This window comes from Xanthobacter flavus (genome assembly GCF_017875275.1).
GTDB lineage: Bacteria > Pseudomonadota > Alphaproteobacteria > Rhizobiales > Xanthobacteraceae > Xanthobacter > Xanthobacter flavus_A.
The window spans coordinates 1,075,284-1,298,618 of record NZ_JAGGML010000001.1 but is presented as its reverse complement, the minus strand read 5'-3'; the positions used below and the strand labels follow the sequence as shown (position 1 = coordinate 1,298,618).

229 protein-coding genes, 3 tRNA genes, 1 pseudogene and 2 riboswitches (2 of these 235 running past the window's edge) are annotated in these 223,335 nt (G+C 67.4%); of the genes and pseudogenes, 109 read left to right on the top strand and 124 right to left on the bottom strand.

The features are described from left to right. The 7 genes from J2126_RS06380 to J2126_RS06350 form a co-directional block, all read right to left on the bottom strand. Positions 1-886, bottom strand: partial view of an IS110 family transposase gene (locus J2126_RS06380; RefSeq protein WP_209483277.1) — the 5' portion only. It extends 137 nt beyond the left edge of the window; 886 of the gene's 1,023 nt are visible here — the first part of the coding sequence; the start codon lies at positions 884-886; its stop codon lies beyond the left edge, outside the window. Positions 887-1,115: 229 nt separating this feature from the next. After that, positions 1,116-2,684 carry a glutamine-hydrolyzing GMP synthase gene (gene guaA / locus J2126_RS06375; protein ID WP_209484971.1) on the bottom strand — a complete coding sequence of 523 codons (1,569 nt, stop codon included), beginning with the start codon at positions 2,682-2,684 and terminating at the stop codon, positions 1,116-1,118. Between the two features lie 109 nt (positions 2,685-2,793). Further along, positions 2,794-3,018 carry a hypothetical protein gene (locus J2126_RS06370; protein ID WP_209484969.1) on the bottom strand — a complete coding sequence of 75 codons (225 nt, stop codon included), beginning with the start codon at positions 3,016-3,018 and terminating at the stop codon, positions 2,794-2,796. Between the two features lie 70 nt (positions 3,019-3,088). Beyond that, a complete protein-coding gene (locus J2126_RS06365) occupies positions 3,089-3,583 on the bottom strand; it encodes a hypothetical protein (protein WP_209484967.1) in 495 nt (164 codons plus the stop codon). A gap of 31 nt (positions 3,584-3,614) precedes the next feature. Beyond that, a complete protein-coding gene (locus J2126_RS06360) occupies positions 3,615-4,916 on the bottom strand; it encodes an RsmB/NOP family class I SAM-dependent RNA methyltransferase (RefSeq protein ID WP_209484965.1) in 1,302 nt (433 codons plus the stop codon). A gap of 21 nt (positions 4,917-4,937) precedes the next feature. Then, positions 4,938-5,600: a 5'-methylthioadenosine/S-adenosylhomocysteine nucleosidase gene (locus J2126_RS06355; protein ID WP_209484963.1), complete on the bottom strand. Its 663-nt coding sequence runs from the start codon at positions 5,598-5,600 to the stop codon at positions 4,938-4,940. Positions 5,601-5,689: 89 nt separating this feature from the next. Next, positions 5,690-6,043 (bottom strand): hypothetical protein, encoded by a 354-nt coding sequence (locus J2126_RS06350; RefSeq protein ID WP_209484961.1) that lies wholly within the window; start codon positions 6,041-6,043, stop codon positions 5,690-5,692. Between the two features lie 159 nt (positions 6,044-6,202). Between J2126_RS06350 and J2126_RS06345 the strand changes: the two genes are divergently transcribed. After that, a complete protein-coding gene (locus tag J2126_RS06345) occupies positions 6,203-6,712 on the top strand; it encodes a low affinity iron permease family protein (RefSeq protein ID WP_209484959.1) in 510 nt (169 codons plus the stop codon). A 9-nt stretch (positions 6,713-6,721) separates the two neighbouring features. Here J2126_RS06345 and J2126_RS06340 read toward each other — a convergent pair whose 3' ends face one another. Further along, positions 6,722-8,419: a tetratricopeptide repeat protein gene (locus J2126_RS06340; RefSeq protein WP_209484956.1), complete on the bottom strand. Its 1,698-nt coding sequence runs from the start codon at positions 8,417-8,419 to the stop codon at positions 6,722-6,724. A gap of 167 nt (positions 8,420-8,586) precedes the next feature. Between J2126_RS06340 and J2126_RS06335 the strand changes: the two genes are divergently transcribed. Continuing rightward, a complete protein-coding gene (locus J2126_RS06335; RefSeq protein ID WP_209484954.1) occupies positions 8,587-9,117 on the top strand; it encodes a gamma carbonic anhydrase family protein in 531 nt (176 codons plus the stop codon). 117 nt (positions 9,118-9,234) lie between these two features. Here J2126_RS06335 and J2126_RS06330 read toward each other — a convergent pair whose 3' ends face one another. Continuing rightward, on the bottom strand, positions 9,235-9,906 hold the full coding sequence (locus J2126_RS06330) for a transglutaminase-like cysteine peptidase (protein ID WP_209484952.1): 672 nt from the start codon (positions 9,904-9,906) through the stop codon (positions 9,235-9,237). Positions 9,907-10,137: 231 nt separating this feature from the next. On the opposite strand from J2126_RS06330, the gene J2126_RS06325 reads away from it, so the two are divergent. The 14 genes from J2126_RS06325 to J2126_RS06260 all read left to right on the top strand — a co-directional run bounded on the left by J2126_RS06325 (position 10,138) and on the right by J2126_RS06260 (position 24,605). Next, positions 10,138-10,809 carry a TetR/AcrR family transcriptional regulator gene (locus J2126_RS06325; protein ID WP_209484950.1) on the top strand — a complete coding sequence of 224 codons (672 nt, stop codon included), beginning with the start codon at positions 10,138-10,140 and terminating at the stop codon, positions 10,807-10,809. Further along, positions 10,806-11,768, top strand: a complete 963-nt coding sequence (locus tag J2126_RS06320; RefSeq protein WP_348634246.1) for an HlyD family secretion protein — start codon at positions 10,806-10,808, stop codon at positions 11,766-11,768. Before J2126_RS06325 ends, J2126_RS06320 begins: the two co-directional genes overlap by 4 nt. Then, entirely contained in the window at positions 11,765-12,748 is a 984-nt protein-coding gene (locus J2126_RS06315; protein WP_209484946.1) for an ABC transporter ATP-binding protein, read from the top strand. The genes J2126_RS06320 and J2126_RS06315 overlap by 4 nt, the downstream gene beginning before the upstream one ends. Beyond that, positions 12,745-13,881: an ABC transporter permease gene (locus J2126_RS06310; RefSeq protein ID WP_209484944.1), complete on the top strand. Its 1,137-nt coding sequence runs from the start codon at positions 12,745-12,747 to the stop codon at positions 13,879-13,881. The genes J2126_RS06315 and J2126_RS06310 overlap by 4 nt, the downstream gene beginning before the upstream one ends. A gap of 314 nt (positions 13,882-14,195) precedes the next feature. Continuing rightward, positions 14,196-15,860, top strand: a complete 1,665-nt coding sequence (ccoN, locus tag J2126_RS06305; RefSeq protein ID WP_209484942.1) for a cytochrome-c oxidase, cbb3-type subunit I — start codon at positions 14,196-14,198, stop codon at positions 15,858-15,860. A 10-nt stretch (positions 15,861-15,870) separates the two neighbouring features. After that, positions 15,871-16,620, top strand: a complete 750-nt coding sequence (ccoO, locus tag J2126_RS06300; RefSeq protein WP_209484940.1) for a cytochrome-c oxidase, cbb3-type subunit II — start codon at positions 15,871-15,873, stop codon at positions 16,618-16,620. A 4-nt stretch (positions 16,621-16,624) separates the two neighbouring features. Further along, positions 16,625-16,786 carry a cbb3-type cytochrome c oxidase subunit 3 gene (locus J2126_RS06295; protein WP_209484938.1) on the top strand — a complete coding sequence of 54 codons (162 nt, stop codon included), beginning with the start codon at positions 16,625-16,627 and terminating at the stop codon, positions 16,784-16,786. A 4-nt stretch (positions 16,787-16,790) separates the two neighbouring features. After that, positions 16,791-17,672, top strand: a complete 882-nt coding sequence (gene ccoP / locus J2126_RS06290) for a cytochrome-c oxidase, cbb3-type subunit III (RefSeq protein ID WP_209484936.1) — start codon at positions 16,791-16,793, stop codon at positions 17,670-17,672. 269 nt (positions 17,673-17,941) lie between these two features. After that, complete coding sequence (ccoG, locus tag J2126_RS06285; protein WP_209484935.1) at positions 17,942-19,405, top strand: cytochrome c oxidase accessory protein CcoG; 1,464 nt, start codon at positions 17,942-17,944, stop codon at positions 19,403-19,405. A gap of 25 nt (positions 19,406-19,430) precedes the next feature. Beyond that, on the top strand, positions 19,431-19,949 hold the full coding sequence (locus J2126_RS06280; RefSeq protein ID WP_209484933.1) for a FixH family protein: 519 nt from the start codon (positions 19,431-19,433) through the stop codon (positions 19,947-19,949). A 330-nt stretch (positions 19,950-20,279) separates the two neighbouring features. Beyond that, positions 20,280-22,508, top strand: a complete 2,229-nt coding sequence (locus J2126_RS06275) for a heavy metal translocating P-type ATPase (protein WP_209484931.1) — start codon at positions 20,280-20,282, stop codon at positions 22,506-22,508. Then, positions 22,505-22,681: a cbb3-type cytochrome oxidase assembly protein CcoS gene (gene ccoS / locus J2126_RS06270; protein WP_209484928.1), complete on the top strand. Its 177-nt coding sequence runs from the start codon at positions 22,505-22,507 to the stop codon at positions 22,679-22,681. The genes J2126_RS06275 and ccoS overlap by 4 nt, the downstream gene beginning before the upstream one ends. Continuing rightward, complete coding sequence (locus J2126_RS06265) at positions 22,678-23,802, top strand: hypothetical protein (protein ID WP_348634245.1); 1,125 nt, start codon at positions 22,678-22,680, stop codon at positions 23,800-23,802. The genes ccoS and J2126_RS06265 overlap by 4 nt, the downstream gene beginning before the upstream one ends. 47 nt (positions 23,803-23,849) lie before the next feature. Next, complete coding sequence (locus J2126_RS06260) at positions 23,850-24,605, top strand: SDR family oxidoreductase (RefSeq protein ID WP_209484927.1); 756 nt, start codon at positions 23,850-23,852, stop codon at positions 24,603-24,605. A 14-nt stretch (positions 24,606-24,619) separates the two neighbouring features. On the opposite strand, the gene J2126_RS06255 is transcribed toward J2126_RS06260, so the two are convergent. The 3 genes from J2126_RS06255 to J2126_RS06245 form a co-directional block, all read right to left on the bottom strand. Next, on the bottom strand, positions 24,620-26,128 hold the full coding sequence (locus J2126_RS06255; protein WP_209484925.1) for a TrkH family potassium uptake protein: 1,509 nt from the start codon (positions 26,126-26,128) through the stop codon (positions 24,620-24,622). Between the two features lie 122 nt (positions 26,129-26,250). Next, positions 26,251-26,643 carry a Co2+/Mg2+ efflux protein ApaG gene (gene apaG / locus J2126_RS06250; protein WP_209484922.1) on the bottom strand — a complete coding sequence of 131 codons (393 nt, stop codon included), beginning with the start codon at positions 26,641-26,643 and terminating at the stop codon, positions 26,251-26,253. Positions 26,644-26,768: 125 nt separating this feature from the next. Beyond that, positions 26,769-27,989: an O-succinylhomoserine sulfhydrylase gene (locus tag J2126_RS06245; RefSeq protein WP_209484920.1), complete on the bottom strand. Its 1,221-nt coding sequence runs from the start codon at positions 27,987-27,989 to the stop codon at positions 26,769-26,771. 83 nt (positions 27,990-28,072) lie between these two features. Then, positions 28,073-28,153: riboswitch (SAM riboswitch) on the bottom strand. A 69-nt stretch (positions 28,154-28,222) separates the two neighbouring features. Here J2126_RS06245 and J2126_RS06240 point away from each other — a divergent pair. Continuing rightward, a complete protein-coding gene (locus J2126_RS06240; RefSeq protein ID WP_209484919.1) occupies positions 28,223-29,350 on the top strand; it encodes a 2'-deoxycytidine 5'-triphosphate deaminase in 1,128 nt (375 codons plus the stop codon). An 85-nt stretch (positions 29,351-29,435) separates the two neighbouring features. Here the strand turns inward: J2126_RS06240 and J2126_RS06235 are convergent, their stop codons facing one another. Then, positions 29,436-29,822 (bottom strand): hypothetical protein, encoded by a 387-nt coding sequence (locus J2126_RS06235; RefSeq protein WP_209484917.1) that lies wholly within the window; start codon positions 29,820-29,822, stop codon positions 29,436-29,438. 99 nt (positions 29,823-29,921) lie between these two features. Then, on the bottom strand, positions 29,922-32,162 hold the full coding sequence (locus J2126_RS06230; RefSeq protein ID WP_209484915.1) for an FUSC family protein: 2,241 nt from the start codon (positions 32,160-32,162) through the stop codon (positions 29,922-29,924). A gap of 261 nt (positions 32,163-32,423) precedes the next feature. Between J2126_RS06230 and zapE the strand changes: the two genes are divergently transcribed. After that, positions 32,424-33,611 (top strand): cell division protein ZapE, encoded by a 1,188-nt coding sequence (gene zapE / locus J2126_RS06225; RefSeq protein ID WP_209484913.1) that lies wholly within the window; start codon positions 32,424-32,426, stop codon positions 33,609-33,611. Between the two features lie 18 nt (positions 33,612-33,629). Here the strand turns inward: zapE and J2126_RS06220 are convergent, their stop codons facing one another. Further along, positions 33,630-34,184, bottom strand: a complete 555-nt coding sequence (locus J2126_RS06220) for a hypothetical protein (protein ID WP_209484911.1) — start codon at positions 34,182-34,184, stop codon at positions 33,630-33,632. Positions 34,185-34,261: 77 nt separating this feature from the next. Continuing rightward, entirely contained in the window at positions 34,262-35,077 is an 816-nt protein-coding gene (locus tag J2126_RS06215) for a WYL domain-containing protein (protein WP_209484909.1), read from the bottom strand. Positions 35,078-35,288: 211 nt separating this feature from the next. Here J2126_RS06215 and J2126_RS06210 point away from each other — a divergent pair, with 211 nt between their 5' ends. After that, positions 35,289-35,774: an MgtC/SapB family protein gene (locus tag J2126_RS06210; RefSeq protein ID WP_209484907.1), complete on the top strand. Its 486-nt coding sequence runs from the start codon at positions 35,289-35,291 to the stop codon at positions 35,772-35,774. A 162-nt stretch (positions 35,775-35,936) separates the two neighbouring features. Here the strand turns inward: J2126_RS06210 and J2126_RS06205 are convergent, their stop codons facing one another. After that, entirely contained in the window at positions 35,937-36,674 is a 738-nt protein-coding gene (locus tag J2126_RS06205) for a cytochrome c biogenesis CcdA family protein (RefSeq protein WP_209484905.1), read from the bottom strand. Positions 36,675-36,681: 7 nt separating this feature from the next. Next, positions 36,682-37,089 carry a thioredoxin family protein gene (locus J2126_RS06200; protein ID WP_209484903.1) on the bottom strand — a complete coding sequence of 136 codons (408 nt, stop codon included), beginning with the start codon at positions 37,087-37,089 and terminating at the stop codon, positions 36,682-36,684. Positions 37,090-37,278: 189 nt separating this feature from the next. Here J2126_RS06200 and J2126_RS06195 point away from each other — a divergent pair, with 189 nt between their 5' ends. From J2126_RS06195 to J2126_RS06175, 5 genes are all read left to right on the top strand, one after another. Continuing rightward, entirely contained in the window at positions 37,279-37,899 is a 621-nt protein-coding gene (locus J2126_RS06195; RefSeq protein WP_209484902.1) for a Maf-like protein, read from the top strand. Then, a complete protein-coding gene (gene yacG, locus J2126_RS06190) occupies positions 37,896-38,102 on the top strand; it encodes a DNA gyrase inhibitor YacG (protein ID WP_209484900.1) in 207 nt (68 codons plus the stop codon). The genes J2126_RS06195 and yacG overlap by 4 nt, the downstream gene beginning before the upstream one ends. Positions 38,103-38,183: 81 nt before the next feature. Beyond that, positions 38,184-39,071, top strand: a complete 888-nt coding sequence (locus J2126_RS06185) for a hypothetical protein (RefSeq protein WP_209484898.1) — start codon at positions 38,184-38,186, stop codon at positions 39,069-39,071. A 2-nt stretch (positions 39,072-39,073) separates the two neighbouring features. Then, on the top strand, positions 39,074-39,697 hold the full coding sequence (locus J2126_RS06180; protein ID WP_209484896.1) for a hypothetical protein: 624 nt from the start codon (positions 39,074-39,076) through the stop codon (positions 39,695-39,697). Between the two features lie 95 nt (positions 39,698-39,792). Continuing rightward, entirely contained in the window at positions 39,793-41,274 is a 1,482-nt protein-coding gene (locus J2126_RS06175) for an aldehyde dehydrogenase (protein WP_209484894.1), read from the top strand. A 163-nt stretch (positions 41,275-41,437) separates the two neighbouring features. Here the strand turns inward: J2126_RS06175 and tmpT are convergent, their stop codons facing one another. Beyond that, positions 41,438-42,076 (bottom strand): thiopurine S-methyltransferase, encoded by a 639-nt coding sequence (tmpT, locus tag J2126_RS06170; RefSeq protein WP_209484892.1) that lies wholly within the window; start codon positions 42,074-42,076, stop codon positions 41,438-41,440. Between the two features lie 132 nt (positions 42,077-42,208). On the opposite strand from tmpT, the gene J2126_RS06165 reads away from it, so the two are divergent. Together J2126_RS06165 and J2126_RS06160 are read left to right on the top strand one after the other, a co-directional pair. Further along, positions 42,209-43,642 carry an aspartate aminotransferase family protein gene (locus tag J2126_RS06165; RefSeq protein ID WP_209484890.1) on the top strand — a complete coding sequence of 478 codons (1,434 nt, stop codon included), beginning with the start codon at positions 42,209-42,211 and terminating at the stop codon, positions 43,640-43,642. A gap of 178 nt (positions 43,643-43,820) precedes the next feature. After that, positions 43,821-44,222 carry a DUF1236 domain-containing protein gene (locus J2126_RS06160; protein ID WP_209484888.1) on the top strand — a complete coding sequence of 134 codons (402 nt, stop codon included), beginning with the start codon at positions 43,821-43,823 and terminating at the stop codon, positions 44,220-44,222. A 57-nt stretch (positions 44,223-44,279) separates the two neighbouring features. On the opposite strand, the gene J2126_RS06155 is transcribed toward J2126_RS06160, so the two are convergent. Together J2126_RS06155 and J2126_RS06150 are read right to left on the bottom strand one after the other, a co-directional pair. Further along, entirely contained in the window at positions 44,280-44,879 is a 600-nt protein-coding gene (locus tag J2126_RS06155) for a glutathione S-transferase N-terminal domain-containing protein (protein ID WP_209484886.1), read from the bottom strand. A gap of 118 nt (positions 44,880-44,997) precedes the next feature. Further along, positions 44,998-45,870 (bottom strand): 23S rRNA (adenine(2030)-N(6))-methyltransferase RlmJ, encoded by an 873-nt coding sequence (locus J2126_RS06150; protein WP_209484884.1) that lies wholly within the window; start codon positions 45,868-45,870, stop codon positions 44,998-45,000. Between the two features lie 169 nt (positions 45,871-46,039). Between J2126_RS06150 and J2126_RS06145 the strand changes: the two genes are divergently transcribed. Then, positions 46,040-46,438 (top strand): hypothetical protein, encoded by a 399-nt coding sequence (locus tag J2126_RS06145; RefSeq protein ID WP_209484882.1) that lies wholly within the window; start codon positions 46,040-46,042, stop codon positions 46,436-46,438. Between the two features lie 24 nt (positions 46,439-46,462). Here the strand turns inward: J2126_RS06145 and J2126_RS06140 are convergent, their stop codons facing one another. Further along, positions 46,463-47,155 carry a ribonuclease T2 family protein gene (locus J2126_RS06140; RefSeq protein WP_348634242.1) on the bottom strand — a complete coding sequence of 231 codons (693 nt, stop codon included), beginning with the start codon at positions 47,153-47,155 and terminating at the stop codon, positions 46,463-46,465. Continuing rightward, a complete protein-coding gene (locus J2126_RS06135) occupies positions 47,152-47,631 on the bottom strand; it encodes a hypothetical protein (protein ID WP_209489900.1) in 480 nt (159 codons plus the stop codon). The genes J2126_RS06140 and J2126_RS06135 overlap by 4 nt, the downstream gene beginning before the upstream one ends. A 327-nt stretch (positions 47,632-47,958) precedes the next feature. Here J2126_RS06135 and J2126_RS06130 point away from each other — a divergent pair, with 327 nt between their 5' ends. Further along, positions 47,959-49,200 carry an alanine racemase gene (locus tag J2126_RS06130; protein WP_209489898.1) on the top strand — a complete coding sequence of 414 codons (1,242 nt, stop codon included), beginning with the start codon at positions 47,959-47,961 and terminating at the stop codon, positions 49,198-49,200. 147 nt (positions 49,201-49,347) lie between these two features. Here J2126_RS06130 and msrP read toward each other — a convergent pair whose 3' ends face one another. From msrP to J2126_RS06105, 5 genes are all read right to left on the bottom strand, one after another. After that, complete coding sequence (msrP, locus tag J2126_RS06125; protein ID WP_209484881.1) at positions 49,348-50,325, bottom strand: protein-methionine-sulfoxide reductase catalytic subunit MsrP; 978 nt, start codon at positions 50,323-50,325, stop codon at positions 49,348-49,350. An 88-nt stretch (positions 50,326-50,413) separates the two neighbouring features. Beyond that, positions 50,414-50,926 (bottom strand): DUF992 domain-containing protein, encoded by a 513-nt coding sequence (locus tag J2126_RS06120; RefSeq protein ID WP_209484880.1) that lies wholly within the window; start codon positions 50,924-50,926, stop codon positions 50,414-50,416. Between the two features lie 115 nt (positions 50,927-51,041). Beyond that, a complete protein-coding gene (locus tag J2126_RS06115; protein ID WP_209484879.1) occupies positions 51,042-51,572 on the bottom strand; it encodes a DUF992 domain-containing protein in 531 nt (176 codons plus the stop codon). Between the two features lie 234 nt (positions 51,573-51,806). Beyond that, positions 51,807-52,280 (bottom strand): DUF992 domain-containing protein, encoded by a 474-nt coding sequence (locus J2126_RS06110; protein WP_209484878.1) that lies wholly within the window; start codon positions 52,278-52,280, stop codon positions 51,807-51,809. 216 nt (positions 52,281-52,496) lie between these two features. Beyond that, entirely contained in the window at positions 52,497-53,699 is a 1,203-nt protein-coding gene (locus J2126_RS06105; protein ID WP_209484877.1) for a pyridoxal phosphate-dependent aminotransferase, read from the bottom strand. 226 nt (positions 53,700-53,925) lie between these two features. Between J2126_RS06105 and J2126_RS06100 the strand changes: the two genes are divergently transcribed. The 5 genes from J2126_RS06100 (at position 53,926) to J2126_RS06080 (ending at position 58,722) form a co-directional block, all read left to right on the top strand. Beyond that, positions 53,926-54,594 (top strand): glutathione S-transferase family protein, encoded by a 669-nt coding sequence (locus J2126_RS06100; protein ID WP_245327728.1) that lies wholly within the window; start codon positions 53,926-53,928, stop codon positions 54,592-54,594. A 199-nt stretch (positions 54,595-54,793) separates the two neighbouring features. Next, entirely contained in the window at positions 54,794-55,189 is a 396-nt protein-coding gene (locus J2126_RS06095) for a hypothetical protein (RefSeq protein ID WP_209484876.1), read from the top strand. 121 nt (positions 55,190-55,310) lie between these two features. Next, on the top strand, positions 55,311-56,414 hold the full coding sequence (locus tag J2126_RS06090) for a PQQ-dependent sugar dehydrogenase (protein WP_209489894.1): 1,104 nt from the start codon (positions 55,311-55,313) through the stop codon (positions 56,412-56,414). Positions 56,415-56,488: 74 nt separating this feature from the next. Beyond that, positions 56,489-57,853, top strand: a complete 1,365-nt coding sequence (locus J2126_RS06085) for an 8-oxoguanine deaminase (RefSeq protein ID WP_209484875.1) — start codon at positions 56,489-56,491, stop codon at positions 57,851-57,853. 86 nt (positions 57,854-57,939) lie between these two features. Continuing rightward, entirely contained in the window at positions 57,940-58,722 is a 783-nt protein-coding gene (locus J2126_RS06080; protein ID WP_209484874.1) for a hypothetical protein, read from the top strand. A gap of 2 nt (positions 58,723-58,724) precedes the next feature. Here the strand turns inward: J2126_RS06080 and uvrB are convergent, their stop codons facing one another. Together uvrB and J2126_RS06070 are read right to left on the bottom strand one after the other, a co-directional pair. Further along, a complete protein-coding gene (gene uvrB / locus J2126_RS06075) occupies positions 58,725-61,373 on the bottom strand; it encodes an excinuclease ABC subunit UvrB (RefSeq protein WP_209484873.1) in 2,649 nt (882 codons plus the stop codon). A 62-nt stretch (positions 61,374-61,435) separates the two neighbouring features. Then, entirely contained in the window at positions 61,436-62,113 is a 678-nt protein-coding gene (locus J2126_RS06070) for a hypothetical protein (protein ID WP_209484872.1), read from the bottom strand. Between the two features lie 246 nt (positions 62,114-62,359). Here J2126_RS06070 and J2126_RS06065 point away from each other — a divergent pair, with 246 nt between their 5' ends. Further along, complete coding sequence (locus tag J2126_RS06065; RefSeq protein WP_209489892.1) at positions 62,360-62,674, top strand: DMT family protein; 315 nt, start codon at positions 62,360-62,362, stop codon at positions 62,672-62,674. Positions 62,675-62,732: 58 nt separating this feature from the next. Here J2126_RS06065 and J2126_RS06060 read toward each other — a convergent pair whose 3' ends face one another. The 4 genes from J2126_RS06060 to J2126_RS06045 form a co-directional block, all read right to left on the bottom strand. Beyond that, positions 62,733-63,428: a class I SAM-dependent methyltransferase gene (locus J2126_RS06060; protein WP_209484871.1), complete on the bottom strand. Its 696-nt coding sequence runs from the start codon at positions 63,426-63,428 to the stop codon at positions 62,733-62,735. 34 nt (positions 63,429-63,462) lie between these two features. Next, positions 63,463-63,717, bottom strand: a complete 255-nt coding sequence (locus J2126_RS06055; RefSeq protein WP_209484870.1) for a hypothetical protein — start codon at positions 63,715-63,717, stop codon at positions 63,463-63,465. 165 nt (positions 63,718-63,882) lie between these two features. Continuing rightward, entirely contained in the window at positions 63,883-64,365 is a 483-nt protein-coding gene (locus tag J2126_RS06050; RefSeq protein ID WP_209484869.1) for a hypothetical protein, read from the bottom strand. 272 nt (positions 64,366-64,637) lie between these two features. Continuing rightward, complete coding sequence (locus J2126_RS06045; RefSeq protein WP_209484868.1) at positions 64,638-65,342, bottom strand: hypothetical protein; 705 nt, start codon at positions 65,340-65,342, stop codon at positions 64,638-64,640. Positions 65,343-65,543: 201 nt separating this feature from the next. Here J2126_RS06045 and J2126_RS06040 point away from each other — a divergent pair, with 201 nt between their 5' ends. Further along, positions 65,544-67,040: an MFS transporter gene (locus tag J2126_RS06040; protein ID WP_245327225.1), complete on the top strand. Its 1,497-nt coding sequence runs from the start codon at positions 65,544-65,546 to the stop codon at positions 67,038-67,040. Between the two features lie 36 nt (positions 67,041-67,076). Here the strand turns inward: J2126_RS06040 and J2126_RS06035 are convergent, their stop codons facing one another. Continuing rightward, entirely contained in the window at positions 67,077-67,628 is a 552-nt protein-coding gene (locus J2126_RS06035; protein WP_209484867.1) for a DUF2478 domain-containing protein, read from the bottom strand. Positions 67,629-67,826: 198 nt separating this feature from the next. Between J2126_RS06035 and J2126_RS06030 the strand changes: the two genes are divergently transcribed. Together J2126_RS06030 and J2126_RS06025 are read left to right on the top strand one after the other, a co-directional pair. Continuing rightward, positions 67,827-68,237 (top strand): DUF930 domain-containing protein, encoded by a 411-nt coding sequence (locus J2126_RS06030; protein WP_348634239.1) that lies wholly within the window; start codon positions 67,827-67,829, stop codon positions 68,235-68,237. Positions 68,238-68,266: 29 nt separating this feature from the next. Further along, positions 68,267-68,542 (top strand): hypothetical protein, encoded by a 276-nt coding sequence (locus tag J2126_RS06025; RefSeq protein ID WP_245327224.1) that lies wholly within the window; start codon positions 68,267-68,269, stop codon positions 68,540-68,542. Between the two features lie 7 nt (positions 68,543-68,549). Here the strand turns inward: J2126_RS06025 and J2126_RS06020 are convergent, their stop codons facing one another. Continuing rightward, entirely contained in the window at positions 68,550-68,996 is a 447-nt protein-coding gene (locus J2126_RS06020) for a GtrA family protein (protein WP_209484865.1), read from the bottom strand. Between the two features lie 394 nt (positions 68,997-69,390). Between J2126_RS06020 and carB the strand changes: the two genes are divergently transcribed. After that, the gene (carB, locus tag J2126_RS06015) at positions 69,391-72,765 is read left to right on the top strand and encodes a carbamoyl-phosphate synthase large subunit (RefSeq protein ID WP_209484862.1); all 3,375 of its coding nucleotides are present in this window, start codon (positions 69,391-69,393) and stop codon (positions 72,763-72,765) included. Positions 72,766-73,002: 237 nt separating this feature from the next. Next, complete coding sequence (gene greA, locus J2126_RS06010; RefSeq protein ID WP_024277510.1) at positions 73,003-73,476, top strand: transcription elongation factor GreA; 474 nt, start codon at positions 73,003-73,005, stop codon at positions 73,474-73,476. 215 nt (positions 73,477-73,691) lie between these two features. Here the strand turns inward: greA and J2126_RS06005 are convergent, their stop codons facing one another. Continuing rightward, positions 73,692-74,177, bottom strand: a complete 486-nt coding sequence (locus tag J2126_RS06005) for an Lrp/AsnC family transcriptional regulator (RefSeq protein ID WP_209484860.1) — start codon at positions 74,175-74,177, stop codon at positions 73,692-73,694. A 279-nt stretch (positions 74,178-74,456) separates the two neighbouring features. Between J2126_RS06005 and trxB the strand changes: the two genes are divergently transcribed. The 4 genes from trxB (at position 74,457) to J2126_RS05985 (ending at position 78,450) form a co-directional block, all read left to right on the top strand. After that, positions 74,457-75,419, top strand: a complete 963-nt coding sequence (gene trxB, locus J2126_RS06000; RefSeq protein ID WP_209484858.1) for a thioredoxin-disulfide reductase — start codon at positions 74,457-74,459, stop codon at positions 75,417-75,419. Between the two features lie 153 nt (positions 75,420-75,572). Continuing rightward, the gene (locus J2126_RS05995; protein WP_024277513.1) at positions 75,573-76,463 is read left to right on the top strand and encodes a LysR family transcriptional regulator; all 891 of its coding nucleotides are present in this window, start codon (positions 75,573-75,575) and stop codon (positions 76,461-76,463) included. Positions 76,464-76,782: 319 nt separating this feature from the next. After that, complete coding sequence (locus J2126_RS05990) at positions 76,783-77,301, top strand: peptidoglycan-binding domain-containing protein (protein ID WP_209484856.1); 519 nt, start codon at positions 76,783-76,785, stop codon at positions 77,299-77,301. 447 nt (positions 77,302-77,748) lie between these two features. Beyond that, positions 77,749-78,450, top strand: a complete 702-nt coding sequence (locus J2126_RS05985) for a M15 family metallopeptidase (RefSeq protein ID WP_245327223.1) — start codon at positions 77,749-77,751, stop codon at positions 78,448-78,450. 157 nt (positions 78,451-78,607) lie between these two features. Here the strand turns inward: J2126_RS05985 and J2126_RS05980 are convergent, their stop codons facing one another. The 10 genes and pseudogenes from J2126_RS05980 to fdnG form a co-directional block, all read right to left on the bottom strand. Next, entirely contained in the window at positions 78,608-78,979 is a 372-nt protein-coding gene (locus J2126_RS05980) for a hypothetical protein (RefSeq protein WP_209484853.1), read from the bottom strand. 6 nt (positions 78,980-78,985) lie between these two features. Beyond that, positions 78,986-79,480 (bottom strand): hypothetical protein, encoded by a 495-nt coding sequence (locus tag J2126_RS05975; RefSeq protein WP_209484851.1) that lies wholly within the window; start codon positions 79,478-79,480, stop codon positions 78,986-78,988. Between the two features lie 92 nt (positions 79,481-79,572). Then, positions 79,573-79,668, bottom strand: a tRNA-Sec gene (locus J2126_RS05970). 135 nt (positions 79,669-79,803) lie between these two features. Beyond that, positions 79,804-81,627, bottom strand: a pseudogene (gene selB / locus J2126_RS05965) (selenocysteine-specific translation elongation factor); the annotation flags it as partial. Beyond that, positions 81,628-82,356 carry a tetratricopeptide repeat protein gene (locus J2126_RS05960; protein WP_209489885.1) on the bottom strand — a complete coding sequence of 243 codons (729 nt, stop codon included), beginning with the start codon at positions 82,354-82,356 and terminating at the stop codon, positions 81,628-81,630. It abuts the pseudogene before it with no gap. Between the two features lie 676 nt (positions 82,357-83,032). After that, the gene (gene selA / locus J2126_RS05955; protein WP_209484849.1) at positions 83,033-84,463 is read right to left on the bottom strand and encodes an L-seryl-tRNA(Sec) selenium transferase; all 1,431 of its coding nucleotides are present in this window, start codon (positions 84,461-84,463) and stop codon (positions 83,033-83,035) included. Between the two features lie 9 nt (positions 84,464-84,472). Further along, entirely contained in the window at positions 84,473-85,405 is a 933-nt protein-coding gene (gene fdhE, locus J2126_RS05950) for a formate dehydrogenase accessory protein FdhE (RefSeq protein WP_209484847.1), read from the bottom strand. Between the two features lie 90 nt (positions 85,406-85,495). Continuing rightward, on the bottom strand, positions 85,496-86,194 hold the full coding sequence (locus J2126_RS05945; RefSeq protein WP_209484845.1) for a formate dehydrogenase subunit gamma: 699 nt from the start codon (positions 86,192-86,194) through the stop codon (positions 85,496-85,498). Further along, the gene (gene fdxH, locus J2126_RS05940) at positions 86,191-87,147 is read right to left on the bottom strand and encodes a formate dehydrogenase subunit beta (RefSeq protein WP_209484843.1); all 957 of its coding nucleotides are present in this window, start codon (positions 87,145-87,147) and stop codon (positions 86,191-86,193) included. Before fdxH ends, J2126_RS05945 begins: the two co-directional genes overlap by 4 nt. Before the next feature lie 17 nt (positions 87,148-87,164). Beyond that, positions 87,165-90,251, bottom strand: a complete 3,087-nt coding sequence (fdnG, locus tag J2126_RS05935; protein WP_209484841.1) for a formate dehydrogenase-N subunit alpha — start codon at positions 90,249-90,251, stop codon at positions 87,165-87,167. Positions 90,252-90,678: 427 nt separating this feature from the next. Between fdnG and J2126_RS05930 the strand changes: the two genes are divergently transcribed. From J2126_RS05930 to J2126_RS05915, 4 genes are all read left to right on the top strand, one after another. Next, positions 90,679-91,278, top strand: coding sequence for a TlpA family protein disulfide reductase (locus J2126_RS05930; protein ID WP_209484839.1), 600 nt, complete (start codon positions 90,679-90,681; stop codon positions 91,276-91,278). Further along, complete coding sequence (locus J2126_RS05925; protein ID WP_209484837.1) at positions 91,275-92,417, top strand: transglutaminase-like domain-containing protein; 1,143 nt, start codon at positions 91,275-91,277, stop codon at positions 92,415-92,417. The genes J2126_RS05930 and J2126_RS05925 overlap by 4 nt, the downstream gene beginning before the upstream one ends. Before the next feature lie 133 nt (positions 92,418-92,550). Next, entirely contained in the window at positions 92,551-93,627 is a 1,077-nt protein-coding gene (selD, locus tag J2126_RS05920) for a selenide, water dikinase SelD (protein WP_209484835.1), read from the top strand. Positions 93,628-93,732: 105 nt separating this feature from the next. Continuing rightward, the gene (locus tag J2126_RS05915; protein WP_209484834.1) at positions 93,733-94,140 is read left to right on the top strand and encodes a hypothetical protein; all 408 of its coding nucleotides are present in this window, start codon (positions 93,733-93,735) and stop codon (positions 94,138-94,140) included. Here J2126_RS05915 and J2126_RS05910 read toward each other — a convergent pair. From J2126_RS05910 to J2126_RS05890, 5 genes are all read right to left on the bottom strand, one after another. Then, entirely contained in the window at positions 94,106-95,671 is a 1,566-nt protein-coding gene (locus J2126_RS05910; RefSeq protein ID WP_209484832.1) for an AAA family ATPase, read from the bottom strand. The genes J2126_RS05915 and J2126_RS05910 overlap by 35 nt on opposite strands. A gap of 132 nt (positions 95,672-95,803) precedes the next feature. Next, on the bottom strand, positions 95,804-96,259 hold the full coding sequence (locus J2126_RS05905) for a DUF2023 family protein (RefSeq protein WP_209484830.1): 456 nt from the start codon (positions 96,257-96,259) through the stop codon (positions 95,804-95,806). Beyond that, a complete protein-coding gene (fldA, locus tag J2126_RS05900; protein WP_209484828.1) occupies positions 96,238-96,720 on the bottom strand; it encodes a flavodoxin FldA in 483 nt (160 codons plus the stop codon). The genes J2126_RS05905 and fldA overlap by 22 nt, the downstream gene beginning before the upstream one ends. Positions 96,721-96,804: 84 nt before the next feature. Beyond that, positions 96,805-97,065 carry a hypothetical protein gene (locus tag J2126_RS05895; protein WP_209484826.1) on the bottom strand — a complete coding sequence of 87 codons (261 nt, stop codon included), beginning with the start codon at positions 97,063-97,065 and terminating at the stop codon, positions 96,805-96,807. A gap of 34 nt (positions 97,066-97,099) precedes the next feature. Next, the gene (locus tag J2126_RS05890) at positions 97,100-98,215 is read right to left on the bottom strand and encodes an NAD(P)-dependent alcohol dehydrogenase (RefSeq protein ID WP_209489883.1); all 1,116 of its coding nucleotides are present in this window, start codon (positions 98,213-98,215) and stop codon (positions 97,100-97,102) included. A 196-nt stretch (positions 98,216-98,411) separates the two neighbouring features. Between J2126_RS05890 and J2126_RS05885 the strand changes: the two genes are divergently transcribed. Then, positions 98,412-98,717: a hypothetical protein gene (locus tag J2126_RS05885; RefSeq protein WP_209484824.1), complete on the top strand. Its 306-nt coding sequence runs from the start codon at positions 98,412-98,414 to the stop codon at positions 98,715-98,717. Positions 98,718-98,845: 128 nt separating this feature from the next. Here the strand turns inward: J2126_RS05885 and J2126_RS05880 are convergent, their stop codons facing one another. Genes J2126_RS05880 through J2126_RS05865 form a run of 4 tightly spaced genes read right to left on the bottom strand, consistent with a single transcriptional unit; the run spans position 98,846 to position 103,623 of the window. Then, entirely contained in the window at positions 98,846-100,492 is a 1,647-nt protein-coding gene (locus tag J2126_RS05880) for a GMC oxidoreductase (protein WP_209484822.1), read from the bottom strand. Beyond that, positions 100,485-100,832, bottom strand: coding sequence for a hypothetical protein (locus J2126_RS05875; protein WP_209484820.1), 348 nt, complete (start codon positions 100,830-100,832; stop codon positions 100,485-100,487). The genes J2126_RS05880 and J2126_RS05875 overlap by 8 nt, the downstream gene beginning before the upstream one ends. Positions 100,833-100,841: 9 nt before the next feature. After that, positions 100,842-102,254 (bottom strand): sugar porter family MFS transporter, encoded by a 1,413-nt coding sequence (locus tag J2126_RS05870; protein ID WP_281066370.1) that lies wholly within the window; start codon positions 102,252-102,254, stop codon positions 100,842-100,844. Positions 102,255-102,300: 46 nt separating this feature from the next. After that, entirely contained in the window at positions 102,301-103,623 is a 1,323-nt protein-coding gene (locus J2126_RS05865) for a DegT/DnrJ/EryC1/StrS family aminotransferase (protein WP_209484816.1), read from the bottom strand. A gap of 160 nt (positions 103,624-103,783) precedes the next feature. On the opposite strand from J2126_RS05865, the gene J2126_RS05860 reads away from it, so the two are divergent. The 11 genes from J2126_RS05860 to J2126_RS05810 all read left to right on the top strand — a co-directional run bounded on the left by J2126_RS05860 (position 103,784) and on the right by J2126_RS05810 (position 114,616). Then, positions 103,784-105,118, top strand: a complete 1,335-nt coding sequence (locus J2126_RS05860; RefSeq protein WP_209484814.1) for a sugar porter family MFS transporter — start codon at positions 103,784-103,786, stop codon at positions 105,116-105,118. Positions 105,119-105,185: 67 nt separating this feature from the next. Beyond that, a complete protein-coding gene (gene gltS / locus J2126_RS05855) occupies positions 105,186-106,394 on the top strand; it encodes a sodium/glutamate symporter (protein ID WP_209484812.1) in 1,209 nt (402 codons plus the stop codon). A 356-nt stretch (positions 106,395-106,750) separates the two neighbouring features. Beyond that, positions 106,751-107,773 (top strand): helix-turn-helix domain-containing protein, encoded by a 1,023-nt coding sequence (locus tag J2126_RS05850; protein WP_209484810.1) that lies wholly within the window; start codon positions 106,751-106,753, stop codon positions 107,771-107,773. Continuing rightward, the gene (locus J2126_RS05845) at positions 107,766-109,997 is read left to right on the top strand and encodes a DotA/TraY family protein (protein WP_209484808.1); all 2,232 of its coding nucleotides are present in this window, start codon (positions 107,766-107,768) and stop codon (positions 109,995-109,997) included. The genes J2126_RS05850 and J2126_RS05845 overlap by 8 nt, the downstream gene beginning before the upstream one ends. Before the next feature lie 85 nt (positions 109,998-110,082). Continuing rightward, positions 110,083-110,661 (top strand): hypothetical protein, encoded by a 579-nt coding sequence (locus tag J2126_RS05840; RefSeq protein WP_209484806.1) that lies wholly within the window; start codon positions 110,083-110,085, stop codon positions 110,659-110,661. Between the two features lie 5 nt (positions 110,662-110,666). Beyond that, entirely contained in the window at positions 110,667-111,101 is a 435-nt protein-coding gene (locus J2126_RS05835; protein ID WP_209484804.1) for a hypothetical protein, read from the top strand. Continuing rightward, positions 111,091-111,399, top strand: a complete 309-nt coding sequence (locus J2126_RS05830) for a hypothetical protein (protein ID WP_209484802.1) — start codon at positions 111,091-111,093, stop codon at positions 111,397-111,399. Before J2126_RS05835 ends, J2126_RS05830 begins: the two co-directional genes overlap by 11 nt. Continuing rightward, positions 111,399-111,707 (top strand): helix-turn-helix domain-containing protein, encoded by a 309-nt coding sequence (locus J2126_RS05825; protein WP_209484800.1) that lies wholly within the window; start codon positions 111,399-111,401, stop codon positions 111,705-111,707. Before J2126_RS05830 ends, J2126_RS05825 begins: the two co-directional genes overlap by 1 nt. 58 nt (positions 111,708-111,765) lie before the next feature. Continuing rightward, the gene (locus tag J2126_RS05820) at positions 111,766-113,220 is read left to right on the top strand and encodes a hypothetical protein (protein WP_209484798.1); all 1,455 of its coding nucleotides are present in this window, start codon (positions 111,766-111,768) and stop codon (positions 113,218-113,220) included. Positions 113,221-113,230: 10 nt separating this feature from the next. Further along, positions 113,231-113,905 carry a metallophosphoesterase gene (locus tag J2126_RS05815; RefSeq protein ID WP_209484796.1) on the top strand — a complete coding sequence of 225 codons (675 nt, stop codon included), beginning with the start codon at positions 113,231-113,233 and terminating at the stop codon, positions 113,903-113,905. Between the two features lie 81 nt (positions 113,906-113,986). After that, positions 113,987-114,616 carry a hypothetical protein gene (locus J2126_RS05810; RefSeq protein WP_209484794.1) on the top strand — a complete coding sequence of 210 codons (630 nt, stop codon included), beginning with the start codon at positions 113,987-113,989 and terminating at the stop codon, positions 114,614-114,616. 63 nt (positions 114,617-114,679) lie between these two features. On the opposite strand, the gene J2126_RS05805 is transcribed toward J2126_RS05810, so the two are convergent. Genes J2126_RS05805 through J2126_RS05795 form a run of 3 tightly spaced genes read right to left on the bottom strand, consistent with a single transcriptional unit; the run spans position 114,680 to position 117,545 of the window. Then, a complete protein-coding gene (locus J2126_RS05805; RefSeq protein WP_209484793.1) occupies positions 114,680-115,594 on the bottom strand; it encodes a XamI family restriction endonuclease in 915 nt (304 codons plus the stop codon). Further along, positions 115,591-117,207 carry an N-6 DNA methylase gene (locus tag J2126_RS05800; RefSeq protein ID WP_209484791.1) on the bottom strand — a complete coding sequence of 539 codons (1,617 nt, stop codon included), beginning with the start codon at positions 117,205-117,207 and terminating at the stop codon, positions 115,591-115,593. The genes J2126_RS05805 and J2126_RS05800 overlap by 4 nt, the downstream gene beginning before the upstream one ends. Beyond that, entirely contained in the window at positions 117,204-117,545 is a 342-nt protein-coding gene (locus J2126_RS05795) for a HigA family addiction module antitoxin (protein WP_209484789.1), read from the bottom strand. Before J2126_RS05795 ends, J2126_RS05800 begins: the two co-directional genes overlap by 4 nt. A 252-nt stretch (positions 117,546-117,797) precedes the next feature. Between J2126_RS05795 and J2126_RS05790 the strand changes: the two genes are divergently transcribed. Further along, the gene (locus J2126_RS05790; protein ID WP_209484787.1) at positions 117,798-118,352 is read left to right on the top strand and encodes a recombinase family protein; all 555 of its coding nucleotides are present in this window, start codon (positions 117,798-117,800) and stop codon (positions 118,350-118,352) included. Beyond that, on the top strand, positions 118,349-118,687 hold the full coding sequence (locus tag J2126_RS05785; protein ID WP_209484785.1) for a hypothetical protein: 339 nt from the start codon (positions 118,349-118,351) through the stop codon (positions 118,685-118,687). The genes J2126_RS05790 and J2126_RS05785 overlap by 4 nt, the downstream gene beginning before the upstream one ends. Here J2126_RS05785 and J2126_RS05780 read toward each other — a convergent pair. Continuing rightward, on the bottom strand, positions 118,684-121,650 hold the full coding sequence (locus tag J2126_RS05780; protein ID WP_003100881.1) for a Tn3-like element ISPa38 family transposase: 2,967 nt from the start codon (positions 121,648-121,650) through the stop codon (positions 118,684-118,686). The two genes, J2126_RS05785 and J2126_RS05780, sit on opposite strands and share 4 nt — an antisense overlap. Positions 121,651-121,808: 158 nt before the next feature. Here J2126_RS05780 and J2126_RS05775 point away from each other — a divergent pair, with 158 nt between their 5' ends. The 8 genes from J2126_RS05775 (at position 121,809) to J2126_RS05740 (ending at position 125,072) form a co-directional block, all read left to right on the top strand. Next, on the top strand, positions 121,809-122,099 hold the full coding sequence (locus J2126_RS05775) for a nucleotidyltransferase family protein (RefSeq protein ID WP_001247892.1): 291 nt from the start codon (positions 121,809-121,811) through the stop codon (positions 122,097-122,099). Next, positions 122,096-122,482 (top strand): HepT-like ribonuclease domain-containing protein, encoded by a 387-nt coding sequence (locus J2126_RS05770; protein ID WP_003100872.1) that lies wholly within the window; start codon positions 122,096-122,098, stop codon positions 122,480-122,482. The genes J2126_RS05775 and J2126_RS05770 overlap by 4 nt, the downstream gene beginning before the upstream one ends. 15 nt (positions 122,483-122,497) lie before the next feature. After that, positions 122,498-122,671, top strand: a complete 174-nt coding sequence (locus J2126_RS05765; protein ID WP_003154411.1) for a hypothetical protein — start codon at positions 122,498-122,500, stop codon at positions 122,669-122,671. Between the two features lie 47 nt (positions 122,672-122,718). Then, entirely contained in the window at positions 122,719-123,075 is a 357-nt protein-coding gene (locus J2126_RS05760) for a cupin domain-containing protein (protein WP_003465043.1), read from the top strand. A 254-nt stretch (positions 123,076-123,329) separates the two neighbouring features. Further along, positions 123,330-123,656 (top strand): hypothetical protein, encoded by a 327-nt coding sequence (locus J2126_RS05755; protein WP_003100858.1) that lies wholly within the window; start codon positions 123,330-123,332, stop codon positions 123,654-123,656. Continuing rightward, positions 123,653-124,153 carry a hypothetical protein gene (locus J2126_RS05750; RefSeq protein ID WP_003100856.1) on the top strand — a complete coding sequence of 167 codons (501 nt, stop codon included), beginning with the start codon at positions 123,653-123,655 and terminating at the stop codon, positions 124,151-124,153. Before J2126_RS05755 ends, J2126_RS05750 begins: the two co-directional genes overlap by 4 nt. Next, positions 124,150-124,521, top strand: coding sequence for a hypothetical protein (locus tag J2126_RS05745; RefSeq protein WP_003100853.1), 372 nt, complete (start codon positions 124,150-124,152; stop codon positions 124,519-124,521). Before J2126_RS05750 ends, J2126_RS05745 begins: the two co-directional genes overlap by 4 nt. Next, positions 124,515-125,072, top strand: a complete 558-nt coding sequence (locus J2126_RS05740) for a recombinase family protein (RefSeq protein ID WP_003100847.1) — start codon at positions 124,515-124,517, stop codon at positions 125,070-125,072. Before J2126_RS05745 ends, J2126_RS05740 begins: the two co-directional genes overlap by 7 nt. A 585-nt stretch (positions 125,073-125,657) precedes the next feature. Here J2126_RS05740 and J2126_RS05735 read toward each other — a convergent pair. From J2126_RS05735 to J2126_RS05700, 9 genes are all read right to left on the bottom strand, one after another. Then, positions 125,658-125,906, bottom strand: coding sequence for a hypothetical protein (locus J2126_RS05735; protein ID WP_209484783.1), 249 nt, complete (start codon positions 125,904-125,906; stop codon positions 125,658-125,660). Continuing rightward, the gene (locus tag J2126_RS05730; RefSeq protein ID WP_209484781.1) at positions 125,854-126,393 is read right to left on the bottom strand and encodes a hypothetical protein; all 540 of its coding nucleotides are present in this window, start codon (positions 126,391-126,393) and stop codon (positions 125,854-125,856) included. The genes J2126_RS05735 and J2126_RS05730 overlap by 53 nt, the downstream gene beginning before the upstream one ends. A 73-nt stretch (positions 126,394-126,466) precedes the next feature. Next, the gene (locus tag J2126_RS05725) at positions 126,467-127,090 is read right to left on the bottom strand and encodes a hypothetical protein (protein ID WP_209484779.1); all 624 of its coding nucleotides are present in this window, start codon (positions 127,088-127,090) and stop codon (positions 126,467-126,469) included. A gap of 32 nt (positions 127,091-127,122) precedes the next feature. After that, positions 127,123-127,251 (bottom strand): hypothetical protein, encoded by a 129-nt coding sequence (locus tag J2126_RS25590; protein ID WP_281066334.1) that lies wholly within the window; start codon positions 127,249-127,251, stop codon positions 127,123-127,125. Between the two features lie 44 nt (positions 127,252-127,295). Further along, positions 127,296-128,084: an LEM-3-like GIY-YIG domain-containing protein gene (locus J2126_RS05720; RefSeq protein WP_209484777.1), complete on the bottom strand. Its 789-nt coding sequence runs from the start codon at positions 128,082-128,084 to the stop codon at positions 127,296-127,298. Positions 128,085-128,141: 57 nt separating this feature from the next. Further along, entirely contained in the window at positions 128,142-128,465 is a 324-nt protein-coding gene (locus J2126_RS05715; RefSeq protein WP_209484775.1) for a type II toxin-antitoxin system RelE/ParE family toxin, read from the bottom strand. Beyond that, positions 128,452-128,742 carry a ribbon-helix-helix domain-containing protein gene (locus J2126_RS05710; protein WP_209484773.1) on the bottom strand — a complete coding sequence of 97 codons (291 nt, stop codon included), beginning with the start codon at positions 128,740-128,742 and terminating at the stop codon, positions 128,452-128,454. The genes J2126_RS05715 and J2126_RS05710 overlap by 14 nt, the downstream gene beginning before the upstream one ends. A 752-nt stretch (positions 128,743-129,494) precedes the next feature. Continuing rightward, on the bottom strand, positions 129,495-129,818 hold the full coding sequence (locus tag J2126_RS05705) for a type II toxin-antitoxin system PemK/MazF family toxin (RefSeq protein WP_209484771.1): 324 nt from the start codon (positions 129,816-129,818) through the stop codon (positions 129,495-129,497). Beyond that, on the bottom strand, positions 129,815-130,048 hold the full coding sequence (locus J2126_RS05700) for an antitoxin MazE family protein (protein ID WP_209484769.1): 234 nt from the start codon (positions 130,046-130,048) through the stop codon (positions 129,815-129,817). The genes J2126_RS05705 and J2126_RS05700 overlap by 4 nt, the downstream gene beginning before the upstream one ends. A gap of 210 nt (positions 130,049-130,258) precedes the next feature. Between J2126_RS05700 and J2126_RS05695 the strand changes: the two genes are divergently transcribed. The 3 genes from J2126_RS05695 to J2126_RS05685 all read left to right on the top strand — a co-directional run bounded on the left by J2126_RS05695 (position 130,259) and on the right by J2126_RS05685 (position 132,702). Beyond that, a complete protein-coding gene (locus tag J2126_RS05695) occupies positions 130,259-130,633 on the top strand; it encodes a DUF2384 domain-containing protein (protein ID WP_209484767.1) in 375 nt (124 codons plus the stop codon). Further along, a complete protein-coding gene (locus J2126_RS05690; protein ID WP_209484765.1) occupies positions 130,630-131,142 on the top strand; it encodes an RES family NAD+ phosphorylase in 513 nt (170 codons plus the stop codon). The genes J2126_RS05695 and J2126_RS05690 overlap by 4 nt, the downstream gene beginning before the upstream one ends. A gap of 351 nt (positions 131,143-131,493) precedes the next feature. After that, entirely contained in the window at positions 131,494-132,702 is a 1,209-nt protein-coding gene (locus J2126_RS05685) for an integrase (protein ID WP_209484763.1), read from the top strand. Positions 132,703-132,786: 84 nt separating this feature from the next. Here the strand turns inward: J2126_RS05685 and J2126_RS05680 are convergent. Next, positions 132,787-132,861, bottom strand: a tRNA-Gly gene (locus J2126_RS05680). Positions 132,862-132,992: 131 nt separating this feature from the next. Between J2126_RS05680 and J2126_RS05675 the strand changes: the two genes are divergently transcribed. Then, complete coding sequence (locus J2126_RS05675) at positions 132,993-134,888, top strand: aminopeptidase P family protein (protein ID WP_209484761.1); 1,896 nt, start codon at positions 132,993-132,995, stop codon at positions 134,886-134,888. Between the two features lie 125 nt (positions 134,889-135,013). Further along, a complete protein-coding gene (locus J2126_RS05670; RefSeq protein ID WP_168460109.1) occupies positions 135,014-135,166 on the top strand; it encodes a DUF3309 family protein in 153 nt (50 codons plus the stop codon). A 242-nt stretch (positions 135,167-135,408) separates the two neighbouring features. Here J2126_RS05670 and J2126_RS05665 read toward each other — a convergent pair whose 3' ends face one another. Further along, positions 135,409-136,764 carry an aspartate aminotransferase family protein gene (locus J2126_RS05665; RefSeq protein WP_209484759.1) on the bottom strand — a complete coding sequence of 452 codons (1,356 nt, stop codon included), beginning with the start codon at positions 136,762-136,764 and terminating at the stop codon, positions 135,409-135,411. Between the two features lie 294 nt (positions 136,765-137,058). Here J2126_RS05665 and J2126_RS05660 point away from each other — a divergent pair, with 294 nt between their 5' ends. Both J2126_RS05660 and J2126_RS05655 read left to right on the top strand, forming a co-directional pair. Next, the gene (locus tag J2126_RS05660) at positions 137,059-138,927 is read left to right on the top strand and encodes a hypothetical protein (protein ID WP_209484757.1); all 1,869 of its coding nucleotides are present in this window, start codon (positions 137,059-137,061) and stop codon (positions 138,925-138,927) included. A 132-nt stretch (positions 138,928-139,059) separates the two neighbouring features. Continuing rightward, positions 139,060-140,445, top strand: a complete 1,386-nt coding sequence (locus J2126_RS05655; RefSeq protein WP_209484755.1) for a sigma-54-dependent transcriptional regulator — start codon at positions 139,060-139,062, stop codon at positions 140,443-140,445. Between the two features lie 6 nt (positions 140,446-140,451). Here the strand turns inward: J2126_RS05655 and hslU are convergent, their stop codons facing one another. Genes hslU through J2126_RS05640 form a run of 3 tightly spaced genes read right to left on the bottom strand, consistent with a single transcriptional unit; the run spans position 140,452 to position 143,191 of the window. After that, positions 140,452-141,759, bottom strand: coding sequence for an ATP-dependent protease ATPase subunit HslU (hslU, locus tag J2126_RS05650; protein WP_209484753.1), 1,308 nt, complete (start codon positions 141,757-141,759; stop codon positions 140,452-140,454). Positions 141,760-141,790: 31 nt separating this feature from the next. Next, positions 141,791-142,339, bottom strand: a complete 549-nt coding sequence (gene hslV / locus J2126_RS05645) for an ATP-dependent protease subunit HslV (protein ID WP_209484751.1) — start codon at positions 142,337-142,339, stop codon at positions 141,791-141,793. A 60-nt stretch (positions 142,340-142,399) separates the two neighbouring features. Beyond that, positions 142,400-143,191: an alpha/beta fold hydrolase gene (locus J2126_RS05640; RefSeq protein ID WP_209484749.1), complete on the bottom strand. Its 792-nt coding sequence runs from the start codon at positions 143,189-143,191 to the stop codon at positions 142,400-142,402. Positions 143,192-143,336: 145 nt separating this feature from the next. Between J2126_RS05640 and hisB the strand changes: the two genes are divergently transcribed. The 7 genes from hisB (at position 143,337) to coaA (ending at position 148,065) form a co-directional block, all read left to right on the top strand. Beyond that, on the top strand, positions 143,337-143,930 hold the full coding sequence (gene hisB, locus J2126_RS05635) for an imidazoleglycerol-phosphate dehydratase HisB (protein ID WP_209484747.1): 594 nt from the start codon (positions 143,337-143,339) through the stop codon (positions 143,928-143,930). A 34-nt stretch (positions 143,931-143,964) separates the two neighbouring features. Beyond that, on the top strand, positions 143,965-144,450 hold the full coding sequence (locus tag J2126_RS05630) for a DUF2628 domain-containing protein (RefSeq protein ID WP_209484745.1): 486 nt from the start codon (positions 143,965-143,967) through the stop codon (positions 144,448-144,450). Positions 144,451-144,510: 60 nt separating this feature from the next. After that, the gene (hisH, locus tag J2126_RS05625) at positions 144,511-145,110 is read left to right on the top strand and encodes an imidazole glycerol phosphate synthase subunit HisH (protein WP_245327709.1); all 600 of its coding nucleotides are present in this window, start codon (positions 144,511-144,513) and stop codon (positions 145,108-145,110) included. After that, positions 145,098-145,835, top strand: coding sequence for a 1-(5-phosphoribosyl)-5-[(5-phosphoribosylamino)methylideneamino]imidazole-4-carboxamide isomerase (hisA, locus tag J2126_RS05620; RefSeq protein WP_209484741.1), 738 nt, complete (start codon positions 145,098-145,100; stop codon positions 145,833-145,835). Before hisH ends, hisA begins: the two co-directional genes overlap by 13 nt. Positions 145,836-145,842: 7 nt before the next feature. Next, on the top strand, positions 145,843-146,616 hold the full coding sequence (gene hisF, locus J2126_RS05615; RefSeq protein ID WP_209484739.1) for an imidazole glycerol phosphate synthase subunit HisF: 774 nt from the start codon (positions 145,843-145,845) through the stop codon (positions 146,614-146,616). Positions 146,617-146,750: 134 nt separating this feature from the next. Continuing rightward, positions 146,751-147,077, top strand: a complete 327-nt coding sequence (locus tag J2126_RS05610) for a phosphoribosyl-ATP diphosphatase (protein WP_209484737.1) — start codon at positions 146,751-146,753, stop codon at positions 147,075-147,077. A 16-nt stretch (positions 147,078-147,093) separates the two neighbouring features. Beyond that, positions 147,094-148,065 (top strand): type I pantothenate kinase, encoded by a 972-nt coding sequence (coaA, locus tag J2126_RS05605; protein WP_209484735.1) that lies wholly within the window; start codon positions 147,094-147,096, stop codon positions 148,063-148,065. A gap of 50 nt (positions 148,066-148,115) precedes the next feature. Here coaA and J2126_RS05600 read toward each other — a convergent pair. Beyond that, a tRNA-Arg gene (locus tag J2126_RS05600) sits at positions 148,116-148,192 on the bottom strand. A gap of 410 nt (positions 148,193-148,602) precedes the next feature. Here J2126_RS05600 and J2126_RS05595 point away from each other — a divergent pair. The 5 genes from J2126_RS05595 (at position 148,603) to J2126_RS05575 (ending at position 154,134) form a co-directional block, all read left to right on the top strand. Further along, complete coding sequence (locus J2126_RS05595; protein WP_209484733.1) at positions 148,603-149,316, top strand: hypothetical protein; 714 nt, start codon at positions 148,603-148,605, stop codon at positions 149,314-149,316. Positions 149,317-149,324: 8 nt separating this feature from the next. Beyond that, on the top strand, positions 149,325-150,887 hold the full coding sequence (locus tag J2126_RS05590; RefSeq protein WP_209484731.1) for a M48 family metalloprotease: 1,563 nt from the start codon (positions 149,325-149,327) through the stop codon (positions 150,885-150,887). Between the two features lie 94 nt (positions 150,888-150,981). Next, positions 150,982-151,506 carry a universal stress protein gene (locus J2126_RS05585; RefSeq protein ID WP_209484729.1) on the top strand — a complete coding sequence of 175 codons (525 nt, stop codon included), beginning with the start codon at positions 150,982-150,984 and terminating at the stop codon, positions 151,504-151,506. Positions 151,507-151,847: 341 nt separating this feature from the next. After that, complete coding sequence (gene rpsA, locus J2126_RS05580) at positions 151,848-153,569, top strand: 30S ribosomal protein S1 (RefSeq protein WP_209484727.1); 1,722 nt, start codon at positions 151,848-151,850, stop codon at positions 153,567-153,569. 160 nt (positions 153,570-153,729) lie between these two features. Further along, entirely contained in the window at positions 153,730-154,134 is a 405-nt protein-coding gene (locus J2126_RS05575) for a hypothetical protein (protein WP_209484725.1), read from the top strand. Positions 154,135-154,253: 119 nt separating this feature from the next. Here J2126_RS05575 and J2126_RS05570 read toward each other — a convergent pair whose 3' ends face one another. The 6 genes from J2126_RS05570 to J2126_RS05545 all read right to left on the bottom strand — a co-directional run bounded on the left by J2126_RS05570 (position 154,254) and on the right by J2126_RS05545 (position 158,360). Then, the gene (locus J2126_RS05570; RefSeq protein WP_209484723.1) at positions 154,254-155,006 is read right to left on the bottom strand and encodes a carbonic anhydrase; all 753 of its coding nucleotides are present in this window, start codon (positions 155,004-155,006) and stop codon (positions 154,254-154,256) included. 92 nt (positions 155,007-155,098) lie between these two features. Further along, a complete protein-coding gene (locus tag J2126_RS05565) occupies positions 155,099-155,698 on the bottom strand; it encodes a thiamine phosphate synthase (RefSeq protein WP_348634392.1) in 600 nt (199 codons plus the stop codon). 37 nt (positions 155,699-155,735) lie between these two features. Then, positions 155,736-156,527, bottom strand: a complete 792-nt coding sequence (locus tag J2126_RS05560) for a thiazole synthase (RefSeq protein WP_209484721.1) — start codon at positions 156,525-156,527, stop codon at positions 155,736-155,738. A 53-nt stretch (positions 156,528-156,580) separates the two neighbouring features. After that, entirely contained in the window at positions 156,581-156,787 is a 207-nt protein-coding gene (thiS, locus tag J2126_RS05555) for a sulfur carrier protein ThiS (RefSeq protein ID WP_209484719.1), read from the bottom strand. A gap of 5 nt (positions 156,788-156,792) precedes the next feature. Then, a complete protein-coding gene (gene thiO, locus J2126_RS05550; RefSeq protein WP_209484717.1) occupies positions 156,793-157,998 on the bottom strand; it encodes a glycine oxidase ThiO in 1,206 nt (401 codons plus the stop codon). Continuing rightward, positions 157,987-158,086, bottom strand: a riboswitch (TPP riboswitch). (Overlaps the previous gene by 12 nt.) Positions 158,087-158,147: 61 nt before the next feature. Further along, on the bottom strand, positions 158,148-158,360 hold the full coding sequence (locus tag J2126_RS05545; protein ID WP_168460022.1) for a Trm112 family protein: 213 nt from the start codon (positions 158,358-158,360) through the stop codon (positions 158,148-158,150). A 191-nt stretch (positions 158,361-158,551) separates the two neighbouring features. Between J2126_RS05545 and J2126_RS05540 the strand changes: the two genes are divergently transcribed. Beyond that, positions 158,552-159,439: a DMT family transporter gene (locus J2126_RS05540; RefSeq protein ID WP_209484715.1), complete on the top strand. Its 888-nt coding sequence runs from the start codon at positions 158,552-158,554 to the stop codon at positions 159,437-159,439. Between the two features lie 61 nt (positions 159,440-159,500). On the opposite strand, the gene J2126_RS05535 is transcribed toward J2126_RS05540, so the two are convergent. Further along, positions 159,501-160,535 (bottom strand): aspartate-semialdehyde dehydrogenase, encoded by a 1,035-nt coding sequence (locus J2126_RS05535; RefSeq protein ID WP_209484713.1) that lies wholly within the window; start codon positions 160,533-160,535, stop codon positions 159,501-159,503. Between the two features lie 244 nt (positions 160,536-160,779). Between J2126_RS05535 and J2126_RS05530 the strand changes: the two genes are divergently transcribed. The 3 genes from J2126_RS05530 to cysW all read left to right on the top strand — a co-directional run bounded on the left by J2126_RS05530 (position 160,780) and on the right by cysW (position 163,060). After that, complete coding sequence (locus J2126_RS05530; protein WP_245327219.1) at positions 160,780-161,133, top strand: hypothetical protein; 354 nt, start codon at positions 160,780-160,782, stop codon at positions 161,131-161,133. A 188-nt stretch (positions 161,134-161,321) separates the two neighbouring features. Continuing rightward, positions 161,322-162,188 carry a sulfate ABC transporter permease subunit CysT gene (gene cysT / locus J2126_RS05525; protein ID WP_209484711.1) on the top strand — a complete coding sequence of 289 codons (867 nt, stop codon included), beginning with the start codon at positions 161,322-161,324 and terminating at the stop codon, positions 162,186-162,188. Further along, positions 162,188-163,060, top strand: a complete 873-nt coding sequence (gene cysW / locus J2126_RS05520) for a sulfate ABC transporter permease subunit CysW (RefSeq protein ID WP_209484709.1) — start codon at positions 162,188-162,190, stop codon at positions 163,058-163,060. The genes cysT and cysW overlap by 1 nt, the downstream gene beginning before the upstream one ends. 69 nt (positions 163,061-163,129) lie before the next feature. Here the strand turns inward: cysW and rpe are convergent, their stop codons facing one another. From rpe to J2126_RS05480, 8 genes are all read right to left on the bottom strand, one after another. Continuing rightward, positions 163,130-163,822 (bottom strand): ribulose-phosphate 3-epimerase, encoded by a 693-nt coding sequence (gene rpe, locus J2126_RS05515; RefSeq protein ID WP_209484707.1) that lies wholly within the window; start codon positions 163,820-163,822, stop codon positions 163,130-163,132. 233 nt (positions 163,823-164,055) lie between these two features. Next, complete coding sequence (gene fba / locus J2126_RS05510; RefSeq protein WP_209484705.1) at positions 164,056-165,120, bottom strand: class II fructose-bisphosphate aldolase; 1,065 nt, start codon at positions 165,118-165,120, stop codon at positions 164,056-164,058. Between the two features lie 214 nt (positions 165,121-165,334). Further along, on the bottom strand, positions 165,335-167,398 hold the full coding sequence (gene tkt, locus J2126_RS05505) for a transketolase (RefSeq protein WP_209484703.1): 2,064 nt from the start codon (positions 167,396-167,398) through the stop codon (positions 165,335-165,337). 242 nt (positions 167,399-167,640) lie between these two features. Beyond that, the gene (locus J2126_RS05500) at positions 167,641-168,516 is read right to left on the bottom strand and encodes a phosphoribulokinase (RefSeq protein ID WP_209484701.1); all 876 of its coding nucleotides are present in this window, start codon (positions 168,514-168,516) and stop codon (positions 167,641-167,643) included. A gap of 35 nt (positions 168,517-168,551) precedes the next feature. After that, the gene (locus J2126_RS05495; protein WP_209484699.1) at positions 168,552-169,640 is read right to left on the bottom strand and encodes a class 1 fructose-bisphosphatase; all 1,089 of its coding nucleotides are present in this window, start codon (positions 169,638-169,640) and stop codon (positions 168,552-168,554) included. Positions 169,641-169,727: 87 nt separating this feature from the next. Then, complete coding sequence (cbbX, locus tag J2126_RS05490) at positions 169,728-170,681, bottom strand: CbbX protein (RefSeq protein WP_209484697.1); 954 nt, start codon at positions 170,679-170,681, stop codon at positions 169,728-169,730. Positions 170,682-170,751: 70 nt separating this feature from the next. Then, positions 170,752-171,153 carry a ribulose bisphosphate carboxylase small subunit gene (locus J2126_RS05485; protein WP_209484695.1) on the bottom strand — a complete coding sequence of 134 codons (402 nt, stop codon included), beginning with the start codon at positions 171,151-171,153 and terminating at the stop codon, positions 170,752-170,754. An 11-nt stretch (positions 171,154-171,164) separates the two neighbouring features. Next, on the bottom strand, positions 171,165-172,631 hold the full coding sequence (locus J2126_RS05480; RefSeq protein ID WP_209484693.1) for a form I ribulose bisphosphate carboxylase large subunit: 1,467 nt from the start codon (positions 172,629-172,631) through the stop codon (positions 171,165-171,167). Positions 172,632-172,725: 94 nt separating this feature from the next. Here J2126_RS05480 and J2126_RS05475 point away from each other — a divergent pair, with 94 nt between their 5' ends. Then, positions 172,726-173,688, top strand: coding sequence for a LysR substrate-binding domain-containing protein (locus J2126_RS05475; protein WP_209484691.1), 963 nt, complete (start codon positions 172,726-172,728; stop codon positions 173,686-173,688). Between the two features lie 67 nt (positions 173,689-173,755). Here J2126_RS05475 and J2126_RS05470 read toward each other — a convergent pair whose 3' ends face one another. From J2126_RS05470 to J2126_RS05430, 9 genes are all read right to left on the bottom strand, one after another. Then, a complete protein-coding gene (locus J2126_RS05470) occupies positions 173,756-174,538 on the bottom strand; it encodes an ArsR/SmtB family transcription factor (protein WP_209484689.1) in 783 nt (260 codons plus the stop codon). A 116-nt stretch (positions 174,539-174,654) separates the two neighbouring features. Continuing rightward, complete coding sequence (gene yidC / locus J2126_RS05465; protein WP_209484688.1) at positions 174,655-176,496, bottom strand: membrane protein insertase YidC; 1,842 nt, start codon at positions 176,494-176,496, stop codon at positions 174,655-174,657. Further along, entirely contained in the window at positions 176,489-177,028 is a 540-nt protein-coding gene (gene rnpA, locus J2126_RS05460) for a ribonuclease P protein component (RefSeq protein ID WP_209484686.1), read from the bottom strand. Before rnpA ends, yidC begins: the two co-directional genes overlap by 8 nt. Positions 177,029-177,072: 44 nt before the next feature. After that, on the bottom strand, positions 177,073-177,207 hold the full coding sequence (gene rpmH, locus J2126_RS05455; RefSeq protein ID WP_024280417.1) for a 50S ribosomal protein L34: 135 nt from the start codon (positions 177,205-177,207) through the stop codon (positions 177,073-177,075). A 234-nt stretch (positions 177,208-177,441) separates the two neighbouring features. Continuing rightward, the gene (gene pheT, locus J2126_RS05450; RefSeq protein ID WP_209484684.1) at positions 177,442-179,856 is read right to left on the bottom strand and encodes a phenylalanine--tRNA ligase subunit beta; all 2,415 of its coding nucleotides are present in this window, start codon (positions 179,854-179,856) and stop codon (positions 177,442-177,444) included. Between the two features lie 12 nt (positions 179,857-179,868). Continuing rightward, complete coding sequence (gene pheS, locus J2126_RS05445) at positions 179,869-180,981, bottom strand: phenylalanine--tRNA ligase subunit alpha (protein ID WP_209484682.1); 1,113 nt, start codon at positions 180,979-180,981, stop codon at positions 179,869-179,871. A gap of 183 nt (positions 180,982-181,164) precedes the next feature. Continuing rightward, complete coding sequence (gene rplT, locus J2126_RS05440; RefSeq protein ID WP_024280414.1) at positions 181,165-181,527, bottom strand: 50S ribosomal protein L20; 363 nt, start codon at positions 181,525-181,527, stop codon at positions 181,165-181,167. 28 nt (positions 181,528-181,555) lie between these two features. Beyond that, the gene (rpmI, locus tag J2126_RS05435) at positions 181,556-181,756 is read right to left on the bottom strand and encodes a 50S ribosomal protein L35 (RefSeq protein ID WP_121622521.1); all 201 of its coding nucleotides are present in this window, start codon (positions 181,754-181,756) and stop codon (positions 181,556-181,558) included. A gap of 258 nt (positions 181,757-182,014) precedes the next feature. Continuing rightward, positions 182,015-182,554 (bottom strand): BA14K family protein, encoded by a 540-nt coding sequence (locus tag J2126_RS05430; RefSeq protein ID WP_209484680.1) that lies wholly within the window; start codon positions 182,552-182,554, stop codon positions 182,015-182,017. 197 nt (positions 182,555-182,751) lie between these two features. Here J2126_RS05430 and J2126_RS05425 point away from each other — a divergent pair, with 197 nt between their 5' ends. After that, positions 182,752-183,435, top strand: a complete 684-nt coding sequence (locus tag J2126_RS05425) for a BA14K family protein (protein WP_245327218.1) — start codon at positions 182,752-182,754, stop codon at positions 183,433-183,435. A gap of 124 nt (positions 183,436-183,559) precedes the next feature. Here J2126_RS05425 and infC read toward each other — a convergent pair whose 3' ends face one another. After that, positions 183,560-184,084, bottom strand: a complete 525-nt coding sequence (gene infC, locus J2126_RS05420) for a translation initiation factor IF-3 (protein WP_209484678.1) — start codon at positions 184,082-184,084, stop codon at positions 183,560-183,562. Positions 184,085-184,417: 333 nt separating this feature from the next. Here infC and J2126_RS05415 point away from each other — a divergent pair, with 333 nt between their 5' ends. The 3 genes from J2126_RS05415 to J2126_RS05405 all read left to right on the top strand — a co-directional run bounded on the left by J2126_RS05415 (position 184,418) and on the right by J2126_RS05405 (position 188,303). After that, positions 184,418-185,293 carry a DUF3108 domain-containing protein gene (locus tag J2126_RS05415; RefSeq protein ID WP_245327217.1) on the top strand — a complete coding sequence of 292 codons (876 nt, stop codon included), beginning with the start codon at positions 184,418-184,420 and terminating at the stop codon, positions 185,291-185,293. A 266-nt stretch (positions 185,294-185,559) separates the two neighbouring features. Then, positions 185,560-186,963, top strand: a complete 1,404-nt coding sequence (locus tag J2126_RS05410; RefSeq protein ID WP_209484677.1) for a glutamine synthetase family protein — start codon at positions 185,560-185,562, stop codon at positions 186,961-186,963. Positions 186,964-187,001: 38 nt separating this feature from the next. Beyond that, positions 187,002-188,303: an NAD(P)/FAD-dependent oxidoreductase gene (locus tag J2126_RS05405; RefSeq protein WP_209489874.1), complete on the top strand. Its 1,302-nt coding sequence runs from the start codon at positions 187,002-187,004 to the stop codon at positions 188,301-188,303. A 43-nt stretch (positions 188,304-188,346) separates the two neighbouring features. On the opposite strand, the gene J2126_RS05400 is transcribed toward J2126_RS05405, so the two are convergent. From J2126_RS05400 to J2126_RS05390, 3 genes are all read right to left on the bottom strand, one after another. Beyond that, complete coding sequence (locus J2126_RS05400; RefSeq protein ID WP_209484675.1) at positions 188,347-188,700, bottom strand: hypothetical protein; 354 nt, start codon at positions 188,698-188,700, stop codon at positions 188,347-188,349. A gap of 160 nt (positions 188,701-188,860) precedes the next feature. Continuing rightward, a complete protein-coding gene (locus tag J2126_RS05395; RefSeq protein WP_209484673.1) occupies positions 188,861-189,604 on the bottom strand; it encodes a TerC family protein in 744 nt (247 codons plus the stop codon). Next, positions 189,605-190,573 carry a lipid kinase gene (locus J2126_RS05390; RefSeq protein ID WP_209484671.1) on the bottom strand — a complete coding sequence of 323 codons (969 nt, stop codon included), beginning with the start codon at positions 190,571-190,573 and terminating at the stop codon, positions 189,605-189,607. A gap of 666 nt (positions 190,574-191,239) precedes the next feature. Here J2126_RS05390 and J2126_RS05385 point away from each other — a divergent pair. After that, complete coding sequence (locus tag J2126_RS05385; RefSeq protein ID WP_245327216.1) at positions 191,240-191,953, top strand: TetR/AcrR family transcriptional regulator; 714 nt, start codon at positions 191,240-191,242, stop codon at positions 191,951-191,953. A 2-nt stretch (positions 191,954-191,955) separates the two neighbouring features. Here J2126_RS05385 and J2126_RS05380 read toward each other — a convergent pair whose 3' ends face one another. Continuing rightward, positions 191,956-192,405, bottom strand: coding sequence for a VOC family protein (locus J2126_RS05380; RefSeq protein WP_209484669.1), 450 nt, complete (start codon positions 192,403-192,405; stop codon positions 191,956-191,958). Between the two features lie 8 nt (positions 192,406-192,413). Further along, positions 192,414-193,583, bottom strand: a complete 1,170-nt coding sequence (locus J2126_RS05375) for a PA0069 family radical SAM protein (RefSeq protein WP_209484667.1) — start codon at positions 193,581-193,583, stop codon at positions 192,414-192,416. Here J2126_RS05375 and J2126_RS05370 point away from each other — a divergent pair. From J2126_RS05370 to J2126_RS05340, 7 genes are all read left to right on the top strand, one after another. Next, positions 193,582-193,938 carry a hypothetical protein gene (locus J2126_RS05370; RefSeq protein ID WP_209484665.1) on the top strand — a complete coding sequence of 119 codons (357 nt, stop codon included), beginning with the start codon at positions 193,582-193,584 and terminating at the stop codon, positions 193,936-193,938. The two genes, J2126_RS05375 and J2126_RS05370, sit on opposite strands and share 2 nt — an antisense overlap. Before the next feature lie 15 nt (positions 193,939-193,953). Beyond that, complete coding sequence (locus J2126_RS05365; RefSeq protein WP_024280402.1) at positions 193,954-194,106, top strand: aa3-type cytochrome c oxidase subunit IV; 153 nt, start codon at positions 193,954-193,956, stop codon at positions 194,104-194,106. Between the two features lie 36 nt (positions 194,107-194,142). Then, positions 194,143-195,306: a Re/Si-specific NAD(P)(+) transhydrogenase subunit alpha gene (locus J2126_RS05360; RefSeq protein WP_209484663.1), complete on the top strand. Its 1,164-nt coding sequence runs from the start codon at positions 194,143-194,145 to the stop codon at positions 195,304-195,306. Continuing rightward, complete coding sequence (locus tag J2126_RS05355) at positions 195,306-195,761, top strand: proton-translocating transhydrogenase family protein (protein ID WP_209484660.1); 456 nt, start codon at positions 195,306-195,308, stop codon at positions 195,759-195,761. The genes J2126_RS05360 and J2126_RS05355 overlap by 1 nt, the downstream gene beginning before the upstream one ends. A 10-nt stretch (positions 195,762-195,771) precedes the next feature. Continuing rightward, a complete protein-coding gene (locus tag J2126_RS05350; RefSeq protein WP_209484658.1) occupies positions 195,772-197,178 on the top strand; it encodes an NAD(P)(+) transhydrogenase (Re/Si-specific) subunit beta in 1,407 nt (468 codons plus the stop codon). Between the two features lie 228 nt (positions 197,179-197,406). Continuing rightward, entirely contained in the window at positions 197,407-198,822 is a 1,416-nt protein-coding gene (locus tag J2126_RS05345) for an exopolysaccharide biosynthesis polyprenyl glycosylphosphotransferase (protein WP_209484656.1), read from the top strand. Continuing rightward, positions 198,756-199,802, top strand: a complete 1,047-nt coding sequence (locus J2126_RS05340; protein WP_209484654.1) for a glycoside hydrolase family 18 protein — start codon at positions 198,756-198,758, stop codon at positions 199,800-199,802. The genes J2126_RS05345 and J2126_RS05340 overlap by 67 nt, the downstream gene beginning before the upstream one ends. Here J2126_RS05340 and J2126_RS05335 read toward each other — a convergent pair whose 3' ends face one another. Next, on the bottom strand, positions 199,803-200,330 hold the full coding sequence (locus tag J2126_RS05335; protein ID WP_209484652.1) for an HAD family hydrolase: 528 nt from the start codon (positions 200,328-200,330) through the stop codon (positions 199,803-199,805). A gap of 261 nt (positions 200,331-200,591) precedes the next feature. Between J2126_RS05335 and J2126_RS05330 the strand changes: the two genes are divergently transcribed. Then, on the top strand, positions 200,592-201,365 hold the full coding sequence (locus tag J2126_RS05330) for an FkbM family methyltransferase (protein WP_209484649.1): 774 nt from the start codon (positions 200,592-200,594) through the stop codon (positions 201,363-201,365). A 54-nt stretch (positions 201,366-201,419) separates the two neighbouring features. On the opposite strand, the gene J2126_RS05325 is transcribed toward J2126_RS05330, so the two are convergent. The 7 genes from J2126_RS05325 to J2126_RS05295 all read right to left on the bottom strand — a co-directional run bounded on the left by J2126_RS05325 (position 201,420) and on the right by J2126_RS05295 (position 210,633). Continuing rightward, positions 201,420-202,265 carry an FkbM family methyltransferase gene (locus tag J2126_RS05325; RefSeq protein ID WP_348634235.1) on the bottom strand — a complete coding sequence of 282 codons (846 nt, stop codon included), beginning with the start codon at positions 202,263-202,265 and terminating at the stop codon, positions 201,420-201,422. A gap of 208 nt (positions 202,266-202,473) precedes the next feature. Further along, on the bottom strand, positions 202,474-203,526 hold the full coding sequence (locus J2126_RS05320) for an acyltransferase family protein (protein WP_209484645.1): 1,053 nt from the start codon (positions 203,524-203,526) through the stop codon (positions 202,474-202,476). Positions 203,527-203,543: 17 nt separating this feature from the next. Further along, entirely contained in the window at positions 203,544-205,028 is a 1,485-nt protein-coding gene (locus tag J2126_RS05315; RefSeq protein ID WP_209484643.1) for a hypothetical protein, read from the bottom strand. Further along, positions 205,028-205,837 carry a WecB/TagA/CpsF family glycosyltransferase gene (locus J2126_RS05310; protein ID WP_209484641.1) on the bottom strand — a complete coding sequence of 270 codons (810 nt, stop codon included), beginning with the start codon at positions 205,835-205,837 and terminating at the stop codon, positions 205,028-205,030. The genes J2126_RS05315 and J2126_RS05310 overlap by 1 nt, the downstream gene beginning before the upstream one ends. Positions 205,838-205,910: 73 nt before the next feature. Then, positions 205,911-206,726, bottom strand: coding sequence for a polysaccharide biosynthesis/export family protein (locus tag J2126_RS05305; RefSeq protein ID WP_245327215.1), 816 nt, complete (start codon positions 206,724-206,726; stop codon positions 205,911-205,913). 315 nt (positions 206,727-207,041) lie between these two features. Beyond that, positions 207,042-209,162, bottom strand: a complete 2,121-nt coding sequence (locus tag J2126_RS05300; protein ID WP_209484637.1) for a GumC family protein — start codon at positions 209,160-209,162, stop codon at positions 207,042-207,044. Between the two features lie 172 nt (positions 209,163-209,334). Then, positions 209,335-210,633 carry a lipopolysaccharide biosynthesis protein gene (locus J2126_RS05295; protein ID WP_209484636.1) on the bottom strand — a complete coding sequence of 433 codons (1,299 nt, stop codon included), beginning with the start codon at positions 210,631-210,633 and terminating at the stop codon, positions 209,335-209,337. Between the two features lie 301 nt (positions 210,634-210,934). Between J2126_RS05295 and J2126_RS05290 the strand changes: the two genes are divergently transcribed. Continuing rightward, positions 210,935-211,378 carry a hypothetical protein gene (locus tag J2126_RS05290; protein WP_209484634.1) on the top strand — a complete coding sequence of 148 codons (444 nt, stop codon included), beginning with the start codon at positions 210,935-210,937 and terminating at the stop codon, positions 211,376-211,378. Between the two features lie 65 nt (positions 211,379-211,443). On the opposite strand, the gene J2126_RS05285 is transcribed toward J2126_RS05290, so the two are convergent. The 6 genes from J2126_RS05285 to J2126_RS05260 form a co-directional block, all read right to left on the bottom strand. Next, positions 211,444-211,698: a hypothetical protein gene (locus J2126_RS05285; protein ID WP_209484631.1), complete on the bottom strand. Its 255-nt coding sequence runs from the start codon at positions 211,696-211,698 to the stop codon at positions 211,444-211,446. 308 nt (positions 211,699-212,006) lie between these two features. Then, positions 212,007-212,792, bottom strand: coding sequence for a succinate dehydrogenase iron-sulfur subunit (locus tag J2126_RS05280; protein ID WP_209484630.1), 786 nt, complete (start codon positions 212,790-212,792; stop codon positions 212,007-212,009). A gap of 99 nt (positions 212,793-212,891) precedes the next feature. After that, complete coding sequence (sdhA, locus tag J2126_RS05275; RefSeq protein WP_209484628.1) at positions 212,892-214,727, bottom strand: succinate dehydrogenase flavoprotein subunit; 1,836 nt, start codon at positions 214,725-214,727, stop codon at positions 212,892-212,894. A gap of 3 nt (positions 214,728-214,730) precedes the next feature. Next, a complete protein-coding gene (gene sdhD, locus J2126_RS05270; protein ID WP_245327214.1) occupies positions 214,731-215,135 on the bottom strand; it encodes a succinate dehydrogenase, hydrophobic membrane anchor protein in 405 nt (134 codons plus the stop codon). Positions 215,136-215,145: 10 nt separating this feature from the next. Continuing rightward, the gene (sdhC, locus tag J2126_RS05265; protein WP_209484626.1) at positions 215,146-215,547 is read right to left on the bottom strand and encodes a succinate dehydrogenase, cytochrome b556 subunit; all 402 of its coding nucleotides are present in this window, start codon (positions 215,545-215,547) and stop codon (positions 215,146-215,148) included. 305 nt (positions 215,548-215,852) lie between these two features. Beyond that, positions 215,853-216,539, bottom strand: a complete 687-nt coding sequence (locus tag J2126_RS05260; protein WP_209484624.1) for an OmpW/AlkL family protein — start codon at positions 216,537-216,539, stop codon at positions 215,853-215,855. Between the two features lie 366 nt (positions 216,540-216,905). Here J2126_RS05260 and J2126_RS05255 point away from each other — a divergent pair, with 366 nt between their 5' ends. After that, positions 216,906-218,015: an alpha/beta hydrolase family esterase gene (locus J2126_RS05255; protein ID WP_209484622.1), complete on the top strand. Its 1,110-nt coding sequence runs from the start codon at positions 216,906-216,908 to the stop codon at positions 218,013-218,015. Here J2126_RS05255 and J2126_RS05250 read toward each other — a convergent pair. Continuing rightward, a complete protein-coding gene (locus J2126_RS05250; RefSeq protein WP_209484620.1) occupies positions 217,991-219,043 on the bottom strand; it encodes a MaoC family dehydratase in 1,053 nt (350 codons plus the stop codon). The genes J2126_RS05255 and J2126_RS05250 overlap by 25 nt on opposite strands. 193 nt (positions 219,044-219,236) lie before the next feature. On the opposite strand from J2126_RS05250, the gene J2126_RS05245 reads away from it, so the two are divergent. Continuing rightward, positions 219,237-220,151, top strand: coding sequence for a cation diffusion facilitator family transporter (locus J2126_RS05245; RefSeq protein ID WP_209484619.1), 915 nt, complete (start codon positions 219,237-219,239; stop codon positions 220,149-220,151). A 33-nt stretch (positions 220,152-220,184) separates the two neighbouring features. Here the strand turns inward: J2126_RS05245 and J2126_RS05240 are convergent, their stop codons facing one another. The 4 genes from J2126_RS05240 to J2126_RS05225 form a co-directional block, all read right to left on the bottom strand. Beyond that, positions 220,185-220,388 carry a DUF1737 domain-containing protein gene (locus tag J2126_RS05240; RefSeq protein WP_209484617.1) on the bottom strand — a complete coding sequence of 68 codons (204 nt, stop codon included), beginning with the start codon at positions 220,386-220,388 and terminating at the stop codon, positions 220,185-220,187. 20 nt (positions 220,389-220,408) lie between these two features. Further along, complete coding sequence (locus J2126_RS05235) at positions 220,409-221,107, bottom strand: DJ-1/PfpI family protein (protein WP_209484615.1); 699 nt, start codon at positions 221,105-221,107, stop codon at positions 220,409-220,411. Between the two features lie 7 nt (positions 221,108-221,114). Further along, positions 221,115-222,014, bottom strand: a complete 900-nt coding sequence (locus J2126_RS05230) for an HpcH/HpaI aldolase/citrate lyase family protein (protein WP_209484613.1) — start codon at positions 222,012-222,014, stop codon at positions 221,115-221,117. A 137-nt stretch (positions 222,015-222,151) separates the two neighbouring features. Further along, positions 222,152-223,335 carry the 3' portion of an SGNH/GDSL hydrolase family protein gene (locus J2126_RS05225; protein WP_209484611.1) on the bottom strand. Its footprint extends 79 nt past the window's final position, so only the last 1,184 of its 1,263 coding nucleotides appear in the window; the start codon falls outside the window, past its right edge — the gene reads right to left on this strand; its stop codon occupies positions 222,152-222,154.

Here is a 223,335-nt window from a genome sequence, read left to right as displayed (position 1 = left end):
TCATCGGTGACCAGCGTGTGCTCGGTCGCAGGATGACGTTGGCGGCCTCGAACAGCGCAGTTCGCGTCTCCCCGTCGCCCACTTTGGTGATCCGTCCGGTCCGATCGATCTCGCCCGATTGATACCGCCGAGGTGTGAGCCCGAGATAAGCCCCGACGGACCGGGAGCGGGCGAAACGCTCGGGCGCATCGATCGTTGCTCTGAACGTCAGAGCGGAAACCGGCCCGATTCCGGGCATGGTCGTCAACAGGCGGCAGACCGGATCATTCCGGACAGCCTGGACGACCAGGCGATGAAGGCGCTGGTACTCCTGCATCAGTGCGTCCCGGGCTGCCAATAGGGGAGCCATCACCTCAGCCAGGATGGCGTTGTTGCCAACCAGATCTCGGACACGAGAGGCAAATCCGGCCCGCGACACGATGCCGACCTTCAAGCCGAAGGGACGGAGCAATCCGCGAAGTGTCTGCTCCGACGCGGCAATGGAGCGGATCAGGTGCTTGCGCGCCGCCACCAACGTTCGCGCGTGCTGGCTGCCGATGCTCTTCACGTGCACGACCTTGTACCAACCAGCCCTGACCACCTGGGCAATGCCGCGCGCGTCGTTCCGATCGGTCTTGACGGGCATTGCCGACAACGCCGCCTTCACCTGCCGCGCCTCCAGGCTGATGGCGGGAAAACCAAGCTCCGCCAAACCCGCAGTCAGCCATTCCGACATCGGCCCAGCCTCAAGCCCAATCTTCGCAATCCGATCCCGCCAAGGCTGGAGACACTGCGAGATGGCGGACGCCTCCGACGCCACGCTCGCCTCCTTCAGGATTTGACCTTCCCGGTCGATGACACAGACGGCTACGGAGTTCAAAGAGACATCAAGGCCGACGTACACCATGGGGACCTCCCGGCGCTGGGTTCAGGCCCCGATCGTCCTCTTCGCCGCCGAACGCCGCAAACGGCTCAAGAGATCAGGACCGAATACCCCATCTCCTCGGTGAAGCGGCTGCGCCTCATGTTCTGGTCCTCTCATTGGGCCAGAACGAACTTCAAACTGGATTAGCCAGGAGGGGCAACGTCAATGACGATGTGGCGATAGTTCGCGAAACGTCGCGAACCACATCATTTCACTCCCACTCGATGGTCCCCGGCGGCTTGCTCGTCACGTCGTAGACCACGCGGTTGACGCCCTTCACCTCGTTGATGATGCGGGTGGCGGTGCGGCCGAGGAAGCTCATGTCGAAGGGGTAGAAGTCGGCGGTCATGCCATCCACGGAGGTCACGGCGCGCAGGGCCAGGACGTGGTCGTAGGTGCGGCCGTCGCCCATCACGCCCACGGTGCGCACGGGCAGGAGCACGGCGAAGGCCTGCCAGATCACGTCATAGAGGCCAGCGTAGCGGATTTCTTCCAGATAGATGGCGTCTGCCTTGCGCAGGATGTCGAGCTTCTCCTGCGTCACCGCGCCGGGGCAGCGGATGGCGAGGCCGGGGCCGGGGAAGGGGTGGCGGCCGACGAAGCTTTCCGGCAGGCCAAGCTCGCGGCCGAGCGCGCGCACCTCGTCCTTGAACAGGTCGCGCAGGGGCTCCACCAGCTTCATGTTCATGCGGTCGGGCAGGCCGCCCACATTGTGGTGGCTCTTGATGGTGACGGAGGGGCCGCCGGCGAAGGAAACGCTCTCGATCACGTCCGGATAGAGCGTACCCTGCGCGAGGAAATCGGCGCCGCCGACCTTCTTGGCCTCGGCCTCGAACACGTCGATGAAGAGCCGGCCGATAGTCTTGCGCTTCACCTCCGGATCCTCGACGCCCTCCAGCTCCTTCAGGAACAGGTCGGCGGCGTCCACATGGACGAGGGGGATGTTGTAGTGGCCGCGGAAGAGGGAGACCACCTCGTCCGCCTCGGCATGGCGCATCAGACCGTGGTCCACGAACACGCAGGTGAGCTGATCGCCGATGGCCTCGTGGATCAGCACGGCGGCGACGGAGGAATCCACCCCGCCGGAGAGGCCGCAGATGACCCGTCCGGTACCCACCTGCTCGCGGATACGGGCGATGGCGCGCTCGCGGAAGGCGCCCATGGTCCAGTTGCCTTCGAGGCCCGCCACCTTGCGCACGAAATTGGAGAGGAGCCGCGCGCCGTCCGGCGTATGCACCACCTCGGGGTGGAACTGCACGCCGTAATAGTTGCGCGACACGTCGGCGATGGCGGCGAAGGGGGCGTTGTCGGAGGTGGCCACCACCTCGAAGCCCTCGGGCAGGCGGGTCACGCGGTCGCCGTGGCTCATCCACACGGTGTGGCGCTCGCCGGGGCGCCAGACGCCGTCGAACAGCGGCACGGACTTCTGGACGGTCACCTCGGCGCGGCCGAACTCGCGGTGGTGGCCCGCCTCCACCGCGCCGCCCAGCTGCGCGGCCATGCACTGCTCGCCATAGCAGATGCCCAGCACAGGCACGCCCGCCCCGAACGCCGCGTCCGGCGCCTTGGGGCTCTGCCCCTCGATCACCGAGGCGGGACCGCCGGAGAGGATGATGGCCTTGGGCTTGAGGCGAGCGATGGCCTCCTCCGCCTTCTGGAACGGCACCACCTCGGAATAGACCCCGTCCTCACGCACCCGGCGCGCGATAAGCTGCGTCACCTGGCTGCCGAAATCGATGATGAGGACGGTGTCCTGGGAGGCGGCGGGCGCGGCGGTCATGGGCAAGCCTTGGGCGAGAGGGCGGTTTCGGCCCTTCCTTTAGCCGCAAAGCGACGATTCCAAAAGTCAAGCGCCGCGCAGGGCTCCTCTGCGTCCCTCGGGAGCGGTTCTAGATGCGCGCCCAGTACGGCTCGCAGCCGGCCGGGGCATTGACGGCGGCGGTGCCGTGGCGGCGCTTCAGCTCGTTGCAGCCGAATTCGCGAGCTTTCTCCGGGAGGCGGGAATTGATGGCGCTGCCGATCTCGTCATAGGGCTCGCCGGAGGCATAGACATAATAAGCCCAGTAGCCGCCGATGAGGACGACCACGAGGAGCAGCAGGCGGATGAGACCCATGGCGCGGCACCTTCTCCTTCACCCGTGCGCGTCACGGGCAAGGCGGGAACGCCGGAGCTGCGGTGAAGGTTCACGCCCGGCCGCTGGGTGGGAGGGGAGCGCCAGAGGGGGCGAGAGGGGAGCAGAAGGCGAGCATGAGGAAGAGCGGGATGGCGCAGACCAAGGTCCAGGCTATCGCGCCCACGCAGATGGCTTGATCAAACGCCGAGGTCCGGAACTCCTCCGGCGTCGTGAGAACGACATCCTCCCCCATGGGGTAGGGCGGCCCCTTTTGGTATTTGGCCTGCACTTCCTTCAGGAACTTCCTCTCAGTCATGACTGCGGCGCGCCAGCACCAGAAGGCCGTGGGAGGCAGGCCGAAGCCAAACACCGCCAACCCGATGGTGTTGTTTGTGTCGATTGCCCACCCAGGGCAATAGGTCCGGCTGGAATCGACCCAAGTCAGTATGCTGATCTCGGTGCCGAGGATCAGGAGGCATCCCAGAGCCGCCAGCCGCGTCACCTTCATCTGGAATTTCGGCGTCAGACCGGGAAACGGGTTCCAGTCTTCGCTGTAGCTCGGCATGTCGCGCCTCCGCCGGAGATCTGAACCCGCCTCACCCCGCCCGCTTCATCACGCTGACGAAGAAGCCGTCCGTCCCCGTCCGGCGGGGAGTCATAAGGATGCCCTCGCGGCTGGTGAGGGCGGCGTCCGCGAGGGCCTGCCCGTGCGTGCCGAGGGACAGCACCGTCTCGTTGGGCGGCACCACGTGGAAGTCCTCGCGCTTGTTGAGGAGGGCGCGCACCTGGGCGCCGTTCTCCTCGTCCAGGAGCGAGCAGGTGACGTAGGCGAGCCGGCCGCCGGGGCGGACATAATGGGCGGCTTCCTCCAGGATCTTGGCCTGCTCGGCGGTGCGCTGGGCGAGGGCGCCGGGGCGCACGCGCCACTTGGCGTCGGGGTTGCGCCGCCAGGTGCCGGTGCCGGTGCAGGGGGCGTCCACGAGGACGAGGTCCATCTTGCCTTCGAGGTCGTGCAGCACGTCCTCGGCGCCACGCGGGCTGCGCACCTGCACATTGCGCACGCCGGCGCGGGCGAGGCGCTCGTGCATGGGCTTCAGGCGGCGGATGTCGCTGTCATGGGCGTAGATCTGGCCCTTGTTGTCCATCAGCGCGGCGAATTCCAGCGTCTTGCCGCCGGCGCCGGCGCACAGGTCCAGCACCTGACCGCCGGGCACGGGGCGGGCGAGGATGGCGGCGAGCTGGGAGCCCTCGTCCTGCACCTCCACCTCGCCGCGCAGGAAGGCTGGCTCGGCGGAAACCGGCGGCGCCTTGCCCTCGGAATCGAGCTTGATGCGCAGGGCCAGCGGAGAGAAGCGGCAGGGCTCTGGGTGAAGATGGGAGAGTTCCGCCTTAACGGCCTCGGGCTCGCCCTTCAGCGTGTTGATCCGCAGATCCAGCGGCGCGCGGGCGGCCAGCGCCGCGCCTTCCTCGACCACGCTCTCGCCGAACACATGCCTCAGCGAGGCATGCAGCCACTGGGGATAGTCGCCGCGCACAAAGGGCGGCGCGCCCTGAAGGCTCGGGTCGGCGAGCCGGGCGCGCTCGGCCTCGGAGAGCGGCGCGGGGGCGAAGCGGCCGCCGTCGGCCAGCTCCGCGATGGCGTCCACCGAAAGGCCGCGCATGAGCGCGAGCATGCCGAGCACGAGGGCGCGCGGCTCTTCCGATCCCATCACGTGGGCGGCCGAGGCGCGCCGGCGCAGGGTGTCGTAGAGGATGCCGGCGATGGCCGCGCGGTCGCCCGATCCGGCGAAGCGGTGGGAGAGGCCCCAGTCCTTCAGCGCGTCGGGAGCGGGGCGGCGGCGCGCGGCGAGGTCGGCGAGGATCTCGATGGCGGCGGAAAGGCGGGCGGCAGGGGTCACGGCGGCTCTTCTGTTGTCGGGTCAGGCCTGCGGCGCGACGGGGGCGAGCCCCTCCGCGGTCAGCTGGCGGGCGAAAAGGTCCAGCGCGCGGGCCAGCTTCTCGTCGATGATATGCAGATATTCGGTCCAGTCGGCATAGCCGGTCAGTTCGGCCTTGCCGTCGCTGATGCCGCGCAGGCCGAGGAGGGGTACGCCGTGACGCCGGGCAGCGCGCAGCACGGCGAAGGTTTCCATGTCCACCATGTCCTCGGCGATGGCATCATAGGCCGCGCCGGAGATGATGGCCCCGCCGGTGGAGAGGGAGGCTTCGGGCACGCCGGCGATGCGGTGCGGCAGCTCCACCACCACCGGCTCGTCGAGAAAGGGCGTCTTGCCACGCTCGAAGCCGAGCGCCGAGGCGTCCATGTCGCGATAGGCGACGCGCGCCACCTGATAGACTTCCGCATGGTCGAGCCGGCGAGAGCCGGCCGAACCCAGCGTCACCACCAGATCCGGATGGCGGCCCTGATGGTGCAGGATGGCGAGCGCCCGCGCCGTCTCCACCGCCGCCTCCACAGGCCCGACGCCGGTGATGAGCGGATCGATGCGGGCCTTCAGGTGCTCTCCGTACTCCTGGCTGGTCGCCATGACGAAGAGGACGTCGTGGCCGCCAAAGGCGAGGACGTGGCGGGCGGGGTCGGTCATCGCAAATCCCATCGGGCGCCCCCGGATGGGCACCCTGCGCAATGAGCAGACTCCTCAACCGCCACGCCGCGCCTGTCAACCGCGGCGCCTCAGACGGCCAGAAGGACGGCGAGCGCGAACAACACCCACATCAGGGCCAGCACGGCAAGGCTGGCGAGATCGAGGCTGACACCGCCGATGCCGCCCCGCGCCCGCGCAGAGAACAGCTGGGGAAAGGCGGCTGCGATGCGCAGGATCACGAACAGCCAGGCCAGCACCACGAAGGCCACGTCCGCCTTGCGGGTGAACAAGGCGAGGCAGGTGAGCGTGTAGAAGAGCACGGCGGCGAGGCCGGCGCGCAATCCGTCCGCCGTCACCTCGGTGGAGCGCACGGCCCGCAGCAGCACGGCGAGCACCAGAGCGACGTGAACGAAAAGCGGCAGCAGGATCATCTGAACGGTCATCAAAGCCTCCGGGGCGGGCGGCCGCGCATGCCATAAAGCGCCAGCGCTGCCATGACCGGAACCGCTGGAGCGGCCGTTCGTTCCCTCGCTGCGTTCTTTCAGGGATGAACGCATCCGGTGCGCGGTCCCCGGCCTCGCGGGCCGTCGGAGGCATCACAGATGAGCCAGCAAGACGACATCCGGGAACTGCGGCGCAAGGTGGACGCCGGCCGCGCGCCTCGGCCCTTCTTCACCCGCGTGTCGCAAACAGTATCCCGCTATGCGGGCAAGCCGGCGACCTTCATCGGTGCGGTGTCGCTGATCGTGATCTGGGGGATGACGGGGCCGCTCTTCGGCTTCAACGACACCTGGCAGCTGATCATCAACACCTCCACCACCATCGTCACCTTCCTGATGGTCTTCCTGATCCAGAACAGCCAGAACCGGGACACCGCCGCGCTCCAGATCAAGCTGGACGAGCTCATCGCCCGCCTCGAAGGCCCGCGCCAGAGCCTGCTCGATCTTGAGGATCTGGACGAGGAGGTGCTGGAGCGCCTCAGGCTGGAATATGCGCTGCTCGCCGACGAGGCGCGCGAGGCCGGGGACAGCCGGGGACGGGTGCCGCTTTCGGAGGCGCCGGAGTGCCAGCCGGGGCAGGGGCGGGCGGAGGATGGACCGGTCTCCGGCTGAGCTTTTGTCTCAGGCCGGGACGGCAAATGCCTCCGGCGGCGCGCCCGACCGCATGCGCGCGGCCATGGTCTCGAAGGCGCTTTCGATGTGCCGGGCGTAGCGGTCCACCGCGAACAGCGGCGAGCCGGGCAAGGCGGCCTGAAGGCGGGCGCGCACCTCGGCCAGCGCGGCCGGATCGCGGGCGAGGGCGATGGCGCGGTCTTCGAACGCCGCGGGCGTCGTCACCGCGAGATCGCCGAGGTTCACCTGACGCATGAGGCTTTCCGCCACCCGCGAGGCGAAGGAGCGTCCGGTGCGGGTCACGATAGGCAACCCGCGGCGCAGCGCATCGCTGGCGGTGGTGTGGGCGGTATAAGGGAAGGTATCGAGGAAGAGGTCCGCATGGCCGATGCGGGCCAAATGTTCCTTCAGCTCCGCCCGGGGCGCGAACACGAGACGCGCAGGGTCGAGGCCCCTGAGCTTGGCCTCCCGACGCAGATTGTCGGCGGTGCCGGGCCGGCCCTCCAGCAGCCACAGCACCGAGCCCGGCACCGCTTCGAGAATGCGGACGAAGCTGGACAGGGTCTGCGGATCGAGCTTCGAGGCCGCATTGAAGGCGCCGAACACGAAGGCATCTTCCGGAAGGCCGCAGGCGGCGCGGCCGGGCGGCTCGCCGACTGGCAGGTCTGGGTCGTTCGGCTGGTAGCAGTGGGGCAGCTGGACGATCTTCTCGCTGTAGAAAGGCGCGTCCGCGAACGGCAGCACCACCGGGTCGCCGATCACGTAATCGAAGAACGGCGCGCCGCTGGTGCCAGGATAACCCAGGAAGCTCACCTGCACCGGCGCCGGGCGATGGGCGAACAGGCTCATGCGCTCGCCCTTGGTGTGCGTCATGAGGTCCACGGCGATGTCGATGCCGAGGCCGGCGATCTGGCGGGCAATGTCCTCGACGCTCGCCTGCTCCACATCGACGAAGCGGTCCACCGCCGCCTTCACCCGCGCCCGCTCGGGCGAGCCATCGTCCGGGCCGATGGAGACGGCGGTGATCTCGAAGCGGCTGCGGTCGTGCCGCTCCAGCAGGCCGGCGATGAGGTGCGTCGTGGGATGGATGCGGAAATCGGCCGAGACATAGGCCACGCGGATCGGTCCGGTGGCCGCGCGCCGGGCCGAATGGTCGAAGGTGAGGGGCCGGGCGGGCTGCCTCTCCGCCTCCACCCAGCGCCGGCCCGCGGCGAGGTGCAGGGCGGGGTCGTCGATGTAAAGCGTCAGGAAGGGAATGGAGGGCGCGCTCTGGCCGGTGGCGCCGAGCCTCAGGTTCTCCAGAAGCCGGTCGTGGCCGCGCCAGTCGCAGGTGGCGCGGCGGGCGGGAAACAGCACGTTGGCCGCAAGCGGAAGCGAGGGGTCGCGCGCGAAGGCCTCGCCCATGGCGGCCACTTCCTCCGCCTCGCGCTTCAGCGCCCCATAGGCGAGAGCGAGATTGTACAGGCACTTGGCATCGTCCGGTCGCCGCGCCAGCGCCTTGCGATAAAGCTCGATGGCCTCGATCTCGCGTCCCTGGCGGGCGCGGCAGATGCCGAGGAGCTGGATGACGTCGGCATGGTCCGGCGCGCTCTTCAGGATCTTGCGATAGGCCCGGGCCGCCTCCTCATACTGCCCGCGCAGCTGTTGCTGGTAGCCGTCATAGAGCAGCTTCGCGAGGGGCGGGGGGAGCGCAGGAGGCTGGGACATGGTCTCGACGGGCTGGGTTCGGCGGAGGCCGCGACGGCCGGCTGGACATGGCTGCTCGACGGCAAGGCGTGGCGCGCCTCTAGCATGCGGGCGCCGATGGCGATAGGCAGGGACAGGCGCGCCCGGCCGCCACGCCGGCCCGCCGATCGACCTTCTGGAGGAACCCCATGCCGCTTTATGCCCTCGACGGCATCGCCCCGGAGCTGCCCGCCTCCGGCAATTTCTGGATCGCCCCCACGGCCGTCCTCATCGGCCGGGTGATCGTGAAGGAGGGCGCGAGCATCTGGTTCGGCGCGGTGCTGCGCGGCGACAACGAGCCGATCGTGGTGGGCGAGGGCACGAACATTCAGGAAAACTGCGTCCTGCACACCGATCCCGGCTATCCCATGACGCTCGGCCCCAAGGCCACCATCGGCCACAGCGTGACGCTGCATGGCTGCACGGTGGGGGAGGGGGCGCTGGTGGGGATGGGCGCGACCGTGCTGAATGGCGCCGTCATCGGCGATCACTGCCTCGTCGGCTCCATGGCACTGGTGACCGAGGGCAAGACCTTCGAGCCCTATTCGCTGATTGTCGGAGCCCCGGCCAAGGTCGCGCGCACCCTGGACGAGGCGGCGGCGGAGCGGCTGATCGCGACGGCGGCCGGCTACCAGCACCGCTGGCCCCAATACGCCGCCGGCCTCAAGCGCATCGACTGAGGGGGCCGATCGGGCCCGATACAACGCAAAACGGGCCGGAACCGCGGCGTCGGTTCCGGCCCGTTTTCGTCTCGCTGAGGCAGGAGCCGGCGAGGCGACCCTTTGACGGTCAAGCTGTCAGCGCCCGGTGCCCACCACCGGCGGCACCCGGGCTTCGCCGAGCGAAACCCACTGGGAGGGATCCTCCTTGGACTGGCGCTTGACGAAGCGATAGCCGGTGTCGGTCCAGGTGAGGATCTCGGCTTCCTGGTTGTCGAGGATGAGGTCGCCCTTGTCGGTGACGACGGTGAGGACGGCGTGACCATCGCCCTCGTGATCGCGCACCACCGTGATGAGCAGAACCGAAGTGGGCCAGCCGGCGTTGATGAGGCGGCGGCGCTTTTCGAGAACATAATCCTCGCAATCGCCGCGGCGGTCGTCGGGATAGGCCCAGCGCTCCGTCTCGCCGTAATGATCGAGATCGGTCTCGGGCTGAACCACTTCGTTGACGGTACGATTGACGCGCTCAAGCTCGGCCTTGTGTTCGGCGTCGAGACGGATAGCCGGCATGAGGGCCCCGGCGGCGCGGCAGTCGCCGCCGTTGTCGGCGCAGAAGCGGACGTAGCCGGACGGGGCGGAGGTATAGCGCCCGTCGGCAAGATGGCGCGGCGCGAAGGTGGCGGCCAGATTGGCAAGGCGCAACTGCCCGCGCGTGTCCTGCTGCGCGGCGGCGGGGACGCTTGCGCCCAGAAGCGCGACCCATGCGGCCAGCGCCAGAAGAAGGCTGAGGAGCGAGACGCGCTTCGACATTGCCGGGGTCCGAGCGGAGTTAACAAAAAGATAATGCCTCAAGCCGCCGGGCTTGGCTCCGTCAACCTTCTGTTAACCTTAACTGCCCGGTTTTTAGTTACCTCCGCCTTTTGCGATCTTTCGCCGCTGTTGCTTCGCCGCAACCCTGTTTGCCGGCTTGACCCTAGGCCAGCAGTTGGATCGCGCCATTGACCATGCTAGTGACTGACGGGTCAGTCATTGCGAGTTGCCATGCCGGAGATGCCCAAAGACTCGCAGGAGAGCCCCTCGTCGCCGCAGGCCCGGCGTCGGCGCGCGCCGGCCATGGACAGGGGCGAGCGGCGGCGGTCCATCCTCGACGCGGCCCTGGCCGAGTTCGCGGCCCACGGCTTCGCCGGCGCGCGGCTGGAGGACGTGGCCCGGCGGGCGGGCGTCGCCAAGGGCACGCTCTATCTCTACTTCTCCGACAAGGAGGCGCTGTTCCGGGGACTGGTGGAAGAGAACCTCTCGCCGGTTATCGTGGATGCCGGCGGCATGGTCGCCCTGTTCCCGGGTACGACGCGGGAATTGCTGGACCTACTTATCGAGCTTCTCGCCCAGCGCGTGCTGGAAGCGCCGGCTCAGGCTCTTGTGCGCCTCATGATTGCCGAGGGGCCGCGTTTTCCCGAACTCGCCGCCTATTATCACCGGGAAGTCGTGGTGCGCGGCCTTGCGCTCATCCGCGCCATCGTCGCGCGGGGCATCGCCCGCGGCGAGATCGACAGCGACATTCCCGCCCAATTCCCCCAGCTCGTCATTGCCCCGGCCATCGTGGCGGTGGTGTGGAACAGCATGTTCGGCACATTCGACCCCCTGGACGTGCGCCGGTTTCTTGCCGCCCATCGCGACCTGATCCTGCGCGGCCTTGGATGGAGAGAGACGTGACACGCGCTCCCGCTTTGTGCGCCATGCTTGCCCTCGCCGCGCTCGGCCTTGCCGGCTGCGACGGGGACAAGGGAGGCGGCTTCTCCGGCTATGTGGAGGGCGATCTCGTCTTCATCGGCCCCACTGAGCCGGGGCGTGTCACCGCGCTCCTGGTGGAAGAAGGGGCGCAGGTGAAGGTCGGGCAGGTGCTGGCGAAGGTGGAGGACGATCTCCAGATCGCCGACCGCGATGCCGCCGCCGCGCAGCTTCGGGAAGCCGAGGCGCGCCTCGCCAATGCCCGCTCGCCGCTCCAGCGGCCGGAGGAGGTGGCGGTGCTGGAAGCCTCCGAGCGCCGCGCCGCCGCCGCGCTCGATCTCTCCCGTATCGAGCTGGACCGCCAGAAGACGCTAGTGCCCAAGGGCGCCTCCTCTCAGGCCAATCTCGATTCCGCCCAGCACCAGTACGACCAGAACCAGGCCGCCCTTGACGAGGCCAAGCGCCGCATCGCCGCCGCCCGTATCGCCTCGCGCACACAGGACATCGAGGCCGCCGAACAGGCCGTCCAGACGGCGAAGGCGAATCTCTCCGCCGCGCAGATCCGGCTGGATCGACGCTCCGTGAAGACCCCGGCGGACGGCCCCGTGCAGACCGTCTATTACCGGCCCGGTGAGATGGTGCCGGAGGGGCGGCCCATCGTCTCCGTTCTGCCGCCGGGGCTGGTGAAGGTGCGCTTCTTCGTGCCCGAGGCGCAATTGCCGAAGGTCGCGGCTGGCGCGCCCGTCACCGTCACCTGCGACGGCTGCGCCCCCTTCACCGCCAAGGTGTCCTTCATCGCGGCGCAGGCCGAATACACCCCGCCAGTCATCTACAGCCGCGAGGAGCGCTCCAAGCTCGTCTATATGGTGGAGGCGCGGCCCGACGATCCGGCCAGGGCAAAGCCCGGGCAGCCGGTGAACGTCATCCTCGGAGCCGCCCCGTGAGCACAACGGCGCAGGCGGCCTCAGCGCCCGATCCGGAGGTGGTGATCGAGGTGGAAGGCCTCTCCAAGAGCTTCGGCGGGCACCGCGTGGTGGACAACCTCACCATGCGGGTGCGGCGGGGGCAGATCTACGGCTTCCTCGGCCCCAACGGCTCGGGCAAGACCACCACCATCCGCATGCTGTGCGGACTGCTGACGCCTGACGCGGGCCGGGGCACCTGCCTCGGCATGGACATCCTCACCGAGTCCCGGGCGATCCGCGAGCATGTGGGCTACATGACCCAGCGCTTCTCGCTCTACCAGGATCTCTCCGTGCGGGAGAATCTCGAGTTCGTCGCCCGCCTCTACGGCGTCGACAAGCCGGAGGCGGCCGCCGCCGAGGCGCTGAAGCGGCTGGGGCTGGAGGGGCGCGGCAAGCAGTTGGCCGGCGCGCTGTCCGGCGGCTGGAAGCAGCGGCTGGCGCTCGGCGCCTGCATCCTGCCCGGTCCCGACCTCCTGCTTCTGGACGAGCCCACCGCCGGCGTCGATCCGCAGGCGCGGCGCGAGTTCTGGGAGCAGATCCACGATCTCGCCGCCGAAGGGCTGACCGTCCTCGTCTCCACCCACTACATGGACGAGGCGGAGCGCTGTCACGAGATCGCTTACATCGCCTACGGCAAGCTGCTCGCCCAGGGCACGGTGCAGAGCGTGATCGCCGCCGCCGGCCTCACCACCGTGACGGTGGAGGTGAAGGGCGAGGCGGGGCAGGAGGCCGGCCGCATCGCCCGCGACCTCGCCCGCGATCTGGCCCAGCGGGCGGGCGTGGACATGGTGGCGCCCTTCGGTACCGCCCTGCACATCTCCGGCCGCGACGCAGGGGCGCTGGAGGCGGCCCTCGCCCCCTTCCGGGCCGATGAGCGCCTGGTCTTCCGCGCCGATGCGCCGACGCTGGAGGACGTGTTCATCGACCTGATGCGCCGCTCCAAGGACGAGCTGCGATGAGCGCGCGCGCCGCGCGGGGCGGCTTCTTCACGCGCGTCGGCGCCATGATCGTGAAGGAGTTCATCCAGCTCCGCCGCGACCGGGTGACGTTCGCGACCATGATCATGATCCCGCTGTTGCAGCTGATCCTGTTCGGCTACGCCATCAACACCACGCCGCGCCACCTGCCCACCGCCGTCTTCACCCACGAGAACAACGACGTCAGCCGCGCCATCCTCGCCGCGCTGCGCAACACCGCCTTCTTCGCCTTCGTGCGCGAGGTGAAGAGCGCAGAGGATGCCGAGCACATGATCCGCTCGGGCGATGTGCTGTTCTTCGTGGAGATCCCGGCCGGCTTCGAGCGCGCGCTGCGGCGGGGGGATGCGCCCCAGTTGCTGGTCGCGGCCGATGCCACCGATCCGGTCGGGTCGGCCAATGCGCTGGCCGCGCTTGCCGGGGTCGTGAATTCCGCGCTCGCGCGCGAGCGGTTCGTGGATGCGCCGGGCAGCGCGGCCTTCGAGATCGTGCAGCACCGGCGCTACAACCCCGCCGGCACCAGCCAGCTCAACATCGTGCCGGGCCTCCTGGGCACCATCCTCACCATGACCATGCTCATCTTCACCGCTTTGTCGGTGACGCGGGAGATCGAGCGCGGGACCATGGAGAGCCTGCTCTCCATGCCCATCCACCCGGTGGAGATCATGCTGGGCAAGATCACGCCCTATGTGCTGGTGGGCATCCTTCAGGCGCTGCTCATCATGGGCGCGGGGATGATTCTCTTCGGCGTGCCGCTGGAGGGCAGCGCGATCCTCTTGGCGGTGGCGACGCTGCTGTTCATCGTCGTCAACCTCTCCATCGGCTACACCTTCTCCACCCTGGCGCAGAACCAGCTCCAGGCGGTGCAGATGTCGTTCATGTTCTTCCTGCCCTCCATCCTCTTGTCCGGCTTCATGTTTCCCTTCTCGGGCATGCCGCTGTGGGCGCAGTGGATCGGCGAGGGGCTGCCGCTCACCCACTATTTGCGGATGGTACGCGGCATTCTCCTGAAGGGCTCGGGCATCTCCGACCTCACCACCGACGCGGGCGCGCTCGTGGTGCTGATGCTGGTGGCGATGGCGATCGCCGTGGCGAGATTCCGGCAAACTCTGGACTAAAAGCCGTGCGGCATGTGGCCGCGAAGCTTTGGCGCTTGCCCGAAATCGTCCTGTGGAAAATAGTGCGCGATGTGGTGGAGCCTGGAGGCGTTCCAGGCTCGCGCGTCCAGCGTTTGCACGAAGGCTATGCGACCTGATGTCCGCTGCGCTGCGGCATTTGGCTTGGCAACTTGCGACGGCCCGCCACAGCGCACATCCGTATTTCGCCGGGCATAGCCTTTGACATGCGTCAAGGTGAAAAACGGTCCTAGGGCGTTGATCTGCGTCCTAGTCCCCCGGGTGTCGTTCTGCGCTCCGGCGTGAAGGGTCCACAGATGACAACATTGCAAGCTCCAATCCAGCCCCCGGCGAAGTCGATGAGGTGGGGTGAGGGCGCTCTCATCGGGGTGTTCTCCCTCTTCGCCCTGTTCTCGATTGTCGTGGCGGCGAAGGCCTACACCTCCGAATATGCTTTCCACGCCTATCTTTTCGCCGCGGCGAGCATCGCCTCGGTGTTCGCCATCGGCAACCGCTACATGGCGCGTCCGGCCGGTGCGACGCCGCAATTCATCGACGGCAAGCCCAATTACAATATGGACGTGGTGAAGGTCGGCACGATCTTCGCGGTGGTCTGGGGCATCGCCGGCTTCCTCGTCGGGGTGATCGCCGCGTTGCAGCTGGCCTTCCCGATGGTGAATTTGGACCTGCCCTGGATTTCGTTCGGCCGGCTGCGCCCGCTGCACACCTCGGCGGTGATCTTCGCCTTCGGCGGCAACGTGCTGATCGCGACCTCCTTCTACGTGGTGCAGCGCACCTCGCGCGCCCGCCTCGCCGGCGACCTCGCGCCCTGGTTCGTGATCCTCGGCTACAATTTCTTCATCGTCATCGCCGGTACGGGCTATTTGCTCGGCATCACCCAGGGCAAGGAATACGCCGAGCCCGAGTGGTATTCGGACCTGTTCCTGACGGTGGTCTGGGTCACCTACCTGCTGGTGTTCCTGGTGACGGTGCTGAAGCGGACCGAGCCGCACATCTATGTGGCGAACTGGTTCTATTTCGCCTTCATCATCACCATCGCGGTCCTGCATCTCGGCAACAACGCGACGATCCCGGTGTCGGTCTTCTCGCCGAAGTCCTACATCCTGTGGTCCGGCGTGCAGGACGCCATGTTCCAGTGGTGGTACGGCCACAACGCGGTGGGCTTCTTCCTGACCGCCGGCTTCCTCGCCCTGATGTATTACTTCATCCCCAAGCGCGCTGAGCGGCCGGTCTATTCCTACCGCCTGTCCATCGTGCACTTCTGGGCGCTGATCTTCATCTACATCTGGGCCGGCCCGCATCACCTGCACTACACGGCTCTGCCGGACTGGGCGCAGACGCTGGGTATGACCTTCTCGGTGATCCTGTGGATGCCCTCCTGGGGTGGCATGATCAACGGCCTCATGACGCTCTCGGGCGCCTGGGACAAGCTGCGCACCGATCCCGTCATCCGCATGATGGTGGTGGCCGTGGCCTTCTACGGCATGTCCACCTTCGAAGGCCCGATGATGTCGGTGAAGGCGGTGAACTCGCTCAGCCACTACACCGAATGGACCATCGGCCACGTGCATTCCGGCGCGCTCGGCTGGGTCGCGTACATCTCCTTCGGCGCCATCTACTGCCTGGTGCCCTGGCTCTGGAACAAGCGCGAAATGTATTCGGTCAAGGCCATCAACTGGCACTTCTGGGTCTCGACCCTCGGCATCGTGCTCTACATCTCCTCGATGTGGGTCGCGGGCATCCTGCAGGGCCTCATGTGGCGCGCCTACACGCAGCTCGGCTTCCTCGAATACTCGTTCATCGAGACGGTCGAGGCGATGCATCCGCTGTACGTGATCCGTGCCCTGGGCGGCATCCTCTTCCTCACGGGCGCTCTCATCATGGCCTGGAACATCTGGAAGACCATCACCACGCCCCAGACCGCAGCCGAGCGCGAGCTCGCCCTGCAGGCGGCCGAGTGAGGAGGCGAGCATGGCAAACCAAGGCACCTCCATCTGGTCCAAGCACCAGATCTTCGAGAAGCACTCCTACTGGCTGATGCTCGGCATCCTGGTGATGATCGCCATCGGCGGTCTCGTGGAGATCGCCCCGCTCTTCTACCTGAAGAGCACCATCGAGAAGGTGGAGGGCATGCGCCCCTACTCGCCGCTGGAACTGGCGGGGCGCAACATCTACGTCCGCGAGGGCTGCTACAACTGCCACTCGCAGATGATCCGCCCGCTGCGCGACGAGGTGGAGCGCTATGGCCACTACTCGCTGGCGGCCGAGAGCATGTACGACCGCCCGTTCCAGTGGGGTTCCAAGCGCACCGGACCGGACCTTGCCCGCGTCGGCGGCAAGTATTCGGACCTGTGGCAGCTGGAGCATCTGAACAACCCGCGCTCCGTGGTCCCGGCCTCCATCATGCCGAGCTACCCCTGGCTGGCGAAGACCAGACTCAACGCCAAGCACGTCGGCGAGGAGATGCGGGTTCAGCAGATCCTCGGCGTTCCCTACACGGACGAGATGATCGCCAAGGCGCAGGACGACCTGAAGACCCAGTCGACCATCGACGCCGCCGACTCGGACGGGCTCCTGAAGCGCTATCCCAAGGCGCAGGGCCGCGATTTCGACGGCAATCCGGGGGAGCTGACCGAGGCGGACGCGCTCATCGCCTACCTCCAGATGCTCGGCACGCTGGTCGATTTCAAGCTCTACGACAACCAGGCGAATGTGAGGTGATGGGATGCACGACACCTATCTCGGCCTCGCGGCCTTCGCCCAGACGGGGGGCCTGATCCTCTTCGTCGTCGCCTTCCTGCTGGTGGTCGCCTACGCCTTCTGGCCTTCCAAGAAGAGGAAGAAGGATTTCGACGACGCCGCCAATATTCCGCTCAAAGAGGATTGATCCCGTGAGCACGACCCACGACACCCACGGCAAGGTCGACCAGGCAACCGGCGTCTCGACCACCGGCCATGAATGGGATGGCATCTCGGAACTGAACAACCCGCTGCCGCGCTGGTGGCTGTGGGTGTGGTACGCCTGCATCGTGTGGGCCATCGGCTACTGGATCCTGTATCCGGCCTGGCCCCTGGTCTCCTCGGCGACGCCGGGCATCCTCGGCTGGCATTCGCGCTCGGCGGTGGCCGTGCAGATCGCCGACCTCAATGCCATCCGCGCCGAGAGCGCGGCGAAGCTCACCAACGCGTCGCTCGAACAGATCGAGCAGACGCCGGCGCTGCTCTCCCTCGCCCGGGCGCAGGGTCGCGTGGCCTTCGCCGACAATTGCGCGCCCTGCCACGGGGCAGGCGGCGGCGGTGCCACCGGCTTCCCCAACCTCAATGACGACGACTGGCTGTGGGGCGGTTCGCTGGAGCAGATCCAGACCACCATCGAGCACGGCATCCGCTCCACCGATCCCGACACCCGCCAGGGCAACATGCCGGCCTTCGGCAAGGACGGCATCCTGCAGAAGCCGGAAATCTCGGCGGTGGCGGACTATGTGCGCACCCTCTCCGGTATCGCCAAGCCCGGTGCGGACTTCGACAAGGGCAAGGAAGTATTCGCCGCCAACTGCGCCGCCTGCCATGGCGAGGACGGCAAGGGCAACCTGGAACTGGGCGCCCCGAACCTTACCGACGGCATCTGGCTCTTCGGCTCCGACAAGGCCACCATCGAGTACGGTATCGTCAACGGACGCGGCAACGTGATGCCGGCCTGGCATGCGCGTCTCGACCCGACGACGATCAAGGCGCTCGCCGTCTACGTCCATTCGCTGGGCGGCGGACGCTGAGCCGGAGGTCCGGGACATCCGCCCCGGACACGCCCACCGGCCATCCTTCCGGACGGACACGCGCACCGTCCGGATCAGGCCGCAGGGAAATGCCAAAAGGTCGCGCGACCAAACGTCGGCGCGACCTTTTGCTTTGGGGATACTAGCTACATTCTAAGATATGAATGTAGCGATGCAGGCCGGAGACGGGGGTCTCCGGATGTGCACCCGAGGGGCAAGGCCCCGACGTATGGCTGGTCCGTCATGACCGGCAAATCGCGGTGAAGATGATGACTGCCCTGTCCACCAAGTCCGAGGACAAGAAGGCCCCCGTGGTCGTGAGCGGCGATGAGGACATCCCGCTCTACGAGGCCCGGCGCCAGATCTATCCCCAGAGCGTCCATGGCCGCTTCCGCACCATCAAGTGGGTGCTGCTCGGCATCACGCTCGGCATCTATTACCTCCTGCCCTTCGTGCGCTGGGATCGCGGGCCGGACGCGCCGAATCAGGCCGTGCTCATCGATTTCCCGGCCCGCCGCTTCTACTTCTTCTTCCTCGAGATCTGGCCGCAGGAATTCTATTACGTTGCCGGCCTTCTCATCCTCGCGGCACTCGTCCTGTTCCTGATGAACGCGGTCGCCGGCCGCGTCTGGTGCGGCTACCTCTGTCCGCAGACGGTGTGGACTGACCTGTTCATGGCGGTGGAGCGCCTGATTGAGGGCGACCGCCGCGAGCGGATGATCGCCGACGCCGGGCCATGGACCATGGAGAAAGTCGCCCACAAGACGCTGAAGCATTCCGTCTGGCTGCTCATCGCGTGGTGGACCGGCGGCGCCTGGGTGCTCTACTTCGCCGATGCGCCGACCCTGGTGGTGGAGCTTGCCACCTTCCAGGCACCCGCCGTGGCCTACATGTCCATCGCGGTTTTGACCTTCACCACCTATGCCCTCGCTGGCCACATGCGCGAGCAGGTCTGCACCTACATGTGCCCGTGGCCGCGCATCCAGGCGGCGCTGACGGACGAATACGCCCTCAATGTCACCTATCTCTACGACCGCGGCGAGCCCCGCGGCTCGGTGAAGAAGGCGGCGGCGCTCCGCGAGAAGGGCCTGCCCGCGGGCGATTGCGTGGATTGCGGCCAGTGCGTCGCCGTGTGTCCCACGGGCGTCGATATCCGGCAGGGCATGCAGCTTCCCTGCATCCAGTGCGGCCTGTGCATCGATGCCTGCAACACCGTGATGCACAAGATCGGCCGGCCCGGGAACCTCATCACCTATGAGAGCGAGGCGAACCTCGAGGCGCGTGCCGCGGGCAAGCCCTTCGTGCAGCGCATCCTGCGCCCGCGCACGATCCTCTACGGCGTGCTGATCGCCTTCGTCTCGGGCCTCATGCTGACCGCCCTGATCGGGCGCTCCACGGAGGGCGTTGCCGCCATCCATGACCGCAACCCGCTGTTCGTGCGGCTCTCCAGCGGCGCCATCCGCAACGCCTACACCATCCGCCTCATCAACAAGAAGCTGGAAGAGCGGACCTTCATCCTCTCCGTCGAGGGCGTTCCCGATGCCAGCCTCGAGGTGGTCGGCGACAATGCGGACGGCCTGACCATCGGCCCGGACCAGACGCGCGAGGTGCGGGTGCTCGTCACCACCGGCGACAAGCTGCCGCCCTCGGCCTCTCTGCCGGTGACGTTCCGCATCCGCGACAAGGCCTCCGGCCTGTCGGCCTCCGTCACCGATCATTTCATCGGCCCCTGAGCGGGCCGCACGGAAGGATAAGTCCATGGCTCGAGCCTCTGCCCCGGCCGCCAATGCCCCGAAGCCCTCGCGTGAGCTGACCGGCCGCGCTGTGCTCCTGATGCTCCTCGCCTTCTTCGGCGTGGTCATCGGCGTCAACGTCGTCATGGCGCGCTTCGCCGTCACCACTTTCGCGGGGGTGGAGACGGATAGCTCCTACAAGGCGGGACTCGCCTTCACCGCCGAGCATCAGGCGGCCGAGCGGCAGGCGGCCCTGCACTGGAAGGTGGACGTGGCGTTCGCCTCTCCCGGCGGCGGCGCCCGCGAGATCGATGTCGTCGTGCGCGACGCGGCCGGAAAGCCGCTGACCAACCTCGTCGCCGATGGCGAGCTCGCCCATCCCACCGACGCCCGCCGCGATGTGGTGCTCGATCTCGAACCCCAGGGCGAAGGCCGCTACCGGGCCCGCACCCAGGCCGGGGCCGGGCAGTGGGATCTGGTGATTGATTTTGCGCAAGGCGGCGAGCGGGTCTTCCGGTCCAAGAATCGTGTGCAGCTTCCGTAAGCCGCTTGAACGGGCATCAGGCCTCCTCCGGGCCTCCCGAGGCGGCATCGAGACTGCCGGGCGGCTACCGTCCAGTGCCGTCCGTGCCTTGAGTACGAGAGGCTGGGCGGTTCGTCGCGCCGCCGGCCTGTCGTACTCACTTTATTTCATGGCACGGTGCTGACCCGTGCCGCGGGCTAGAGCGCGATCCGATCAAGTTGAAACAACTTGATCGGTGAATCGCCCTCTAACTCGAAGAAGGAGAACGCGTTATCCGATCGGATTGCGATGCAATCAGATCGGCGCGTGCTCTGAGCCCGCACCCTCCCTGCAGCCCCCGGGGACCTGAAGATGTCCGAGGCGATCGATTATTCCATCTTCGTCGGCACGTCCGAGGACGGCCTGGCGCAGATGAGCCTCGCCATCGACGGCATCGACTGCGCCGCCTGCATCGGCGAGATCGAGAACGGGGTGAAGGCGCTGCCCGGCGTGGTGCGCGCCCGCCTCAACTACTCGACCCACCGCCTCACCGTCGCCTGGTCGGACGGCGCCGCGCCGGACCGGGTGGTGGGGCAGCTGGAAGCGCTCGGCTACCGCGCCCATCCCTTCGCCGGCCGGGCGGAGGAGAGCGAGGCGCGGCACGCCCGCTGGCTGCTGCGCTGCCTCGGCGTCGCCGGCTTCGCGGCCATGAACATCATGCTGCTGTCGGTCTCGGTGTGGTCGGGCAACGTCACCGACATCACCCCCGAGACGCGCGACTTCTTCCACTGGATCTCCGCGCTCATCGCGCTGCCCGCGGCGGCCTATGCCGGCCAGCCCTTCTTCCAGAGCGCGGTGCGAGCCATCCGCTCCGGCCGGCTGAACATGGACGTGCCCATCACCATCGGCGTCACGCTGGCGCTGGGCATGAGCGTGCTCGAAACGGCCATGAGCCAGCCGCACGCTTATTTCGACAGCGCCATCATGCTGCTGTTCTTCCTTCTCGCCGGCCGCTACCTCGACCACGAGGCGCGCCGGCGCACCCGCGCCACGGCCGGCAACATCGCGGCGCTCCGGGGCGAGATGGCCCATCGCATCGGAGCGGACGGCGTGCCCATCCGAGTGCCGGTGCAGGCGCTCCAGCCCGGCGACACCATCCTCGTCCATCCCGGCGAGCGGGTCGCGGCGGACGGCGTGGTCGCTTCCGGCCGTTCGGCGGTGGACGAAAGCCTCGTCACCGGAGAGACGCTGCCGCGCGCGCTGAAGGCCGGAGACCATGTCTATGCCGGCAGCCTGAACGGGGAGGGCGCGCTGCACCTCACCGTCACCGCCGGCGGCGAGAACACCCTGGTTGACGACGTACAGCGCCTGCTCGACGGCGCGCTGGCCGAAAAGGGCGCCTATGTGCGCCTCGCCGACCGCGTCGCCCGGCTCTATGCGCCCATGGTGCACCTCACCGCCCTCGTCTCGGCCATCGGCTGGCTGCTGGCCGGCGCCGGGCTGCACGATGCGGTGATGATTGCGGTCGCCGTGCTCATCATCACCTGCCCCTGCGCGCTGGCGCTGGCTGTCCCGGCGGTGCAGGTGACGGCGACGGGCCGGCTGTTCCGCGCGGGCCTCCTCATCAATGCCGGCGACATGCTGGAGCGCCTCGCTGCGGTGGATACGGTCGTCTTCGACAAGACCGGCACCCTGACCCTGCCGGAGCCGGCCCTCGCTCTGCCGCGCGGCGCCGATCCGGAACTGGTGGCGCTCGCCGGCCGGCTGGCTTTGTCGAGCCGTCATCCGCTCGCCGGCGTCATCGCCGCCCGGGCCAGGGGGCCGGCGCTGGAGCACGTCACCGAGGTGAGCGGGCAGGGCATCGAGGCGATCATCGACGGCCGCCGCGCCCGCCTCGGCAGCCTCTCCTTCTGCGAGGCCACGGCTCCCGCCGACCTGCCCGCCGACGCCTCCCTCATCGCCTTCCGCCACGGCGAGAAGGTGCTCGTCATGGGCGTCGCGCAGGCGCTGCGGCCGGATGCGCGTGAGGTGGTCGCCGAGCTGAAGGCCCGCGGCCTCGATGTGCGCATCCTCTCCGGCGACCGGCCGGCGGCGGTGGTACCGGTGGCCGAGGCCCTCGGCATCGTCGCGGCCGAGGCCGGCCTGAAGCCCGCCGACAAGATCGCCGCGCTGGACGCCCTCAAGGGTGCGGGCCGCCGCGTGCTCATGGTCGGCGATGGCCTCAACGACGCGCCTGCCCTTGCGGCAGCAGCCGTCTCCCTCTCGCCGGCAAGCGGCGCGGCGGTCACGCAGGCCCATGCCGATGCGGTGTTCCTCGGCCGCCGCCTGTGGCCGGTGCTCGCGGCGGTGGACGGCGCCCGCACGGCGGCGCGGCTGATGCGCCAGAACCTCGCCATTGCGGTGGGCTACAACATCATCGCGGTGCCGCTGGCCATCGCCGGTTTCGTGACGCCGCTGGTCGCGGCGCTCGCCATGTCCGGCTCTTCCATCCTTGTGACCGTGAACGCCTTGCGCGCGGCCCGTCCGGGGCGCAAGGAAGAGGCGGTGGGGGACGACGGCGCGGCGGGCGAAACCGTCGCGCTCACGGAGGTGGCGGCGTGAACGTCCTCGTCTATCTCGTGCCCCTCGCCCTGCTGCTCGGCCTTGGCGGCCTGTTCGCCTTCCTGTGGAGCCTGAAGAGCGGGCAGTATGACGACCTCGACGGCGCGGCCGTCCGCATGCTCTCCGATGACGATTTGCCGGATAGCAAGCAAACCGAAAGGCGCCGGCCGTGAGGCGCGCCGCGCCCGCTCCCGAGCCCCGGGCGGGGATGCTGGTCTGCGTCTGCGACCCGCAGCTCGACGCCCCGGCCAATGACAACGGCCCGCGCGCCGTCTCCACCTTCGGCCTCGCCTTGGGCTTCGCCTTCGCCGTGCTGGCGCAGACGGTGGCCTCCGCCGCCTTGCCACTGGCCGGCGCGCAACTGGCGCCCCGGCCGGAACTGGTCACGTGGCCGTTCGCGGCCCTGCTGCTGGGCGCGGCGCTCGCCTCCTTCCCGGCGTCCTTCCTGCGCGATGCCTTCGGCCGGCGCACGGGCTTTGCGCTCGGCGCCTCCCTCGGCATCGCCGGCGGCGCGCTGCTGGTGGCGGCGCTGATCCAGCGCCAGTTCGCCTGGGCCTGCCTCGGCGCCCTCTGGCTCGGCATGGCGCAGGGTTTCTCCTTCTTCTACCGGCACGAGGCCGCGGCCGCGAGCGGGCGCCCAGCCGCCGCCACCGCCGGCGTGCTGGCCGGCGGCCTCCTCGCTGCCGTGGCCGGGCCGACGCTGGCGGGCTTCGCGGAAAGCCTCGCGGCGCCCTTCTTCCTCGTCGGCGCCGCTGCGCTGGCGGCTCTGGCGCACACCTGCTCGCTCGGCGTCGCGGTGATGCTGGCGGACGATCCCAATTCCACCTTCCGCCCCAAGGTGACCGCGCCGCTCTCGGCCATCGTCTGGCCGACCGTTGTGGCCGGTATCGCCTGGTTCGGCATGAACGCCGTCATGTCCGGAGCGCCATTGGCGCTGGTAGGCTGCGGCATCGGCGGGGCGGCGGTGTTCGGCTTCATCGCCTTGCACGTGGCGGCCATGTATGCGCCAGCCGTGCCGCTGGCCCTCGCTGGGGACCGCCTGCCGCCGCTGGCCATAGCGCTGACGGGCGTCGTGCTCGTTGCCATCGGCGTGCCGCTCCAGCGGCTCGGGACGCCGGAGAGCATCACAGCGGCGCTGATCTGCGTCGGCGCGGGCTGGTCGGTCGCGACGGTGGGGGCGACCGCGTGGATCTACCAGTCCGGCCAGCCGAGCCGCCTCGCGCTGGCGCTGCATGACGGGGGCCTGTTCGCCCTCGCCATCTGCGGCGCGCTCACCGGCTATCTGCTGGCCTGAATCAACCCGGAGCGGTAGGCAGGGGAGAACAACCCCGGAGCCCCGCCGTGACCCACCCCTTCGCCCTCGACGGACAGACCGCCCTCGTCACCGGCTCGGCCTCGGGCCTCGGCTTCGAGATGGCGATGGCGCTGGCGCAGGCCGGCGCCCATGTGCTGGTGAACGGGCGTCATGCCGACCGGCTCGGCGCGGCCGTCACCGCCATCATCCGCAAGGGCGGCAAGGCCGAGCCCTTCCTGCTCGACGTGTTCGACGCGGCAGCGGTGGATGCGGCCATGGCCAAGGCGCCGCCCATCCACATCCTGGTCAACAATGCCGGCGCCCGCGACCGCCGCGCCTTCCTGGACATGGAGGATGCCGATTTCCGCCGGCTGGTGGAGGTGGACCTCCTCGCGCCCGCCCATCTCACCCGGCAGGTGGCGCGGGGCATGGTGGCGCGCAAGTCGGGCGGGCGCATCATCAACATCACCTCCATCGCCGGTCCGCTTTCCCGCGCCGGGGATGCCGCCTACACAACGGCGAAGGGTGGGCTGGAGGCGCTGACCCGCGCGCTCGCCGCCGATCTCGGCCCGCACGGAATCACGGTGAACGCCATCGCGCCCGGCTACATGCTGACCGCTGCCAACGAGGCGCAGTCGCGCGACCAGACGCTGCGGGAATGGCTCTCCCGCCGCACCTCGCTCGGCCGCTGGGGGCATCCGGAAGAGGTGGCGGGGGCGGCGGTGTTCCTCGCCTCCCCGGCGGCGTCCTACATCACCGGCCAGATCCTGGCGGTGGACGGCGGCTATATGGCCCACTTCTGACGGGAGCGGCGTGATCAGCGCAGCCAGAAGCGCGGCATGAACAGCACCAGAACGGTGAGGATTTCGAGCCGCCCCAGCATCATGGCCGCCGTGAGCAGCCACAGGGCGGGATCGGACAGGCTGCCGAAATTGGAGGCCGGCCCCACCACCGGCCCGAGACCCGGCCCCACATTGGCGAGGCAGGCGATGGCCGCCGAGAAGGCGGTGCGCAGATCGAGCCCCATCAGGTTCAGCGCCACGCCGATGAGGAAGAAGGTGAGCAGATAGAGGAAGACGAAGGACAGCACCGAGCCGACCACGTCGTCCGCCACCGGCGCCCCGCCATAGCGGATGGGGAAGATGCCGGCGCGGAAGGAGATGCGCTTCAGGTGCTGGCGGATGGCCTTGGCGGTGATCGAGATGCGCAGCGCCTTGAGCCCGCCCGAGGTGGAGCCGGTGCAGCCGCCCAGGAACATCAGCACGAATAAGAGGGAATCCGAGAACGGCCCCCAGTTCGTGTAGTCCACTGACATGAATCCGGTGGTGGAGATGAGCGAGCTGACCGTGAACAGCGCGCCCCGCAGCGCGGTCTCGCCGCTGGCGATGCCCTGGAGACTCTGCTGGGCGAAGGACAGAAGCGTGAACAGAGCGACGATGGCGAGGAAGACCCGCACCTCGGGATTGGTGAACAGGCGGCTCGCATCCCCCGACAGCGCCCGCACGTAGAGCGGGAAGGGCATGGCCGCGGCCAGCATGAAGACGATGGCGACATAGTCCACGGCCGGGTTCGCGAATACCGAGATTGAGGAATCCGAATTGGCGAAGCCGCCGCTCGACAGGGTGGACATGGCGAGCGTCACCGCATCGAACGGCTTCAGGCCGGCCGCCAGATAGCATCCGGCGCAGATGATGGTGAGCAGCACATAGGCCTGGAGCAGGCGCTTGGCGATGCTGCCGGCGCGCGGCAGGAACTTCTCGGACTTGTCCGAGGATTCGGTGCGGAACAGCTGCATCCCGCCGATGGACAGCACCGGCAGCACGGCGATGGCGATGGCGATGATGCCGATGCCGCCGAACCAGTGCAGCAGCGCCCGCCACAGGAGGATGCCCGGCGACATGGCATCGAGTCCCGACATGACGCTGGCGCCGGTGGTGGTGAGGCCGGACATGCTCTCGAACACCGCCTTGGTGAAGGAGAGGCGAGACGGCCCCCACATCAGCGGCAGGGCCGCGAACACCGAGAGCACCACCCAGACCGAGGTGGTGAGAACGAAGGCCTGGCGGAGGTCGAGCTTGCGGGTGAGCTGGCCGCGCCCGGTCATCCACAAGAGTACGCCGACAAAGATGGTGACGGCGGCGGAGCCGACGAAGGCGGCGCCCGCGAAAGTCTCCCGGCTGTTGGCGCGGGCGGCGAAATCGGCAACGGCCGGTGCCAGCATGGCGGCGCCGAGGATGGCGAGCAGGATGCCGAGCGTGGCCGCGACCGGGCGCAGGCTGAGGACGGATACGGCCTCGGCCTCCACCGTGGGAATGCCCGCGTGCATGATCTCCCCTCTCGCCCGGTTCGCTGCAACGTCAATAAAGGACAGGGGCTATGAAATGGCTAAAGCGGAAAGGCTGAAGCTGAAATTGTCCCGCCCGGCCTTCGCCGGGCGGATGGATGAGGTCAGTTGAGCACGCGGCGCACGTCCGGCACGTCCAGCGAGAAGGCCGGGATCTCGATGGAGAAGGCCTCCCCCGTGTCGGTGACCATCTCGTAGCGTCCGCGGATGATGCCGGTGGTCGTGGTGAGCGGCACGCCGCTTGTGTACTCGAACCGGCCGCCGGGCGGCAGGGTCGGCTCCTCGCCGACGACGCCGGCGCCGTGCACCTCCTCGGTGCGGCCGTTGGCATCGGTGATGATCCAGTGGCGCGCCTTGAGCTGCACCGTCTCCTGGCCCAAATTGGCCACTTCGATCGTATAGGCCCAAAAATGACGGCCCTGGTCGGGCTCCGACCGCTCCGCCACATAACGCGGCGTCGCGGTCACCTGAATATTCCGAGTGATGGCGCGGTACATACCCGCTCGACCTCCCCACACCGCGGGAGAAAATGCCCCCGCGGGCGCATAGTGAACCTGCGTTGTCGCCGGCACGCAACAGGGCGTGGTGCAGCGCGGCAAGGTGCGCGCCGCAACCTTAGCAATCACAAGGCTTCGGCGGCACCGGCCAGGTCGGCGATGAGATCGTCGGCATGCTCGAGACCCACCGAAAGGCGTAGCAGACCGTCGGAAATGCCCATCTCCGCCCGCGTCTCCGGCGTGAATCGCTGGTGGGTGGTGGTGGCGGGGTGGGTGATGAGGCTCTTGGCATCGCCGAGATTGTTGGAGATGCGGATGAGCCGCAGGGCGTTGGCGAAGCGGAAGGCGCCCTCCTTGCCATCCTTCACCACGAAGGTCACGAGGGTGCCGCCGCCCTTCATCTGCCGCTTCGCCAGCTCCGCCTGGGGATGATCGGCACGGCCGGGATAGATCACCTTCTCCACGCCGGGAAGGCTGGCGAGGGCATCGGCGACCTTGCCGGCGCTTGCCTGCATGCGCTCCACGCGCAGGGCCAGCGTCTCCAGCCCCTTCAGCATGATCCAGGCATTGAAGGGGGAGATGGAGGGGCCAGTCTGGCGCAGGTAGGTCTGGAGGTGGTCGGTGACGAACTGCTTCGAGGAGAGGATCACCCCGCCGAGGCAGCGGCCCTGACCATCCACATGCTTGGTCGTGGAATAGACCACCACGTCGGCACCCAACTCGAACGGATGCTGGAGGAGGGGGGTGGCGAACACATTGTCCACCACCAGCTTCGCCCCCGCCGCGTGGGCGATCTCCGCCACCGCGGCGATGTCGATGAGGTCCAGCGTCGGGTTGGTGGGGCTCTCCAGGAAGAAGATCTTGGTGTTGGGCTTCACGCCCGCCTTCCAGGCGTCGAGGTCGCCGCCGTCGATCAGCGTGGTCTCGACGCCGAAGCGGGGGAGGAAGTCCTCCAGGATCCAGCGGCACGAGCCGAACAGGGCGCGGGCGGCGAGCACATGGTCGCCGGCCGAGAGCTGGCACAGCAGCGCGGCATTCACAGCCGCCATGCCGGATGCGGTGGCACGCGCCGCTTCCGCGCCTTCCAGCAGCGCCATGCGCTCCTCGAACATGGCGGTGGTGGGGTTGGAATAGCGCGAATAGACGAAGCCGGGATCTTCGCCCTTGAAGCGGGCCTCGCAGCTTTCGGCATCGTCATAGACGAAGCCCTGCGTCAGGAAGAGCGCCTCGGAGGTTTCGCCGAAGGGCGAGCGCGTCGTCCCGCCATGGACTAGCCGTGTTTCCGGGTGGAGTGTAAGGGGATCGCGGGGGACGAACCGGGGGGTGGGCTTTGGCGCCACGGACATGACGGTCTCCGAGGGGGAGGCCGAGGGGATCGGACCGGGCGTTCGCCAGATGCGCAGATGGACCTGCAGCACGGACGATGTGCCTTGTCGTCTCCCCGGCCTTTTAGCATGGTTGTTTAACGTGGCTGCAAGCCGGCCGGCTCAAATTCTCCACCGCCGCACTAAAGAGCGGGGCCCCCTTGGCGTCAAGGGCTCCGTCCGGTAAATCGAACAAAAAGGACGGGAAAGCGGATATGACGATGCGTGCCACGGAGCATCTGAAGCCCGGCATCCTGCCCGCCGAGGCGATCGGTCTGTTGAAGGCATCCGGCGCCATCGCCTGCCGCAAGGCGCTGGACGACGACCAGATCCAGCCGGCGAGCCTGGACCTGCGCCTCGGCCGCACCGCGTGGCGCGTGCGCGCGAGCTTTCTTCCGGGCGCCGGCGTCTCGGTGAAGGAACGGCTCAGCGACCTCGCTTTGCACGATTTCGACCTCACCAGAGGCGCGGTGCTGGAGACGGGCTGCGTCTATCTCGTGGAACTGTTCGAGCGGCTGAAGCTGCCGGCGGACCTTGCCGCCGCTGCCAATCCGAAAAGCTCCACCGGGCGGCTCGATGTGTTCGTGCGCGTCATCACCGACGGCGCCCGTGCCTTCGACACCATCCCGGCTGGCTATAACGGCCCGCTCTATCTGGAAATCTCCCCGCGCACCTTCCCCATCCTGGTGCGCACCGGCTCGCGCCTGTCGCAGGTGCGGTTCCGGCGCGGCGTGTCGCGCCTGTCGGACCTTGAGCTTCTGAACCTCCAGTCCGCCGAATGCCTCGTGGATGCAGCGAGCCCGGACGTGGCGGCGGGCGGCATCGCGCTGGGCGTGGATCTCGCCGGCGACGCCTTGGGCGGTCTCATGGGCTTCCGCGCCAAGAAGCATACGGGCGTGATCGACGTGGATCAGGCCGGCGTGCTGGACGTGGCGGACTTCTGGGAGCCCATCCACGTGCGCGCCGACCGGCCGGCCAGTCTCGTGCTCGATCCGGACGCCTTCTACATCCTCGCCTCCCGCGAGGCGGTGCATGTGCCGCCGGACTATGCGGCGGAGATGGTGCCGTTCGATCCGCTGGTGGGCGAGTTCCGGGTGCATTACGCCGGCTTCTTCGATCCCGGCTTCGGCAATCCGGCGGCCGGCGGGCGCGGCGCCCGGGCGGTGCTGGAGGTGCGCTCGCGCGAGGTGCCGTTCATCCTGGAGCACGGGCAGACCGTGGGCCGCCTCGTTTACGAGCGCATGGCCGCACGTCCTCACACGCTTTACGGCGCGGATATGCGCTCCCATTACCAAGGGCAGGGGCTGAAGCTGTCGAAGCACTTCAAGCCGATGGCGCTGTAGCGCCCCGATCCGAGCGGATTGAAATCAAACCGCTCGGGCCATCGTTCAAGAAAGCCGCACCGGGCGCCAGACACGGCTCGCTTGGTCAGCGCGAAATGGTCGCCTTCCACTTTCCAGCAGCTTTCGACCAGGCGCAATTGTAATCGCCAGCGACCGTGTTGCCCTTTACGGTTCCGGTATATTCGCAGCCGGCCTTGCCGACACCAGGCCCGGACGTGTCATCCCGCGTGATCGAAACGACATTTCCACTGACCACCATCTGAAGAGTGGCGCGGACAACGCGATTGTCTTTGGTCCAGACGGCCTGAAATGTGTTCGACCGGCCGACGCGCGTCCACACGCCCTGCCATCCGGCTTCCTGCTCGTTCCAGATTGTGCCGAGATCGATGGGCGTCTGGGCGTTGGCCAGATGCGTTCCCGCGGTCGTAAGCGCCATCACGGCGACCAAATTGAAAAAGCCAGCCCTCTTCATCGTCCCCCCGCATGGGTGATGGTCGTCACGATCCAATTCTGCTCGGCCGTCACCTCGATTTCTTTTCTACAGCCACGTCCACTGCGATCAAGGCTGGATCTAAGGCGCGGGCGTCGCCGGGGCGGCGCCGGCGGCGATCATGTCTTCCTTGCGCCAGGGCTTGTCACGCAGTGCGGCATTCAGTTCACGCAGCGGCCGCAGCAGCGCGTCCGAATAGGCGAGATAGTCCGCCACTAGCGGGAGGGTTTCCCTGAGCTTCGCATCGTCGGCGAGGCCGAGCACGGTGGAAACGGCGGCCGCGACGGCCGGATTGGCCGCATCGGCGCTGCCGGAGCCGGCCTCCCCCAGCACCACCTCGAAGGCGGTGAGCGTGCGCGAGCGGGCGGCCTCCACCACCGTCACCAGCTCCTCGGACGGATTGGCGGCGGCAAGGCGGTGGGCCACGTCTTCCATGAGGGCGAGATAGGTGATGAGTACGTCGAGGGTGGAGACGATGTTCGCCACGTCTCCGGCGGAATGGCCGAACACCTGCTCGGCACCGAGATGGGGCAGGCGCAGGCCGAGGCCGCGCACGTCCTGCACCAGGGCGGCGACGCTGGTGGCCTCTCCGGGATGCGGCCACCAGGAGGCGAAGGCCGAGCGGCAGCGCCTGAGCAGCGCCCGCACCTCCGGCCGCACCTGATCGGTGAGGTAGACCGGCAGCACGATGAAGGACACCGCCAGCGCCACCGCCGCGCCGATGGCCGTCTCGTAGACGCGGGCGATCATGCCCTCCGGCCCGAGCCCGGAGATGATGTGCAGACCCAGCACAACCGACAGGCCGACCGCGGCGGAGGCGATGTCATAGCGGTCCTTCTGCGTGATGACAGCGATCATCTGCGCCAGCATGCAGAACGCCGCCATGAGCCAGATCTGCCCCTCCAGCGCGAGGAACACGGCGAAACCTAGTGCCACGCCGATGAGGGTGCCCACCGTGCGGTAGCGCACCCGCATGTAGGTTTCGCCCACGCTGTTGCCGATAACGAACATGACCGTCATCGTCGCCCAATAGGCGTGATCGAGGTGGACCAGGAGATCGAAGGCGGTGGTGATGGCCGTCGCCACCGCGCCCTGGCAGGCGACGCGATAGGGCGCGGAGAGGATCTGCCGGCCGTCCGGCCCTTTCACGAAGAGCGGGGTCGCCCGTTGCCGCGGGGGCAGGGTATCGTCTTCCGCATCCGGATGGGGCGGCGGGAAGGGCGCCATCTCGGCCGCCGCGATGCCGGTGACGACCATGGACAGGCGGTCGAAGGCGGTCAGCGCCCGCAGCAGCGCGAAGCGCGCCTCGCCAGGCAGTTCGGGCGAGAAGGCGACATGGCGCAATTGCGCCACTGCCCGCTCGAATCGCTCCTCGGCGTGGATATCGGAGACATCCACCGCCTCCAGCCGGCGCGCGATGTGGTCGGCGGCGGCGGCGAAGGGGTGGCGCCAGGGTACGGAATCCGGCGTGTTCTTTGGCACGCAGCCGGCGAGAAGCTGCACCGCCACGCGCAGGCGATAGAAGCGCACACGCAACTGCTCGAAATCGGGCTGGGCGCCGGGGTCCTCCGCAATGGCGTTGGCGAGCGCGTTCCACACCCGCCCGCGCAGGTTTTCCAGCACCTCGGAGGCATCCGGAGGGAAGGGATGATTGTCGCGCACCGCCGCCGACAGCTCGCGGAGATAGGCGGCGACCGCGCCCTGCATGTCGAGGGTGGTATCGACGAAGGCGTTCACCGCTGACGGCCGCCACGGCGACAGGCGCACCGCCGCCGCCACCAGCGCCCCCTGGCAGAAGGCGAGCAGCAGCAGGGCTGCCTCCATGCGTGTCGGGCGGATGATGGTGCCCACCGTCGCCACCACGATCAGAGCGAGGCCGAGGCGCTGGCCGTCCATGCCGGTGCGCCTGAGCGCCAGCGCGATGAAGGACAGGGGAACCAGCAGCAGCTTCTGCACCATGTCGTTGGCCGGCCCGTTGCCCGGGCCGATGGCGGTGAGGAGCGCAAGGAACGACACGGAAAGGGCGAACAGGCGCAGCATGTTGCGCCCTTCGGCGGCGACGCTGGCGCCGGGGGTGAAGGAGATCATCACCAGCGCGGCGCAGCCGGCCATCATCGGGAAGGTGGTATCCATGCCCAGCCGGAATCCCACCGACGTGGCATAGCCGGAGACGATGACGATGACGAAGGAGATGCCCAGCGCCAGCGCCCGCGTGGTGTCGATGCCGCCGGGATCATGGTCGGCCAGCCAGCGCTTCACGCTGCGGGCGAACGGCTCGCGCGTGTGGACGAGGCTTGCTGACTGCGGGGCGGGGGACTCCATCGTGCGGGCTCGGCTGTTCCTGTCGGGCGGGACGGTGGATGAACGCGGATTTTGGCCTTAGCGCGGTCACACGCGCGGGTCTGTGCCCCAACCTCTACTGCTTCGCTCCACGGGGCAATGGCCTCCCCAAGTCACTGGTTCGCCGGCTTGCGCTTCAACTTTGGGCCAATCTGCTCTAAGCGGATGCGGCAGTGCACAAGCGCCGACACGCGGCGCGGCAGATGAAGGCGCCGGCGACGGCGGGTGAACGGGAACACGTTCATGGCGGGCGAGACGACGGCGCGGGTCCAGGAGCTCTATGCGGCAAGGCTCGCCGCGGGCGACATTTCGGAGGATCCGGCCCAGGCGGAAGTTGTGGGAGAGTTTGCCCGGCTGGAGCTGGAATTGCGGCAGCGGGCGCTGGCGCAAAAATCCTCCGCGCTCGGCTGGCTGTTCCAGCGTCGCGCCCCGGTGCAGCCCAAGGGCATGTACGTCTACGGCAAGGTCGGCCGCGGCAAGACCATGCTCATGGACCTGTTCTTCGACGCGCTGCCGGCCAAGGGCAAGCGCCGGGCGCACTTTCACGAATTCATGGGCGACGTGCACGAGCGCATCTTCCGCGAGCGGCAGGCGCAGAAAAAGGGCGAACGCAAGAGCGCCGATCCCATCGCGCCGGTGGCGCAGGCCCTGGCCGACGAGGCCAAGGTGCTGTGCTTCGACGAATTCCACGTGACCGACATCGCCGACGCCATGATCCTCGGCCGGCTGTTCGAGAAGCTGTTTGCCGACGGCGTGGTGGTGGTCGCCACCTCCAACGTTGCGCCGCAGGATCTCTATGCTGGCGGCCTCAACCGGGCGTTGTTCCTGCCCTTCATCGGCGAGATCGAGCAACGCATGCGGGTCATGTCCCTCGATTCGCGCACCGACTACCGCATGGAGAAGCTGGAGGGCGTGAGCACTTGGCACACGCCGCTCGGGCCCGCCGCCGATGCGGCGGTGGAGGCCGCGTGGCGGCGGCTCGCCGGAGCCAGCAGAGGCAGGCCGGGCGAGATGTTGCTGAAGGGCCGCAAGCTCGTCATTCCCGCCATGGGGCAGGGCGCGGCGCGCTTCTCGTTCGCCGATCTCTGCGAGGCGGCGCTCGGGCCGAACCCGGATTATCTCAGCCTCGCCCGCCTCTTCCACACCATCGTGCTGGAGCACATCCCCATTCTGGGGCCGGACCAGCGCAACGAGGCGAAGCGCTTCATCTCGCTGATCGACACGCTCTACGACGCCAACGTCAAACTCATCGCCTCGGCCGCCGCCGAGCCGGAGCAGCTCTATCTCGGCACCGACGGCGCGGAGGCGTTCGAGTTCGCCCGCACCATCTCGCGCCTGCACGAGATGCGATCGAGCGAATATCTGGCCAAGCCCCACGGCCGCTCGGATTCGGCCGCCACGGGCAACACGACGGGCCTCGTCGAAACGTGACGCCTGTCGCCGGGACGCCTACCTTTCGGTGAAGAAGGTCATCACCACCTTGTCCTTCTCTCCGACGAGGCAGAGGAAGCGGTGGGCCTTGTCCGAGCGATCGCGCTTGATATAGGCCTCGCCCATCAGCACGGCGGTGATCTTCTCCTGCCCCACGGCCAGGTCGGCCTTGGCGATGGTGAGGCCGTCCATGTCGATGAAGATGTCGTCGACGGAGGGCGAGTTCGCCTTGAGCCGTGCCATCGCATGGGCCTTGCAGGCGGCGGCGCGCTCGGCATCCCCGGGCGCCTGGGCTTCGGCGTCCTTGAGTGCCTCCTCGGTGACGGTCTGTTCCGCCCGCGCCTTCAGCGCATCTTCCGGCTTGGGGGCGGCAAGCGGGGGCGCGACCTTCGGCGAGACCACCGGCGCGGTGGCCGGCGCGGCGGGTGCGGCCGGGCTGGGCGCGGGGCGCGGCGGGACGGGGTCCGCCGGTGCGGCCTGCTGGGCCAGCGCGGCACCGCTCAGGAGCGCGCTCGCGAGGAACATGCCCGCAAGGGCGGGCCGGACGAAGCGGATCGGGTCGGCAGACGGCATCATGTCCTCCGGATGGTTTGGGAGGACAACGCGGGCGCGGCCATATGGTGCCGCCGCGCCTGTGCTTTCGGTTAACCTTATCTCACGTGCCGGCCTGTCAGCGCATAGCAGAAGGCGTCGAGCATCTCGGCCTCGGCTTCCTTCAGGGAGCCGTCGGCGCTGATGACGCGCATGCCGGCCTTGAGCAGGGTCGCGATGGCCTCGGTGCCGCTCTCGAACAGGGTGTCGAGCGAGCTTTCCACGGACTCCGGCGTCGGCCGCAGGCGGGCAACCCAGGCGGCGAGGCGCTCGCGCTCGGCGCCGGTGAGGTCGATATCCTCGGCGGCGCAGGCACGCTCGCAGAAGAACACCATCTCCTCCACCTCGGCGGCGCCGATCTCGCGGTCGGCCCGCGCCAGCGCGGCCAGGAGCGTGATGCCGGCCTTGCGGATGACCATGCGGATACGGTCCCAGCGCTGGTCCTCTGGCTCCTCGGGGGCGACCACCTCGGCGTCCTTCGGCCAGATGAAGCCGAAGGTCTCGTAGAAGAAGCGTGACAGCGGCTCGCGCTTCGCGCCGTCGAGGTCGGTGACGGCGGTAATGCGGTCCACCCGGAAGGCCCGGGCCGCCTGCCGCTCGTGGCACTTGGCGATGAGGATAGGCACGCCTTCCACATTGCGCTGCACGGCCCAGACTGAGATGCGGCGGTGGCTGATATTGCCGGCGTGGTCCACGTAATCGATGGCGAAGGACTGCCCGTCGGCCGGGTCATGGTCCTCTGCCGCTGCGGCAGCGAGGGTATCGTGGGGATCGTCCTCGGGCACCGAGAGGCGGTGGGCGTCGGCATAGAAGGGGGCGCCGATCATCTCGACCCGGTCAAGGATGAAGGACTTCAGCGAGGTGATGGCGTTCATGGAGGCGCTCGCGTTTGAGCACGCGCGGGACTGATGCGACGCAGTCAGGCCGGATACGCATTCTCTTTCTTATAGTTAGAGGGCTGTTCACCGATCAAGCTGTTTTCCCGACTGCCGGGGGTAGCGGCGGGCGCTGCCTCCGCTCCGCTTGCCTTGGCCGGAACAAGACAGGCGCTGTGGTGCTTGCTGCGGGCAGGAGGCGAGCCCCGCCATGCAGATCGGTCCCCTGTTCATCGATGCCAGCGCGATCGATGCCGTCCTGCGCCTGGTGACAGCCATGGCCGCCGGCATGGCGCTCGGGCTGAACCGCGATCTGAGCGACAAGCCGACCGGCATGCGCACGCTGGGCCTCGTGGCGCTTGGGGCGGCTCTGGTGGCCCTCGCGGGTCTGCAGGTGGACGGGATGGCGAGCGATCCGGACGCGACCAGCCGCGTGATCCAGGGTGTCATCCAGGGCGTGCTCACCGGCATCGGTTTTCTCGGGGCCGGTGTCGTGCTGCGCGATCGCAGCGCCGGGCGTATCCGGGGGCTGACGACTGCCGCCTTGGTCTGGGTGACCGCCGCCGTGGGCATCGCATGCGCGCTGGCATCCTGGGAGCTGATCGCGCTCGGGGTCGTGCTCGCCCTGTTCCTGCTGGTGGTGCTCCACCCCCTGGAGAAGAAGCTGGAGCGCCATGCTGCCAGGGACCAGCCGTAGGAAAGGCCCGGCGGCGCACGTGGGATCGGCGTGCGCCACCGGGCGCCGGCCGCAGCCTGCGGGACACGCAGAACTGGCTGCGCGCAGGTCTACTTGCAGCCGGAGGGAGACGGCGCCGGCTCGGCCCGTCTCTGGATCGAAGCGGAAACGCCCCGCGGGAGGTCAGAACCGCGTTGTCAGCGTTGTCAGCCAGGCCGGAGAGACCTGGACCAGAGCCGCTTCGATCCGCTTGTCGGCGCCGGTGGCGATGAGGAGGCCGACCACCACCAGCACCAGACCCATGAGGGCCTTCGCCCCCTTGCCGCCGGAAATCATGCGCGCTCGCCAGCGCATCAGCGTGGGGCGCGAGAGGGTTCCGGCAAGCGCCAGCGGCAGTCCGGCGCCGAGGCCGAACAGGGCCATCACCGCGGCCACCTCGCCCAGGTTGCGGCCCTGCGCGGCGAGCACCGAGGCGGCGCCGAGGGTGGGGCCGACGCACGGGCTCCACACCGCGCCGAGCAGCAGCCCGACGGCGAACTGGCCGCCCACGCCCTCCGTCGCGAAGCCGGAAAAATGCCGGCTGGCGAAGTCGCTCACCGGCCCGCCGGCGGTGGCGAGCCGCGTCTGCAGCGGCGGCACGGCGAGCACCGCGCCGATGCCGATCATCAGCACCGCGCCCACCATGCGGAACGCGTCGCCCTCCAGCCCGATGGCGTAGCCGACGGTGGCGACGAACAGACCGATGACAGTGAAGGAGAGCGTCACCCCCACCGCCAGCGCCAGCGGGGCGAGGCGGTGCTCGGCCGCTGCCGCGCCGAGCACCAGAGGCAGCAGCGGCACCACGCAGGGCGACAGGATGGAGAGCACGCCCGCGAGGAAGGCGAGGCCGAGGCTGCCGAGGGCCAAGCTACCGAGAACCATGGCCGCCTCAGACGCCCTTGGCCAGCAAAGCTTCGATGGACGGCTTCGCGGTGTCGCCCACGGAACGGCCTTCCTCGGTCTTGCCCTTGTAGACGATGAGGGTGCTCTGGGATCTGGCGCCGAACGCCTTCACCGCATCCTTCTGGCTGTCGAAGTCCACGCGGAACACCACCATGTCCTTGAACTTGGGGGTCGCCAGCAGCTCGCCGAGGATGGGTGCCTGGGCCGCGCACACCGAGCACCAGCTGGCGTGGATTTCCACCAGGATGGGCTTGCCCGCCTTCTGCGCGTCGGCGAAGGCTGCGGGGGTGTAGGCGACATGGTCGGTCGCGGCGAGAGCCGACGCGCCGGCGAAGGCCAGCCCGGCGAGCGGAAGGGCGACTGCGAGGGCGAGCGTGAAACGGCGGGTGAACATGATGGCGTCCTTCTTCCCTGGATCGGCTGCGCTTGGCCGACATGGGGCTATTCGGAGGGCGGCCTGCGGCGGTTACAGGTGAACGGCACGATCACGGCCAGTTGATCGGCGTTCACAGGTCCGGCCAATTCCGCTAGACCACGCAACACACAGGAGCCGGCGCGGGTCGGCCCGGGAGGAATTTGCTCCGTGAACGATCAGGTGAAGCTCGTCCTTGCCTCCGGCTCTCCCCGCCGCCTGGCGCTGCTGAACCAGGCCGGCATCGATCCGGACCTCCTCATGCCCGCCGATGTGGACGAGACGCCCGAGCGCGGCGAGCTGCCCCGCCGCCTCGCCCAGCGCCTGTCGCAGGAGAAGGCGAAGCTGGTGGCCGGCCGCGCCAAGGATGCCGGGATGAACGCGCTGGTGCTTGCCGCCGACACGGTGGTGGCGGTGGGAAGGCGCATCCTCCCCAAGCCCGATCTGGTGGACGAGGCGGAGGCGTGCCTGCGCCTGCTCTCCGGCCGCACCCACCGCGTCTATACCGGCATCTGCCTCATCGATCCGCGCGGGCGCACTGCCACCCGGCTGGTGGAGACGCGGGTGCGCTTCAAGCGCCTGTCGCGCGACGAGATCAACGATTACCTCGCCTGCGGCGAGTGGCGCGGCAAGGCGGGCGGCTACGCCATCCAGGGCATCGCCGGCGGCTTCGTGGTGAAGCTCGTTGGCTCCTACACCAATGTGGTCGGCCTGCCACTGTCCGAAACCCTCGGCCTGCTGACCGGCCAGGGCTACGACGTGCGCGCCGGCTGGGTGGAGCGCGCGGCGTGAGCGCGGATACTCCCGTAAAGGCCATTCCCGCCGCCCGTCCGTGCCCCATCTGCGGCAAACCTCCCGTGGAACGCTACAAGCCCTTCTGCTCCAAGCGCTGCGCAGACGTGGACCTCAACCGTTGGCTCTCCGGCAGCTATGCCATCCCCGGTCGTCCCGAAGAGGACGAGGACGGTGAGAGCGGGCCACCCGAGCGGGGGTGAAGCGACACCTCGCGTTCGCGCAAGAATAAGCCTTCTCAATTAATACAACTTTTAATAGAGTTGTGAGGGGGAGGGCTTCCTATGCGTGTGGCGATCTGTTCCTGGCTGCCGGTGGCCACGCTTGCCGCCGGTCTTCTGCTCCCGGTCGATGGGGCAAGGGCCCAGTCCGCATGCCCCGTGGCATCGGGGCAACTGGTCCCGGGTCAGCTCTATCTCCGCTCGCCCGACGGAAGACGGTGGATCGACGCCACCGGCCCCGAGGTGAAGTCCGTGATGGCCACCTCGGACCGCGTGCGCGCCATCTATGCCTTGGAACCCGACCGCGGCGGCGTCGTCGCGATCAAGCTGCGCAACGAGGCGCCGCGCACCGAGCGGGACACCGCGGACGTGCAGGAAGTCCATATCGAGCGCCCGGCCCTCAACGAAAGCTGCTTTGCGGGCAGGAGAGGCCCCATGGATCGCCGGGTGGCGGCGCGGGAATATGACGACTACCACGCGGCGGGCCTCAAGGAATCCCAGCTGCTGCACGCCTTCCATTTCCGGTACCGCTCCACGGAGCGGCCGGATTGCCACCGGACCGACGACGCCAACATCGGCGGCCGCAGGCATTATTCGTTCACCCAGCCGGGCGAGTCCGGGGAGCCCACCTTTCGTGTCGCCGAGATTTCCGGCGATGCCATTCCCCTGATCCTCGTCCCGGTTCGCGATGCCATCGCCGTGATCACGGGCTTGAAGCCCGCGCAGGCCCAGGCCGGCGGCGCGCCGGGCATGCGCTATGTCTATCTGCGCACCATGCTGCGCCGCTACCAGCCGGTGCCGCAGGGGGCGCCGAACTGCGTCGCCTTCAGCTTCGATGCCGCGGCCAATGTGACGACCACCTACGTGACGGTCGCGGACCTGGACACCGGCCAGCAGTCCACGGTGCCGCAAAGGACCTGGACCCTGCGCTGGGCGCGTCCGGAGCGTTAGGCATGGCCGGCAAGCTGGTCGCCACCCTCAAGCGCAACATCCAGATCTTCTTCGACTCCTTCTACTCCACCCGGGTTCCGCCGCTGGGGCAGGACGCTCCGGGCGCGCAGAAGGACGCGGTCGCGCTCTCGCAGCTCCTTCTGGTGACGGTTCTGGTGCTCGTCTCGCGCAGCTTCCTCGCCGGTGGAGGCATCTCCCTGTCGGTGCCGGCGATGCTGGCCGGCGTCGCCCTCGTCGCCGTGATCCTCGTGTCCCTGCTCGCCTACATCTTCTACCCGAAGCCCGATCCGAAATCGCAGAGCCTGCGCGGGTCGGTCTTCGTGATGTGCTATCTGATCCTGACGATCATGCTGTTCATCCTCATCGATGGCATCGGCCTGTTCGTGCTGCGCCAGGCGCCCTCGACGCTGCTGGCCGACCTGATGTTCGCGGTGGGCCTTGATCCCCTCCGGTTCGGCGACTTCCTCACCGCACTGGTGTTCAGCCTTCTGGCCTGGGTCCTCCTGACCATCCGCAGCGTGCTGCAGTTTCCGCCCACCTCGTGGCTGGACGCCTTCTGGACACCGCAGTTCCCGACCTTCGTGCTCATGAATGCGGGGCTGTTCTACGTGGTCATCCTCGCCTGAGGGCGGCGGTCTGCGCCACCTTGACGGCGGCCGCCGCGCCGCGCGAGGGTGCGGCAGGTCCGGCAGCGGCCGGTCCGGCAGCGGAGGCGAGCATCATGGCGGCGGCGGAACGGACGGCGGCGGACATTCCCTCCTTCCGGACTGAGGCCTTCATCGACGGGGCCTTCCATCCGGCAGCCTCGGGCCGCACCTTCAGCGCCGTCAATCCGGCCACCGGCCATGCCATCGCCGAGGTGGCGGCCTGCGATGCCGAGGATGTGGACCGGGCGGTAAAGGCCGCGCGCCGCGCCTTCGAGGATCGCCGTTGGGCCGGGCAGCGGCCGCTGGAGCGCAAGCGCGCCCTGCTGCGCTTCGCCGACCTCATCCGCGCCCACCGCGACGAACTCGCGCTGACCGAGACGCTGAACATGGGCAAGCCCATCTCGGACGCCCGCGCCATCGACGTGCGCGCGGCGGCCGATTGCTTCGCCTATTACGGGGAGTGCTGCGACAAGGTTTATGGCGAGGTCGCGCCCACCACCGACGACAACCTCGCCCTCGTGCTGCGCGAGCCCCTCGGCGTGGTCGGCTGCGTCACGCCGTGGAACTTCCCGATGATCATGGCCGCCTGGAAGGTGGCGCCGGCGCTGGCCATGGGCAATTCCGTGGTGCTGAAGCCGGCGGAGGAAAGTCCGCTCACCGCGCTCCGCCTCGCCGAGCTGGCCGCCGAGGCCGGCATTCCGGACGGTGTGTTCAACGTGGTGCCGGGGCTCGGCGTCGAGGCCGGCAAGGCGCTGGGGCTCCATATGGATGTGGATGCCATCGCCTTCACCGGGTCCACCGAGGTCGGCCGCTATTTCCTGCGTTATTCCGCCGAGAGCAACATCAAGCGCGTCGCCCTTGAGCTGGGCGGCAAGACCGCCTTCGTGGTGGCTCACGACGTGGCCGACCTCGGCGCCGTGGCCGAGGCGGTGGCCGGTGGCATCTTCTTCAATCAGGGCGAGATGTGCACGGCCGCCTCCCGCCTCCTCGTGGACAACCGCATCCGCGCCGAACTGGTGGAGCGCGTCGCCGCGCTCGCCCCGCGCTGGATGCCCGGCGATCCGCTCGATCCCGATGCGCCAGCGGGTGCGGTGGTGAGCCGCGAGCACCAGGGCCGCATCCTCTCCGCGATCCAGGCCGGCGGAGAGAGTGGCGCGCGGCTGGTGACGGGTGGCACGGCTGTGCGGACCGAAACCGGCGGAGCCTTCGTGGCGCCGACCGTGTTCGACGACGTGGCCCCCTCTTCCGCGCTGGCGCAGAACGAGATCTTCGGGCCGGTGCTGTCGGTGATCGGCTTCGATGGGCTGGACGAGGCGGTGGAGATCGCCAACGGCACCGTCTACGGTCTCGGTGCCTCGGTGTGGAGCGCCGACCTTGCCGCCGCGCACAAGGTGGCGCGGCGCTTCAAGGCCGGCATCGTCTATGTGAACTGCTTCGACGCCGACGACATCACCACCCCCTTCGGCGGCGTCAAGCAATCCGGCTTCGGGCGCGACAAGTCCCTGCACGCGCTGGAGAAGTATTCCGACCTAAAGACGGTGTGGACGCGGCTTTAGGCTTGTCGCAGCCAGCTGTTCCACTTTCCGTTGCCGTCATGCCCCGGCTTGTCCGGGGCATCCACCTTTCGGCCCGTGCGATGATCCCGAAGCGCGGACAATCGGCGGGGTGGATCCCCCCGGACAGGCCGGGGATGACGCATGGAGCTGAAGGGACGATCCCTCACCACCGCTCCAGCAGATGCGTCTCCTCGGTCGCTTCCCACTGCCCCTTGAGGGCGTCCGGACGGGTGACGGCATCAAGCTGCGTCACCTGAAAGCCGGCATCATGCAGCGCATGGACCTCTGACGCTGGCACCGAGAAGGGCGGGCCGCCGACGAGGGACTGGTCGTAGACGATCGTTACCACCAACTGCGGAACCGCACCGGTGATGGCCGCGACATGGGCAGCGTAGCGCGGCCGCATGTCGGGCGGCAGAGCGATCAGGGCGGCGCGGTCATAGACGGCATCCACCGGCCCGAGCGTCTCGGCTTCGAGGGCGAAGATGTCGCCCTGGAAGATGTCGAGGCCGGGCGCGCTGAACCGTAGCAATTCGCCGGCTTCGGTGATCTCAGGCGCCACCTCCAGCTCGGCGAACAATTCCTCCACCGCGATGCGGCTCAGTTCCGCGCCGGCCACGGCGAAGCCCTGGCCGAGCAGGTAGGCGATGTCCCGCGTCTTGCCGCACAGGGGCAGGAAAATGCGCGCGCCGGGCGCAAGGCCGAGGCGCGGCAGGTGCTTCACCAGATGGGCATTGGGCTTTCCCTCGTGAAAGCCGATCTGCTTCGTCTCCCACCGCGCCTGCCAGAACCCCGGTTCCATGCCCTCGCCTCCACACGCTCGATCCACCGGCCGCAGCTTTAGCAGATCGGGCGGGCGGCGACAGCGCGGGGGTGGCCCACGGCCCCGCTTTCGCGCTAGAACCGCAGAGGTTCAACACGGAGCATCGCCATCGTGACGTCCGCCCCCCTGTCCAACTCCACCGCCCACTGGCGCGCGCTGGACGCGGCGCACCACCTGCACCCGTTTTCCGATACGAAGGCGCTGAACGCCGAGGGGGTGCGGGTCATCACGCGGGCCGAGGGGGTCTTTGTCTTCGATAGCGACGGCAACAAGATCCTCGACGGCATGTCGGGCCTGTGGTGCTCGCAGGTGGGGCACGGGCGGCATTCGATCGTCGATGCCATCGCCCAGCAGCTTTACCAGCTCGATTATTACAACACCTTCTTCAAGACCACCCATCCCGGTGCGGCGGAGCTGGCGGCGGCCATCTCCGAGGTGGCGCCGGCCCACATGAACCATGTGTTCTTCACCTCCGGCGGCTCGGAGGCGGTGGATACGGTGCTGCGCATGGTGCGGCACTATTGGGCGGCGCTGGGCAAGCCCGAGAAGCACATCTTCATTTCCCGCCGCAACGGCTATCACGGCTCCACCATGGGCGGCGCCTCCCTCGGCGGCATGAAGCCCATGCATGCGCAGGGCGGGCTGCCCATTCCCGGCATCATCCACGTCGCCCAGCCCTATTGGTGGGCCGAGGGCGGCGAGATGAGCCGCGAGGATTTCGGGCTTTTCGCCGCCCGCGAGGTGGCCCGCGCCATCGACGAGGCGGGGCCGGAGAATGTGGCCGCCTTCATCGGCGAGCCGATCCAGGGCGCCGGCGGCGTCATCATTCCGCCGGCCAATTACTGGCCCGAGGTGGAGAAGATCTGCCGCGAGCGCGACGTGCTCCTGATCTGTGACGAGGTGATCTGCGGCTTCGGGCGCACGGGGCGCTGGTTCGGCGCCGAATACATGGGCGTGAAGCCGGACCTCATCACCTTCGCGAAGGGCGTGACCTCTGGATACTTCCCGCTGGGCGGGGTGATCGTCGGCGATCATTTCGCGGAAGGCTTCATCGAGCACGGCGGCGACTTCAACCATGGCTACACCTATTCCGGCCATCCCGGCGGCTGCGCGGCGGCGCTGGCCAACCTGAAGATCATGCACGAGGAAAAGCTGGTGGACCGGGTGCGGACCGATATCGGCCCTTACCTGCAGGAACGCTGGCTGAAGCTCGCCGAGCATCCGCTGGTTGGCGAGGCACGCATGGTGGGCCTTATTGGCGCCATCGAGCTGACGCCGCAGAAAGCCACCCGCGCCGCCTTCGCATCGGAAGAGGGCACGGTGGGCCTCATCTGCCGCGATTTCTCCTTCAAGGAGGGGCTGGTGATGCGCGCGGTGCGCGACGGCATGATCCTCGCCCCGCCCTTCACCCTGTCGCACGAGGAGGCGGACGAACTGGTCGCCACCGCCTGGCGGGTGCTGGACCTCACCCATGCGGAGTTGATCAAGCGGGGGATGATGGTTCCCGTCCCGCGCGTGCCTGCGAAGGCCGTGGCGAGCACCTGAGCGCGCCGCGCACGGCAAAGCCGAAGTCAAAGATGGCGGCGGTGGGGCGAAGGCCAAGGTTTTCGCCCCCGGATTCCTCAAGTCAGTCCCAGGTATCTGCAGCTCTTGGATGCTGCCGGGAACGTTTTTGCCTCCACCACTGTTTCTGCTGCGATCTGAATGCAGCAGGAGAGGTAAGATGCGAAAGACGTTGCTGATGAGTACCGTGATCGCCGCCCTTGCGGCTCCCGTGATCGCTCCCGCCGCGGCCTTCGCGCAGGCCTCCACCGCTACGGGCGCGGTGGGCGGCGCGGCTGTCGGCGCCGTGGTCGGCGGCCCCGTGGGCGCGGTGGTTGGTGGCGTGGTGGGTGCGGGTGTCGGCGCTGCCGGCGAGCCGTCCCAGGAAGTGCGCACCTATGTGATGAAGGAGCGCCGCCCGTCCGTGCGTATGGAGCAGGAGGTGGTGGTCGGCCGCCAGCTCCCGCCGAATGTGACGCTCTACGATATCCCGCAGAACAACGAGTATGAATACACGGTGGTGAACGACCGCCGCGTCATCGTCGAGCCGAAGACCCGCAAGGTGGTCTATATCGTCGAGTAATCACCCGACAGGTACCGCGTCGAAGGCGCCGCCCCCACGGGTGGCGCCTTTCGCGTGTCAGGCGACCGGCGCCGACTCCGCGAATGCCGGATGCGCGGCGCTGAAGGCGTCGAACCACGTGACGAGCTTGGGGTGATCCGCCCGCCAGTCTCCGCCGAAGCGGAAGTCGAACCAGCCGAGGGCGCAGGCCAGCGCAATATCGCCCGCGTTAGGTGCGCCGGAATAGGGCTCGACTTCCGCTTCCAGAGCATCGATCGCACGATTGCGCTTGCCCGCCTGATGCTCCAGCCAGCGCTCTTCGTGCTTCTCCTGCGGCCGGAAGCGCGCCTCATAGAGAATGAGGATGCCCGCATCCATCATCCCGTCCACGAGGGCTTCCCGGCGCAGAACCTTGATGCGCGCAGCCGGCTCGGTGGGCAGGATGCGTCCGTCTCCCGCCAGATGGTCCAGATAGGCGAGGATCACGGAGGAATCGAACAGCACTTGCCCATCGTCCGTCAGCAGCGCGGGGATCTTGCCCAGCGGATTCTGCTGGCGCAGCGTGTCGTTGGGGTCGAGCGTGTCGGCGGGCTCCAGCTCGAGCGGAATACCGAGAATGGCCGCGGCGACGCGTACCTTGCGCACGAAGGGAGAGGTGGGGGAGTGGCGGAGCAGCATGGCGGGGTCCGTCGGGACGGGGAGGGGACCTCTGGATAGCGCGGCCACGGTCGTGCTGCCACGCAAAATCAGCCGCATCGCGCCGGGTTGTCGTCGTTACCCTGATATTCCGGTGGGGTCAGCCCGCCTCGGTGAGCCACGACACCCGTGCCCGACCTTTGCCGTCCCGCGCCAGCAGCGGGGCGAGGGCGTTGAGCACCGTTTTCATCTCATCCGCCAGCGTGAAGGGCGGATTGACGATGATGAGGCCGGAGCCGGAGAGCGTGTCCAGCGCGCGCACCTGCGCGAAGTCCAGTTCCACCCGGAGCGTCTTCGGCAGCTTCAGGTGGGCCACGTCGCGGCGGAAGGCGTCCACCGCGCGCAGGTCCTTGATGGGATACCAGAGCATGAAGATGCCGGTGGCGAACCGCCGGTGCGCCGCCTCCAGCCCCGCCACCATGCGCTGGAACTCGCCCGGCTCCTCGAACGGCGGGTCCACCAGCACCACGCCGCGGCGCTCGCGGGGGGGCAAGTGCGCGGCAAGCGCCTGCCAGCCGTCCTGGGCGAGGATCTTCACCCGGCCCTCGGCGCCAGGCGCCTCGGCCACGCGCTTTTCCAGCTTCGCCCGCTCTTCCTTGTGCAGTTCGCAGAACAGGAACTTGTCCTGCGGCCGCGCCAGCGCGAGCGCGAGCGCCGGCGAGCCGGGATAGAGCTTGCGGCCGCCTTCGCGCAGCGATCGCACGCAATCGAGATAGGGCGCGAGCAACGCCGCGGCGGGGGCGGGGAGGGTGCCTGAATCCTGCGCGGCGAGCACCGCCTCGATGCCCGCATCCGCCTCGCCGGTCTTGCGCGCATTGATGCCGTCGAGATCGTAGAGGCCGGCGCCCGCATGGGTGTCGAGCACGCGGTAGGGCGAGTCCTTCTTGCCGAGATAGGCGAGCACGCGGGCGAGCGCCGCATGCTTCATGACATCTGCGGGATTTCCGGCGTGGAAGGCGTGGCGATAATTCATCTCGGCTCGGCGATGGCGCGGAAGGGAGGATGTGGATGGCGCGGGCAGCTGTGACGTGACGGTATTGTGGCCCTAGTGCCGCCGTGCGACCGTCCCGGCGTGACGCATGGATGCCGGCGCGTCAAGCGGCAGTGTTCCGCGCGCGGCCCCGCGTCCGCAGGAGGGAAACATGAAGCCTCTCGTTCTCGCGCTGTCCCTTGTTGCCACCCTCGCCGCCGCGGCCCCCGCCTCGGCGCAGCAGACCCCTTCCCTCGTCGGTACCTGGAAGGGGCCGAGCGACGGCGTGGGCATGGAAATGGGCTATGTGAACTCGGATTACGGCCTCGTCATCGAGGAGCAGCGCGGCCGCTCCTTCAAGGGCAAGGTGATCTATCCGGTGCCCGGCGGCACCAAGTCCGAACCCATCCACGGCACCATCACGCCTGATCTCAAGACCGTCTACGTGGTGGGCGACGACGGCTTCCACATCGGCACGCTGCAGCCCGACGGAAAGTTCGACCTCTGCTACCTGGAGGTGGACGACGACGACGCGCTGGCCCTGTGCGCCCGCCTCGCCAAGCAGCCGTAACCAAACCCGATCGGCCGGCGGGCCTCAGCGCCCGCCGCGCACCGGCGGCAGCACCATGCGCGAGAGCCGGCAGGTGCGGCGGTCCACCTCGGGGCAGGGCTGGAAGGCGAGATCTCGGCTCAGGCACACCCGCACTTCCCTGAGCCGCCGCCGGTCGCAATCCACCGAGATCATGCCAGCCTCCAGGCCGGGATTGGCCGCGCGGAAGGCATCTTCCACCTCCTGCGGCGCGACCATCTTGTAATCATCCAGCCGGCTGAATTCGGCGGGGATGACGACCTTCGCCTTCGCCGCACGCACCTGATCGAAATAGGCCTGGGGCGACAGGCCCGAGCAGGTTCCGTGCTTCTTCCACTGGTAGATGACGAGCCGACGGCTCGGCATCACGTCCAGCATGGAATTGACCAGCGGGTTGGGCACATAGGGCGGCGGGTTCTGGCAATAGTCCGGGAATCCGCGCTCATATTGCGGCCACAGGCCATGCACCACGAAGGCATAGGGGCGCGTGAGCGAGCATTGCGGCTCGCTGTCGGCTCGCTTGCCCTGGTCCTCGCAATAGGTGGGAGACCAGGACAGGGACAGGACGTAGAAATCGAACTGGCCGGGCTGGCCCTCCGCCCGCGCCGGGCTATGGGCCGCCAGCGCAACGAGCAGGGCGAAGCCGACGGCGCACTGGCCGGCGAAAGCCCGCAGAATCTCCCCGAAAGGCCGCGTCACGGACCTGCCATCTTGCAGGACGGGGCGTAGGCATAATTGCGGTCGAGCCCGACCACGCACCAGTCCACGCCCCAGGTGGCGCCGATGAATCCGCCATCCTCGATGATGGAGTAATAAATGGTGCGCTTCTTGAGATCGTTGGTGAAGACGGTGCCGCGGCAGAACCGGCGCGGCTGGTATTCCTGCCCCCACGGGCGGAAGGCGATCTCGTGCACCTTCTCGAAATCGGTGATCGAGAGGCTGGAGGCCCAGAAGCGGCGCTCGGTCTCGGCGAAGCGGGTGGCGATCAGATCGAGCGCCTCCTGGCTGTCGCAGGCCGGCACGACGCCGGAATAGTTCGGGCCCGAGAGCCAGAAGTTCAGCTCCAGCAGGTTCGCCGCCTTGGCCGGGGCGAGCGAGGCGGGGGCAATCGCGAGCGCGGCCACGGCCGCCGCGGCGGCGATGCGGCCGACGGCGCCGCCCAAGGCCGCGCGCATGCGCTTCATAGTGCCGGCAGCCTTTTCGCCAACGGCTTTCGCGCCCAGCGCCCGCTCACCCATGGTCGTCTCCACTTCGGCCTCTTGCCCTTCCGGGCGTACCTCGGCGGGACGATGCGGCGGGCTTTGGCCGCGGTCAAGGACGCGGCGGCAACACCTTAAGAGAAAATGAACGAGCGGTTCGATGGCGGGTGTCGTGCTCTCGCCGGAAAAGCCGGGCAAGCTCGCATCGTCCGACTCGCGGGAGGAGCCCCAATGCCGCAAACGACGCCCCACCTCGTGGCCGCCGACCGGACCGCAGGCCAGTCCTCCAGCCAAACCCAGGCCCTGCCGCGATTCGCCACCGGGCGGGAGGCGGCGCTGGAGATGCGGCCGGACCAGCCGGTCTATTGCTTCCGGCCGGATGTGCTGGCGGCCGATGCCGCGTCCTTCCTCTCAGCCTTTCCAGGCAAGACGGCCTATGCCGTGAAGACCAACGGCGAGTCCATGGTGCTCGATGTGCTGGCGCGCTCGGGCATCAACGCGTTCGACGTGGCGTCGCCCGCCGAGTTCGCCGCCGCCCGCGCCGCCGCGCCGGGGGCTGAACTCTTCTACATGCACCCGGTGAAGGCGCAGTCGGACATCCGCCTCGCCCTGGAGCACTACCGCATCCGCGCCACCGCCCTCGACCATGAGGACGAGGTGGCGAAGATTCTCCGCATCGTCCGGGCGCTCGATCTCGACCCGGAAGACCTCACCTTGTTCGTGCGCATCGCCTCCAAGGGGGAGGCGGCCTATGAGCTGTCGCGCAAGTTCGGCGCGGCGCCGGGCCATGCGGCGGAGCTGCTCCAGCGCATCCATGGCCTCGGCATCCGCTGCGGCCTGTGCTTCCACGTGGGCAGCCAGGTGGAGGATGTGGACACCTACGCCCGCGCCGTCGCCACCGCGGCCGAAGTGCGCGATGCGGCGAAGGTGCCCATCTCGGTACTCGACGTGGGCGGCGGGTTCCCGGCGACCTATGCGGTGGACCCGCGCCGGCCGGTCCCGCCCATGCCGCCGCTGAGCGAGATCGTCGGCGGGCTGATGGGGGCGGTGGAGCGGCATGGCTTCTCCGGCGTCCCGCTGGTGGCGGAGCCGGGGCGGGTCATCGTCGCCCGCGCCTTCTCGGTCATCGTGCGGGTGCTGCTGAAGAAGGGCCAGCGGCTCTACATCAATGACGGCGTGTGGTCGTCTTTGTCGGATTCGTGGACCGGCAAGATCCTGCTTCCGGTGCGTCACATTCCCGATCCCGCCCGCCGCCGCCGGCCGGGGCGGCCAGACGTGACCGCCCCGTTCCGCATCTACGGCGCCACCTGCGACAGCGTGGACGTCCTCACCCGCCCCTTCTATCTGCCGGAGAGCGTGGACACCGGCGACTGGATCGAGATCGGCCACATCGGGGCCTATTCCCTCTCTTTGCGCACCCGGTTCAACGGCTTCTACCCCGACACCTTCGTGGAGGTGACGACGCCGTTCGACGCCGGCGAAGCGCCGGACGGCTTCGCCGAGCCGGAACGGCGGGGCGGGGTGGAGGGGCAGGAAGAGCGGTGACGTCAATCTGAGCCGTCATGCCCCGGCTTGTCCGGGGCATCCACCGTGCCGACAGCGTGATCTCTGAATCATCATCGGCACTGGCCGCCAAGTGGATCCCCCGGACAAGCCGGGGGATGACGGCCGCATGGGATGGCGATGCTTGCCCTAGAACCAGATCTTCTGGGTCTCCCGGCCCTTGTAGAGGTCGGCGACATATTCGCCGTAGCCGTTGAAGAGTTCCGTGGGGATGCGCTGGCCGGTGGCGATGTCCTCTTCGGTCGCCTGGCTCCAGCGCGGGTGCGGCACCTTGGGGTTCACGTTCGCCCAGAAGCCGTATTCGGAGCCCTGCAACTGCTCCCAGAAGCTCACCGGCTGCTTGTCGGTGAAGGTGAAGCGCACGATGCCCTTGATGGACTTGAAGCCGTATTTCCACGGCAGCACCAGCCTGAGCGGCGCGCCGAACTGGTTGGGGGCGGGCTTGCCGTAGACGCCGGTGACGAGGAAGGCGAGTTCGTTGGTCGCCTCCTCCAGCGTCAGGCCTTCCACATAGGGCCACGTATAGCGGAAATCCCGCTGGTTGGGCGCGACCTTCGGATCGAGGAAGGTCTCCATCTTGATGTATTTCGCGCCCGAGGTGGGGGCGGCCAGCGCCACCAGGTCTTTCATGGGAAAGCCGGTCCACGGCACCGCCATGGACCACGCCTCCACACAGCGGTGGCGATAGAGGCGCTCCTCGAACGTCACCTTCTTGAACAGATCGTCGATGCCCATCTCCTGGGGCTTCTCGACGAGGCCATCGATCTTCACGAGCCACGGCCGGCGCTGGAAGCGCGTCATGGAGGGGCCGACCACCTTGCCGTAGCTGAACTCGTAATAATTGTTCACGAGGCTCGACTTGGCCTCCGGCGTCACGGGCCGCTCAAGGGTATAGCGAGGATTTCGCGCCGCGGGGTATAGGCCGGCCGACGGGTCCGGAACATCACCGACGCGCTGGGCTGCGGCGGGGCTGGCGATTGTCCCCACGCCGAGGCCGGCGAGGAGCATGGCTCCCGCGCCCATGGCTTGCCGGCGATTGAGATAGACGTTCTCCGGCGTCGCCGCCGATTCGGGCAGTTCCCAGCCGCGCCTTGATCTGATGAGCATTCAATGTCCTCCGTCGCGGCGCCAAGATCGGGGGCGCGCGATGACGGAGCAAGTCACACAGGCGTGTCTCACACGGGCGTGTAGGCGCTCACTGCGGGGCGGCGGCGGAGGGTTCGAGCGTCAGCGTCGCGCCGGCGATGGAGACGCTGAGCCCGCTGTCCGACGAGACGCTGAGCGGTTGGAGCGTCACCTGCTTGGTGGCGTCGTCGGAGGCGAGCATGTTGGCGGAAAAGCCCGGACCGACGGAAAAGCCGGTCGAGATGCCGATATATTTCCCCGCCAGCGCGCCGGGCGCCACCGCCGGCGAGGTCGCGATCACCGCCCACAGCATGCTGGCCTGATCGGAGACGCCGAAATCGAGGCCGACGCGCTCCATGGTGCCGCTGTAATAGTGGTTGACCCCCAGGGAGGGCCGGTACTCGCATTTCACCGTGCGGGTCGAGCCGAAGCCGTAGCCGGTGGCGAAGGCGCCGCGGCACTCCAGCAGGCCCGCCGCAACCTGGGGCATCGCCGGCCCGGCGGCGAAGGCCGGGAGCAGGGCCAGGGTGGCACCGAGGCCGGCGCACGTGATCGCCATGGAACGGGACAGGAAGTTGGACACGCCGCACCCTCCGCACAGGGATGGCGCCTCGGCGGGAACACGCCCGTTCCGGCCGAGGCGAAGCTCACTCTGGCACGACAGCTGCGGCCCTTTTGTGATGGGCCGCGAAAAGCCGTCAGTTCGGCAGGAGAACGAGGGTGAGGTCGGCGACGCCGGCGGCCACATCGGCGCCCACCATGCCTTCCACCGAGACGGTCTGCAGGGCGATCTGGTTGCTCGAGCCACCCAGCAGCACGTTGGCACCTGCACCGATGGTCCAGGCCGCGTCGGCGGAGACGCCGATATAGCTGCCGGCGATATCGCTCGGGGTGGGCGTGGCGGTGGGGGCGAACACCGCCCAGGCCAGGGTGTCGGCGGCGAGCACGCCGAGATCAATGCCGAAGCGGGCGATGGTGCCCTTGTAGCGCGACAGCACCACATAGGGCTGGACGGTGGTGTTGCGGAATTCGCAGGCCGCCTCGCGCATGGAGCCGATGACGAAGCCGATGGACGGCGCCACCTTGCAGACCAGCATGCCGGACTGGACCATCGGTCCGGTGGGCGGCGGCGGCAGGGGCACGGGCGCGAGAGTCTGGGCGCCTGCCGGCATCGCGGCGGCGAAGAGGGTCGAGGCAGCAAGAAGGCCGGCGGCGATGGTGGCGCGCATGAATGATCCCCCGGAGAGCGACCCTGAAGAGGTACGTTGCCCGGGAGTCCCGCGCAATCTCCACCGCTGACGGCTTGGCGCGAGCGGAATCATCTGGCTGGGCGGGGGACAGGGGAAGGCCTGAAAATGCTCGCGCCCCCGGTTGGGCCGGGGGCGCGGGGCAGTCTTGCGCGTGGGGCAGATGCGGCTGCGGCAGGCGGCAGTTCAGCCGTCACGCCGCAGAGCGGGGCCGAATCAGCGCAGGGTGAGGTCCGAAACGCCGAGGGCGAGGTTGAGGCCGGTCTGGCCCTCGAGCGACAGCGGCTGCAGCGCGAAGGTGTTCTGCGAGCCGCCCACGAGGACGTTGGCGCCGAGGCCCACGCCGATGGAGGCCGAGCCGGCCGCACCCACGTAGGTGCCACGGAGGGCGCCAGCCGGAACCTTGGCGGACGGAGCGAACACGCCCCACACCAGGGTGCCGCGGCCGTTCACGCCGATGTCGAGGCCGAAGCGGCGCACGGTGCCCTGATAGGTGCCACGCTTGGCGCCGCTGACAGCCGGGCGGAACGCGCAGGTCATCTCGCGCACCGAGCCGATCACGAACGCCACGTTGGGCGCCATGTTGCAGGTCAGCGTGCCCACCTGGACGCGGGACTGGGCCGAAGCGGGAAGCGCACCGGCGACGAGGACGGCAGCGGCGGCGAGGCCGGCCTTGAGGACAGTCTTCATGATGTCGTTCCTCCTGTGGGAAGCGGGCGGGTCGAATCCGGCGCCCGACGACCGCGCAGCCTTAGCCCAGACTTCACCGCTGCGCCAACGCTCCAGTTCGCGCCGGGTTCCGTTTTCGCGTTTCTGTGGCAAATCCCACCCTGCCGGAACGTCACTTTGCAAGGAGGTGGCTTTGCAGGGAGGCGGGCGCGCGACGATGGCCGCGCGCCGTCGGGCTCAGGTGAGGGAGCCGCAGAAGCGCTGGATGCGCCGGCAGGCCTCTTCGAGGTCCGAGGTGGCCGTGGCGTAGGAGATGCGGAAGGCCGGGCCGAGGCCGAAGGCCGAGCCATGCACCACCGCCACGCCCTCGGCATTCAGGAGTTCGGTGGCGAACACCTCGTCATTGGTGATGGTCACGCCGCCCGGCGTCGTCTTGCCGATGGTGCCGGCGCAGGACGGGAAGACGTAGAAGGCGCCTTCCGGCTTCGGGCAGGTCAGGCCCTTGGCCTGGTTGAGCATGGAGACCACGAGATCGCGGCGCTCCTTGAACACCTTGTTATTCGCCGCGATGAAGTCCTGCGGCCCGTCCAGCGCCTCGAGCGCCGCCCACTGGGCGATGGAGGAGGGGTTGGAGGTGGACTGGGACTGGAGCGTGCCCATCGCCTTGATGAGCGCCTCCGGGCCGGCGGCATAGCCGATGCGCCAGCCGGTCATGCAATAGGCCTTGGACACGCCGTTCATGGTCAGCGTGCGATCGTAAAGGGCGGGCTCCACCTGCGCCGGGGTGACGAACTTGAAGTCGTCATAGACGAGGTGCTCGTACATGTCGTCGGTGAGGATCCACACATGGGGATGCTTCACCAGCACGTCGGTGAGCGCCTTCAGCTCGTCGAAGCTGTAGGCCGCGCCGGAGGGGTTCGAGGGCGAGTTGAAGATCAGCCACTTGGTCTTCGGCGTGATGGCGGCTTCCAGCACCTCGGGACGCAGCTTGAAATTGTCTTCCAGCGTGGTCATCGCCGGCACCGGGGTGCCGCCGCAGAAATTCACGATGTCCGGATAGCTGACCCAGTAGGGCGCCGGAATGATCACCTCGTCGCCCGCATCCACGGTGGCGAGAAGGGCGTTGAACAGCACCTGCTTGCCGCCGGTGCCCACCGACACCTGCGAGGGCTTGTAGTCGAGCCCGTTCTCGCGCTTGAACTTGCGGCAGATGGCGGCCTTCAGCTCGGGAATGCCGTCCACGGCGGTGTACTTGGTCTCGCCGCGACGGATGGCCGCGATGGCGGCTTCCTTGATGTTGTCGGGCGTGTCGAAGTCCGGCTCGCCGGCCGAGAGCGCGATGATGTCCCGCCCCGACGCCTTCAGCTCCCGCGCCTTGTTGGAGATGGCGATGGTGGGGGAGGGATTGATGCGCTTGAGGGCGGACGAAAGGAGGCTCATGGCCTTGGGGCTCCGGGACGCGCGATCGTGGGCGGAGCGGATGCCGCGGCACGGGCGCAACGATGACAGGTCGAGGGCCGGCCGGATGCCGGCGGCGGGACACTAGTTCAGAGCCTTGCCGCGAACAAGCAAGGATCGTGAATGTCGCGCCACGCCGGATTGATGGATCGGCGCGCGGTGCGGCCCGGTGCAATCGGGGCTTGCGGCCGCCCCGGCCTGCCGCCACATGCTCGGCGGGGCTGGGAGGACGATCGAGGTGCTGACGCTCTATTCCACGCAGTCGTCGGGCAATTCCTACAAGGTGCGCCTGATGCTGGCGAAGCTCGGCCGGCCGTTCCGCCTCGTGGAGGTGGACATCTTCGCCGGCGAGCACCGCACGCCCGAATTCCTCGCCATGAACCTGGAGGGGCGGGTGCCGCTCCTCGATGTGGACGGGCGCTTCCTCGCCGAGTCGAACGCTATCCTGTTCCATCTCGCCGAGGGCACGCCGCTTCTGCCCGCCGACGCCTTCGCCCGCGCCGAGGTGCTGCGCTGGATGTTCTTCGAGCAGAACAGCCACGAGCCCGGCATCGCCACAGCCCGCTTCTGGCTGCGGCAGGTGCGCGGCGGGCGCGAATTGCGCGCCCATGACGTGGATCGCTGGATGGAAGAGGGCTACGCGGCGCTCAAGGTGATGGAGCGCCACCTCGCCGCGCGCCACTATTTCGTCGGCGATGCGCTCACCATCGCCGACATTGCCTTGTTCGCCCACACCCATGTGGCGGAGGAGGGGGACTTCTCCCTCGCAGCGTTCCCGGCCGTGCGCGGCTGGCTGGCGCGCGTCGCGGCGGAGCCGGGCCATGTGGACATCGAGTGGCGGCCCGAGATCCGGGGGGCCGAGCCGGTCCTCGCCTGAGCGGCGCGATGGCGCGGCAGAACAGCGGGGATGGCTCGCGCGTCCGTGAGCGTTCGACATCATCTTGCCATCATCCGTGATGGCTAAGCCGCCGTGGCGCCACGATTCTTTTCCACCCTGCCTTGTGTCGGCGGAACTGATTCGCCCCTTTTTACGTTGCCAGAGTGCGCGCGGAACAGGGGATGAGGAGGCTGCCCCAATGAGCGAGACCATCATGTCCGGACGTTGTGACGTCGGCGGTTACATGGAAGCAGGGCACTTTTCCCTCACCCGCCGGGCCGTGCGCCAGTCGCCGGCGGATCCCGAACTGCTGGCCCGTGCCGTGCGCGCCCACAAGGAGGGTGACGCTCTTGCGCAGGCGGTGCTCACCTTCGCCCTCATGGTGGCAATCGGTGCGGTGGCGCTGGTTCTCGGCGGCCATGCGGCGATGGCAAGCGACCTGATCGCGGGAAGCGTCAAGGATTCGTCCGGCTTCCTGCTGTCCCTCGGCGCGGTAGGTGGCGCGGTTTTCCTGTCCGCGCTTGCCGCCCGGCGCGTTGCCACCTCCCGTCTCGCAACCGCCCGCGTCGAAGCCCGGACGCGTGCGCGGCGTTGATCCGGCGGCGCGGCACACGCCCACGCCGCTGAATTCCGTGCTGCCGGACGCCCAGCTCGCCGCCGGTCCGCGAACGAAACGGCGGCGCGGTGCGGCACGTCATGCCGCACTTGGCGCCCTCATCCTTCTCATTCTGCTCGCGGCGGCGACCTACGCCTTCGCGCAGCCAGTGGGTGCCCGTTTGGGCGGCGAGCAGGTGCGCGTGGTGCCCTTTGCCAGCGGCCTCGATACCCCCTGGAGCATCGCTTTCCTGCCCGATGGCCGCCTCCTCGTCGCCGAGCGCGACGGGCGGCTGCGTCCTGTCGATGCGACGGGCAAGGTGGGCGCGCCCATCTCCGGCGTGCCGCAGGTCGCGGCGCGGGGGCAGGGCGGCTTGCTGGACGTCGCGGTGGACCCGAGGTTCGCACAGAACCGCCTGATCTATCTGAGCTATGCCGAGCCGCGCCCGGAAGGTGCCGCGACCGCCGTCGCCCGCGGCAAGCTTTCCGACGACCTTACGCGCCTCACCGATGTGGACGTGATCTTCCGCCAGCAGCCTGCGGTGTCCGGCGGCAACCATTTCGGCTCGCGCCTCGTGTTCGCGCCGGATGGCATGCTGTTTGTCACCCTCGGCGATCGGTTCAATTACATGGACAAGGCGCAGGACCTCACCACCACCCTGGGCAAGGTCGTCCGCATCCTGCCGGACGGCGCCATTCCTCCCGACAATCCCTTCGTGGAAAAGGACGGCGCGCGCGCCGAGGTCTGGAGCTACGGCCATCGCAACGTGCAGGCCGCCGTCATAGAGCCGGGCACCGGCCGGCTGTGGACCGTCGAGCACGGCCCGCGCGGCGGCGACGAGGTGAACCGGCCGGAGGCGGGCAAGAACTACGGCTGGCCGGTGATCGGCTATGGCCGGCATTATTCCGGCGCCAAGATCGGCGTCGGCACGGCGAAGGACGGCATGGAGCAGCCCCTGTTCTACTGGGACCCGTCCATCGCCCCCTCCGGTGCCGCCTTCTATTCCGGCGATGCGCTGCCGGGCTGGCGCGGCCAGCTCTTTGTCGGCGCACTCGCGGGTCAGGCGCTGGTGATGGTGAAGGTGCGGGACGGCGCCGTCATCGGCGAGGAGCGCCTGCCCATGGGCAAGCGCATCCGCGACGTGCGCATGGGGCCGGACGGCGCGCTCTGGCTCGTGGCCGAGAGCACGGGCGAGATTCTCCGCGTAGTGCCGGCCGGGCGCTGAGCGGATTTCTTCTTCTCCCGAAGCAACCTAGGATCGGATGGCCGCAGCATGCGGCGCCCGATCCCGGAGTTCCCATGGCCTCGACCCTGCTCGCCCGCAACGCCCTCGTGCTCGTGACCATGGACGGCGAACGGCGCGAGATCGCGGGGGGCGGGCTCTATGCGGAGGAGGGCCGCATCGTTGCGGTGGGCCGGCCGCAGGATTTGCCGGCGAGCGCCGACGAGGTCATCGACCTGTCCGGCCATGTGGTGATGCCCGGCATGGTCAACACCCACCACCACATGGTGCAGAGCCTGACCCGCGCGGTGCCGCGGGCGCAGGATGGCGAACTCTTCACCTGGCTGAAATCGCTCTATCCACTATGGGCGGGCCTGACCGGCGAGATGGTGGAGGCGGCGACGGAAACCGCCATGGCGGAGCTGATCCTCTCCGGCTGCACCACCTCCTCGGACCACCTCTACATCTATCCCAACGGCGCGCGGCTCGACGATTCCATCCGGGCGGCGCGGCGGATCGGCATGCGCTTCCACGCGGCGCGGGGCGCCATGACCATCGGCGAGAGCAAGGGCGGCCTGCCGCCCGACCGGGTGGTGGAGGACGAGGACTTCGTGATGCAGGACGCCGAGCGGCTCATCGGCACCTATCACGACCCCGACCGCTACTCCATGCTGCGCATCGTGCTCGCGCCCTGCTCGCCCTTCACGGTCAGCCGGGACTTCATGCTGGAGACGCTGAAGCTCGGCCGCGACAACAACCTGACGCTCCACACCCACCTCGCCGAAAACGACAGCGACGTCGCCTTCTCGGAGAAAACCTTCGGCATGGGGCCGACCGAATATGTGCGCTCGCTCGGCTGGGTGGGGCCGGACGTGTGGCACGCCCACTGCGTGAAGCTGGACGACGACGGCATCGCCTTGTTCGCGAAGACCGGCACCGGCGTCGCCCATTGCCCCTGCTCCAACATGCGCCTCGCCTCCGGCATCGCGCCGGTGAAGCGCTTCCTCGCCGAGGGCATCCGGGTGGGGCTCGGGGTGGACGGCTCCGCCTCCAACGACAGCGGCCACATGCTGAACGAGGCGCGCCAGGCCATGCTGCTGCAGCGCGTCGCCCATGGCCCCGACGCCATGAGCGCGCGCACGGCGCTGGAGCTGGCGACCCTTGGCGGCGCCCGGGTGCTCGGCCGCGACGACATCGGCGCGCTCGCCCCCGGCATGGCGGCGGATTTCATCGCCTTCGACATGGCGCGCCTCGCCTATGCGGGGGCGCTGCATGATCCGGTGGCGGCGCTCATTTTCTGCCAGTCGCAGAATGTGTCGCTCAGCGTCATCAACGGGCAGGTGGTGGTGCGCGACGGGCGCCTCCTCACCATCGACCTTGACGCTACGGTGGCGCGGCACAACGCCATGGCCGCCGAACTGGCGCGTCTGGCTTCAGCTTGATAAGACGACGCGCGGCGGCTGGCGGCCCGCCGTAACGGTGCCGGGAACGGCGCTGGCGTTTCCAGGAAGACCGTCCGGAGTTGACGATGGGCAAACGCATCGTCGCGGTGCGCTACAGTCCCGACTGGCTCGCCCTGACCGACGACGACACCCGCACGTTCCTGCGCCGCCACGGCATCGACGAGAATCTGCTGGTGGACTTCATGGGGCTGTGGGACCGGCACCTGAAGGTGGACTATCGCAGCTTCCGCCACGAGATCGCGAAGCTCTCCCGGGCGAGCTTCGCCGCGGTGCGGGGCGCCGAGGTGATCCCCCACGCCGTGTTGCGCGAGACGAAGCGCGCTCCCGACGACCTCATCGCCTTCGTGGACGACGACGACTGGCTCTCGCCCGGCCTGTTCGAGGAGTTGGAGAAGGCCTGTCCCCGGCCGCTCAACGGCATCTGGTGGGGCTCGATCCTGGTCGGCCCGCAACTGACCACCTACGAGGCGTCGCAGACCGCGCCTGTGATCGAGCTGCGGCCGCTGAAGCGGGTGATCTACACCAACAATTATGCCGTCACCGGCCGGGCGCTGAACCACCACGGCTATCCGCGCCTGTTCGAGCACTATCACGCGGACCGGCGCTTCGGGAAATTCTGGTGGCCGCCCAAGAAGGTGCCACTTTATCTCTCGGCCGCCTCCAAGCATCCGTGCTCCACGGTCTCGGTGCAGTTCTTTATGGCCCAGCCGCAGTTCCGCGCCGACCCGCGCCGCCATGTGGAGCGCTTCGCCGACCAGCTGGCCGAGGCGGATATCCCCGCCGAATACGGATGGCTGAAGCAGCCCGTGGATGCCGTCGAGGCTCTGGTCCGCCGCGCGCTGGGGTGAGCCTACCCCTTCCGTCGCCCACCCTTGCGATAGCCCTTGGTGCCGGGATCGGGCCGCGGGCCGGGGCGGAAGGCGTCTTCCGAGAGCGGGACGGCGCGGTCGGTGCCCGGCCCCATGTCGTCCAGCGATGGTTTGTGGGCGCGCGAAGCGGCCGTGCGTGACGCCCCGGCCCGCGGCGCATGCAGGGGCATTTCCGGCGGCGCATAGGGTGCTTGCGCCTCGCCCATCCCCGCGTCGTCGGAGGGCGCCGCCCTACCCTTGGCGGAGGATTTGCCCCGCCCCCGCGGCAAGAGACGGCCGGCGTCCTCCTTTGGAGGCAGGTTGGCGGCCTTGCCGTACTTGCGCGCGCCCTTGAAGCCGCCGGTGCGGTCGTCCACCGCCTCCTGCCGCGCCAAAGGATCGTCGGAGATGGCGAGTTCGGTGGCCTCCAGCCGGCGGATCTCGTCGCGCAGGCGGGCGGCGGTCTCGAAGTCGAGGTCGGCGGCGGCGGCGCGCATGCGCTTTTCCAGGTCCGCCATGACCGCCTTGAGATTGTGCCCGAACGCGGCCCCGTCCTCCGCGAGCCCCGCGTCCACCTGCACATGGTCGCGCTCGTAGACGGAATTGAGGATGTCGCCGATGGCCTTCTTCACGCTCTCGGGCGTGATGCGGTGCTCGGTATTGTAGGCCACCTGCTTCTCGCGGCGGCGGGACGTCTCCGCCATCGCCCGCTCCATGGAGCCGGTCACGCGGTCCGCATACAGCACCACCCGCCCGTCCACGTTGCGCGCGGCGCGGCCGATGGTCTGCACCAGCGAGGTTTCCGAGCGCAGGAAGCCTTCCTTGTCCGCATCGAGGATGGCGACGAGCCCGCACTCGGGAATGTCCAGGCCCTCGCGCAAGAGGTTGATGCCGATGAGCACGTCGAAGGCGCCGAGGCGCAGGTCGCGGATGATCTCGATGCGCTCGATGGTGTCGATGTCCGAATGCATGTAACGCACGCGGATGCCGTTCTCGTGCAGATATTCGGTCAGGTCCTCGGCCATGCGCTTGGTGAGCACGGTGACCAGCGTCCGGTAGCCCTTGGCCGCCACCGCCCGCACCTCGCCGAGGAGGTCGTCCACCTGCGTGCGTGCCGGGCGCACCTCCACCGGCGGATCGATGAGGCCGGTGGGGCGGATGACCTGCTCCACGAATACGCCGCCGGTCTGGTTCATCTCCCACGGGCCGGGGGTGGCGGAGACGTGGACGGTCTGCGGCCGCATGGCCTCCCATTCCTCGAAGCGGAGCGGGCGGTTGTCCATGCAGCTCGGCAGGCGGAAGCCGTATTCCGCCAGCGTCGCCTTGCGGCGGAAGTCGCCGCGATACATGGCGCCGATCTGCGGCACGGTCACATGGCTCTCGTCGATGAAGACGAGGGCGTTGTCCGGCACATATTCGAACAAGGTGGGCGGCGGCTCGCCGGGCTTGCGGCCGGTGAGCCAGCGCGAATAGTTCTCGATGCCGGCGCAGGAGCCGGTGGCCTCCATCATCTCGAGATCGTAGCGGGTGCGCTGCTCCAGACGCTGGGCCTCCAGCAGGCGGCCCATCTTGTACAATTCGTCGAGCCGCATCTTCAGCTCGGCCTTGATGCCGGAAATGGCCTGGATGAGCGTCGGGCGCGGGGTGACATAGTGCGAGGCGGCGTAGACGCGCACGCTCTTCATGTCGCCGCTCTTCTGGCCGGTGAGCGGGTCGAACTCGGCGATGCTCTCCACCTCGTCGCCGAACAGGGAGACGCGCCACGCGCGGTCCTCATAATGGGCGGGGAAGATCTCCACGCTGTCGCCGCGCACGCGGAACGTGCCGCGGGCGAAATCCGACTGGATGCGCTTGTACTGCAGGGCCACGAGGTCGGCGAGCAGGCTGCGCTGGTCGATGCGCTCGCCCACCTTGATGTCGAAGGTCATGGCCGAATAGGTCTCGACCGAGCCGATGCCGTAGATGCACGACACCGAGGCGACGATGATCACGTCATCCCGCTCCAGCAGCGAGCGGGTCGCCGCATGACGCATGCGGTCGATCTGCTCGTTGATGGAGGATTCCTTCTCGATATACGTATCCGTCCGGGGCACGTAGGCTTCCGGCTGGTAGTAATCGTAGTAGGAGACGAAATATTCTACCGCATTGTCGGGGAAGAAGCTCTTGAACTCCCCATAGAGCTGGGCGGCGAGCGTCTTGTTGGGCGCCAGAACGATGGCCGGGCGCTGCAGCTGCTCGATCACCTTGGCCATGGTGAAGGTCTTGCCCGAGCCGGTGACGCCCAGCAGCACCTGGTCGCGCTCCCCCGCCTGCGCCTGCGCACACAATTCGGCGATGGCGGCAGGCTGGTCGCCGGCGGGCTGGAAGTCGCTCTTCATGGTGAAGGCGACGCCACCCTCGGACTTCTCCGGCCGCGGCGGACGGTGCGGCACCCAGGTCTGGCCGTTGACCTCCGGCCGGCCGGTCTCGATCAGCTTGGCCAGCGCCTGCACCGTGGCGGAGGCGCCGGCGGATTCGAAATCGACCGTGAGGTCGCCCGGGTTCAGACCCAGGGACTGCGCAAGCGCGGGATCAAGCGCCTGCTGGGGCGCCGGCTCGAAATGACGCTGCGAACGCTCACCGAGCTTTCCGGGACGGGATGCTTTGGCCATGGGGGGAATATGGGCGGGGAGGCCCGTTCGGGAAAGCCCCCCGCCATGACATCGCCCGCCCCTCAGTTGCGAGGGGCTGCTGGGGTGCGGAGGATTGGAACAAAGGAGAAGACCAGTCCCTTGCCGGAAAAGCCGAGGCTGAGGGTTCGGGCGAACGTCGCCTTCACCGTTGGCTCGATCTTTCCGAGCTTGGCCGAAACGTTGGCGTCAACCGCGGAACCCTGTTTGCGCTGGAAGACGAGATCGCCGACATACGTGGCCTTGATCTGGTAGACGCCCTCGTCCCTGTGGCGTGCGATGGCGTTTCTGCAGCCCCTCTGTCGAGCCATGCCTTCGAACACCGTCTCAGCTGACGCTTCCGAGATGGTGTATTTGGACACGTTGGTCAGTTTGTACTCGTAGTAGTCGGAGACATTCCCGGTCAACCCAAGGGAAACAAGCTGCGTGCTCAGCCCGGCGAGAGACCCTTGTAAGCGAGTGTCGAACAGCAGGTTAATGTCGGCAACAGGCTCTGCGGACGGATTGGCTACGCCGTAGATCTTGAGATCCGGCTGCGTATCACACAGCGGTTCAAGATAGGTCGGCGTCTCCAGCTTTGCCGTTGGACGCTCGGACACATAATAGATCGATCCGACATAGATGCCCCGTTGCGGCGGGACTAGTTCCCGCGCCCCGAAGGCTGGACCTCGATTCGTGACGCAGCCACCGACCGTCAGAGCCAGCGCCAGAACAGACGCCATTTGAGTTTTCATGCTCGCCCCCATTCCCCAGCGGTGGCGGCCATTTCGGGGTCGATTGCAACCCTTGTCAATTATAAATTAATTACTCTCGTTTTAGTTGTATGATGGGTTAGACGTGTGGGATCCGCGTGCGGCAGCTATGATCCACACCGAGGACAGATTAGTAGGATAGATCCAGACTTGCTCGGTTCGGAGCCTGACCCCCCCTTGACCTCCCTGATCCCCCCTCAGATCCTCCCCATCGTCATGCTCATTGCTTCGAACGTCTTCATGACGTTCGCCTGGTACGGGCACCTCAAGCACAAGTCGGCGCCGCTCGCTCTCGCCATCATCGCGAGCTGGGGCATCGCCTTTTTCGAGTATTGTCTGGCCGTGCCGGCAAACCGCTTCGGCTCCGAGGTGTATTCCACGGCCCAGCTCAAGACGATGCAGGAGGTCATCACCCTCGTCGTCTTCGCCGGCTTCTCGGTGCTCTATCTGAAGGAGCCGCTGGGCTGGAACCACCTTCTGGGCTTCGCCTTCATTTCAGCCGGCGCCTTCTTCATCTTCCACAAATTCTGAACCGGGACGCGCAATCCGGGGGGGCGGGAAGGGTCCGGGCTCAGGTGCCCGCCGTGCCTCAGGCCGTGCGTTCGCCGATGAAGGCCATGCGCTGCTGGTTGTGGCCGACATTCGGCCGCACCCGCTGCGCCGCGAGCCCCACGCTTTCCATCAGGTCGAGGATCTCGTTCTCCTCGTAGGTGGTGAGGCCGAGCTGGGCGCGCAGCTTGCGATAGGGCGAGACGGCGGTGCGGGCGAGGCCGGCGATCGCGGCCAGCAAGAATTTCTCCCGGGCGGCCAGCCTGAGCAGCGCTTCGGCGTCGGCGCGCGCGCTCACATGCGGCGGGATGATGTCGGCGAGCAGCACCCGGCCGCCCGGTGCCAGCAGGCGCCGCCAATCATGCATGAGGCTGGTGAGCAACTCGCGTGAGAGATACTGCGCCACCGAATTGCAGATGATGAGATCGAAGCTGCCGTCCGGCAGGTTTGAGACCTCCTCGGGCGACATCACATCGATGGAGGGGGCGGCGACGAAGCGCCCCTTCAGCCGGTGGCGCACGGCCGGGGCGGCATCGCAGAGCACGAGATGGGCGCAGCGCAACGCCAGCTCGGCCGAGGCGAGGGCGTCGCCGCAGCCGAAGTCCAGCACACGCGCCTCAGGCCCCGGCAGGAACCCCGCGAGATCCGCCGCAACGGCGGCATAATGCACGGCCTTGTGCCGGTCGTTCACATAGATGGCGTGACTGCCGTTCCAGAACGAAATCCAATCGGCCATCAGTGTCTTTCCGAAAGCAAGGCAGCGCGGGTGGTCAGCGCGCGAACTGAATGCCGGCCTCGGTCTCGCCGATGGCCCGGTCCACGAAGTCGATGGCCCGCTCGCGATGGCCGCCCTTGTTGGGCTCCGCCTGCTGCAGGAAGGCGCGCGCCGTGCGCAGCGCCTCGAGCGCCCGCTGCATGTTGGGCTGGTCGGCGACGGCCGACTGGACGAGCCCGGCGGTGGCGAGGCCCGCGGCGAAGGTGAGGGCGAGGGTCGCGGAGCGCAGGACGGCCTTGTTGCGGATCATGGTGTCTCTCACGGTCTCAGGAGCGACGGCGGGTCGGGGCGACGTCCTAGCACGTGCAGGGGAAACGGCACCAGCAACACGGCGCCATCATGGCAGCGCCCCTCGAACGCGAACGCCCCGCCACAGGTTCCGGGCGGGGCGCACGTCACAGGATCGGGAGAGAACTCACCAGCGGCAGTGCAGGCCGCCGTACGGGCCGCGCCAGCAGCCGCCGCCGCCCCAGCGGCCAGGACCGGGACCCCACCAGCGGTGATAGTGCCACCAGTCGATGAACAGGCTGGCGTTGGCGCCCGAGAGGGGCTTGTCCTCGCTGAGGAGCTTGTAGTCGTAGGTCAGCGTATCGCCGGCGAGCACCGGGTTGGAAAGCTCGATCACCGACAGGTTGGGCTCGCCGTTCACCGTCACCGAGAGGGTGGCGTTGGGCGGATCCTTCTGGAAGCTGTCCTTGCCCTCGTTCCAGATCTTGATGAAGGTCGCCGTGGAGGCGTCGCCGGTGATCCGCTCGGGGCGGTCGGCGAACATGATCACCTGCGGCGCCACGCCCTTCAGCGTGATCGTCTTGTCGGTGACGGAGATGGAATCCGCCACCTGCACGAACAGCCACTGGACGCCTTTCAGTTCCTCGATGTTGACGGGCGGGCCGCTCATGCCGCTGGCAGGTCCGCCGGCCAGGGGGGCGCTTGGGGGCGTCCCCTGTGCAAAGGCTCCGCTGACGGCGCAGACCGCCCCCAGCAGTGCTCCTAGGATCAGGCGTTTCATTGGAGTGTCTCCTGCGCACGGTGGGGTCCGCGATGCGCAAAGGCACTCTACAACCGTTGCCGTTCTTGGAAAGACGACGGCGCTAGGTCTGCGGTATTTACAGGCGGTTAATCTTAACGCCGTCGCCGCTTTCGCGATAGCAACCGGCGGCGCGGCCCCGGCTAGCGGTAGTTCACCCAGAACACGCCCACGCTGGGGCTGGCGGCCCGGATGGCGGGATCGTTCGAGTTATAGAATTTGGGGCCGGAGATGCGCGCCTGCGCGCCGTCGGATGCGGTGGCGGAGAGCGCAAGCTGCGCGCCGAGCACACAGCCGCCCCCGAGGTTGCCCAGCCGTCCGCCGCGCCAGTCCGCAACCACGCCGCCGCCGTTGCCGCCGAAGCCCTGGATGCGGAACGGCTTGCCGTTGGCCCGCTCGAGGTCGGCGAGGCTGGTGCCGATGCCGACGCCATTCACCGTCCACGCCGAGCTTTCGGTGAAGGCCACACGGCGGGGCGCGGCCATGTTGGCCGGATCCTTCCAGGCGATCTCGAGGCTGAGGGCGGGATCGTTGGGCAGGAGGATGATGCCCGGCGCGGTGCTGCCGTCCGGCGACATGATGTTGCCGGTGATGACGTTCGCCTGCCCGAAGTCGGCGGCGATGTTGATGGCGGTCGCGTTGGGCGCGAACGGCCCCGTGCACTCGAACTGGCGCGGGCCGGCGGTGGGCTTGGGGATCGAGACCACCGTTTCCGAATAGTCGCCGAAGGCATCGGTCTGCTTCACCACGCCGGTGCCCCAGCTGTCCGGATTGCCCTGGCAGGCAGCGAGGGCGAAGCCGGCTGCGAGCGCCGCGAGGGACAAGGCAGTGACGCGGGAAAAAACCATATGAACCTGCGGCGCGGGACGGGATGGGGCGCGCCATGCGCTGGGAGGCCGCCGGAACGGCCGCGCAACACGCGGATGATCGCCTTTCTTAGCCGCTCCCCTGTCCGCCCGCCAGTCCCCGAGGTGGTAGCGGGCCGCCTCTGTCATCGGCAATTCACGCCTCGTCGGCTTTCTGTCACGCTACAGCCGGGGGAGACGCCGATGAACCAAATGCGGGAGCCGAGCGGGCTCGACCACAAGCGGTCGGTGCAGGACTATATCGACGAAACGCCCATCTGGCGTGACGGCACGCAGGTGGCCGCGACGCCCATGACCGCCATGCAGTGGCGTATCTGGTGGCTGGCGGCGGCGGGCAAGTTTTTCGAGGGCCTCGTGGTGTTCATGACGGGCGTGACGCTGCCGCTCATGGCCCGCGAGTTCGACATGGACGCCTTCCAGCACGGCCTCGTGGGCGCCGCGAGCCTCGCCGGCATCCTGGTCGGAGCGCTGCTGCTGGGGGGCCTCGCCGATCAGTTCGGCCGCAAGCTGATGTTCGTGTCGGAGATGGTGATCTTCATCATCTTCCTGGCCCTGCTGGCGGTCAGCCCTTCCTTCGGCTGGACCGTGGTGTTCCTCTTCGGCATCGGCATCGCGCTCGGCTGCGACTATCCCACCGCGCATCTCGTGATTTCCGAAAGCATCCCCTCGGTGGCGCGCGGCCGCCTGGTGCTGAGCGCCTTCGGCTTCCAGGCGGTGGGGGCGCTCACCGGCACGCTGCTCGGCTATCTGGTGCTGTCCAACATCGAGACGGTCTCGGCCTGGCGCCTGATGTATGCGGCCGCCATCCTGCCTGCGGTGCTCGTGGCGGTGGCGCGGCTGTTCGTGCCGGAGAGCGCGAGCTGGCTGCTCGCCCATGGCCGCGTGGAAGAGGCCCGGCAGGCGGCGGAGCGCCTGCTGGCCCGTTCTCCACAATATCCGAAATCCATCGAGCTTGCCCACCGGCACCATGGCCATCCCGGGGCGGCCGGGCACGACCACGGGCACGAGCGCACGCCGGCCGCGCTGTTCAAGACCCCGCACAACCGACGCGCGACCATCCTCGCGGCCGTGCCTTGGTTCCTGCAGGATCTGTCCACCTACGGCATCGGCATCTTCACCCCCACCATCCTCGCGGCGGCCTTCGGGCACCAGGCCGCGACCGGGCGCAACCTGAGCGATCTCGTCTCGGCGGACCTGCTCGCCGCGGAAGGGGCCGCCCTTGTCGATCTCCTGCTGCTCGTCGGCATCTGCGTGGCCGTGGCCCTCTCCGACCGCATCGGCCGCATCCCGCTGCAGATCATCGGATTCATCGGCTGCGCGGCGGGCCTGCTGGTGGCCGCGCTCTCCACCTATTACAGTGGCGACCGCGCCGTCACGATGGTGGTCATCGGCTTCATGCTGTTCAACTTCATGACCAATCTCGGACCCAACGCGCAGACCTATCTCATCGCCGGCGAGGTCTTCCCCACCCGCATCCGCGGCATGGGGGCGGGCTTTGCCGCGGCGTTCGCCAAGATCGGGGCGGTGCTCACCGCTTTCCTCTTCCCCATCCTTCTGGCCGATTTCGGCACGCGGGCGCTGCTGTTCATGCTGATTGGCGCCTCGCTTCTCGGCGCGGTGGTCACATGGTGCTACCGCATCGAGACGCGCGGCCGCAGCCTGGACGAGATCGGCATGTAATCGGGATGCAGGGGGCGGGCTCCGGCGGAGCCCGCCCTATTCCGCCGGTTCGGCGACGCTCACGCCCCACCACGCATCGATGGAGGCCGGCACCGCCGGCCGCAGCTGCGCAAGGTCTCCGGCGAAGCCCTCCCATTCGGCGGTGATGCCGGGCGACACCGAGGTGATAACGCATAACTCACCCGCCACGGCGGCATGGAAGGCGGCGGTCAGGCCACGGCCCTCGGCCTCCTGCCGGCCGAACTTGGAGAGCACCACCACCGTGTCGGAAAGGTCGCCGCCCTCGGCGAGGCGATCGGCGATGGCCCGCTCCACCCCGGCCGAGGCGGCGGCGAGGCCCGCCGGATCGAGGCTGCATCCGGCGGCGCCGGGGCCGAGATCCTGATGCAGGCGGTTGGTCTCTCCCGAAACGAGGTCGAGCAGGAGAACGTCCTCATGGGCGCAGCCGGGGGTGAGGTGCTCCACCACGCCGAGCACGCGCACGCCCTGCGCGGCAAGGCGCCGCGCCGTTTCCGCCAGCAGAGACTGGATCGCTTCCCGGTCGCCGCCCTGAAGGGCGAGGATCATCGGTCGTTCGTCCCCCGTCATCGCGAACATCCGTCCCGTCTGCATTTGCGGCCCGCCCGCCCTGCGATCCGCCGCTGAAGCTGTATCGCGGACACCATAACACGCGAGGCCACGGGCGGGCGAGCCCCGGTCCGTCCCGAGCCATCGGTTCCGTCCCATCCCCGCCACAGATTCGGCCTAGAGCCGGCGCGGTACCCTGTCTGCGGAGATGCCACCGCCGTGATTCGCCCGCTCTCGCTGCCCCTTATTCTCATAACCGCCGCCATGTCCGTGCCGGCACGCGCCGGCTCGGGCCGGCATGACGACATGATGCTGCATGTGGACCCCGGCACCCGTATCGAGCAGCGGTGCAACGCCCGGGCCATGGGCGAGGTGGGGCGCGAGCACAAGGACATGCGGCCGGAGGAGGTGGTGGCCTATGCCTTCGCCGATCCCAAGCTCGGCGACTTCCGGCACGGCGATGCCGCCATCTCGGCACCCGGCGCGGCCATCCGCAGCCGGGAGCATTGGTATCACCTCTCGTACCGCTGCAAGACCAGCCCGGACGGCATGGATGTGCTAGCCTTCAGCTACACTCTCGGCGCCGAGGTGCCGCGGCAGGAGTGGGACGCGCACAGCCTCGTGCCCTGATCCGTCGACTTCCGATCCAAGGACGCACGATGACCGCCGATCCAGAGGCTGAAGCGCCCGCCGCAGGGCGCCCCCGGAAGCGCCGGATCCGCAAGGCGGCCGTGGGCGCCGGGGCGGTTGGGGCGGGCACCGTGGGTGCGGGGGCGCTCGGGGCCGGCTCCATCGGAGCCATCGCCATCGGCGCGCTGGCCTTCGGGGCGCTGGCGGTCGGGGCCGTGGCCATCGGCCGCCTCGCCATCGGCCGCGCCCGCATCCGGCGGCTGGAGATCGATGAACTGATCGTCGGGCGGATCGCCCGCAAATAAGGCGGCCTCAGCCCCGCACGGGGCTGCGGTGGGCGAAGGCCCACACGCGGTAGCCGGTGAAGGTCCACATCATGGTGATGCCCGTGGTGAGGAACTGGGCGAGCAGGTAGAAAATCCCCGCCTCGTGCACGAACAGCCACATCAGCGCTTCGTTCAGCACGAATGCGACCCCGGCCACCACGATGAAGCGCGGCACCGCCCCGGCGTGGGAGCGCGTGGCGTCGAACGTGAAGCGGCGGTTGAGGATGTAGGACACCATGCCGCCCACGATGAACCCCACCGCCGAGGCCAGCACGGGGCCGACCGCATCCATCTCCACCAATATGGCCAGGGTCGAAAAATGGGCGGCGGCGGCGGTGAGGCCCACGCCGACGAATCGCGCGAACTGGCGGATCAGCGCGTCATGACGCACGCGGTATTCTTTGACCGTCCGGGCGAGGGAGGGCGGCAGCACATGCGTCTCCGGCAGCAATTTCACTGGCCGAGGCGGCGCGGGGCGAACGCCGAACCCCGCGAGGATGTGTAGTCCCGGCGCGGCGTCATCTCGGTGACACGGCTTCCGTCGCCGCAAATTATGGTCTAAGGAAGCCCATCAGCGCCAAGGGCCAGGGATATTGCGCAGGTGTGACATCCGCGCCGCGTCCCGCGCCCGCGCGCAAATCTTGGGAGCAGGCCCCGGCCAAGCTCGTACCTTTCTGGGGCGCGTGACCCGCGGCCCTTTTTTTGCGCCCGGCGGGCGCTAGGAAGGCGCGGGCGCTGCGACGGGGCGGCTCCTGATGGAAACGGATCCCGTTGTCCTCGCCGGCTCAGCGGCGCGGGTGGCGGCGGTCGAGAGCTCAAAGACGGATATGCCGAAACGCACCGATATCGAAACCATCCTCATCATCGGCGCCGGTCCCATCGTGATCGGGCAGGCCTGCGAATTCGACTATTCCGGAACGCAGGCGGTCAAGGCGCTCAAGGAGGAGGGATACCGGGTCGTCCTCGTGAACTCGAATCCCGCGACCATCATGACCGACCCGGACATGGCGGACGCGACCTATATCGAGCCCATCACCGCCGAGATCGTCACCAAGATCATCGAGAAGGAGCGCGGCGACCGCTCCAAGGGCTTCGCGCTTCTACCCACCATGGGCGGCCAGACCGCGCTCAATTGCGCGCTGTCGCTCAAGAAGATGGGCACGCTCGAAAAGTTCGACGTCGAGATGATCGGCGCCACCGCCGAGGCCATCGACAAGGCCGAGGACCGGGAACTCTTCCGCGAGGCCATGACCAAGATCGGCCTCTCGACGCCCAAGTCCCGCCAGATCAAGACCCTGCCCCAGGCGCTCGACGCGCTGGAGGAAGTGGGCCTGCCCGCCATCATCCGCCCGTCCTTCACCATGGGCGGCACCGGCGGCGGCATCGCCTACAACAAGGCCGAGTTCATCGAGATCATCGAGCGCGGCATTGATGCCTCCCCCACCAACGAGGTGCTGGTGGAGGAGAGCGTGCTGGGCTGGAAGGAGTATGAGATGGAGGTTGTCCGCGACAAGGCGGACAATTGCATCATCATCTGCTCCATCGAGAACATCGATCCGATGGGCGTGCACACGGGCGATTCCATCACGGTCGCGCCGGCGCTGACGCTCACCGACAAGGAATACCAGATCATGCGCGACGCATCGCTTGCGGTGCTGCGCGAGATCGGCGTCGAGACCGGCGGCTCCAACGTGCAGTTCGCGGTGAACCCCGAGGACGGCCGGCTCATCGTCATCGAGATGAACCCGCGCGTGTCGCGCTCCTCCGCGCTGGCGTCGAAGGCCACGGGCTTCCCCATCGCCAAGGTCGCCGCGCGCCTCGCCGTCGGCTACACGCTGGACGAGATCGAGAACGACATCACCGGCGGCGCCACCCCGGCCTCCTTCGAGCCCACCATCGACTACGTGGTCACGAAGATCCCGCGCTTCGCCTTCGAGAAGTTCCCCGGCGCCGAGCCGACGCTGACCACCGCCATGAAGTCGGTGGGCGAGGCCATGGCCATCGGCCGCACCTTCCAGGAATCGCTCCAGAAGGCGCTGCGCTCGCTGGAGACCGGCCTGTCCGGTCTCGACGACATCGAGATCGAGGGCCTCGGCCAGGGCGACGACAAGAATGCCGTGCGCGCCGCGCTGGGCACCCCCACCCCCGACCGGCTGCTCTACGTCGCCCAGGCCATGCGCCTCGGCCTCTCCGACGAGCAGATCCACGCCGCCTGCAAGATCGACCCCTGGTTCCTCGCCGAGATCCGCGGCATCGTGGAGATGGAGCAGAAGGTGCGCCGGCTCGGCCTGCCGCAGACGGCCGGCCAGTTCCGCCGCCTGAAGGCCATGGGCTTCTCGGACGCCCGTCTCGCCACCCTCGCCGGCCTCCACGAGGGCGAGGTGCGCGCGCGGCGGCAGGCGCTGGACGTGCGCCCCGCCTACAAGCGCATCGACACCTGCGCGGCCGAGTTCGCCTCGCCCACCGCCTACATGTACTCGACCTACGAGACGCCCTTCGCCGGCAAGCTCGCCGACGAGGCGCAGCCCTCCGACAAGGAGAAGGTCATCATCCTCGGCGGCGGTCCCAACCGCATCGGCCAGGGCATCGAGTTCGACTATTGCTGCTGCCATGCCGCCTTCGCGCTGAAGGAGGCCGGCTATGAAGCCATCATGGTCAACTGCAACCCGGAGACGGTCTCCACCGACTACGACACCTCGGACCGGCTCTATTTCGAGCCTTTGACCGCCGAGGACGTGTTGGAGCTGATCGCCCGCGAGAAGACCCGTGGCACGCTGAAGGGCGTCATCGTCCAGTTCGGCGGCCAGACGCCGCTCAAGCTCGCCAAGGCGCTGGAGGATGCGGAGGTGCCGATCCTCGGAACCTCGCCCGACGCCATCGACCTCGCCGAGGACCGCGACCGGTTCAAGACGCTGCTCGACCGGCTGAAGATCCGCCAGCCGGCCAACGGCATCTCCTACAGCGTGGAGCAGGCCCGCCTGGTCGCGGCGGAGCTGGGCTATCCCATGGTGGTGCGCCCCTCCTACGTGCTGGGCGGCCGGGCCATGCAGATCATCCGCGAGGAGAGCCAGCTCGGCGACTACCTGCTGGAGACCCTGCCGGGCCTCGTGCCGCAGGAGATCAAGGCGCGCTATCCCAACGACAAGACGGGCCAGATCAATACCGTCCTCGGCAAGAACCCGCTTTTGTTCGACCGCTACCTGTCCGACGCCATCGAGGTGGATGTCGACGCGCTGTGTGACGGCAAGGACGTGTTCATCGCCGGCATCATGGAGCACATCGAGGAGGCGGGCATCCATTCGGGTGACAGCGCCTGCACCCTGCCGCCCTATTCGCTCTCGCCCGATACCCTCGCGGCGCTGGAGAAGCAGACCGCGGCCATGGCGCTGGCGCTGGGCGTCGGCGGCCTGATGAACGTGCAGTACGCCATCAAGGGCGACGAGATCTACGTGCTCGAAGTGAACCCCCGCGCCTCGCGCACGGTGCCCTTCGTCGCCAAGGTCATCGGCCTGCCCATCGCCAAGATCGCGGCGCGGGTGATGGCCGGCGAGAAGCTGGCGAGCTTCAACCTCGTGCAGCCCAAGCTCGGCCACATCGCGGTGAAGGAGGCGGTGTTCCCCTTCGCCCGCTTCCCGGGCGTGGACACGGTGCTCGGCCCGGAGATGCGCTCCACCGGCGAGGTGATGGGCCTCGACACCGATTTCGGCGTCGCATTCGCCAAGAGCCAGCTCGGTGGCGGCACCAAGGTGCCGAAGTCCGGCACCGTGTTCATCTCTCTCAAGGACAGCGACAAGATCCGGATACTGCCCACCATGAAGATGCTGGTGGATCTGGGCTTCAAGATCATCGCCACCTCCGGCACCCAGCGCTTCCTGGAGGAGCACGGCGTGCCGGCCGCGAAGATCAACAAGGTGCTGGAAGGGCGGCCGCACATCGTCGATGCCATCAAGAACGGCGATGTGCAGCTGGTGTTCAACACCACCGAGGGCGCGCAGGCGCTCGCGGACAGCCGCTCGCTGCGCCGCGCCGCCCTCTTGCAGAAAGTGCCGTATTACACCACGCTATCCGGAGCCATCGCTGCGGCGCAGGGGATCAAGGCCTACGTGGGCGGCGACCTGACGGTGCGTCCGCTGCAGGGCTATTTCGGTGCCGGGGGCGATAGCGCCAGCGTCGGCCCGCGGGGCGAAGCCTCCGTCGCCTGATCCCGAAAGGGAACATCAGCGCGCCCGGTCCGTTGGGCCGGCGCGCACTCGTCGCGGCCGCCCGGCGTCAGGAGACGCAGGGCGGGCGCATCGCCCGGGGCTTGCAATCGCGAGCCGGGCCAGTCGCCGCAGCCGGGGGCCGGAAGGCTCCACGGGGCGGCTTTCTTTTCGGCGCGGGTACCACCTGAGGTGGCGCTCCGGCGCACCGAGCAGTTTCAGGAGGTCTGACAAGGACCCATGGAGAAGATTCCGATGACGGCGGGCGGCTTTGTCGCCCTCGAGCAAGAGTTGAAGCAGCGTCAGCAGGTGGAGCGTCCGCGCATCATCAATGCCATCTCGGAGGCGCGCGCCCATGGCGACCTGTCCGAGAACGCGGAATATCACGCCGCCAAGGAGCAGCAGTCTCTGAACGAGGGACGCATCGCCGACCTGGAGGACAAGATTTCCCGCGCCGAGGTGATCGACGTGTCGAAGCTCTCCGGCGACATCGTCAAGTTCGGCGCCACGGTGACGCTGGTGGACGAGGACACCGAGGAAGAGAAGGTCTGGCAGATCGTCGGCGACAGCGAGGCCGACGCCAAGGCCGGCCGCATCTCCATCTCCTCGCCGGTGGCCCGCGCGCTGATCGGCAAGAAGAAGGGCGCCTCCGTGGAGGTCGTCACCCCCAAGGGCGCCCGCTCGTTCGAGATCGCGGACGTCCGCTGGGCCTGAGGGGGCGTCTGGATTTCGTGCCGGCCGCTCTGGTGCCTCGGCCGGCGCGCCTGACTGGGTGTTTTCCGAGGGCCTTCGCCCATCCTCTCCACCGTCATGCCCCGGCTTGTCCGGGGCATCCACGCCGCCGCAGGCTCGACGCGAGAAGCCAGCCGGGTCGCACGGTGGATCCGCCGGACAAGCCGGGGGCCTCCCGCCCCGTTGTCACGCTCCCCTCACGCTCCCTTCAGCAACCCTGCTTCCAGCGGCACGATCGGCGCGTCCTTGGACTGCTTCAGCGTCAGGGCTGTCTTCACGTTGCGCACGTTGGGCGCGGCGGTGATGTCCAGCACGAAGGTCTGGAAGGTGCGCAGGTCCGGCGCCACGCACAGCATCAGGAAATCCACGTCGCCCGAGAGCATCCAGGCGCTGCGCACCAGCGGCCAGCCGGTGATGCGCTCCTGAAAGGCGGCGAGGTCGGCTTCCGCCTGGCTGATGAGATGGACCATGGCGAAGGCCATCAGATCGTAGCCAAGGCGCTTCTCGTCGAGCAGCGCCCGATAGCCTTCGATGATGCCTTCCTCCTCCAGCGCCCGCACGCGCCTGAGGCAGGGCGGGGCGGATATGCCCACGCGCCGGGACAGTTCGACGTTGGTCATGCGACCGTCCCGCTGCAGCTCGTCGAGGATTTTCCAGTCGACAGCATCGAGGCGAACGGTCAAGGCACGGCTCCTTGAGAGCAGGTTGGTGGGCGGGACCGCGGACGCGGCGGCAGGGGTTTGACGTCCGCGCACCTTAGTCGCCGTATGCGGCAACGCAACGAAATAATATTGCGTCGTTTGCGTTGCGAAGAGACAGAAGCTGGCGCCTTGTGGGCAGGTGAGTGAGCCCCTACATTCGGGCATAGCTCACGCTGCGGCCATCGGACGCCCGGGCTTCCCGGCCTGTCCCTCTCTTGTCGCGGTTTTCAGCCTATCGCGCTTCAGGTTTTCGAGGACGTCATGACCACCCACAGCGCCAAGGTCGTCATCATCGGGTCGGGTCCGGCCGGCTACACGGCGGCCATCTATGCGGCCCGCGCAATGCTGGAGCCGGTCCTGTTCGAGGGCATCCAGCCCGGCGGCCAGCTCACCATCACCACGGATGTGGAGAATTATCCCGGCTTCGCCGATCCCATCCAGGGCCCCTGGCTGATGGAGCAGATGCGCGCCCAGGCCGGGCATGTGGGCACGAAGATCATCGCCGATCACATCAGCAGCCTCGACCTGTCCCGGCGGCCGTTCCGCATGGAGACGGAATCGGGCGATACGTGGCTCGCGGACGTGGTGATCCTCGCCACCGGCGCCCAGGCGCGCTGGCTCGGCCTCGAATCGGAGGCGGCGTTCCGCGGCTTCGGCGTCTCGGCCTGCGCCACCTGCGACGGCTTCTTCTATCGCGGCAAGGAAGTCATGGTGGTGGGCGGCGGCAATACGGCCGTCGAGGAGGCGCTCTTCCTCACCAATTTCGCCTCCAAGGTCACGCTGGTGCATCGCCGCGACACCTTCCGCGCCGAGCGCATCCTTCAGGATCGGCTGTTTGCCAATCCCAAGGTGAACGTGGTGTGGCATTCCGAGGTGGCCGAGGTGGTGGGCGAGACCGGCGACATCTGCAAGGTCACCGCCGTGCGCCTGCGCGACGTGCGCACCGGCGCCCTCACCGAGCTACCCGCTGACGGCATATTCATCGCCATCGGTCATGCGCCCGCCACAGAGCTGGTCAAAGACCAGTTGAAGCTCAAGGAGAGCGGATACGTGTGGACGGCGCCCGATTCGACGGCGACGTCCGTGCCGGGCGTGTTCGCGGCCGGCGACGTGGCCGACGACGTGTATCGGCAGGCCGTCACGGCGGCCGGCCGGGGTTGCATGGCCGCGCTGGAGGCGGAGCGTTTCCTCGCCCACCACAGCGTGGCGCAGGCGGCGGAATAGGTCGGCCGGGCGGGGGAACTGCCCGGCGCGGATTTAGTGGGGTTCAAGGAAGGCCGCGGAGTTGGGGAACCCGCGGCTTTTCCCGAGACAGCGAAAGAACAGCGCCACCTCACCGGCTGTCACGGCCGGTGACGCTCAAGGGGCTCGGGCCGGATGGATTGGGACAAGCTGAAGGTCTTCCACGTCGCCGCGGAAGCGGGCTCCTTTACCCATGCCGGCGAGACGCTGGGGCTCTCCCAGTCGGCGGTCAGCCGGCAGGTGTCGGCCCTGGAGGCGGAATTGAAGGTTCCGCTGTTCCACCGCCACGCCCGCGGTCTCATTCTCACCGAGCAGGGCGAACTGCTCTACCGCACCGCCCATGAGGTGTTCCTCAAGCTGGAATCGGCGCGCGCCCAGCTCACCGACAGCCGCGAGAAGCCCAACGGCGACCTGCGCGTCACGACCACCATGGGCCTCGGCACCCATTGGCTCACCGCGCGGGTGGGCGAGTTCGTGGAGCTGTTCCCGGACATCCGCATCCAGCTCATCCTCACCGACGAGGAACTGGACCTCGCCATGCGCGAGGCGGACGTGGCCATCCGCATGCGCCAGCCGGTGCAGCCGGACCTGGTGCAGCGCAAGCTCTTCACCGTGCATTTCCATGCCTATGCCTCGGCGGATTATCTCAAGCGCCACGGCCATCCGCGCACGCTGGACGAATTGGACAAGCACCGCATCCTGCTGCTCGGCGGGCCGATCCCCTCCTATTTCCAGGGGCTGAACTGGCTGGAGCACGCGGGCCGCGACGGCTCGACGCCGCGCATTCCGGCCTTCGAGGTCAACAACGTGCTCGGCCTCAAGCGGGCGGTGGAGCGCGGCGTGGGTATAGGCACCCTGCCGGACTATCTCTCGGACGATTCCACCTCGCTGGTTCAGCTCTTCACCGATCGCGAGACGCCCAAACTCGAGGCATACTTCACTTATGCTCAGGAAATGCGCTCGGTAGCCCGAATTCAGGTGTTCCGGGACTTTCTGATTTCCAAGGCGCAACGCTGGAATTACTGATTTATGACATATGACGGTGTTCAGGTATGGTTTGACATTCCCAGCCAAGCGCTGGGCACATGCCTGATATGCGATCAGTATACGTTGCTTTCTGCCTAATCGGGGGGCATCTTCGGGTTGCGCTGATTGCATCCTATGCGGTGCGTCAGCTGTTCCCCTCTGGAAGGTTCGCTGCATTGCAGCGATACTTGCCGGGTCCCCTCCAGGACCCGGCATTTTTCTTTTGCGCGGTTGATTTTTAAAGGTGCCGCAGGCGCGCTTTTCCCGCAAAGTCCGGCTGCCGGCCCTTTTGGCCGGCTCAACCGGACCGGGGTGTGTCATGGCACTTCTCAAGCGTGGGCTCGCGGGCGAGCCGGTGAAGATCCTTCAGGCCAAGCTCGGCGTGACCGCGGACGGCCAGTTCGGCCCCGCCACCGAGACCGCCCTCAAGGCCTACCAGACCCAGCACGGCCTCGCCGCGGACGGCATCGCCGGGCCGGACACCTTCACGGCGCTCGGCCTGCCGGAACTGGTACTGCTCACCGTGGGCACCAAGGGCGAGGCGGTGAAGAAGCTGCAGACCGCGCTGGGCATTGCCGCCGACGGCGCGTTCGGCCCCGGCACTGCCAAGGCGGTGAAGGAATTCCAGGAAAAGAACGGGCTCGATGCGGACGGCATGGCCGGCCCCGACACCCTTGCCAAGATCCCGGCCTTCGCCGGCGTCTTCTCGCCGGAAGCGGTGGCGAAGTCGCAGGCGGCGCCCGGCACCGTTTCCACCGATGCCAAGCCCGCCGAGGCCGGTGCCACCGCGGCGCCGAAGAAGAGCATCTGGCAGACCATCACCTCCTTCTTCTCCTGAGCGAAGGCGGAGGGTGCGGGAACAGCGGTGACCCCCGGGCGTTGGCCCGGGATGACCCTTTCCCCTCGCGTCCCCCCGCTGCGCTCCCGCGCCGAAACCCACACGGCCGCCCCGATGGGCGGCCGGTCCTCCTCTTCAGGCTTGGCCGCCCTGATCGGCGGCCCGTTTCCCCCGCCCGAGCCCGGCCGTCCCCCGGAGCCCCCCATCCTGCCGCCCGATCCAGTGGAGGATCCTCCGGAGTTTCCTGAGCCGGGGCCTGATCTTCCGCCGCTCCCGGAGGGCGATCCCTCCCGCGAGCCGCGCAAGGACCCGATCCCGGAGCCAACGCCGCTGCGCGATCCCGTCGATGTGCCCGAAACGCCCCCGCGCATGCGGTGAGGGAATGTGGCGAGGCCCTCTCTGGCGGGCGCCCCGCGCGGGCCCTATGCTGAAGCCATGCAACGCAGCATGGCCAAAGCCCTGATGGATCGACTGGTGAAGCCCGCCGCCCTCGCCCTCACCATTGCGGGCCTGCCGCTCGCGGCCGACGCCCGCACCGACCGCCCCGACGTGTTCGTGGATGTCGCGGGCGTGGTGCCGGACGCGGTGTTCGACGTGCGTTATTTCTCGACCCACAATTTCGTGGGCACGCGGGTGGACGGATACGGCGCCGCCCGCTGCTTCCTCACCCGCCCGGCGGCCGAGGCGCTCGCGAAGGTGGCGGCGGAGGCGAAGAAGAAGGGCCTTGGCCTCAGGATCTTCGATTGCTACCGCCCGGCCCGCGCCGTCGCCCACTTCGCCCGCTGGGCCAGCGACCTCGCCGACGAGAAAACCAAGCCCACCTATTATCCCGATGTGGCGAAAAAGGACCTGTTCGCGGAAGGCTACATCGCCGCCCGCTCCGGTCATTCGCGCGGATCCACGCTGGACCTCACCCTGTTTGATCTCGCCACGCGGCGCGACCTCGACATGGGTACGCCCTTCGATCTGTTCAGCCCCCGCTCCTGGCCGGATTCCCCTGCCGTCTCTGCGACCCAGCGCGCCAACCGCCGGCTGCTCGCGGGGCTGATGAGCGACAAAGGCTTCAAGCCGTTCGACAAGGAATGGTGGCACTTCACCCTGAAGGACGAGCCCTTCCCGGACACCTATTTCGATTTTCCCATCGAGTAGGGCGGGGGAAGCCGTACTACCCTGCCGTCATCCCCGCCTTGTGCGGGGGATCCACTCCACCGTTCGCGCGGAGTGGGGAGGCACCGAGCACGCGGCACCGTGGATGCCCCGGACAAGCCGGGGCATGACGGCCTCAAAACGCTGCCGCGTCCACCCCTCAGTTCGGCGCGATCTCCTCCACCTTCAGCCGCCGGCCGAAGGTGTCGAAGAAATCGCCTTCGTTCAGCACCAGCCGGTTCTCGCGGATGCGCTCTTCCAGCGCGCGCAGGCGGCCACGGGCCTCGCCGTTCTCCAGCGGCCCGCCGTCGTCCGTCTGGGCGAAGAAGGCGGCGCCGTCCCATGCCTGCCGGGAGCCGGCGAACAAGGCGATCATGCCGGCCCAGTCCACCTCGTCGCCGATGATGTTGAGGAAGGTGGAGGCGAGCGGCTTCACCTCCGGCTCGGCGATGCGCACCAGCACCACGAGCGCGGTGAAACCGCCATGGTCGGCGAAGGTGCGGGTGAGCCAGTCGTCGAAATCGGTGGCCATGGGAAGTCAGAAATCCACGAGGGGCGTGTCGGGAAGGTAGTGCTCGAACAGGTACCAGAAGGCGCTCTGCCGCGTCGTGGCGTACCACTCCTCGAACGTCGCGAGCGCCGCCTCGGGCGCGGCCTCGCTCTCCATCTCGAACAGGGCCACCGCGACAGGGGCGAAGCGGGCGAGCACCTCGGCGCGGGCCTCGCTGTCGTCGGACCAGCCGAGCCGCGCGCGCAGCAGCGCCTGCCCGGCGGCAACCGCCATCTCCGCATCGGGAACGCTGTCGAGGGTGCCGGCGAGGGAACGCATCAGATCGGCCCGGCGCCAGGCATGGGCCCGCTCGCGCGCCAGTTCCTCGGTTTGGCGGGCGGCCTCGGCGCGATAGGCCGTCTCGGCCACGTCAGCGGCCACTTTCGCAGCATCGAGGCGGGCGAGCACGGCGGCGCGCGCTTCGATGGCGGGATCGGGCGCGGCATCGGGGGCCGGGGCGGGGAGGTCGGTCTCGGGGCTCATCGTCCCTTCCCGTAGCTGCGGGGGCGCGCATCGGGCGCGGGCGGCGTTGGCGCCGCAAGTTCCGGTGTAGCGGAATTTGGCGCAATGGAATTTGGCGGAAGAGAGTGGGAGTCGAACCCACCAAGGACCGGCTCGCGGCCCCTCCCGGATTTGAAGTCCGGACGCCCCACCAGGGACGCTTCTCTTCCCCGCGACGGCGCCGCCGCGGTGAATTCAGGCGCATCGTCCGCCGCGCCGGCGAACAGGTCCAGCCGGAACGGATTGATGCGCCTCAGATCGCCGCGGCGCAAGGTGAGGCCGTGGCGGTCGAAGAATTCAAGGATCTGGATCGCCACCTTGCGGCCGTTCTGCACCTCGTCGCGGAAGGCGGCGGCGGTGAACTCGTCCTTCATCCGCTCACCGGAGAGGCGGGTGATGATCTCCACCATCTCTGACACCACCGGGCGCAGGAAGAAGTGGTCGCGGGCCACCTCGTCCACCCTCCCCATGCGGCCGAGCAGCTTCATCAGCCGGCGCACCTCCGGCTCAGGCACGGCGAGGAGGCCGGCGATGTCACGCACGCGGGGCGGGCGGAAGCGCTCCTCGCCGGTGAGCAGCGGCCTGATGCGCGCCCACAAATCCTCGTCGGAGGCGGCGAGCTTCACCGAGAAGTCGGCGCGTCGAACCCAGGCGCCTTCTTGCCTTATTGTGGCCGGCGGCAAAGCGGCGAGGGCGGCCAGGAAGGCGGTGGCCGGCAGGCGCGGCTCCAGCATCATGCGCAGCCGCTCGCGGCCGATGCCCGGCAGATCCGGATTGCCCGCATGGAAGGCGTCCAGCGCCGCCATGAGGCCGGCGGTGAAGGCGGCGAAGGCGGCCTGCGTCAGCGCCAGCGTGGTGTTGCCCGCGGACAGGCGGGCAAGATCGAGCCGCGCCACCAGCGCCGCCGTCTCCTCGGCGGAGAGAGCCCGGTCGCGCGCGAAAGCATCGAGGTCAGCGAAGTGCGGCGGCACGGCGAGCAGGGCGGCGAGCGCCTCGGCCGAGTCGCGGTGCGCCAGCGCGTCGAGCTGAGCGATGCGCTCGGGCGTGCGGCGCTTGCGGCGCGGTCCGCGCAAATCGAGGAATCGGCCGCCGCCGATGGTGCGCTGGGCCGAGGTGTCGCGGATGACGAAGCGGTCGCCCGCCGCCGCCGCGATGGGCGCCTCCAGCACCAGTTGCACCTTGCCGCTGCCGCCGGGGGGGATGGCATCGCCGAGCAGCACGAGCCGCGCGCCAACCTCGCGCGCGGCATGGTGCAGGCGCACCGGCAGCCACTGGGCGATGGGGCGCGGCTCGCCGGCGAGCACCTTCAGCTCGGCGTCGATATGGTCGGTGGGGGCGTGGAGGGCGGGGTCCAGCACCACGTCGCCACGGGAAATGGCATCCTTGGAGATGGCCTCGCCGGCGAGGTTGATACCGCAGCGGTCACCGGCGACGCCGGTCTCGGCCACACGGTCCTGCGCGCGGATGGAGCGCACACGGGCGGAGAGGCCGGAGGGGCTCACCGTCACCCGGTCGCCCACCTTCACGGCGCCCGACAGCACCGTGCCCGTCACCACCGTTCCTGCGCCGGAGAGGGTAAAGCTGCGGTCCACGGCAAGGCGGAAGCGCCCTCCGCCCGCCCGCCGGCCGAGGCTGCGCGCGGCGTCCACCAGCATGTCGCGCAGCGCATCCACCCCGTCTCCGCGCGCTGCCGCCACGGGCAGGATGGGGGCGTCGGCGAGGCCGGTGGGGGCGAGCAAGGCGGTGATCTCGGCTTCCACCGCGGCGATGCGGTCGGCGTCGGCAAGATCGGCCTTGGTGAGGGCGACCACGCCCTTGTCGATGCCGAGCAGGTCCAGGATGGCGAGGTGCTCGCGGGTCTGCGGCATCACACCGTCATCGGCGGCCACCACCAGCAGGGCGAAATCGATGCCGCCCGCGCCGGAGAGCATGGTGTGGACGAACTTCTCGTGCCCGGGCACATCCACGAAACCCAGCACGTCGTCTCCCACCGGGAGATAGGCGAAGCCGAGGTCGATGGAGATGCCGCGGGCCTTCTCTTCCTTCAGGCGGTCGGTATCGACACCGGTGAGGGCACGCACCAGCGTGGTCTTGCCATGGTCGATATGTCCGGCCGTGCCGATGATCACCTAGGGCAGCTCCCCCAGCGGTATGGCGGCGCGGCGCTGGGCGGCGGCGGCCTCCTCGGGCGTAAGCGTGCCGCGCACCGCCTCGAAGAAGCGGTCGGCGAGGGCGCTGTGGCCCGCGCGGGCGCGCAGCAGCCAGGCGAAGGCGGCGATCTTGTCATGCGGGACGCCGGCACCGAGGTGGTAGGCGGCGCCGAGCATAGCCTGCCCGTCCGCGTCGCCCGCCTCCGCCCCCTTGCGCCACCAGCGGGCGGCTTCCACCGGATCGCGATCCGTGCCCAGCGCATTGTGGGCGATCATGCCGAGGCGCGTCATGGACGAGCCGACGCCCTGCTCAGCGGCGGCCATCGCCCAGCGGCCGGCTTCCGTCGCGTCGGGCGGCATAACCTCGCCCTCCAGCAGCATCCAGCTCAGCATGTCCTGCGCCGGGGCGTCGCCATCCTCGGCCGCGGCGCGGTAGAGGTCGGCGGCGCGGGCATAGTCCTGCTCGACGCCCTGGCCCTTGAAATAGAGAGTCGCGAGATTGCGCCGGCCCACCGGATCGCCGCCCTCGGCGGCCAGTTCCAGCCAGCGGCGGGCGAGGTCGAGGTCCTGGTCGACGCCGAGGCCGTCCACGAAGCAGGCGCCGATATTGTTCTGGGCGCGGGCATTGCCGGCGCGGGCCAGCGGCTCCCAGATGTTGAGCGCGGCCTCGTATTGGCCGGCGGTCGCCGCCGCCAGCGCCTCGGCCATCAGCTCCTCAGGCGTTCGGGCCTCGGCGACCGGCTCCTCCGGCGCCTCTTCCACGAAGGCGGGCTCGGTGAAGGTCGGTTCCGTGAAGGTCGGCTCGACGTAGGAGCCCGTCGCGTAGGGCGCCTTGGCCGCATAGGTCTGCGCGAAATCGGGTGGCGCGGCCTCCGGTGCCGCAACGGGCGGCGCGGGCTCGGCATAGGCGTGCGGTGCCGGGGCCTCGACTGCGGGCGGCTCGTCCGCCGGCGCGGCCGGGGCGCGGGCGAAGACGATCTCCTCGAACTTCAGTTCCACCGCTGGCGCCTCGGGCTCGCGCGCGGCAGGTTGGGGCGCGGGCAACTCGGGGGCCTGGGGCTCGGGTTCGGAGACGGGGGCGAACGGATTGTCCTCCCGCATACGCTCGCCCAGGCGGGGCCGGCGCGCCAGGTCGGGCTCGGAACGCGGTTCCGGCGCAGCGGGGCGCGCGGGGGCAAGGCCGCTTGCGATATCGCCGAGCAGCGCGTCGAGGTCCACCTCGGTCTCGCTCACCGGGCGGCGTTCGGAGGCGCGCTGCAGCCGGGGCATGGGCGGATGGACATGGGACGGACGAGACTGGGCACGATCCGGCGACGAACGGTCCTGCGGCGCATCCGCCGGTGTATCCGGATCGTCCGGTCCCCCGCCCTTGCCCTTCAGTCGGTCAAGCCAGCTCATGTGCCCCCTCCAAAGCGGTCACGGACGCGACAAGCGCCGCTTCGTCCTCAAGGCATCTCACATCCAGCACCAGCGCCTGATCGTCAATCCGTCCGATGACCGGAACCGGCAACCGCCGCATGGCATCGGCGAGGCGCCCGATGGCGCCGCCGCTGCCGTCGCGGGCGCGGATGGCGAGGCCCACGCCCTCCAGCGTCTCCAGCGGCAGCGCCCCGGAGCCGATCTGGCTGCGGCACGGCGCGCTTTCTACGGTGAAGCGTTCGCCGAGGATGCGCGCGAAGTGCGGCACCAGCCGGGCAGCTTGGGCGGCGAGATCTTCGCGCGAGCGAGTGAGGTAACGAAGTGTGGGAAGACGCGCGGCGAGGCGGTCCGGGTCGCGGTAGAGCCGCAGGGTTGCTTCGATGGCGGCGAGGCGCACCTTGTCCACGCGCAGCGCCCGCTTCATGGGATTCTTGTTGATGCGGGCGATGAGATCGCGCCGCCCCACGATGAAGCCGGCCTGCGGCCCGCCGAGCAGCTTGTCGCCGGAGAAGGTCACGATGTCCGCACCCTCCGCCAGCGCCTCCCGCACGGTGGGCTCGTGCACGAGGCCGTAGCGGGAGAGGTCGGCCAGGGTGCCGGAGCCGAGGTCGTTGACGAGGGGCACGCCGCCGGCGCGGGCGATCTCGGCGAGGTCGCGGGGCGACACGTCAGCCGTGAAGCCCTCGATGCGGTAATTGGAGGTGTGGACCTTCAGGATCACCCCCGTCTCGGGGGCGATGGCGTCGCGATAGTCGCGCGGGTGGGTGCGGTTGGTGGTGCCGACTTCCGCCAGCTCCGCTCCGGCACGGCGCATGATCTCGGGCATGCGGAAGGCGCCGCCGATCTCGATCAGCTCGCCACGCGAGACCAGAGCCGGCTTTCCGGCGGAGAGGGTGTTCAGGACGATCAGGACGGCGGCCGCGTTGTTGTTGACGAGCGTCGCGTCCTCGGCGCCGGTCAGTTCGCAGATGAGGCCGCGCACATGATCGTCGCGCTCGCCCCGGCGCCCACCATCGAGGTCGTATTCCAGTGAGACCGCATTGCGCATGGCCCGGGTGGCGGCCGCGATCGCCTCTTCCGCGAAAATGGCGCGGCCGAGATTGGTGTGCAGCACCGTGCCAGTGAGGTTGAAGACGGGCCTCAGGCTGGGCGCGGCGGCGGCATCGAGCCGGGCGAGCGCGGCGGCGGCGATCTCCTCGGGCGTCGCGGCGGCGCCTGCACCCGCCCTTAGCGCGGCGCGGCGCTCATCGAGGGCATCGCGCACCGCCTGGGTCGTCGCCTGCCGGCCGTGGCGCTCCAGCGCGGCGCGGGCGGCCTCGGCCTTGAGCACCTGATCCACGGACGGAAGCAGCCGCAGGGGCGGGGCAGGGGAGAGAGCCGCCGGAGCGCTTGTCATCTGCGCTCCTCAATAGCCGAGGAGGAAGGGATTGAAGGCGGCGCGCCGGTAGGGACCGTCCTTCTGCTTGATGTCGAGGGCGAGGCTCGCCACGTCGTCGGCGACGGGATCGAGGCCGTCATCCTGCGCGAGATAGAACACCTTGGAATAAGCGTGGCAGGTGTCGCAGGTCTCGGCCTTCACCGCGCCGTTGCCGCCCTCCACCTCCTGATAGCCGATGCCGGCGGTGGAGCCGCAGGCGGTGCAGCGCACCCGCACGAAGTTCCAGAGCGTGCCGCACAAGGCGCAGGCGCAGTAGCGCGCGCCATGGGAGGCGGGCCAGTTGACAATCAGGCTGCCCACCGGCGGCCCGCCGCAGGTGGGGCAGACGCCATCGCCCACCGGCACGAGGCGGCTGGCATCGAGCTGCGACGCGAGGCGGGCGAAATGGACCTCCAGCGCCGCCGCCACATAGAGGTGCTCGGCCAAAGCTTCCTCCGGAATGGAGGAGGCGAGCACGTTGCGGATCATCTCGCCGCGCGCGACGTCGGAAGCCATGCGCACCCGCTCCAGGGCGGTGCGGGCGGCCTCGGGCTGCTCGATCTTGGTCGCTTCCGCCAGCGCCCGCTCGAACAGGGTGTCGAAGGCGGCATCGGTGGTGAAATGGCTGCGGTCGAGGGGCGGCATCTCGTTGGCGCGGGCGCGCTCAACCTGCGCCGCCTCCACTGGCTCGGGCGCGGGCGTCGCGGCGATGGCGGTGTGCTGCGCCTCGCTGAGCCCGGCGAGGAAGGTGAGGTAGGGCGAAAGGGGATGGTTCTGCGCCAGATGCCGGAACCGCGCCGCGCGGCGCGCGAACAGGGTCGAGGGGTCCGGCAGATAGGCGAAGGTCGGCGCCGTCACGCCCTCCAGCACGGAGGGATCGGGAATCGGGGGCGCCGAGGTGGGGCCGAAGGTACGCGACATGATGACCTCACGAACCTCACGGGTCACGTGCACCGGACATGAACCTCCCGGTCGCACGCGGCGGCCGGGAGGCCATTATAGGGAAAAGGCCTACTCTGCGGGAGTCCCGCGGGTCCCCGACTTGCGGGAGCTGACCAGCTCGCGGAACCACTTCCTGTGGTGCCGCCACGCCCAGCCGCCCGTCACCTGCCCCCGGGTCATGGCGCTGATGGTGCCCTTGACCCAGATGGCAGCGTATACGTGGACGATCCAGACGCAGATGATCGCCACAGCCGCCACCGCATGGACCAGAAGGGCGACGCGCTGCTGCTCTATGGTGGTGTAGGAGGCGAAATAGGCCTGCCAGATCGCCACGCCCGAGGTGATGAGCACCGCGATGAGCAGGCTCATGCCCCAGAACACCATCTTCTGCCCGGCATTGTATTTGCCGAGCTCGGGCAGCTTCTCCTCATGGCCGGCGATGACGTCGCGGATGCGACGCATCCAGGTGCCGTCTTCGCTCTTCCAGAGGTTGGCCTTCCAGAAGCGCAGGAACATGCCGGCGAAGGAGAAGAAGAGCACGACGCCGATCCAGGGATGGATGGTGCGCGTCATCTGCCCGCCGCCGAATAGGCCGGTGAGGAAGTAGAGGCTGGGGTGGAACAGGGCGAGGCCGGAAATGGCCAGCAGGATCAGGCTGATGGCCGTGATCCAGTGGTTGATGCGGGCGCCCACCGTGTAGCGGTCCACCTGCACCGGGCGACCCGGGTGAACCGCGTCGCCTTTCTCCAGATCGTAGGGTGCGCTCATGAGCGGCCTCCGGACGACAGCTTCTCAGCCGTCAGCTTCTCGGCGTTCGCCTCGTCTTCCGGCGACACCTTGTTGGCGCCGTTGACGAGGTAATGCAGCGCGCCGGCGAGGGCGGCGAAGCCCATGACGCCGAGGCCGACATATTTGGTCACGCCCTTCCACGCCTCGACGATGGGGCTGATGCGCGGATTGTCCGGCAGGCCCGCATAGATCGACGGCTTGTCGGCGTGCTGCAGCACATACATGACGTGCGTGCCGCCGACGCCCGGCGGATCATAGAGCCCCGCATTCTTGTAGCCGCGGGACTTCAGGTCCTTGATCCGGCCCTCGGCCCATTCCTTCATCTGCGTCTTGGTGCCGAAGACGATGGCCTGGGTGGGGCATGCCTTCTGGCAGGCGGGACCCTGGCCGACCGCCACGCGGTCCGAGCACAGCGTGCACTTGTAGGCCTTGTGATCGACCTGCGAGATGCGCGGGATGTTGAAGGGGCAGCCCTTCACGCAATAGCCGCAGCCGATGCACTTGGCGTGGTCGAAGTCCACGATGCCGTTGGAATACTGCACGATGGCGCCGGGCGCCGGGCAAGCCTTCAGGCAGCCCGGATCGGCGCAATGCATGCAGCCGTCCTTGCGGATGAGCCATTCGAGATTGTCGGTCTCGGGGTTCACCCACTCGGTGAAGCGCATGAGCGTCAACGACGCCGGCGTCAGGTCCGGCGGGTTGGTGTAGGTGCCGTTGAAGGTGCCGATCTCCTCATGGAGTTCGTTCCATTCGAGGCACGCCGCCTGGCAGGCCTTGCAGCCGATGCACTTCGACACGTCGATGAGCTTGGCCACCGGCTCCTTGAACTCGACCTGCGAGGGGGAACCGGAGGCGGAGCGGCGGACGAGGTCCGCATCGCTCATCTTGGGCGCCACGGGGGCGGTGGTGGGGTTCGGAATCGGAGGAAACATGCTGGTTCTCCTTTCCCTTACGCCACCGGCCCGGTGGTGGGCTCGATGTTGACGAGGAACGCCTTGAACTCCGGCGTCTCGATGTTCGCGTCACCCACGAACGGGGTGAGCACGTTGGCCGGGAAGCCCTTCTTGGCGGCGCCGACGAAGCCCCAGTGGATGGGGATGCCGACGATGTGCACGGGCTTTCCGTCCACCATCAGGGGACGGATGCGCTTGGTCACGTAGGCCTTGGCGGTGACGGAGCCGCGCTTCGACCACACGCGGACCCAGCCGGCATTCTGGATCGACTTCTCCTTGGCCAGTTCCTCGGAGATCTCCACGAAGAATTCGGGCTGGAGCACCGAATTCACGTGGTTGTTCTTCGTCCAGTAGTGGAAGTGCTCGGTGAGCCGGTAGGAGGTCGCCGCATAGGGGAACTCCTTCGACGCCACGTCGGCGAACTGGGCGAAGTCGTCCTTGAACACGCGCGCCACCGGGTTGCCCCGCACCTTGGGGGCGATGAGGTTGGCGACCGGGCTCTCGAACGGCTCGTAATGCACCGGGAACGGCCCGTCCCGCATCATGCCCCGGGTGAACAGGCGGGAGACGCCTTCCGGGTTCATGATGAAGGGGCCCACATCCCGCGGCTTGGCGGTGGGGGCGATGTCGGGCACGTCGTAGCCCGTCCACTTGGCCCCGTCCCACCAGATCAGCTTGCGGGTGTCGTCCCACGGCTTTCCGTCGATGTTGCAGGAGGCGCGGTTGTAGATGATGCGGCGGTTCGCAGGCCAGGCGAACGACCACTTGAGGTAGGCGCCGGTGTCGTCGGGGTCGGAATTGTCCCGGCGCGCCATCATGTTGCCAGCCTCGGTGTAGCAGCCGGAATAGATCCAGCAGCCCGCCGCGGTGGTGCCGTCGTCGCGCAGCACGCCGAAGCCCGGAACCTGCTTGCCCGCCTCCAGGACCTTCTTGGTGGGGTCGTTGGGGTCGAGCACGTCCGAGACCACGTAGCCGTTCAGCTCTTTCGCAAGCTCGTCGGGCGAGGGCTCGTGCGGGTCCTTGTAGTTCCACGTCAGGTTGACGATGGGATCGGGGAAAGCGCCGCCGTCCTTCTTGTACATCTCCTTCAGGCGCAGATGGAGCTGCGCCATGATGTAGATGTCCGTCTTGGCCTCGCCCGGAGGCGTCCCGGCGGCCCAGTGCCATTGCAGCCAGCGGCCCGAATTCACCAGCGAGCCGTTGTCCTCGGCGAAGCAGGTGGTGGGCAGCTGGATGACCTCCGTCTGGATCTTCGACGGATCGGCCTGGTTGTAGACGCCGTGATTCTCCCAGAAGCGCGCGGTCTCGGTCTCCAGCGGATCCATGATCACGAGGAGCTTGAGCTTGCCGAGCGCCTCCGCGAGCTTGGCCTTGTTGGGGAAGGCCTGCAGCGGGTTGAAGCCCTGGCAGAAGTAGATGTTCATCTTCCCCTGCTTCATCAGCTCGAATGCGCGCAGCACGTCATAGGCCGGCACGTCGAGCTTCGGCAGGTAGTCGTAGGCCCAGTTGTTGTCCGCCGTCGCCGACGCACCCCACATGGCCTTCTGGAACGACACGAAGAACTTCTTGTAGTTCTGCCAGTAACTCATCTGGTTGGGACGCAACGGCTTGAAGCCGCGCGTCGACATGTAGGCGTTGAAGTCCGGCTCCTTTTCCGTCGGGATCGTGAGATAGCCCGGGATCAGGTTGGACATCAGGCCGATGTCGGTGAGGCCCTGGATGTTGGAATGCCCGCGCAGGGCATTCATGCCGCCGCCGCGCACGCCGATATTGCCCAGGAGCAGCTGGATCATCGCCATGCAGCGGATGTTCTGCGAGCCCTTGGAATGCTGGGTCCAGCCGAGCGCGTACATGGAGGTCATCGTCTTGGTGGGCGACGAACACTCCGCCATCATGGACGCCACCTTCAGGAACTTGTCCTTGGGCGTGCCCGTGATGCGCTCGACCATCTCCGGCGTGTAGACGGAGACATGCTGCTTCAGAAGGTTGAAGACGCAGCGGGGATGCTGGAGGGTGTCGTCTACGACCGCATAACCGTCGGGGCCGATCTCGTAGTCCCAGGTGGAGCGGTTGTAGTCCCGCTTCATCTCGTCATAGCCCGTGAACAGGCCGTCCTGGTACCCGAAGCCTTCCTTGACGATGTAGCCGACGTTGGTGAACGCCTTCACATAGTCCCACTGAATCTTGTCGTTCTGAATCAGATAGTTGATGACGCCCAGCAGGAAGGCGATGTCGGTGCCTTGCCGGATCGGGGCGTAATAATCCGCCACCGCGGCCGAGCGCGTGAAGCGCGGGTCCACGACAACGAGCTTGGCGCCACGGGTGGCCTTCGCCTCCGTGACCCATTTAAATCCGCACGGGTGCGCTTCGGCGGCATTGCCGCCCATGATGACGACCAGATCCGTGTTCTTGATATCGGTCCACGAATTGGTCATCGCGCCACGGCCAAAAGTTGGGCCCAAACTGGACACCGTGGGGCCGTGTCAGACGCGCGCCTGATTGTCGAAAGTCAGAATTCCGGTTGAGCGCACCACCTTGTAGGTGGCGAACGCGGTTTCGTTGGTGGTGGCGGAGGCGGCGAGGAAGCCGGTGGTGAGCCAGCGGTTCACCGTCACGCCGTCGTTGTTCTTGGCGATGAAGTTGGCGTCGCGGTCCGCCTTCATGGCCTTGGCGATCTTGTCGAGCGCCTCGTCCCAGGAAATCTTCTCGAACTTGTCGGAGCCCGCGCGCCGGATCATGGGCTGCTTGAGGCGCTGCTCGGACTTCACGATATCGAGCAGGGCCGCGCCCTTCGGGCAGAGCGTGCCGCGATTGGTGGGATGGTCGGTGTCACCCTCGATATGGGTGATGTCCGCCTTCTCGCCCTTGGCGAGATTGCCCTTGGAGAAGATGAGGATGCCGCAGGCCACCGAGCAGTAGGTGCAGGTGTTGCGCACCTCGGTGGTGTTGACGAGGCGGAAGGGCTTGATGGTGGAGGCCAGGGCCTCCTCGATGGGACCGAATCCCAACGCGCCCAGCGTCGTTCCCGCCACGCCCGCGCCCGCCGTTTTCAAAAACTGGCGCCGCGAGAGCTCCATATTCATCGAAGGAAACCTCCGACCTTTCGTGCCCCGACCGGGGACGGTTTCGGACGGCCTTGGAGCCGCTCCGGATGCTGGTTCTCCCAGCGTGACGGGACGGTATTTTGGAACTGGAATGATGTCAATTTATCCCCGCGCAACTCCGCGTGTTTGAACGAAAATCGCCTTCTTGTCGCATGGTGCGATGCGGCACGCTCAAGCTTCCCGGTTACCTCTCATCACGTAACGGAACGGGGTTCGGCGGTGTCCGGCAATTGTGCGCTGCCGAAGCCGAGCGTGATCACGGAAACGGGCGTTGACCCGTCGCGCGCGCCTGGCGCACAGTGCCCGTGTGAAGGTCGGTTTGGCTCCCGCGGGTCGGGGCGCACAATCTATCCAGTCGGATACAGCACAGCCTGAACCGCGGCATCGCCTGCGGGGCCGCACGCACGTGCGGAAACGACTCCCGGGGCAGGAGCGGCCACGCGCCGCGCCGCTGGGACTGGCGCTCGCGCTTCTGCTGGCAACTTCGCCTTTGACCGCCGCCGAGGAGGAGCATGCGCCGCCGGGACGACTGGCCATCGTCGAAGGCCGGCCGACATCTCCTGTGCTCTCGCTCGATGCCCTCGATGGCGGGCGTGTGACGCTCGCCCCGGATGATGCGCCGACCATCGTCCATTTCTTCGCCACCTGGTGCGTGCCCTGCCGCACGGAGCTGCCCGCTCTGGCCGGTTTCGCGCGCCGCAGCGGTGTGCCGGTGCTGCTGGTGGACGTGGCCGAGCCGGCCGATCGCGTGCGCCGCTTCTTCGCCGAAGGCACGGCCGGCCCCGCGCCCGGCCCCGTGCTGATGGATCAGAACCGCGCGGCTGCGCGGGCATGGGGAGCCAGCCTGCTGCCCGCGAGCTTTGTCGTGATGTCCGGCCGCATCCTGCTCGCCCGCGAGGGTGAGGTGGACTGGGCCGACCCTGAAACCCTCGCCGTGATCACGGCCGCGGCGGTGGCAAGCGCAAGAACCCAGCCGAGAGACTTCCAGGGAGAACAGACCCGATGACCACCCGTCGCGACCTTCTGAAGGCGGGCGCGCTCGCCGGCCTTTCTGCCGGTGCCGCCGCCGTCCTGTCCCGTGCCGCCTTCGCGCAAGCCGCCGGCACGCCGGCTGCCTCGGAAGCGCGTGTGTTCGCCCCTACGGTGGGCAACTGGCGCAGCTTCCAGATCACCACCACGGTCGAGATCCTGAAGCCAGCCGGCAAGGTGCAGGCCTGGCTGCCGGTGGCTTCGTTCAGCAATCCGGACTGGTTCAAGCCCGGCGAGAACACCTGGACCACCAATGCCAAGACCGCCAAGATCGTGCGCGACGCGCGCTCCGGCGCCGACATGCTGCATGTCGCCTGGGCCGAGGGCGAGCCGGCGCCGAAGGTGGAGCTGGTCAGCCGCGCCACGACCCGCGACTTCGCCGTGGACCTGACGAAGCCCGGCAAGCCGGCGCCCCTCAACGCAGACGAGCGTCGCCGCAACACCGAGGCCACCGACCTCATCCCCACCGACGGCATCGTGAAGGCGACGTCCGACAAGATCGTCGCCGGCAAGGCCACCGAGCTGGACAAGGTGGGCGCCATCTTTCAGTGGATCGTCGAGAACACCTATCGCAACGCCGCCACCCGCGGCTGCGGCATCGGCGATATTGCGGCGCTGTTGAAGAGCGGCGATCTCGGCGGCAAGTGCGCCGACCTCAACGCGCTGTTCGTCGGCCTGGTGCGGGCGCAGGGCATTCCGGCGCGCGATGTCTATGGCCTGCGGGTGGTGCCCTCGCGCTTCGGCTACAAGAGCCTCGGCGCCAATTCCGAGATCGTCACCAAGGCGCAGCATTGCCGGGCCGAGGTGTTCCTCTCCGACTTCGGCTGGACCCCCATGGACCCCGCCGACGTGCGCAAGGTGGTGCTGGAGGAGCCCCCGGGCAAGCTCGCCATCGACGACCCCAAGGTGGTCGCCGCGCGCAAGGCGCTGTTCGGCTCGTGGGAGGGCAACTGGTTCGCCTACAACACGGCCCATGACGTGGCCCTGCCCGGCTTCGACGGGCCGCATCTCGGCTTCCTCATGTATCCGCAGGCCGTCAGCGCCGGCGGCCTGCTCGACTGCCTCGACCCGGACAATTTCAAATACACCATCCGCGCCGCAGAGATCGCGGTGTGACCTGACGCCGGTCAGGGCGTTCTCCGTCGCCGTGCCGGGGCGTGGCCCGGCGGCGGGGAATTTTTCCCCGCCCGACCCCCGATCCGCGCGGCGGCGCGTCCGCCGCGCGCCTTCTCCCTTATGGAACATCGCCATGCTCGACGTGCCCCACGCTGCTTCCGCCCAGCCCGCGCCCGTGCGCCTCACCAGCCTCGCCCATGGCGGCGGCTGCGGCTGCAAGCTCGCGCCGTCCGTGCTGCAGGAACTGCTGGCGGGGCAGGCGGGCGGCGGGCCGTTCGAGCGGCTGCTGGTGGGCACCGAGACGGGAGACGATGCGGCCGCCTACGATCTCGACGGCGAGACCGCCATCATCGCCACCACGGACTTCTTCATGCCCATGGTGGATGACCCCGACCATTTCGGTCGCATCGCCGCGACCAACGCCATTTCGGACGTCTACGCCATGGGCGGCGAGCCGCTGATGGCGCTCGCCATTCTCGGCATGCCGCTGGGCAAGATCGACACTGCCACCGTGCGCGCCATTCTCGCCGGCGGGCAGGCCATCTGCGCCGAGGCGGGCATTCCGGTGGCCGGCGGCCATTCCATCGATTGCCCGGAGCCGGTCTATGGTCTCGCCGTCATCGGCCGGGCACCGAAGGCGCGGCTGCGGCGCAATTCGACGGCTCGGGTGGGGGATGCGCTCATCCTCACCAAGGCGCTCGGCGTCGGCGTCTATTCCGCCGCCTTCAAGAAGGAGGCGCTCTCCGCCGCCGCCTATGACGAGATGATCGCCTCGGTGACCAAGCTGAACCGCGTCGGCGCCGCCCTCGGCAAGGAGGCTGCGGTGAGCGCCATCACCGACGTGACCGGCTTCGGCATTCTCGGCCACGGGCTGGAGATGGCGCGCGGCTCGGGCGCCACCCTCGTCATCGAGCGCGCCGCGCTGCCCTGGCTGTCGGAGGCGGAGGCGCTGGTGCAGCAGGGCTTCGTCACCGGCGCCTCGCACCGCAACTGGGCAAGCTACGGCGCCGAGGTGGACCTGCGGGAGGGCACGCCCGACTGGCAGCGCCACCTCCTCACCGATCCGCAGACTTCCGGCGGCCTGCTCGTGTCCTGCGCGCCGGAAGAGGCCGACCGCTTGCTCGCCGAGATCCGCGCGGCGGGCTATCCGGCGGCGGCGCGCATTGGCCGCGTGGAAGCCGGGCCGGGGCGGGTGCGCATCGCCGGCTGAGGCGGCAGGTTGGGGCGAAAGCGGGGGCGCTGGCGGGGAGCCGGCGCAAGAATCGAGGAACCATGGGGCGTGGCAGGTTGTTCTCCCGATGAAAGGAGAACGGCCATGCGCTTCACCGACGCCCTGACCCCCCAAGCGATGGCGCCCCGGCGCCCGTCTCCCCTCGTGCTGCCCTCGCCCAACAGGGCGCGCATCTGCGCCACCGCCATCGTCGGCGGCATCATGTTCCTTCTGGTTTCGGGCCTACCCGCGCCGGCCGCCGCACAGACGGCCGCACCCACGGCCCAGACCGGCGCCTGCGAGGAGCCGCCCCACACGGCCGCGACGCCCCCGGCGCATGGCCCGGATTCCGGCACCAAGCCCGGCAGCGAAGGCTCCACCGCGTGGAGCGGCGGCACCGGCGGTTCCTATACCGGCCTCACGCCCCACGCTGGGACGCCGGCGTCTCCCACCCGGCAGCCGGACACGGTTTCGGGCGTCAATCCGAAGCCGGAACCGCAGGGGAAGTGCTGACGGGACTTTGGCTTCTTACCCAACGGATGGGGCCGAGATCATAGGCCAGCTGATGGCGCACCACGGCGGCGTCCGCGTCTGACGCATCGCCGGAGCGGGCGGTCACCCGCCGCACCATCTCGTCCGCCGGCGCGTCGAGCCAGAGTCCGTTGAACGGTACGCCAGCCTCTTTGGCGACGTCCTCGAGAGCGTCGCGTTCCTCCGGTCGCGCATGCACGGCATCGACGATGACGGTGTACCCGCTGGTGAGGACGTGCCGCGCCAGCCTCCGAAGCCGCTCATAAACGCGGGGGCTCACCTCAGCCGCATAGGCCTCTGGGGGCAGCTTTTCCGTTTCCGGCACGTTGAAGAGGCGCTTGCGCTCGATATCCGAGCGCAGGACGACGGCGCCGGGCGCCCGCGATTCCACCTTCACCGCAGCCTTGGCAGCCCAGGTGCTCTTGCCGCTCCCTGACAGCCCGCCCACCCCCCAAAGCGTCGGTTGGGGCTGCGTTCCGCCGATTAGAGCGCAGGCGTGACGGAAGAAATGGGTGACCCGCGCCTCCCCCTCCGACCGCTTCTCTTCTACCAGATGCGCGAGCCCTGCTGCCTCCACCTTCGCCCGGATGCCGGCGCGGAGACTGAGGAAGAGCGGCAGCGCGGCCAATCCGTCCAGCTGTGTGTCGTCGCTGACCCAGAGATAGCGGTTGAGAATCGCGTTGGCCGCGTTCCGTTCGCCCCGTTGCCACAGGTCCATGAGCAGGAAGGCGAGGTCATACAGAACATCGCAGGTGGCGATCTCGTCGTTGAATTCGATGGCGTCGAACAGCACCGGCTTGCCATCCAGGAGCACAATGTTGCGCAGGTGCATGTCGCCATGGCAGCGGCGAACGAAGCCTGCTTCAGAGCGTGCCGCCAGCAGGAGCCGCACCTGCACCAGCGCCGCGCGAGATGCTTCGGCGAGGCGGGCCACGTCATTGGCTGGGAAGAGGTCAGGCCGGGCGGCGAATTCGTTGATGTTGTCTTCGAGATAGGTGGAAAGCCTTCCCGCGCTGTCGAAGCCCCGGCGCGCGGGCGCGGCGGCGTGGGCAGAGACCACCATGGCCGCGACGTCTTTCGTCAGCTCGGGCGTGAGGGCGCCGCGCTCGGTGATGCGGTCGAGGGTGAGGTTGGTGTCGAAGCGGCGCATCTTCACCGCGTATTCCACCGCTTCGCCGTCCCCGCCGAGCGCGAGGCCGTCTGCCATCCGCACGATGGGCACGACGCCGAGATAGAGGCCGGGCGCTCCCGCGCCCGATATTTCCACCTCGGCGGCGCAGGCGGCGCGGCGCTTGTCCAGCGTGGAGAAATCCATGAAGGGGAAGAAGACCGCGCGCTTCACCTTGTACGCGTAGGGGCCTGCGAGAAAGACGGCCGCGCCGTGGGTGTCGATGCGCGTGACCGTTTCCTTAACGCCATGGGTGGCGGGATCCGCGAGGAGGGCGAAGACGGCGCTCTGGTCGGCGACCACATGGTCGCCTGCGCTCTTTTCGGGCGGTTGCGGTGCCGTCATGGTCGCCTCGCAAAGGGGGATATTCTGAACCGGATGGGCCGGTCCATATACCCCGGAGCGCGATTGTTTTCGCTCCCCCCGCCTGGCTTGTCATCGGCTGGCGTGTCCTGCCGATGGGATGCAAAGAGAGGCCTATTCCGCCGCCAGCGCCGGCCGCCCCAGCCCGCGGCCGGAGCGGGTGAGGTAGCGGCGGCATTGCTGCTCGCGGTCGTAGCCGAGCATGGTTCCCAGCATGAAGTCCTCTTCCGCCGTCAGGGCATTGAGCGGACGGATGACCAGCGCCCGCGCCACCGCGACGAAGGCATCACGTCCAAAGAAGAGGTTGGCCTTGGCGGGGCTCACTTGCTGGACGAAATGGTCGATGCCCGCCCGCTCCAGCCGCGCGAGCAGGAGCGGCAGCTCCCGCGACGCGAGCGTCATCAGGAACAGGGGGCGCACGCCCCGCCCGAGTTCGTAGAGATGGTGGTGAAACAGGCGCTGCGTGGCGCCTGCCTCCTCGCCCGCCGCCCCGCGCACCGGAGCCGGCGGCCAGCCGGGCTCCCCCTCGCTCGGATCGAAGGCGGTCTCTAAAGAATGCTGCTGAGCCATGCGGTCACTCGCTTGTCGGTGAGACCGGACTGGGTGTCCAGGTCGAGCGCAAGGCCGACGAACTTGCCCTCCCGCTCGGCGGTGGAGTTGAGATAGTCGTAGCCCTTGGTGTCGGTGAAGCCGACCACCACCGCCTCCAGCGCCGTCACCTCGTCATAGAGGATGCCCATGGCGTCCACGAAGGAGCCGGGATAGCTCTCCTGGTCGCCGGTGCCGAACAGCGCCACCTTCTTGCCCTTGAGCCGCGCCGAGCGGAGCTTGTCGATATGCTCCTCCCAGTCGGTCTGGAGCGTACCGTCGCCATAGGTGGGCGACCCGAGAATCAGCAGTTCGCAATTCTCGAAATCGGCCGGGCTCGCCGTCTTTATGTCCACCGCACGGCCCTGGCACTTCTTCGAAATCCGGGACGCAACGCCCTTGGTGGCTCCCCCATCGGAACCAAAGATCACGTTAACAATCATGTCCGCGTCTCATTATGGAACAGTTCAAAACGTTGCTCCACAGATTTCGCCAATGTGCGGCTCCTGCGGAGACTTTCTAAACAATCATTCGCAACGCAAACGCATCGCATGAGCATCAGACATCAAGGTTTCATCGAAGACAATGGCCCCGCGCGACATTGGAATGCCTCGATAGTGCGGGGCTAATCCATCCTCCGCATGCGCATGCCGGGCGCAGCCCATCTCATGTTTGCGCCCGTCGTCCTCCGGCGTAACCGGACGACGACGGGCGCAATTGATTTCAATCCGCTCGGCGCGTGCTCTTTCTTGAAATTGGAGGGCGATTTGCTGATCAAGTTGTTTCAACTTGATCGGATCGCGCTCTAAGGCAGTCCGGCCCTCAGGGCGTGATGGCCACTTTGAGAACGCCGTCGCGCTGGTTGGCGAAGAGGTCGTAGGCGGCTTCGATCTCGTCCAGCTTGAAGCGGTGGGTGACGAGGGCGCGGGCATCCACCCGGCCGGCGGCGACCACATCCATCAGGCGCCGCATGCGCTCCTTGCCGCCAGGGCAGAGCGACGTGATGATGGCATTGTCGCCGAGCCCCGCCGCGAAGGCATCAAGCGGGATCTTCAGGTCGCTCGAATAGACGCCGAGGGAGGAGAGCGTGCCGCCGGGCCGCAGCACGCGCAGCGCCGCCTCGAACGTCTCCTGCCGGCCGAGCGCCTCGATGGCGACGTCCACGCCCCGCCCGTCAGTGAGGCGCAGGATTTCCTCCACCGGATCGACCTTGGAGAAATCCACCACGAGGTCGGCGCCCATGGCGCGGGACATCTCCAGCCGCGCGGCCACCCGGTCCACCGCGATGATGCGCGTCGCGCCCATGAGCTTGGCGCCCGCCGTGGCGCACAGGCCGATGGGCCCCTGCGCGAACACGGCCACCGTGTCGCCGATCTTCACCTTGCCGCTCTCGGCGCCGGCAAAGCCGGTGGACATGATGTCCGGGCACATCAGCACCTGCTCGTCGGAGAGCGCCTCCGGCACCGGGGACAAATTGGTCATGGCGTCGGGCACGACGAGATATTCCGCCTGCGCGCCGTCGATGGTGTTGCCGAAGCGCCAGCCGCCCATGGCCTTGAAGCCGTGCTTGGTGCGCGGGCCGTCCTGCGAGCACTGGCCGCACAGGCAGGCATTGGAATAGCCGGACGGGGTGATGGCGCCGGCGATGACGCGCTGACCCTCGGCGAAGCCCTCCACCGCCGAGCCGAGCTTCTCGATGATGCCCACCGGCTCGTGGCCGATGGTGAGGCCCTTCGCCACCGGATACTCACCCTTCAGGATGTGCACGTCGGTGCCGCAGATGGTGGTGGTGGTGATGCGAATGAGCGCATCAAGCGGGCCGACATCGGGGATGGGCTTTTCGTCCAGCACGATGCGGTTCTTCTCGACGAAGACGGCCGCCTTCATCTTCGCCCGGCCGGGGCGCTGGCGTTCCACATAGGCGGCGGGGGAGAGCATATCCGTCATGGCGTTCCTGCCTTTCCGTCGGGCCGCATGCGCGGCTGCCTCGAGGTATTTTAATATTGGTCGGTTGGCGGCGGGGCATTGATGCCCGTCAACGCGGCGACACGGCTTCGGCACCGGAGAGGGAGAGTGTAGACTTCCAGAAGCGGCCCTTTTCGGGCCGGCCGACGATTTTCAGACGGGGATTTTCATGACTAGTCACAGCGAGCCGGCGCAGCTTGCGCCGGAAGCCATTGCGCGCTGGACAGGGCTGCCCGAGGAGGCGCCGCTGCGCCTCGCCCTCACGCGGGCCGATCTCGACAACCTGCTGCTCGGCCTGCGCACGCTCGCCATCGGCCAGAGCGAGCTGGCGGCGGCGCTGGTGGCGCACCTCAATCAGGACCATGGCGCATGCCATGAGGCGGTGCTGCGGGCAGGGGAGCTCTCCCAAGCCGCCTTCGGCCGCATCAACGGCTTTGTCGGGGCCGTTATGGCCGGGGCCGTACCCGAGAGGTGAGTGAACTGCGGAAGCTATCCCGCCGTCATGGCTCGGAACGCCTTACGGGGATTGTACCGTCGGTCTGACGTGGATGCCCGGGACAAGCCCGGGCATGACGGCATATCTCCAGACGGAGGCCTTCAGCCTCAGGCCAGAGCGCGCTCCCCCTCGACCGTCGCCCCGCTGCGCGCCTTCTCCACCAGATGGCCGGCGAGGCGGTGGGCCAGCGCCATGATGGTGAGCGTGAGGTGCTTGTCCGGCAGCACGGGCACGACCCCGCCGTCGCAGACATAGACGTTGTCGAGATCGTGCAGCTTCAGGTCCGCGTCCACCACGCCCCTCTCGGGATCGGCGGTGGTGGCGGTGGTGCCGGCATAGTGGATGCCGGTGCCGGTGTTGTCGCGCGAGGGGTAGATGGAGGTCGCCCCGGCGTGGCGCAGCACCTGGCGGCCCCAGCCGTTCATGGCCTCCATCATCGCCTCCGCGCGCGGCGTGGCGGAGAAGTCCACGGCCACGTGGCGCACGCCGAAGCGGTCGCGGGTGGCGCCGGGCCGCACCCGGTTGGCGGGGGTCGGCTCGCCGGCGCAGAACAGGCCGAGCGTGACGTAGGAATGGAACATGAAGCGGGCGAGCCGCTCCTTCATGAAGGGCGGGAAGCGCTTCATGCCGGCGAGATAGTGGGGAATGTCCGGCACGCCGTGGATGGCGTGGCCGATGAAGGGGAATTCCTCCCCGTCCGGGAGCGTGCCGCGCGACATGAGAATGAGCAGGTCGCCATAGCCGATGTCGAAGTCCCGGCCCTTGCCCCACAGCTTCCACAGCGAGGTGGAGAGCACGGCCTTGGGATTGTCCTGCAGGCGCAGGCCGAGCTGGCCGGTGGTGTTGCCCATGCCCTCGGGCGCGGCATCGTCGGCGGAATTGAACAGGATGCGCGGGCTCTCGATGGCGCCCGCCGCGAGCACCACGTGATCGGCGGTGAGCACGCGCGCCTCGCCGGTGGCCATGTCGCGATATTCGACGCCCATGACCCGCTTGGTGCCGGGCTCGCGCAGCAGCCGCACCACCTTGGCGCCCTGGCGCAGCTCGTAGTTCGGCAGCTTCTCGATCTCCGGCAGCAGCCGGGCGGTGAATTTGTAGACCGCGCCGGTGGGGCAGCCGGAGGTGCAGATGCCGGTGGAGACGCAGGCGTTGGGGCTGTCCGGGCGGGTGTCGATGGCCTTGCGGTTGGGGATGGCGTGCGAATAGGGCTCGTCCATCGCGTTGACCGCATCGACGATCATCACGTCGGCGGGGCGCAGCGGCTTGGGCGGCACATAGATGCCGTCCGGCAGTTCTTCGAGTTGCTCCTCGGTGCCGCAGACGACGATGCGCCGCTCCACCGCCTCGTAATGGGGCGCGAGGTCGGAATAGGAGATGGGCCAGTCGCGGAAATCGCGCGCGGAGAAGCGCACGCTCACCCCGTTCCAGAGGTTCTGGAGCCCGTTGACGGCGAGGATCTGGTAGTGGTGGAAGCCGGTGTCCGGCCAGCCGGTGGAGCCGTCCGCGCCCTTCTCGAACAGGGGATGCACGAACAGGCTGTCGTGCGGCTCGGCTGGCCACACGGTGTTGGCGCGGATGCCGAAGTCGAGCTGGGTTCCCGGTGGGTCCAGGCGCTTGAAATGGTCGTCGGCGAGGCGTCCGCCCTGCTCCAGCGAGACCACATTGAGCCCCGCCTTCGCCAGCTCATAGGCCAGCATGCCGCCGCCAGCCCCGGTGCCGACGACGATCACGTCGCAATGGGTTGCCTCAGCCATGCGCGCCCCCTGAAGCCTTATCCGCCAGCGGCCGCCCGCCCACCAGCGGCCATTCCCCCACCGAGCCCAGGAAGCTGGGCGAGGCGAAATGCACATATTCGAAGAAGGTGCCCACCGCCTCGGCATCCTCCGCCAGATGCTCGCGGTGCACCGCGCCCGCCGGGAAGCCGGCGCGCGCGGCGATGCGATGGAAGGCGGCGTTGAGCTGGGTGTTCAGCGTCGCGATGCGGGCAAGGTCGCCCACCATCGGCTCCAAGGCCGCGTGGTAGGGGCCGAGGGGCAGGAGGGCGACGACGAGCGCCTCGAAATCGAGGGGGGCGTCGGGAGAGGTCTCGCTCATGTCTTCTCCTCAGGCCGCGTGCAGGCGGCCAAGCTCGCGCAGGGGCCGACCGCTCCTCAGGTGGCGCTCGATCTCTTCCAGGCTCACGCCGTTGGTTTCCGGCACCAGCCACTGGGTGAAGGCGAGGCCGGCGACACACACCACGGCATAGAGGCCGAACACGCCGGCGAGGCCGAACTCCGCCACCAGCACCGGGAAGCTGAACACCACGATGAAGTTGAAGCCCCAGTTGACCAGCGAGGCGATGCTCATGCCCAGCGCCCGGCAGTCCAGCGGGAACACCTCGGACATCATCACCCACGGCAGCGGGCCGATGGCGATGGCGAAGGAGGCGATGTAGAGCACCAGCCCGGCGAGGGCGAGCGTGTCGAGCGCCGCGCTGTCGGTGGCGGCGGCGATGGCGATGGCGCCCAGCGAAACCGCGGTGCCGGCGAAGCCGATGAGCAGGAGGAGGCGCCGGCCGAGCCGGTCGATGAGCATCATGCCCACCACCGTCATGAGCACGTTGACCACGCCGATGCCGGCGGTGGCGAGGATCTGGGTGGCGGCGGAATCGAAGCCCGACAGCTGGAACACGGTGGGCGCGTAATAGATCACCGCATTGATGCCGGAGAGCTGCTGCAGCAGGAACAGCCCCATGGCGACGATCAGCGCCGGACGCACGCGGGGGGAAACGAGATCGGCGAACGTCGCCTTGCGACCCTCGTCTTCCGCCACGGCGGCCTGGATCTCCGCATATTCGGCGGCGACCGCCGGATCGCTCTCCGGCTTCTCGCGCATGCGGGCGAGGGCGGCCTTCGCTTCGGCGCCGCGGCCGCGCAAGGCCAGCCAGCGGGGCGTGTCGGACATGGCGAAGATGCCGGCGAACAGGAGCACCGCCGGCACCGCACCCATGGCGAACATCCAGCGCCAGTTCTCGTCGAAGGCATAGCCGACCACATAGGCGCCGAGAATGCCGAGCGTGATGGCGAGCTGGTATATGGAAACCAGCATGCCGCGCTGCTTGGCCGGCGCGCTCTCCGAGATATAGAGGGGCGCCATCATGGCCGCGACGCCCACCGCGAAGCCGATGACGAGGCGCGCGAGGGAGAGGGTGACGAGCCCGCCCGCGAGCGCGCTCAGGAGCGCTCCGCCCACGAACAGCACGGCGGCCCAGAGCAGCAGCTTGCGGCGCCCCGCGGCGGCGGCGAGCCGTCCGCCGACGATGGCGCCGATGAAGGCGCCGAACGGCACCGCCGCCGTCATCAAGCCTTCGGCCGCGGCGTCGGTGACGGGATCGATGCCAAGGTCCCTGCGCAGCGGCGCCAGAGCCCCCGCAATCACGCCCTCGTCGAAGCCGAACAGCGCCCCGGCGAGGCCGGCGATGGCGGCGATCAGATAGATCATGCGCTTCCCCTTCGCGCTTTTCCGCCCGCCGGACAGCCCCGCGGCGCGGCCCCCTGTGTCGTGAAGGCCCGATGCCCGGGCGTCAGGCCAGCACCACGCGCGCCACCTTGCGGACGGCGGCGATGATGTCGTCCTCGTCCTCGGTCGTCAGCGTCGAGGCGATGGTGAGCAGCGCGCCGCGGGCGTGCAGGTCGTCGCAATGGGGCAGGGCGCCGGCGGCGTAGCTGTAGCTCTCGCCGAAGGCGTTGGAGGGGTGGGTCCAGGGGAAGCCGTCGCGGCTGTCGGAGCGCTTGTGCACGAGGCTCGGAATGTTGGAGTACCAGTGCATCCCCCACTCGCGCATGGCGAGGCAGGCGAGCGATCCGGCCGGGCCGGCGATGCCTTCCGCGCGCAAAGCGTCGACGAAGCGGCGGGCGGTGGCCTCGTCCTTCAGCGTCATCAGCATGAAGGGACCGGTGTCGCCGGAGGGGTCGGGCACGTTGCGGAAGCCGAGGCCGGGGAGGTCGGCGAGGGCTTTGCGGATTCGCCACTTGGAGGAGCGCATGTTGCCGGTGATCTGCGGCAGCTTGCGCATCTGGGCGAGGCACATGGCGCCCGTCAGCTCCGACATGCGGGCGCCGACGCCCCAGAGCTGGCAGCTCTCGTCCGAGGTGTCGAGCCGGCCCTTTTCGTTGCGCGGATAGCCGAGGTCATGCAGGGCGACGATGCGGCGGAACAGGTCGTCCCGCTCCGTCACCACCATGCCGCCGTCGCCCGAGGTCATGTTCTTGTTGAGCTGGAAGGAGAAGATGCCGATATCGCCGAACGTACCCACGGCCTTGCCGTTCTGGCTGGCGCCGGCGGTCTGGGCGCAATCCTCGATGAGGGCGATGCCCCGCTCGCGGCAGATGCGGGCGACATCGGCGACCCGGCCGGGCGCGCCGCTCATGTGCACCATTAGCGCGGCGCGGGTGTGGGGGCCGATCTTGCGCTCCACGTCGGCGGGATCGAGGGTGAAGCAGTCGTCCACGTCCACCAGCTTCGGGATGGCGCCGGCGCGCACCACGGCGGCCACGCAGCTCACCCACAGATAGCCGGGCACCAGCACCTCGTCGCCGGGGCCGATGTCGAGGGCCGACATGGCAATGGTCAGCGCGGCGGTGCCGGAGGAGACGCCCAGCGCGTGCTTGTGGCCGAAGGCGGCGCACCATTCCTTCTCCAGCGTGTCCACCATGTGCTGGAGGTCGGGGCCGTAGAAGCGGAAGGGGCTCTGGGCACGCACCACGCGGGAGACGAGTTCCAGCTCCTCCTCGCCGATCCAGTGGGCACCGGGCAGTTCCCACGGCAGCGGCTTGGTGCGGACGGGTTCGCCGCCCTCGATGGCGAGGCGGTTGGCATGTTCGTGCGTTGCCGCGGAAACGGTCACTTGGCGCCCTCCCCATACGGCACGCTCCGGCAGGTGGCCGGGCCTATCGCCGCTCGATTTTTCGTACTTATGCTCTACTGTAGGTGGCGCTTACAAGTCCTGCAGGCCGCTCCATCTCGCGCACGTTATCCGCGCCCTACCTCCATACCCGTCGGATCACATGGCAACCTTGTTCCTCACGGCGGGCCTCGTGCTCCTCAATGGCATGTTGTTCGGCTTCAGCACGGCGTCCATCGCCGGTGTGGTCGGCGCCATCTCCGAGGCGTTCGCCCTGTCCACCCGCGCCACCGAGATGATGGTGACGTCGCTGCTGGCCGGCTGCTTCGTGGGCGCGGTGCTCGCCGCGCCGATTTCCCAGCGGATCGGACGGCGGCCCTCCTGCCTGCTCGCCGCGGCGCTGGCCTTCGCCGGCTACGCACTGGTGCCGCTCGGGCAGGCGATGGCGCCGGGCGTGGGGATGCTGGTGGCGGCGCGCATCCTCATCGGCCTCGGGGTGGGGCTCTCCTCCATGGTGGTCCCCATGTATGCGGCGGAGGTGACGCCGGCGCGCCATCGCGGCGCGGTGGTCTCCCTGTTCCAGCTCGCCGTCACCATCGGCATCCTGCTCGGCTATGCGGTGCCCCTCGCGCTCACCGGCCACGCCACGTGGGCGCAGATGCTGGGCGGCGGCGCGCTGATCGCGGTGGCGTGCGCGGGCGCCGTGCTGCTGCTGCCGGAAAGCCCGCGCTGGCTCATGTCCCGCGGTCGGATCGTAGAGGGCGAGGCGGCGGCCCAGCGGCTGGGCCTTGCCGGCGAGATCTCCGCCGGCGACGGCGAGAGCGCGCCGGCCGGCAACTGGCGGGCCGTGCTCGGCCGGGGCAGCACCAAGGCGGTGCTGGTGCTGTGCAGCGTGCTGTTCGTGCTGCAGAATTTCTCCGGCATCGATGGCATTCTCTATTACGCCCCGCACATCTTCACCGAGCTCGGCTTTCCGGCCGGCGTCGCCGCCCTCGCCGCCACCTTCGGGCTCGGCCTCGTCAACGTGCTGGCGACGCTGGCCGCCATGATGCTGGTGGACCGCCTCGGCCGCCGCCCGCTGCTCATCGCCGGCTCGGCGGCCATGGCGGTGAGCCTCGCCGTGGTGATCGTCGCGGCGCTGGCGGACTGGCCCTATGTGGCGCTCGCGGGGCTCTGCGCCTACATCGTCGCCTTCGCGCTGAGCCTCGGGCCGCTGCCCTATGTGCTCATGTCCGAGCTGTTCCCCTCGGCCATCCGCGAACGGGGCATCGCCGCCGCCTCGGCAACGAGCTGGCTGTTCAACGCCATCGTCGCGGCGAGCTTCCTCTCGGTGGTGGAGGGCATCGGCCTTGCCGCCACCATCGGCATCTTCCTCGTGGTGTGCGTCGCCTCGCTCTTCATCTCCCTCGCCTACGTGCCGGAGACGCGGCAGGTGGAGCTGGAGGACATCGAGACGGACGTGCTCGCTGGCAAGGCCCTGCGACACCTCGGCGCCTGACCGTTTTCAGCCCCGCCCGGAATGGGCTACAGGTGGGGCGAGACAGTGCCGCGCAGGGGGAAGCCATATGCCAGCGACGTTCGAGGTTTCGGGGCTGCTGAGCTTCACCATCGCCATCCTCGTCTACTTCCTCGGCGCCGGCCTCAACGAGATCATCACCCCCCTCAAGCGCTGGAACATCCCCGAGGCCGTCACCGGCGGCATCATCGCGGCGCTCGCCACCCTGTTCGCCTACAAGGTGCTGGGCCTCGCGGTGACCTTCGACCTCAATGCGCGCGACATGTTGCTGCTCTATTTCTTCACCGGCATCGGCCTCAACGCCCGGGTCTCGGACCTCGCCACCGGCGGCAAGCCGCTGGTGATCCTGCTGCTGCTGACGGTGGTCTATCTGGTGCTGCAGAACGTGGTCGCCGTCGGCGGCGCGGCAGTGCTCGGCCTGCCCTATGGCGTGGGGCCGCTGCTGGGCTCGGTGTCTCTGGTGGGCGGCCACGGCACCACCATCGCCTGGGCGCCGCTGATCGCGCAGCGGTTCAATTTGCCCAACGCACTGGAAATCGGCATCGCCAGCGCCACCCTCGGCCTCGTCATCGCCAGCCTGGTGGGCGGTCCAGTGGCGGGCCTGCTCATCTCCCGCTTCAACTTGCGCGGCACCGGCGACGACGCCCCCATGGTGGGCCTGCCGGACACACCGGCCGAGCCCGAGGGCGGTTCGGTGAACTACAAGAACATCCTCGTCACCATCCTGGCGCTCAACATCGTCATCATCATCGCCTATGCGCTGGAAGGCGTGGTGGAGAAGACCGGGCTGAAGCTGCCCATGTTCGTGGTGTGCATGCTGGTGGCCATCGTCATCACCAACATCCTGCCGAAGGTGGCGCCGCGCCTGCCGTGGCCGGCCCGCACCCCGGCGCTGGCGCTGGTATCGGATCTGTCGCTGAAGATCTTCCTCGCCATGTCGCTCATGAGCATGCAGCTGTGGACCCTCGGCGGCCTTGGTCCGGCGCTCGGCACGGTGCTGGCGCTGCAGACGCTGGTGGCGGTGGCCTACATCCTGTTCGTGGTGTTTCCCGCCATGGGCCGGACCTATCAGGCGGCGGTGCTGGCCGCCGGCTTCACCGGCATCAGCCTCGGCGCCACGCCGACCGCCATCGCCAACATGACCGCCGTGACCCGCACCCACGGCCCGGCGCCCATCGCCTTCATCATCCTGCCGCTGGTCTCCGCCTTCTTCATCGACATCGCCAACGCGCTGGCGATCGGCTTCATGCTGAGGTGAGGGGGCGGGGCAGGGCGCTTGCGATCTCGCGAAGCTGCGCCCCCATGCCGCGGCATAGAGCGCGCGCCGGCGCGCGGACCGTCTGGCCGGATCCCGGCCGATCTCTCAGAATGGGGGGAAACTGGAGCGGGCGATGGGAATCGAACCCACGACATACAGCTTGGGAATTTGGCGCAAGCCGTTGAATTGAAATAACCGCGTTCCTCATCACTACCCCTCAGCAGAGGAAAGTAGTGATGGGGCTTCGAAACGAAAGACCCGCGAAGCGTGGCAGCGCTCCGCGGGCCCAATTCAGAAGCAGCTCTTCTCAAGCCGCACATCTTCAGTACCACGAGGAGCGGCAGCCAACAAGCCAGGTGACACTGCTCGACAAGTGGCGCCTGCTCCAGGCCTGTCTGGTGGATGACACGCTGTGCTCGACGGCGAAGAACCTCTTCGGTTTGCTACTGGATCATCTGAACAGCCGGACCGGCCAGTGCAATCCCTCGATCGCGCGCCTTGCCTCCCTGCTCTCCCTCAGTCGACACGCAATCATGCGGTCGCTCGCGGAGTTGGAGAGCCGCGGTTGGGTCGAAGCCGATCGTAAGCAAGGCAGGCGTACCGATTATGAGCTTTGCTTTGATCGGCCGGAGGTCCGGCATCTGGTGTCGGAGAGGCCGGAAGCCGGTTGCGAAAATGCGACCGGCCCTGAACTGGCCGCCCCTAGCACTGGTCGCGAGAATGCGACCGGAGGCAGTTGCAGGAACGCGACCCGAATCCAGGAAGAGAACAAGAAATATATCTCTCATCTGGTCGACGCGGGCCCGGGGTTGATCCCACTGGAGTCCCAGCCACCTCCGGCGGCACAATCGGAGATCAAGCTGCCTTCCGACATTGGGGAGACGTTCGACCAGTTCTGGCAGACCTTCCCCAAAAAGGAGGGCCGCGCTGCTGCGCTTCGCGAATGGACCGCAGCCCGTGCCGCGGCAGTTCCGGCTTCGCTGCTGGTGAGCGGCGCTAAGCGGTACGCGAGGAAGTGCGCCACGCGGGAAGCGCGATGGATCGCATCGCCCGCCAATTGGCTGCGCGGCCAACGCTGGCTCGACGACGAGGCTGATCGGTTCTCAAGAGCCGCGCCGGCCACCCCGCCGCCAGACGACGAAATCACTCGCGCTGTCCGGGAGGCAAAGGCGCCCCGTGACGAAACGACATGGGTCTTCATCCAAGAGGGCTCACCCGAGTGGACCCGATGGCGAGGCGCCTTTGCTTACGCCCGCGCGCCACTCGAGACCGGCGTCCGACGCCTCGTTCAGGCTGAGACCGGCGCCCTTGAGCGCAGGCTGGGCCGGTATTTTCCCACCCCTCTTCCCCCCTCGATCGAGGCCACCTCCCATGGATGACAAGTCATTTTCCAGCATTTTTACGCCCGTCCAGAACGACTATGCCCTCATATCCCTGCGCCGCGTGCTTGGCTGCACAGTGGACGCGGTCTGGAAGGGCACCACCTGTTCTGACGCGAACATGATCGCGACTGCCGCGGCCTTCTTCAACGTTGCGGTGGCGATCGTCGGCTCAATCTTCATCACCTACACGATCTATGTGGGGGTCGCCGATACCGCTCGCGAAGGCGAGGCGATGGGCGGGAACAGCGTCAAATACACCGTGGCCCGCGTCGGCCTCGGGGCCATCATGATTTTGCCCGTGAGCTCCGGCTTCACCCTCGCGCAGCTGCTGGTGATCCAGATCCTTGTTTGGGGCTCCGGCGCAGCCGACAACCTCTGGGCCAAGATCTCTCCCATGATCGCCTCCGGCGGTTACAGCCAAGTCGCGACCGTACCCGAGGACGATTACAAGTTGCGGGGCATGATTGCCGGGGCCATCCGGACCCGGGCCATTGGCTATGTGTGTGCCTACAGGCTCAACGAGATCGCCGAGACATTTGGGCACGGCAGCGCGAGAGACGGCAAGCCGATCGTCGCCCGCACATTGCCCGTCAGGGGCCTGTTCGGCCAGAAGACCGACTCGATTGTCCAGGCCTTCGCGGACTCTGGAACGTGGTTCAACGGCTCCACCTCGCTTTGCGGGTCGGTTCAGTACCAGCTCCCCAAGGCCAGCGCGCTGGGCGTACCGGCCCAAGGCGTTACCGGCGAGATCGATCTCGCGACATGGGAGAAGATGAACGCGATCGCCGTCAATGCCGTGAACGGAGGACTGAACGCGGCCTGGGGGCAGATTGACGCTACCGCGAAGAGCATCGCGAACCAGGTCTATCTCCAGGCGCGGAACGATCAGGAGATCAAGACGCAGATCGGTAGCGGCGTCGCCTCGGCGCAGGCGGCCCTGCGAAATGCGGTCAACAACACCCTGTCGGGAAGCGACGCAAGCATCAAGCAGCTGGCCGCGACCTATCTGGACGAGACCGCCTCTGCAGGATGGGTGTTCGCGATCTCCTGGCAGCGGGCCAACATCAACATCGCCCAATATTTCCAGAGTGTCGTCAATGCCACGAACATGGAGGGCGTGGCGCCCGACAGCCTCAGCTCCATCTTGCAGCCCATGTCTCAGGGCGGCTGGTTGGGTTCCGCGCCCCAGCTGACCGGGAGCACCTGGCGCGTCCTAGCGGATAGCTACGAGCGCGACGTGGGCTATATGCGGTCGTTCGATGCCTATTTCGCGGACTTCAGCAAGGCGAGCCCAGTCGAGGCAGCCGGGCAGGTGGGCGTCCCCGACACCAGCGCGGCGGGCGTTTCCTCCGCGTTCAGGTGGGTTCTCTCCAAGCTGCAGGTCGCGGGCACCAACGGCACCTCGCAGTGGAGCGATCCGCTCCTCATCCTGACGCAGATCGGCGTGGGCCTGGTGGATGCGGGCCTTTGGGCCCTTGGCGGCGCGGCCGTGTCGGACGTGGCTTCGGGCTTCATCCCCCACGTCGGCGGCCTGGTAAAGACGGCAGCGGCCGGGGCATGGTTCGTGGGCGGCATCCTAATGGTCGGGGGCTTCTGGATCGGCGGCGTGCTGCCACTCATGCCGCTGGTCTACTTCTTCGGTGCCGTCATCAGCTGGCTGGTGATCGGCCTCGAGGCGCTGATCGCGGTGCCCATCTGGGTCCTGACGCATTTCTTCCCGGCCCGGGAGCCGTCGCTGATCGGCGCCAGCCGCCAGGGCTATCTGCTGCTCTTCGGCCTCCTGGCCCGGCCGATCCTCATCATCATGGGGCTGATCGTCTCGCTGCTGCTCATGTCGGCGGCGTTCGCGATCCTCAACAGCATGTTCTTCAGCGTGTTCGCGCTGATGATCCCGCTCGACTCCGGTCCGGTCACGTCGGCCATCACCTCGCTGGCCGCCATCGCCATCTACGGGTCGGCGGCGACGATCGTCGTGTGGAACAGCTGTGCGCTCATTTCCGAGCTCGGCGACGCTGCGCTGCGCTGGGTGGAAATCGGCGTGCAGAGCCTGTGGTCGTCCAAGATGGGCGGGGACGTGTTCGGCCAGGTGAGCCCGGCCGCCGGCATCACGAATATGGGCCGGAGCCTCGGAGTCGGCGCACTCCAGGGCAGCAAGCGCGCACAAAAAGGTCTGGCAGGCATTGGCGCGCGACTGCGAAGCAAAAAACAGGACACGGAATGAATAATATGGGTTAAAAATCGCACTTTTTCAGATTTTATCTTGACGCATAGGTTGCATTTGTTAGTATAAATGCACGGAGAATGACATGAAAAATCAGATGAATGAGCTGCTGCACCAGCAGGATACGGAGCGACTTGCCCGCGAGGGCGATCCGGCCATCTATCGCCGGCTCTGCGCGGATTTTCTGTCTACCTATGACCTGATGCGCAGCCAGGGCGTGACGACATCGCCGGCCGCGATGACTGAGGTTCTGAACCGCCTCACCCTGGCGCGGCGGGCACAGCTGCTGCCGGCAACGCGCTTCTGCCGGCAGGCGTGGGTTGCGCTGCGCGACGACCTCGATCCGCAGGTGCTGATCCGGCTGATGGTCCATGCGCGCGAGGACATGGAGCGCCTCTATCGGGACGAGGAGCGCACGGTGGAAAACCTCCGCGACCTCGTCACGCGGTCCATCCTGCTCATGGCCCACGTCCGGGCGGAGAAGGGCCTCCTCGGCTCCCGCTTCAACGCGGGCTGGCGTCTTGCGCGACGCCGGCGGGCCTTCGCCTCCGGACGGCTGCAGGCCATCTGGGACGAGGCCCACCCACAGCCGCAGGTGGTGCATGTGACGCACACGCCCATCATTCATCAGCACGTCGCGCCGACGCCCAGCGGGCGGTGGTGACGCAAATGGTTCTCAAGGAAGAAGGAGCAGAAACGATGTTGGATATTTGCTCGCCAACCGGCCCAACCGGCGATGAGAACAAGGTGTCTCGCCCGCTCGGCGATGAGCACGAGGCGTTGGCGGACCTCGCGGCCGTCGATGCCTTCCTTGAAGGCTGGACTGAATCAATGGATACCCCGGAGAGCAGAAAGACGATTGAACAGGACGGCCGCCTCTTCAGGTGCAACGTTGCTCTGCACCCGAGCATTCCCGACCGCTGGGCCTGGCAACTCGAGGAGGACGTCAGAGAGTGGACCGAGTGCCTGCTCGTCGAAGGGTTTGCGGGCTCCGAGATCAGGGCCAGGCAGCTCTGCTTGCTGGCGCTCGTGGTGATTCTCTCGGACGATCGCGCCAACCCGCTCGCGGTCCGTCGCGCGAAGTACGACCTCTATGCCGATTGAAAAGCCGGTGCTCCAGCGCATGCGCGAGGCTGCCGTCGCTCTCTGGGTAGCTGGCAGCCTCCTCCCTCTCATTCTGTGGGGGTTCACCGACGCCGGGCTGATCGGCGCCGCGAGCGTCGCCATGGTTTTGCCGGCGGCCACGTTCTGCCTGTTCGTCCTAGGCGATGGCCTCGCGCGCGCCTTCGGGCCACCGGCCGGGGCCGTCATTGGCCTCGGCATCGTCACCGTCCGGCACATGGCTGCCCTCACGCGGGCGGCCGGCCGCATTCTTCTCATCACCATCGCCGGGAGGCGCTGATGCTGTCCTACCTCCGGGAAGAGCCGATCGATCTGCCACTCTCCGTCCTGGTCTACCGGACGCGCGGGGTCCGGATCCGCAACGCACGGTGGAGGCTGAAGCTCACCCAGCGGCAGCTGGGTGAAATCATCGGCGTGTCGCGCCAGACGATCTGTGTCGTCGAGACCAGCGGAAGGATGCGCATGCAGACTCGCCGACGCCTCGAGAAGTTCCTCGGCCTCGACCTTGCGCTGTTGCCGGAACCTCCTGTCGAGGTGGAAGTCAGCGAGGAAGGGGGTCCAGGGGCTGCCCCGGCACACGGGGATTAGCGGAGCGGGCCGTAGGCAATCCCCTAGTGTGCTAACTACATCCAGGAACGCATCCGCTATGTCACCTTCAAACGGCCTTGTTGAGCCGCCCAAGGCAGCCGTCCGTTGCGTGACACGCAAGGGGTCCGGCGCCCATATCAAGACCTGGGCCGACCTGACATCTGCGCAGTCCCATGCCCGGCGCCAGGACAAAAAGGGCAAGGAGAGCCAGCGGCCCGGCGCCGACGCCGCCGACAATTATTGCTGGTCGCTCGCCGGTGAAGGGTTCGAGGCCGGCACGAATTATGTCGCCGCCTTCAAGGAGCACAAGCGCCGGCACGGCATCACCAGCGACGGCAACGGCGCGCTGGCGATGCACCTACTGGTGATCCTGTCGCCGGGCTGGCTCGCCGAAACCGGCGATCCCCGCGACTGGCAGGGCAATCCCCGTGTACGGCAGCTGATCGAAGAAGCACGGCGGTGGGCCGAGGCCGCCTTCGGCAAGGACTGCGTGTGGGCGGTACGCTACGACGCCGATGAAGACGGCGCGGGCAACGTGGACATCCTATGTTCGCCGGTCCGCGCCGACGGGCGCGCCAAGGCGCGGCCGAAGCAGAAGATCAGCATCAACAAGGCGCTCCAGGAGCTCGCCAGGCGCCACGGCCGCCAGAAGTCCTATTCCGCGCTCCAGGATTCCTGGGCGGAACACGCCCGGCGGCACCTGGACGCCTGCATTGTGCGGGGGGAAGAGAGCAGCAAGAAGCCGCACCTCACCCCGGAGGAATACAAGGCGAAGCTCGCCGCCGAGCAGGAGCTCGAGGCGGCGCGCCTCAAGCACGAGGAGGTGCAGCGGATCCTCGAGGCGCCGCCGCCGACGATCCCGACGATTGCCTCGCCCACCTTTTCGGAGCGTCTGGCGCCCGATCGCTGGATAGCCGAACAAAATTCCCGGCTAGCCGAGGCGGCCGGACAGGCCGCCGTCCGCATGGCCGCGAGCGACCACGAGCGCCGCCGGCTCGCCGCCGAGCTGGAGCAGGCCCGCACCCTTTCGGCAGCAGCGGAGAAGATTTCGCGCGAGCGCGATTTGGCACGGATGAAAGCCGACAGACTGGCGGACGATCTCAAGGCCGAAAAGGCCGCCTCCGCCCGGCTGAAGGCCGAGCGAGCCGACACGCTCCGCAAGTCGGAGGCGTTCGCCGCTGAAGTCCGCGAGATCCTCGAGGCGCCCGCCCTCAACCTGGTGGACGAGGTGGCGCAGGAACTCGGTCTCTCTCCGGCGGGGCCTTTCCATATTGCCGACGACGGCCGGCGGTTCGTCCTCGGTGCAGAGAGCTGGGAAGAGCCGAGCGCCGGCGCCAGCGGCGTGGGGGCGATCTCGTTCGTCATGCAGGTCCTGCGGGCGCGGTTCGAGCAGGCCCTCCGCTGGCTCACGGAGCGCTTCGGTCTCGTCCGGGTCCAGGCAGAGATTGCCACCGTCGCGGAACTGGACGCTCCCGTGCCGGCTGGCGACGCCCCACGCCGGCCTGGATTGTGAAAGGCGGGCCATGCCGCTCACCTTCGCCATCGGTGACCTGCACGGCCGGTTCGACCTCCTCGAGGCCGCGCTCGCCGCCATCGAGGCCCGCGCTCCAGGCGGCACGATCGTCTTCCTGGGGGACTACGTGGACTGCGGGCCGCAGAGCCGGCAGGTCATTGAGCGCCTCATGGCCGGGCCATCGGCCGGCTGGCAGTGGATCTGCCTGATGGGCAACCACGAGGCCATGCTGGTGGAGCTGATGAAGTTCCCCGAGAACGGGATGTCCCGTTTCCTCGCCAACGGCGGCCGCGCCACGCTCGCCTCCTACGGCGCGGCGGCGTGGGACCCCGATGCGCCGCTCCCGATTCCCGCAGCCCATATCGCGTGGCTCTCCGCCCTCCCGCTCATGCACGTGGACCTGCACCGCGTCTACGTGCATGCCGCCGTCGACCGCTGGCGCCCCCTCCACCGGCAGCGCGAGCAGACGCTGCTCTGGGACCTCTACCCCGACGACGACGAAGGCGGGCATGGCGACTTCCATGTGGTCCACGGCCATCACCAGGTCCCGGTGGGGCCGGTGCTGAAGAAGTACAGGACCAACCTCGACACGTTCGCCTGGCGGAGCGGACGACTGGTGGTGGGGGTGTTCAACGACCAGCGGCCGGGCGGGCCGGAGGAGCTAGTTATCTGCAGTGCCGCGTAGCGCGCATTTGAACAGGCAACCACCTGTGGTAGATGGTGGGAATTGTTATCACTGCGCAGCTGGGTGAGGCCTGCGGCTTAGATGCTGATGGCCGCGTCGGGGGGAGATATGTCAGCTCTTCAAAATTTCTTCGACAGCTATGACAACGATGAAATGGCGCGCATCGACGACCCAGTTCGGTATCGCGCGGCCGTCGCACAATTCATGGAGGCCGTCAAAGCCATTAAAAATAACAAAAATACTGACATAAATCGGATCGAAAATCTTTTATGTTGCATTCCATCAATCTATAGAAGATTTCATGATTCTCAAATTGATAATATATCAAAGGAATTGATAAATTCTTTTAGGAATGAGTTTGATGCCCATCAACTATCTGCATTAGAATCTAGTTTTGAATCCATTCTTGACATTTATTTCTACCAACGAGAAAGAAACATCAATAATTTTTTGGTAATTTATGCGGTGTCTATAATTGAAATTGCACGTCTTTCTGAATTTGAAGGCTTGTGGGCAAGAATGAAGGATAAAATGGAGATTGAACATAATTCGCAAAGGGAAAAGGCGCAACGGTACAAACGTTTCGCATATGAGAAACTGATGGAAATTTGGAAGGAGGCGCACCCAGAGCCCCCGAAGCCGGAAGTAGTAGTCACGCAAGTGCATAACCATTATGTTGCGCCTGGTACGCCATCCTATCGTGGGTGGTAGTTCGGCAACTAGAAGCGGTTTTGCGGGGCCGCCTGAAAGCTCGACTTCATCGGGTTCCCTTTATCAAGGTTTTGTGCCGGTGATCCAGTCGGTCAACGGTTTGAGGTCGTGTGCCCAAAATAGGGTCAGCCCTCGATCCTGCGCATCCAGCAGATTGTGAAGCTTGTAGACGCCGCTCAACACTGCGGCGGGAACAACTTGGCGGAGTCCAAAATCCAATTTCCAGCTCGCAGCCTTAACGGCTGCGTCGTTGTTGAGCCGCTTCACGGAATTGGTCGACGAGTTCGATACCTTGCATTCGATCGGCATGACCCGATGATCCCAAAGGCGCACAATGATGTCACCCTTTCGGTTTCCGAGCACGCTTTCCCCACAGAACTCGCCCGGACCGGGGGCATGCGAAATATTTGGGATTTTACGTGAAGGGACTTCTGCAAAGCCCAGCCCCTTCAGGGCTACCTTTACCATAGCTTCCTGCTGTTCCTTACCTAGCGTGCGCCGCCGTGTCTGTGTGCGGCTGGCGGCCATCAAAGCGGCCGAGGCCATCACCGCGGCGTTACGCTCCGCTTCCGTAGGCTCGCGATCCTCCACGACCCAGGCGAAGCGACGGCGATCAAGCACCTGGCGCACGACGGCGATCAGCCGCTGAACAAGCTCCGGGGACTTCTGCAGATGGCCCTTGGTCAGAGATTGCGCATCAGCCAAGACCTTGAGGTCGTCCTGCGAGATCGGCGGCGCAGCAAGGTAACGAAATGCCTCCAGAAGGCGAGCGTCGCCCAGAACGTCAAGCGCAGATGCCTCAAGGTCAGATAGGTCGACGGTCGTTTCTAGTATTTCTTCGACGTAACCCTGGTACTCGTCGAAAGCTTCAAGATAATCCTCCAGCGGCTCTTCGAGACGTTCCTTCGAGAAGGCGGCGCTGGATTTGACACGGTCGGCTTCGAGCTGTTCGTTGCTCCAAATAGGCGGATCGATCACAATGCGGCTCCGGCAGACAATAGCGCCGGACCCGGCACAATAAGGCGCTCCATTTCACGAGGCTCGAACTTGGTCAGGCCACCGGCGTAGGTGCGCCCGGAACGCTGTGAGATATTGACCTGAAGGTAGTCAACGAGCGCCTTCTTCGCCTTCTCGGTAAGAGGATCGCGCGGATATAGGCCATGCGCGATGTTGATGTGCCGGGCATCCGCCTTGTTGATGACAAAGCCGGGCGGGCGCCGCGCCATGTAGGTCGAAATGATCGGCGCAGCCGCGCGGAGGCCCACTGACCACCACGCCTTGCGGTGGCTGGCGACGTATCCTGTATTTGCGCCCATTGCACGCGCCACCTTCAGGAACTTCGTCACCGCGTCGCGCTCGGACGTATCGAGTTCGTCGAGATCGGCTGGAAGGTCAATGACGCAGCGCAGTCGGGCGGAGTCTGTGAGAAGACCGCCGGAGTCCAGCACCTCGCGCGCTCGGGTGATCGTCGGGAACAGGACGGATTCGGGCAAGCCGACGCTATGAGGGCCGGCAATCCACACATCATTCGCGCCTGTCACAGCTCCCCTGTGCACACGGCACAGTTCGCCCAGTTCGACGAAGCCCTCGGGCGGCTTCTCGGCTGCGCGGGTCAGATGGGACCAACGCCCTTCGTTTGCCAGACGATCCCGGTGAACCTTGCGGCCCTTGCCGAGCTCATCTAGCGCGTCAAGGTCGTCGATCCGGCGGAAATAAAGGGACGTGGGTTTGGCGCCGATCTCAAAAGTTGTGATCGAGGCCGTCGTCGCGGCATCAGGGAAAGGCTGCGCTGCAGGATCGATCACCGTGACGCTCTTTCCCCCAAGCCCACCCAACATGAGGGAACGCACTAGCGCGCCATAATTTACATCCAGCCATTCGGCGGCGGTGATGAAGGCGCCAAAATCCTTAGGCTTGGCGCTACAGGTTGTTGCAAGGAAGAAATACACATGCAGGCCCGCAAGCTTGCTGGCCGTCAGACCGAGCTTCGAGGATTCGACAGCTAGCCAATCTTTCCATTTGGGCGCGATCTGATGATGCCGAACATAGGGCGGGTTGCCGATGTATAGCGTGCTGCCGTCGACGCGCTCGGAGAAACTGCGGTAATCCCCGAGGATTACCCGCGCTCGATCCCCGGCTCCGGCGACGGCTAGGTTGGCGCGGGCCATCAGCGTGGCGAGCGGATCAACATCGATCCCGACCAACTCCGCATTCGGAAAGGCTGCAGCGGCGCGAGTGAGGAACCGCGCCGATCCTACACCCGGGTCTACAATCCGGCTGGCCTTGCGCGTGGCGGCGGCCCAATCCACCATCGTCTGGACGATCGCGGCTGGGGTATAGGTCGCCCCGTTCTCCCGTCTCTCCTCGGCGGAACGCAGGATAGAAAACGCATCCCCAAGGGGGTCTTCCCCCGCAAGAATGGCATCTTTCAAAGATGTAACGGTGGCCTTTCGCAAGGTGGCTTTCGACGCCGATTTTCCGAGCGTGACTTCGGCTGCGGCCAGCGGGCCGCCGGCGACCGCGGCTCCGAGGGCAAGAGCAGCGGCGACCAAATCGCTTTCGCTGCGCAAACTGTCCTTTATTTTTGTCATGCCCCGGGCCCCCTACGCTGGCCTGCTTGCGCGTGCAGCGTTCTTCCTTTGAAGGGGGGAACGTTAATATCCTTTGCTCTCTTCCTCGCCTCGGCAACATCAAAACGATTCTGCATCTGCATCAGCGCCTCCATGGAGGCGCCGAACGCCTTCTCGATCCGCAAAGCCATGTCTGGCGAGAGGTGCGCGCGACCGTTCAGCAGTTTGGACAATGATGGCCTCGTTACGCAGAGAGCTTGCGCTGCGTCGGTGACGGAAAGGCCCAGAGGTTCAATGATCTCGGTCTTCACGAACTCACCCGGATGGGGCGGGGCTTTCATAGTCGCGCTCGTTGCCATCTGCTTCACCGCCCTCGCAGCTCTGTGAGTGGATTGTGCCCTGTAACGTGACGAGCCACAAGATATGTTCTTTATATGTTCTATTTTTGGAAGCGAGCTCTTTTTGATTGGAGCTGCAGGGCGCTGCGAAAGTTGCGCAACTCCTAATTTTTGCGACACCCTCGCCCCTCCCGATCCGCCTCGGCTTCAGCGTTGCAAAAATCAGTCGCAGAATGGATCATCTCTGCGACAAGTTTTGCGACAGGCCTTCTCATGCGCATCGGATATGCCCGCGTCTCGACCGACGACCAGGATCTGACCCGACAACACACGGCGCTGCAGGCAGCCGGCTGCGAGCGCATCTTCGAGGAGAAGGTCAGCGGCGCGGTCCGTGCGCGGCCCCAGCTCGAGGCCATGCTGGGCCAATTGCGGGTGGGCGATGTGGTCACTGTGATGCGCCTCGACCGGCTGGCACGCTCCACCCGCGATCTTCTCGACATCTCGGAGCGCTTGTCGACGGCCGGAGCCGGCCTCCGGTCCCTGGCCGAGCCATGGGCAGACACGACCACGCCGGCGGGTCGCATGGTCTTGACAATTTTTGCGGGTATCGCAGAGTTCGAGCGATCCTTGATTGCTGAACGAACCGGTGAAGGTCGCACGGCCGCAAGGGCGAGGGGCGTGCGGTTTGGTCGGCCGCCGGCCCTGAGCGGTGATCAGGCGCGTTTGGTGAAACGCCTCAGGGCCGAGGGGATGTCGGCACGGGAAATCGCCGCCTCGCTCGGCGTTCATCGGTCAACAATCCACCGACTGGAGCAGGAGAAGCCGTGAACATTTGTCTGCGCGTCGCAATCGGCCCCCTTTTCCTCCTCCCTTTGCTCACAACCGAGTCGTTCGCTCAGAGCGCAAGCGCACCGCCGGCACCGATGGCGCCGGGCAAATGGGTATCCCCGATGTCGAATGAGGAACCGAAGACCGACGCCGAGCGTGAGGAGCTCTGCACGAACCCCGTCGCTGGGGTCGAGGTCTCGGAAAAGAGCTGGATCGAGTTCGACTCGGACGGCCGCCGCGTGTGCGCGCTGCCGAAGTGGAAGGTCAACGGGGCGACCTATCGTGCTCGGCCCATGAAGGGGTCGTCTCAGAAAACGGAAAATAAAGCACGCTAAGCCGGTTGCAGCGGCCGTAGCGGCCTGAACTTGCCCGCGCCGATCTTGGCGCTGCTGCGCCAGAGGTAATCGCCGGTCAGGTTGATGTGCTCCCAGCCGAGCGGCGACAGGTACTGCAACAGGCCGTCATCGACGGCTTGACCGTGGCCACGCAAGGCGTTCGCGGCCCGCTCCAGATAGACCGTGTTCCATAGCACGATGGCCGCCGTCACCAGGTTGAGGCCGCTGGCCCGGTAGCGCTGCTGCTCGAAGCTGCGGTCGCGGATTTCCCCCAGGCGGTTGAAGAACACGGCGCGGGCCAGCGCGTTGCGCGCCTCGCCTTTGTTCAGCCCGGCATGCACGCGGCGGCGCAGCTCGACGCTTTGCAGCCAGTCCAGGATGAACAGTGTGCGCTCGATGCGTCCCAGCTCACGCAGGGCGACGGCCAGGCCGTTCTGGCGCGGGTAGCTGCCAAGCTTCCTGAGCATCAGCGAGGCCGTCGCCGTGCCCTGCTTGATCGAGGTGGCCATCCGCAGGATTTCATCCCAATGGGCGCGGACGTGCTTGATGTTGAGCGTGCCGCCGATCATCGGTTTCAACGCCTCGTAGGTGGCATCGCCCTTCGGGATGTAGAGCTTGGTGTCGCCCAGGTCACGAATGCGCGGGGCGAAGCGGAAGCCCAGCAGGTGCATCAACGCGAAGACGTGGTCCGTGAACCCTGCCGTGTCGGTGTAGTGCTCCTCGATCCGCAGGTCGGATTCGTGATACAGCAGGCCGTCGAGCACGTAGGTCGAGTCGCGCACGCCGACGTTCACGACCTTGGTGTGGAACGGCGCGTACTGGTCGGAGATATGGGTGTAGAACGTCCGCCCTGGGCTGCTGCCGTATTTCGGATTGATGTGGCCGGTGCTCTCGGCCTTGCTGCCGGTGCGGAAGTTCTGGCCGTCCGACGATGACGTGGTGCCGTCGCCCCAATGCTCGGCGAAGGGATGTCGGAACTGCGCGTTGACCAGCTCGGCCAGTGCCGCCCCGTAGGTTTCGTCGCGGATGTGCCAGGCTTGCAGCCAGGCCAGCTTGGCGTAGGTCGTGCCGGGGCACGATTCCGCCATCTTGGTCAGGCCCAGGTTGATCGCGTCGGCGAGGATCGTGGTCAGCAACAGGTTTTTGTCCTTGGCCAGGTCGCCTGACTTCAGGTGGGCGAAGTGCCGGGTGAAGCCCGTCCATTCGTCTACCTCCAGCAGCAATTCGGTGATCTTGACGTGCGGTAGGATCATCGCCGTCTGGTCGATCAGGGCCTGTGCGGTATCGGGCACCGCCGCATCGAGCGGCGTGATCTTCAGGCCCGACTCCGTGATGATGGCGTCCGGCAGCTCGTTGGCCAGCGCCATGCGGTTGACGGTGGCGAGCTGCGTTTCCAGCAGCGTCAGCCGGTCATGCAGGTACTGGTCGCAATCGGTGGCCACGGCCAGCGGCAATTCGCTGGCCTGCTTGAGGCTGGCGAATTTCGCGGGCGGCACCAGGTAGTCCTCGAAGTCCTTGAACTGGCGCGAGCCTTGCACCCAGATGTCGCCGGAGCGCAGCGCGTTCTTCAGCTCCGACAGCGCGCACAGTTCGTAGTAGCGCCGGTCGATGCCGGTGTCGGTCATCACCAGCTTCTGCCAGCGCGGCTTGATGAACTCGGTCGGCGCGTCGGTGGGCACCTTGCGGGCGTTGTCGCTGTTCATGCTGCGCAGCACCTCGATGGCGTCGAGTACGTCCTTGGCGGCGGGCGCGGCCCGCAACTTGAGCACGTCGAGAAATTCCGGCGCGTAGCGGCGCAGCGTGGCGTAGCTCTCGCCGATGCGGTGCAGGAAATCGAAGTCCTCGGGTTGCGCGAGCCGCTGCGCTTCGGTGACGCTCTCGGCGAAAGCATCCCAGGACATGACGGCCTCGATGGCGGCGAACGGATCGCGGCCCGCTTGCTTGGCCTCGATCAGCGCCTGGCCGATGCGCCCGAACAGCCGCACCTTGGCATTGATCGCCTTGCCGGATGCCTGGAACTGCTGCTGATGCTTGTTCTTGGCGGCATTGAACAGCTTGCCCAGGATGCGGTCATGCAGGTCGATGATTTCGTCGGTGACGGTGGCCATGCCCTCGATGGCGAGCGCCACCAGGGTCGCGTAACGCCGCTGCGGCTCGAACTTCGCCAGGTCGGCGGGCGTCATCTGGCCGCCCTCGCGGGCGATCTTGAGCAGCCGGTTCTGGTGAACCAGCCGCTCGATGCCGGAGGGCAGGTCGAGCGCCTGCCACGCCTTGAGGCGTTCGATGTGTTCCAGCATGTGCCGCGAGTTCGGTTTGACCGGGGATTGCCGCAGCCAGGCCAGCCACGTCGTCTTGCCGTTGTCGCGGCGCTTGAGCAGATCGTCGAGGCGACGGCGATGCACGTCCGTCAGCGGCTCAGCCAAGGCGTCGTAGAGACGCCGGTTGGCGCGGGTAATCGCTTCGGCGCTCGCCCGCTCGACGGCGTTGAGGGCGGGCACAATGACCGACTGCCGCCGCAGGTGCTCGATCAAGGCTCTGGCCAGCACGATGCCCTTGTCGGTTTGCATGGCCAGCTCGGTCAGCAACTGGACAGCCTGCCGGTAGTGGCCAATCGTGAACGGCTGGAAGCCGAACACCGTTTGCAGCTCGACCAGGTGCTCGCGTCGGGTCTGCTCACGCTGCCCGTACTCGTCCCAGCTTTCGATGCCGACCTTGAGCTGGTTGGCGACCAGTCTCAGCAATGGCGGGAACGGTGGCTCATCAGCGCCAAGGATGACGCCGGGAAAGCGCAGGTAGCAGAGCTGCACCGCGAAGCCCAGCCGATTGGCCGGGCCGCGCCGCTGCCGGATGATGGAGAGGTCGCTTTCGCTGAACGTGTAGTGACGGATCAACTCATCCTTGGTGTCCGGCAACGCCAGCAGGCTTTCGCGCTCGGCGGCGGAGAGGATCGAACGGCGGGGCATGCGGTTTCCTTCTTCTTGAAAACGTAGGTTTGTGACAAGCCCGCCAAGGCAACCGGCGCGGCACGGGAATCAAGGCATTGCGATTCTCGAAAATAGTTCTTGAAATTCTATTCTTGATTGCATATCATCTCAACGAGTTTCGATAAGAAAGGATGCGCATGCGACCGTCTGTTGTGCTTGACATGAAGCGAAGCGCAGTGCGTGAAGCGGTAGGCCGCTTTCGCGCCGCGAACCCGCGCGTCTTCGGCTCGGTGCTGCATGGCACCGACCGGGATGGCAGCGACCTCGACCTGTTGGTCGATGCGCTGCCCGGTGCCACGTTGTTGGACTTGGGCGATTTGGAAGAAGAACTGAAATCGCTGCTCGGCGTTGACGTCGATCTGCTGACTCCCGGCGACCTGCCGCCGAAGTTCCGGGCCAAGGTGCTCGCGGAGGCGCAACCGATATGAGCGAGAACCGCCTGCCCGATTACCTCGACCACATTCAGCAGGCCGCAACCGATGCGCGCAGCTTCGTGGAAGGGATGGCCAAGGACGACTTCTTGGCCGACAAGCGCACCCAGCAGGCCGTCATCATGAGCCTGATCGTCATCGGCGAGGCGGCCACAAAGGTGATGGATGGCTACGTCGAGTTCACCCAGGCGCATGCCGACGTGCCGTGGCGCAGCATGCGCAATATGCGTAATCGCATGGCTCACGGCTATTTCGACATCAACCTCGATGTGGTGTGGGAGACGGTACAGGAATGGCTGCCGGCGTTGCTCCAGCAATTGCCCGCCGTGCGTCAGGATGCCGACGATGAAGACCGTAACGACAAAGGCATGGAGCCATGACCAATCAAGCCGCCGATGTTCGGCCCCTCTGGCGTGTTCGATCCCGCGACCTATGAGCCGCGCTCGGGCAAGACCTTCTGGATGGCCGCAACGGACGTGAGTTCGCTGGTGGGCAAGGAGGCAGCAGCCGACACGCTCATCGGCAACTGCACGACCGCACGACCAGCCTCCCGTTCAAATTCGAGTTAGAATTCATATCCAGCCTGTCTGGGGGCACTGTGAAAGAGGGATCTCCGATGACTGTTGAATCGAGAATATTTTCTGTAGCCGAGTATGTTCAGCCGTCCGAAGGCGAGCCTATTCGTTCCGTTGTGCTTGAAACCCGAGACTCAATTATCGTGGTTTGGCATGTCCATCCCGGGCAGGAAATTGCGGCTCACATTCATCCTCACGGCCAAGACACGTGGACTGTTTTGTCGGGAATGGCTGATTACTTTCAGGGCAATGGGATTGTTCGTGCCCTCAGGGAAGGTGAGATAGCCGTGGCAAGACCGGGCCAAGTGCACGGGGCGCGAAATACAGGTACCGAGCCATTTGTGTTCGTCTCGGTTGTGGCATCAGCCAATGCCGGTTTCGTATTGGCTGAGCGATAGAGCCCAATCTCTGGAGTTGGTCCAATGAGCGGTCGGGGAGATAGGTAACAGACATGCAGCGGACACGGCTGCTAAACCAGGTCGCAAACCTCCTTGCGTCGCAGCGTGCCGCAAGCGACGCGATCAATCGAATGGGGTCGGCATGAGACTGAACACCATCCAGTTCCCGACCGCGTAGCCGCCTGTCCTGCCGATCAGGTCTTGACCATCGACGCCTGGGATCAGTCCTGAATGTTCTTGGAGACCACTACGTTATGAGCCGCAGCCGCCGCAAAACACCCATCGTCGGGCACACGACCTGCGGCAGCGAGCGCGAGGACAAGAAGCTCTGGCATCAGCGCTGGCGCACCCGTGAGCGCACGGCGCTGACCAGCGCGTCGCCCGAAGCCCTGAGCGCCCATCTGCCCCTGCTGGAAAACCAGGCCAGCAGCGTCTGGTCGATGGGCAAGGATGGCCGCTCCTACTGGCCCGTCAAGCGCCAGGCCGCCACGGCGGATCGCATCGCCAATCACAAGGGACGCAACCCGCAAGAACGCGCCTCCCTGAAAAAGCGCCTGCTGCGCAAGTGGATGAGCAAATGAAGCTCTCCTTCCATCAGCACATTGCGCTGTTCTGGATGATCGGTGCTCCGGGCGTCTTCGCGCCCGTGATCGAGAACGCCAAGCGGCCCGATGCCGGCGCCGTCATGGCGTGGGGTGTCGCGATCGTGGCGGTGATGATCCTCTTCACCCCTTTGCTGCTGCGCTGTCCACCATTCCGGCGCTGGTATGGCCGGACGGATGCGCTGTCGGAGCGGCAGCGCCAGGCGCTTGCCGAGCGCGGCCTGCGCCGCTACTACCAGACCGCTTTCGATGACGGCTACGTGCCCCGCGTGATGCCCTACGTGTGGCGCATCATCTGGACGGTCGGCGGGTTGATGGCTGTGACCGCCGTACTGCCTACCAACACCGGACGGCCAGCCTTCGATGCCTTGGTGGTCTTCTCGACCTGGTATCCGATAGGCGTGATGCTGCTGGTTTTCGCGTCGAGGCCCCTTGGCCGGTTGATTCGCCAAAGAGCACAGGAGCGGCGGAAATGAGCACGTCAACCATCGAGGCGCTGGCCAGCGCCTGGGCAAGGATTGCCGAGGAAGCGGAATTCCCCGCTGACTACGAGGGGACTGCCACACCACAAGCGCATCGGGCTAGCGAAGCTATTCAGGAGCAGATTCGGGAGCGCATCGTCGCCACCAACGACATGCGGCTGTTCAGCCTGCTGCACCTGCTGGGTCAGGCGTCGCTGCGCATGGAGCAAGCGCTGTGGCCGGAGGATTACGAGCGGATGACGCGCGAGGTTGAGGAAGCCCTGCGGCAAGCCACCGACGCCAACGCCAGATCGTACACCCACGAAGAAGTGATGCAGGCGATGCAGGAACGCATCGACCGGGCGCGAGACAAGCCATGTTGATTGGCTATGCGCGCGTCTCGACGCAGGATCAGAACCTGGAGCTGCAACGCGAAGCCTTGAGCAAGGCCGGATGTAAAAAGGTCTTCGAGGACAAGGTGAGTGGCACGCGGGCAGACCGGCCTGGCTTGGCCAAGACGCTCGAAATGCTGCGCGAAGGCGATACTTTGGTCGTCTGGAAGCTCGACCGGCTGGGCCGGTCGGTCAAGCAACTGGTCGATCTGGTCGGCGATCTGCACAAGCACGGTGTCCAGTTCAGGAGCCTCACCGACTCCATCGACACCGGCACACCATCCGGGCGGTTCTTCTTCCACGTCATGGCGAGCCTTGCCGAAATGGAGCGCGAGCTGACCGTCGAGCGCACCCGCGCCGGGCTGGAAGTCGCCAAGCAGCTCGGCCGCAAAGGCGGCCGCAAGCCGAAGATGACCGACAGCAAGATCGAGTCGGCCAAGAAGCTGCTGGCCAGCGGGGTGCCGCCCAAGGACGTGGCCAAGAACCTCGGCGTGTCCATTCCGACGCTGTACCGCTGGGTGCCAGCCTCCACGCACGCTTAGCGTGCTTTATTTTCCGTTTTCTGAGACGACCCCATGAAGTGCAAGCCGGCCGTCGAGGCCGATGGTGACGGGGACGGATCGATATCCGTCCTCGTAAAGGGTCCGAAGTCGGTCGAGATCAACAACTCGCTGTACATCCGCTGCGACTGACGGCGAACGGGCCGCCTCGGTGAATTTCGGGCCGCCCGTGAATGCCACGGTGCTCACCGAGCGCAAGGGGTGGGTCCTCGCCATGCTCGCCGGCATGCCGGCTGTGCGTGGCTCCGGTCCCGGACTGCGCCGCCCTTGCCCTCGGCTCCGCCCCATAGCGCGCCGGAAGGCGTCGGGACGCGGGGCGTCCCCTTGATATGTTCGCCGCCGCGGGCGCCGAACACGGGGCAGATGTCTTGAGGTTTCAAAAGGGGTTCAGGTTCGCCTGAACCCCTGCCACGTGGCGAACGCGGGGAGAGGGAGGGGAGCAAGCGGAATCGGTGCGGGGGGTGCGGGCGCACAAGCGCAGCGCGGAGCCTCGGCCGTGCCGATTGCGCTTGCTGGGGAGGGATGGGGCGGCGCCCCGTCCTTCCCTTTGTCCGCCGGAGGCGAGGTTCAATCCGGCCGCGTCGCATTGAACTGCCGTGCTCGCCGCGACCGAGCATAGTTGTTCCAGAAATGGTAGCGCTGGGCATAGGGATTGGAGAGCCGAGGTGCGCAAACGCGCACGATCATGTCAAACAGCTCCGGCCGCTGGCGGGCGGCGTCTCGCAGATCCAGCCAGTCCCGCATGCGCCCGCGCTCGATCACGTCATCGATGGCGGCGAGCGTGTAGCGCTGGTGGTTCAGGTGGCGATGGCGCATGGTGGCCCCTACCTGCCAAGGTGTGCAAAAACCGCTCGGTCGCTACCAATTCGACCGGAACCCTTGAGGCCAACAGAAGCGTCTGCAGATTCGGATTTTCGTAGACGACTTGGACCGAGCGCACATCGCTCGGCGCCAGCTCCTCGACGTAATCGCGAACGGCACGCTCGCCGCCGTCCCGCTGAAGCCGTTTCAGCTTGGCCACGTTCTCCGGAGTTTTCTCCCGCTCGAGCAGCGCGGCGTATGCGATGCCCTCAGTCGTCTCGACGCGCCGCACGGCCGTCCCAGACCTTTCGATCCAAGCGAGGATCTCATGCGCAAACGGCTTGTCGGGATGACGATGGCACGCCTCGTACTCCACCATGTCCACGATCACGATCTGCCTGTTGGAGAGGCGCATGGTATCGAGCAGGCCGGCCGCGGCGAGGCGCAGGAGAGGCCCGGTGTCCGCGATCACAACCGGGTCGCGCTTATCGTGGGCGGGCATGCCCTCTTCCTTCCTTGGGAGCCTGATGACCATTCTAAGCCTCTATCGCCGCGCCCCTCCGGCTCCGGTCCCATCAACGGGAGGCCATTGCCATCTCCAGTAGCGGTCTCTGCTCCAAGCCGAGCGCATCGCATGCCTCGACCCAATCCGCCTCATCATCGCCGGTCACTTCGTCCCATTCAATGTCGTCGGGCCACAGGCCGCACTTTCCCCACCCCTCGCTCTGCAGCATGTCCGCCAGCGCCCAGGCCGGGCGCAGAACACGCACGGAAACGCGCTCGCGGTGGACGCCCTTCCCGATCGTGGCGAACCACGTGTTGGGACGCGGCACGATCTCATAGGGCTCGACCTGGTAGACCGAATGGCTGGTTTTGACGGCCACGGTCGGGCGCGCCGGGATTTGCGTGGTCCAGCCGGACTGGCGCAGCGATTCAACCCCGAAGATCACTGCGGAGGGCATCGCCTTGACCACGGCCAGCTCCCAATCCGGGTACTGGCTCTTCACGAGATTTGCGAACACGTCGCTGTGCCCGCCCAGCCCCTTTACCAGCCCGCGGCGCTTCCACAGGTAGAGATATTGGGACGCCGTCTTGGAGGTCCACTGGAAGCGGACCGTCAGGTCGGCCCCGCGAAAGACCGCCGGCAGGCTCTGCAGCCGCTCAAGGGCGGAGATGTTTTGGCGCTTCGCCATCGGCACGCCGCATCTTTCTCTAAAAATTCATAGATAAATTATGCCGGTGCGTCGCCCTTCTCAATGCCCCGGCGCTCGACCACGCACGTCTCGAGCGGTTCGCCGCAGATCACGTCATCGATGGCGGCGAGGGTGTACCAGTGGTGGTTCAGGTGGCGATGGAACATGGCGGCTCGCCTCCGCAGTTCGGCTGGGTTTGGATACCAAACACTTAGCATTGCCAGTAGCGGATGGGATATTGGTCGTGCCGAAGCTCTGGCTGCACAATGCGTTTGCCATAGGCGCCAACGTACCACTCGCAGATATCCTGTGGCGCTTCGTAGCCCTTGAAGCCCCAACGATGGGCTTCCGATCCGTCCGCATACTCAATCTCGGGGAAATTTTCGCGAGTGGCCTGAAGCCATTCTTCGGCAACATAGGCGCCGAGTACGACACCTCTCAAAACCGCGAGAATGAAATCGGCCTTTTCAGCCCGCGCTTTGTTGATGCGCCAACAATACCTAACCAAATTGTATATTTCAGAGCGATCGTGTCTATTCTCAAGTTTGCGAATGTTAATCAGAACAAGGCGATGAGGTGGATCAATCGATAAGGCCGGCAAGCCAAATTTAATAATAATTTCGCGAGCTGTCATAAGTCCAGAATCTCCAGACCCATGCCCACTTACAGCGTTTGTAAGGTTCGGGTAGGCATCAATCAGGGCCGCCTCTACCAGGAACGCCTGCTCATCGTTCAAGCCATGGCGGTGAATGAGGTGCTGCACTGTGTTACCGGCGGCCTTGATGGCGCGGATTGTCTCCAGTTTAGGAGGAAGAAGTTCATCCGCTTCCTGCGTGATCTCGCCGCGCGCGTGCTCGAAGACGCGATTACCCGTCCCCTTGCCTACGTAGAATGTTTGTCCGTCTCGAGGATCGATGAGTCTGTAAACATACTTTCCGATCCGGCGCTGAACATGCTCATCAAATGCCGTGGGCTCCTCGATGGCTGTGATCGCATTCATCTCCACCCCCATTTAACCCTTGATTGCATCATGGGTCGGACCGGCAATTAAAAAACCTCAGCCGCCCGCAACAGGCGGCTCATGGTAGAGCGCCTCGTAATCTCGACCTCCGTAGAAAATGTTGGTGATCTCGACGGCCTCGGGCGCGAGGTAGGCTATCACGGCTGAACGCTCGAAGGGGACCATGCGCAATCCAGGTTGGAGGTCGTCACGTGGCCGGCCACCAAACGGAACGTCGCCGATGGATCTGCATCGCCGCATGATGCGTTCGATGAAGCCTTGGGCGACCTTGTGGCTTTGGCTCATTTCCGCAACGGCGCGATAAATCGCCTGAAGATCCTCGATCGCCTCGGGGCGGTAGAAAACCCTAACGCGCTTCACGCTTGGTGGCTTTTTGTTCGATTTCCATAAACCGCGCCATCGTCGCCTCAGCATCATCGGCGGGCAGGCTCGGGCGAGGATCGCTCACGGAGCGTTGCACGCGGGCGCGCAGGGCCTCGAGGCGCTCGGCGAATTCGAGGCGTTGCCGCTGCCACACGCGAACAGCATCCCGCATGGCCTCGCTGGTAGTCGCGAATTCACCAGATTCCACGCTTTCGCGGAGTGCGCGCATCATGTCAGGCGTCATGGTGACGCTGACTTTCTCAGCATTGGGCATGATCGAACCTCATATCACCCCCATGGTAGGATAAAATCCCACTCAGCGCGAGCGCGATGTGCCTGGACGCAAGGAGACTGTCGGCCGGGGCACGCGCGATCCTGAGGCTGGGACCTGGCCTACTCCATGCGAGCTCGAAGCCAGCTTTTTTCAATCGAAAGGCCTACCTCAGTTACCCTGGCCTCTACTGATCTCATGCCGTCGTCCGATGTGATCGTCACCAACCCCGCCTCCGCAAGCGTTCGAATGGCGTGGGCGTATGCAGATCGATAATTACTATCCAGTATTGCCGTTTTTACGTCGTGCAGACGGTTTGAATGATGCCATATGCCTAAATCGTCTCTGTGTCCGTCCGGTAGTCCACAGCACTCGGCAGCCAGTAGGAATAGAGCCCGCAAGAGATCTTCATTATTCACCATCATTTCGATGCTCCCTTGCTCGTTGGTAGATATCATCGGATGAAAACGGATATCATCCGATGCAATCCAATTGCATCCGATTACATCGGATATCATTGGATGGTAACGGATTACGCCGGATGATATCGGGGTGCCCACTGCGTTATCAACGGTTGTAATCCGTTATTAACGATTGATAACCGTTTACAACCGTTATCAACGAGGCCCCAGCGCCGGCTATCCCGCGCAATCTCCGTGCAACTCGGTCCGGATGATGTTGCGATTGCCGTGCCGTTGCAGTCCGACCGGCAACAGAAGCAATACAGGGCTGCGCCTCCCGCCGGCGCGCTGGGCTTATGCAATGCCGAGAAAAATCGTAAGCGAACGTGTCACGGAGAGCATGGAATCCTCCTCGAGGCGGCCGAATGCCGGCCAGACCTTGCTCCGCTCCACAGTGAGCATTTTGTCGATCATCACCTGAGACCGCACGCGAAGTCCGTTATCGACTGAAGGCTCGACAAGCACGCGGAGAAGCGGGGCCTCAACGAGGGCTGACGTTACGAGGAGAACAACGACCGTTCCGGTGAGAGCGAACAGGTCGGCCTGAATTATCAGCGCGGTGCGCAGCCTGCCACGGCTCGAGACGTCTGCGGTCAACACAAAGTCGCCGCGCCTCATGCATCACCCTCGATCACGATTTCGACCCCCTTGAGGAGCTTATCCAGCTTCGCATCCCGTGCATTCGCATCCGCATCTGCCTCTGCCGTTAGGCGGGACTGACGCCGGCATTCCTCTTCAAAGCCCGGATGGCGGGTATCTGGGAGCCAGATCTGCACCGGCCTTAGACCGGCTGCTCGGAGTGCATCGCGGTGCTTTTGAACGCGCTGGCGCACGGTTGTGTTGGCCATTTTATCTTCGCCTCAACGTTACATGTAACATGATCGCTCGTGGTGCGGTTCGCAAGCAATATTGCAGCTCGGCGATCTCCGTCCTGACCAAGCCTCAAATCGAACGGGCGATGGATCTCGCTCCTACCGCGATGCGCGAAACAGTAGAATTTGCACGCTTGACGTGCCGCAGAAATTGTCCGATAAACGGGTCAACTTTTGAGGCGAAAAATGACCTTCGATACGCTGGAGCTGCAGTTTCTCGCAAAGGTGACCTTGGGGGGGGATGTTGAGCCGTCGCGGCTGAGCAGTCAGCTGGGTACCACGCTGACGGCCCTCGCTCCGACGCTCGGTCTGTCCCGCGATTCGGTGTCGAAGCAAGCGCGCATCTATTCGATCGTCACGCAGAGGCGGTTGCGTGAGTTCGTGGACATCATCGTCCGGACCACACCCTGGGCAGGATCGCCTATCCAGGCGTTCGCTTGGTACCGCGGGCAGTCGTTACCGTCATTTGGGGACCTGACGGCGGAGGAATTGGTCAAAATGGGCCGAGCCGACGAGGTGAAGGATTATCTGGGGCGCATTGCGCTGGGAGGGTTCGCGTGAACCGGTTCAAAGGAGTGGTCTATCGCGCGCATCATCCGAACTGGAATTTCGGGCCGATGTCGGGAGATGGTGCTGTCCACCACGGGGGCCGTTTCTCGCCGGTCGGCCTGCCAGCGCTCTATGCCTCTCTTCGTCCGGAAACGGCGTGGCTGGAGGCGCAGCAGGGTTTCCCATTCAAGGCCCGGTCCCTTGTGATGTGCGCCTATGACGTGGACTGCGAAGGCGTCCTCGACCTAACGACTGAAGCAGGCCAGGAGGCCGCCGGGACGAGTTTGAAAGAACTCGCCTGCCCTTGGGAGGATCGGCGAGAGCAGGGATCGGCGACCTGGCGTTTGAGCGCCGGCCTACGCGCCAAGGGCTGCGCAGCAATTCTCGTTCGTAGCTTCGCGCCCGGTGCAGAGCAGTTTGACGTGAATATTGTGTTTTGGCGCTGGAGTGGCGACGCTCCGAGCAATGTTAGATTGTCAGAAAAGTCACTACGGCAGTTTCGTAAAATAAAAATTGAATGATAAATTTCATAAACTCGGGAAATAGATTTCGTTTATCCATGTAAATTCATGATGAAGATCCCAGATTGGCGGATCGAAAATTAACAATCGGACGATGGTGACCGGCCGTGGCTCCACGAACAAAGAACAGCGACAGCGGATTATTTCCGAGCGAGGCAGAAGTTGCGCGCCGATTGAGCCAGGATCCGAGGGGCTGGCGAGAGAAATCGACCGTCCTCGAAAGGGATGGGCTTCCCCGTATCGACCCCCTCATGGGCGGCCGTTATTGGCCGGCTGTCGAAGCCTACTGGAACCGCCGATATGGCCTCTCTACCCTCCTCGCGTCTCAACCCGACGGTGGAGAGAATCTCGATGCCCTCTGATTTTACGGCACCAGGACTAAAACGTCGGCGCAATCGTGACGGGACCATCCGCCTGATTTGGGTAGCCCGTGCCGATCTCGTCTTGCGTGGGTATGTTCCAAAAACGGTGCGCCTGCACTACAATATCGACGATACCGGGGATCGGCGTCTGATCGAAGCTGCCTGTTCGCGCCTTCAGGCCGAAATGCTGGCTTGGGCTTGCGGCGGTCAAAATGACCTCCGGCCGCACGACGGTTCTATAGCTAGTCTTGTGCGACTCTATCAGACGGATCCAGCAAGTCCCTACAGGGATCTGAAATGGAACACCCGGCGCACTTATGATCAAGTCCTCCGGACGATAGAGAAGGCCTTCGGGATGAGGTCTCTCGCGGCGCTGGGTATCCGGGATCTCCGCCGATGGTACGATGAGGCAAAGAAGCCGAAGCAGGCCGGGGGGCAGGAGAGAATCCGAAAGGCACATGGCATCGTCTCGATGATGCGCCGGCTGCTCGGATATGGCGTCATGGCCGAGCTCCCGGAGTGCGGCCGGCTAGCCCGCATCCTCGATGAGGCTAGGTTCAAACAGCCCGGTCGGCGCAAGGCGAAGCTGGAGCTGCATCATGTCGAGGCCTTCATCAAGGCCGCAGTCGCAGCCGGGCGTCCCTCTCTGGCCTTGGGTACAGCGCTTCAGTTCGAGACAACGATGCGGCAACGCGATGTCATCGGAGAGTGGCGGAAGGATGCCCCCAACGGAGGCGGTATCGTGCTGCGCGGCCGATACTGGACCGGGGGGCTCACTTGGTCGCACATCTCGGACGACCTACTCATGGTGAAAGAGACCACTAAGACGGGAGCCGATGTTGGTCATGATCTCAAGCTGACACCGCTCGTGATCGAGCTCCTGTGCCAAATTCCGGCTGACCGTAGGGTCGGCCCCGTCATCGTGGACGAAATCTCCGGCAGGCCCTACGCTGAACATGCCTACGCACGCGAATGGCGAATCATCGCTCGCGCAGCGGGGGTGCCGGACAGAATTTGGAACATGGATGCTCGAGCGGGCGGCATCTCCGAAGCCGACGAGGCGGGCGCTGACCTGGACGCGATCCGATCCGCGGCCGGTCATTCCCAAAGCTCAACGACGCTGCGCTATGTGCGGGGTACGATCGGGAAAAGTCAGAAGGTCGCCCGAATGCGGACGGCTCACCGGAACAAGCGGTAAACAACCATGGGGAACGTGATGGGGAACGCGGGGAACGTCTAGTTCAACGGTAGGCCGACAAGCTCTTGTCAAAGCTCGCGAAACTGGAGCGGGCGATGGGAATCGAACCCACGACATACAGCTTGGGAAGCTGTCGTTCTACCACTGAACTACGCCCGCGATGGTGCCGACCATAATCGGATGCGGGGTTGCCCATCAAGGGCGTTTCGCGAAATACCCACCGCGTTGCCGTCGCCCGGCGGGGCTCCTATGGTCGGCGGGATTTCAACGATTGCGCCGGCGCCCCGCCCATGACGTCTTCTTCGTCCTCTTCGTCCGTTCATTCCGCCTCCCACGGCCATCCCCCGTTCAAGGCGCACTTCCAGACCTTCGAGGATCTGGCCGATGGCGCCGAGGGGCCGGCGCGGCTGGCGGCGCTCCGGGCGGAGCTCGCCCGCCTCGGCTTCGACGGCTATGTGATCCCCCGCGCCGACGCGCATCAGAACGAATATGTGCCGGCCTGCGAGGAGCGCCTCGCCTACCTCACCGGCTTCACCGGCTCGGCCGGTACCTGCGTTGTGCTGCCCACGGAGGCGGCGCTCTTCGTGGACGGACGCTACACGCTCCAGGCCCCCGCGCAGGTGGACGAGGCGGCCTTCACCGTGGTGCCGCTTTCCAAAACGCGGCCGGACAAGTGGATCGGGGAACATCTCCCCCGCGGTGCCCGCCTCGGGTTCGATCCGTGGCGCACCACCATCGACGGCCGCGAGCGGCTGGTGAAGGCGGTGGCTTCGGCCGGGGGTATCCTCGCGCCACTGGAGGCCGATCCCTTCGATCCCATCTGGCCCGACCGGCCCGCCCCCCCGCGCGCGCCGGTGCGCCTGCTGGACCTGTCCGTCGCCGGCGAGGACACGGCAAGCAAGCTCCGGCAGGTGCAGGAGAAGCTTTCCGAGGAGAAGCTCGACGGACTGCTCGTCTCGGACCCCCACGGCGCGGCATGGCTCTTCAACATGCGCGGCGCTGACGTGGCCCACACGCCGCTGCCGCTCGCCTGGTGCATCGTGCCGCGCGAGGGGCTGCCCGATCTTTTCCTCGAGGCGCTGAAGCTCTCCCATGAGGTGCGCGCCGCCCTCGCCGGTCACGCCCGCCTGCACGGCGTCGGCGACCTCGACCGCGTGCTCGCCGCTTTCGCCAAGGGGGAGAATGGCAACGGCAAGGGCCGGCGCATCCGCGTCGATCAGGCCACCGCACCCGTTCGCCTCGCCACGCTCATCGAGACATCGGGCGGCATCGCCGACAAGGGCGCCGACCCCATCTCCCTCATCAAGGCGTCGAAGAACCCGGCCGAGATCGCGGGGATGCGGGCGGCCCATGTGCGCGACGGCGCGGCGCTGGCCCGCTTCCTCGCCTGGTTCGACCGGGAGGCGCCCGCCGGCACGCTCACGGAGATCGATGCGGTGGAGGCGCTGGAGACCTTCCGCCGCGCCACCGGCTGCCTGACCGACATCTCCTTCCCGACCATTGCCGGCGCGGGGGAGAACGGCGCCATCGTTCATTATCGGGTCACACGCAAGACCAACCGGGCGATCCATCCGGGCGAGCTGTTCCTGCTCGATTCCGGCGCGCAATATCCGGACGGCACCACGGACATCACGCGTACCCTTGCCGTCGGGACGCCGACCCGGGACATGCGCCGCCACTATACGCTGGTGCTGAAGGGCCATCTGGCCCTCACCCGCGCGGTGTTTCCAAAGGGCATCACGGGCGCCCAGCTGGATCCGCTCGCGCGGCAGTTCCTGTGGGAGGCAGGGCTCGATTTCGACCACGGCACCGGCCATGGTGTCGGCGCGGGGCTCTCCGTGCATGAGGGGCCGGCACGCATCTCACAGCTCGGCCATCTGCCACTGGCGGCAGGAATGATCCTCTCCAACGAGCCGGGCTTCTATCGCACGGGCGCCTACGGCATCCGCATCGAGAACCTGATCCTGGTGGAGGACCGTCCGGTGGAGGACGGGGAGAAGCCGTGCTTCGGCTTCGCGACCCTCACCCTCGTGCCCTACGACCGGCGCTTGATCGACCTCGATCTCCTCACCGGCACCGAGCGGGCGCAGGTCGATGCCTATCACGCCGAGGTCCGGGCCACCCTTGCGCCGCTGGTCGATGCGGGCACCGTGGACTGGCTCGCAGCGGCGACGGCGCCGCTCTAGGATGGGTGCGATCGCCTGCAGGACCGCGCGCGATCGCCACAAGCCAAGGAACTGCAAGGCCTCGCGCGCGTTACCAGAAACGCAAGGCGGAGCGTGGCTCCGTCGGACTGACTGGGAGGCCGCTGATGTCCACGATCCTCATCATCATCCTCGTGCTGCTGCTCGTCGGAGCGCTGCCGACGTGGGGCTACAGCTCCGGGTGGGGGTATGGGCCGGGTGGCATCGTGGGTGTGCTGCTGATCATCGTGATCGTGCTCGCGCTCACAGGGCGGCTCTAGCGCCATAGCGGCTGCGCCGGCTCCGCCACGGGCGAGCCGGTCGCCCGGGGCGCACCCCTTCTGTTCAAACCGCTTTCACATAAGACCGCGAACGTGCGGCTCACGAGCTTGACGACCCTGCTTCGCGGCCCGAACGACCTGGCCGGCGGCCCGCACCCCGCTGCGGACCGGCGGCCAGGGTGCGTCCGGAGTTCGAACGATCGTCCGCCGCCCGCTGGGCCGCCGGACGATCGATTTCGTGTTCAGACGGTCTTCTCGATGACCCGCCCGAGCTTCTCGACCAGCTCGCCCACCTGATCCTTGGAAATGATGAGCGGCGGCGTGATGACGAGCGTGTCGCCGGCGATGCGCATCATGAAGCCTTCCTCGTGGAAGGCCTTCTCCAGCGCCTCGTAGCCGCGCAGCCCGGGCGAGCCGGCGCGCGGGGCGAGGTCCACCGCGCCGGTGATGCCCACCGTGCGGATGTCGAGCACGCCGGGCTTGTCCTTCAGCGACATGACCGCATCGGCAAAGAAGGGCTCCAGCGCCAGCGCGTGGGTGAAGGTGTTCTCCTGGGCGTAGAGGTCCAGCGTCGCGAGGCCGGCGGCGCAGGCCAGCGGATGGGCGGAATAAGTGTAGCCGTGGAACAGCTCCACCATGTGCTCCGGCCCCTTCATGAAGGCATCGTGGATATGCTTGCGGGCGATGACGCCGCCCATCGGCACCGCGCCGGCCGTGATGCCCTTGGCGAAGCAGATCATGTCCGGGATCACGCCGTAACGCTCGGCGGCGAAGGCGTAGCCGAGACGACCGTAACCGGTGATCACCTCGTCGAAGATCAGCAGGATGCCGTACTTGTCGCAGATCTCGCGCAGGCGCTTGAGATAGCCCTTCGGCGGCGGCAGCACGCCGGTTGAGCCGCCCATGGGCTCGACGATGACGGCGGCGATGGTGGAGGCGTCGTGCAGCCCGACGATGCGCTCCAGCTCGTCGGCGAAATGCGCGCCATAGTCCGGCTCGCCCTTGGAGAAGGCCTGGTTCTCCCGGTCATAGGTGGTGCGCAGGTGGTCGACGCCGGCGAGCATGGTGCCGAAGGTGCGGCGGTTGGCGACCATGCCGCCCACCGAGATGCCGCCGAAGCCGACGCCGTGATACCCGCGCTCGCGGCCGATGAGGCGCGTGCGGGTGCCCTGGCCGATGGTCTGCTGGTAGGCGAGGGCGATCTTCAGCGCGGTGTCCACCGCCTCGGAGCCCGAGTTGCAGAAGAACACATGGTCGAGATCGCCGGGCGCGAGGTCGGCGATCTTGGTGGCGAGGCGGAAGGCGTTCGGATGGCCGTACTGGAAGGTGGGGCCGAAATCCATCTCGGCGGCACCGGCGCGGATGGCTTCGACAATGGGCTCCCGGTTATGGCCGGGGTTGACGCACCACAGGCCGGCGCAACCGTCGAGGATGGGGCGACCTTCCGGCGTGTAATAGTGCATGTCCTTGGCGCGGGACACGAGCCGTGGCCGCTTCTTGAAGGAGCGGTTCGAGGTAAACGGCATCCAGAAGGCTTCGAGGTCGTTCGGAACACTGTCCGCGCGCATGCCGTCGGTCACCAGATCGTCCAGAGCCATGATGGTCCTCTCCCGCGCGCGATGCATCGCGCGCCATGTTTGGGCGCCAGGCCTGTGGCGCCGATTTTTTGCAACGCTCCGGCCGGTGCGGCGCGAGTCCCGCGCCTGCGGCCTGGAGCCGCCCGGCGGCCTCGCATGCGGTCGCGTCGCTGCAACGCTAGCAGCCCGTACCGCCGGTGGAAACTGGCCGGTGGCGGCTTGACGCAGGGAGGCGGTCACCATCATCCCGCCCTCTTGCTTGTGCAAGGGTTCTGACGGACAAAGGTCATGACCGTAGGTTAGGACGGTATTGTGGTGGGCAGTGCTGCGGATGCAGGCGAACAGGGCGCGGTCGAGGCCGTCTCCGAAGGCGTGACCGAGATGGTCGATGCCTCCGTTGGCGTGCGTGCGGCGCTTGATCGCGTGCTCGCCTCGCCCGATTTCGCCGCTTCTCCGCGGCTCGCGGCCTTTCTGAGATTCGTCGTCGAAACGACTCTGGATGGCCGGGCGGACGCGCTGAAGGGCTACACCATCGCGGTGGAGGCGCTGGGCCGGCCGCCGTCTTTCGATCCCCAGTCCGATCCCATCGTCAGGGTGGAGGCCACCCGGCTTCGGCGGGCGCTGGAGAGGTATTATACAACGATTGGCGTCGATGATCCTGTCATCATCGATGTGCCCAAGGGCGGCTATGTGCCCCAGTTCCGCACCCGTGGACTGGAGGATGCTGCGCCGGCCGATCAGGATGTGGTCGATCCGCCCTCCGGCGATGCGCCGCCGCAGGCCATCCGGCCGCGCCGGCTGCTTCCGGCCCTGGCAGCGGGCCTCGCGCTGGTCGTGACCGCGGGTGTCGGGCTCTCCCTGTGGAACCTGGAAAGCAAGACGCCGCGGGATTCGGTGTCGGCCGCCGCGACGGCGGATCGGATCCGCCTGCCGCTGGTCGAGGTCCGCACCTTCGAGGCGGCCGGCGATGGCGCGCCGAACACGACCGAGCTGCGGGCCATCGAGGAGCGCATGCGCGATGCGTTCGCCCGGTTCGATTTTGCCCAGGTGCGCGCGGCAGGTGCCGACATTCGCGAGGGCACCGTCGCCGAAGCCTGCTCGGCGGCCGTGCCGCGCTCGGTCTTCTCCCTCGCGGGCCTCGCCGAGGGGCGGCCGGACGGCACCTTCTCCCTCGCCGTGCGGCTGACCGACCGCTGCGACGGCTCCATCGTCTGGTCCACCGTGATGGATGGTCTGGCCGGGGCCGGAAAGCTGGCGGAGAGCGAGCAACGGGTCATCCACGATGTCGCCGTCGCGGTGATGGAAGGCTATGGCGTGGTGCAGGTCCGCGCCCGGGCCCAGGCGCTCGCCCGTGCTCCCGCCTCCGGCTATGGCTGTGTCGCCGCCGCTGCCGCCCAGCGCCGTAGCGACAGCCAGGAGACCCGGCCGGAGATGAAGGCCGAGACCCGGCAGGAAACCCGCGGCATCAACGTGGACGAGTGCCTCGCGGAACTCACCCACCGGGATCCCGCCTTCGCCCTCGGCCATGCCGTGCGTGCCGAAACCCAGCTGCAGCGCACCCTGCACGACGACACGCCCGCGCCCTCAGAGGCGGAGCTGGAAGTGATGCTGGACGAGGCCGAGCGGGCCGTGGAACTGGCTCCCGCCAGCGCCTATGCCGCCCGCGCCCTGGCTCTGGTCCAATTGTTCGCAGGAGAGCCCGACGAGGCCGTGGCCACCGCCGAGCGCGCCCTGCGCCTCAACCCGCTGGATTTCGACGTGGCGGCGACGGCGGGCGTGGTCTTCATCGGCGCTGGACGCATCGCCGAGGGCGAGGCGCTGCTGGCCAATGCCCGCCGGCAGGGCGCGGTTGCGACCCCGTTCCGCGATTCCTATCTCGCGCTCGCGGCCTTCCTGCGCGGCGACCTGATCGCGGCCCAGGCCATGCTGCCCCAGCTGACCCTCCATCCGACGGTGGAGAACCGGGTCGCGCTCGCCCTCAGCCTCCACGCCCTCGGTCGGCACAGCGAGGAGCGGGAGGTGGTCAATCTGATGGTTCATCAGGCCTCCGACGGCGCCGATGGCGTGCGCCGGCTGGTGACGCGCCTGTTGCCCTCCAAGGACCATGCGACCCGCGCGCTCGACGCGCTTGAAAGCGCGGGTCTCTCGGTCGAGGCGAGAGTGGTCAAGCCGCCGAGGGGATGACGCAAGGGCAATGGGGGTGTGGGGCCTGGGGTAGCTTCGGCCGCGCGTGAACGGGTTGCGCCCACGACAAGGCTTCCTTTACCCTGTCGCGGTTTACTCCCGGCGATGTCCGTTTCCCGCGATCCGCAATCCATGTCTCAGTTTTCCCTTGCGCGACGCTCCAGCGGGCCTGCCCGCCTGCTGATCTGCGATCCTGATCCCGCCGTGCGCGCCATCGTGCGCGCCGCGCTCGCCCGCCGCGATTCCCTCGACATGATCGAGGCCGCCGATATTGCCGCAGCGCTGCCGCTTCTGCCCCGTTGCACCTCGGCCCTCGTCGGCTCCGACGAGCCGGAAGACGCGGTGCGCCGAATCCGCGCCAGCGGCTTCGGCGGCACGCTCGTGGTGGCGCTGGGGGAAAGCTCGGTGAGTGGGGCGGTGGCCGCCATGCGGGCGGGGGCCGATGATGTGGTCCAGAAGCCGCTCGTGGTCGAGGAAGTGATGGACCGCCTGCTGGCTGCGACGCCAGCGCGCCGGGCCGAACGTCGCCGCCGCGCGGCGCGTCCCCTGCCGCGGGGCGGAGACTTCTGCGGTCTCTATGGTCGCTCGGCGCCCATGCAGGCGGTCTATGCGCAGATCGAGCGTCTCGCCGCCTCGCGCGCGGCGGTGTTCGTGACGGGGGAGAGCGGCACCGGCAAGGATCTCGTGGCGGCGGCGGTCCATGCCGCCTCGTCCCGCCGCGACGCGCCGTTCGTCGCGCTCAACTGCGCCGTCATTCCCGCCGAGCTGATGGAAATCGCTTTGTTCGGCCGCGAGGATGCCGGCGCCATGGACCGCGCCCAGAGCGGCACGCTGCACCTCGACGAGATCACGCAGATGGACCTGGCCTGCCAGGCCCGGCTGATGCACTTCGTGGAAACCGGCCGCTTCAGCCCGGTGGGCGAGGTGACCGAGCGGGAAGCGGATGTGCGCCTCGTATGCGCCACCAGCCGCGACCCCCTGGAAGAAGTGCGCGCGGGACGCCTGAGGGAAGACCTCTATTACCGCCTCGCCGTGCTGCCGCTGGCGCTGCCGCCCCTGCGGGCGCGGGGCGACGACGTTCTCCTCCTGGCCGAAACCTTCCTGGCCCGCTTCGCCGGCGAGGAAGGCCGCCCCATGCCGCGCTTCACGCCCGAGGTGGTGGAGGCGCTGCGCGCCCGCCGTTTCCCCGGGAATGTGCGCGAACTGCAGAACCTCATGCGCCGGGTGGTCGTGCTGAGCGAGGGGGGTACCATTCTGCCAGGCCTCCTGGCCGAGCCGGAGGCACCCGAGGCGCCGGGCGCCGGGCGCCCCCCCGAGGTGCTCATCCAGGGCTGGTCGGACAGCTTCGCCTGGCAGGGCCGGGTCGAGCCCCTGTCGGTGGTGGAGCGGCGGGCCATAGAGGCGGCCATCGCCGCCTTCGACGGCAACATCTCGCTTGCGGCGGCCGCCCTCGATCTCAGTCCTTCGACCCTCTATCGCAAGAAGCTCGCCTGGGGCGAGCGCACCCGCCTGTCCTGAGCCGCCTCAGAGGATGAAGCGGCTGAGGTCGGCGTTCTTCGCGAGGTCGGCGACGCGCGAGCGCACATAGTCCGCATCCACCACCACCGTTTCGCCGGAGCGGTCGGGCGCGGAGAAGGAGAGGTCGTCCAGCACCCGCTCGATCACCGTCTGCAGCCGGCGGGCGCCGATATTCTCCACATTGGAATTCACCTCCACCGCCGCGTCGGCGATGGCCTCAACCGCATCCGCGGTCACGTCCAGCGTCACGCCCTCGGTGCCCATCAGGGCCACCGACTGCTTCACAAGGCTCGCCTCGGTCTCGGTGAGGATACGGACGAAATCGGCGCGGGTCAGCGCCTCCAGCTCCACCCGGATGGGCAGCCGGCCCTGAAGTTCCGGCAGGAGGTCGGAGGGCTTCGACACGTGAAACGCGCCGGAGGCGATGAACAGGATATGGTCGGTCTTCACCGACCCGTGCTTGGTGGAGACGGTAGTACCCTCGATGAGCGGCAGCAGGTCGCGCTGCACACCCTCGCGGGAGACATCGGCCCCGGAGCGGCCCTCGCGCCCGGCGATCTTGTCGATCTCGTCAAGGAAGACGATGCCGTTGTTCTCGACCGCGTGGATCGCTTCCTGCGTAATGGCGTCCTGGTCGATCAGCTTGTCCGCCTCCTCGGTGAGGAGGAGGGGATGGGCCTCCTTCACCGTCACGCGGCGCGGCTTGGAGCGGCCGCCGAAGGCCTTGCCCAGCATGTCGCCGAGCGAGATGGCGCCCATCTGCGCGCCGGGCATGCCCGGAATCTCGAACATCGGCATGCCCTGGGAGCCCTGCTGCACCTCGATCTCGACTTCCTTGTCGTCCAGCTCGCCGGCGCGGAGCTTCTTGCGAAACGCGTCGCGGGTGGCCTGCGAGGCGGTGGCGCCGACGAGGGCATCGAGCACGCGGTTCTCGGCGTTGAGGTGGGCTTTGGCCTGCACATCCTTGCGCTTGGCCTCGCGCGTCAAGCCGATGCCGACCTCCACGAGATCGCGCACGATCTGCTCCACGTCGCGGCCCACATAGCCGACCTCGGTGAACTTGGTGGCCTCGACCTTCAGAAAGGGCGCGCCGGCCAGGCGCGCGAGGCGGCGGGAAATCTCGGTCTTGCCGACGCCTGTGGGGCCGATCATCAGGATGTTCTTGGGCAGAACCTCCTCGCGCAGCTTCTCGTCCAGCTGCTGACGGCGCCACCGGTTGCGCAGGGCGATGGCGACCGCGCGCTTGGCCTTGGCCTGGCCGACGATGTGGCGGTCGAGCTCGGAAACGATCTCGCGGGGGGAAAAATCGCTCATGGAATGGTGTCTTTCTGGCGGTGGCGGGCGCTCAGGACCCGATGGTTTCCACGACGATGTTCCGGTTGGTGTAGACGCAGATGTCCGCCGCAATCTCCAGGGACCGGCGCACGATGGCTTCCGGATCCTCCTCGCGATCGAGTAGGGCCCGCGCGGCCGCGAGGGCGAACATGCCGCCCGAGCCGATGCCCGCCACGCCCGCGTCCGGCTCCAGGACGTCGCCGGTGCCGGTGAGGACGAGGGAAATGGAGGCGTCGGCCACGATCATCATGGCTTCCAGCCGGCGCAGGTAGCGGTCGGTCCGCCAGTCCTTGGCGAGTTCCACGGCGGCACGCTGCAACTGACCGGGATACTGCTCCAGCTTCGCCTCCAGCCGCTCGAACAGCGTGAAGGCGTCCGCCGTCGCGCCGGCGAACCCGCCGATCACGTCGCCCTTGCCGAGCCGCCGCACCTTGCGCGCATTGGCCTTGAGCACGGTCTGACCAAGGGTAACCTGCCCGTCGCCGGCGATGGCGACGCGGTTGCCCTTGCGCACGGTGACGATGGTGGTGCCGTAAATGGTATCAGGGGAATGCTGCATGAAGTGCTCCGCTTGGAGCTTACTTATGCGCTTCCGTGGCGGACGCAACTCGTCTCCCGGTCAGCTCGCATTGAGGAAGGCGCGCACCGTGGTGCAGAAGTTCTCCGGCGCCTCCACCATGGGGCAGTGGCCGCTGTCGAGGATCTCGTCCAGCTTGGCACCGGGGATGCCATTGGCCAGGTCCCGCACCATGTGCGGGGAGAATACGCGATCATCGTCGCAATAGATGGCGAGGGTCGGGGCGGCAATACGGCCGATGCGGGCGAGGCTGTCGAAGCCGACGCAGACCCCAACCTGACGGATGAAGGCGTCCTTTTCCTGATAAAGGCCCGCATCCAGCGATTGCTGGACCGCCGCAAAAAGCGGGATCTTGTTCAGCGTGCGCATGCCGAGCACGAAGGTGGTGAGCGCCGCGCCGAACGTCAGCTCGTTGTCGAGCTGCAGCCGCAGCTCCTTGAAAAGCCGCATGATCTCGGTGGTGTAGAGGTCGTTGCGGGCGATGGTGTTGGCCAGCACCAGCCGGTTCACCCGCTGCGGCGCGACGAGTGCCAGTTCCTGCGCGATCATGCCACCCATGGAATGGCCGATGACGTGTGCCTTTTGAAAACCCGAGGCGTCGAGCACGGCAAGGGCGTCGCGGGCCATGTCGGCGGCGGTATAGGGCGCCGTGGCCCGCTGGCTCTTCCCGATGTCGCGGTTATCGAACTCGACGAGGGTGAAGCCCTTGAGAAGCGGGCGCGACAGGGCCCAGAAAGAGCGCTCCGCAGACAGGCCCGAGATGATGAGGAGCGGCGGGCCTTCGCCGCTGACCTGATAGGCAAGTTCCAGCCCGTCGTTCTGCGTCGTCGGCATCGGCGATCCCCGTCGAGTTGACGGTGCCGCTATGCCATAGATGGCGACCCGAGGCGAGGCGGGCCACGCGCGAGCGGCGTCATCTCATCGCCATATGGCGTTGCAGCGAGGTTGCTGATAGAAGCCGCAGCCTTGGAGGAGTTCCATGCGCAAGGCCGAAATCGTCCGCGAGACCAAGGAGACCCGCGTCACGCTCGCCGTCGACCTCGACGGGACGGGGCGGACCAGCGTGTCCACCGGTGTCGGCTTCCTCGACCATATGCTGGACCTGCTCGGCCGCCACGCGCGTTTCGACCTCGATATCAAGGCGGTGGGCGATCTCCACATCGATTTCCACCACACCACCGAGGACGTGGGCATCGTGCTCGGCCAGGCGGTCAAGAAGGCGCTCGGCGACATGCGCGGCATCACGCGCTATGCCGACGTCCTGCTGCCCATGGACGAGACGCTGACCCGCGTCGCCATCGACATTTCCGGCCGGCCTTTCCTGGTCTTCCGCACTGAGTTCGCGGCGCAGAAGATCGGCGAGTTCGATACCGAGCTGGTGCGGGAATTCTTCCAGGCCTTCGCCTCCAATGCCGGGGTGACCCTGCATGTGGAGACGCTGTACGGGGTGAACGCCCACCACATCGCGGAAAGCTGCTTCAAGGGCCTGGCCCGCGTGCTGCGCGCGGCGGTGGCGGTAGACCCGGCGGCGGCGGGGGAAATCCCCTCCACCAAGGGCGCGCTGGGCACCTGAGGCGGGCAGAGACGAGGCAGGAGACGAGGCAGCCATGGCCAGCTGGACCGTTCTGACCCGCGCCGTCCCCGGCGACACCGCCGAGCACGCGGCCGGGCGCACCGTGTTCGTCCGCGAGAAATTCTCCTGGGTGACGCTGTTCTTCGCCCCCATCGTGCTGCTGCGTTTCCGCCTGTGGCTGGTGTTCGCCGCCTATGTCGCAGTGGCCGTGACCCTCGGCCTCGCCGAGGTCTATGGCGGGCTTCCCGATGCCGTGGGCAATGTGGTGATGATCGGCTTCAATGTCCTGCTCGCGTTGGAGCTGCCCCGCCTGCGCCAGCGCAAGCTGGAGCGCCTCGGCTATGAGGAGGCCGCCGTCGTGGTGGCATCCGACCGGGACGAGGCGGAACATCGCTTCTTCGCCGGATGGGAGGGCCTGTATCCGGCGCCGCGCGCAGCCGCCGCCCTTCCGGCCATCCGCCCGTCCTTCCCGGCTCCGGGCGGTTCATCCGGCGTCATCGGCGCCTTTCCGGGAGCCTGAGGCGTGAACGTCGCCATCATCGACTATAATTCCGGTAACCTGCACTCCGCCGCCAAGGCCATGGAGCGCGCGGCGCAGAGCCTCGCCCACGACCTGGGGCAGAGCGTCGTCGTCACCAGTGATCCGGATGTGGTGCGCACCGCCGACCGCGTCGTGCTGCCGGGCGTCGGCGCCTTCGCCGACTGCCGGGCCGGCCTCGATGCCGTTCCCGGGATGGTGGAGGCCATGACCGAGGCGGTGAAGGGCAGGGGGCGTCCCTTCCTCGGCATCTGCGTGGGGCTCCAGCTCCTCGCCGAGCGCGGGCTGGAGCATGGCGTTACGCAGGGCCTCGGCTGGATCCGCGGCGAGGTGGACCGCATCACCCCCAACGATCCGACCCTCAAGATCCCGCACATGGGCTGGAACACGCTGGAAGTCGCGCGCGAGCACCCGCTGCTGGCCGGCATTCCCACCGGTGCGTCCGGCCTTCACGCCTATTTCGTCCATTCCTATCACCTCAAGCCGGCGGACGGCATCGACCTCCTCGCCACCACCGATTACGGCGGCACCATCACCGCCGCGGTGGCGCGGGAGAATGTGGCCGGCACCCAGTTCCATCCCGAGAAGAGCCAGACCCTCGGCCTCGCGCTCCTCGCCAATTTCCTGAAGTGGCATCCGTGATCCTCTTTCCGGCCATCGATCTCAAGGACGGCCTCGCCGTGCGCCTCGAACAGGGCGACATGGCGCGGGCCACCGTGTTCAACCGCGACCCGGCCGCCCAGGCGGCCGAATTCGAGAGCCTCGGCTTCCGCTATCTCCATCTGGTGGACCTGGACGGCGCCTTCGCCGGCAAGCCGGTGAACGCGGCGGCGGTGGACCGCATCCTGGAGACGGTCTCCATCCCGGTGCAGCTCGGCGGCGGCATCCGCGACATGCGCACGGTGGAAGGCTGGCTGGAGAAGGGCGTCACTCGCGTCATCCTCGGCACCGCGGCGGTGCGCGACCCGGACTTCGTGAAGGCGGCGGCGAAAGCCCATCCCGGACGCATCGTGGTGGGCCTCGACGCCCGCGACGGGAACGTCGCCGTGGAAGGCTGGGCGGAAACGTCCGAGCTTGCCGCCGTGGACATCGCCCGGCGCTTCGAGGATGCCGGCGTCGCCGCCATCATCTACACCGACATCGCCCGCGACGGCCTGCTGAAGGGGCTCAACCTTGAGGCCACCATCGCGCTGGCCGAGGCCGTCTCGCTGCCTGTGATCGCCTCCGGCGGCCTCGCCTCCCTCGCCGACATCGAGGGATTGCTCACCCCTGCCGCGAAGAAGCTCGAAGGCGCCATCACCGGCCGCGCCCTTTATGACGGCCGGCTGGACCCGCGCGAGGCCCTCGCGCTGGTGGCGGGACGGTAGGTGCGCCATGCTGAAGGTCCGCGTCATCCCCTGCCTCGACGTGAAGGACGGCCGCGTGGTGAAGGGCGTCCAGTTCGTGGACCTGCGCGACGCCGGTGACCCGGTGGAAGCCGCGCGCGCCTATGACGCCGCCGGGGCCGACGAACTCACCTTCCTCGACATCACCGCCAGCCACGAGAACCGCGGCACCATCCTCGACGTGGTGCGCCGCACCGCCGAGCAGTGCTTCATGCCCCTCACCGTGGGCGGCGGCGTCCGCACGGTGGACGACGTGCGCACGTTGCTGCACGCCGGGGCGGACAAGGTCTCCATCAACACCGCCGCCGTGAACCGCCGCGCCTTCGTGGGCGAGGCGGCGGAGAAGTTCGGCGAGCAGTGCATCGTCGTCGCCATCGACGCCAAGAAGGTGTCGCAGCCGGGCGAGGCGGACCGCTGGGAGATCTTCACCCATGGCGGGCGCAACCCCACCGGCCTCGACGCCATCCAGTATGCCCGCGAGGTGGTGGACCTCGGCGCCGGGGAAATCCTGCTGACCTCCATGGATCGCGACGGCACCGGCCGGGGCTTCGACTGCGCGCTGACCCGTGCGGTTGCGGATGCGGTGCACGTTCCTGTCATCGCCTCCGGCGGCGTCGGCATCCTCGACCATCTGGTGGAGGGCATCCGTGACGGCGGCGCCTCGGCGGTGCTCGCGGCATCCATCTTCCATTTCGGCACCTTCACGGTGCGCGAGGCCAAGGACCGGCTGGCCGAGGCCGGTCTTCCGGTACGGCTCGACTGAGCTTCGCGGGGGCACTGCTAAAGCAGCGCTTCCGTTTAACCCGTTTTTCGCATTTTCTTGATGCGAACCGCGCCCCATGTCGCTGAAAATGCTTCAGTGCCTTCGTTCCTGACCCTTTTTGTGGGGCCGACCCGATGAGCGACAGCTTCTCCCTCGCCGATCTCGAAGCCATCGTCGCGGCGCGGGCCTCGGCGGACGCCGGCGCCTCCTACACTCGCTCCCTGCTCGACAAGGGTGTCGCCAAATGCGCCCAGAAGCTGGGCGAGGAGGCGGTGGAGACGGTGATCGCCGCCGTCTCCGGCAGCGAAAAGGATCTCGTGGGCGAGGCGAGCGATCTCCTCTACCACCTCATGGTGGTGCTGAAGGCGCGCGGGATCGCGCTCGCCGACATCCATGCCGAGCTTGCGCGCAGGACCGCCCAGTCCGGCCTCGCCGAAAAAGCCGCCCGTCCTCAGGCCTGACAGAGACATCGCGACCATGGACCGGCCCCTCGATCCCGGCCTCTCCCCGTATCGCTCCTTCTCGCGTGAGGAGTGGGCGAAGCTGCGCCGCGACACGCCCATGACGCTGCGGCCGGACGAGATCGCGCGGCTGGAAGGCCTCGGCGTCCGCCTCTCCATGAAGGAGGTGGAGGAGATCTACCTCCCGCTCTCGCGCCTGCTGTCGCTCTATGTGGCGGCGACGCAGAAGCTCTATCGCGCCATGAGCCACTTCCTCGACCATCGCGAGGGCGATGCCCATGGCGAGGAGAAGATGCCCTACATCATCGGTGTCGCCGGCTCGGTGGCGGTGGGCAAATCCACCACCGCCCGCGTGCTGCAGGCGCTGCTCGCCCGCTGGCCCAACACGCCCAAGGTGGACCTCGTGACCACCGACGGCTTCCTTCTGCCCAACGCCATCCTCGAGCGCGAGGGGCTGATGGAGAAGAAGGGCTTTCCGGAGAGCTACGACGTCGCCTTGCTGCTGCGCTTCCTCACCGACATCAAGGCCGGCCGCCGGCCGGTGCGCGCGCCGCTCTACTCGCATTTCTTCTACGACGTGATGCCGGACCAGTATGTGGAGATCGACCGCCCGGACATCCTCATCGTCGAGGGGCTGAACGTGCTGCAGACCACCCGTCCGCCGAAGGACGGCAAGGCCATCCCCTTCGTCTCCGACTTCTTCGACTTCTCGGTCTATATCGACGGCGACGAGGACGTGATCGAGCGCTGGTACGTGGAGCGCTTCATGCGCCTGCGCGAAACCGCCTTCACCGATCCCCTGTCCTACTTCCACCGCTACTCGCAGCTGTCCGAGGAGGAAGCGCAGGCGACCGCGCTCTCCATCTGGCGGCGGATCAATCTCTTGAACCTGCAGGAAAACATCCTGCCCACCCGCCAGCGCGCCGACCTCATCCTGCGCAAGGCCGGCCGCCACGAGGTGGCTGAGGTGAGCCTCCGGCGGCTGTAGGCTGCTCGCTGTGGCGAACCCTTGTGTAAGTCTTTGATTTATAATGTAAATGGTGTCCCGGAAGGGATTCGAACCCCTGACCTGCGGTTTAGGAAACCGCTGCTCTATCCTGCTGAGCTACCGGGACATGCCCCCCTTCTAAAACGCGGCACGCCGGGAGGGAAGGGGCGGGAAGGCGGCTTTCCCCAGTGCGGCGCGGGGACGGCTGGGGTGGTGCGAAATGCGGGGTAAGGACAGTTGATCGGTCCTGTCTTCAATTGAGGGGCGGGTTGCCGCTATCGTCGTCGCATGACGCGGGGCAATCCACCACAGCGCGCAGTCCTTACGCACGACATGCATGCATTGCGCGGGGCATGGCGGGCGTTTGCCGGTCTCGCGGGTCTTGCTCTCGCGGTGGGGTTTATTCTCGCGAACGTCTCCCCGGCTTTTGCCCGCTCACCCCAGCGGAGCGGCGCGCCGATCGCCGCAAGTGTTCCAGACTGTGCCGGAGACCCGGCGGATGCGGCCGGCAGCGTTGCCCGCTGGAGTGACGCCGGGGTGCTCTCCCTCGCGGATGGAAAAAGCCTTGTCCCCGAAGGCATCGCCTTGCCGACGCGCCTCTGGCCCGACCGGCGGATGCTCGCGCTCGCGAGGGCGGCCGTTGCTTCGGTGCTTGATGGCTGCGCAATCGCGCCGGCCGCCGCTGCGCCCGACCGCCACGGCCGGCTCGTCGGCCCCGCGGGGCTCGTGTGCCCGGCGGCGGGGGAGGGGTGGCGGGAGGATCTCGCAACGGCGCTCATTCGGGCGGGCGCCGGCTATGCGACGGCGGATGGCGATACCACCTGCGCCGCGCGCCGCCTTGATGCCGAAGCGCAGGCGCGCGGCGCGCGCCGGGGCATCTGGAGCCTTGCCACGGCGATTGCTCAAGCCGGCGATGAACAGGCCATGGAGGAACGGCTCGGCCTGTTTTCCGTTGCGGAAGGCAAGGTCCTTGCCGCCGGCGGGCGCGACCGGATTTTTCTGAATTTCGGGGCAAGGTGGAAGCAAGATTTCACTGTCATGCTGGCGAGGGAGGATTTCGCCACAATCTTGGGCGATAGGCTCGATCCTGCCATTTTGCGCGGTTCCCTTATCCAGGTAAGGGGGGTCGTCCGCGATGAAGGCGGGCCGGCCATGGCGCCGCGGCGGCGGGGCGAGGTGCTGCGCATCGAGGGCAGGGTCGATCCCGCGCCCGATACGCAGGCGCTGCCGTCGAGGCACCGGGAGCGGTGAACGGATGAATGAGGTGCTGGGTGCGTGAGGCGCTGAGAGGCCAGGGTGCGGCGAGGCGGGTTCGGGCGGAAGCGCCTGCGCACGCGCACGCCCCGCGATCAGGCCTTCGTACGCTGCTCGCCTGCGCCGCCGTCGCCTTCCCGCTGTGGCTCACTGGATGCACGGGTATCGACCTTGATCAGGTGAGCGTGCCGCTCGCCTCCACCAGCCCGGCGTCCGAATTCGCCGACATGTCGCCCTCGCAGCGGCGCGAGCATGAAAAGCTCGTTGCGAGCTACGGCGGTGCCTATGACGATCCCGAGCTGAAGGCGCTCATCCAGAAGGTGGTGGAGCGCCTCGTCGCGGCTTCCGAGCGGCCGGACCTGAAGTATCGCGTCACCGTGCTGAATTCGCCGGCCATCAACGCCTTTGCCCTTCCGGACGGCTCGCTCTACGTGACGCGCGGCCTGCTGGCGCTGGCCAACGACACGTCCGAGCTGTCCTCCGTGCTGGCGCACGAGATGGCCCATGTCATCGCTCGCCACGCCACCATTCGCGAGGACCAGGTGAAGCAGGCGGTGCTGGTGAGCCGCGTCATCTCGGACGTGGTGAACGACCCGGATCTCGGCGCCCTTGCCATGCAGAAGAGCCGGCGCACGCTCGCCTCGTTCAATCGCGGGCAGGAGCTGGAGGCGGATGCCATCGGCGTCGGCATCGCCGCGCGCGCCGGCTTCGATCCCTATGGCGCCTCGCGCTTCCTCACCGACATGGGCCGCTATTCGGAGATGAAGAGCACGGCCATCTCGGGATCGTCCTCCAGCACGCCGGACATGGACTTCCTGTCGTCCCACCCGGCGACGCCCGAGCGCATCTCCATCGCCATCGCCAATGCCCGCCAGTATGCGCCGGCGGCCGGCCCGTCCGACGGCGAGCGGGACCGCAGCGCCTATTTCAACGTCATCAACGGCATGGTCTACGGCGACGATCCCAAGGAAGGCTTCGTCCGCGGCCGCAGGTTCCTGCACCCCAAGCTCGGCTTCACCTTCTCCGCGCCGGAAGGCTTCTCGCTGGAAAACACCTCCCAGGCGGTGCTCGGCGCGACCCAGACCGGCCGCGAGGCGCTCAGGCTCGATGCCGTCCGCATTCCCGGCGACCAGTCGCTGGCGCAATATCTCTCGTCCGGCTGGATCGACGGGGTGGAGATCAACACCGTCGAATCGCTCACGGTGAACGGCTTCAGCGCCGCGACGGCGGTGGCGCGGGGGGACCAGTGGTCGTTCCGCATGTTCGCCATCCGCTTCGGCTCGGATGTCTACCGCCTGATCTTCGCCGCCCGCGAGCTGACGCCGGAGCTGGACCGGCAGTTCCGCGCGGCCGCCGACACCTTCCGCCGCGTCTCCTCCGGCGAGGCGGATACGGTGAAGCCGCTGCGCGTGCGCATCGTCCAGGTGGGCCTCGGCGATACGGTGGAGAAGATGGCCGGCAAGATGCAGGTGCCCGACCGCCCGGTGGAGCGGTTCCTCATCCTGAACGGGCTCGATGCGAACGCCCGGCTGAAGTATGGCGAGAAGGTCAAGATCATCGCCGACTGACGGGCATTCTCCCCGCTCCCGGCGAATTGATGGCGCGCAAGCGGTTTCATTGTCCCCCGCTGCTATGATCGAGCTCCCGTTCGGGAGGGAGCCCATGTACAAGAAAATCCTCGTCGCCACCGATGGATCGGCCCTGTCCGATCTCGCGGTGTCCCACGCCGTCGCGCTCGCCGCCGCGCTTCACGCCGGCCTCGTGATCGTCACCGCCAGCGAGCGCTTCCACCTTTTCAGCACCGAGGCCGACCAGATCGCCGACACGGAGGCCGAATACCGGCGCCAGAGCGGGCGAAAGGCCGAAGCCGTGCTCTCCCGCGCCGCCGCTTCCGCCAGCGCGGCGGGGATCGAGGCCAAGCAGGTGCATGTGGAGGACGACCAGCCCTTCCACGGCATCATCGCCACCGCAGAGGCCGAGGGCTGCGATCTCATCGTGATGGCCTCCCACGGCCGCAGGGGGCTTTCGGCCGTGGTGCTGGGCAGCGAAACGACGAAGGTGCTCACGCACTCCGGCATACCGGTGCTGGTGGTGCGGGAGGAGATGGCCCCCGCCGTCCAGGCCAAGCCAGCCGGTAGCGCGGAATGGCCCGAGCCCAGCCCCGCCTTCCTGGCGCCGGGGCGCTGAGCCGCCTCCCGGCGTACCGCCCGCGCTTGGGACACTGGCCCGCGGCCTTGCGCCAGAGGGGTTTTTGCACTATGTGAGCCCCGTTCGTGGCCGCGCTCCCCAAGCGGGGAGCCGCCCGGGCGGGCAGGGACCGGCGGTATACGCGGGTCCTGATCGTTGGAGGCAGCCCGCCCTGGCTTTCTGTGAGCGCGTAGCGACATCCAATTCATCGCCCGTGCCGCCCGGCCTTCGCGCCGGCCCGCCGCTTTTGCGGCGGCCGTTCGTCATTTCTTGAATGGCGGACATCCGAGCGGTTCGGGCCTCGCAACACGAGATGCCGGCGCAGCAAGTCTGGAGCGTGAATGTCCGCCGTAGAAACCACCCGTGAGGATTTTGCCGCCCTGCTCGACGAGAGCTTCGGCCGTGCCGACACCAATGAAGGTTCGGTGGTCAAGGGCATCGTGGTCGCCATCGAGAAGGATCTGGCGATCATCGATATCGGCCTGAAGACGGAAGGGCGCGTGGCCCTGCGCGAGTTCGCCGGCCCCGGCCGCGAGAACGCCATCAAGGTGGGTGACGAGGTCGAGGTCTATCTCGAGCGCGTCGAGAACGCCATGGGCGAAGCCGTCCTCTCGCGCGACAAGGCGCGCCGCGAGGAGAGCTGGGTCAAGCTCGAGAAGGCCTTCACGGCCAACGAGAAGGTCTTCGGCGTGATCTTCAACCAGGTGAAGGGCGGCTTCACCGTCGATCTCGACGGCGCCGTGGCCTTCCTGCCGCGCTCCCAGGTGGACATCCGCCCGATCCGCGACGTCGGCCCGCTGATGCACAACCAGCAGCCTTTCCAGATCCTCAAGATGGATCGTCGCCGCGGCAACATCGTCGTCTCCCGCCGCACCGTGCTGGAAGAGACCCGCGCCGAGCAGCGCCACGAGCTGGTGCAGAACCTCGAAGAGGGTCAGGCCATCGACGGTGTGGTCAAGAACATCACCGATTACGGTGCGTTCGTTGATCTCGGCGGCATCGACGGCCTGCTGCATGTCACCGACATCGCCTGGCGCCGCGTGAACCACCCGACCGAGGTGCTCAACATCGGCCAGACGGTGAAGGTCAAGATCATCAAGATCAACCACGAGACCCACCGCATCTCGCTCGGCATGAAGCAGCTCCTGGGCGATCCCTGGGAGGGCATCGAGGCCAAGTATCCGGTGGAGGCCCGCTTCAAGGGTCGCGTCACCAACATCACCGACTACGGCGCGTTCGTGGAGCTGGAGCCCGGCATCGAGGGCCTCATCCACGTCTCCGAGATGTCGTGGACCAAGAAGAACGTCCACCCTGGCAAGATCGTCTCCACCTCCCAGGAGGTCGAGGTTCAGGTGCTGGAAGTGGATTCGGCCAAGCGCCGCATCTCCCTCGGCCTCAAGCAGACCCTCCAGAACCCCTGGGAGGCCTTCGCCGAGAAGTATGCGCCCGGCGCCGTGGTGGAAGGCGAGGTCAAGAACAAGACCGAGTTCGGCCTGTTCCTCGGCCTCGACGGCGATGTGGACGGCATGGTCCATCTCTCCGACCTCGACTGGAACCGTCCGGGCGAGCAGGTGATCGACGAATACCGCAAGAGCGACATGGTGAAGGCCGTGGTGCTCGACGTGGACGTCGAGAAGGAGCGCATCTCCCTCGGCATCAAGCAGCTGGCCGGCGATCCCTTCGCCGACGCGGGCGAGGTGAAGAAGGGCGCGGTCGTGACCTGCGAAGTCTCCGACGTGAAGGACGGCGGCATCGAGGTGAAGCTCACCGGCACCGATCTGTCCGCCTTCATCAAGCGCTCCGAGCTCGCTCGTGACCGCAACGACCAGCGCCCCGAGCGCTTCTCGGTCGGCGACAAGCTCGACGCCCGCGTCACCCTGTTCGACCGCAAGGCGCGCAAGGTGCAGGTCTCCATCAAGGCGATGGAAATCGCGGAAGAGCGTGAGGCCGTGGCCCAGTTCGGCTCGCAGGATTCGGGCGCTTCGCTCGGCGATATCCTGGGTGCCGCGCTGAAGCAGCGCGCCGCCGATGCCACCGTCGACGAGGTCGAGAAGGAGGACTGATCGCCACGCGCGATCGGATCGTCTGAAAGAACGAAGGGCCGGTGCATTGCACCGGCCCTTTTTTCAACCCGTGCGCCATTCGGACGCCGCCCGGCGTTCTTGTGCCGGGATCGGTGCGGACGTATCCCAGTCTTGCTGTCAAAAATCGGGAGGTTTTGCCATGAAGCGCAGGATGATTTCCCTCGGCGTCGTCGCCGCGGTCTCGCTCGCTGCCACGGGGTCGGCCTTCGCCCTCACCGGCAAGGAATTCCTTCGCAAGTACAACAAGGACAAGGACAGCACCGTCGAGATCGTCGAGGCCATCGACCTCGGGACCAAGGTGTTCAAGGCCATCAATCCCGACAAGGACAAGACCCTGGAGGCCGCCGAGACCAAGGGCCGGCTGTCCGACGAGGACTGGGCGCAGTTCAACAAGGACGGTGACAAGACGCTGGAGCTGGACGAGTGGCTCATCATCGTCCGCAAGCGCTTCAACGATGCCGATGCCAACAAGGACGGCAAGTTGACCGAAGCGGAGCTGGATGCCCCCGCCGGCCAGCAGCTCATTCTGCTCATCGCCAAGTGACGCGGGGCTGACGCGCGCCTGACGCGAGCGTGAGGGAGTCGGGGAGGGCGCGGCGTCCTTCCCCGATGGAAAGACGTGGGGCGCCCCCCATCGCGGCGCCTCCCGTCCCCTGCTTCGTCTCAGTTGAGGCGCAGAAGGAAACGTCGGTTCACCGCCTGCAGCGGGCGGGCGTTCATGGGGAAGATGGCGCGGAAGGCGTCGATATCCGCCTGCGCCACTTCGATGGGCGCCGCGAACACGTTCCAGTCCACGATTTCAGAGCAGGGCGGGGTGGTCAGCGACCCCTCGTAGCGATATGTGCCGCGGGCCGATGGCAGAAAGCCAGCCGGATTGAGCGGGGCGGCCAGCGTCTTGTCTCCGGCCGCGCGCGGCGCCGCCGCCATGATGGTGGAGAGAGCGGCATTGGCCGTGCCGGGCACCATGAAGACGCCCGCCACCAGAAGCCCGCCCTCGGGCGCCGCATGGACGAAATGCGCTTCCATGGCGCTGCGCTTGCCGTCCACGGCATGCTCGCTCGGCGCATGGAAGTGGAACTGCTTCAGCGCATAGGTCTTGCCGCCGAGGGTGGCGGTGCCGCCGTCCCCGGTCACGTCGGCCTGAATGGTGTGGCCATTGTTCACCACCTTGTAGGCGAACGGTTTCCACGCGAGCATGGGGCCGGCGCTCTCGGCTTTCACCGCGCCTTCAAGATTAATGGGCGACTGCTGGGTGCCGACCGAACAGGCGGAAAAGCCTTTCTCCAGCGAACCCCATTCCTGCGGGCCGCCATGGCCTTCGTACGTCCAGTGCGCGCCCTCGGAGGCGCGTGCGGCAGTGGCGCAAACGGGACAGGCAACCAAGCCCGCAAGCAGCGTGCGTCGATTTATGGTCATGGATTTCCCCCCTTGATCTGGCAGCGATCCGCCATGGTGAGGCTTATCAAAGTGGCGGGTGCGCGCCAAAGCTGAGTCCGCTCCGAATTGGATCAGATGGCGTGTGGGGGAATCCCTGCGAGGAGGGTCGCGACGATCGCCGCGGGGTCTTCCGCACGCATGATGCCGCCCATGACGGCGACGCCTTTCGCGCCAGCCCGGAAGCAGATCGGCAGGGTATCCGCGTCGATGCCCGCGAGGGCGATCACCGGCACCGACGAAGTGCGGGCAAAGGCTCCAAGGCCGGCCACGCCTAGAGCCGGGCCGTGCCCCGGCTTGGAGGTGGTAGGGAAAACCGGGCTGGCGGTGAGGTAGTCGAGGACGCCTGGCGCAGCCACAGCGGCTTCGGCGAGGCTGTGGGCGGAGAGGCCCACCAGCGCGTCGGGGCCGAGCAGCGCCCGGGCCGCCGCAGCATCCCCACCGCCGGACAGGTGCACGCCGTCGGCGCCAGCTGCGCGCGCCAGCTCCGGTGTCCCGTGGAGCGTCAGGCGCGCGCCCCATGGCGCGGTGACGATGCGCAGGCGGGCGACAAGCGCGATCTGTTCCGCTTTGGGAAGATCCTTCTCACGCAGGCTGATCCACCGAACGCCGCCGGCGCAGGCCGCGCCTACCACGTCCGCCAGATCGCCGCGCGCCAACGTGCGGTCGGTGATGAGCAGCAGCGGCGGCGATGGCAGGCGGGTCAGCGGGTCAGCTCCCGACGAGGCCGAATTCGGGGCTGGAGGCTTCGGCGTGAAGCTTGCGCGGAATGCGCCCCGCGAGGCGGGCGAGGCGGCCGCCCTCCACCGCGTGGCGGAAGGCGGTGGCCATGCGCACCGGATCAAGCGCCTTGGAGACGGCGGTGTTGAGCAGCACGGCGGCGCAGCCCAGTTCCATGGCCAGCGCCGCATCGGAGGCGGTGCCGATGCCCGCATCCAGCACCACCGGCACCGGGGAGCGGGCGCAGATCAGCTCGATCATGTGCGGGTTGGCGATGCCGAGGCCGGTGCCGATCATGGAGCCCAGCGGCATCACGGTGGCGGCGCCGAGATCGGCCAGCTTCTGGCAGGTGACCGGATCGTCGTTGCAATAGGGCAGTACGACGAAGCCGCGCGAGACCAGCTCTTCCGTCGCCTTCAGCAGTTCCTCCACATTGGGATAGAGCAGCTCGCGGTCGCCGATGACCTCCAGCTTCACCCAGTCCGTCTCCAGCGCCTCGCGGGCGAGCTCGGCGGTGAGCACCGCGTCCTTCGCTGTCTGGCAGCCGGCGGTGTTGGGCAGGATGTGGACGCGGCCAGTGAGCAGGTCCGTCAGGCTCTCCTCATAGCCGGCGAGGCTGATGCGGCGGATGGAGGCCGTCGCCATCTCGCTGCCCGAGGCGGCGAGCGCATCAAGGAACACCTTCTGGTTGGGATAGCCCGCCGTGCCCAGGAACAGCCGTGACGAGAAGGTGCGTCCGGCGATGACGAGGGGATCGGCGTTGGGAGTCTGGAACGCGCTCATGGTGCTTCTTCCCGGCGCCCATTCAGGAGCGCCCTGTTTTGTTGGGCCGGGGCTCAACCGCCCTGCTTGGCCTCGATGATCTCAACGGCGTCGCCTGCGGAAAGGCGCGCCTCGGTCCAGGTGCGGCGGGGCACCACCGCGCCGTTCACCGCCACCGCGATGCCCTTGCGCTCCGGCTCCAGCCCTTTGGCGACGAGCAGGTCGGCGACGGTGGCCACGGGATGGGCCTCCTCGGCGCCGTTCACCTTCAGGGCCAGCATGGTGCTCACTCCGCCGCCGCGCGCGGCGGGCCGAAGCGCTCCGCGCCGAAGGGCAGGGCGACATCCGCCATTGTGCCGCCGAGGATGTGGTCGGCGATCACCTGCGTGGTCACCGGCAGCAGCAGGATGCCGTTGCGGTGGTGGCCGGTGGCGTAGACGAGGCCGTCCACCTCCGGGCTCGGGCCGAGGATGGGCGCGTCGTCCCGGCTACCGGGGCGGAAGCCGACCCATTGCTCGACGATGCTCAATTCCTCCAGCGTCGGCAGCGCCCGCCACGCATGGGTGAGCAGCGCCAGCTGGCCGCCGGCCGTCAGGTCCGTGTCGAACCCCTTCTCCTCGGTGGTGGCGCCGATGATGAGACGTCCGTCGCGCCGAGGCACGAGGTAGGAGCCCGGTGCCCACAGGACATGGGAGAGGATGGGCGCGGCCGGGTCCATGCGCAGGGAGAGCATCTGGCCCTTGATGGGGCGCACCGGCAGCGGCGTCGCCGGGGTGATGTCCACGCCCCGGCTCCAGGCGCCGGCCGCGAGCACCACCACGTCGGCGGCATGGTGCGTCTCGCCCGTGACGACGCCGGTGGCGCGGCCGCCGGCCGTCTCCACCCGGCTGACCGGGGTGTGTTCGTGGAGCCTCGCGCCAGCCTTGAGGGCGGCGATCTTCAGCGCGGCCGCCACCTTGCGGTTGTCGACTTGGTGGTCCTGCGGGCTCAGCACGCCGCCGGCGAGGCGTGGCGCCAGATAGGGCTCGCGTCGGCGGACCTCGGCGGCGCTGAGCCACTGGACGGGCAGGCCCAGCCCCTGCTGGAAGGCGAAGAGGTGGCGCAGCTTGGCGAGGTCATCCGCCGTGAGGGCGATGGTGATCGTGCCTTCGGTGCGCAGGTCCACCGGCTCGCCGGAGATGCGCTCCAGCTCCGCGGCGAAGGCGGGCCAAAGGGTCTGGCTGGCGCGGGTGAGGGGGAGCAGGCCTTCCTCGCCCGGCTCGGCCTCGGCGCAGGCGGCGAGCATGCCGGCGGCGGCGCGGCTCGCGCCTTGCCCGGTCTCGCCGGCATCGAACAGGTCCACCGGGCAGCCGGCGTCCGCGAGGCGCCATGCGAGGGCGAGGCCGATGACGCCGCCGCCAACGATCGCCACACGGGGCTTCACCTTGCCTGCCGATCCGGAGCCGGCTTGCGACGATGGTGCGGAAACAAACTGCGACAAGCTCTCGCTCATCGGCATCTCCCTACGCTGGCATGATCCAGACAGGTTCGATGGGTATAATCTCAGCCGCGCATGATGCGCGGCACCCCAGGCCGTATCTGTTATTTACTCACGCCGGCCGCAGAACTGCAAGGGGCGGGGCGCCGGGAATGGCCCGGACCTCAGCGGTTGAGTTCGCTCTCGTCCAGCTGGCGGGCCTCGTCGGCGAGCATGATCGGGATGCCGTCCCGGATGGGATAGGCGAGGCGCGCTGCGCGGGAGACCAGCTCCTGGCGCTCGCGATCATATTCCAACGGCCCCTTGGTGAGGGGGCAGACCAGGATTTCGAGCAGCTTGGGGTCGACGTCATGGCCGGGACGCTGGGACTGGATCATGTTCTCGCTCTTCAGGGCCGCGCGCTGGGATGGCACGGGTTCGGCGGCGCGCCACCATAGCGGCGACGGTGCCGCCTTTCACCTGCGTTTTTCGCGCCATCACGGTTCCTGATGGTCATATCAAGCGGTTTCGCTGTCTTTTCAGCTGCACACGTCCTAATGAAGCGGCCCTGAACAGCGCCGGGAGCCGCATGGATCGACGTCTGGCCATAGGGCTTCTTCTCGGCTTCGTCGCGGTGGTGATGTTCGGCGCGACGCTGCCGCTCACGCGGTTTGCCCTGCACGATTTCAGCCCCTCCTTCATCAGCTTCGGCCGCGCGGCCCTCGCAGGTTTCGCGGCGCTGGGGCTGGTGCTGGTGATGCGCCGGCCGTGGCCGTTCGGCCAGCGCGCGGTGCTGTGGCGCCTCGCTGTCTCCTCCGCGTGCCTGATTTTCGTGTTCCCGCTGGCCATCGGCGTCGCCACCCAGACGGTGCCGGCGGCCCATGGCGGCATCGTCCTCGGCCTTTTGCCCCTGTGTACGGCGATCGCCGCCATGCTGCTGGCCGGGGAGCGCCCGGGCCTCGGCCTGTTCGCCGCGAGTGCGGTGGGCGCGGGGCTGGTGGTGGCCTTCGCCTTGCGCAACGGCGCGGGCGGCGCGCTGGGGATGGGCGACAGCCTGCTCTTCCTCGGCGTCATCGCCTGCGCCATCGGCTATGCCGTCTCGGGTGGCCTCGCGCGCACCATGTCGGGGTGGGAGGTGATCGCCTTCATGCTGATCCTCTGCCTGCCGGTGACGCTGCCGCTCGCGCTCCTCACCTTTCCATGGGGCGGGGCGGGGGACGTTGCGGGCGCCTCCTGGGCGGCGCTGGTCTATCTTGGCCTGTTCAGCCAGCTCATCGGCTTCTTTTTCTGGAACGCCGGTCTCGCCACAGGCGGCATCGCCCGCGTCGGGCAGATGCAGTTGCTGCAAACCTTCGTGACGGTGGGCCTCGCCTGGCCGATCAATGGCGAGGTGCCGGACGCCGAGACCATCGCCTTCGCCGCCGGCGTGGCGCTGGTGGTGGCCGTGGCGCAGCGCACGCGCTCCCGGCCGCGCTGACCCCCAAAAGCAAACGGCCCGCCGAAGCGGGCCGTCCGTCACTCTCAAAGTGTTGAAACGCTCACGCCGCCTTGGAACGGGCGGTGATGAGCTTGCGGTTCACCAGAACCTCGGCAATCTGCACCGCGTTCAGCGCGGCGCCCTTGCGCAGATTGTCCGACACGCACCAGAAGGCGATGCCGTTGTCCACGGTCGGGTCGTCGCGCAGGCGCGAGATGTAGGTCGCGTCCTCGCCGGCGGCCTCGTGGGGGGTGGCGTAGCCGCCCGGCTCACGGGTGTCGATGACGAGGATGCCCGGCGCCTCGCGCAGGATCTTGCGCGCGTCGTCGGCCGAAAGCTCCTTCTCGAACTCCACGTTCACCGCCTCGGAGTGGGAGATGAAGACCGGCACGCGGACACAGGTGGCCGTGAGCTTGATCTTGGGGTCGAGAATCTTCTTGGTCTCGGCCACCATCTTCCACTCTTCCTTGGTGTAACCGTCGTCCATGAAGACGTCGATCTGCGGGATGAGGTTGAAGGCGATGCGCTTCGGAAACTTCTTCGGCTCCACCGGATCGGAGACGAAGATGGCCCGCGTCTGGGAGAACAGCTCGTCCATGCCGTCCTTGCCGGCGCCGGAGACGGACTGGTAGGTGGAGACCACCACGCGCTTGATGGTCGCGGCATCATGCAGCGGCTTCAGCGCGACCACGAGCTGCGCCGTGGAGCAGTTCGGATTGGCGATGATGTTCTTCTTGGAGAAGCCGACGATGGCGTCCGCATTCACCTCGGGAACGATCAGCGGCACGTCCGGGTCCATGCGCCACTGTGAGGAATTGTCGATGACGACGCAGCCCTGCGCGCCGATCTTCGGCGACCATTCCTTGGACACGGCCCCGCCGGCCGACATCAGGCAGATGTCGGTGTCGGAGAAGTCGTAGGTCTCGAGCGCCTTCACCTTCAGGGTTTTGTCGCCGTAAGAGACTTCCACGCCCTGCGACTTTCGCGAAGCGAGCGCAACGACCTCGTCCGCGGGGAAGCCCCGCTCGTCGAGGATCGAGAGAATCTCCCGGCCCACGTTGCCAGTGGCGCCGACGACGGCGACCTTGTAACCCATGATGTTCCTCGGATGTATCGGCCCATGCGGCCGAAGACCGTGCTTTTAGGCCGAACCCCCTAGCCTTGCAAATCGAAGATTCGCGATCAGCCATGCCATCGGCGCAAGCGACTGTTGCGTGAACGCCACGCGCCGGCCGCGAGACGGCGGGAACATGGCGCCGAGGAGGCGGGTTTCCTTGCGCAGGGGACAAACGTCTATTAATCCAGTCAAGGTCGGCCCTGCGCCGATCTGGGAGGATGCCATGGGTTTCGCTTCGTTCACCGCCTTCGCTTCTCTTGCCCGCACGGGCCTGAAGACGGCGCTCTCGGTGTCGCTGGCGGTCGCGGCCATCGCGGCGACCACGGGCGCCTTCTCCATCGCTTCCGCCGACAGCGCCGAGGCGCAGACGGTGAAGAAGCGCAATCGTATCGTCGTCGAGCGCCGCTCGTATCTCGACGCCGGAACCGTGGTGAAGCCCGGCTCCAAGTCCTATCTCGACTACGCGCTTTCGCCCGGCTACTTCTACCCGACCTATGGACCCACCGCCGCTGGGCCCGGCCCCATCACCGGCCTGCGCTGGCCGCTGCCGGGCGCCTTCGACCTGCCGGGGTTTTGAGCCAAGGCAACCGAAGAAGACGGAAGGGGCCGCCTCGCGGCCCTTTTTTGTGGCGTGAAATCACAGCGATTTCGCGGTGTTTAATTTTTATCCCGGCCAAGCATGACATTTCCGCCCATGCGCGCCATAACGGCCGTATGCCGCGACGTCGGCCCGACCCTACAGCGCAAGATGCCCCCTAAGAGCCCATGCCCCGCCCCCGCTTCGCGCTGCCGATGCTGAGCCGCCAGTCGCGCCGAAGCGTCATTCCGGGCCTGCGGCTCTCGCTCGGCCTCACGCTGCTCTATCTCGGCCTCATCGTGCTCCTGCCCATCGGCGCGCTGCTGCTGAAGGCGGCGGATGTGGGCTTCGAGCGCTACATCGCCATCATCACCTCGCCGCGCACGCTCGCCTCCTTCCAGGTGACGCTGACCACGGCGGCGCTGGCGGCGCTGTTCAACGCGGTCTATGGCCTTGCCCTCGCCTGGGTGCTGGTGCGCTACGAGTTTCCCGGCAAGCGCCTGCTTGATGCCATGGTCGACGTGCCCTTCGCCTTGCCCACGGCGGTGGCTGGCCTCGCGCTGACGGCGCTGTTCGCCAAGAACGGCTGGTTCGGCGCGCCGCTGGCGCAGTGGGGCATTCAGGTGGCTTACGCTCCGGCCGGCATCGTCTGCGCCATGGCCTTCACCTCCATCCCTTTCGTCGTGCGCACGGTGCAGCCGGTGCTGGAGGACATGGAGCCGGAGCTGGAGGAGGCGGGAGCCACGCTTGGCGCGAGCGACCTCACCATCTTCCGCCGCATCATCTTCCCCGCGATCTTCCCGGCCTTCCTCGCCGGCACGTCGCTGGCCTTCGCCCGCTCTTTGGGCGAGTTCGGCGCGGTGGTGTTCATCGCCGGCAACCAGCCGTTCCGCACCGAGATCGTGGCGCTGCTCACCTTCATCCGGCTGGAGGAATATGACTATGCCGCCGCGGCGGCCATCGCCGTCACCATGCTTGGCCTCGCCTTCCTCATGCTGCTGATCGTCAACGCCGTGCAGGCGTGGCACCAGAAGTTCGCGATGGGGGATGCCTGATGGCGTATCCCGTCAACCGCCACCGCCTGCGCGTCGGCGACGGCACGGCAACCCGCTCGGTGATTCTCACATTGGTGCTGGCGACCACTGCGCTGGCGCTGATCGCGCCGCTGGCGGTCATCTTCGCCGAGGCCTTCGCGCGCGGCCTCCCGGCCTATCTCGAAGCGCTCGCCCGGCCCGATACGCTGCACGCGGTGGGGCTGACGCTGCTCGCCGCCATCATCTGCGTGCCGCTCAACACCGCCTTCGGAATCGCGGCGGCCTGGGCGGTGACGAAATTCTCCTTCCGCGGCCGCAACCTGCTGCTTGCGCTGGCGGAGCTGCCCTTCTCCATCTCGCCCATCGTGGCGGGCGTCGCCTATCTCTTCGTCTATGGAGCGCAGGGGCTGTTCGGGCCGTTCCTGCAGGCGCACGACATCAAGATCATGTTCGCGGTGCCGGCCATCATCCTCGCCAGCCTGTTCGTCACCGCGCCCTTCGTGCTGCGCGAGCTGGTGCCGCTGATGATGGCGCAGGGGCGCGACGAGGAGGAAGCGGCGGTGAGCCTGGGCGCCTCGGGCTTTGACGTGCTGCGGCTCGTCACCCTGCCCAACGTGAAGTTCGCGCTGCTCTATGGCGCGGCCCTGTGCAATGCACGGGTGATGGGCGAGTTCGGCGCCGTCTCCATCGTCTCCGGCAACATCCGGGGCCAGACCTCGACCCTGCCGCTGCAGATCGAGCTGCTCTATCAGGACAGCCACACGGTCGCGGCCTTCGCAGCCGCAACCGTGCTCGCCGGCGTGGCACTGTTCACGCTGGTGGCAAAATACCTGATCGAGCGGGCGGAACGGGCACGGGGCGAGATCATCGCGCCGCGCCGGCCGGGGCATTGATCGGCTCGGCTGCGGTCTTCGACCGGTGCCGAGCGTCTTCGCTCAGGAGTCGCGCCGCTTGAGATAGCCTCACGCCGCCGCAGCGGTGCCGGTCGCGGCGGCGATTTCGCGCTTCATGGCTGCGATGGTCGCGGCATAGTCCTTCGCGCCATAGATGGCGCTGCCGGCGACGAAGGTGTCCGCGCCCGCCGCGGCGATGGAGCCGATATTGTCCACCTTCACCCCGCCGTCGATCTCCAGGCGGATGTCGCGGCCGGAGGCGTCGATGCGCTCCCGGATGGCCTTGAGCTTGTCCAGCGCCGAGGGGATGAAGGCCTGCCCGCCGAAGCCGGGATTCACCGACATGACCAGCACGAGGTCGAGCTGCTCCAGCGTGTAGTCCAGCACCGAGAGGGGGGTGGCCGGGTTCAGCACCAGGCCGGCCTTCACGCCCTTTGAGCGGATGAGCTGGAGCGAGCGGTCCACATGCTCGGAGGCTTCGGGGTGGAAGGAGATGAGGTCGGCGCCCGCGCTCGCGAAGGCCTCGATCATGCCGTCCACCGGCTTCACCATGAGGTGGACGTCCACGAACGCCTTCGTCGCCTTGCGCAGGGACTGGAGGATCAGCGGGCCGATGGTGAGGTTGGGGACGTAATGGTTGTCCATCACGTCGAAATGGATCCACTCGGCACCGCCCTCGAGCACCGCATCCACCTCGGCGCCGAGGCGGGTGAAGTCCGCCGAGAGGATGGACGGGGCGATGATGGGATAGGCGCGGGCCATGGCAATCTCCTCAACGTCTGGAGAGCCGGGGTCCGGCACAAGACTGCGCCGAAGTCGGCTCCCTTCATGACCGTCCCTGAAAAGAGCCTGCTGCGCAGGATCCTTCCATGGATCCCGGATCAGCGCTCCAGCTTCGCTGTGGCTTGTCCGGGGAAAGAGGCGGCCATGGCCGCCTCAGGCACTCTATAGGCACGGCGCCGCGTGGGCGCCAGCCGTCCGCTCAATGCACCCGTTCAATGCACCACTTGCGCGAGTTCGCCGGATGCGTAGCGCCTGGCCATGTCGTCCAGCTCGATGGGGCGCACCTTTTCCGCCTTGCCGGCGGAGCCGAAGGCCTCGAAGCGGGCGATGCAGACCTTCTTCGCCTCGTCCATGGCGGCGGCCATGAACTTGCGCGGGTCGAACTCGCTCTTGTTCTTGGCGCCGACGCGGCGGATGGCGGCGGTCATGGCGAGGCGGATGTCGGTGTCGATGTTCACCTTGCGCACGCCGTAGCGGATGCCTTCCTGGATCTCCTCCACCGGCACGCCGTAGGTCTCCTTGATGTCGCCGCCATAGGTGCGGATTTCCTCAAGCAGCTCCTGCGGCACCGAGGACGAGCCGTGCATCACCAGATGGGTGGTGGGGATGCGCTGGTGGATGGCCTTGATGCGGTCGATGGCGAGGATGTCGCCGGTGGGCTTGCGGGTGAATTTGTAGGCGCCGTGGGAGGTGCCGATGGCGATGGCCAGCGCATCGCACTGGGTGGCCTTCACGAACTGCGCGGCCTCGTCCGGATCGGTCAGCAGGCGGGAATGGTCGAGGGCCTCCTCGGCGCCATGGCCGTCCTCGGCCTCGCCCTTGCCGGTCTCCAGCGAGCCGAGGCAGCCAAGCTCGCCTTCCACCGACACGCCCACCGCATGGGCCAGTTCCACCACCTTGGCGGTGACGGAGACGTTGTAGTCGTAGTCCGCCGGGGTCTTGCCGTCTTCCTTGAGCGAGCCGTCCATCATCACCGAGGAGAAGCCGGACTTGATGGCGCCCATGCAGACGGCGGGGGAGGCGCCGTGGTCCTGGTGCATCACCACCGGGATTTCGGGATAGGCCTCCACGGCGGCGGCGATGAGATGGCGCAGGAAGGGCTCGCCGGCATATTTGCGGGCGCCGGCCGAGCCTTGCAGGATGACCGGCGAGGACGTGGCGCGGGCCGCATCCATGATCGCCTTCACCTGCTCCATGTTGTTCACGTTGAAGGCTGGCAGTCCGTAGGAATGCTCCGCCGCATGGTCGAGCAGCTGGCGCATGGAAACGAGGGCCATTGTCCTCTCCTCTTCAATGTTCAAGTCGGTGTCTCGGAATGCGAGCGCCATGGTCCCGTTCGTCCCGCCATCCCCCGGCTTGTCCGGGGGATCCACGATGCCGTTTGGCCGGTGTCCGCTGTCCGCTGTCCTTCACCGCTTATGCGGGCCGGTGGATGCCCCGGACAAGCCGGGGCATGACGGCCGTAGAAGCGGGCCACAGACGCGGCGTTTCTCACCCCACCACCCGCCGCACGGCGTCGGCCACGGCCTCCGGCGTGAAGCCGAAGAGCGGCCAGAGATCCTTTTCCGGCGCGGATTCGCCGAAGCGGTCGATGCCGATGGCGGTGATGGCGTCGGCGCGCGTGCCGGAGAGGCCGCGCCAGCCGCGGGTCACGCCCGCCTCCACCGCCACCACGGGCACACCCTTGGGAAACAGGGTGGCGCGCTCGGTTTCGGTCAGCGCCTCGAAGCGCTCGCGGCAGGGCATGGAGACGATGCGGGTCGGGATGCCGGCGGTATCGAGCAGGTCCGCCGCCGCCGCCGCCAGCTTCACCTCGGAGCCGGTGGCGACCAGCACCGCGCGGGCGAGGCCCTCGCTCTCGCGCAGCACATAGGCGCCGGCCTCGATCGCCTCGATTTGCGCGGCGTCGCGCGGCCAGCAGGGCAGGTTCTGACGGGAGAGGATGAGGGCGCTCGGCCCGCTCGTGCGCGTCAAAGCGGCGTGCCACGCGCTCAGCGTCTCCACCGTGTCGGCGGGGCGCCACACGTCGAGATTGGGGATGAGGCGCAGGCTCTCCACATGCTCCACCGGCTGGTGGGTGGGGCCGTCCTCGCCGAGGCCGATGGAATCGTGGGTGAGGATGTAGATCACCCGCTGGCCCATCAGCGCGCTCATGCGCATGGCGTTGCGGGCATAGTCCGAGAACACGAGGAAGGTGGCGACGAAGGGGATGAACCCGCCGTGCAGGGCGATGCCGTTGGCGATCGCCGACATGCCGAACTCGCGCACGCCGTAGAAGATCTGGTTGCCGGCCGGATCGCGGGTGATGGGTACGGCGCCGGGGAAGGTGGTGAGGTTGGAATGGGCAAGGTCCGCCGAGCCGCCGAGGAATTCCGGTACCGCCGGGGCGAGAGCAGCCAGCGCGAGCTGGCTGGCCTTGCGGGTGGCCACCGTCTCGGCCTTCTCCACCGTTGCCTTGAGGGCTGCGTCATAAGTCGCCACGAAGGCGGGAGAGAGGTCGCCCTTGAGCCGGCGGCGGAATTCGGCGGCCTCCGCCGGATAGGCGCGCGCATAGGCTTCCATCCGCGCCTCCCACGCCGACTGGCGGGCGGCGCCGTCCTTGCGCGCATTCCACAGAGCGTAGATGTCGTCCGGCACCTCGAAGGGCGCATGCTCCCAGCCCATGGCGGCGCGGGTACGGGCGATCTCCTCAGGCCCGAGCGGGGCGCCGTGGGTGTCCTGGTGGCCTTCCTTGGTGGGGGCGCCGCGGCCGATGGTGGTCTTGCAGCAGATCAGCGTCGGCTTGCCGGTCTCGGCAAGCGCCGCCTCGACCGCCGCCCGCAGCTGCGCGGGGGAATGGCCGTCCACGTCGCGGACGACCTGCCAGCCATAGGCGGCGAAGCGGGCCGGAGTGTCGTCCGGGAACCACTCCTCGACCTTGCCGTCGATGGAGATGCCGTTGTCGTCATAGAAGGCGACGAGCTTGCCGAGACCGAGCCGGCCGGCGAGGGAGCAGGCCTCGTGGCTCACGCCCTCCATCAGGCAGCCGTCGCCGAGGAAGACGAAGGTGCGGTGATCGACGATGGAGAGCCCCGGCCGGTTGAACTGGGCCGCCAGCGTCTTCTCGGCAATCGCCATGCCCACCGCATTGGCGAGGCCCTGGCCCAGCGGGCCGGTGGTGGTCTCAACGCCCGGCGTCATGCCCAGCTCGGGATGGCCGGGCGTGCGCGAATGCAGCTGGCGGAAGCGCTTCAGCTCGGCAATCGGCAGATCGTAGCCGGTGAGGTGCAGGAGCGCATAGATGAGCATGGAGCCGTGCCCGTTGGAGAGCACGAAGCGGTCGCGGTCCGGCCAGGACGGGTCCGCCGGATTGTGCCGCAGATGCTCGCGCCAGAGCACGGCGGCGATCTCGGCCATGCCCATGGGCGCGCCGGGATGGCCGGATTTGGCCCGCTCCACGCCGTCCATGGCGAGCGCACGCAGGGCCGCCGTCACAGGCCAGCCGAGCGCGCCGGGCGAACGGTCGACGGGCGCCGGAGCTTCGGCAGCGGCAATGGCAGCGGCGTGGGCGGTCATGGTGTTCTCCCTTCGGCTCGCGCGCCCGGAGATCCCGTCCCGGAGTCGGCGGGGAGGGCGGGCCTTCAATCGGTTACGCAACACGCGCCATCTCGTGCCGGAGGAGGCCACGCTCCGTCCGGAAGAGGTGGGGGGAGGGCGGCAGCCACGCGTCCAAGGTCGCCCGGGCTTCGGGGCTCAAGAACGTGCCGCCCTCCCCCTCGCCCTCCCCCCGGCGCGGGGGAGGGACTGTCGCGCCCGCCTCAGGCGGCGCGGCGCTTGCGGTCCATGAGCTTCATGATGAGCGGGGTCAGCAGGAGCTGCATGGCGAGATCCTGCTTGTTGCCCGGGATGACGATGGAATTCGCCCGCGACATGAAGCTGTTGTGGATCATCGACAGCAGGTACGGGAAATCGATGCCGTGCGGGTCGCGGAAGCGGATCACGACCATCGACTCGTCCGGCGTCGGAATCCAGCGGGCGATGAACGGGTTGGAGGTGTCCACCGTCGGCACGCGCTGGAAGTTGATGTCGGTCTCGGTGAACTGGGGGCAGATGTAGCGCACGTAATCGGGCATGCGCCGCATGATGGTGTCGGTCACGTCCTCGGTGGAATAGCCTCGCGTGGCCTTGTCGCGATGGATCTTCTGAATCCACTCGAGGTTGATGACGGGAACCACGCCGATCTTCAGGTCGGCATGCTGGGCGAGGTTCAGCTCGTCCGTGACGACGGCTCCGTGCAGGCCCTCGTAGAAGAGGATGTCGGTGCCCTGCTCCAGATCTTCCCAGTCGGTGAAGCGGCCAGGTTCGGTGTTGTAGAGCTTCGCCTCGCCGGCATCGTGGACATAGTGGCGGAAGCGGCCGGAGCCGGTGGCGCCATAGTCCTTGAACAACTGGGCGAGATCATCGAGCCGGTTGGTTTCGGGCGAGAAGTGGCTGAAGTGCTTGTTGCCCTTGGCCGCCTCGGCGGCCATCAGCTCGCGCATCTCATAGCGGTCGTAGCGGTGGAAGCTGTCGCCTTCCACGAAGGCCGCCTTGACCTTCTCGCGGTAGAAGATCTGCTCGAAGGTCCGCTTGACGGAGGTCGTTCCGGCGCCCGACGAACCGGTGACGACGATGATGGGGTGCTTGATGGACATGGGATGCTCGAGTTCCGAAGGTCAGGGGGCGCGGGTCAGATGAACAGTCCGCGCCGGGCGAACAGCGGCGATCGCTCGCCGTGGCCGTTCGGCTCGAGGTGATAGCGGCTGACGCGGGCCACCTCGTCGCGCGAGCCGAAGATGAACGGCACGCGCTGGTGCAGGGCGTCGGCGGTCAGGTCGAGGATCGCGCCCCGGCCATCAGTGGCGCAACCGCCGGCCTGTTCCATCAGGAAGGCCACCGGGAAGGCCTCGTAGAGCAGGCGCAGGCGGCCGTGGCTGTAGCCCTTCCGGCCGTCGCCCGGATAAAGATAGATGCCGCCGCGCTGGAAGATGCGGTGCGCGTCCGCCACCATGGAGGCCACCCAGCGCATGTTGAAGTCGCGCTCCCGCGGGCCCTTCTTGCCGGCGAGGCAGTCGTCCACATAGTCGCGCACCGGCGCGTCCCAGTGGTGGTAGTTGGACATGTTGATGGCGAACTCGGCCGCGCCCTCCTTCACCTTCACCTCGGCATCGACCAGACGGAAGAGACCGGCGCGGTCGAGGGCGAAATGCCAGGTGCCGGCGCCCAGCGTCAGCATCATCGCGGTGTGCGGGCCGTAGATGACGTAGCCCGCGGCCAGCATGTCCCGGCCGTTCTGCAGGAAGGCCGAGGGGGCGGACGCGTCGGCGCCCTCGGGACGCGGGAAGACCGCGAAGATGGTGCCCACCGAGATGTCGGTGTCGATGTTGGACGAGCCGTCCAGCGGATCGATGGCAACGAGGAGCGGCGCCGCAGGATCGAGCAGGACCGGCGCGTCATTCTCCTCGGACGCCACCGCCGCCACCGGCGCCGCCTTAAGCGCGCCGATGACGATGTCGTTGGAGATGACGTCGAGCGCCTTCTGGCCTTCGCCGGCCTCGCCGGAAGAGAGGGTGCGGGCGAGATCGCCGGCGAGCGGCCCCTCGGCGATGGCGGCGGCCAGCGACGCGCAGCCGGTTGCAAGGGCGCAGACGGTATCCGCGATGGCACGGCGGCGAGCATCCGCACCCGCCCACTCGTCCAGCATGACGGTGAGCGTGATGCGCGAGGCAGCAACAGCCTGTGCGGCTGCGGCCCGATGGTCTGCGTTCGGCTCCAACATGGCAGGTCTCCCTGAGGGCTCCTCCGCGCGGCCCGTTCGTCGGGCCGTCACAGGTTTTGTTCTTTGGTCGTCTTTGGCTTCGGCGGATCAGCCCGCCTGCGGCTTGTAGTCGGGGGCGTCGATGCCGCCGGCAAACACCCGGCTGGCGCGGACATCCCGCTCGGTGATGGTGGCGAGGGCCTCGCGGTCGGTGAGGCCGCCGGTCTCGAACAGGCGCAGGGACTGGCGCAGGCGCATGCGGTCCAGGGCGTTGCGGATGGAGCGCGCGTTGGCGAAGTTCGGCTGAAGCCGGCGCTTGGCCACATATTCCTCGATGGCGACCTCGGCCTCCGGGCTGAAGATGTAGTCGGCGTCGGCCGCCATGGTCCTGGCGATCTCCACCAGCTCGGCGTCCTCGTAGTCCGGGAAGTCGATGTGGTGGGCGATGCGGGAGCGGAAGCCGGGATTGCTCTCGAAGAAGCGGTCCATGCGGTCCTTGTAGCCGGCGAGGATCACCACGAGATCGTCCCGCTGGTTTTCCATCACCTGGAGCAGGATCTCGATGGCTTCCTGACCGTAATCCCGCTCGTTCTCGGGCCGGTACAGATAATAAGCCTCGTCTATGAACAGGACGCCGCCCATGGCCTTCTTAAGAATCTCTTTGGTCTTCGGTGCCGTGTGGCCGATATATTGACCCACAAGATCATCCCGCGTCACCGAGACAAGATGACCCCGCCGCACATATCCGAGGCGGTGGAGGATCTGCGCCATCTTGAGGGCGACGGTGGTCTTGCCGGTGCCGGGATTGCCGGTGAACGCCATGTGCAGCGTCGGCGCGCCGGAGGTGAGGCCCAGCTTTTCGCGGGCCCGGCCGATGACGAGGTGGGCGGCGATCTCGCGGATGCGCCGCTTGACGGGCTTGAGGCCGATCAGGCCCTCGTCCAGCTCGGCGAGGAATTCGGGGACTTCGCTCTCGGTGAAGAGAGCGCCGAGGTCGAGCCTGCCCTCGGCAGCCTCAGCCGGCAACGCGGCGGACGGTGCGGATGTGGCGACATCGAGCATGGTCGAACCTCGGCGTTAAGTGGCGCGGTGGGAACGGCCGCGCTGGTGAAGCTCGAAAAGGTTGGTCAGGTCACCCGGCCGCGTAGGCCCGGTTCTGGAGTGCATAGCGCTGGGTGCGGCCCGGACCCTCGGTGCGGTCGAGGCGGAAGCCGTCTTCCTTCGCCGGGCGCTGCACGATGAAGGACAGGCGGATCGTCTCCCACCCACGGGTGGAGTCGAAGGCGTTCACGCGCACATATTTGCCGGGATGGGCGGCGCGGCAGGCCTCGACCTCGCCATAGACGCCGGCGGCGTCACGCAGGTCGAACATGGGCAGGCCCCACATTTCCCAATAGGTGTTCCGGGGATGGGGATCGTCCGTGTATTCGACCGAGACCGCCCAGTTCTGTTCCAGCGCATACTGGATCTGGGCCTTGACCTGGGTCGCCGTGAGATCGGGCAGGAAGGAGAAGGTGCCTTGGGTGATGCGCATGTCTCTTCTCCTCAGGCGACGGACGCGGTGGGCACGAAGTCGGACGTGTCGGTGGAGGCGTAGTTGAAGGTCACCTCGCCCCAGGTATCGAGCGCGGCGCGCAGCGGCTGGCACCACTTGGCGGCCTCGATGAGGATTTCCGGGCCTTCGTTCTTGATGTCCCGGCCCTCGTTGCGGGCGAGGATCATGGTCTCGAGGGCGACGCGGTTGGCGATGGCGCCGGCCTGGATGCCGTCCGGATGGCCGATGGTGCCGCCGCCGAACTGGAGCACCACGTCCTCGCCGAACAGGTCGATGAGCTGGTGCATCTGGCCGGCGTGGATGCCGCCCGAGGCGACCGGCATGACCTTGCGCAGGCCCGCCCAGTCCTGATCGAAGAAGATGCCACGGGTGTAGTCGGTCTTCGTCGTCGTCTCGCGGCAGACGTTGTAGTAGCCCTGCACGGTCATGGGGTCGCCTTCCAGCTTGCCCACCGCGGTGCCGGTGTGGAGATGGTCGACGCCGGCGAGGCGCAGCCACTTGGCGATGACGCGGAACGAGATGCCGTGGCCCTTCTGGCGCGTGTAGGTGCCATGGCCCGCACGGTGCATGTGCAGGATCATGTCGTTCTCCCGGCACCAGTGGGAGATGGACTGGATCGCGGTCCAGCCGACGATGAGGTCCACCATCACCACCACGGAGCCCAGCTCCTTGGCGAATTCGGCGCGGCGGTACATCTCCTCCATGGTGCCGGCGGTGATGTTGAGGTAGTGCCCCTTCACCTCGCCGGTCTCGGCCTGCGCCTTGTTGACGGCTTCCATGCAGTAGAGGAAGCGGTCCCGCCAGTGCATGAAGGGCTGGGAGTTGATGTTCTCGTCGTCCTTCACGAAATCGAGGCCGCCCTTGAGGGCTTCATAGACCACGCGGCCGTAATTCTTGCCGGACAGGCCCAGCTTCGGCTTGGTGGTGGCGCCCAGCAGCGGGCGGCCGAACTTGTCGAGGCGCTCGCGCTCCACCACGATGCCGGTGGGCGGGCCCCGGAAGGTCTTCACATAGGCGACGGGGAGGCGCATGTCCTCCAGGCGGCAGGCCTTCAGCGGCTTGAAGGAGAAGACGTTGCCGATGATCGAGGCGGTGAGGTTGGCGATCGAGCCTTCCTCGAACAGGTCGAGATCATAGGCGACCCAGCAGAAATACTGCCCCGGCTGGCCCGGCACCGGCTCCACCTTGTAGGCCTTGGCGCGGTACATGTCGGCGGCGGTGAGGCGGTCGGTCCACACCACGGTCCAGGTGGCGGTGGAACTTTCGCCGGCGACGGCCGCAGCTGCCTCAATGGGGTCGACGCCGTCCTGGGGGGTGACGCGGAACAGCGCGAGGATGTCAGTGTCCTTGGGGACGTAGTCGCCATCCCAATAGCCCATCTGCGCATACTTCAGCACGCCTGCGGCGTACCTCTTCTTGGCGTCCTTGATCTGCCCGATGGCGGCGTCGGCACCCATGATGGCGGCCCTCCTGTTTGTTGAGGTGACCTTGCCCCCGGCTCGATTTCAGGTAAATTTAAATGATATGAACTAGGCATTCAGGAAACCTGAAGTGGCGCCCCACTGGACCCTTCGCCAACTCCGCCTCGTGGCCCTCGCCGCGGCCTCCGGCTCCTACGCCAAAGCCGCGCAGGACATGGGTTTGAGCCCGCCTGCGGTCACCGCCCAGATGAAGGCGCTGGAGGAGGACATCGGTGTCCCCGTCTTCGAGCGCGTGGACGGCCGTCTGCGACCGACCGCCGCTGGACAGGAGCTTCTGTCGGCTCAGGAGCGCATCGCGCGGGCCTTGTCCGAGGCCGAGCAGGCCATCGCGGCGATGAAGAGCCCCGAGCGGGGTTCGGTGGTGGTAGGGGTGGTCTCCACCGCCAAATATTTCGCCCCCATGGCGCTTGCCGCTTTTCGCCGGCGGCGGCCGGAAATCGAGCTGAAGCTCATCATCGGCAATCGCGAGGACATCCTCCGGGGCATGGTGAGCCTCGATTTCGACGTGGCGATCATGGGCCGTCCCCCCACCGCGCTGGAGGCGGAGACGCGGCTCATCGGCGACCATCCGCACATCGTCGTGGCACCCGTGGACCATCCCCTTTTCAAGCGGCGCAAGCGAATCACACCGGCCGATCTCGCCCGCGAATCGCTTCTGGTGCGCGAGCCGGGCTCAGGCACGCGCATGCTCATGGAACGGGTGTTCGAGGAGGCGGGGGCGCCCAACCCGCCCATCGCCATGGAGATCGGCTCCAACGAGACCATCAAGCAATCGGTGATGGCGGGACTCGGCCTCGCCTTCATCTCCGCCCACACGGTGGCGGCGGAGGTGGCGGACGGCCGACTGCGTGTGCTGGAGGTGGAGGGGCTGCCGGTGGTGCGCCAGTGGCTGGCCGTGCGCGCCCGCGACAAGCGCCTGATGCCGGCCGGTCAGGCGCTGATGGACTTCCTCGCCCGCGAGGGCGGCAGCTTCCTGCCGCAGATGCCGGGCGGGGAGGGCGGGCGCTGCTATCTGCCGGAGGCTCGCGTCTAGAGCGTCTCCTGGTTTCATGGAAGCGGGGAGAGGCTCCAGATCCTTGGTTTGATGCGCTTGCGGGCCGTCAGGCAGCCGGCGCGGCCATCTGGAAGGGCTCGCCCGTCTCAACGAGGGTCTTGAGCCGGGACAATCCCTCCGGCCAGCCGTGCACCACGGCCTTGGAGGTTGCCGTCTCTCCGTCGAAATCGTCGTGAATGAGCGTCAGCTTGCAGGCATCCGCGCCGATCGGCGCGATCTCCCATGTGACCCGCGAGGGCTTGTCCGCCGCTACGTCTGGCGCCCACTGGGCGTGGAAGGACAGGACAAGCCGATGCGGTGGCTCCATTTCCAGGATGGTGCAGGCGATGACCTGCCGGTCGCCCATGTAATAGTTCCGCGAGCCTCCGGTCCGCCATTCGGTCCGGCTGGTCATGTTGAAGTGCTCATAGAGCGGCGTTTTCGCATCGTCCGCCAGCACCTCCCAAAGGGCTTGAGGCGTCGCCTTGATGAACAACTCATAGATGTGCTTCGGCGCGGTGGAACTCATTGGATTGTTCTCCAAAAGAAGCTTCAGGCCGGTCATCGCCGCCATATGCGGCGCGGCATAACGGGAAATCCAGCGGTCGGCGACGAGCTGGATAGGGACCGGGTTGAGATAATGGTGCTTCTCACGGCCCACTTTCCGGGTGAGGAGGAGATGTGCTTCCTCCAGCACCTTGAGGTGTTTCATCACGCCGAAGCGGGTGAGGGTGGTGTGCGGCTTCAGCGCCTGCTCCAGCTCGCCAAGCGTGCGGCCATCGTGCTCCTGTAGCAGATCGAGCACCGTTCGCCGGACGGGGTGGGACAGGGCGGCGAAGACGTCATCCATGGGTGCAATATGTTCCAATTTAGTCACGTGTCAAGATGGTCACATATACATGCAAAACAGAAACGCCGCGCTCGGAGGAGCGCGGCGTTTCGATCCCGTTCGAAACAGCGGTGCGGCTATCCCTTCGCCGCCTGCTTCTTGCCGAGGCCTATTGCGCTCTTGATGTTGTCCCACAGTTCGATCTTCACCCCGTGCCGCCGCATGATGAGCGCCTGCTGGGTGACGGAGAGGGTGTTGTTCCAGGCCCAGTAGATCACCAGACCGGCGGCGAAGTGCGCCAGCATGAAGGTGAAGATGATGGGCATCCAGTTGAAGATCATCTGCTGGGTCGGGTCCGGCGGGGCCGGGTTCAGCTTCATCTGCACCCACATGGTCACGCCCATGATGAGCGGCCAGGCGCCGAGCAGGAGATAGCTGCCGATGACCGGCACGGAGCCGGGATCCCAGGGGATCAGCCCGAACAGGTTGAACACGGTGGTCGGGTCGGGCGCCGAGAGGTCGCGGATCCAGCCGAAGAACGGCGCGTGCCGCATCTCGATGGTCACGAACAGCACCTTGTAGAGGGCGAAGAACACCGGAATCTGGATCAGGATGGGCAGGCACCCCGCAACCGGATTGATCTTCTCCTTCTTGTACAGCTCCATCATCGCCTGCTGCTGCTTCACCTTGTCGTCGGCGTAGCGTTCGCGGATGGAGGTGAGTTCCGGCTGCACCGCCTTCATCTTCGCCATCGAGGCGTAGGACTTGTTGGCGAGCGGGAAGAAGATGCCCTTCAGCAGCACGGTCACCACGAGGATGGCGACGCCGAAATTGCCGACGACGCGATAGATCCAGTCGATGACGAGAAACAGCGGCTTGGTGATGAAATAGAACCAGCCCCAGTCGATCAGCCGGTCGAAGCGGTCGATCTTGTAGGTCTCGGCATAGCCGTCCACCACCTGCACCACCTTGGCGCCGGCGAAGAGCTGGCCGGAGGAGGCGACCTTGCCGCCCGGCTCCACCGTCAGGGGCTGGGCGAGATAGTCGGTCTGGAAGGTCTGCTGGCCGTTGATCATGGCCGAGGAGAACTTCGCGTCCACCTTCACGCTCTGGTCGGGAATGACGGTCGCCGCCCAGTATTTGTCCGTTATGCCGAGCCAGCCGCCGGTGGAGGAGAAGGTGAGGGGCTTCTCCTTGTCCAGCTTGGCATAGGTGACTTCCTGCAGGCCATTGTCGCCGAGGACGCCGATCAGGCCCTCGTGCAGGATGTAGAAGCCCTCGACCTTTGGCACGCCGTGGCGCGAGACGAGGGCATAAGGGTAAAGCGTGGCGGCGGCGGCGCCCTTGTTCTCCACCTCGTCCTTCACCGCGAACATGTAATGATCGTCGATGGTGAAGGTGCGGCGGAAGGTCAGGCCCTGCCCATTGTCCCAGGTGAGGACGAGGGGGGTCTTCTCCGTCAGGGTCGCGCCGGGCTGGGCGGTCCACAGGGTGTCGGGGCCGGGCACGGCGACGCCGGCGCCGGCGGCCGAGGTCCAGCCGAATTCCGCGTAGAAGGGATTGGGACCGCCGGACGGCGACAGGAGCACGATGTTCGGGCTCTTGGGGTCCACCGTCTCGTGATACTCGGTCAGCAGGAGGTCGTCCGCCCGGGCGCCGCGCAGCGAGATCGAGCCGCTGAGGCGCTGGGTGGCGATGGGCGCGCGGGGGGAGGCGGCGATCGCCTCGGCGCGGGTCAGCGCCCGCCCGGCGCCGGGCACGCCGGTCTGGGGCAAGCCGGCGGGGGTCGTTCCCGGAGCCGCGCCGGGCGTCGGCGTGGTGCCGGACTGCGCCTGCTGCTGGGCGGCCTGCTCGATTCGCTGCTGCTCTGCGGCCTGGCGCTGCTTTTCCGCCTGCGGAATGCCGAAGAAGAACTGCCAGCCGATGAGGATCGCCATCGACAGGCCGATGGCGATGAACATGTTGCGGTTATCACTCATGCCGGAGGGTCTCCGTCGGCGGCATCGTCAAATCGGGAGTGTTCGGGCCGGCAGCGCCGGTGGAGCGTGCGGCGTCCTTAGACGCCGGCAGCGACTCTTTTAAGACTCGCGGCGCGCCCTGCCGGGGCCGCGACCTGTCTTTTGAGGAGGCATCCTTCGGAGCTTTTGGCGCGTGCAGTTTGCGCACGGCGCGCTCCATCTCGGATACGAGGCTGTCGAAGGGGGTGCGCAGCGCGGCCTCGCGGGCCACCAGCACATAATCGAAGCCGGGGCGTCCGGCCTCCGGCAGCACCAGCCGCACCGCCTCGCGGAGGCGGCGGCGGATGCGATTGCGCATAACGGAATTGCCGGTCTTCTTGGTCACGGTGAAGCCGACCCGCACATCTTCCCCATCGCCGCGATCGCGGCCCTGCATGAGGAAGGAGGCGACGCCGGCACGCTCGGCCTTGGCCGCAGCGAGGAAATCACGGCGTTTCTTGAGGCGGTCCAGCCGGCGGAGACGATCCGGATTGAGATCCGAGGGGCGTTCCACGTTGGACGGCTCCCGAAGACGGGCAGCTCCGCGAGGGTCCACCCTCAGGCGGACAGGCGCTTGCGGCCGTGGGCGCGGCGGGCGGCAATGATCTTGCGGCCGTTGCGGGTCTCCATGCGCGCACGGAAGCCGTGGCGGCGCTTGCGCACGAGCTTGCTGGGTTGATAGGTGCGCTTCACGGTCAAATCTCCAGATGTCTTGAGGCCGCCTTGCGGATCGGACCCCAGCAGCGGCGCTGCGACGGCGATGGTTCGCTGCTGCCCGGCTCGCGACCCGATCCATAAGGATCAAGCGGAAATGAGGGCTGGGCTCCGGCCGCCGCAGCCGCCTGAGTTCGGGCTCGGCTTATAGGGGCAGCGGCGGCGCGCGTCAATCCAGAGCATGGGGACAACACGCGCCGCCGGCGCTTCTCGTCAGGCGCGCAGCGTTGCGCCCGTCTTCTTCGCCACTTCCGCGACGATGCGGCCGGCGACCTCCTCGATCTCCTTGTCGGTGAGCGTGCGCTCGCGCGGCTGGAGCGTGACCTCCACCGCCACCGACTTCTTGTCGGGATCGATTCCCTTGCCCTCGTACAGGTCGAATACGCCGACGCCGGTCACGAGCTTCTTGTCCGCGCCCTGCGCCGCCCTGAGGATGTCAGCGGCGGCAACGTCCCGGCCGACGAGGAAGGCGAAGTCGCGCTTCACCGCCTGGAAGGGGGAAAGGTCGAGATTCGGCTTCACCCGCGTCGCCTTGGCCTTGGGCTCGGGAATCTTGTCGAGCACGATCTCGAAGGCGATCAGCGGCCCCGTCACGTCCAGGGCCTCCAGCACGGCGGGATGGATCTCGCCGAAATGGGCCATGGCGTTGGAGCCGAGGCGCAGCGTGCCGGAGCGGCCGGGGTGGTACCAGCCGGGGGCATCGGTGGTGACCTGCAGATTCGCCACAGGCGCGCCGCAGGCGGCAAGCGCCGCGAGGGCGTCGGCCTTGGCGTCGAAGGCGTCCACCGCCGCCGCATTGCCCGCCCAGTGGCGCCCACCGCCCGTGGGCTTGGCCGTGCCACGGCGGATGCCGGAGGCGGCCTGCCGCTGGTCGCCGGGGCCGTCGCCGAGGAAGATCTGGCCCACCTCGAACAGGGCCACGTCGCCGGCCCCGCGCGCCGCATTGGCGCCGGCCGCCTTGATCAGGCCGGGCAGGAGGCTCGGGCGCATGTCCGAGAGGTCCGAGGCGATGGGATTCGAAAGGGCGAGGGCGTCCGCGCCGCCGCCGAAGATCTTCGCGGCCTCCTTGGACACGAAGGACCAGGTGACCGCCTCCACCATGCCCCGCGCGGCCAGCGCGCGCCGGGCCTTGCGGCTGCGCAGCTGGAGAGTGGTCAGCACCGCCTTGCGGGCATCGGCGCCGCGCGGCAGCTCGGTGGCGGGCACGCGCTCGAGGCCGAGGATGCGCACCACTTCTTCCACGAGGTCCGCCTTGCCCTCTATGTCGCCACGCCACGAGGGCGGCACCACCTCAAGCACCGGCGCGCTGCCTGTGACGACGAAGCCGAGCCTGTCCAGCACGCCGCGAATCTCGTCCTCGCTGGCTTCCAGCCCGGTCAGCCGCTTCACCTCGGTGAGCGGGAAGGCAATGGTGCGGGTGGTGTCGGGGATGGCGCCCGCCAGCACCAGATCGGACGGCGCGCCGCCGCACAGCTCAAGGATGAGGTGGGTGGCGAGGTCGAGCCCCGGCAGAGTGGAGGCCGGGTCGATGCCGCGCTCGAAGCGGAAACGGGCATCGGAATTGATGCCGAGCCTGCGGCCGGTCTGCGCGATGTTGATGGGGTCCCAGAGCGCCGATTCGATCACCACGTCGGTGGTGCTCTCGTCGCAGCCTGACTCTTCGCCGCCCATGATGCCGGCGAGGCTCTCCACGCCGGTGTCGTCAGCGATGACGCACATGCTCTCGTCGAGCATGTAGGTCTTGCCGTCGAGCGCCAGCAGCGTCTCGCCGCCCTTGGCCCGGCGCACCACGAGGTTGCCCGTCACCTTGTTCAGGTCGAAGACGTGGAGCGGGCGGTTGCGGTCGAACGTCATGAAATTGGTGACATCCACCAGCGCGTTGATGGGGCGCAGGCCGATGGCGCGCAGGCGATCCTGCAGCCACTGGGGGGAGGGGCCGTTCTTCACGCCCTTCACCACCCGAAGCGCGAAGGCGGGGCACAGCGGCGAGGACTCGCCGAATTCCAGCGTCACCTTCAGCGGGGCGGGGAAGGTGCCCTCTACCGGCTTCACGCGCGGCGCCATCAGCTCGCCGAGGCCGGCGGCGGCGAGGTCGCGGGCGACGCCGGAGACGCCGAGGCAGTCGGCGCGGTTGGGCGTCACCGCGATCTCAATCACCGGATCGTTGAGGCCGAGCACTTCCGCGAAAGGGGCGCCCACGGGGGCGTCTGCCGGCAGCTCCAGGATGCCGTCATGCTCCTCGGAAAGGCCCATCTCGCGGGCCGAGCAGAGCATGCCGCGGCTTTCCACGTCGCGAATCTTGCCGATCTTCAGTTCCAGCCCCGACGTGGGGATGACCGTGCCTGGCGCCGCGAAGACGGTCTTCAGGCCCGCCCGCGCATTCGGCGCGCCGCAGACCACCTGGATGGGGTCGCCGCTGCCGATGGAGACGGTGCAGACGCGCAGCTTGTCCGCGTTGGGGTGCTTCTCGGCGGTCAGCACCTCGCCCACCACGAAGGGCGCGAGCTGCTTGGCCTTGTCCTCCACGCCCTCGACCTCGAGGCCGATGAGGGAGAGGCGCTCCACGATCTGGTCGAAGCTGGCGGTGGGCTCCAGGTGGTCCTTGAGCCAGGAGTAGGTGAATTTCATGGGTCCTGCTCCTTACGCGCTCAGGCCGCCGGCGAGGGTGGGGAAATCCAGCGGGCGGAAGCCGTAGTGGGAGAGCCAGCGCACATCGGCCTCGAAGAAGGCGCGCAGGTCGCTCATGCCGTACTTGAGCATGGCGATGCGATCGATGCCCATGCCCCAGGCGAAGCCCTGGTATTCGTCCGGGTCGATGCCGCAGTTGCGGAGCACGTTGGGATGCACCATCCCGCAGCCGAGGATTTCCAGCCAGTCCGAGCCCTCGCCGAAGCGGATCTCGCCGGGGCGGGAGCGGTCGCACTGGATGTCCACTTCCATGGACGGCTCGGTGAAGGGGAAGAAGGAGGGGCGGAAGCGCATCTTCACGCCCTCCACCTCGAAGAAGGACTTGCAGAACTCCTCCAGCACCCACTTGAGGTGCCCGAGGTGCGCGCCCTTGTCGATCACCAGCCCCTCCACCTGATGGAACATGGGGGTGTGGGTCTGGTCCGAATCGCAGCGATAGGTGCGGCCGGGGCAGATGACGCGGATGGGCGGCTTCTGCGCCTGCATGGTGCGCACCTGCACGGGGGAGGTGTGGGTGCGCAGCACCTTGCGCTCGCCGTCCGTGCCGGGAGGCAGGAAGAAGGTGTCGTGCATCTCGCGCGCCGGATGGCCGGCGGGGAAGTTCAGCGCGGTGAAATTGTGGAAGTCGTCCTCGATGTCCGGCCCTTCCGCTACCGAGAATCCCATGTCGGCGAAGATGGCGGTCAATTCCTCCATCACCTGCGCGATCGGATGGACGCGGCCGGTCTCGGCGGCGGCCTCGCGCACGGGAAGCGTCACGTCCACCTTTTCGGTGGCGAGGCGCGCCTCCAGCGCGGCGCTCTTCAGGGCGGCGCGGCGGTGGGAGAGGAGGCCCTGCACGGCGTCGCGCAGGCCGTTGATGGCGGGGCCCATCACCTTGCGTTCGTCCGGGCTCATGCCGCCGAGCGATTTCAGCAGTTCGGAGACCGACCCCTTCTTGCCGAGGGCCGCGATGCGGACCTCTTCAAGGCCGGCCTCGTCCTGCGCGCGCAGGATGGCGGCGGAGAGGCATTCCTGAAGGTCTTCCAGGGCGCTCGGATCGGTGGCGGATGGTGTCGCGGACATGGGCCTATCCCGGAAAGCGAAAGGCCGGCGGGGGGCCGGCGTCGGGTCGCGCCGCTTATAGACGGGCCGCGCCCAATGGCAAAAGCCCCGGACGGACGATCCGCACGGGGCTCTTGAAGGTCTCGGAAAAGACGGGAGGAGAAGGCAGCGCGCCGGGCGCTGCGATCAGGCGAGGGCCGCCTCTCAGACGAGAGCGGCCTTGGCCTTCTCCACCAGGGCCTTGAACGCGTCGGGCTCGTGGATGGCGATATCCGAGAGCACCTTGCGGTCGACCTCGATCCCGGCCTTGCCGAGACCATCGATAAATCGCGAATAGGTCAGGTCGAGATCAAGCGCGCGCACGCCGGCGTTGATGCGCTGGATCCAGAGCGCGCGGAAATTGCGCTTCTTCACCTTGCGATCGCGGTAGGCATACTGCATCGACCGTTCGACGGCGGACTTCGCAGCGCGGATGGTATTCTTGCGGCGGCCGTAAAAGCCCTTTGCGGCTTTGTAGACCTTCTTGTGCTTGGCGTGTGAGGTAACGCCACGTTTCACGCGGGCCATGGGAAAGCTCCTTCAGATCGCAGTGGCGTCAGCCGTTCGGCAGGAACGACTTGCGGATGACGCGCCCGTCGCACTCGGCGAGGATGGTCGTGCCGCGCTGGTTGCGGATCTGGTTGTTGGTGCGCTTGATCATGCCATGGCGCTTGCCGGCCTGACCCGCGATCACTTTTCCCGTACCCGTCAGGCGGAAGCGTTTCTTCGCTCCCGACTTGGTCTTCATCTTGGGCATTTGGCTCTCCGTGGCATGGGTCCGCGCCCGCGAGGGCGGTGGACGCTCAGCCTCTTGTTGCTGTTGAGCGGTATGAACCCGCGCGGCAGCCCTTAATCGCCGGCGAGTTCGAAGGCGGCAGTCGTTACAGGAGAGGAGGCATAAAGGCAAGTGCCGCCCCGCCCAGGCTGCGCGCAACAGGCGGTGGGCCGGCATCGGGACACGAAGAAAGGCCGCCGCGCAAGGCGGCGACCTTTTCGTCAACCAGAACGGCCGGGATCAGGGGCAGGGATGCTGCAGCCCGTCATAGCCGGTGTAGGTGCCGGTGGCGGGGTTGTAGGAGCGGAAGCGTTGCGAGCAATAGGCGACCGCGTTGCTACCGCTGTTCGAGTTGGCCGCCGCCGCACCCGCCGCCGCGCCGAGGGCGAGGCCGGCGATGCCGGCCGCGATCCACGCGCCGTTGTTATTGCGGTAGTACCAGCTGCCGTTCCGCCAATAGGGGCGTCCCCAGCGCGCGTGATAGCCGGGGCGCGGCCCATGCCAGCCGGGGCGGCCGTATCCGGGGCGGCCATAGCCCGGTCCACGGACCGGCCCTCGCTTGACGTATCCCGGTCCGCGCCTTGGCCCGCCACGCCGCACCTGCACCTCGTCGGGTGCCGCGGCCTGGACCTTCATGGATGCGGCACCGGCCCGCAACGCCTGCGCCGATGCGGCCGGAGCCGTCGCCACAGTGGCCACACCGACGCTGGAAACGACGATGGCCGCGGAGGTGAGGCCGACGGTGATCCGCCGGAAGGTCTTGCGCAACAGATGATGCATACCGAACTCCTTGTTATTCCCGGTCAACGCCGCCGGGCGATGCAAGGATGCCTCTGGTCACGCACGAGTGATTGGCGGCGGCACGCAAACGATTGAATGCACCACTTCGCCGCTTTCCAGCCGCAAGTTCCGCGACGTCCGCGAAACATTCGACACAAAGAGCGCTGAAGATGGAAAGTGTTGAGGGAGTGAAGATCATGTTCGGCACAAGAAGGGTGGCATTGTTTGCAGCGGCTGCGGTCGCCGGCGGCATGCTTTCGCTTTCGGTTCCCGTCGCGAATGCACAAGCGCTGCGCCTTGGCCTTGCCAATCCCGCGCTTGCCAATGCCGGCGCGGTTGAAACCGTCGCCTGGCGCGGCGGCGGCGGACCGCGGGTCGGGGCCGTGCGCATGGGCGGCCCCCGGGTGGGCGTCCGTCCCGGCTATGTGGGGCGCCCCGGTTATGTCGGCCGTCCCGGCTTCGTCGGTCGTCCGGGCTATGTGGGTCGCCCCGGTTTCGTCGGTCGTCCCGGCTATGTCGGCCGTCCGGTCTATGCGGGCCGTCCCGGTTGGGGTCCTGGCCGTCCCGGCTGGGGACCCGGCGGACCGGGTTGGGGCCGTCCAGGCTGGCGCCCGCCGCCGGGCGCTTGGGGGCCGGGACCGTGGCGTCCGGGCTGGGGCTGGTATCGTCCCGGCTGGGGCTGGGGCTATTACAACAACACCGGCGCGTGGATCGCCCTCGGAGTCGCCAGCGGACTGGCGCTCGGCGCGGTGGCGGCGGCCAATGCCGAGCCGGTCTATACGAACGATGCGGTGGCGTATTGCATGTCGCGCTTCCGGTCGTACAACCCGAACACCGGTACCTACACCGGCTACGACGGGCTCCAGCACCCCTGCCCGTGAGGCTTGCGCGGCCGTTCACGCGGCCGCGCCCCTCATCGGGAGGGGTGGGTCTGAGAGGTCAGAAACGAGAAAAGCCCGGCGCGCTGCGCCGGGCTTTTTCTTTATTCCGTCCTCAAGGCCCGGGTCAGCGGGGGGCGAGAATCATGATCATCTGCCGGCCCTCGAGCATGGGCTCGGCCTCGACCTTGGCCACCGGCGACACATCTTCCTTGAGCTTCTGGAGCAGCTTGTAGCCGATGTCCTGATGCGCCATCTCGCGACCACGGAAGCGCAGGGTCACCTTCACCTTGTCGCCTTCCTCGAAGAAGCGCTGCATGGCCCGCATCTTCACGTCGTAGTCGTGGTCGTCGATGCCCGGGCGGAGCTTGATCTCCTTGACCTCGACCACCTTCTGCTTCTTGCGCGCCTCGCTGGCCTTCTTCTGGTTCTGGTACTTGAAGCGGCCGTAATCGAGGATCTTGCAGACGGGGGGCGCGGAATTGGGGGAAATCTCGACGAGATCGAGCCCGGCTTCCTGCGCCAGCGTGAGCGCATCGCGGATTGCTACCACGCCGCGGTTCTGACCGTCCTGGTCGATCAGTTGGACTTCGCGGATGCGGATTTCCTCATTGACGCGCGGTCCATCCTTCTCCGGCGCGACGGGTCTCATAGGGCGGCGAATGGCTTCAGCTCCTTGGCAATCAACACGATCCCCCGAGGTAAACGGGCCGCGGCGCCGGTCCTCGCCGTCGTCTGCGCAACCCGCCTCTCAGGGTAGGCTGGAAAGATCGTGACAAACCGCCGTAAAGTCAATGACCCATGCGGATTCGCGCGGCGTCGCCCCGGCCTCTGCCGACAGGGTCTGCCGCGATCGGGCCGGCAGGACGGCTCGCTGGTGCCGCCTGCAGGTCAGGGCAGGGGTCACAGTTCAGCCGCCTTCCCTGTGCATGCCTCTGGGACAAGGGTCCGCCGGCCCCCCGGACATCTCCATCCGGACTATGCAATGACGACGACCCCGATGACTGCTCTTCTGCCTCGCTCCCGGCCCCGTGCCGCTGCCGCCGTGGCTGGTATCCTGATGATTGCCGGCTGGACGGCGCTCGCCGGGCCTGCCCGCGCGGACGGGAAGCTGAACGCCAAATATGTGCTGACCGTCGGCGGCGTCGAGCTGGGCCGGGGCTCCATCACCGTCGCGGCCGGCGATCAGGCCTATGAGATTTCCGGCTCGGCCCGCGTCACCGGCGTGCTGCGGGCGGTCTCCTCCGGCAAGGGCGTCGCGGCCTCGCGTGGGACCATCTCCGGCGGAAAGCTGGTGCCGAAGGTCTACGCGCTCAATGCCGAGGCCGATGGCAAGGCGGAAACAGCGCGCCTCGCCATGGCTTCCGGGGCGTTGAAGGAGATGGAGGTGGAGCCGCCGCTGAAGCCGGCCGCCGACCGCGTTCCCATCGAGCAGTCGGTGCTGCAGAACATCCTCGATCCCATGAGTGGCGCTTTCGTCTACGTGCCCGGCACCGGCGACATGCTGTCCGCCGCGGCCTGCGCCCGCTCGGTCCCGGTGTTCGACGGGCGCCAGCGCTACGACCTGGCCCTGACCTACCAGCGCACCGAGGCGGTGAAGGTGGCGGGATATGCGGGCTCTGCGGTGGTGTGCTCGGTGCGTTACCAGCCCGTCGCAGGCCACCGGCCCTCGCGCTATACGGTCAAGTACATGACGGAGAACAAGGACATCTCCGTGTGGCTGGTGCCGATTGCCGGCACCCGCCTGATGGCGCCGTTTCGCGTGTCCGTCGCCACCATGATCGGCACGGCTTTGCTGGAGGCGACCTCGCTGGAAACTGAGGTTAAGGCAAACACCGTCCCTGTGAACGCCCCGCGCTGAGCGGCCGGCCTGAATCCGCTACCGCTCATCCCACACCCCAACATCTCGTAGGGGGAGAAGGGGGAACGCGGCGGGCACTGCGATTCGGTCGCGATTCGTTCGATGGCTGTTCCAAGGAGGCGCCTGCCGCAATCCCGCGCCGGGACACCGCCCTCGCTGTCGCATCTACCCCGAACGTGAGCGTTGCCGGCACCGGGTCGCGTTGACACCGGCAGCGGCGCAGGTGTTCCCTGCTCGGGCGTGAGCGGTTCACGCGCGAGGACATCATGGCGAAACGCAGCAAGGGTGCGCAGAAGGCTCAGGCAACGGCCCCGCGGGGTGTGTCATCGCTGACGGAAGCCAAGGCCTGGATGGCCAGCCGGGGCATCACCGAGATCGAATGCACCGTTCCCGATCTCGCCGGCGTGGCGCGCGGCAAGATCATGCCGGCGTCCAAATTCTTCTCCTCGCCCGTGATGAACCTGCCGCTGTCGGTCTTCTTCCAGACCATCTCCGGCGAATATCCCGACTATGACGGGCTGGTCGATTCGGTGATCGCGGACAGCGACCTCGTGCTGGAGCCGGACCTTGCCACCCTGTGCTCGGTGCCGTGGGCGCAGGACCCCACCGCCCAGGTGATCCATGACGCCTACCACCGCGACGGGCGTCCGGTGGAGCTTGCCCCCCGGCAGGTGCTGCGTCACGTCATCTCGCTCTACGAGAAGAAGGGCTGGAAGCCGGTGGTGGCGCCGGAGATCGAGTTCTATCTCGTCGAGCCCAACACCGATCCCGACTATCCCCTGAAGCCGCCGGTGGGCCGTTCCGGCCGGCCGGAGATCGGCCGCCAGTCCTATTCGATCCAGGCGGTGAACGAGTTCGATGCCCTGTTCGAGGACATCTACGATTATTCCGAGGCCCAGGGGCTGGAGATCGACACGCTGATCCACGAGGACGGCGCGGCGCAGATGGAGATCAACCTGCGCCACGGAGATCCGCTCGTGCTGGCGGACCAGGTGTTCCTGTTCAAGCGCACGATCCGCGAGGCGGCGCTCGCCCACAAGATCTACGCGACCTTCATGGCCAAGCCCATCGCCAACGAGCCGGGCAGCGCCATGCACATCCACCAGTCGGTGCTCAACACCGCCACCGGGGGCAACCTGTTCTCCGACGAGGACGGCGACCCGACGCCGGAGTTCTTCTCCTTCATCGCCGGCCACCAGAAATATCTGCCGGCCGTCATGTGCATCATGGCGCCCTATGTGAATTCCTACCGCCGGCTGACGCGCGACTCCATGGCGCCCATCAACCTGCAATGGGGCTACGACAACCGGACGGCCGGTCTGCGCGTGCCGCCTTCCACCCCCGAGGCGCGGCGGCTGGAGAACCGGGTGCCATCATCGGACGCCAACCCCTATCTCGCCATCGCCGCCTCCCTCGCCTGCGGCTATCTCGGCCTGACAGAGAACCTGCGTGCCACCGATCCCATCGACGGCGACGCGAAAAATCTCGATTTCGACCTGCCCCGCGGGCTCCTGGAGGCGGTTGCGGCGTTTCAGGAGAGCGAACCGCTTGCCGAGGTGCTCGGCGCCCGGTTCGTCTCCGCCTATGCGGCGGTGAAGCAGGCCGAGTTCGAAACCTTCATGAGGGTGATCTCGCCCTGGGAGCGGGAGTACCTTCTGCTCAATGTATGAGGCCGACGGTGCCCAACGAGAAGAAGAAGGAAAACGCCATGCACCGTGTCGCCGCGCCGCTCAACCCGGCCGGCCATGCCCGCTCCTGGTACACGGCGACGGCCACCGCCTTCCCCGCTTTCCCGCCGCTGAAGGGCACGGTGCGCGCGGATGTGTGCATCATCGGCGCCGGCTATACGGGGCTGTCCGCCGCCCTTCATCTCGCCGAGGCCGGGTTCAAGGTGGTGGTGCTGGAATCCGCGCGGGTGGGCTCGGGCGCCTCCGGGCGCAACGGGGGGCAGCTTCACAGCGGCCAGCGCCGCGGCCAGGACTTCCTGGAAAAGGCCGTGGGGAAAGACGACGCCCACAAGCTGTGGGACCTCGCGGAAGAGGGCAAGGCGCTGGTGCGCAGCCTCGTCGCCCGATACGACATTCCGTGCGACCTGCGGGACGGGCTGATCCTCGCCGATCACAAGGCCCGGTACGTTCCGGACAGCTACGATTACGCCCGCACGCTGGCAACGGACTACGGCTATGACGCCCTGGTGCCGCTGTCCCGCGACGAGATCCGCGCCATGGTCGGCACCTCCGCTTATTACGGCGGTCTCCTGGACAAAGGTGCCGGGCATCTGCATCCGCTCAATTTCGCCCTCGGCCTCGGCGCGGCCGCCGTCGCGGCCGGTGCTGAGATTCACGAGGGCACGCGCGCCAGCAAGGTCGCGGATGCCGGCGGCGTGACCGTGACCACCGATACCGGCGGCAGCGTCATGGCCGACATGCTGCTTGAGTGCGGCAACGGCCTCATGGACGGCCTCGACCGGGCGGTCGACGCCCACGTCATGCCCATCTGCAACTACATCGCGGCCACGGAGCCCCTGGGCGAGCGGGCCCGCGAGATCATCGCCAATGACGCGGCGGTGGCGGACAGCCGGTTCGTCATCAACTATTTCCGCCTCTCCGCCGACGGGCGGCTTCTGTTCGGTGGTGGCGAAAGCTATCGGCGCGGGCTGCGGCCGGATGTGGCGGACTTCGTGCGGCCGTTCATGCTGCGCATCTTCCCGCAACTCGGCGACGCGCGCATCGACTATGCCTGGGGTGGCGTGCTGGCCATCACCATGTCGCGGCTACCCTTCGTGCGGCGGATGTCGCCGAACGTCCTCGTTTCGGCGGGCTACAGCGGGCAGGGCGTGGCGCTGGCGCCGCTGTTCGGCAAGATCCTTGCCGAGGCGGTGCAGGGCCAGCTTTCCCGCTTCGATCTGCTCGGCCGCCTTCCGGTGCCGCCTTTTCCCGGCGGCACCCTGCTGCGCACCCCGCTGATGATGGCGGGCCTCAGCTACTACGCCCTGCGCGACCGGCTCTGAGCGCTCAGCCTCAGTTCAGTCCGCCGAGGCGCTTCGCCTCGACTTAGTTGAGTCCGCCCAGGCGCTTCGCCTCGGCGAGGGCCTTGAGGCAGCCGGCCTCGTCGCCCGCCGCCTGCAGGTTGATGGCCTGATTGAGCGCGCCCAAGGCGCCTGAATCCGGCTGGGTCAGGCCCGCCGCAGCCAGCGAGCTTGGCGTCGCCTGCTGATCGGTCTGGGCCGCGATGGACTGCTCCTGCTCCGGCGGCTTCTTGGGATGCGGCAGCCGCTCCTTGAGCGCCGCCTGGACGGTAACGATCTGCTCGAGGCAGGCCTGCGCGCGCGCCGGGGCGGCGAACGCGATCAGCACCAGCGCCGCAATCAGCGCGCCAGCGAAACGGGACGCGGAATCATGAGCCATTCTCGACCTCGGCCACAGGCAGCGGGGTGCCGCCATGCCGGCAGCGTCCCCTTGAGTCGCGGGCCGACCCGCCCGCGCCGCGAGCATAGCGAGGCCCACGGCGCGTTGGAATGCGGCGCTGCGACGGGCTGGCGCCCGGAATGGCGCCGGGAATTGCGCCTCAGTGCCCTTCCCCCGTCGCGCGACGGCGGCGGACCAGCATGTTGAGCGCCTCGATGGCGGTCGAGAAGCCCATGGCGGCGTAGACGTAGCCCTTGGGAACGTGGGCGCCGAAGCCTTCGGCGATCAGCGTCATGCCGATCATGATGAGGAAGCCCAGCGCCAGCATCACCACGGTGGGGTTCGACTCGATGAAGCGCGCCAGCGGGTCGGCGGCCAGCAGCATGCAGGTCACCGCCGCGATCACGGCGATGATCATGATCGGGATATGCTCGGTCATGCCCACGGCGGTGATGATGCTGTCGATGGAGAACACGAGGTCGAGAATCAGGATCTGCACGATGGCGGCGGTGAAGCCGATGGTCACCTTGCTGTCCTTCACGTCCTCCGCGTGGGTGCGCGGGTCCACGTTGTGGTGGATCTCGGTGGTCGCCTTCCACACCAGGAACAGGCCGCCGGCGATGAGGATGAGGTCGCGCCAGGAGAAGGCGTGGCCGAACACCTCGAAGATGGGCGCCGTGAGCCGCACGATGATGGCGATGGTGCCGAGGAGGCCGAGGCGCATGATGAGCGCGAGGCCGATGCCGATGCGCCGCGCCCTGCTGCGGTATTGCTCCGGCAGCTTGTTGGTGAGGATGGAGATGAAGATCAGGTTGTCGATGCCGAGCACGACTTCCATGGCCACCAGCGTCACCAGGGCGACCCACGCGGCGGGATCGGCCGCGAGTTGGAGGAGGTAGTCCATCTAGGAGGTGCCTTCAGCGAGAGGTTGCGATGAATTCTGGACCGCGCCGCCGGCTTCACGCTCGGGCTGGGGCGCGAACTGTGGCGGCGCGTGGACGCGGATGGCGGCGGGCCGGATGCTGAAATGCGCCGGCGTGTAGGTGACCAACTCGCCGTCGGTATTGACCGGGCGGGGACGGCTGGTGCGCACCACCACCTTCCGCGTGCGGAAGGCCCGCACATCGTCCCACTGGCCCTGGGTGCCGTTGCGCAGAGAGGGCAGGAGGGCGAGGAGGCGCCACCAGTGGTCCACCTCCAGGCTGTAGAAATCGAGCTGTCCGTCGTCGGCGGTGGCGTTGGCCTCCACCGTCATGCCACCGCCGTAGTGTCGGCCGTTGCCCACGGACACCTGAAGGGTCCGCACAGCCTCGGCCGTTCCGTCATGCTCGATGTAGGCGGTGAACAGCCGCGACTGGATGAGCAGGCGCGCAGCGACGATGCCGTACCCGACCACGCCGAAATAGCGCTTCGCCTCGCGTGTGAGCGCGCGGGCGAGATCGGCGGAGAAGCCGATGCTCGCGACATTGAGGAAGGGGTGGCCGTTGACGTCGCCGAGATCGATGAAGCGCGGCGGATGGGCCAGGATGACCCGCGCGGCCCCCATCGGGTCGGTGGGAATGGAGAGCGTGCGGGCGAAGTCGTTCGCCGTGCCGAGCGGCAGCACTCCGAGGGGAAGCTGGGTGTCGAAAAGACCGGAGGCGGCGGCGTTGAGCGTTCCGTCGCCGCCGCCGATGATGACAAGGTCCACCGCGTCCGCGCGGGCGCGCAGGAGGTCGGAGATCTCGCCGGCTGGCGGCAGCGGGGCTTCCAGGAGATCAAAACCGGTCTCGAGCAGGGCGCGCACGCCATCGAGCGGCAGCGCGCCGCCGCGGGCGTGCGGGTTCACCATGAACAGCGCGCGCCGCCGGGTCTTGGGGCCTTGCTCGGTCATGCTGACACGGGGCTCGGCAATGGGAAGGAAACCATGGGGCCTCTGGACGGAGCGCGCAAATCACGCCTGATCCGACATCACGCAGAAAATCTGCGCCAGAGGGGCCCGGACCAGTGAGCGGAAAAATGGGGCGTGGAAGCAAGCCGCCAAGAGGGTGTGGCGGAATGTCGCGAGCCAGCGGCGTCTCGGGAAGAGACCGGCGGTTCGGGCTTTCAGGAGGGGGGAGATCAGAGGGAGGAGAGCGGGGGCGTTGCTCTCCTCCCTCTACATCCGGTCAGCGCCAGGGTTGCGGCACCTGGAAATGACCGAACTCCTCAACCGGGAAAGGAGGGAGGAGAGCGGGGGCGTGCTCTCCTCCCTCATTTCAATCAGCACCTGGGTTGCGGTTCCAAGGGGCTGACCGAACGGTTTGGTTCGATGAACATTGACATATCGCACCGCTTTCGGCAAAGCAACAGCGAACTGAACGGTTCGGTCACAAAAATTCTTGCGAAGGCCTTCGGGCGGTGACCCCGCGTTCGCTCGCATGGCCTGTCGTCGGCACCAAAGCGACCCGTGTGGCATCGTTGCCATGGCCGCGGTGCAAGGCGCTTCGGGGCCGTCAATGCGCTTGCGCGCAGGATGGGCGATGACCGAGAACGAAGACATGACGAAGAGACGCGCAGGATGATGGACAGGGACGGCGATATCGCCCTCGAGCCTAGACAGGCGATCGGCTCGCAAGAGAGCGCACCGAGTGATGCGCACGAAGGCGCGTCCGGCGCGGGCCAGGATCCTGAAAAGCGCAACCAGATCCTCGCCGGCGCGCGGCAGGTGTTCTTCGACCGTGGCTTCGATGCCGCCAGCATGGGCGACATCGCCCGCGCGGCCGGGGTCTCCAAGGGCACGCTCTACGTCTATTTCGAGAACAAGGACGACCTCTTCGCCGAGCTCGTCTCCAGCGAATGCTGCGAGACCGCCGAACGCATGTTCGTGGTGGATCCGGATGAAGAGGATCTGGAGGCGGCGCTGACCAAGATCGGCCGCTCTTTCGTCGCGGCCATCCTGCGTCCCAGCAGCATCGCCCTGCTGCGGACCGTCATCGCCATCTCCGGCAAGTTTCCCGACGTGGGGCGACGCTTCTTCGAAGCCGGACCGTGCGCAGGCATTTCGCGCCTCTCGGTGTTCCTGCGCATCAAGGTGCAGCAGGGCCTGCTCGACATCGAGGACGTGGATCAGGCGGCCAGCCAGTTCCTCACCCTCTGCAAGGATGGCGTGACCATTCCCGTCCTCGTCGGCGCGCCGGATGCGCCCGATCCGGCGGCGGTGGAGAAGTCGGTGCGCGGCGCGGTGCGGGTGTTCCTGCGCGCCTATGGCAGCGACCGGCGCACCGCGCCCTGATCTCACGCGCCCGGCAGCACCAGCCGGCCCTCCGCATCGAAGGGGAAGAAGGGATTGTGGGCGACCTCCCACAGATGCCCGTCGGGGTCGGCGAAATAGCCGCTCGTTCCACCCCAGAACGCCTTTTGCGCCGGCTTCACCACGCGCCCGCCCGCCGCTTTCGCCCGCGCGATCAGGTCCCCGGCCTCTTCCGGTGAACCGACGTTGCAGGCGAGCGTCACGCCGGAGAAGGCCTGCGGCGGGGTGTCGTCCAGCGTCGCGTCCGCCGCGAGGCGATCCCGGGGAAAGAGGCTCAGCACCACATTGCCAGCGTGGAAGAAGGCGACGTTGCCCGCTTCTCCCTCTGCCGCTGCGCTCTCCCTGAGGCCGAGCGCGCGATAGAAGGCGGCGGCCCGCGCGAGGTCGGATACGCCGAGCGTGACGAGATGAAGCCTGAGGTCCGGCGCGGTCATGGCATTCCTTACGCGAAGAGGTCGAGCTGCTCGCCCGGCTGCTTTGGGCGGCGGAAATGATCGGTGGTGAGCTTCAGCCCGCGTCCGGCGAGGCCGAGCCGGCGAGCCGTGATCTCGAACCGGCGGCCCACCGTCCACGCATAGGGACCATCCCCGCGCCCCCTCTTGCCGAAGGTTGAGTCGTAATCCTTCCCGCCATGCATCTGGCGGATCAGGTTCAGCACATGGCGGGCCCTGTCCGGGAAATGCGCCACGAGCCACTCGCGGAACAGGTCGGCGATCTCCAGCGGCAGGCGCAGCATTACATAGCCGGCCTCCGACGCCCCTGCGGCCTTGGCGGCATCGAGGATGCGCTCGATCTCCATGTCGTTCAGCGCCGGGATGAGCGGGGCCGTGAGGACGGCGGTGGGGATGCCGGCATCGGCGAGGCGACGGATGGTGCCGAGGCGGACATGGGGGCTGGCGGCGCGCGGCTCCATCGTGCGGGACAGGTGCGGGTCGAGCGTGGTCATGGAAATGGCGACCTTCGCGAGGCCCTTCTCCGCCATGGGCCCGAGGATATCGATGTCGCGCACCACCAGCGCCGACTTGGTGACGATCCCGACCGGATGGCCGAAATCGGCCAGCACCTCCAGGATGCGCCGGGTCAGCTCATAGCGCCGTTCGATGGGCTGGTAGGGATCGGTATTCGTCCCCATGGCGATGACGCGCGGCTTATAGGACGGGTGCGACAGCTCCCGCGCGAGCAGTTCCGCCGCGTCCGGCTTCACGAACAGCTTGGTCTCGAAATCGAGGCCGGCGGAGAGGCCCTGATAGGCGTGGGTCGGCCGCGCGAAGCAATAGATGCAGCCGTGCTCGCACCCCCGGTAGACGTTGATGGAGCGGTCGAAGGCGATGTCGGGCGACTGGTTGCGGGTGATGATGGTGCGCGCCCGCTCCTCCGTGACTTCCGTGCGGAAGGGCGGCAGGTCTTCCAGCGTCTGCCAGCCGTCGTCGAACAAGACACGGGCGGCCGGCTCGAAGCGCCCGGCCGCGTTGGACACCGCGCCCCGGCCACGCCGCCGCTCGGCCTTCACCCCCGTCCCGGTCTCGCCGTCGAGAGCAGCGGGCAAGGGACCGGGTAAGGAATCTGGCAGGGCAGGGGCGGCCGTCCGCCGTTCCTCTGCGAGACGCCCCATGATCCGCTCGGCGCGCGTCTTGATCGGCGGGGAGGCAATGCGCGCCCCGCCGGACATGGCTTTAGGCTGGGCGGCCTTCGATTGTGTGGCATTGGTCTGCGCGGCCTTGGCCGTCACCGGGTGTAGTGGCGCGGCAATTGGTCCCCCCGGAACGGGCGGGGCGGCGGTGCGCGGGCCGTGGGAATCGCGTGCGGGGCTCATGCTCAAAAAGCTAGCACCGAAATCGGAACATAACAAGAACATTGCCAACTCGGCGATCGACTGGCGGATCGCGTCGTTTAATCTGGAATACTGTACACCAGAAGGCAGTTGCCAGACATTCCCATCTCCGGTAAAGGCCTCAGAAGACGCTTAGGAGCAGGGGGATAAGATGGCTGAACACGCCACGATCGAATATGCCACGGCAGACGGTAACGATTATCCCGAGCACGAGCGCACGTACGCCATGTTCACGGCCCTCGCCAAGTGGGGCACCATCGGCGTTGCTGCCATCCTCGTCCTGATGTGGATTTTCCTCCTCTGACCCGCTGAGCGGCCGGAGCACCGGAGAGATCAAGCAATGAAAATCGCTGTTCCCGCCGAGATCGATCTCGGCGAGCCGAGGGTTGGCGCGACCCCGGATACGGTGAAGCGTCTCGTCGCACTCGGCGCATCCGTGGCCGTGGAGAGCGGCGCGGGCGTGAAGTCCGGCATTCTCGATTCCGACTTCGTGGCGGCAGGCGCCACCATCGCCCCGTCGGCATGGGACGCGCTCAACGGCGCGGAAGTCGTACTCAAGGTCCGCCGGCCGACGGAAGCCGAACTTTCGTCTTACAAGCCCGGCGCCCTCGTGCTCGCCATCATGGATCCCTACGGCAATGACGCGGCGCTGGCCGCGATGGCCAATGCCGGGATCGCTTCCTTCGCCATGGAACTGATGCCCCGCATCACCCGTGCGCAGGTGATGGACGTGCTCTCTTCGCAGGCCAACCTCGCCGGCTATCGCGCGGTGATCGATGCGGCCGCCGAGTTCAACCGCGCCCTGCCGCAGATGATGACCGCCGCCGGCACCGTTCCGGCCGCGCGCGTCTTCATCATGGGCGCGGGCGTCGCGGGCCTTCAGGCCATTGCCACCGCTCGCCGCCTCGGCGCCATCGTGACCGCCACCGACGTGCGGCCCGCCGCCAAGGAGCAGGTTGCCTCGCTCGGCGCCAAGTTCGTCGCGGTGGAGGACGAGGAATTCAAGCAGGCCGAGACCGCGGCCGGCTACGCCAAGCCCATGTCGGCGGAGTACCAGGCCAAGCAGGCCGCGCTCGTCGCCGACCACATCAAGAAGCAGGACATCGTCATCACCACCGCGCTGATCCCGGGCCGGCCCGCGCCGCGCCTGGTGACGGCGGAGATGGTGGCCTCCATGAAGCCGGGCTCGGTGCTGGTCGACCTGGCAGTCGAGCGCGGCGGCAACGTGGAGGGCGCGGTGCCCGGCCAGGTGACGTGGGTGGGCGATGTGAAAATCGTCGGCCATCTCAACGTGCCGGGCCGCATCGCCGCCTCGGCGTCGCCGCTCTACGCCAAGAACCTGTTCAACTTCTTCGAGACGATGGTCGACAAGGCGTCCAAGGCGCTGGCCGTCAAGTGGGACGACGAGCTGGTGAAGGCCACGCTCCTCACCCGCGACGGCGCCATCGTGCATCCGAACTTCGCACCCAAGAATCCCGCAGCGAGCAGCGAGGGAGCGGCCTGATGAATCCCGCCACAGCCCAGTCCGCGGCGGACGCCGCACTTCAAGCCCGCACCGCCGCCGAGATCGCGCGGCAGGCCGCGGAAGCAGCGCAGCTCTATGCCGACCAGGCGGCCTCCGCCCTCGGCGCTGCCGCCCACGCGGCGACCGGAGGGGCCATCGACCCCTTCGTGTTCCGCCTCTCCATCTTCGTGCTCGCGGTGTTCGTGGGCTATTACGTGGTGTGGTCGGTGACCCCGGCGCTGCACACCCCGCTCATGAGCGTCACCAACGCCATCTCGTCGGTGATCGTGGTGGGCGCGTTGCTCGCCGTCGGCGTGACCACGGTGGGCGATTCCAGCCACGCCTGGGGCGCGCGCATCTTCGGCTTCATCGCCCTCGTCTTTGCCTCGGTGAACATCTTCGGCGGGTTCATGGTGACCAGCCGGATGCTCGCCATGTACTCCAAGAAGAAGTGAGGCGAGGCCCATGACCGCGAACCTCGCCGCCCTGCTCTACCTCGTTGCAGGCATTCTCTTCGTGCTGGCCCTGCGGGGCCTCTCCCATCCCACCACCTCGCGCCAGGGCAACCTGTTCGGCATGGTGGGCATGGGCATCGCCGTCCTCACCACGCTCGCGCTCTCCCCGCCGTCCGACGGGGTCGGCTGGGTGCTGGTGCTCGCCGGCATCGGCATCGGCGGTGGCGTCGGCGCCGTGGTGGCCAAGCGCATCGCCATGACGGCGATGCCGCAGCTGGTCGCCGCCTTCCACTCGCTGGTGGGCTTGGCCGCCGTGCTCGTCGCCGCGGCGGCGCTCTATGCGCCGCGCGCCTTCGGCATCGGCGATCCCGGCCACCTGCACGCGGCGAGCCTCGTGGAGATGTCGCTGGGCGTGGCCATCGGCGCGATCACCTTCACCGGCTCGATCATCGCCTTCGCCAAGCTCAACGGCAACATGAGCGGCAAGCCGATCATGCTGCCGGCGCGCCACCTCATCAACGGCGGCCTCGCGCTGCTGCTGCTGATCCTTATCGTCGCGTTCGTGCTCACCGGCTCGATCACGCTGTTCTGGATCATCACGGTTCTGTCGCTGGTGCTCGGCGGCCTGCTCATCATCCCCATCGGCGGCGCGGACATGCCCGTCGTGGTGTCGATGCTGAACTCCTACTCGGGTTGGGCGGCGGCCGGCATCGGCTTCACCCTCGGCAACACCGCGCTCATCATCACCGGTGCGCTGGTGGGCTCCTCGGGAGCGATCCTGTCCTACATCATGTGCAAGGGCATGAACCGCTCCTTCATCTCGGTGATCCTCGGCGGCTTCGGCGGTGACGCCGGCGCCGCGGGCGCCGCCGGGCACGTGGAAGCCCGCCCGGTGAAGCAGGGCTCCGCCGACGACGCCGCCTACATCATGAAGAATGCCGAGAAGGTCATCATCGTCCCTGGCTACGGCATGGCGGTGGCGCAGGCCCAGCACGCGCTGCGCGAGATGGCGGACCTGCTCAAGGAGGAGGGCGTCGAGGTCAAGTACGCCATCCACCCGGTGGCGGGCCGCATGCCGGGCCACATGAACGTCCTGCTCGCCGAGGCCCAGGTGCCTTACGACGAGGTGTTCGAGCTCGAGGACATCAACTCCGAGTTCGCCCAGGCGGACGTGGCCTTCGTGATCGGTGCCAACGACGTGACCAACCCGGCGGCGAAGACCGATCCGCAGTCGCCCATCTACGGCATGCCCATCCTCGACGTGGAGAAGGCCAAGACCGTCCTCTTCATCAAGCGCGGCATGTCGGCGGGCTACGCCGGCGTCGAGAACGAGCTGTTCTTCAAGGACAACACCATGATGCTCTTCGGCGACGCCAAGAAGGTCACCGAAGACGTGGTGAAGGCCTTCGGTCACTAAAGACGCCTTAATCTCGAACGAGATGGAGCCGCCGGATCACGAGGTCCGGCGGCTTTTTCTTTGCGCTGCCGGCGATTGCGGCGGATGCGCTGCCCTCCGGTGCGGGCGCTGAGCGTGGCGTTTCCCGCCACAATTTGCGCCATATCCTTGACTGCCCACCACTTCTTAACCAGAAGCACATACCGTGGAACCTGGGATTCGAACGGCGACTGCGGGGATCGGGGGACGATGACACGCTGGACCCATGGACTGGTCAATCGGCTTGTCCTGTCGTGCGACGTCGTCATGGCGGCGCTTGGCGCGATCATCGCCCATCTGCGCTGGGACTTCCTGTCCTGGAGCCAACTTGCCATCCTTTGGGCGTTTGGCATTTTCGTCTATGTTCAAGTCTTGCAGATCGGCCGCGGCTACCGGGTCGAGCACTATGTCCGCCCGTTGCGGCAGATCGGCCATATCATCGTCGGTGTCGTGCCGGCGGGCGCGGTCATCGCGGTCTGCTATTACGCGCTGATCCCCATCGGCCAGACCAATCTGTGGGCGCTCCTCGGCTGGGGCGTCGCCACCACCCTCATGCTCATCTTCGGCCGCCTCGTGCTGGTGCGGATCGGCATGTCGCTGGTGCAGACGCACGAGGTGCTGCGCCGGAACGTCGTGGCCATCGGCGATCTCGGCCGCGCCCGCGACCTCGTGCGGCGCTATGAGGAGGAGGAGGGCAACACCGGCCTCCTCAGCTTCGTCGCGCTCTTCGACGACGGCCACATGCCGGGCGCACCCCTGCCGCCGCCGGGTCCCGATGGTCTGCCCGTGCTGGGCGGGCTGAAGGATCTGCTCGAGTATGTGAAGCACAATCCGGTGGACATCGTGGTGGTGGCCAAGAGCTGGAACGATCCGGCGGCCATCAGCGCCATCGCCAACCAGATGTACCAGATCGCCGCCGACGTCATCGTCGAGCTGGACCCTGACCGCTTCACGCTCAACTACGCCAACCTCACCCGCATCGCCGGTGAGCCGGCCCTCCAGGTGCAGCAGCAGCCGCTCAAGGGCTCGCTCGGCCTGCTCAAGGGGGTGGAGGATTACGTGGTGGCGGCCATCGGCCTGCTCATCACCGCGCCAATCCTCATCGGCGCGGCCATCGCCATCAAGCTGGACTCGCCCGGCCCCATCCTGTTCCGCCAGCCGCGCGTGGGCCTGAACAACCGCGTGTTCCAGTGCTACAAGCTGCGCACCATGCGGGTGGACCCCACCGACGACGGGTCCAAGGGCACCAGCAAGAACGACCCGCGCATCACCAAGGTCGGAAATTTCCTGCGGTCCACGTCCATCGACGAACTGCCCCAGCTCATCAATGTGCTGCGCGGAGAGATGAGCGTGGTTGGCCCGCGTCCGCACGTGCCGAACATGAAGGTCGCCACCAACGTCCGCTACGAGGCCATCAGCCAGTATGTGGCGCGCTACCGCATGAAGCCGGGCATCACCGGCTGGGCGCAGATCAACGGCATGCGCGGGGGCATCAACACCCTGGAGAAGGCCGAGCGCGGTGTCGAGCTCGACCTCTTCTACATCGAGCACTGGTCCATATGGTTCGACATCAGAATCATGCTGCTCACCGTCACCAAGGGCATGGCTGGCCCATCGGTGTTCTGAGCATCGCGCTTCTCGCCCTGGTTCTGACCGTCGCATCGGCGGCGCGGGCGCAGGCGAGCGACCGGCCGTTCCTCGCCTACCTCGCCTCTTGGACGGACGTGACGACCCAGGCGCCCGCCGAGACAATGCTCGCGCGCCTGCCCGGCTATTACACCCATGTGGCGCTGGGCTTCGTGAAGCCGGATCTCGCCTATTCCGGAAATCTCGACCTCTCGGGCACCGGGCTGGCCTTTCCTTATTCGGGCGTAGTGCTGAAGGGCGCGATCGCTGAACTGAAAGCCCGCCACCCCTCGGTCCGCGTGCTGCTCGCCGTGGGCGGCTGGGGCTATTTCGGCTGGGACGCCCGCGATTTTAAGGCGCTGGCGCAGCTCGTGCGCGATCTCGGTGCCGACGGCGTGGACCTCGACTACGAGACCGCCGATGCCGGATGCGTGCGCAAGCCAGAGGGCGGCATTGCCTGCGCAGACGATCTCCGGTCCATCGCCGTGCTGGCCGATTTGCGGGCCGCGCTGCCGCGACCCTGGGTGGTCAGCGTCGCCGGCTGGAGCGTGGGCGCCTATGGCGAAGGCCGCTTCGCCTCCGCCGAGCCGCGGTTCGGGCCGTTCGTGGGCATGATGCGCGCGATGCTGAAGGCGCCGGAGGCGCAGGGCATCGACCTCGTCTCCATCATGTCCTACGACGCCGGGCCAACCTACAGCCCCGAGGAGGCATTCCGCGCCTATCGGAGCCTGTGGCGGGGGCCGCTGGCCCTTGGCATCGCCGTGATGCCGTCCGAGGCGGGAGGCCCGCGCTTCACCATCGACCGCACGGCCCGGCTGCTATCCCAGGTGATGGCGGACCCGAAGGCGGGGGCCATGCTCTACGGCCTCGGCCTCGTGCCGCCCGGCCCGACCGGCCCCGACAATCCCGACTATCGCAGCCTCTCCCTCGCCATCTGCGTCACGCTGGAGCGTCCCGGCTGCGACCAGATGGTGCCCTGATCATCCCGCTTGCGGGAGATCGAGCGCCGCGACGAAATCGAGCAGGTTGCCGCCCGGGAACAGGTGCCCCGCGATCCCAGCCGCCGCCGCCGCCGCCATGTCGGAGGGCTGGTCGCCGATCAGCAGACTCGCTTCCGCCGCGACCGGCCAGTGGGCCATGAGGTCGAGGATCATGCCCGGCGCCGGCTTGCGCCAGGGGTGGGCGGCGCGATAGGCCGCCACCGTCGCCTCGGGATGGAAGGGGCAGTAGCGCCAGTCATCGATCCGCGCGCCGTCCTGAGCGAGGTCTTGCGCCATGAAGCGGTGAAGCGCCACCACGTCCGCCTCGCCGTAAAAGCCGCGCGCGACCCCTGACTGGTTGGTCACCACGAACACCAGATAGCCGAGATCGTTGAGCCGGCGCACCGCCTCCTGCGCGCCCGGGGTCCATTCCAGATCCTCGGCCCGGTGGGCATAGCCGGTGTCCCGGTTGAGCACGCCGTCGCGATCGAGGAAGACCGCGGGACGGCGGTGGGGCTGGCCGGTCAAGTCGTGTTGCCTCAGGTCCGATCGAGGAAAGTATCCGTGCGGTTTTGCAGCACGCGGGCTGCAACCTCCGGGCTATTCATGCGAGCATGAAAATATCTGAAGTATCTTCAATGTAAATTCACTGGAGCCATGTCATTCTGGGCGTCGACGCGCTCCGATGGGAGTGGTGTCTGGCGGGTTTCCACCTCGTTTCCGGAGCTGTGGGGAGCACCGGGAAGGGAGTGAGTTCTGACGACGTTCAAGTCCATTCTTGAAGGCCGCATGCCGCGGCTGTTCGCATTGGCCTGCCCATGGATCGACGAGCGCGTTGCGCGCGATCCCGCGAGCGAGGTCAGGCTGCTGAAGCTTCTGGTGTCGCCGGGGGAAACGGTGTGCGACATCGGCGCCAATCGTGGCCTGTTCACCTACTGGCTGCTGAAGGGCGGCGCGCGCGTGCTCGCCTTCGAGCCGAACCCGCGCCTCGCGCGCATCCTGCGCCTGCGCTTTCCCGCCGAGCTCGCCGATGGCCGGCTGCGCCTGTTCGAGACCGCGCTGGGCAGCACCCGTGGCGAGGCGGTGCTGCACATCCCGCAGGGGATGTCGCCGCTCGCGACCATCGACGGCAATCTCGCCAACGGCCTGTCGGGGACAGTGGACGACGTGCCGGTGGCGCTCAACCCGCTCGATGCGTGCGTGGACGTGCCGGTGAGCTTCATCAAGCTCGATGTGGAGGGCTATGAGAGCGCCGTCCTTCAGGGGGCGACCCGCGTTCTCGCGGAAAGCCGGCCGACCCTGCTGGTGGAGGCCGAGGAACGGCACCGGGCCGGCGCGGTGGCCGACGTGGCGCGGATGCTGGCACCGCTCGGCTATGAGGGCTTCTTCCGCCTCGGGGGCGCCATGAGGCCGCTTTCCGCCTTCGATCCAGTCATCCACCAGAACCGCGAGGCGCTGGTTCCCGACGGGTCCCGCACGCGGCGCGATGCGGTCTACGTCAACAATTTCGTTTTCGCCGCGCGGCCGGAGATCATCGCGCGGCTGAAGGACTGGACGGACTGACGCCCCGGCACCGCCGGGGCGCATACAGTTCGCCAAAAGCCGCCGGGCGATGCCTCAGGCGGCCGGCGCGCCCCCTTCCGAGAGCACGCGGCCCTGCGGATGCAGCGCCACATAGTTGCCGAAGGCGGTGGGGCAGGTCGCGAGCGGCTTCAACGCGCCGTTATCCTCCATCTGGAAGAAGCGATAGCCGTGCGCGGCCAGCGCATTCCAGGCCGCCTCGGTGTCGCCGCCGTCCGCCACGAGGGTCGGGCAGTTCATCTCGAAGATGACGGTCGGATGGAAGGCATCCAGCGTCTTCGCCGCGCCGCCGATCACCCGGTCCTCGGCGCCTTCCACGTCGATCTTGATGCAGTCGACGCGCGCCACCCCTGCGTCCGCCACCAGATTGTCGAGGGTGGTGATCTCCACTTCCTCGCTCTCGGTGCTGGTCCCGTCATTGATGAGCGAGAAGGCCTGCGGGTCGTCGCCGAGCGGATTGTGGAACAGCACGGCCTTGCCCACCGCGTCGGAAATCGCCTTGGGCACGATGGTGACGTTCTTGAAGCCGTTGAGCGCCAGGTTCTGCTTGAGCTGCTGGCCCGCGTCGGCGCCGGGCTCGGCCGCCACCACGCGGCTCACGATGGTCGCCGCCTTCAGGGTGAACAGGCCGATATTGGCGCCCACGTCCACGAACACGTCGCCGGGCCGCAGGAACTTGTCGAGATAGCGCACCTCGGGCTCCACATTGTCGCGGAGCAGATAGATGGAGGTGGTGGTGAAGCGCAGGTCAGCCGGCAGCTTCAGCCGGGCGCCGGGGGTGATCTCGGCGATGGGGCTGCGCCCGAGGGCCACGTGCAGGGCGAGGGAGATCGCGCGCCCCGTCACCGTCAGAGGGGCCTCGCGGAATGCCGGTTCGTTCACGAGCTTCTTCACTCGTCTCAACATCTTGAAACCCCCTCACGCTTCTCGCCGGTCGCGGACCGGAACGCCTGCCGGACACCGGGCCGCCCGGCCCCCCGCTGGGCGGTGCAGCATCGGTCATGAATGTAGGAATAGACAGACCTTGCCGGGGTTCGGCAAGGCGGGAAAGGTAACTTGCGGCGAAAAAGCCGGGGGCCGGGCGCCCGGTTCATCCCGGCCGCTCGGCCGTGGCCTTGCCGGGTACCGGGCGCCGGCCGCTCATGACCCGCAGCAGCGGCCGTTCGACCCAGAGATGGACCAGCACGGAGATCACCATGGCCGCGCCCACGGCAGTGACGCCGCAGGCGATGTAGAGCGCGGGCCCGGAGAGGGGCAGGGATGGCGCGAGGCGCACGAACACCTGCCCCACGGCGGAGAGCACCATGCCGTGCACGAGATAGAGCGAATAGGAAGCGTCGCCCAAAAGCGCCAGCGCGGCGACCCGCGGCACCGGGCGGGCCCGTTCCAGAACCAGCGCGCCCGCCACCACCATGGCCGCCGGCACGCCCCACCTCAGCCACCGCGTCTCCGGCGGCACCTCTCCCTGCGACAGCAGAGAGACGAAGCCGCAGGCGATCAGCACGAAGCCCCAGCCGCGCGGAATGGGCGCGCCGTTCAGATACCAGAGCCCGAGGCCCAGGCCGAAGACGAACTCCAGCATGATGGACGAGGTGTAGAAGGCGAAGAAGGTGTTGTCGCTCGGCAGGGCGAGGCCGAGGACGGAAAGGCCCGCGATGACCGCGCCGACCCCCACCAGCCGGCGCTCCTGCGGGAGCAGGAGGGCGATGCCCCAGAGCAGGTAGAAGAACATCTCGTAGTTCAGCGTCCAGCCGGGCACCACGAGGGGCTCCAGCGTCCCCAGCACCGGGTGGCGGGCGGGCAGGAACAGATAGGAGGCGATGATGTGCCAGGCCTCCGCCTTGCCGCTCTTCACAAGCTGTGGTGCGAAAAGGAGCAGCGCGAGGCTCGCGGTGGTCACGATCCAGTAGAGCGGGACGATGCGCACGAGACGCTTGTGGTAGAAGCTCCCGGTATAGCCGTCGCGCCCGTAGGTGGTGACCAGCATCAGGAAGCCCGACAGCACGAAGAAGATGTCCACGCCCGCCGCGCCCGATTGCGGCCATGGCGCTTCCAGGCCCAGCCGCTGAAGCGGCGCGCCGAGATGGAACACCACCACCATGAGGGCGGCGATGGCGCGCAGGACCTGCAGCGACTCAAGCATTCCGGCCTCCCGACCGCTCAACCTGCGCGCGGGGGGCGCCCGAGCGTGACATGACGCGCACCGCGCCCGCCGATGCGCAGGGCGTGACGCGAGACGGAATGAGCCTCCGCGCCCCGGCTAAAGCCGGACGGCGGCGTCGTCGGCGCGACGGGCGCGGCGCGCCGCTGGCGGTCGAGATACACGATGAGCGCCATGACCACGCCGAGTTCTCCGGGGGTGAAAACCACCGAATACACGGCCGAGCTGACGATGAGGTAAAGCACATAGTCGGCGAGGGCGAGGGTGAAGGCGTCGGTGAGGTCCCGCGTCAGCCGGAACACATAGACGAAGCACCAGCCGTAGAGCACGGCGAGCAGCGCCGCGCCGATCACCCCGTACTCGAAGATCACGCCGATCCAGCCGAGGTCGGCGATGAAGAACTGCTCGTTGCCGAAGATGTCGTTGAGCGTGGTGGTGCTGAAGCGGGTGGTGGCGCCGACGCCGAAGGTCCAGCGCATGGGATCGTCGCCAAGGAAGCCGAACGCCAGCGCGGACGAATTCTGCCGCACCGAGAGCGAGGCGCCGAGCGCGTTGGTCGCTCCGTCGAGGGAGCCCGAGAACAGGCCGAGCTTGTAGGCGACAAGGCCCGTGCCCGCGGCAGCACCCACCAGCGCCGCGCCGATGACGAGGCGCCGGAGCATGGGCGGCAGGGACATGGTCATGCCGAAGGCGACCACCACAACCGCGGCACCGATGGCGGCGCGCTGCTTGAAGATGAACAGCATGGGCAGGAAGGACGCGGCCACGCCGAGCGCGAACAGCACGTTGCGCCGCAGGATGAAGGAGCGGGCGAGGAAGAACACCAGGATCATGCCGAAAAACATGGGCATGTAGACGCGATAGCCGCGCTCGAGATCGTAGAGCAGCAGCTTGCTGTCCGCGGGATTGTCGGAATACCAGGAGGTCGGTGCCGCGAGATAGATCAGCACCATGAGGATGAAGGTGGCCGCGCCGAACGCCAGCACGATCTTGCGGATGCTGGAGGGGTTCACGGCGAGGAGGGCGAGCAAGGCTGAAAGGCTGAAATAATAGGTGAAGGGCCACGCCTTGATTGTGGTGGTCAGCGCGTCGAGGAAGCCGTTGCCGAGCTGGATCATCGACACCAGCGGCGTGAAGCCGAGCGCGTAGGCGAGCACGGCGAGGAAGGCGCCGCTCACCGGCAGCCTGAGCCGCGCCACGGCATAGAAAGCGAGCGGCAGGGTGAGGAAGGGCCAGGCCTTCGACAGCAAATAAGGCGGCGGATACTCGTTCAGATAGTAGAAGACCTGCGCGAACAGCGGCAGGGTGCCGGCAAGCACGAACTTGGCGACGAGCGCCGCGTCGTGGTCGAGACCGGCATCGGCGGCGGAGAAGGCCGCCACATCCCGCCGCAGGGGCATCACCACCCGCGGACGGGTGACGGGGCTCCTGCCTTGCGTGCCGGTGCCGCCCGGGCCGGGAGTGTCCGCCGCCCCGCCCGCCATCAGGGGCGGTCCGCCGGGGCCGGCTTCATGCCATAGGCGGCGGGATCGAGCTTCGCCTTCGCCGCCACCCGGAAGATGGGCAGCGAATCCACGAACACACGTTCGATATGGGTGCCGGGGCTCTGGATCAGGCGGTAGAGCCATTCGAGGCCGAGCTTGCGGAAGGCGGGGCTCGCCCGCTGCACCAGCCCGGTGAGGAAGTTCAGCGCGCTGCCGACGCACAGGCCGGTGCCGACCGCCTTGCCGCGCGCGCGGATCATGTGGGCGAGATATTCCGACCGCGGCGCGCCCACCACGAGGAAGACATAGCGCGCCGGGTGCTCCTCCACGAAGCGGATGGTCGCTTCCACCGCCTGCGGATCGTCGATGAAGCCCATGGGCGGCACGTGCATGTGGAGGGTGCGCAGGCCGTAGCGCTCGATGAGGCGGCGCTTCATCTCGTCATTGCCGCCGATCACCGTCACCGCGTCGTCGGGCGTGATGACATGCTCGAACAGGTAGGTGGTCAGGTCGCTGCCGGGGCACAGCGGGATGTCCAGGCCGAAGACGTTGCGGGCGAGCCAGTGGGGTGCCGAGCCATCGAGGGTGTTGAGGCCGGCGCCCTCGAGCGCGGCGGCGAAACGTGCATCGCCGCGCTCGTTGAGCCGCACCAGATGGGAGGCGTTGGATGTCACCACATAGGCGAACGGCGCTCCCGGCGGGCGGGTGGCGATGGCCTTGGCCGCGCCGGCCACGTCCAGGCAGTCAAATGGCACCTTCAGGAAGGTCTGTGTCCGGACGGAACCGGCCGCCTCGCTCTCCGCGAACATGATGGTCCAGCCTTTTGGGTGCCGCTCGGCTGGCGGCACGGATGATGCGCGGCCGCAGCCCGTCGGCGCAGGTCTACTGCAGAAGCGAGCTTGCGCCGCCGGTCTGGGTGTAGGAGCCGATCGTATAGCTGAACTGACGCTGGAACGGCACCACCTTGGTGATGAACTGGTCAATCCAGAGATTGACTTCGGCGATGGAGGAGCGCGGCACGTAGATGATGTCGCCGGTCACCAGCGGCACGTCGTTGGCGTCGAATCCGGTCTGGATCACGTCGCGCACGTTGATGAGGCGCAACATGGGCTCGTTGTTGGGGCCGCGGCGGATGAGGGCGACCTGTCCGGTGCGCGCCTCCTCGGTGAAGCCGCCGGCCTGGAGAATGCCCTGCAGCACGCTGGTGCCCATGTCGGCCAGCTTGAAGGCGCCGGGGTGGGCCACCATCCCGCCCACATAGACGCGGGCGGAGACCGCCTCCTCCAGCGACACCACCACCTTCTGGTCGACGAGTTCCTTGCGGGACTCGCGGCGGATGTAGTCCTGCACGCTGGACAGGCTGCTGCCTTCCACCCGGATCTGGCCGATCGCCCGCGGCGCGATGGATCCATCGGGACCGACGGTGAGATCCTCATCCATTTCGCGGGTGATGAAATACTTGACCTTGATCTTGTCGCCCGGACCGAGCCGATAGCTCGGCACCTGGTCCGTCCACGGCTTGAAACGGTCGGAATTCACCTCGGTGAAGCGCAGTTCGTGTCCGGTGGTGAAGGGCTCCGTGCCCGTGCTCTGGGACGTCGCGATGGCGGCGCAACCGTTGAGAATACAAAGGCTCGCGAGGACGAGCCCGATGCGCCAAGGGGCGGCGGCACGGCGGCGGGACGCAGCGCCGGTCATCTCCGGTGCCGTTCCGCGCGCGGTGTCTCTCCCGTCGCACTTTGGCAAGACCATCGATAACCCCCGGAACGAATCATAAGCGAATAGTTAACGCGCAAACAAACCGTGTGTCGGCTGCCATTGGCGAACCGTCAACAGATGAGCCTGCGGCGAGAACCGTCGAACGTGGTAAAGGCACCCTAAAGGGCCATGGTTAACGTTCGCTTATTGGCGGGGCAGCGCCTGCTGCGGTGCAGAGAAGCCTTTGACGCTCAAATGCATAAGGGGCGCTAATGCGCCCCTTTGTCGTGGTGTCTTGCAGCTTCAGGGTGCAGATTAGGCGCGCCTATACAGCCAGTTGGGAAGATAATAGCGGCGGCCGAGGAAGATGAAGCCGAACAGGAGCCCGCCGCTCTCGATCACAGAATCACGCAGGTGGATCGCGGCCGGCTTGCGGGTGCGCTCGGCCTGCACGGCCATCACATTGCCGTCCACGAGCTGGGAGAAGCGCTGGGTGACGAGGGAGGCGCGCGGCAGGTTGGAGCAGACGACGATGCAGTCGAACGCCTGCTTCAGCTCGGCCATCATCATCTCTGCCTCGGCGATGGGCAGGCGCAGGTCGAGAAGCGGCGAGCGGTCGGCCTCCGCAGCGACCCACAGCAGCGGAACCGGCGTGGCGGCGACCGCGACACCACCGCGCACCGCGCTGTCGGCCCCGACGAGCGGATAGGGCGTCGCCGAGCATAGATCGACGAAGAGGGTGCGCTTCTGGCGCTGGCGCGCGAACTCCTCGGCGAGGGAGCGCGCGAACCACGGCAGGGCGTCATCGTCCTCGGGGGACAGGAAGTGGATGGCGCGGAGCGGCTGGTCATCGATCCGGGTGTCGAGGAGGAGGGTGGCGCAACTGCTGATGGCCCGCTCGGTGGCGAGGGAGTCCGGCTGCTCCCCGGTGTCGTCGAGCACGGCGATGGCCGGCATCCCGAGCGCCCGCTCGGCCTCGCCTGGCATGATGAAGGACGTGCGCAGGGTGGAGGCGATGGCGCCCGCCGCGCCGCCGAACAACAGGCCGGCGAACAGGCCGGCCGCCACCAGCGGCAGCGCCAGCGAGCGCTTGGTAACGGCGGAGCCCGCGTCTTGCACCACCCGCACCGACGACTGGCGCGACTGGGCCGCGGCCTCCTCGATGGAGGCGGCCACCGCGCGGCGCTGATATTCGCGGAAACCCTCGCCGAGGGAATCGCGCCGGCGGTTCAGCTCGATGAGGGGCGTTTCTGCCGCGCGCAGGGCGGCGAGGCGCTCCTCGGCCACCCGCTGCTGCTGCACCAGCTCGTCCTTCTGTCGGGAGAGCGAATCCTGCTCCACCCGCAGGCTCAGGATCATGTTCTGGATGTAGTTGACCTGCGGATTGCGCACCGCGCGATCGGTGTTGTAGCGCCGCTCCGAGCGGCTCTTGATGCGGGCGCGGATGGTGGCGATCTGCCGGTCGAGATCGCGCAGCAGCTGGCTTCCGGGAGCGTACTGGGACGACACGCGGTCACGCTCGAGCAGGAGCTTGGTGAGAGTGTTGTTGTCCTCGTCGCCGGGGAGGGCGTCGGTCTTCTCGGAGAAGTCGAAGACCGAGTCCGGCAAGGCGGCGAGCTGCTTCTCCGCCTCGGTGAGCTGGGCGGTGACGGCGACCTCGCGCTCGGCCACCTGGCGGCGGCGCTGGAGGATGCCGTCCACCTGGTTGGACGCAAGAATGGCATCCTGGCTGAACTCGATGATCCCGACCTTGGCCTTGAGCTTCTCGATCTGGGCATCGACGGAGCTGAGATCCTGGCGGAAGCGCTCCACCTCCAGGTTGAGGATCTTGGCCGTGGGGTTCTCGAACAGCCGGCGCCGGACGGAGAGATAGTTCTTCACCAGCGCATCGGCCGCTTCCACCGCCACCTCGCGGTCGGGATTGGTGAAGCTGACGCGGATGACGTTGGAATCCGCCAGGACCGAGGCCCTCAGGCTCGCCTGGAAGCGCTCCACCGCCTTGTCCATGGCGTCCTTGTCGGAGCTGAACATGCGGGTGATGGCGGAGAAGCGGCCGGGCGGGAACAGTCGGTCCACGCCCACCTGCTCCACCGTGGCGCGCACCACGTCCGCGCTCTCGATGATCTGCACTTCGGATTCGACCTGCTTGAGGCCCTCGATGCTCAGCACGGAGGGACCCGAATCGGTCACGTTCTGGGAATTGGAGACCTCGCGGCTCACGATGACCATGAGCAGGCTGGAGGCGGTGTATTCGGTGCGGCTCGTCGCTGCCGCGCCGATGGCGATGGCGAACGGAAGCGCGGCCGCGAGGAGTACGATCCGGATATGGTAGAAGGTGGCGATCAGGAAGTCGCGGACCGTGAATCCGAGGGATCCGGTCGCGACGGCTGGGGACGAAACCGTTGCGTCCGGCTGCGCCGCGTGCGGCATCAACATGCTTCCCCCTGAATGCTCCGCGGCGCCGGCCAGCTCTCTGGTCATCACTTCGCACCTCGGCTGAGGCGCGGCAGAACGGTCGAAATCTCGCCGTGAGACTGCCGGAGCGCCATTACTTTAGCGTTAACCACCTGTTGCGAAAAGCGATGCACCGCCCGCGCGAATTCGCGTCTTAGAAGGCGCGCGGCATGGTGCGCAGAACCGCCAGCGCCGAGCCGATGGCGAGCTGGGAGGCGAACACGGCCGTGGCGATGGCCGCGCCGACCATGCCGAAGGGCGGGATGAGCAGCACGCACAGGATCAGGCAGACCACCGTCTGCGCCACCGTGAGCCAGCGCAGCAAACCGCCGTGGCCCGCCATGGCCAGCACGATCTCCTGGCAGGGCAGGAGGGCATAGACCAGTTGGCCCACCGCGAGGATGACCAGCGCGGTGGCCGCGATCTCGAAGCCCGGGCCCACCAGATGCAGGATCATCGCAGGGAAGAAGAACATCCCGACCAGCAGCGGCGCGCTGAACACCGCGATGGCCAGGCGCACCTTGCGGTTCAGCTGGCGCAGCGCGTCCCACTGGCCCTGCCGGTGGCGGGCGGCGAAGGACGGCGCCGCCACGCTGCCGATGGAGGCGCTCACAACCCAGGTCAGCATGGAGATGCGGCTCGCCACGCTGAAGGCGCCCACCTGCGCCGGTTGGCCGAAGGTGGCGAGCAGAAGCACCGGCAGGGAGGGCAGGAGGATCTGCACCGTCTCAACCACTGCCAGCGGCATGGCCGTGCGCCACAGCGCGGGCAGTTGCTCCGCCGTGCCGTCCACATCGGAGGGGGTGTCCACGAAGCGGTGGCGATCCCGCCAGACCAGCACGAGGCCGATGAGCGTGGCCGCGACGTTGGCTGCCGCCAGCGCGATCAGAATGCCCTCCAGGGAGTGAACACCAGCGAGCAGCGCCGCCAGCGTGAAGCAGGGCCAGAGCCCGTTCTGCACGAGTTGCCCCCAGGCGCTCTTGTGCAGGCCCATCAGCGCATTGCCGACGAAATAGCACATGGCCTGGGGCAGGATGATGAAGGCGGCGAGGAACAGGGGGCGGGCCGCCTCGGGGTCGCGGAAGAGGCGGGTGGCGATCGGCTCCGACAAGGCGCCGGTGATGAGGGAGACGACCAGCCCGATAACCAGCACGGCTACGCCGCCGGTCAAGAGGGCGTGCCGGGCGGCGCGCCCCTTGCCGATGGCGAGTTCTCCGGCGACATGGCGGACCACGGCCCGCTCGAAGCCGCCGCGCGAGACGGTGGCGAAAACCCCGACCCAGGTGAGGCAAAGGAAGAAATAGCCTGAGTCATGCACGCCCAGAACGCGCGCGCCGATCACGTAAAGGCCGAGCTTGCCGACCAGTTCGAGCCCCCGCGCCATCATGGCCGCGAGATAGATGCCGTAGGTGTTGATGAGCCCCGTGACGGAGCGCAACTGGGCGGCGCTCATGGACGGATCGATCCGGTGCCGTGAGCCGGGAGGCCGAGGTCCGATCCCCGCGCGGAGTACGCCAGCATGTGGCCCGCGCCCCTCTCGTCCGATCTCGCCACCCGAGCCCCCGTCGCCGTCATTCAGCCCCGGCGGGGTCGTGAACCTGCCGGTGCGGGACCGGTTCCGCAAAGCAGCATCCGGCCCTATGAGGGAGCATTAGTGCGCGCGCGTGCCCAAGGGAAGCGGTAGGTCGCGCAGGGCTTGCCGCTTTTTGGGGCGGGAGCGGGCGGCACAGGCGACGGGGAACGGGAGGCGGCCGATGACGGAACAGACCGGACGCAGGCGAGGGGGGAGGACCCTCGCAGGTCGCAGCCTGATTGGCCTATTCGCCGGCCTGCTGATTTTCGTGCTGACGGGCGGCCCGGGGCGCGCGCAGGCCCCCATGCAGAGCTTCGGCGACATGCCGGCGCGGCCGCGCATCAACCCGGATGTGGACCCCTATCCGTTCGATCCGTTCCTGTCGCTGCGCATCTACCTGCGCCAGCGCCTGCCAGCCGGATGGTGGGCGCGCGACCCGGTCTACGACGCCGGCGCCTTCACCGTCGTAGTCAACATTCCGGAGAACTGGCGGGGCAATCCCACCTCCGCCATGCTCCAGCTATGCCCGCAGCCGACCAGCGCCCTGTGGCAGGGCATTAATCTGATCGAACTCAAACCGTTCTTTCACAAGAGCCCGTGGCCGTCGGTCACCTGCCGCAAGTGATCCAGGCGGCAAGTGAGCCGGGCGGCAAGTAGATCTGCCTTCGATTGGCGCCGGGCGCCGAAGCCTCAGAGATTGACCTCGCTGCGCAGCGAGCGGTGGACATGGACCGGGGCCGCCGGGGCCAGATGACGGCCCGACTTCCGCTCGAAGCCGAAGACGGCAGCCATGATGACGAAGGCGAAGAAGATGATGCTGCTCGCGGTGCTCAGCGTCAGCACAAGGCTGCCCAGCGCGACGAACATTTCCGAGGGGTGGGTGACCACCGCGAACAGGAACGCGAAGGCGAAAAGGGCCGGAAGAACGGCACGAACGATCCACATGGCGATGCCTCCGAATTGGCGCGGTCCAGCGCCAAAATGTCACGTATAATATTAACGTTAACACATATTTTACCATTTTGAGAAGCGCGCGCTGGCGCGGCTCGCGCTCGCCTGAAGAGCGGATAGCCGGCGGAGTTCCGGTGGAGAATTCGAAGGGGGAACGGGAGCTGGCAGGTCCGCGGACCCCGCGTCCGGCTGGCGCCTGGCCGCGACCGGCGCCTCCAGCCTTCAGCGCGCCAGCCCCAAAATGAAAGGACCGCCGCGCCGGTGAGGCGGGCGGTCCGGAAGAGCCGGCGATGTCGGGCGCGTCAGATCTGGCGCTCGACCATCATCTTCTTGATCTCGGCGATGGCCTTGGCCGGGTTGAGGCTCTTCGGGCACGCCTGGGCGCAGTTCATGATGGTGTGGCAGCGATAGAGCCGGAAGGGGTCTTCCAGATAGTCGAGGCGCTCGCCCGTCCGCTCGTCGCGGCTGTCCTTCAGCCAGCGGGTGGCCTGGAGGAGGGCGGCGGGGCCGAGATAGCGGTCGCCGTTCCACCAGTAGCTGGGGCAGGAGGTGGAGCAGCAGGCGCACAGGATGCACTCGTAGAGGCCGTCCAGCTTCTCGCGGTCGTCCTTGGACTGGCGCCACTCCTTCTCGGGAGCGGCGGTGTCCGTCTGCAGCCAGGGCTCGATGGAGGCGTGCTGGGCGTAGAAATTGGTGAGGTCGGGCACCAGATCCTTCACCACCGGCAGATGCGGCAGGGGATAGATGTTGACCACGCCCTTCACCAGCACCTCGTCCATGCCCTTGGTGCAGGCCAGAGTGTTGGTGCCGCCGATGTTCATGGCGCACGAGCCGCACACGCCTTCGCGGCAGGAGCGGCGGAAGGTGAGGGTCGGGTCGATCTTGTTCTTGATGTAGATGAGGCCGTCCAGCACCATCGGGCCGCAATCCTCGCGATCGACGTAATAGGTGTCGATGCGCGGGTTCTTCCCGTCGTCCGGATTCCAGCGGTAGATGCGGAACTCGGTCAGCTTCTTGGCGCCGGCGGGCTTCGGCCAGGTCTTGCCGGTCGTGACCTGCGAGTTCTTCGGAAGAGTGAGCTCAACCATGGGACGTCCTGAAGCGCTGGAGCGGTGACCGCCCGCAGGAATTCTTGCCATGGCCGCGCGCGGCGGGCCTTCGCCCCAGCGCGCGCGGTCGAGTGGGGCTCAGTACACGCGCTTCTTGGGCTCGATGTACTGGATGTCGTTGGACAGCGTGTAGGTGTGCACCGGGCGGTCGTCGAGCCGCACGGTGCCGGCCGTGGTGTCGAAATAGGCCAGCGTGTGCTTCATCCAGTTCACGTCGTCCCGGTCCGGGAAGTCCTCGCGGGCATGGGCGCCGCGGCTTTCCTGGCGGTTCGCGGCGCTCTCCATGGTGACGATGGCCTGCGAGATGAGGTTCTCGTACTCCAGCGTCTCGATGAGATCCGAGTTCCACACCAGCGAGCGGTCGGTGACGCCGATGTCGCTGGAGGCCTTGAACACGTCGTGGATGAGCTTGCGGCCCTCCTCGAGCACCTCGCCGGTGCGGAAGACGGCGCAGTTGTTCTGCATCACCTTCTGCATGTTGAGACGCAGCTCGGCGGTGGGCGTGCCGCCGGAGGCATGGCGGTATTTGTCGAGGCGGCCGAGGGCCAGCTCGGCGCTGTTGTCCGGCAGGGGCCGGTGCTTCTCGCCGGGCTTCACCAGCTCCGCCGCGCGCAGGCCGGCGGCGCGGCCGAACACCACGAGGTCGATGAGCGAGTTGGAGCCGAGGCGGTTGGCACCGTGGACGGAGACGCAGGCGGCCTCGCCGATGGCCATCAGGCCGGGCACCACCTTGTCCGGGTCGCCGGCGCGCTTGTCCAGCACCTCGCCGTAATAGTTCGTGGGGATGCCGCCCATGTTGTAGTGCACGGTCGGGATCACCGGGATCGGCTCGCGGGTCACGTCGACGCCGGCGAAGATCTTCGCGCTCTCCGAGATGCCGGGCAGGCGCTCGTGGAGGATGGCGGGGTCGAGGTGGTCGAGGTGCAGGAAGATGTGGTCCTTGGCCTTGCCCACGCCGCGGCCCTCGCGGATCTCCATGGTCATGGAGCGCGAAACCACGTCGCGGGAGGCCAGGTCCTTGGCCGAGGGGGCATAGCGCTCCATGAAGCGCTCGCCCTCGGAATTGGTCAGGTAGCCGCCCTCGCCGCGGGAGCCCTCGGTGATGAGGCAGCCCGAGCCGTAGATGCCGGTGGGGTGGAACTGCACGAATTCCATGTCCTGCAGGGGCAGGCCGGCGCGCAGCACCATGCCGCCGCCGTCGCCGGTGCAGGTATGGGCCGAGGTGGCGGAGAAGTAGGCGCGGCCGTAGCCGCCGGTGGCGAGCACGGTGAGGTGCGCGCGGAAGCGGTGGATGGTGCCGTCGTCAAGCTTGATCGCCACCACGCCGCGGCAGCGGCCTTCCTCATCCATGATGAGGTCGATGGCGAAGTACTCGATGAAGAATTCCGCCTGGTGCTTCAGCGCCGCGCCGTAGAGCGTGTGCAGCATGGCGTGGCCGGTGCGGTCCGCCGCGGCGCAGGTGCGCTGGGCGGTGCCCTTGCCGAAATGGGTGGTCATGCCGCCGAACGGGCGCTGGTAGATCTTGCCGTCCTCGGTGCGGGAGAAGGGCACGCCCCAGTGCTCCAGCTCGTAGACGGCGGCCGGCGCGTTGCGCACGAGGTATTCGATGGCGTCCTGGTCGCCCAGCCAGTCCGACCCCTTGACGGTGTCGTACATGTGCCATTCCCACTTGTCGTCGCCCATGTTGCCGAGCGAGGCGGCGACGCCGCCCTGGGCCGCGACCGTGTGGGAGCGAGTGGGGAACACCTTGGTGATGCAGGCCGTGCGCAGGCCCGCCTCGGAGCAGCCCACCACGGCACGCAGGCCCGCGCCGCCGGCGCCGACCACGAGCACGTCGTAGGTGTGATCCTCGATGGGGTAGGCGGCGCCGTTGATGCCGGGCGCGGCGGCCCCGTTCGTTGCGGTATCGGCCATGTGTCAGCCTCCCAGGCTGATCTTGAGCACGGCGAAGGCGCCGGCGAGGGCAACGGCAATGCTGAAGAAGGTGTTGGCCACGATGAGCAGCACCTTGAGGCCTTCGGCGTGCACGTAGTCCTCAATGACCACCTGCATGCCGATGCGCATGTGGGTGGTTACGGAAAGCAGCGTGAGCAGGATGATGACGGCCACCAGGGGTTGGCCGAGCGTCGCGCGGGCCGCGGCGTAGCTCTGGCCCGCCACCGAGATCACGATGATGATGAAGGCGATGGAGAGCAGCAGGTTCGCCGCGCCGGTGAGACGCTGGGTGAAGAAGTGCTCGGTGCCCGACTTGGCGGCGCCGAGGCCGCGGACGCGGCCGAGCGGTGTGCGCATGGGGGCATGACCGGAATGGGGGGTGCTCATGGCGTTCTCCTCAGCCCCTCAGCGCAAGGCCGATGATCCAGACGACGACGGTGAGCACCACCGAGCCGGCCAGCGTGGCCTTGGCGAGCAGCACGCGCTCCTGCGGGCCGAAGCCGTGGATGAAGTCCCAGATGAAATGCCGCACGCCGCCGAGGGCGTGGTGCAGCAGAGCCCAGGTGAAGCCGAACAGCACGAGAAGGCCGATGGGAGAACCCGCCACCGCGCTGAACGTGCCGTAGGCCGAGGGGGAGGTTGCCGCGGCAAGCAGCCACCAGACGAGGATCGCCATGCCGAAATACAGGCCGACGCCCGTGATGCGATGCACAATGGACATCATCATCGTGAACAGCGGACGGTAGATCTGTAGGTGTGGCGATAGGGGGCGATCAATGCGCTGAGGGCTGTCGGCCATGGGGCCTCCTCCTAAAAAATCGATCGATCAGGTATCTCAATCGTCGTCTCTTCGCAACGATTCCAAAGCACCTTGGGTGGCTTTAAAGATCGATACGCAGCGGCAGGCAATTGGATGATCGTCCTATAGCGGCGCTTGTAGCGACCGATTGTTGCGGTGCCAACGCTCCGCAAGCCAGAATCCGAAGGCCGCGCTCCTATCGGAAGGGCAGCGGACCCTTGAGGGTGGCAGACCTCCCTTCGGCGGAGGCGAAAAAAAAACGCCGGGCAGGCCCGGCGTTTTCTCGATGCGATCGGATCGATCGGTCAGAAGCGGTAGGTCACGCCCGTGCCGAAGATCCAGGGATTGATCTGCGCGCTGCCCTGCAGGTAGGCGCCGCCGACCGTCTGGAGCAGGAAGTCCGGCTGCAGGAAGATCTTCTTCACGTCGACGTTGATGCCCCAGTGGCGATCGAACATCCAGTCGAAGCCGGCCTGCAGGGCGAAGCCCCACGCATCGTTGACCTTCAGCGAGGCGAAGGCCGGGTTGGTGGCTTCTTGGCTGAAGAAGGCGGTGTAGTTCACACCGGCACCGATATAGGGCTTGAAGGGGCCGAAGTCGGTGAAGTGGTACTGCAGGGTGAGGGTGGGGGGCAGCAGCCACACCTTGCCCACCTGGCCGAGACCGGCGATGGTCCCCGCGCCATCGATGTCGTGGGGCGTCACGCCGAGAATGAGTTCGGCGGCGATATTCTTCGTGAAGTAATAGGTGATGTCGAGTTCGGGAACGACCGAGTTGGAGATGGAGAGGTCGGAACCGGGAATGCCCGTCACCGAACCGCCGGCCTCCGGCACCACGTAAAGGGCACGCACGCGGATCTGCCAGGGGCTCAGGGGCTCCTCGACCGCCGGGGCCTTGTAGACCGGGGTGGACAGATCGGCGGCGGACGCGCTGCCGGCAACGAGGGCGCTGAGCCCCGCCGCGAGAATGATACCAAGTCCGAGCTTCGACATGCCCCGCTCCCAAAAACCCTTTGAGGTAACTGATGGGAAAGACTTCCTCCCGAGCGGCCTTGTTCAGTTTGATCTAGATCAAAATGACAACGGAGGGGCTCAATGTGTGTCCGTGATGACACACCTCCGCCCCGCCGTCGCCGTATTCGCAAGGCAAGCCTGCATCTGCTGACGAGGGTGGCGGTCGCAATAAAGTTCATTTATTTCAAGAGGCTTATTGGGCTCATGACCGTTTCTGCCGCCTCTTTTCAAGGCCCACCCGTACGCCAAGCTCCGACTTTAGACCTGCGGCAATCGTGGCTGCGGCGGGGCGCCGCTGGTCGATGGATGTTCCTGGCCAGTCTCTTTTTGTTCCTCATTTGGTCCGTGTCTACACCCGTCCTCGCGGAATCGGTCAAGGACCTGCGGCTGTCGGTCAACGGCGAGACCCGCCGCTATGTGGTGGTGACGCCCGACGGCGTGACCACGCCGGCGCCCACGGTGATCGCGCTCCACGGCGCGGCGCAGACCCCGGAGAGCTTCCGCGCCTATTTCGGCCTCGACGACGCAGCGGCGAAGCACGGCTTTGTCGCGGTGTATCCGGAGGGCGAGGGCCGCACATGGAACGACGGGCGGCCGGCAGCCATGCGGCTGAAGATGATGCTGCGGCCGGGCGACGACGTGGCGTTCCTGGTGGCGCTGGCGCGGCGGCTGGCGGCGGACGGCTTCGCCGATCCGAACCGCATCTATCTCACCGGCATCTCCAACGGCGGCTTCATGGTGCAGCGCATGGCCTGCGAACACACCGAGCTGTTCGCCGCCTACTCGGCCATCATGTCCACCGCCCCTGCCAATTACAGGGAAGAGTGCCAGCCCTCGCGGCCGATCTCCATCCAGTTCATTCACGGCACGGGGGATTCTGTGATCGGCTATGGCGGCTTCTGGACGCCGCTGGGCTCGACCCTCTCGGCGCCCGACAGCGCCCGCCTTTACGCCGCGCTCGACGGATGCGGGCCGGCCAAGGCCAGCAAGCTGCCCGACCTCGCGCCCGGCGACGGCACCACAGCCGTCGTCAGCCGCTGGGATGAATGCCGGGACGGCAGCGCCGTGGAACTCATCACCATCGAGCGCGGCGGCCACCAGTCCCCGGCCATGGTCGAGACTAAGCCGGACCTTGCGACGCCGTTTCTCGGCTTGCGCAGTCACGACATCGATGCCGGCGAGGAGATCTGGCGCTTCATGTCGGTCTATGGCGGTCTGCCCGCCGCCCCGCCACCCGTCGTGCCCCCGCGCAAGCCGAAGCCGAAGCCTGCCGCGTCCGGCGCGGCGGCCAAGCCGGCTCCGGCGAGCGCCACGCCGGCCGACGGGGGCAAGCCACCGGCAGCCAAGCCGCCGGCGTCCGCTGCCAAGCCACAAGGCGCCAGCGCTGCGCCGCCTTCAGCTTCTGCCGGGGCGGCGTCCGGCGCGGCCGGTCAGCGCGGGATCAGCGCCCAGTAGTCGAGATCGAGGATTACGCTCGGGTCGTAATCGCCGTTCTCCGCCTTCAGGGGGAAGTCGGCGGTCGGCTGGTCCTTGGTCGCGACCGTACGCAGGCGCAGCGCGCCCACGTCGTCGCGGCCCGGCAGCTCCTGCGCGTCCAGCACTTCGCTCCAAGCATGCACGGTCAGGCCCGCGAACAGCGGCGCAACGTGCCGGCCGCCGTTGATGGCGGCAATGTGGAAGGCGTTGGCGAGGCCGTTGAACGACAGGGCGCGGGCGATCGAGATCACATGCCCGCCGTAGATCAGGCGGCGGCCGAAGCGGCCCTGGCCCTCGGTGAACTGGTTGAAATGGACCTTCGCCGTGTTCTGGTAGAGGCGCGTGGCGATCATGTGCTCCGCCTCCTCCACCGTCATGCCGTCCACATGATCGATACGCTCGCCAACCGCATAGTCCGAGAACCGGGCGGTGGAGCCGGAGAGGTCATCCCGCCAGCCCTCGATGTCGAGCACCGGCACGGCACCGCCGAGCGCATCGGGCGCCAGCGCGGCCGGAAGGGTGGGGACGACCGGCTCGGGGGCGGGGAGGGAGGGGTCGGCCTTGCGCACCATCACCCAGCGCACATAGTCCAGCACCTCCGCGCCGTCCTGGTTGAAACCCACCGAGCGGACATAGACGACGCCGCTCTGGCCGTTGGAATTCTCCCTGAGGCCGATGACCTCGGAGACGGCTGTGAGGGTGTCGCCCGGATAGACCGGAGCGAGGAAGCGCCCGCCGGCATAGCCGAGGTTCGCCACGGCGTTGAGGGAGATGTCCGGCACCGTCTTGCCGAACACGGTGTGAAACACGAGCAGGTCGTCCACCGGGGCGGCGGGATAGCCGATGTCCTGGGCGAAGGTGTCGGCCGACTGGACCGCGAAGCGGGTGCCGTACAGGGCGCTGTAGAGGCTCACGTCACCCACCGTCACGGTGCGCGGCGTCGCATGGCGGATCACCTGGCCGACGCTGAAATCCTCGAAGAAATTGCCCCGGTTGGTCTTGCTCATCTAGGGTCCCCCCGTTTGTCGGCGCATGTTGCAGAGCGCGTGGGTGCGACGCAACAGGCCGAAGGGAGAAGGTGCCGAATTGCGGCCGCAATGCCGGTTCGGCTTGACGCATGCCCCCCTCATGGTCCTCATGGGTGCGTTCCGGAGAGGTGCTGGGCCGCTCCGGAAGGCGAAGCGGAAAGAGGGGGCGTTCGTGTCGGGTTCGGCGAGCCAGAAGCTGTCATTTCAGGCCATGATCTTCACGGCCTGCCTCTTCCCCTTCTACATCCTCGCCGCGACGCTCACCAATTCGGCGGCGATCCTCACGGACCTCCTCGCCACCTCCTTCGACCTCACCGCGCTCACCGCCTGCTGGCTGGTGCTGAAGCTCGCCCATAATGCCCATGCCGGCAAATATGCCTACGGCCTCGGCAAGCTCGAAAACCTCGCGGAGCTGATGATCGCGCTGCTGCAGACCATTCTGGTGGTCATCGCCGGCACCCGCGCCATCATCCGCGTGATGCATCCGGAGGGCGTGGACGGCGCCGAGCTTGGCCTCTTCGTGGCGGCGCTGGCGGTGATCGGCAATGTGATCCTGAACCGCAAGGCGACCCGCCTCGCCCACGAGACCCATTCGCCGGTGCTGGCCGCGCAGGCCCGCGTTCACCTTGTCTCGGCCATCGCCTCGGGCTCGGTGTTCACCGTCACGGTGATCCTGTCGATCTTCAACAACATCCCGATCCTGTACTACCTCGATCCGATGGGTTCGTTCGTGGTCATCGGGTTCATGATCTACAATATCTACGCCATGCTCTCGAACTCGGTCGCCTCGCTGCTCGACCAGGCCATCGACGAGGCGGGGCAGCTGCGCATCCTCAAGGTGCTGACCACCCACTTCGACGACTTCGACGAACTGGGCGACATCCGCACCCGCCAGTTTGGTGGCAAGATGTTCGTGGAGCTGCATCTCGGTTTCGAGAGCGACTGGACGGTCGCCCACGCCCGCGCGGTGGTGGCCAAGCTCACCGAGTCGGTGAAGCGGGAATTCCGCGAGGCGGGCGACGAGGTGGACGTGTCCATCGTGCTCATGCCGGGCCATGCCGCCGCGGCCGAGGCGACGACGGCCTGATCCCCAGCCGTATCCGCAGCCGCGTCCACGGCCTCAGTGCTCTGAGAGCACCACCGCGTCCGACCACTCGCCCTCCACCTCCTTGACGATCGCCTGACCGCAGATGACGCGCCCCTGCACGCTGTCGAAGGTCAGCGTCGGCGCGCCGTGCAACTGCCAGCCCCGGTTGAGGGCGGCCGACACGCGCTTGCAGAAGGCGGCGTCGTCCGGGCCGGTGAGGTAGCGATAGAGCTTCATGGTTCAGTCCCCCTCGGGTGTCAGAGCCGCGCGCCGATGCGGCGGGCGACGGCGTCGCGTCTGTCCTGGAAGCCCTGCGTCCGGCCACGCACCTCCTCCACAAGGCGGGGATCCTCCTTGTCGCGGGGCGGGAAGGGCGGTTCGGGCTGGTATTCGATGGCGAGGGTGATGCGCCGCGCCTCGTCCGCTCCGGCAATCTCGATCGCCAGAGCCAGCGCAAGGTCGATGCCCGAGGAAACGCCGGCGCCGGTGAGGCGGTTGCGGTCCACCACCACCCGCTCCTCCACCGGGATCGCCCCGAGGTGGGCGAGCTGCGGCAGCGACAGCCAGTGGCAGGTGGCGCGGTATCCCTTCAGCAGCCCGGCGGCACCGAGGATCAGCGAGCCGGTGCAGACCGACGTCACATAGCGCGCGCCGGCCGCCATCTCCTGGAGAAAGCCGAGGGTCTCCCGATCCTCCATCAGCTCGAGCTGGCCCGGTCCCCCGGGCACGAACAGCACGTCGCAGCCGTGGATTTCCTTGAAGGCGGTGGTCGGCATGATGGCGAGGCCCGCCGCGTCCTTAACCGGCGTGGTGCTCGTTTTCCAGACGATGTCGATCTTCGCGCCCGGCAGCCGGGCGAACACCTCGAACGGGCCGGTGAGGTCGAGCTGGGTCATGTCGGGATAGGCGAGCATGACGATGCGCAGGGGCGGAGGAGGAGGGGGTGCCGCAGGCATGGCGCGCTCAGACGCGGGCGGCGATGGCGTCGGCCAGCGCCACGGTGCGCTTGGCCATCTCGGCGTGCAGCAGCTCCACCATGCGGCCGTCCAGCGTGATGACGCCCTTGCCGGCGTTCTCCGGCAGCGCGAAGGCGGCGATGATGGCGCGGGCGCGCGCCACTTCCGCCTCGGGCGGGCTGAAGGCGCTGTTGCAGGGCTCGATCTGGCTCGGATGGATCAGCGTCTTGCCGTCCATGCCGAATTCGACGCCCTGGGCGCACTCGGCCTTGAAGCCGTCGAGATCCTGGAACTGGTTCCACACGCCATCGAGCACGTCCACGCCATAGACGCGGGCGGCGGCCACCACCAGGCTCAGCCAGCCCACCATGGGCGCGCGGCCGGGCACGAGCGCGGCACGGGTTTCCTTGGCGAGATCGTTGGTGCCGAGCACGAACACGGACAGGCGGGTCAGCGGGTCCTGCGCGGCGGCGGCGATGGACTTGATGTCGAGGATCGCCAGCGGCGTCTCGATCATGGCCCACACGCGCGTGGTGGCGGGCACGTCCAGCGCCTTGAGGCGGCGGCCGACCGTGACGAGCTGTTCCACCGACTGCACCTTGGGCAGCAGGATGGCGTCGGGCGTCGCGGACGCGGCGGCTTCGAGGTCGTCCGAACCCCACGGCGTATCGAGGCCGTTGATGCGGATGACGACCTCACGCGGGCCGAACCCGCCGGCCTTCACTGTCTCCACGATGCGGCCGCGGGCTTCCACCTTGGCGTCAGGCGCAACCGCGTCCTCAAGATCGAGAATCACCGCGTCGGCGGGCAGGGTGCGCGCCTTTTCCAGCGCGCGGGCGTTGGAGCCGGGCATGTAGAGGACGCTGCGGCGCGGACGGATGGACGCGGCGGAATTTCCCTCGGACATGACGGCTCCTCGACCGATGCGGCGGGCGGCGCCCGCACTTCTCTCAGCAAATCGGTAAAGCGCCGCTTGGGCTTTGAAAAGCGGATTTTGCCGCGCTGCGGCACCGCTCCGGCTGGCGGTGCCCGGCCCGCCGGTGCTCAGCGTGCGGGCGGCGCTACAGGCGGCTCGGCACCCGGCGGCGGCCAGGTGAAATCGTCCGCCCGTCCGCGCACGGGGGGCGGTGCGACACCATCCTTGAGCACCTTCGCCGCCGACATCGCGCTGGTGGACACCTGCACCGCATCGGGGCGCGGCGCGTCACGGCCGGTCGTAGGGGCGCCGGCCAGAGCGGCGGGGCGTGCCGGCCCGCTGGTGGCGTCCGGCGTCGGCGCGGCCTTCGCGCCGGCGCTCTCCTCCAGCATGCGGTTGACGTCCTTCTGCACGAAGAAAGCGAGCTTGCGCCCGCCCGCGCGGGTGAAGCGCACGCCGTCATTGAATCGCAGGCGCCGGCGCTGGCCATCCACCGCGGGGCCGTTCGCCATGTATTTCCCGTCCTCGTCGACGAAGCCGTCCCACACATTGGCGAACGTGAACCCGGCCCGGGCCACACGGGCCCGCAGGATCTCGTTCAGCTTGGCATAATCGTCGGAGAGCTGGCCGCTGGCGACAGGGGCGAGGCCGACCACGATGACCCGCCCGGCCTTCTCACGCAGGGCGGCGAGCACCTCGTCCACGCGCTTGCCGTAGAGTTCGTTCCAGCGCTCGGTCAGCGGCTCGGCCTGGCTGTCCCCGTCCTTGATGGGCTGGAGATCGTCCGAGCCGAGGGCCACTACGGTTACCGAGGGGCGGGCGGCTGCGATGGCGTCGGGCAGGCGCGTCAGCCAGTCCACCGGAGTCGGCAGGAAGCCGCTTTCGTCAACCGTATTATCGACGATGGCGATGCGTTGGCGCTCGGGCACGTAAGAATCGGCGAGGCCCTGCGCCAGCTGGCCGGCGAGGCGGTCGCCAAGCACCAGCACGAACTGGCTCGGCGGCACGCGCTTGCCCTGGCTCGCGGCATCGGCGGAGCCATAGACCACGCCCGTCGGCTCGGCCGGAGCCTGGGGCTTGGCCTGCTGGGGCGGCGGGGGAAGGAGATCGGGCTGGGGCTGGAAGGGCCACCAGCCGGAATTCTGGGGTGGCCGCTGTTGCTGCTGCTGCTGCCGCTGCTGAGGCTGCGGATTGCCGCGCGGCACGTTGGCGGGGGGCCGCAGGAAGAAGAAGAAATCGTTTTGCGCGAAGGCCGGGCGAGAGGCATCGGCGCAGAGCATCAGGCCAGTGGACAGGGCCAGGAGGACGAGGG

Coding starts and splice junctions, on each gene's coding strand:
- guaA (WP_209484971.1), bottom strand. CDS start 2,684: ATGACCGCCGCGCCCGCCGCCTCCCAGGACACCGTCCTCATCATCGAT.
- J2126_RS06370 (WP_209484969.1), bottom strand. CDS start 3,018: ATGGGTCTCATCCGCCTGCTGCTCCTCGTGGTCGTCCTCATCGGCGGC.
- J2126_RS06365 (WP_209484967.1), bottom strand. CDS start 3,583: ATGCCGAGCTACAGCGAAGACTGGAACCCGTTTCCCGGTCTGACGCCG.
- J2126_RS06355 (WP_209484963.1), bottom strand. CDS start 5,600: ATGACCGACCCCGCCCGCCACGTCCTCGCCTTTGGCGGCCACGACGTC.
- J2126_RS06350 (WP_209484961.1), bottom strand. CDS start 6,043: ATGACCGTTCAGATGATCCTGCTGCCGCTTTTCGTTCACGTCGCTCTG.
- J2126_RS06345 (WP_209484959.1), top strand. CDS start 6,203: ATGAGCCAGCAAGACGACATCCGGGAACTGCGGCGCAAGGTGGACGCC.
- J2126_RS06340 (WP_209484956.1), bottom strand. CDS start 8,419: ATGTCCCAGCCTCCTGCGCTCCCCCCGCCCCTCGCGAAGCTGCTCTAT.
- J2126_RS06335 (WP_209484954.1), top strand. CDS start 8,587: ATGCCGCTTTATGCCCTCGACGGCATCGCCCCGGAGCTGCCCGCCTCC.
- J2126_RS06330 (WP_209484952.1), bottom strand. CDS start 9,906: ATGTCGAAGCGCGTCTCGCTCCTCAGCCTTCTTCTGGCGCTGGCCGCA.
- J2126_RS06325 (WP_209484950.1), top strand. CDS start 10,138: ATGCCGGAGATGCCCAAAGACTCGCAGGAGAGCCCCTCGTCGCCGCAG.
- J2126_RS06310 (WP_209484944.1), top strand. CDS start 12,745: ATGAGCGCGCGCGCCGCGCGGGGCGGCTTCTTCACGCGCGTCGGCGCC.
- ccoN (WP_209484942.1), top strand. CDS start 14,196: ATGACAACATTGCAAGCTCCAATCCAGCCCCCGGCGAAGTCGATGAGG.
- ccoO (WP_209484940.1), top strand. CDS start 15,871: ATGGCAAACCAAGGCACCTCCATCTGGTCCAAGCACCAGATCTTCGAG.
- J2126_RS06295 (WP_209484938.1), top strand. CDS start 16,625: ATGCACGACACCTATCTCGGCCTCGCGGCCTTCGCCCAGACGGGGGGC.
- ccoG (WP_209484935.1), top strand. CDS start 17,942: ATGACTGCCCTGTCCACCAAGTCCGAGGACAAGAAGGCCCCCGTGGTC.
- J2126_RS06280 (WP_209484933.1), top strand. CDS start 19,431: ATGGCTCGAGCCTCTGCCCCGGCCGCCAATGCCCCGAAGCCCTCGCGT.
- J2126_RS06275 (WP_209484931.1), top strand. CDS start 20,280: ATGTCCGAGGCGATCGATTATTCCATCTTCGTCGGCACGTCCGAGGAC.
- J2126_RS06255 (WP_209484925.1), bottom strand. CDS start 26,128: ATGCACGCGGGCATTCCCACGGTGGAGGCCGAGGCCGTATCCGTCCTC.
- apaG (WP_209484922.1), bottom strand. CDS start 26,643: ATGTACCGCGCCATCACTCGGAATATTCAGGTGACCGCGACGCCGCGT.
- J2126_RS06245 (WP_209484920.1), bottom strand. CDS start 27,989: ATGTCCGTGGCGCCAAAGCCCACCCCCCGGTTCGTCCCCCGCGATCCC.
- J2126_RS06240 (WP_209484919.1), top strand. CDS start 28,223: ATGACGATGCGTGCCACGGAGCATCTGAAGCCCGGCATCCTGCCCGCC.
- J2126_RS06235 (WP_209484917.1), bottom strand. CDS start 29,822: ATGAAGAGGGCTGGCTTTTTCAATTTGGTCGCCGTGATGGCGCTTACG.
- J2126_RS06230 (WP_209484915.1), bottom strand. CDS start 32,162: ATGGAGTCCCCCGCCCCGCAGTCAGCAAGCCTCGTCCACACGCGCGAG.
- zapE (WP_209484913.1), top strand. CDS start 32,424: ATGGCGGGCGAGACGACGGCGCGGGTCCAGGAGCTCTATGCGGCAAGG.
- J2126_RS06220 (WP_209484911.1), bottom strand. CDS start 34,184: ATGCCGTCTGCCGACCCGATCCGCTTCGTCCGGCCCGCCCTTGCGGGC.
- J2126_RS06215 (WP_209484909.1), bottom strand. CDS start 35,077: ATGAACGCCATCACCTCGCTGAAGTCCTTCATCCTTGACCGGGTCGAG.
- J2126_RS06210 (WP_209484907.1), top strand. CDS start 35,289: ATGCAGATCGGTCCCCTGTTCATCGATGCCAGCGCGATCGATGCCGTC.
- J2126_RS06205 (WP_209484905.1), bottom strand. CDS start 36,674: ATGGTTCTCGGTAGCTTGGCCCTCGGCAGCCTCGGCCTCGCCTTCCTC.
- J2126_RS06200 (WP_209484903.1), bottom strand. CDS start 37,089: ATGTTCACCCGCCGTTTCACGCTCGCCCTCGCAGTCGCCCTTCCGCTC.
- J2126_RS06185 (WP_209484898.1), top strand. CDS start 38,184: ATGCGTGTGGCGATCTGTTCCTGGCTGCCGGTGGCCACGCTTGCCGCC.
- J2126_RS06180 (WP_209484896.1), top strand. CDS start 39,074: ATGGCCGGCAAGCTGGTCGCCACCCTCAAGCGCAACATCCAGATCTTC.
- J2126_RS06175 (WP_209484894.1), top strand. CDS start 39,793: ATGGCGGCGGCGGAACGGACGGCGGCGGACATTCCCTCCTTCCGGACT.
- tmpT (WP_209484892.1), bottom strand. CDS start 42,076: ATGGAACCGGGGTTCTGGCAGGCGCGGTGGGAGACGAAGCAGATCGGC.
- J2126_RS06160 (WP_209484888.1), top strand. CDS start 43,821: ATGCGAAAGACGTTGCTGATGAGTACCGTGATCGCCGCCCTTGCGGCT.
- J2126_RS06155 (WP_209484886.1), bottom strand. CDS start 44,879: ATGCTGCTCCGCCACTCCCCCACCTCTCCCTTCGTGCGCAAGGTACGC.
- J2126_RS06150 (WP_209484884.1), bottom strand. CDS start 45,870: ATGAATTATCGCCACGCCTTCCACGCCGGAAATCCCGCAGATGTCATG.
- J2126_RS06145 (WP_209484882.1), top strand. CDS start 46,040: ATGAAGCCTCTCGTTCTCGCGCTGTCCCTTGTTGCCACCCTCGCCGCC.
- J2126_RS06135 (WP_209489900.1), bottom strand. CDS start 47,631: ATGCGCGCGGCCTTGGGCGGCGCCGTCGGCCGCATCGCCGCCGCGGCG.
- msrP (WP_209484881.1), bottom strand. CDS start 50,325: ATGCTCATCAGATCAAGGCGCGGCTGGGAACTGCCCGAATCGGCGGCG.
- J2126_RS06115 (WP_209484879.1), bottom strand. CDS start 51,572: ATGCGCGCCACCATCGCCGCCGGCCTTCTTGCTGCCTCGACCCTCTTC.
- J2126_RS06110 (WP_209484878.1), bottom strand. CDS start 52,280: ATGAAGACTGTCCTCAAGGCCGGCCTCGCCGCCGCTGCCGTCCTCGTC.
- J2126_RS06105 (WP_209484877.1), bottom strand. CDS start 53,699: ATGAGCCTCCTTTCGTCCGCCCTCAAGCGCATCAATCCCTCCCCCACC.
- J2126_RS06100 (WP_245327728.1), top strand. CDS start 53,926: ATGCTCGGCGGGGCTGGGAGGACGATCGAGGTGCTGACGCTCTATTCC.
- J2126_RS06095 (WP_209484876.1), top strand. CDS start 54,794: ATGAGCGAGACCATCATGTCCGGACGTTGTGACGTCGGCGGTTACATG.
- J2126_RS06085 (WP_209484875.1), top strand. CDS start 56,489: ATGGCCTCGACCCTGCTCGCCCGCAACGCCCTCGTGCTCGTGACCATG.
- J2126_RS06080 (WP_209484874.1), top strand. CDS start 57,940: ATGGGCAAACGCATCGTCGCGGTGCGCTACAGTCCCGACTGGCTCGCC.
- uvrB (WP_209484873.1), bottom strand. CDS start 61,373: ATGGCCAAAGCATCCCGTCCCGGAAAGCTCGGTGAGCGTTCGCAGCGT.
- J2126_RS06070 (WP_209484872.1), bottom strand. CDS start 62,113: ATGGCGTCTGTTCTGGCGCTGGCTCTGACGGTCGGTGGCTGCGTCACG.
- J2126_RS06065 (WP_209489892.1), top strand. CDS start 62,360: ATGCTCATTGCTTCGAACGTCTTCATGACGTTCGCCTGGTACGGGCAC.
- J2126_RS06060 (WP_209484871.1), bottom strand. CDS start 63,428: ATGGCCGATTGGATTTCGTTCTGGAACGGCAGTCACGCCATCTATGTG.
- J2126_RS06055 (WP_209484870.1), bottom strand. CDS start 63,717: ATGATCCGCAACAAGGCCGTCCTGCGCTCCGCGACCCTCGCCCTCACC.
- J2126_RS06050 (WP_209484869.1), bottom strand. CDS start 64,365: ATGAGCGGCCCGCCCGTCAACATCGAGGAACTGAAAGGCGTCCAGTGG.
- J2126_RS06045 (WP_209484868.1), bottom strand. CDS start 65,342: ATGGTTTTTTCCCGCGTCACTGCCTTGTCCCTCGCGGCGCTCGCAGCC.
- J2126_RS06040 (WP_245327225.1), top strand. CDS start 65,544: ATGAACCAAATGCGGGAGCCGAGCGGGCTCGACCACAAGCGGTCGGTG.
- J2126_RS06035 (WP_209484867.1), bottom strand. CDS start 67,628: ATGACGGGGGACGAACGACCGATGATCCTCGCCCTTCAGGGCGGCGAC.
- J2126_RS06025 (WP_245327224.1), top strand. CDS start 68,267: ATGACCGCCGATCCAGAGGCTGAAGCGCCCGCCGCAGGGCGCCCCCGG.
- carB (WP_209484862.1), top strand. CDS start 69,391: ATGCCGAAACGCACCGATATCGAAACCATCCTCATCATCGGCGCCGGT.
- greA (WP_024277510.1), top strand. CDS start 73,003: ATGGAGAAGATTCCGATGACGGCGGGCGGCTTTGTCGCCCTCGAGCAA.
- trxB (WP_209484858.1), top strand. CDS start 74,457: ATGACCACCCACAGCGCCAAGGTCGTCATCATCGGGTCGGGTCCGGCC.
- J2126_RS05995 (WP_024277513.1), top strand. CDS start 75,573: ATGGATTGGGACAAGCTGAAGGTCTTCCACGTCGCCGCGGAAGCGGGC.
- J2126_RS05990 (WP_209484856.1), top strand. CDS start 76,783: ATGGCACTTCTCAAGCGTGGGCTCGCGGGCGAGCCGGTGAAGATCCTT.
- J2126_RS05985 (WP_245327223.1), top strand. CDS start 77,749: ATGGCCAAAGCCCTGATGGATCGACTGGTGAAGCCCGCCGCCCTCGCC.
- J2126_RS05980 (WP_209484853.1), bottom strand. CDS start 78,979: ATGGCCACCGATTTCGACGACTGGCTCACCCGCACCTTCGCCGACCAT.
- J2126_RS05975 (WP_209484851.1), bottom strand. CDS start 79,480: ATGAGCCCCGAGACCGACCTCCCCGCCCCGGCCCCCGATGCCGCGCCC.
- J2126_RS05960 (WP_209489885.1), bottom strand. CDS start 82,356: ATGGCCGAGGCGCTGGCGGCGGCGACCGCCGGCCAATACGAGGCCGCG.
- selA (WP_209484849.1), bottom strand. CDS start 84,463: ATGACAAGCGCTCCGGCGGCTCTCTCCCCTGCCCCGCCCCTGCGGCTG.
- fdhE (WP_209484847.1), bottom strand. CDS start 85,405: ATGTCGCGTACCTTCGGCCCCACCTCGGCGCCCCCGATTCCCGATCCC.
- J2126_RS05945 (WP_209484845.1), bottom strand. CDS start 86,194: ATGAGCGCACCCTACGATCTGGAGAAAGGCGACGCGGTTCACCCGGGT.
- fdxH (WP_209484843.1), bottom strand. CDS start 87,147: ATGTTTCCTCCGATTCCGAACCCCACCACCGCCCCCGTGGCGCCCAAG.
- J2126_RS05925 (WP_209484837.1), top strand. CDS start 91,275: ATGACCACCCGTCGCGACCTTCTGAAGGCGGGCGCGCTCGCCGGCCTT.
- selD (WP_209484835.1), top strand. CDS start 92,551: ATGCTCGACGTGCCCCACGCTGCTTCCGCCCAGCCCGCGCCCGTGCGC.
- J2126_RS05915 (WP_209484834.1), top strand. CDS start 93,733: ATGCGCTTCACCGACGCCCTGACCCCCCAAGCGATGGCGCCCCGGCGC.
- J2126_RS05910 (WP_209484832.1), bottom strand. CDS start 95,671: ATGACGGCACCGCAACCGCCCGAAAAGAGCGCAGGCGACCATGTGGTC.
- J2126_RS05905 (WP_209484830.1), bottom strand. CDS start 96,259: ATGGCTCAGCAGCATTCTTTAGAGACCGCCTTCGATCCGAGCGAGGGG.
- fldA (WP_209484828.1), bottom strand. CDS start 96,720: ATGATTGTTAACGTGATCTTTGGTTCCGATGGGGGAGCCACCAAGGGC.
- J2126_RS05890 (WP_209489883.1), bottom strand. CDS start 98,215: ATGCTCTCCCCCGCCGCCTATGTGGAACGCCAGCGCCCCGGCCGGGCG.
- J2126_RS05885 (WP_209484824.1), top strand. CDS start 98,412: ATGACTAGTCACAGCGAGCCGGCGCAGCTTGCGCCGGAAGCCATTGCG.
- J2126_RS05880 (WP_209484822.1), bottom strand. CDS start 100,492: ATGGCTGAGGCAACCCATTGCGACGTGATCGTCGTCGGCACCGGGGCT.
- J2126_RS05875 (WP_209484820.1), bottom strand. CDS start 100,832: ATGAGCGAGACCTCTCCCGACGCCCCCCTCGATTTCGAGGCGCTCGTC.
- J2126_RS05860 (WP_209484814.1), top strand. CDS start 103,784: ATGGCAACCTTGTTCCTCACGGCGGGCCTCGTGCTCCTCAATGGCATG.
- gltS (WP_209484812.1), top strand. CDS start 105,186: ATGCCAGCGACGTTCGAGGTTTCGGGGCTGCTGAGCTTCACCATCGCC.
- J2126_RS05845 (WP_209484808.1), top strand. CDS start 107,766: ATGGATGACAAGTCATTTTCCAGCATTTTTACGCCCGTCCAGAACGAC.
- J2126_RS05840 (WP_209484806.1), top strand. CDS start 110,083: ATGAAAAATCAGATGAATGAGCTGCTGCACCAGCAGGATACGGAGCGA.
- J2126_RS05835 (WP_209484804.1), top strand. CDS start 110,667: ATGGTTCTCAAGGAAGAAGGAGCAGAAACGATGTTGGATATTTGCTCG.
- J2126_RS05830 (WP_209484802.1), top strand. CDS start 111,091: ATGCCGATTGAAAAGCCGGTGCTCCAGCGCATGCGCGAGGCTGCCGTC.
- J2126_RS05825 (WP_209484800.1), top strand. CDS start 111,399: ATGCTGTCCTACCTCCGGGAAGAGCCGATCGATCTGCCACTCTCCGTC.
- J2126_RS05820 (WP_209484798.1), top strand. CDS start 111,766: ATGTCACCTTCAAACGGCCTTGTTGAGCCGCCCAAGGCAGCCGTCCGT.
- J2126_RS05815 (WP_209484796.1), top strand. CDS start 113,231: ATGCCGCTCACCTTCGCCATCGGTGACCTGCACGGCCGGTTCGACCTC.
- J2126_RS05810 (WP_209484794.1), top strand. CDS start 113,987: ATGCTGATGGCCGCGTCGGGGGGAGATATGTCAGCTCTTCAAAATTTC.
- J2126_RS05800 (WP_209484791.1), bottom strand. CDS start 117,207: ATGACAAAAATAAAGGACAGTTTGCGCAGCGAAAGCGATTTGGTCGCC.
- J2126_RS05795 (WP_209484789.1), bottom strand. CDS start 117,545: ATGGCAACGAGCGCGACTATGAAAGCCCCGCCCCATCCGGGTGAGTTC.
- J2126_RS05790 (WP_209484787.1), top strand. CDS start 117,798: ATGCGCATCGGATATGCCCGCGTCTCGACCGACGACCAGGATCTGACC.
- J2126_RS05780 (WP_003100881.1), bottom strand. CDS start 121,650: ATGCCCCGCCGTTCGATCCTCTCCGCCGCCGAGCGCGAAAGCCTGCTG.
- J2126_RS05775 (WP_001247892.1), top strand. CDS start 121,809: ATGCGACCGTCTGTTGTGCTTGACATGAAGCGAAGCGCAGTGCGTGAA.
- J2126_RS05770 (WP_003100872.1), top strand. CDS start 122,096: ATGAGCGAGAACCGCCTGCCCGATTACCTCGACCACATTCAGCAGGCC.
- J2126_RS05765 (WP_003154411.1), top strand. CDS start 122,498: ATGTTCGGCCCCTCTGGCGTGTTCGATCCCGCGACCTATGAGCCGCGC.
- J2126_RS05760 (WP_003465043.1), top strand. CDS start 122,719: ATGACTGTTGAATCGAGAATATTTTCTGTAGCCGAGTATGTTCAGCCG.
- J2126_RS05755 (WP_003100858.1), top strand. CDS start 123,330: ATGAGCCGCAGCCGCCGCAAAACACCCATCGTCGGGCACACGACCTGC.
- J2126_RS05750 (WP_003100856.1), top strand. CDS start 123,653: ATGAAGCTCTCCTTCCATCAGCACATTGCGCTGTTCTGGATGATCGGT.
- J2126_RS05745 (WP_003100853.1), top strand. CDS start 124,150: ATGAGCACGTCAACCATCGAGGCGCTGGCCAGCGCCTGGGCAAGGATT.
- J2126_RS05740 (WP_003100847.1), top strand. CDS start 124,515: ATGTTGATTGGCTATGCGCGCGTCTCGACGCAGGATCAGAACCTGGAG.
- J2126_RS05735 (WP_209484783.1), bottom strand. CDS start 125,906: ATGCGCCATCGCCACCTGAACCACCAGCGCTACACGCTCGCCGCCATC.
- J2126_RS05730 (WP_209484781.1), bottom strand. CDS start 126,393: ATGCCCGCCCACGATAAGCGCGACCCGGTTGTGATCGCGGACACCGGG.
- J2126_RS25590 (WP_281066334.1), bottom strand. CDS start 127,251: ATGTTCCATCGCCACCTGAACCACCACTGGTACACCCTCGCCGCCATC.
- J2126_RS05720 (WP_209484777.1), bottom strand. CDS start 128,084: ATGAATGCGATCACAGCCATCGAGGAGCCCACGGCATTTGATGAGCAT.
- J2126_RS05710 (WP_209484773.1), bottom strand. CDS start 128,742: ATGCCCAATGCTGAGAAAGTCAGCGTCACCATGACGCCTGACATGATG.
- J2126_RS05705 (WP_209484771.1), bottom strand. CDS start 129,818: ATGAGGCGCGGCGACTTTGTGTTGACCGCAGACGTCTCGAGCCGTGGC.
- J2126_RS05700 (WP_209484769.1), bottom strand. CDS start 130,048: ATGGCCAACACAACCGTGCGCCAGCGCGTTCAAAAGCACCGCGATGCA.
- J2126_RS05695 (WP_209484767.1), top strand. CDS start 130,259: ATGACCTTCGATACGCTGGAGCTGCAGTTTCTCGCAAAGGTGACCTTG.
- J2126_RS05685 (WP_209484763.1), top strand. CDS start 131,494: ATGCCCTCTGATTTTACGGCACCAGGACTAAAACGTCGGCGCAATCGT.
- J2126_RS05675 (WP_209484761.1), top strand. CDS start 132,993: ATGACGTCTTCTTCGTCCTCTTCGTCCGTTCATTCCGCCTCCCACGGC.
- J2126_RS05670 (WP_168460109.1), top strand. CDS start 135,014: ATGTCCACGATCCTCATCATCATCCTCGTGCTGCTGCTCGTCGGAGCG.
- J2126_RS05665 (WP_209484759.1), bottom strand. CDS start 136,764: ATGGCTCTGGACGATCTGGTGACCGACGGCATGCGCGCGGACAGTGTT.
- J2126_RS05655 (WP_209484755.1), top strand. CDS start 139,060: ATGTCTCAGTTTTCCCTTGCGCGACGCTCCAGCGGGCCTGCCCGCCTG.
- hslU (WP_209484753.1), bottom strand. CDS start 141,759: ATGAGCGATTTTTCCCCCCGCGAGATCGTTTCCGAGCTCGACCGCCAC.
- hslV (WP_209484751.1), bottom strand. CDS start 142,339: ATGCAGCATTCCCCTGATACCATTTACGGCACCACCATCGTCACCGTG.
- J2126_RS05640 (WP_209484749.1), bottom strand. CDS start 143,191: ATGCCGACGACGCAGAACGACGGGCTGGAACTTGCCTATCAGGTCAGC.
- hisB (WP_209484747.1), top strand. CDS start 143,337: ATGCGCAAGGCCGAAATCGTCCGCGAGACCAAGGAGACCCGCGTCACG.
- J2126_RS05630 (WP_209484745.1), top strand. CDS start 143,965: ATGGCCAGCTGGACCGTTCTGACCCGCGCCGTCCCCGGCGACACCGCC.
- hisH (WP_245327709.1), top strand. CDS start 144,511: ATGGAGCGCGCGGCGCAGAGCCTCGCCCACGACCTGGGGCAGAGCGTC.
- hisF (WP_209484739.1), top strand. CDS start 145,843: ATGCTGAAGGTCCGCGTCATCCCCTGCCTCGACGTGAAGGACGGCCGC.
- J2126_RS05610 (WP_209484737.1), top strand. CDS start 146,751: ATGAGCGACAGCTTCTCCCTCGCCGATCTCGAAGCCATCGTCGCGGCG.
- coaA (WP_209484735.1), top strand. CDS start 147,094: ATGGACCGGCCCCTCGATCCCGGCCTCTCCCCGTATCGCTCCTTCTCG.
- J2126_RS05590 (WP_209484731.1), top strand. CDS start 149,325: ATGAGGTGCTGGGTGCGTGAGGCGCTGAGAGGCCAGGGTGCGGCGAGG.
- J2126_RS05585 (WP_209484729.1), top strand. CDS start 150,982: ATGTACAAGAAAATCCTCGTCGCCACCGATGGATCGGCCCTGTCCGAT.
- rpsA (WP_209484727.1), top strand. CDS start 151,848: ATGTCCGCCGTAGAAACCACCCGTGAGGATTTTGCCGCCCTGCTCGAC.
- J2126_RS05575 (WP_209484725.1), top strand. CDS start 153,730: ATGAAGCGCAGGATGATTTCCCTCGGCGTCGTCGCCGCGGTCTCGCTC.
- J2126_RS05570 (WP_209484723.1), bottom strand. CDS start 155,006: ATGACCATAAATCGACGCACGCTGCTTGCGGGCTTGGTTGCCTGTCCC.
- J2126_RS05560 (WP_209484721.1), bottom strand. CDS start 156,527: ATGAGCGCGTTCCAGACTCCCAACGCCGATCCCCTCGTCATCGCCGGA.
- thiS (WP_209484719.1), bottom strand. CDS start 156,787: ATGCTGGCCCTGAAGGTGAACGGCGCCGAGGAGGCCCATCCCGTGGCC.
- thiO (WP_209484717.1), bottom strand. CDS start 157,998: ATGAGCGAGAGCTTGTCGCAGTTTGTTTCCGCACCATCGTCGCAAGCC.
- J2126_RS05545 (WP_168460022.1), bottom strand. CDS start 158,360: ATGATCCAGTCCCAGCGTCCCGGCCATGACGTCGACCCCAAGCTGCTC.
- J2126_RS05540 (WP_209484715.1), top strand. CDS start 158,552: ATGGATCGACGTCTGGCCATAGGGCTTCTTCTCGGCTTCGTCGCGGTG.
- J2126_RS05535 (WP_209484713.1), bottom strand. CDS start 160,535: ATGGGTTACAAGGTCGCCGTCGTCGGCGCCACTGGCAACGTGGGCCGG.
- J2126_RS05530 (WP_245327219.1), top strand. CDS start 160,780: ATGGGTTTCGCTTCGTTCACCGCCTTCGCTTCTCTTGCCCGCACGGGC.
- cysT (WP_209484711.1), top strand. CDS start 161,322: ATGCCCCGCCCCCGCTTCGCGCTGCCGATGCTGAGCCGCCAGTCGCGC.
- cysW (WP_209484709.1), top strand. CDS start 162,188: ATGGCGTATCCCGTCAACCGCCACCGCCTGCGCGTCGGCGACGGCACG.
- rpe (WP_209484707.1), bottom strand. CDS start 163,822: ATGGCCCGCGCCTATCCCATCATCGCCCCGTCCATCCTCTCGGCGGAC.
- fba (WP_209484705.1), bottom strand. CDS start 165,120: ATGGCCCTCGTTTCCATGCGCCAGCTGCTCGACCATGCGGCGGAGCAT.
- tkt (WP_209484703.1), bottom strand. CDS start 167,398: ATGACCGCCCACGCCGCTGCCATTGCCGCTGCCGAAGCTCCGGCGCCC.
- J2126_RS05500 (WP_209484701.1), bottom strand. CDS start 168,516: ATGTCCATCAAGCACCCCATCATCGTCGTCACCGGTTCGTCGGGCGCC.
- J2126_RS05495 (WP_209484699.1), bottom strand. CDS start 169,640: ATGTTGGAGCCGAACGCAGACCATCGGGCCGCAGCCGCACAGGCTGTT.
- cbbX (WP_209484697.1), bottom strand. CDS start 170,681: ATGCTCGATGTCGCCACATCCGCACCGTCCGCCGCGTTGCCGGCTGAG.
- J2126_RS05485 (WP_209484695.1), bottom strand. CDS start 171,153: ATGCGCATCACCCAAGGCACCTTCTCCTTCCTGCCCGATCTCACGGCG.
- J2126_RS05480 (WP_209484693.1), bottom strand. CDS start 172,631: ATGGGTGCCGACGCCGCCATCGGGCAGATCAAGGACGCCAAGAAGAGG.
- J2126_RS05470 (WP_209484689.1), bottom strand. CDS start 174,538: ATGGATGACGTCTTCGCCGCCCTGTCCCACCCCGTCCGGCGAACGGTG.
- yidC (WP_209484688.1), bottom strand. CDS start 176,496: ATGAGTGATAACCGCAACATGTTCATCGCCATCGGCCTGTCGATGGCG.
- pheT (WP_209484684.1), bottom strand. CDS start 179,856: ATGAAATTCACCTACTCCTGGCTCAAGGACCACCTGGAGCCCACCGCC.
- pheS (WP_209484682.1), bottom strand. CDS start 180,981: ATGTCCGCGACACCATCCGCCACCGATCCGAGCGCCCTGGAAGACCTT.
- rplT (WP_024280414.1), bottom strand. CDS start 181,527: ATGGCCCGCGTGAAACGTGGCGTTACCTCACACGCCAAGCACAAGAAG.
- rpmI (WP_121622521.1), bottom strand. CDS start 181,756: ATGCCCAAGATGAAGACCAAGTCGGGAGCGAAGAAACGCTTCCGCCTG.
- J2126_RS05430 (WP_209484680.1), bottom strand. CDS start 182,554: ATGCATCATCTGTTGCGCAAGACCTTCCGGCGGATCACCGTCGGCCTC.
- J2126_RS05425 (WP_245327218.1), top strand. CDS start 182,752: ATGTTCGGCACAAGAAGGGTGGCATTGTTTGCAGCGGCTGCGGTCGCC.
- infC (WP_209484678.1), bottom strand. CDS start 184,084: ATGAGACCCGTCGCGCCGGAGAAGGATGGACCGCGCGTCAATGAGGAA.
- J2126_RS05415 (WP_245327217.1), top strand. CDS start 184,418: ATGACGACGACCCCGATGACTGCTCTTCTGCCTCGCTCCCGGCCCCGT.
- J2126_RS05410 (WP_209484677.1), top strand. CDS start 185,560: ATGGCGAAACGCAGCAAGGGTGCGCAGAAGGCTCAGGCAACGGCCCCG.
- J2126_RS05405 (WP_209489874.1), top strand. CDS start 187,002: ATGCACCGTGTCGCCGCGCCGCTCAACCCGGCCGGCCATGCCCGCTCC.
- J2126_RS05400 (WP_209484675.1), bottom strand. CDS start 188,700: ATGGCTCATGATTCCGCGTCCCGTTTCGCTGGCGCGCTGATTGCGGCG.
- J2126_RS05395 (WP_209484673.1), bottom strand. CDS start 189,604: ATGGACTACCTCCTCCAACTCGCGGCCGATCCCGCCGCGTGGGTCGCC.
- J2126_RS05390 (WP_209484671.1), bottom strand. CDS start 190,573: ATGACCGAGCAAGGCCCCAAGACCCGGCGGCGCGCGCTGTTCATGGTG.
- J2126_RS05385 (WP_245327216.1), top strand. CDS start 191,240: ATGATGGACAGGGACGGCGATATCGCCCTCGAGCCTAGACAGGCGATC.
- J2126_RS05380 (WP_209484669.1), bottom strand. CDS start 192,405: ATGACCGCGCCGGACCTCAGGCTTCATCTCGTCACGCTCGGCGTATCC.
- J2126_RS05370 (WP_209484665.1), top strand. CDS start 193,582: ATGATCCGCTCGGCGCGCGTCTTGATCGGCGGGGAGGCAATGCGCGCC.
- J2126_RS05375 (WP_209484667.1), bottom strand. CDS start 193,583: ATGGGGCGTCTCGCAGAGGAACGGCGGACGGCCGCCCCTGCCCTGCCA.
- J2126_RS05365 (WP_024280402.1), top strand. CDS start 193,954: ATGGCTGAACACGCCACGATCGAATATGCCACGGCAGACGGTAACGAT.
- J2126_RS05360 (WP_209484663.1), top strand. CDS start 194,143: ATGAAAATCGCTGTTCCCGCCGAGATCGATCTCGGCGAGCCGAGGGTT.
- J2126_RS05355 (WP_209484660.1), top strand. CDS start 195,306: ATGAATCCCGCCACAGCCCAGTCCGCGGCGGACGCCGCACTTCAAGCC.
- J2126_RS05350 (WP_209484658.1), top strand. CDS start 195,772: ATGACCGCGAACCTCGCCGCCCTGCTCTACCTCGTTGCAGGCATTCTC.
- J2126_RS05345 (WP_209484656.1), top strand. CDS start 197,407: ATGACACGCTGGACCCATGGACTGGTCAATCGGCTTGTCCTGTCGTGC.
- J2126_RS05340 (WP_209484654.1), top strand. CDS start 198,756: ATGGTTCGACATCAGAATCATGCTGCTCACCGTCACCAAGGGCATGGC.
- J2126_RS05330 (WP_209484649.1), top strand. CDS start 200,592: ATGCCGCGGCTGTTCGCATTGGCCTGCCCATGGATCGACGAGCGCGTT.
- J2126_RS05320 (WP_209484645.1), bottom strand. CDS start 203,526: ATGCTTGAGTCGCTGCAGGTCCTGCGCGCCATCGCCGCCCTCATGGTG.
- J2126_RS05315 (WP_209484643.1), bottom strand. CDS start 205,028: ATGGCGGGCGGGGCGGCGGACACTCCCGGCCCGGGCGGCACCGGCACG.
- J2126_RS05310 (WP_209484641.1), bottom strand. CDS start 205,837: ATGTTCGCGGAGAGCGAGGCGGCCGGTTCCGTCCGGACACAGACCTTC.
- J2126_RS05305 (WP_245327215.1), bottom strand. CDS start 206,726: ATGACCGGCGCTGCGTCCCGCCGCCGTGCCGCCGCCCCTTGGCGCATC.
- J2126_RS05300 (WP_209484637.1), bottom strand. CDS start 209,162: ATGTTGATGCCGCACGCGGCGCAGCCGGACGCAACGGTTTCGTCCCCA.
- J2126_RS05295 (WP_209484636.1), bottom strand. CDS start 210,633: ATGAGCGCCGCCCAGTTGCGCTCCGTCACGGGGCTCATCAACACCTAC.
- J2126_RS05290 (WP_209484634.1), top strand. CDS start 210,935: ATGACGGAACAGACCGGACGCAGGCGAGGGGGGAGGACCCTCGCAGGT.
- J2126_RS05285 (WP_209484631.1), bottom strand. CDS start 211,698: ATGTGGATCGTTCGTGCCGTTCTTCCGGCCCTTTTCGCCTTCGCGTTC.
- J2126_RS05280 (WP_209484630.1), bottom strand. CDS start 212,792: ATGGTTGAGCTCACTCTTCCGAAGAACTCGCAGGTCACGACCGGCAAG.
- sdhA (WP_209484628.1), bottom strand. CDS start 214,727: ATGGCCGATACCGCAACGAACGGGGCCGCCGCGCCCGGCATCAACGGC.
- sdhD (WP_245327214.1), bottom strand. CDS start 215,135: ATGAGCACCCCCCATTCCGGTCATGCCCCCATGCGCACACCGCTCGGC.
- sdhC (WP_209484626.1), bottom strand. CDS start 215,547: ATGGCCGACAGCCCTCAGCGCATTGATCGCCCCCTATCGCCACACCTA.
- J2126_RS05260 (WP_209484624.1), bottom strand. CDS start 216,539: ATGTCGAAGCTCGGACTTGGTATCATTCTCGCGGCGGGGCTCAGCGCC.
- J2126_RS05250 (WP_209484620.1), bottom strand. CDS start 219,043: ATGAGCAAGACCAACCGGGGCAATTTCTTCGAGGATTTCAGCGTCGGC.
- J2126_RS05240 (WP_209484617.1), bottom strand. CDS start 220,388: ATGAAGCTCTATCGCTACCTCACCGGCCCGGACGACGCCGCCTTCTGC.
- J2126_RS05235 (WP_209484615.1), bottom strand. CDS start 221,107: ATGCCTGCGGCACCCCCTCCTCCTCCGCCCCTGCGCATCGTCATGCTC.
- J2126_RS05230 (WP_209484613.1), bottom strand. CDS start 222,014: ATGTCCGAGGGAAATTCCGCCGCGTCCATCCGTCCGCGCCGCAGCGTC.